General features: G+C 40.4%; 226 protein-coding genes and 4 tRNA genes (1 of these 230 cut by a window edge). 116 read left to right on the top strand and 114 right to left on the bottom strand.

The window, feature by feature from the left end; all coding sequences use genetic code 11:
* The 5 genes from SOI84_RS01150 to dapB all read right to left on the bottom strand — a co-directional run.
* Nucleotides 1-138, bottom strand: the 5' portion of a protein-coding gene (locus tag SOI84_RS01150; RefSeq protein WP_414153640.1) for a DUF3038 domain-containing protein. The gene continues 444 nt to the left of window position 1, outside the view; 138 of the gene's 582 nt are visible here — the first part of the coding sequence; its start codon is at nt 136-138; its stop codon lies off the left edge, out of view.
* Nucleotides 139-251: 113 nt separating this feature from the next.
* Nucleotides 252-464, bottom strand: a complete 213-nt coding sequence (locus SOI84_RS01145) for a DUF2949 domain-containing protein (RefSeq protein WP_320675488.1) — start codon at nt 462-464, stop codon at nt 252-254.
* A 27-nt stretch (nt 465-491) separates the two neighbouring features.
* Nucleotides 492-1,631: an FAD-dependent monooxygenase gene (locus SOI84_RS01140; protein WP_320674575.1), complete on the bottom strand. Its 1,140-nt coding sequence runs from the start codon at nt 1,629-1,631 to the stop codon at nt 492-494.
* Between the two features lie 106 nt (nt 1,632-1,737).
* On the bottom strand, nt 1,738-2,385 hold the full coding sequence (locus SOI84_RS01135) for a hypothetical protein (protein WP_320674574.1): 648 nt from the start codon (nt 2,383-2,385) through the stop codon (nt 1,738-1,740).
* Between the two features lie 15 nt (nt 2,386-2,400).
* The gene (dapB, locus tag SOI84_RS01130; protein ID WP_320674573.1) at nt 2,401-3,252 is read right to left on the bottom strand and encodes a 4-hydroxy-tetrahydrodipicolinate reductase; all 852 of its coding nucleotides are present in this window, start codon (nt 3,250-3,252) and stop codon (nt 2,401-2,403) included.
* Between the two features lie 113 nt (nt 3,253-3,365).
* Between dapB and SOI84_RS01125 the strand changes: the two genes are divergently transcribed.
* Nucleotides 3,366-7,382, top strand: coding sequence for a magnesium chelatase subunit H (locus tag SOI84_RS01125; protein WP_320674572.1), 4,017 nt, complete (start codon nt 3,366-3,368; stop codon nt 7,380-7,382).
* 21 nt (nt 7,383-7,403) lie between these two features.
* Here the strand turns inward: SOI84_RS01125 and folP are convergent, their stop codons facing one another.
* From folP to SOI84_RS01110, 3 genes are read right to left on the bottom strand one after another with little or no spacing between them, the layout of a single operon-like run.
* The gene (folP, locus tag SOI84_RS01120) at nt 7,404-8,237 is read right to left on the bottom strand and encodes a dihydropteroate synthase (protein WP_320674571.1); all 834 of its coding nucleotides are present in this window, start codon (nt 8,235-8,237) and stop codon (nt 7,404-7,406) included.
* Between the two features lies 1 nt (nt 8,238).
* Nucleotides 8,239-8,967 (bottom strand): triose-phosphate isomerase, encoded by a 729-nt coding sequence (gene tpiA / locus SOI84_RS01115; RefSeq protein WP_320674570.1) that lies wholly within the window; start codon nt 8,965-8,967, stop codon nt 8,239-8,241.
* A 36-nt stretch (nt 8,968-9,003) separates the two neighbouring features.
* Nucleotides 9,004-9,273, bottom strand: a complete 270-nt coding sequence (locus SOI84_RS01110) for an RNA-binding S4 domain-containing protein (protein WP_414153600.1) — start codon at nt 9,271-9,273, stop codon at nt 9,004-9,006.
* On the opposite strand from SOI84_RS01110, the gene SOI84_RS01105 reads away from it, so the two are divergent.
* Nucleotides 9,245-10,987 (top strand): ABC transporter ATP-binding protein, encoded by a 1,743-nt coding sequence (locus SOI84_RS01105; RefSeq protein WP_320674569.1) that lies wholly within the window; start codon nt 9,245-9,247, stop codon nt 10,985-10,987. The two genes, SOI84_RS01110 and SOI84_RS01105, sit on opposite strands and share 29 nt — an antisense overlap.
* Before the next feature lie 111 nt (nt 10,988-11,098).
* Nucleotides 11,099-11,326 (top strand): DUF6447 family protein, encoded by a 228-nt coding sequence (locus SOI84_RS01100; protein WP_320674568.1) that lies wholly within the window; start codon nt 11,099-11,101, stop codon nt 11,324-11,326.
* An 18-nt stretch (nt 11,327-11,344) separates the two neighbouring features.
* Here the strand turns inward: SOI84_RS01100 and SOI84_RS01095 are convergent, their stop codons facing one another.
* From SOI84_RS01095 to carB, 3 genes are read right to left on the bottom strand one after another with little or no spacing between them, the layout of a single operon-like run.
* Nucleotides 11,345-12,742 carry a sodium:alanine symporter family protein gene (locus tag SOI84_RS01095; protein ID WP_320674567.1) on the bottom strand — a complete coding sequence of 466 codons (1,398 nt, stop codon included), beginning with the start codon at nt 12,740-12,742 and terminating at the stop codon, nt 11,345-11,347.
* A 49-nt stretch (nt 12,743-12,791) separates the two neighbouring features.
* Nucleotides 12,792-13,469, bottom strand: a complete 678-nt coding sequence (locus SOI84_RS01090) for a DUF3386 domain-containing protein (protein WP_320674566.1) — start codon at nt 13,467-13,469, stop codon at nt 12,792-12,794.
* A 32-nt stretch (nt 13,470-13,501) separates the two neighbouring features.
* Nucleotides 13,502-16,816, bottom strand: coding sequence for a carbamoyl-phosphate synthase large subunit (gene carB / locus SOI84_RS01085; protein ID WP_320674565.1), 3,315 nt, complete (start codon nt 16,814-16,816; stop codon nt 13,502-13,504).
* Between the two features lie 111 nt (nt 16,817-16,927).
* Here carB and SOI84_RS01080 point away from each other — a divergent pair, with 111 nt between their 5' ends.
* The 5 genes from SOI84_RS01080 to SOI84_RS01060 all read left to right on the top strand — a co-directional run bounded on the left by SOI84_RS01080 (nt 16,928) and on the right by SOI84_RS01060 (nt 19,541).
* Nucleotides 16,928-17,563 (top strand): DUF3318 domain-containing protein, encoded by a 636-nt coding sequence (locus SOI84_RS01080; RefSeq protein WP_320674564.1) that lies wholly within the window; start codon nt 16,928-16,930, stop codon nt 17,561-17,563.
* Nucleotides 17,556-17,924 (top strand): ribosome silencing factor, encoded by a 369-nt coding sequence (gene rsfS / locus SOI84_RS01075; protein WP_320674563.1) that lies wholly within the window; start codon nt 17,556-17,558, stop codon nt 17,922-17,924. Before SOI84_RS01080 ends, rsfS begins: the two co-directional genes overlap by 8 nt.
* Nucleotides 17,925-17,931: 7 nt before the next feature.
* Nucleotides 17,932-18,432, top strand: a complete 501-nt coding sequence (locus tag SOI84_RS01070; protein ID WP_320674562.1) for a CGLD27 family protein — start codon at nt 17,932-17,934, stop codon at nt 18,430-18,432.
* Between the two features lie 26 nt (nt 18,433-18,458).
* A complete protein-coding gene (locus tag SOI84_RS01065) occupies nt 18,459-19,424 on the top strand; it encodes an asparaginase (RefSeq protein ID WP_320674561.1) in 966 nt (321 codons plus the stop codon).
* A 40-nt stretch (nt 19,425-19,464) separates the two neighbouring features.
* Nucleotides 19,465-19,541: transfer RNA gene (locus SOI84_RS01060), tRNA-Met, on the top strand.
* Nucleotides 19,542-20,324: 783 nt separating this feature from the next.
* Here SOI84_RS01060 and SOI84_RS01055 read toward each other — a convergent pair.
* On the bottom strand, nt 20,325-20,780 hold the full coding sequence (locus SOI84_RS01055) for a class I SAM-dependent methyltransferase (RefSeq protein WP_320674560.1): 456 nt from the start codon (nt 20,778-20,780) through the stop codon (nt 20,325-20,327).
* A 1,794-nt stretch (nt 20,781-22,574) separates the two neighbouring features.
* Between SOI84_RS01055 and SOI84_RS01050 the strand changes: the two genes are divergently transcribed.
* Nucleotides 22,575-23,330, top strand: a complete 756-nt coding sequence (locus SOI84_RS01050; RefSeq protein ID WP_320674559.1) for a hypothetical protein — start codon at nt 22,575-22,577, stop codon at nt 23,328-23,330.
* Nucleotides 23,331-23,546: 216 nt separating this feature from the next.
* A complete protein-coding gene (locus SOI84_RS01045) occupies nt 23,547-25,199 on the top strand; it encodes a GMC family oxidoreductase (protein ID WP_320674558.1) in 1,653 nt (550 codons plus the stop codon).
* On the opposite strand, the gene SOI84_RS01040 is transcribed toward SOI84_RS01045, so the two are convergent.
* Both SOI84_RS01040 and SOI84_RS01035 read right to left on the bottom strand, forming a co-directional pair.
* Nucleotides 25,180-25,446: a DUF2811 domain-containing protein gene (locus SOI84_RS01040; protein WP_320674557.1), complete on the bottom strand. Its 267-nt coding sequence runs from the start codon at nt 25,444-25,446 to the stop codon at nt 25,180-25,182. The two genes, SOI84_RS01045 and SOI84_RS01040, sit on opposite strands and share 20 nt — an antisense overlap.
* A gap of 373 nt (nt 25,447-25,819) precedes the next feature.
* Nucleotides 25,820-26,845, bottom strand: coding sequence for a sirohydrochlorin chelatase (locus SOI84_RS01035; protein ID WP_320675486.1), 1,026 nt, complete (start codon nt 26,843-26,845; stop codon nt 25,820-25,822).
* A gap of 152 nt (nt 26,846-26,997) precedes the next feature.
* Between SOI84_RS01035 and SOI84_RS01030 the strand changes: the two genes are divergently transcribed.
* The 7 genes from SOI84_RS01030 (at nt 26,998) to SOI84_RS01000 (ending at nt 34,291) form a co-directional block, all read left to right on the top strand.
* Nucleotides 26,998-28,266: an FAD-binding protein gene (locus SOI84_RS01030; RefSeq protein ID WP_320674556.1), complete on the top strand. Its 1,269-nt coding sequence runs from the start codon at nt 26,998-27,000 to the stop codon at nt 28,264-28,266.
* Nucleotides 28,267-28,297: 31 nt separating this feature from the next.
* Entirely contained in the window at nt 28,298-29,875 is a 1,578-nt protein-coding gene (locus SOI84_RS01025) for a SulP family inorganic anion transporter (protein ID WP_320674555.1), read from the top strand.
* A gap of 260 nt (nt 29,876-30,135) precedes the next feature.
* On the top strand, nt 30,136-31,140 hold the full coding sequence (locus SOI84_RS01020) for an amino acid ABC transporter substrate-binding protein (protein WP_320675485.1): 1,005 nt from the start codon (nt 30,136-30,138) through the stop codon (nt 31,138-31,140).
* A gap of 6 nt (nt 31,141-31,146) precedes the next feature.
* Nucleotides 31,147-32,052 carry an ABC transporter permease subunit gene (locus SOI84_RS01015; RefSeq protein WP_320674554.1) on the top strand — a complete coding sequence of 302 codons (906 nt, stop codon included), beginning with the start codon at nt 31,147-31,149 and terminating at the stop codon, nt 32,050-32,052.
* A 307-nt stretch (nt 32,053-32,359) separates the two neighbouring features.
* The gene (locus tag SOI84_RS01010; RefSeq protein ID WP_320674553.1) at nt 32,360-33,079 is read left to right on the top strand and encodes an amino acid ABC transporter permease; all 720 of its coding nucleotides are present in this window, start codon (nt 32,360-32,362) and stop codon (nt 33,077-33,079) included.
* Nucleotides 33,076-33,816, top strand: a complete 741-nt coding sequence (locus SOI84_RS01005) for an amino acid ABC transporter ATP-binding protein (protein WP_320674552.1) — start codon at nt 33,076-33,078, stop codon at nt 33,814-33,816. The genes SOI84_RS01010 and SOI84_RS01005 overlap by 4 nt, the downstream gene beginning before the upstream one ends.
* Before the next feature lie 172 nt (nt 33,817-33,988).
* Complete coding sequence (locus SOI84_RS01000; RefSeq protein ID WP_320674551.1) at nt 33,989-34,291, top strand: hypothetical protein; 303 nt, start codon at nt 33,989-33,991, stop codon at nt 34,289-34,291.
* 30 nt (nt 34,292-34,321) lie between these two features.
* Here SOI84_RS01000 and SOI84_RS00995 read toward each other — a convergent pair whose 3' ends face one another.
* The 6 genes from SOI84_RS00995 to SOI84_RS00970 form a co-directional block, all read right to left on the bottom strand.
* Nucleotides 34,322-34,906 (bottom strand): alpha-ketoglutarate-dependent dioxygenase AlkB family protein, encoded by a 585-nt coding sequence (locus SOI84_RS00995; RefSeq protein ID WP_414153599.1) that lies wholly within the window; start codon nt 34,904-34,906, stop codon nt 34,322-34,324.
* Between the two features lie 203 nt (nt 34,907-35,109).
* Nucleotides 35,110-36,006 (bottom strand): homoserine O-succinyltransferase, encoded by an 897-nt coding sequence (locus tag SOI84_RS00990; RefSeq protein WP_320674549.1) that lies wholly within the window; start codon nt 36,004-36,006, stop codon nt 35,110-35,112.
* Between the two features lie 14 nt (nt 36,007-36,020).
* The gene (locus tag SOI84_RS00985; protein ID WP_320674548.1) at nt 36,021-37,349 is read right to left on the bottom strand and encodes an O-acetylhomoserine aminocarboxypropyltransferase/cysteine synthase; all 1,329 of its coding nucleotides are present in this window, start codon (nt 37,347-37,349) and stop codon (nt 36,021-36,023) included.
* A 33-nt stretch (nt 37,350-37,382) separates the two neighbouring features.
* Entirely contained in the window at nt 37,383-38,087 is a 705-nt protein-coding gene (locus SOI84_RS00980) for a hypothetical protein (RefSeq protein WP_320674547.1), read from the bottom strand.
* Nucleotides 38,080-38,934 carry a transglycosylase SLT domain-containing protein gene (locus SOI84_RS00975; RefSeq protein ID WP_414153639.1) on the bottom strand — a complete coding sequence of 285 codons (855 nt, stop codon included), beginning with the start codon at nt 38,932-38,934 and terminating at the stop codon, nt 38,080-38,082. Before SOI84_RS00975 ends, SOI84_RS00980 begins: the two co-directional genes overlap by 8 nt.
* Before the next feature lie 372 nt (nt 38,935-39,306).
* A complete protein-coding gene (locus SOI84_RS00970; protein WP_320674545.1) occupies nt 39,307-39,510 on the bottom strand; it encodes a hypothetical protein in 204 nt (67 codons plus the stop codon).
* 349 nt (nt 39,511-39,859) lie between these two features.
* Here SOI84_RS00970 and SOI84_RS00965 point away from each other — a divergent pair.
* A tRNA-Ser gene (locus SOI84_RS00965) sits at nt 39,860-39,944 on the top strand.
* A gap of 40 nt (nt 39,945-39,984) precedes the next feature.
* Nucleotides 39,985-40,428 (top strand): hypothetical protein, encoded by a 444-nt coding sequence (locus SOI84_RS00960; RefSeq protein WP_320674544.1) that lies wholly within the window; start codon nt 39,985-39,987, stop codon nt 40,426-40,428.
* 56 nt (nt 40,429-40,484) lie between these two features.
* Here SOI84_RS00960 and SOI84_RS00955 read toward each other — a convergent pair whose 3' ends face one another.
* Together SOI84_RS00955 and SOI84_RS00950 are read right to left on the bottom strand one after the other, a co-directional pair.
* A complete protein-coding gene (locus tag SOI84_RS00955; protein ID WP_320674543.1) occupies nt 40,485-40,760 on the bottom strand; it encodes a SemiSWEET transporter in 276 nt (91 codons plus the stop codon).
* A gap of 58 nt (nt 40,761-40,818) precedes the next feature.
* On the bottom strand, nt 40,819-41,298 hold the full coding sequence (locus SOI84_RS00950; RefSeq protein WP_320675484.1) for a pentapeptide repeat-containing protein: 480 nt from the start codon (nt 41,296-41,298) through the stop codon (nt 40,819-40,821).
* A 128-nt stretch (nt 41,299-41,426) separates the two neighbouring features.
* Here SOI84_RS00950 and SOI84_RS00945 point away from each other — a divergent pair, with 128 nt between their 5' ends.
* Nucleotides 41,427-41,729, top strand: coding sequence for a hypothetical protein (locus tag SOI84_RS00945; protein WP_320674542.1), 303 nt, complete (start codon nt 41,427-41,429; stop codon nt 41,727-41,729).
* Nucleotides 41,730-41,740: 11 nt separating this feature from the next.
* Here SOI84_RS00945 and SOI84_RS00940 read toward each other — a convergent pair whose 3' ends face one another.
* From SOI84_RS00940 to SOI84_RS00925, 4 genes are all read right to left on the bottom strand, one after another.
* The gene (locus SOI84_RS00940) at nt 41,741-42,472 is read right to left on the bottom strand and encodes a type 1 glutamine amidotransferase (protein ID WP_320674541.1); all 732 of its coding nucleotides are present in this window, start codon (nt 42,470-42,472) and stop codon (nt 41,741-41,743) included.
* Nucleotides 42,473-42,547: 75 nt separating this feature from the next.
* Nucleotides 42,548-43,336: an ABC transporter permease gene (locus tag SOI84_RS00935; RefSeq protein WP_414153638.1), complete on the bottom strand. Its 789-nt coding sequence runs from the start codon at nt 43,334-43,336 to the stop codon at nt 42,548-42,550.
* 21 nt (nt 43,337-43,357) lie between these two features.
* Entirely contained in the window at nt 43,358-44,092 is a 735-nt protein-coding gene (locus tag SOI84_RS00930) for a multidrug ABC transporter permease (protein WP_320674539.1), read from the bottom strand.
* Nucleotides 44,093-44,175: 83 nt separating this feature from the next.
* Entirely contained in the window at nt 44,176-45,159 is a 984-nt protein-coding gene (locus SOI84_RS00925) for an ATP-binding cassette domain-containing protein (RefSeq protein ID WP_320674538.1), read from the bottom strand.
* Nucleotides 45,160-45,461: 302 nt separating this feature from the next.
* On the opposite strand from SOI84_RS00925, the gene SOI84_RS00920 reads away from it, so the two are divergent.
* Entirely contained in the window at nt 45,462-46,796 is a 1,335-nt protein-coding gene (locus SOI84_RS00920) for a Rieske 2Fe-2S domain-containing protein (protein ID WP_320674537.1), read from the top strand.
* A 749-nt stretch (nt 46,797-47,545) separates the two neighbouring features.
* On the opposite strand, the gene SOI84_RS00915 is transcribed toward SOI84_RS00920, so the two are convergent.
* Nucleotides 47,546-48,280, bottom strand: a complete 735-nt coding sequence (locus tag SOI84_RS00915) for an AhpC/TSA family protein (protein WP_320674536.1) — start codon at nt 48,278-48,280, stop codon at nt 47,546-47,548.
* A 460-nt stretch (nt 48,281-48,740) separates the two neighbouring features.
* Between SOI84_RS00915 and SOI84_RS00910 the strand changes: the two genes are divergently transcribed.
* Nucleotides 48,741-49,334: a helix-turn-helix domain-containing protein gene (locus SOI84_RS00910; RefSeq protein ID WP_320674535.1), complete on the top strand. Its 594-nt coding sequence runs from the start codon at nt 48,741-48,743 to the stop codon at nt 49,332-49,334.
* 10 nt (nt 49,335-49,344) lie between these two features.
* A complete protein-coding gene (locus SOI84_RS00905) occupies nt 49,345-49,614 on the top strand; it encodes a hypothetical protein (RefSeq protein WP_320674534.1) in 270 nt (89 codons plus the stop codon).
* Between the two features lie 49 nt (nt 49,615-49,663).
* On the opposite strand, the gene SOI84_RS00900 is transcribed toward SOI84_RS00905, so the two are convergent.
* Nucleotides 49,664-50,242, bottom strand: a complete 579-nt coding sequence (locus SOI84_RS00900) for a ferritin (RefSeq protein ID WP_320674533.1) — start codon at nt 50,240-50,242, stop codon at nt 49,664-49,666.
* A gap of 372 nt (nt 50,243-50,614) precedes the next feature.
* Nucleotides 50,615-51,673 (bottom strand): ABC transporter ATP-binding protein, encoded by a 1,059-nt coding sequence (locus SOI84_RS00895; protein ID WP_320674532.1) that lies wholly within the window; start codon nt 51,671-51,673, stop codon nt 50,615-50,617.
* 406 nt (nt 51,674-52,079) lie between these two features.
* On the opposite strand from SOI84_RS00895, the gene SOI84_RS00890 reads away from it, so the two are divergent.
* The 4 genes from SOI84_RS00890 (at nt 52,080) to SOI84_RS00875 (ending at nt 54,593) form a co-directional block, all read left to right on the top strand.
* The gene (locus tag SOI84_RS00890) at nt 52,080-52,739 is read left to right on the top strand and encodes a TVP38/TMEM64 family protein (protein WP_320674531.1); all 660 of its coding nucleotides are present in this window, start codon (nt 52,080-52,082) and stop codon (nt 52,737-52,739) included.
* 190 nt (nt 52,740-52,929) lie between these two features.
* Entirely contained in the window at nt 52,930-53,583 is a 654-nt protein-coding gene (nth, locus tag SOI84_RS00885; protein WP_320674530.1) for an endonuclease III, read from the top strand.
* 108 nt (nt 53,584-53,691) lie between these two features.
* Nucleotides 53,692-54,372 carry an SDR family oxidoreductase gene (locus SOI84_RS00880; protein WP_320674529.1) on the top strand — a complete coding sequence of 227 codons (681 nt, stop codon included), beginning with the start codon at nt 53,692-53,694 and terminating at the stop codon, nt 54,370-54,372.
* A gap of 26 nt (nt 54,373-54,398) precedes the next feature.
* A complete protein-coding gene (locus SOI84_RS00875) occupies nt 54,399-54,593 on the top strand; it encodes a hypothetical protein (protein ID WP_320674528.1) in 195 nt (64 codons plus the stop codon).
* A gap of 55 nt (nt 54,594-54,648) precedes the next feature.
* Here SOI84_RS00875 and SOI84_RS00870 read toward each other — a convergent pair whose 3' ends face one another.
* From SOI84_RS00870 to SOI84_RS00860, 3 genes are all read right to left on the bottom strand, one after another.
* Nucleotides 54,649-55,572 (bottom strand): GNAT family N-acetyltransferase, encoded by a 924-nt coding sequence (locus SOI84_RS00870; protein ID WP_320674527.1) that lies wholly within the window; start codon nt 55,570-55,572, stop codon nt 54,649-54,651.
* Nucleotides 55,573-55,692: 120 nt separating this feature from the next.
* Nucleotides 55,693-55,929, bottom strand: a complete 237-nt coding sequence (locus tag SOI84_RS00865; RefSeq protein WP_320674526.1) for a DUF6737 family protein — start codon at nt 55,927-55,929, stop codon at nt 55,693-55,695.
* Entirely contained in the window at nt 55,926-56,543 is a 618-nt protein-coding gene (locus tag SOI84_RS00860; RefSeq protein WP_320674525.1) for a PCC domain-containing protein, read from the bottom strand. Before SOI84_RS00860 ends, SOI84_RS00865 begins: the two co-directional genes overlap by 4 nt.
* Before the next feature lie 148 nt (nt 56,544-56,691).
* On the opposite strand from SOI84_RS00860, the gene SOI84_RS00855 reads away from it, so the two are divergent.
* The 3 genes from SOI84_RS00855 (at nt 56,692) to SOI84_RS00845 (ending at nt 59,008) form a co-directional block, all read left to right on the top strand.
* Nucleotides 56,692-56,928, top strand: a complete 237-nt coding sequence (locus SOI84_RS00855; RefSeq protein ID WP_320674524.1) for a ribbon-helix-helix domain-containing protein — start codon at nt 56,692-56,694, stop codon at nt 56,926-56,928.
* A 383-nt stretch (nt 56,929-57,311) separates the two neighbouring features.
* Nucleotides 57,312-58,370, top strand: a complete 1,059-nt coding sequence (locus SOI84_RS00850) for a hypothetical protein (RefSeq protein ID WP_320674523.1) — start codon at nt 57,312-57,314, stop codon at nt 58,368-58,370.
* An 86-nt stretch (nt 58,371-58,456) separates the two neighbouring features.
* Complete coding sequence (locus SOI84_RS00845) at nt 58,457-59,008, top strand: CDP-alcohol phosphatidyltransferase family protein (protein WP_320674522.1); 552 nt, start codon at nt 58,457-58,459, stop codon at nt 59,006-59,008.
* On the opposite strand, the gene SOI84_RS00840 is transcribed toward SOI84_RS00845, so the two are convergent.
* Nucleotides 58,995-59,900, bottom strand: coding sequence for an NAD-dependent epimerase/dehydratase family protein (locus tag SOI84_RS00840; protein WP_320674521.1), 906 nt, complete (start codon nt 59,898-59,900; stop codon nt 58,995-58,997). The genes SOI84_RS00845 and SOI84_RS00840 overlap by 14 nt on opposite strands.
* A 116-nt stretch (nt 59,901-60,016) precedes the next feature.
* On the opposite strand from SOI84_RS00840, the gene hisA reads away from it, so the two are divergent.
* The 17 genes from hisA to fba all read left to right on the top strand — a co-directional run bounded on the left by hisA (nt 60,017) and on the right by fba (nt 75,514).
* On the top strand, nt 60,017-60,784 hold the full coding sequence (gene hisA, locus SOI84_RS00835; protein ID WP_320674520.1) for a 1-(5-phosphoribosyl)-5-[(5-phosphoribosylamino)methylideneamino]imidazole-4-carboxamide isomerase: 768 nt from the start codon (nt 60,017-60,019) through the stop codon (nt 60,782-60,784).
* A 293-nt stretch (nt 60,785-61,077) separates the two neighbouring features.
* Nucleotides 61,078-62,724, top strand: a complete 1,647-nt coding sequence (locus SOI84_RS00830) for a DUF3685 domain-containing protein (RefSeq protein WP_320674519.1) — start codon at nt 61,078-61,080, stop codon at nt 62,722-62,724.
* A 38-nt stretch (nt 62,725-62,762) separates the two neighbouring features.
* A complete protein-coding gene (locus tag SOI84_RS00825; RefSeq protein WP_320674518.1) occupies nt 62,763-63,311 on the top strand; it encodes a thylakoid membrane photosystem I accumulation factor in 549 nt (182 codons plus the stop codon).
* Nucleotides 63,312-63,400: 89 nt separating this feature from the next.
* Nucleotides 63,401-64,579: a F420-0:Gamma-glutamyl ligase gene (locus SOI84_RS00820; protein WP_320674517.1), complete on the top strand. Its 1,179-nt coding sequence runs from the start codon at nt 63,401-63,403 to the stop codon at nt 64,577-64,579.
* Nucleotides 64,580-64,629: 50 nt separating this feature from the next.
* Nucleotides 64,630-65,676: a hypothetical protein gene (locus SOI84_RS00815; RefSeq protein WP_320674516.1), complete on the top strand. Its 1,047-nt coding sequence runs from the start codon at nt 64,630-64,632 to the stop codon at nt 65,674-65,676.
* Entirely contained in the window at nt 65,676-66,161 is a 486-nt protein-coding gene (gene ruvX, locus SOI84_RS00810) for a Holliday junction resolvase RuvX (protein WP_320674515.1), read from the top strand. Before SOI84_RS00815 ends, ruvX begins: the two co-directional genes overlap by 1 nt.
* Before the next feature lie 19 nt (nt 66,162-66,180).
* Entirely contained in the window at nt 66,181-66,723 is a 543-nt protein-coding gene (locus tag SOI84_RS00805; RefSeq protein WP_320674514.1) for a DUF3727 domain-containing protein, read from the top strand.
* Complete coding sequence (locus SOI84_RS00800) at nt 66,723-67,232, top strand: YqeG family HAD IIIA-type phosphatase (RefSeq protein ID WP_320674513.1); 510 nt, start codon at nt 66,723-66,725, stop codon at nt 67,230-67,232. Before SOI84_RS00805 ends, SOI84_RS00800 begins: the two co-directional genes overlap by 1 nt.
* Complete coding sequence (proB, locus tag SOI84_RS00795; RefSeq protein ID WP_320674512.1) at nt 67,229-68,371, top strand: glutamate 5-kinase; 1,143 nt, start codon at nt 67,229-67,231, stop codon at nt 68,369-68,371. The genes SOI84_RS00800 and proB overlap by 4 nt, the downstream gene beginning before the upstream one ends.
* 1 nt (nt 68,372) lies before the next feature.
* The gene (gene lpxD / locus SOI84_RS00790) at nt 68,373-69,416 is read left to right on the top strand and encodes a UDP-3-O-(3-hydroxymyristoyl)glucosamine N-acyltransferase (protein WP_320674511.1); all 1,044 of its coding nucleotides are present in this window, start codon (nt 68,373-68,375) and stop codon (nt 69,414-69,416) included.
* Between the two features lie 34 nt (nt 69,417-69,450).
* Nucleotides 69,451-70,524: a 3-isopropylmalate dehydrogenase gene (gene leuB, locus SOI84_RS00785; protein ID WP_320674510.1), complete on the top strand. Its 1,074-nt coding sequence runs from the start codon at nt 69,451-69,453 to the stop codon at nt 70,522-70,524.
* Nucleotides 70,525-70,619: 95 nt separating this feature from the next.
* Nucleotides 70,620-71,510: a phosphoribulokinase gene (locus tag SOI84_RS00780; protein WP_320674509.1), complete on the top strand. Its 891-nt coding sequence runs from the start codon at nt 70,620-70,622 to the stop codon at nt 71,508-71,510.
* A gap of 154 nt (nt 71,511-71,664) precedes the next feature.
* Nucleotides 71,665-71,883, top strand: a complete 219-nt coding sequence (locus SOI84_RS00775; protein WP_320674508.1) for a hypothetical protein — start codon at nt 71,665-71,667, stop codon at nt 71,881-71,883.
* A gap of 157 nt (nt 71,884-72,040) precedes the next feature.
* On the top strand, nt 72,041-72,922 hold the full coding sequence (accD, locus tag SOI84_RS00770; protein ID WP_320674507.1) for an acetyl-CoA carboxylase, carboxyltransferase subunit beta: 882 nt from the start codon (nt 72,041-72,043) through the stop codon (nt 72,920-72,922).
* Nucleotides 72,919-73,239: a hypothetical protein gene (locus tag SOI84_RS00765; protein ID WP_320674506.1), complete on the top strand. Its 321-nt coding sequence runs from the start codon at nt 72,919-72,921 to the stop codon at nt 73,237-73,239. Before accD ends, SOI84_RS00765 begins: the two co-directional genes overlap by 4 nt.
* Nucleotides 73,240-74,364, top strand: a complete 1,125-nt coding sequence (locus SOI84_RS00760; RefSeq protein ID WP_320674504.1) for a Gfo/Idh/MocA family oxidoreductase — start codon at nt 73,240-73,242, stop codon at nt 74,362-74,364.
* A gap of 76 nt (nt 74,365-74,440) precedes the next feature.
* Nucleotides 74,441-75,514 carry a class II fructose-bisphosphate aldolase gene (gene fba / locus SOI84_RS00755; RefSeq protein ID WP_320674503.1) on the top strand — a complete coding sequence of 358 codons (1,074 nt, stop codon included), beginning with the start codon at nt 74,441-74,443 and terminating at the stop codon, nt 75,512-75,514.
* A 113-nt stretch (nt 75,515-75,627) separates the two neighbouring features.
* Here the strand turns inward: fba and purQ are convergent, their stop codons facing one another.
* Nucleotides 75,628-76,281 carry a phosphoribosylformylglycinamidine synthase subunit PurQ gene (gene purQ, locus SOI84_RS00750; protein WP_320674502.1) on the bottom strand — a complete coding sequence of 218 codons (654 nt, stop codon included), beginning with the start codon at nt 76,279-76,281 and terminating at the stop codon, nt 75,628-75,630.
* A gap of 7 nt (nt 76,282-76,288) precedes the next feature.
* Complete coding sequence (gene purS / locus SOI84_RS00745; protein ID WP_320674501.1) at nt 76,289-76,561, bottom strand: phosphoribosylformylglycinamidine synthase subunit PurS; 273 nt, start codon at nt 76,559-76,561, stop codon at nt 76,289-76,291.
* Nucleotides 76,562-77,111: 550 nt separating this feature from the next.
* Between purS and SOI84_RS00740 the strand changes: the two genes are divergently transcribed.
* Complete coding sequence (locus SOI84_RS00740; protein WP_320674499.1) at nt 77,112-77,609, top strand: hypothetical protein; 498 nt, start codon at nt 77,112-77,114, stop codon at nt 77,607-77,609.
* A 10-nt stretch (nt 77,610-77,619) separates the two neighbouring features.
* Here the strand turns inward: SOI84_RS00740 and cobW are convergent, their stop codons facing one another.
* A complete protein-coding gene (gene cobW, locus SOI84_RS00735) occupies nt 77,620-78,687 on the bottom strand; it encodes a cobalamin biosynthesis protein CobW (protein WP_320674498.1) in 1,068 nt (355 codons plus the stop codon).
* A gap of 22 nt (nt 78,688-78,709) precedes the next feature.
* Nucleotides 78,710-79,210, bottom strand: a complete 501-nt coding sequence (locus SOI84_RS00730; RefSeq protein ID WP_320675483.1) for a pentapeptide repeat-containing protein — start codon at nt 79,208-79,210, stop codon at nt 78,710-78,712.
* Between the two features lie 84 nt (nt 79,211-79,294).
* Here SOI84_RS00730 and SOI84_RS00725 point away from each other — a divergent pair, with 84 nt between their 5' ends.
* Genes SOI84_RS00725 through ilvD form a run of 3 tightly spaced genes read left to right on the top strand, consistent with a single transcriptional unit; the run spans nt 79,295 to nt 81,955 of the window.
* A complete protein-coding gene (locus tag SOI84_RS00725; protein WP_320674497.1) occupies nt 79,295-79,912 on the top strand; it encodes a uracil phosphoribosyltransferase in 618 nt (205 codons plus the stop codon).
* Between the two features lie 24 nt (nt 79,913-79,936).
* Nucleotides 79,937-80,236: a hypothetical protein gene (locus SOI84_RS00720; RefSeq protein ID WP_320674496.1), complete on the top strand. Its 300-nt coding sequence runs from the start codon at nt 79,937-79,939 to the stop codon at nt 80,234-80,236.
* A 48-nt stretch (nt 80,237-80,284) separates the two neighbouring features.
* Entirely contained in the window at nt 80,285-81,955 is a 1,671-nt protein-coding gene (gene ilvD, locus SOI84_RS00715) for a dihydroxy-acid dehydratase (RefSeq protein ID WP_320674495.1), read from the top strand.
* 12 nt (nt 81,956-81,967) lie between these two features.
* Here the strand turns inward: ilvD and SOI84_RS00710 are convergent, their stop codons facing one another.
* From SOI84_RS00710 to glpX, 7 genes are all read right to left on the bottom strand, one after another.
* Complete coding sequence (locus SOI84_RS00710) at nt 81,968-82,396, bottom strand: hypothetical protein (RefSeq protein ID WP_320674494.1); 429 nt, start codon at nt 82,394-82,396, stop codon at nt 81,968-81,970.
* Nucleotides 82,383-82,964 carry a CIA30 family protein gene (locus tag SOI84_RS00705; RefSeq protein WP_320674493.1) on the bottom strand — a complete coding sequence of 194 codons (582 nt, stop codon included), beginning with the start codon at nt 82,962-82,964 and terminating at the stop codon, nt 82,383-82,385. The genes SOI84_RS00710 and SOI84_RS00705 overlap by 14 nt, the downstream gene beginning before the upstream one ends.
* A 52-nt stretch (nt 82,965-83,016) precedes the next feature.
* The gene (gene pgl, locus SOI84_RS00700; protein WP_320674492.1) at nt 83,017-83,733 is read right to left on the bottom strand and encodes a 6-phosphogluconolactonase; all 717 of its coding nucleotides are present in this window, start codon (nt 83,731-83,733) and stop codon (nt 83,017-83,019) included.
* Nucleotides 83,734-83,740: 7 nt separating this feature from the next.
* The gene (gndA, locus tag SOI84_RS00695; protein ID WP_320675482.1) at nt 83,741-85,159 is read right to left on the bottom strand and encodes an NADP-dependent phosphogluconate dehydrogenase; all 1,419 of its coding nucleotides are present in this window, start codon (nt 85,157-85,159) and stop codon (nt 83,741-83,743) included.
* 162 nt (nt 85,160-85,321) lie between these two features.
* On the bottom strand, nt 85,322-86,617 hold the full coding sequence (locus SOI84_RS00690; protein WP_320674491.1) for a glucose-1-phosphate adenylyltransferase: 1,296 nt from the start codon (nt 86,615-86,617) through the stop codon (nt 85,322-85,324).
* Between the two features lie 121 nt (nt 86,618-86,738).
* Nucleotides 86,739-88,052 carry a glutamyl-tRNA reductase gene (locus tag SOI84_RS00685; protein WP_320674490.1) on the bottom strand — a complete coding sequence of 438 codons (1,314 nt, stop codon included), beginning with the start codon at nt 88,050-88,052 and terminating at the stop codon, nt 86,739-86,741.
* Between the two features lie 34 nt (nt 88,053-88,086).
* The gene (gene glpX / locus SOI84_RS00680) at nt 88,087-89,091 is read right to left on the bottom strand and encodes a class II fructose-bisphosphatase (protein WP_320674489.1); all 1,005 of its coding nucleotides are present in this window, start codon (nt 89,089-89,091) and stop codon (nt 88,087-88,089) included.
* 214 nt (nt 89,092-89,305) lie between these two features.
* Between glpX and rpe the strand changes: the two genes are divergently transcribed.
* Entirely contained in the window at nt 89,306-89,974 is a 669-nt protein-coding gene (rpe, locus tag SOI84_RS00675; protein ID WP_320674488.1) for a ribulose-phosphate 3-epimerase, read from the top strand.
* Between the two features lie 43 nt (nt 89,975-90,017).
* On the opposite strand, the gene ccsB is transcribed toward rpe, so the two are convergent.
* From ccsB to SOI84_RS00645, 6 genes are all read right to left on the bottom strand, one after another.
* Entirely contained in the window at nt 90,018-90,950 is a 933-nt protein-coding gene (ccsB, locus tag SOI84_RS00670) for a c-type cytochrome biogenesis protein CcsB (protein ID WP_320674487.1), read from the bottom strand.
* A gap of 63 nt (nt 90,951-91,013) precedes the next feature.
* On the bottom strand, nt 91,014-92,177 hold the full coding sequence (locus tag SOI84_RS00665) for an LptF/LptG family permease (protein ID WP_320675481.1): 1,164 nt from the start codon (nt 92,175-92,177) through the stop codon (nt 91,014-91,016).
* Between the two features lie 44 nt (nt 92,178-92,221).
* Nucleotides 92,222-92,950: an LPS export ABC transporter ATP-binding protein gene (gene lptB / locus SOI84_RS00660; protein ID WP_320674486.1), complete on the bottom strand. Its 729-nt coding sequence runs from the start codon at nt 92,948-92,950 to the stop codon at nt 92,222-92,224.
* 109 nt (nt 92,951-93,059) lie between these two features.
* A complete protein-coding gene (locus SOI84_RS00655; protein ID WP_320674485.1) occupies nt 93,060-93,425 on the bottom strand; it encodes a DUF309 domain-containing protein in 366 nt (121 codons plus the stop codon).
* A 19-nt stretch (nt 93,426-93,444) separates the two neighbouring features.
* A complete protein-coding gene (gene typA / locus SOI84_RS00650) occupies nt 93,445-95,247 on the bottom strand; it encodes a translational GTPase TypA (protein ID WP_320674484.1) in 1,803 nt (600 codons plus the stop codon).
* 158 nt (nt 95,248-95,405) lie between these two features.
* Nucleotides 95,406-96,050, bottom strand: coding sequence for a M15 family metallopeptidase (locus SOI84_RS00645; protein WP_320674483.1), 645 nt, complete (start codon nt 96,048-96,050; stop codon nt 95,406-95,408).
* A 219-nt stretch (nt 96,051-96,269) separates the two neighbouring features.
* Between SOI84_RS00645 and chlP the strand changes: the two genes are divergently transcribed.
* Nucleotides 96,270-97,616: a geranylgeranyl reductase gene (chlP, locus tag SOI84_RS00640; protein ID WP_320674482.1), complete on the top strand. Its 1,347-nt coding sequence runs from the start codon at nt 96,270-96,272 to the stop codon at nt 97,614-97,616.
* A gap of 20 nt (nt 97,617-97,636) precedes the next feature.
* Here the strand turns inward: chlP and glyS are convergent, their stop codons facing one another.
* Nucleotides 97,637-99,802, bottom strand: coding sequence for a glycine--tRNA ligase subunit beta (glyS, locus tag SOI84_RS00635; RefSeq protein ID WP_320674481.1), 2,166 nt, complete (start codon nt 99,800-99,802; stop codon nt 97,637-97,639).
* 126 nt (nt 99,803-99,928) lie between these two features.
* Between glyS and SOI84_RS00630 the strand changes: the two genes are divergently transcribed.
* Nucleotides 99,929-101,689 carry an NADPH-dependent assimilatory sulfite reductase hemoprotein subunit gene (locus SOI84_RS00630; protein WP_320675480.1) on the top strand — a complete coding sequence of 587 codons (1,761 nt, stop codon included), beginning with the start codon at nt 99,929-99,931 and terminating at the stop codon, nt 101,687-101,689.
* On the opposite strand, the gene SOI84_RS00625 is transcribed toward SOI84_RS00630, so the two are convergent.
* From SOI84_RS00625 to SOI84_RS00570, 12 genes are all read right to left on the bottom strand, one after another.
* On the bottom strand, nt 101,644-102,378 hold the full coding sequence (locus SOI84_RS00625; RefSeq protein ID WP_320674480.1) for a M15 family metallopeptidase: 735 nt from the start codon (nt 102,376-102,378) through the stop codon (nt 101,644-101,646). The two genes, SOI84_RS00630 and SOI84_RS00625, sit on opposite strands and share 46 nt — an antisense overlap.
* A 344-nt stretch (nt 102,379-102,722) precedes the next feature.
* Nucleotides 102,723-105,266, bottom strand: a complete 2,544-nt coding sequence (recG, locus tag SOI84_RS00620) for an ATP-dependent DNA helicase RecG (protein WP_320674479.1) — start codon at nt 105,264-105,266, stop codon at nt 102,723-102,725.
* Nucleotides 105,236-106,426 (bottom strand): hypothetical protein, encoded by a 1,191-nt coding sequence (locus tag SOI84_RS00615; protein WP_320674478.1) that lies wholly within the window; start codon nt 106,424-106,426, stop codon nt 105,236-105,238. Before SOI84_RS00615 ends, recG begins: the two co-directional genes overlap by 31 nt.
* Nucleotides 106,427-106,450: 24 nt before the next feature.
* A complete protein-coding gene (tsf, locus tag SOI84_RS00610) occupies nt 106,451-107,107 on the bottom strand; it encodes a translation elongation factor Ts (protein ID WP_320674477.1) in 657 nt (218 codons plus the stop codon).
* A gap of 88 nt (nt 107,108-107,195) precedes the next feature.
* On the bottom strand, nt 107,196-107,912 hold the full coding sequence (gene rpsB / locus SOI84_RS00605; protein WP_320674476.1) for a 30S ribosomal protein S2: 717 nt from the start codon (nt 107,910-107,912) through the stop codon (nt 107,196-107,198).
* 132 nt (nt 107,913-108,044) lie between these two features.
* Entirely contained in the window at nt 108,045-108,980 is a 936-nt protein-coding gene (locus tag SOI84_RS00600; protein WP_320674475.1) for a glycosyltransferase family 2 protein, read from the bottom strand.
* A gap of 84 nt (nt 108,981-109,064) precedes the next feature.
* Nucleotides 109,065-109,220 (bottom strand): hypothetical protein, encoded by a 156-nt coding sequence (locus SOI84_RS00595; protein ID WP_011293689.1) that lies wholly within the window; start codon nt 109,218-109,220, stop codon nt 109,065-109,067.
* 37 nt (nt 109,221-109,257) lie between these two features.
* Entirely contained in the window at nt 109,258-109,953 is a 696-nt protein-coding gene (locus SOI84_RS00590) for a DevA family ABC transporter ATP-binding protein (RefSeq protein ID WP_320674473.1), read from the bottom strand.
* A 72-nt stretch (nt 109,954-110,025) separates the two neighbouring features.
* Nucleotides 110,026-111,795 carry an ABC transporter ATP-binding protein gene (locus SOI84_RS00585; RefSeq protein WP_320674472.1) on the bottom strand — a complete coding sequence of 590 codons (1,770 nt, stop codon included), beginning with the start codon at nt 111,793-111,795 and terminating at the stop codon, nt 110,026-110,028.
* A 126-nt stretch (nt 111,796-111,921) separates the two neighbouring features.
* Complete coding sequence (devC, locus tag SOI84_RS00580) at nt 111,922-113,094, bottom strand: ABC transporter permease DevC (protein ID WP_414153598.1); 1,173 nt, start codon at nt 113,092-113,094, stop codon at nt 111,922-111,924.
* Nucleotides 113,091-113,930, bottom strand: a complete 840-nt coding sequence (locus tag SOI84_RS00575) for an efflux RND transporter periplasmic adaptor subunit (protein WP_320675478.1) — start codon at nt 113,928-113,930, stop codon at nt 113,091-113,093. Before SOI84_RS00575 ends, devC begins: the two co-directional genes overlap by 4 nt.
* A gap of 65 nt (nt 113,931-113,995) precedes the next feature.
* Nucleotides 113,996-114,739 carry a phycocyanobilin:ferredoxin oxidoreductase gene (locus tag SOI84_RS00570; RefSeq protein WP_320675477.1) on the bottom strand — a complete coding sequence of 248 codons (744 nt, stop codon included), beginning with the start codon at nt 114,737-114,739 and terminating at the stop codon, nt 113,996-113,998.
* On the opposite strand from SOI84_RS00570, the gene SOI84_RS00565 reads away from it, so the two are divergent.
* Entirely contained in the window at nt 114,698-116,050 is a 1,353-nt protein-coding gene (locus SOI84_RS00565; RefSeq protein ID WP_320674471.1) for a pitrilysin family protein, read from the top strand. The two genes, SOI84_RS00570 and SOI84_RS00565, sit on opposite strands and share 42 nt — an antisense overlap.
* On the top strand, nt 116,047-117,312 hold the full coding sequence (locus SOI84_RS00560) for a pitrilysin family protein (RefSeq protein WP_320674470.1): 1,266 nt from the start codon (nt 116,047-116,049) through the stop codon (nt 117,310-117,312). Before SOI84_RS00565 ends, SOI84_RS00560 begins: the two co-directional genes overlap by 4 nt.
* 29 nt (nt 117,313-117,341) lie before the next feature.
* On the opposite strand, the gene SOI84_RS00555 is transcribed toward SOI84_RS00560, so the two are convergent.
* Entirely contained in the window at nt 117,342-117,554 is a 213-nt protein-coding gene (locus tag SOI84_RS00555; RefSeq protein WP_320674469.1) for an NAD(P)H dehydrogenase assembly family protein, read from the bottom strand.
* Between the two features lie 56 nt (nt 117,555-117,610).
* On the opposite strand from SOI84_RS00555, the gene SOI84_RS00550 reads away from it, so the two are divergent.
* The 3 genes from SOI84_RS00550 to SOI84_RS00540 are packed head-to-tail and all read left to right on the top strand — an operon-like array spanning nt 117,611 to nt 120,325.
* Nucleotides 117,611-118,183 (top strand): biotin transporter BioY, encoded by a 573-nt coding sequence (locus SOI84_RS00550; RefSeq protein WP_320675476.1) that lies wholly within the window; start codon nt 117,611-117,613, stop codon nt 118,181-118,183.
* Nucleotides 118,180-118,659: a signal peptidase II gene (gene lspA, locus SOI84_RS00545; RefSeq protein WP_320674468.1), complete on the top strand. Its 480-nt coding sequence runs from the start codon at nt 118,180-118,182 to the stop codon at nt 118,657-118,659. The genes SOI84_RS00550 and lspA overlap by 4 nt, the downstream gene beginning before the upstream one ends.
* A gap of 55 nt (nt 118,660-118,714) precedes the next feature.
* On the top strand, nt 118,715-120,325 hold the full coding sequence (locus SOI84_RS00540; RefSeq protein ID WP_320674467.1) for a YcjF family protein: 1,611 nt from the start codon (nt 118,715-118,717) through the stop codon (nt 120,323-120,325).
* 87 nt (nt 120,326-120,412) lie between these two features.
* Here SOI84_RS00540 and SOI84_RS00535 read toward each other — a convergent pair whose 3' ends face one another.
* Nucleotides 120,413-121,825, bottom strand: a complete 1,413-nt coding sequence (locus SOI84_RS00535; RefSeq protein WP_320674466.1) for a pyridoxal phosphate-dependent decarboxylase family protein — start codon at nt 121,823-121,825, stop codon at nt 120,413-120,415.
* A gap of 120 nt (nt 121,826-121,945) precedes the next feature.
* Here SOI84_RS00535 and SOI84_RS00530 point away from each other — a divergent pair, with 120 nt between their 5' ends.
* The gene (locus SOI84_RS00530) at nt 121,946-122,419 is read left to right on the top strand and encodes a nucleoside deaminase (protein ID WP_320675475.1); all 474 of its coding nucleotides are present in this window, start codon (nt 121,946-121,948) and stop codon (nt 122,417-122,419) included.
* Here the strand turns inward: SOI84_RS00530 and SOI84_RS00525 are convergent.
* Nucleotides 122,361-123,545 (bottom strand): alanine--glyoxylate aminotransferase family protein, encoded by a 1,185-nt coding sequence (locus SOI84_RS00525; RefSeq protein ID WP_320674465.1) that lies wholly within the window; start codon nt 123,543-123,545, stop codon nt 122,361-122,363. The two genes, SOI84_RS00530 and SOI84_RS00525, sit on opposite strands and share 59 nt — an antisense overlap.
* 262 nt (nt 123,546-123,807) lie before the next feature.
* Between SOI84_RS00525 and glnA the strand changes: the two genes are divergently transcribed.
* From glnA to SOI84_RS00510, 3 genes are all read left to right on the top strand, one after another.
* On the top strand, nt 123,808-125,229 hold the full coding sequence (gene glnA, locus SOI84_RS00520) for a type I glutamate--ammonia ligase (protein WP_320674464.1): 1,422 nt from the start codon (nt 123,808-123,810) through the stop codon (nt 125,227-125,229).
* A 603-nt stretch (nt 125,230-125,832) separates the two neighbouring features.
* The gene (locus SOI84_RS00515) at nt 125,833-126,906 is read left to right on the top strand and encodes a class I SAM-dependent methyltransferase (RefSeq protein WP_320674463.1); all 1,074 of its coding nucleotides are present in this window, start codon (nt 125,833-125,835) and stop codon (nt 126,904-126,906) included.
* A gap of 14 nt (nt 126,907-126,920) precedes the next feature.
* A complete protein-coding gene (locus SOI84_RS00510; RefSeq protein ID WP_320674462.1) occupies nt 126,921-127,169 on the top strand; it encodes a DUF6439 family protein in 249 nt (82 codons plus the stop codon).
* On the opposite strand, the gene SOI84_RS00505 is transcribed toward SOI84_RS00510, so the two are convergent.
* Nucleotides 127,129-127,590 (bottom strand): ATP-binding protein, encoded by a 462-nt coding sequence (locus SOI84_RS00505; protein WP_320675474.1) that lies wholly within the window; start codon nt 127,588-127,590, stop codon nt 127,129-127,131. The genes SOI84_RS00510 and SOI84_RS00505 overlap by 41 nt on opposite strands.
* A 113-nt stretch (nt 127,591-127,703) precedes the next feature.
* Entirely contained in the window at nt 127,704-128,420 is a 717-nt protein-coding gene (locus tag SOI84_RS00500; RefSeq protein WP_320674461.1) for a GUN4 domain-containing protein, read from the bottom strand.
* A 42-nt stretch (nt 128,421-128,462) separates the two neighbouring features.
* On the opposite strand from SOI84_RS00500, the gene mnmH reads away from it, so the two are divergent.
* Genes mnmH through SOI84_RS00480 form a run of 4 tightly spaced genes read left to right on the top strand, consistent with a single transcriptional unit; the run spans nt 128,463 to nt 132,049 of the window.
* Nucleotides 128,463-129,521 carry a tRNA 2-selenouridine(34) synthase MnmH gene (gene mnmH / locus SOI84_RS00495; protein ID WP_320674460.1) on the top strand — a complete coding sequence of 353 codons (1,059 nt, stop codon included), beginning with the start codon at nt 128,463-128,465 and terminating at the stop codon, nt 129,519-129,521.
* Nucleotides 129,522-129,577: 56 nt separating this feature from the next.
* Nucleotides 129,578-129,970: a photosystem II reaction center protein Psb28 gene (gene psb28, locus SOI84_RS00490; RefSeq protein ID WP_320674459.1), complete on the top strand. Its 393-nt coding sequence runs from the start codon at nt 129,578-129,580 to the stop codon at nt 129,968-129,970.
* Between the two features lie 10 nt (nt 129,971-129,980).
* On the top strand, nt 129,981-131,054 hold the full coding sequence (locus tag SOI84_RS00485; protein WP_320674458.1) for an AI-2E family transporter: 1,074 nt from the start codon (nt 129,981-129,983) through the stop codon (nt 131,052-131,054).
* A complete protein-coding gene (locus SOI84_RS00480; protein ID WP_320674457.1) occupies nt 131,051-132,049 on the top strand; it encodes an AI-2E family transporter in 999 nt (332 codons plus the stop codon). The genes SOI84_RS00485 and SOI84_RS00480 overlap by 4 nt, the downstream gene beginning before the upstream one ends.
* 243 nt (nt 132,050-132,292) lie before the next feature.
* On the opposite strand, the gene secF is transcribed toward SOI84_RS00480, so the two are convergent.
* The 6 genes from secF to rsmA form a co-directional block, all read right to left on the bottom strand.
* Nucleotides 132,293-133,303 (bottom strand): protein translocase subunit SecF, encoded by a 1,011-nt coding sequence (gene secF, locus SOI84_RS00475; protein ID WP_320674456.1) that lies wholly within the window; start codon nt 133,301-133,303, stop codon nt 132,293-132,295.
* 12 nt (nt 133,304-133,315) lie between these two features.
* A complete protein-coding gene (secD, locus tag SOI84_RS00470; RefSeq protein WP_320674455.1) occupies nt 133,316-134,794 on the bottom strand; it encodes a protein translocase subunit SecD in 1,479 nt (492 codons plus the stop codon).
* A 3-nt stretch (nt 134,795-134,797) separates the two neighbouring features.
* The gene (locus SOI84_RS00465) at nt 134,798-135,781 is read right to left on the bottom strand and encodes a pyruvate dehydrogenase complex E1 component subunit beta (RefSeq protein WP_320674454.1); all 984 of its coding nucleotides are present in this window, start codon (nt 135,779-135,781) and stop codon (nt 134,798-134,800) included.
* A 200-nt stretch (nt 135,782-135,981) separates the two neighbouring features.
* A complete protein-coding gene (locus SOI84_RS00460; protein WP_320674453.1) occupies nt 135,982-136,242 on the bottom strand; it encodes a DUF3082 domain-containing protein in 261 nt (86 codons plus the stop codon).
* 81 nt (nt 136,243-136,323) lie between these two features.
* Nucleotides 136,324-137,247, bottom strand: coding sequence for a 4-(cytidine 5'-diphospho)-2-C-methyl-D-erythritol kinase (gene ispE / locus SOI84_RS00455; protein WP_320674452.1), 924 nt, complete (start codon nt 137,245-137,247; stop codon nt 136,324-136,326).
* A 41-nt stretch (nt 137,248-137,288) separates the two neighbouring features.
* Nucleotides 137,289-138,128, bottom strand: a complete 840-nt coding sequence (rsmA, locus tag SOI84_RS00450; RefSeq protein ID WP_320674451.1) for a 16S rRNA (adenine(1518)-N(6)/adenine(1519)-N(6))-dimethyltransferase RsmA — start codon at nt 138,126-138,128, stop codon at nt 137,289-137,291.
* A 155-nt stretch (nt 138,129-138,283) separates the two neighbouring features.
* On the opposite strand from rsmA, the gene SOI84_RS00445 reads away from it, so the two are divergent.
* From SOI84_RS00445 to SOI84_RS00425, 5 genes are all read left to right on the top strand, one after another.
* Nucleotides 138,284-138,544, top strand: a complete 261-nt coding sequence (locus SOI84_RS00445) for a hypothetical protein (RefSeq protein WP_320674450.1) — start codon at nt 138,284-138,286, stop codon at nt 138,542-138,544.
* Complete coding sequence (locus tag SOI84_RS00440; protein WP_320674449.1) at nt 138,541-138,963, top strand: hypothetical protein; 423 nt, start codon at nt 138,541-138,543, stop codon at nt 138,961-138,963. The genes SOI84_RS00445 and SOI84_RS00440 overlap by 4 nt, the downstream gene beginning before the upstream one ends.
* A gap of 31 nt (nt 138,964-138,994) precedes the next feature.
* Complete coding sequence (locus tag SOI84_RS00435; protein ID WP_320675473.1) at nt 138,995-139,429, top strand: 23S rRNA (pseudouridine(1915)-N(3))-methyltransferase RlmH; 435 nt, start codon at nt 138,995-138,997, stop codon at nt 139,427-139,429.
* Nucleotides 139,430-139,466: 37 nt separating this feature from the next.
* Nucleotides 139,467-139,958: a translesion error-prone DNA polymerase V autoproteolytic subunit gene (locus SOI84_RS00430; protein WP_320674448.1), complete on the top strand. Its 492-nt coding sequence runs from the start codon at nt 139,467-139,469 to the stop codon at nt 139,956-139,958.
* 449 nt (nt 139,959-140,407) lie between these two features.
* Nucleotides 140,408-141,667: a Y-family DNA polymerase gene (locus tag SOI84_RS00425; RefSeq protein ID WP_320675472.1), complete on the top strand. Its 1,260-nt coding sequence runs from the start codon at nt 140,408-140,410 to the stop codon at nt 141,665-141,667.
* Between the two features lie 573 nt (nt 141,668-142,240).
* Here the strand turns inward: SOI84_RS00425 and dnaG are convergent.
* The gene (dnaG, locus tag SOI84_RS00420) at nt 142,241-144,295 is read right to left on the bottom strand and encodes a DNA primase (RefSeq protein WP_320674447.1); all 2,055 of its coding nucleotides are present in this window, start codon (nt 144,293-144,295) and stop codon (nt 142,241-142,243) included.
* Between the two features lie 117 nt (nt 144,296-144,412).
* Here dnaG and SOI84_RS00415 point away from each other — a divergent pair, with 117 nt between their 5' ends.
* The 5 genes from SOI84_RS00415 (at nt 144,413) to SOI84_RS00395 (ending at nt 147,450) form a co-directional block, all read left to right on the top strand.
* Entirely contained in the window at nt 144,413-145,303 is an 891-nt protein-coding gene (locus SOI84_RS00415; RefSeq protein WP_320674446.1) for a DMT family transporter, read from the top strand.
* A 188-nt stretch (nt 145,304-145,491) separates the two neighbouring features.
* A complete protein-coding gene (locus SOI84_RS00410; protein WP_320674445.1) occupies nt 145,492-145,890 on the top strand; it encodes a glycine zipper 2TM domain-containing protein in 399 nt (132 codons plus the stop codon).
* Nucleotides 145,891-146,017: 127 nt separating this feature from the next.
* On the top strand, nt 146,018-146,683 hold the full coding sequence (ruvA, locus tag SOI84_RS00405; protein WP_320674444.1) for a Holliday junction branch migration protein RuvA: 666 nt from the start codon (nt 146,018-146,020) through the stop codon (nt 146,681-146,683).
* Between the two features lie 60 nt (nt 146,684-146,743).
* A complete protein-coding gene (rpsO, locus tag SOI84_RS00400; protein WP_320674443.1) occupies nt 146,744-147,013 on the top strand; it encodes a 30S ribosomal protein S15 in 270 nt (89 codons plus the stop codon).
* A 35-nt stretch (nt 147,014-147,048) separates the two neighbouring features.
* A complete protein-coding gene (locus SOI84_RS00395) occupies nt 147,049-147,450 on the top strand; it encodes a PAM68 family protein (protein ID WP_320674441.1) in 402 nt (133 codons plus the stop codon).
* Nucleotides 147,451-147,475: 25 nt separating this feature from the next.
* Here SOI84_RS00395 and SOI84_RS00390 read toward each other — a convergent pair whose 3' ends face one another.
* From SOI84_RS00390 to SOI84_RS00350, 9 genes are all read right to left on the bottom strand, one after another.
* Nucleotides 147,476-150,991 carry a DNA polymerase III subunit alpha gene (locus SOI84_RS00390; RefSeq protein WP_320674440.1) on the bottom strand — a complete coding sequence of 1,172 codons (3,516 nt, stop codon included), beginning with the start codon at nt 150,989-150,991 and terminating at the stop codon, nt 147,476-147,478.
* A gap of 81 nt (nt 150,992-151,072) precedes the next feature.
* Nucleotides 151,073-152,533 (bottom strand): Asp-tRNA(Asn)/Glu-tRNA(Gln) amidotransferase subunit GatA, encoded by a 1,461-nt coding sequence (gene gatA, locus SOI84_RS00385; protein ID WP_320674439.1) that lies wholly within the window; start codon nt 152,531-152,533, stop codon nt 151,073-151,075.
* 56 nt (nt 152,534-152,589) lie between these two features.
* On the bottom strand, nt 152,590-152,823 hold the full coding sequence (locus SOI84_RS00380; RefSeq protein ID WP_320674438.1) for a DUF1816 domain-containing protein: 234 nt from the start codon (nt 152,821-152,823) through the stop codon (nt 152,590-152,592).
* Between the two features lie 286 nt (nt 152,824-153,109).
* Nucleotides 153,110-154,387, bottom strand: coding sequence for a 23S rRNA (guanosine(2251)-2'-O)-methyltransferase RlmB (rlmB, locus tag SOI84_RS00375; RefSeq protein WP_320674437.1), 1,278 nt, complete (start codon nt 154,385-154,387; stop codon nt 153,110-153,112).
* 27 nt (nt 154,388-154,414) lie between these two features.
* A complete protein-coding gene (locus tag SOI84_RS00370; RefSeq protein WP_320674436.1) occupies nt 154,415-154,807 on the bottom strand; it encodes a Mini-ribonuclease 3 in 393 nt (130 codons plus the stop codon).
* Nucleotides 154,804-155,139, bottom strand: a complete 336-nt coding sequence (locus SOI84_RS00365) for an STAS domain-containing protein (RefSeq protein WP_320674435.1) — start codon at nt 155,137-155,139, stop codon at nt 154,804-154,806. The genes SOI84_RS00370 and SOI84_RS00365 overlap by 4 nt, the downstream gene beginning before the upstream one ends.
* A gap of 94 nt (nt 155,140-155,233) precedes the next feature.
* Nucleotides 155,234-156,373, bottom strand: a complete 1,140-nt coding sequence (gene carA / locus SOI84_RS00360) for a glutamine-hydrolyzing carbamoyl-phosphate synthase small subunit (RefSeq protein ID WP_320674434.1) — start codon at nt 156,371-156,373, stop codon at nt 155,234-155,236.
* A gap of 51 nt (nt 156,374-156,424) precedes the next feature.
* Nucleotides 156,425-157,456: an anthranilate phosphoribosyltransferase gene (gene trpD, locus SOI84_RS00355; protein WP_320674433.1), complete on the bottom strand. Its 1,032-nt coding sequence runs from the start codon at nt 157,454-157,456 to the stop codon at nt 156,425-156,427.
* Between the two features lie 116 nt (nt 157,457-157,572).
* Nucleotides 157,573-157,896: a DUF3288 family protein gene (locus SOI84_RS00350; protein ID WP_320674432.1), complete on the bottom strand. Its 324-nt coding sequence runs from the start codon at nt 157,894-157,896 to the stop codon at nt 157,573-157,575.
* 71 nt (nt 157,897-157,967) lie between these two features.
* Between SOI84_RS00350 and SOI84_RS00345 the strand changes: the two genes are divergently transcribed.
* The 6 genes from SOI84_RS00345 to SOI84_RS00320 all read left to right on the top strand — a co-directional run bounded on the left by SOI84_RS00345 (nt 157,968) and on the right by SOI84_RS00320 (nt 161,531).
* A complete protein-coding gene (locus SOI84_RS00345) occupies nt 157,968-159,737 on the top strand; it encodes an ABC transporter ATP-binding protein (RefSeq protein WP_320674431.1) in 1,770 nt (589 codons plus the stop codon).
* 78 nt (nt 159,738-159,815) lie between these two features.
* On the top strand, nt 159,816-160,067 hold the full coding sequence (locus tag SOI84_RS00340) for a hypothetical protein (protein ID WP_320674430.1): 252 nt from the start codon (nt 159,816-159,818) through the stop codon (nt 160,065-160,067).
* A gap of 24 nt (nt 160,068-160,091) precedes the next feature.
* Entirely contained in the window at nt 160,092-160,814 is a 723-nt protein-coding gene (msrA, locus tag SOI84_RS00335; RefSeq protein WP_320674429.1) for a peptide-methionine (S)-S-oxide reductase MsrA, read from the top strand.
* Between the two features lie 34 nt (nt 160,815-160,848).
* Nucleotides 160,849-161,016, top strand: a complete 168-nt coding sequence (locus tag SOI84_RS00330) for a hypothetical protein (protein WP_320674428.1) — start codon at nt 160,849-160,851, stop codon at nt 161,014-161,016.
* Nucleotides 161,017-161,066: 50 nt separating this feature from the next.
* On the top strand, nt 161,067-161,402 hold the full coding sequence (locus SOI84_RS00325) for a hypothetical protein (protein ID WP_320674427.1): 336 nt from the start codon (nt 161,067-161,069) through the stop codon (nt 161,400-161,402).
* A 55-nt stretch (nt 161,403-161,457) separates the two neighbouring features.
* Nucleotides 161,458-161,531, top strand: a tRNA-Pro gene (locus SOI84_RS00320).
* A gap of 103 nt (nt 161,532-161,634) precedes the next feature.
* Here SOI84_RS00320 and SOI84_RS00315 read toward each other — a convergent pair.
* Entirely contained in the window at nt 161,635-161,928 is a 294-nt protein-coding gene (locus SOI84_RS00315) for a hypothetical protein (RefSeq protein WP_320674426.1), read from the bottom strand.
* A 125-nt stretch (nt 161,929-162,053) separates the two neighbouring features.
* A complete protein-coding gene (locus SOI84_RS00310; RefSeq protein ID WP_414153597.1) occupies nt 162,054-162,875 on the bottom strand; it encodes a 3'-5' exonuclease in 822 nt (273 codons plus the stop codon).
* Nucleotides 162,876-163,166: 291 nt separating this feature from the next.
* On the opposite strand from SOI84_RS00310, the gene SOI84_RS00305 reads away from it, so the two are divergent.
* Nucleotides 163,167-163,886: a DUF1350 family protein gene (locus SOI84_RS00305; RefSeq protein ID WP_320674425.1), complete on the top strand. Its 720-nt coding sequence runs from the start codon at nt 163,167-163,169 to the stop codon at nt 163,884-163,886.
* An 8-nt stretch (nt 163,887-163,894) separates the two neighbouring features.
* Here SOI84_RS00305 and acs read toward each other — a convergent pair whose 3' ends face one another.
* The gene (gene acs, locus SOI84_RS00300) at nt 163,895-165,871 is read right to left on the bottom strand and encodes an acetate--CoA ligase (RefSeq protein ID WP_320674424.1); all 1,977 of its coding nucleotides are present in this window, start codon (nt 165,869-165,871) and stop codon (nt 163,895-163,897) included.
* Between the two features lie 102 nt (nt 165,872-165,973).
* Here acs and SOI84_RS00295 point away from each other — a divergent pair, with 102 nt between their 5' ends.
* Entirely contained in the window at nt 165,974-166,648 is a 675-nt protein-coding gene (locus tag SOI84_RS00295) for an HAD family phosphatase (RefSeq protein WP_320674423.1), read from the top strand.
* A gap of 4 nt (nt 166,649-166,652) precedes the next feature.
* Here the strand turns inward: SOI84_RS00295 and sds are convergent, their stop codons facing one another.
* The 5 genes from sds to SOI84_RS00270 are packed head-to-tail and all read right to left on the bottom strand — an operon-like array spanning nt 166,653 to nt 171,142.
* Complete coding sequence (sds, locus tag SOI84_RS00290; protein ID WP_320674422.1) at nt 166,653-167,624, bottom strand: solanesyl diphosphate synthase; 972 nt, start codon at nt 167,622-167,624, stop codon at nt 166,653-166,655.
* A 22-nt stretch (nt 167,625-167,646) separates the two neighbouring features.
* Complete coding sequence (gene murI / locus SOI84_RS00285) at nt 167,647-168,450, bottom strand: glutamate racemase (protein ID WP_320675470.1); 804 nt, start codon at nt 168,448-168,450, stop codon at nt 167,647-167,649.
* The gene (locus tag SOI84_RS00280) at nt 168,446-169,540 is read right to left on the bottom strand and encodes an N-acetylmuramoyl-L-alanine amidase (protein WP_320674421.1); all 1,095 of its coding nucleotides are present in this window, start codon (nt 169,538-169,540) and stop codon (nt 168,446-168,448) included. The genes murI and SOI84_RS00280 overlap by 5 nt, the downstream gene beginning before the upstream one ends.
* Nucleotides 169,541-169,545: 5 nt before the next feature.
* The gene (locus SOI84_RS00275) at nt 169,546-170,367 is read right to left on the bottom strand and encodes a carbon-nitrogen hydrolase family protein (protein ID WP_320674420.1); all 822 of its coding nucleotides are present in this window, start codon (nt 170,365-170,367) and stop codon (nt 169,546-169,548) included.
* A 43-nt stretch (nt 170,368-170,410) separates the two neighbouring features.
* Nucleotides 170,411-171,142, bottom strand: coding sequence for a 2-phosphosulfolactate phosphatase family protein (locus SOI84_RS00270; protein ID WP_320674419.1), 732 nt, complete (start codon nt 171,140-171,142; stop codon nt 170,411-170,413).
* A 63-nt stretch (nt 171,143-171,205) separates the two neighbouring features.
* Between SOI84_RS00270 and SOI84_RS00265 the strand changes: the two genes are divergently transcribed.
* From SOI84_RS00265 to glmU, 4 genes are read left to right on the top strand one after another with little or no spacing between them, the layout of a single operon-like run.
* Entirely contained in the window at nt 171,206-172,795 is a 1,590-nt protein-coding gene (locus SOI84_RS00265; protein WP_320674418.1) for a UbiD family decarboxylase, read from the top strand.
* A gap of 45 nt (nt 172,796-172,840) precedes the next feature.
* Nucleotides 172,841-174,163 (top strand): 3-phosphoshikimate 1-carboxyvinyltransferase, encoded by a 1,323-nt coding sequence (aroA, locus tag SOI84_RS00260; RefSeq protein WP_320674417.1) that lies wholly within the window; start codon nt 172,841-172,843, stop codon nt 174,161-174,163.
* The gene (locus SOI84_RS00255; RefSeq protein ID WP_320674416.1) at nt 174,144-175,079 is read left to right on the top strand and encodes an MnmC family methyltransferase; all 936 of its coding nucleotides are present in this window, start codon (nt 174,144-174,146) and stop codon (nt 175,077-175,079) included. Before aroA ends, SOI84_RS00255 begins: the two co-directional genes overlap by 20 nt.
* 50 nt (nt 175,080-175,129) lie before the next feature.
* Nucleotides 175,130-176,485: a bifunctional UDP-N-acetylglucosamine diphosphorylase/glucosamine-1-phosphate N-acetyltransferase GlmU gene (gene glmU / locus SOI84_RS00250; protein ID WP_320674415.1), complete on the top strand. Its 1,356-nt coding sequence runs from the start codon at nt 175,130-175,132 to the stop codon at nt 176,483-176,485.
* Here the strand turns inward: glmU and SOI84_RS00245 are convergent.
* The 4 genes from SOI84_RS00245 to menD are packed head-to-tail and all read right to left on the bottom strand — an operon-like array spanning nt 176,482 to nt 182,036.
* A complete protein-coding gene (locus SOI84_RS00245; protein ID WP_320674414.1) occupies nt 176,482-177,879 on the bottom strand; it encodes a UDP-N-acetylmuramoyl-tripeptide--D-alanyl-D-alanine ligase in 1,398 nt (465 codons plus the stop codon). The two genes, glmU and SOI84_RS00245, sit on opposite strands and share 4 nt — an antisense overlap.
* Nucleotides 177,863-179,329, bottom strand: a complete 1,467-nt coding sequence (glgA, locus tag SOI84_RS00240; protein WP_320674413.1) for a glycogen synthase GlgA — start codon at nt 179,327-179,329, stop codon at nt 177,863-177,865. Before glgA ends, SOI84_RS00245 begins: the two co-directional genes overlap by 17 nt.
* 50 nt (nt 179,330-179,379) lie before the next feature.
* Nucleotides 179,380-180,243, bottom strand: a complete 864-nt coding sequence (menB, locus tag SOI84_RS00235; RefSeq protein ID WP_320674412.1) for a 1,4-dihydroxy-2-naphthoyl-CoA synthase — start codon at nt 180,241-180,243, stop codon at nt 179,380-179,382.
* A gap of 35 nt (nt 180,244-180,278) precedes the next feature.
* The gene (gene menD / locus SOI84_RS00230; protein WP_320674411.1) at nt 180,279-182,036 is read right to left on the bottom strand and encodes a 2-succinyl-5-enolpyruvyl-6-hydroxy-3-cyclohexene-1-carboxylic-acid synthase; all 1,758 of its coding nucleotides are present in this window, start codon (nt 182,034-182,036) and stop codon (nt 180,279-180,281) included.
* Between the two features lie 101 nt (nt 182,037-182,137).
* Between menD and lepB the strand changes: the two genes are divergently transcribed.
* Together lepB and SOI84_RS00220 are read left to right on the top strand one after the other, a co-directional pair.
* Entirely contained in the window at nt 182,138-182,722 is a 585-nt protein-coding gene (gene lepB, locus SOI84_RS00225) for a signal peptidase I (protein ID WP_320674410.1), read from the top strand.
* Between the two features lie 51 nt (nt 182,723-182,773).
* Nucleotides 182,774-183,124, top strand: a complete 351-nt coding sequence (locus SOI84_RS00220; RefSeq protein ID WP_320674409.1) for a DUF760 domain-containing protein — start codon at nt 182,774-182,776, stop codon at nt 183,122-183,124.
* On the opposite strand, the gene SOI84_RS00215 is transcribed toward SOI84_RS00220, so the two are convergent.
* From SOI84_RS00215 to SOI84_RS00195, 5 genes are all read right to left on the bottom strand, one after another.
* Nucleotides 183,099-184,319 (bottom strand): DUF4336 domain-containing protein, encoded by a 1,221-nt coding sequence (locus tag SOI84_RS00215; RefSeq protein WP_320674408.1) that lies wholly within the window; start codon nt 184,317-184,319, stop codon nt 183,099-183,101. The two genes, SOI84_RS00220 and SOI84_RS00215, sit on opposite strands and share 26 nt — an antisense overlap.
* 5 nt (nt 184,320-184,324) lie before the next feature.
* Complete coding sequence (locus SOI84_RS00210) at nt 184,325-185,191, bottom strand: metal ABC transporter permease (protein WP_320674407.1); 867 nt, start codon at nt 185,189-185,191, stop codon at nt 184,325-184,327.
* A gap of 5 nt (nt 185,192-185,196) precedes the next feature.
* Entirely contained in the window at nt 185,197-185,985 is a 789-nt protein-coding gene (locus SOI84_RS00205; RefSeq protein WP_320674406.1) for a metal ABC transporter ATP-binding protein, read from the bottom strand.
* A 2-nt stretch (nt 185,986-185,987) separates the two neighbouring features.
* Nucleotides 185,988-186,878: a metal ABC transporter substrate-binding protein gene (locus SOI84_RS00200; RefSeq protein WP_320675469.1), complete on the bottom strand. Its 891-nt coding sequence runs from the start codon at nt 186,876-186,878 to the stop codon at nt 185,988-185,990.
* A 192-nt stretch (nt 186,879-187,070) separates the two neighbouring features.
* The gene (locus SOI84_RS00195) at nt 187,071-188,426 is read right to left on the bottom strand and encodes a YcjF family protein (RefSeq protein WP_320674405.1); all 1,356 of its coding nucleotides are present in this window, start codon (nt 188,424-188,426) and stop codon (nt 187,071-187,073) included.
* Nucleotides 188,427-188,659: 233 nt separating this feature from the next.
* Between SOI84_RS00195 and SOI84_RS00190 the strand changes: the two genes are divergently transcribed.
* The 7 genes from SOI84_RS00190 to SOI84_RS00160 all read left to right on the top strand — a co-directional run bounded on the left by SOI84_RS00190 (nt 188,660) and on the right by SOI84_RS00160 (nt 198,111).
* Entirely contained in the window at nt 188,660-189,250 is a 591-nt protein-coding gene (locus SOI84_RS00190; RefSeq protein WP_320674404.1) for a hypothetical protein, read from the top strand.
* A gap of 3 nt (nt 189,251-189,253) precedes the next feature.
* Nucleotides 189,254-190,267 (top strand): tryptophan--tRNA ligase, encoded by a 1,014-nt coding sequence (gene trpS, locus SOI84_RS00185; RefSeq protein WP_320674403.1) that lies wholly within the window; start codon nt 189,254-189,256, stop codon nt 190,265-190,267.
* 35 nt (nt 190,268-190,302) lie between these two features.
* Complete coding sequence (thrS, locus tag SOI84_RS00180) at nt 190,303-192,225, top strand: threonine--tRNA ligase (protein ID WP_320674402.1); 1,923 nt, start codon at nt 190,303-190,305, stop codon at nt 192,223-192,225.
* A gap of 101 nt (nt 192,226-192,326) precedes the next feature.
* Nucleotides 192,327-193,385 (top strand): glucokinase, encoded by a 1,059-nt coding sequence (locus SOI84_RS00175; RefSeq protein WP_320674401.1) that lies wholly within the window; start codon nt 192,327-192,329, stop codon nt 193,383-193,385.
* 13 nt (nt 193,386-193,398) lie between these two features.
* Complete coding sequence (thrB, locus tag SOI84_RS00170) at nt 193,399-194,346, top strand: homoserine kinase (protein WP_320674400.1); 948 nt, start codon at nt 193,399-193,401, stop codon at nt 194,344-194,346.
* A 55-nt stretch (nt 194,347-194,401) separates the two neighbouring features.
* A complete protein-coding gene (locus SOI84_RS00165; RefSeq protein WP_320674398.1) occupies nt 194,402-195,973 on the top strand; it encodes an NAD(P)H-quinone oxidoreductase subunit 4 in 1,572 nt (523 codons plus the stop codon).
* A gap of 2 nt (nt 195,974-195,975) precedes the next feature.
* Entirely contained in the window at nt 195,976-198,111 is a 2,136-nt protein-coding gene (locus tag SOI84_RS00160) for a M3 family metallopeptidase (protein WP_320674397.1), read from the top strand.
* A 47-nt stretch (nt 198,112-198,158) separates the two neighbouring features.
* Here the strand turns inward: SOI84_RS00160 and SOI84_RS00155 are convergent, their stop codons facing one another.
* The 3 genes from SOI84_RS00155 to SOI84_RS00145 all read right to left on the bottom strand — a co-directional run bounded on the left by SOI84_RS00155 (nt 198,159) and on the right by SOI84_RS00145 (nt 203,912).
* On the bottom strand, nt 198,159-198,545 hold the full coding sequence (locus tag SOI84_RS00155) for a dihydroneopterin aldolase (protein ID WP_320674396.1): 387 nt from the start codon (nt 198,543-198,545) through the stop codon (nt 198,159-198,161).
* On the bottom strand, nt 198,542-199,858 hold the full coding sequence (locus tag SOI84_RS00150) for a glutamate-5-semialdehyde dehydrogenase (RefSeq protein ID WP_320674395.1): 1,317 nt from the start codon (nt 199,856-199,858) through the stop codon (nt 198,542-198,544). The genes SOI84_RS00155 and SOI84_RS00150 overlap by 4 nt, the downstream gene beginning before the upstream one ends.
* A gap of 64 nt (nt 199,859-199,922) precedes the next feature.
* Nucleotides 199,923-203,912, bottom strand: a complete 3,990-nt coding sequence (locus SOI84_RS00145) for a translocation/assembly module TamB domain-containing protein (protein ID WP_320674394.1) — start codon at nt 203,910-203,912, stop codon at nt 199,923-199,925.
* 66 nt (nt 203,913-203,978) lie between these two features.
* On the opposite strand from SOI84_RS00145, the gene SOI84_RS00140 reads away from it, so the two are divergent.
* From SOI84_RS00140 to clpB, 10 genes are all read left to right on the top strand, one after another.
* Nucleotides 203,979-204,602 carry a Ycf51 family protein gene (locus SOI84_RS00140; RefSeq protein ID WP_320674393.1) on the top strand — a complete coding sequence of 208 codons (624 nt, stop codon included), beginning with the start codon at nt 203,979-203,981 and terminating at the stop codon, nt 204,600-204,602.
* Complete coding sequence (locus SOI84_RS00135) at nt 204,592-204,996, top strand: DUF4332 domain-containing protein (RefSeq protein ID WP_320674392.1); 405 nt, start codon at nt 204,592-204,594, stop codon at nt 204,994-204,996. The genes SOI84_RS00140 and SOI84_RS00135 overlap by 11 nt, the downstream gene beginning before the upstream one ends.
* A 91-nt stretch (nt 204,997-205,087) precedes the next feature.
* Nucleotides 205,088-205,330 carry a hypothetical protein gene (locus SOI84_RS00130; protein WP_320675468.1) on the top strand — a complete coding sequence of 81 codons (243 nt, stop codon included), beginning with the start codon at nt 205,088-205,090 and terminating at the stop codon, nt 205,328-205,330.
* Nucleotides 205,320-206,930, top strand: a complete 1,611-nt coding sequence (locus SOI84_RS00125; protein ID WP_320674391.1) for a CocE/NonD family hydrolase — start codon at nt 205,320-205,322, stop codon at nt 206,928-206,930. The genes SOI84_RS00130 and SOI84_RS00125 overlap by 11 nt, the downstream gene beginning before the upstream one ends.
* Nucleotides 206,931-207,063: 133 nt before the next feature.
* Nucleotides 207,064-209,364, top strand: a complete 2,301-nt coding sequence (glgB, locus tag SOI84_RS00120; protein WP_320674390.1) for a 1,4-alpha-glucan branching protein GlgB — start codon at nt 207,064-207,066, stop codon at nt 209,362-209,364.
* A gap of 80 nt (nt 209,365-209,444) precedes the next feature.
* Entirely contained in the window at nt 209,445-210,503 is a 1,059-nt protein-coding gene (gene hemE, locus SOI84_RS00115) for a uroporphyrinogen decarboxylase (RefSeq protein ID WP_320674389.1), read from the top strand.
* Entirely contained in the window at nt 210,500-211,492 is a 993-nt protein-coding gene (locus SOI84_RS00110; protein WP_320674388.1) for an NAD(P)-dependent oxidoreductase, read from the top strand. The genes hemE and SOI84_RS00110 overlap by 4 nt, the downstream gene beginning before the upstream one ends.
* A 40-nt stretch (nt 211,493-211,532) precedes the next feature.
* Nucleotides 211,533-211,892, top strand: coding sequence for a plastocyanin (petE, locus tag SOI84_RS00105; RefSeq protein WP_320674387.1), 360 nt, complete (start codon nt 211,533-211,535; stop codon nt 211,890-211,892).
* Between the two features lie 207 nt (nt 211,893-212,099).
* A complete protein-coding gene (locus SOI84_RS00100) occupies nt 212,100-212,315 on the top strand; it encodes a Nif11-like leader peptide family natural product precursor (RefSeq protein WP_320674386.1) in 216 nt (71 codons plus the stop codon).
* 180 nt (nt 212,316-212,495) lie between these two features.
* Nucleotides 212,496-215,087, top strand: a complete 2,592-nt coding sequence (gene clpB / locus SOI84_RS00095; RefSeq protein ID WP_320674385.1) for an ATP-dependent chaperone ClpB — start codon at nt 212,496-212,498, stop codon at nt 215,085-215,087.
* A gap of 3 nt (nt 215,088-215,090) precedes the next feature.
* Here clpB and SOI84_RS00090 read toward each other — a convergent pair whose 3' ends face one another.
* Entirely contained in the window at nt 215,091-215,705 is a 615-nt protein-coding gene (locus tag SOI84_RS00090; protein ID WP_320674384.1) for a HupE/UreJ family protein, read from the bottom strand.
* 97 nt (nt 215,706-215,802) lie between these two features.
* Complete coding sequence (locus SOI84_RS00085; RefSeq protein WP_320674383.1) at nt 215,803-216,291, bottom strand: 6-carboxytetrahydropterin synthase; 489 nt, start codon at nt 216,289-216,291, stop codon at nt 215,803-215,805.
* Nucleotides 216,292-216,354: 63 nt separating this feature from the next.
* On the opposite strand from SOI84_RS00085, the gene hisIE reads away from it, so the two are divergent.
* The gene (gene hisIE, locus SOI84_RS00080; RefSeq protein ID WP_320674381.1) at nt 216,355-217,023 is read left to right on the top strand and encodes a bifunctional phosphoribosyl-AMP cyclohydrolase/phosphoribosyl-ATP diphosphatase HisIE; all 669 of its coding nucleotides are present in this window, start codon (nt 216,355-216,357) and stop codon (nt 217,021-217,023) included.
* Nucleotides 217,024-217,109: 86 nt separating this feature from the next.
* Here hisIE and SOI84_RS00075 read toward each other — a convergent pair whose 3' ends face one another.
* Nucleotides 217,110-217,595 carry a DUF2214 family protein gene (locus tag SOI84_RS00075; protein WP_320674380.1) on the bottom strand — a complete coding sequence of 162 codons (486 nt, stop codon included), beginning with the start codon at nt 217,593-217,595 and terminating at the stop codon, nt 217,110-217,112.
* Between the two features lie 206 nt (nt 217,596-217,801).
* Here SOI84_RS00075 and SOI84_RS00070 point away from each other — a divergent pair, with 206 nt between their 5' ends.
* The 3 genes from SOI84_RS00070 to SOI84_RS00060 all read left to right on the top strand — a co-directional run bounded on the left by SOI84_RS00070 (nt 217,802) and on the right by SOI84_RS00060 (nt 220,549).
* A complete protein-coding gene (locus tag SOI84_RS00070) occupies nt 217,802-218,728 on the top strand; it encodes a sigma-70 family RNA polymerase sigma factor (protein ID WP_320674379.1) in 927 nt (308 codons plus the stop codon).
* 371 nt (nt 218,729-219,099) lie between these two features.
* Nucleotides 219,100-219,420 (top strand): hypothetical protein, encoded by a 321-nt coding sequence (locus SOI84_RS00065; RefSeq protein WP_320674378.1) that lies wholly within the window; start codon nt 219,100-219,102, stop codon nt 219,418-219,420.
* A gap of 838 nt (nt 219,421-220,258) precedes the next feature.
* Nucleotides 220,259-220,549: a c-type cytochrome gene (locus tag SOI84_RS00060; protein WP_320674377.1), complete on the top strand. Its 291-nt coding sequence runs from the start codon at nt 220,259-220,261 to the stop codon at nt 220,547-220,549.
* Here the strand turns inward: SOI84_RS00060 and SOI84_RS00055 are convergent.
* Nucleotides 220,525-220,794: a YciI family protein gene (locus SOI84_RS00055; RefSeq protein WP_320675467.1), complete on the bottom strand. Its 270-nt coding sequence runs from the start codon at nt 220,792-220,794 to the stop codon at nt 220,525-220,527. The genes SOI84_RS00060 and SOI84_RS00055 overlap by 25 nt on opposite strands.
* Before the next feature lie 723 nt (nt 220,795-221,517).
* On the opposite strand from SOI84_RS00055, the gene SOI84_RS00050 reads away from it, so the two are divergent.
* Nucleotides 221,518-221,874, top strand: coding sequence for an AbrB family transcriptional regulator (locus SOI84_RS00050; protein WP_320674376.1), 357 nt, complete (start codon nt 221,518-221,520; stop codon nt 221,872-221,874).
* Nucleotides 221,875-222,012: 138 nt separating this feature from the next.
* Here SOI84_RS00050 and trpA read toward each other — a convergent pair whose 3' ends face one another.
* The 3 genes from trpA to SOI84_RS00035 form a co-directional block, all read right to left on the bottom strand.
* Complete coding sequence (gene trpA / locus SOI84_RS00045; protein WP_320674375.1) at nt 222,013-222,816, bottom strand: tryptophan synthase subunit alpha; 804 nt, start codon at nt 222,814-222,816, stop codon at nt 222,013-222,015.
* An 88-nt stretch (nt 222,817-222,904) separates the two neighbouring features.
* The gene (locus SOI84_RS00040; RefSeq protein ID WP_320674374.1) at nt 222,905-223,228 is read right to left on the bottom strand and encodes a DUF3007 family protein; all 324 of its coding nucleotides are present in this window, start codon (nt 223,226-223,228) and stop codon (nt 222,905-222,907) included.
* Between the two features lie 4 nt (nt 223,229-223,232).
* On the bottom strand, nt 223,233-223,454 hold the full coding sequence (locus SOI84_RS00035; RefSeq protein ID WP_320675466.1) for an NAD(P)H-quinone oxidoreductase subunit L: 222 nt from the start codon (nt 223,452-223,454) through the stop codon (nt 223,233-223,235).
* A 94-nt stretch (nt 223,455-223,548) separates the two neighbouring features.
* Between SOI84_RS00035 and SOI84_RS00030 the strand changes: the two genes are divergently transcribed.
* A tRNA-Leu gene (locus SOI84_RS00030) sits at nt 223,549-223,634 on the top strand.
* Between the two features lie 125 nt (nt 223,635-223,759).
* On the opposite strand, the gene pyrC is transcribed toward SOI84_RS00030, so the two are convergent.
* On the bottom strand, nt 223,760-224,851 hold the full coding sequence (gene pyrC, locus SOI84_RS00025; RefSeq protein ID WP_320674373.1) for a dihydroorotase: 1,092 nt from the start codon (nt 224,849-224,851) through the stop codon (nt 223,760-223,762).
* 287 nt (nt 224,852-225,138) lie between these two features.
* Here pyrC and SOI84_RS00020 point away from each other — a divergent pair, with 287 nt between their 5' ends.
* Entirely contained in the window at nt 225,139-226,236 is a 1,098-nt protein-coding gene (locus SOI84_RS00020; RefSeq protein ID WP_320674372.1) for a calcium/sodium antiporter, read from the top strand.
* A gap of 39 nt (nt 226,237-226,275) precedes the next feature.
* Here SOI84_RS00020 and gorA read toward each other — a convergent pair whose 3' ends face one another.
* Complete coding sequence (gene gorA / locus SOI84_RS00015; RefSeq protein WP_320674371.1) at nt 226,276-227,637, bottom strand: glutathione-disulfide reductase; 1,362 nt, start codon at nt 227,635-227,637, stop codon at nt 226,276-226,278.
* Between the two features lie 193 nt (nt 227,638-227,830).
* Between gorA and SOI84_RS00010 the strand changes: the two genes are divergently transcribed.
* Nucleotides 227,831-229,093: a glutathione S-transferase family protein gene (locus SOI84_RS00010; RefSeq protein ID WP_320674370.1), complete on the top strand. Its 1,263-nt coding sequence runs from the start codon at nt 227,831-227,833 to the stop codon at nt 229,091-229,093.
* Nucleotides 229,094-229,139: 46 nt separating this feature from the next.
* Here SOI84_RS00010 and dnaA read toward each other — a convergent pair whose 3' ends face one another.
* Complete coding sequence (dnaA, locus tag SOI84_RS00005; RefSeq protein ID WP_320675465.1) at nt 229,140-230,549, bottom strand: chromosomal replication initiator protein DnaA; 1,410 nt, start codon at nt 230,547-230,549, stop codon at nt 229,140-229,142.
* Nucleotides 230,550-230,686: the final 137 nt, after the last annotated feature.

Here is a 230,686-nt window from a genome sequence, read left to right as displayed (position 1 = left end):
ATCTAGTGATTCGATTGCAAGCAGAAGTAAGTCGAGCCTCTCTAATCCCCTTCTACCAATTACTTGGTTGGGAGAAGAACATTCCCTTTGTGGCCCAATAAAGACGTTGTTGTCTGATTTAACTGGAACATCATTCATATCTGAAATGATGCCAGGGGTAGGGGGCAAAAGTCATCAGCCTTGTATGAGTTTTATAAAGCGCACACATTTAATAAAAGTTCTGGGGAATTCAGGAGGTAATCAATATCAAGTTAGTCCTGCTCTGCTTCCCAATCTAAGACTTGCTGATATTGGGAAAGGCTAAGCAAGCCAAAAGTCCAAAGGACAACAGGCAATGGCGCCTGCTCCATCTCGGATTGACGTAAACCAAGATTAATTGCCTTCTCGCTTAAGCCAAGTTTCTGCTGAAGAAATTTAAGCAGCTTCGGTGAAGCGATGGGTTGGGCATGACTACTAATAACCATGCTTAAAAAGGAAGCTAAACACAAGTATTACAAGACTTTTACTCTTTTGGTAAGGCCATCAGTCATGAAGTGCAACAAGAGTCGTCTTATTAGAGCTACCCGATTAAGTGTAATAATAACAAAAAGTCTAAAAACTTTTGCAGCAAAATTTCGACTCGAATAAATCCTTACGAGGAGATCTGTTAATAGGCCTACAGATAAAACATCAAATAAACGGGCTCGAGAATATTTTCCTAAAATTGATGATCGTCTTATTTTCCCATTGTTATAGCTCTCTATAAGTTCCGTAAAAGTGTGAACGTCTCTCCAACAAAGATTTAAACCTTGTCCTCCGACAGGGTGGAAACGATGTGCAGATTCTCCTACTAAAAATCTATTGCGGGAACCAAGGCCTAAAGCCATGGAAAATTGTATTGGAAAAGCTGCAGGGCTATCTAACAGGATGTCAGGTTCAAATCCATAAGGCAAAACACAAGCCAACTTGTCTAGAAAAATTGCAGCGGGCAGTTCTGAACGGACCTTGCATAGGGCAAACGGAGCACTCCATACAACCTGGAAAATTTCTCCCCCCATTGGTAAAAGTGCCAATGGACCCTCAGGCCTAAGAATCTCATGAGCCTTATTTTGATCGCCACCTCTTATTACGACCTTTACAACTAAGCACCCCTGTATATAAGGAATTCTGAGAAGTGGAATTCCCCAACTTCTTCGACATGAGGAATTGGGGCCATCTGCAGCTATAACTAAATCATGATCCTCTAAAATTGGGCTAGAGGAACTTCCACATACAAGATTTATATTGGGATTATCAGCAATAATTGAAAAGAAGAGTTCCATTAATTGTTGATGATCAACAATCCATCCAATGGCCCCAAAATTCTTATTCGCTAGAGATAGATCATTTAGCTCAAAATCAGCATTGCGTAGCAGTCCATGATCTTCTAGTTGTAGAGAACTAAATGGGTGAAGATAAGGAGTAAGAGAGTCCCATATTCCTATTTGTTCAAGAATTCTTCTTGAAGAATGCGTAAGAGCATAAGCCCTATTCCTTTTAATCAATGCATCCCTCTTAGAAGAATCATATAGACTTACGGATGATCCAATCCTCGATAATGCAAGAGAAAGAAGTGAGCCAGTGGGGCCTGCTCCAATAACCTTGACATTCAAGTTTGAACTGTCTTTAGAAGGAAATCCTTTTGCCTTATTAAAAGAAATCAAGGGATAAATAAAGGAATGGTTGATTGGGAATTTGTCAAACTATTCAATCACTTAATTAATAGTTCAAACGCCTATTACACAACTCCTCAAAGGCTGGTCTAAGTAAATAGGGATATTCACCAACCCATAAACCTTGCCCAGGCAACCAAGCATCACTAAGCGCTGAAATATTACTAAAATCTCTGCTATTGCTAAATACCAAGCATCTTACTCTAAGACCTTCTCTAATCCTTTGATGATTCTTTTCCATTGGGAAACGCAACTGCCCAAGGAATCCATCCTCATCAACTAATTCAAGGACCATCCAAGTGCGACGGTTTTCAACAAGTTCTAATTCACCTCTTTTATTGGCTTGTTCATGACGCTTTTCCACTCTCTCTCTTGTGAAAACATCTGATATCTGACCATCAAACAAAGCAACCGAGGAAAAAGCTCTCAGAACAGAATTTCTCTTGCCTGCTTCAACAATTGGGCTCCAAAGAACATACAAAAGAATCGTTACACCCACTATTAGCCATAGTGAGTAAAAGCGACTTGCCACCTGGCTCTGACTAATCAATAAAGTAATAACTCCACCAATTGAGGCAATCATTACTCTCTGGAGAATTTTTTGGGGGTTTCCCAAAGCAGCTGCAAATTGATTCCCTGTAGCAACTGCTGGGATAAGTCTCTCAAGCTCTCCAGGCCTCAAAGGAATTAACATTCTTGATCACCACAATCAAAGAATTCGTTCAAGTCCATAAACAACACCTCCTAAAGACTCAACTTTTCGAATAACAAGCAATACACCTGGCATATAAGCAGATCTATCAATAGTGTCATGCCTGAGTGTGTAAGTTTCCCCTTCAGCTCCAAACAAAACCTCCTGATGAGCGACCAGGCCTGGTAATCGAACAGAGTGAATTCTTAATCCACTTTCCCTTAAACCTCCCCGACTACCTACCAAAGACTCGTTTTCTTCAATCTGAGGATGATTAAAATCTTTTCCTAATTCTTCTAAGAACTCAGCTGTTTTAATACATGTGCCACTTGGAGCATCTGCCTTCATATTGTGATGAAGTTCAGTTAATTCAACATGGTCATAAAACCGAGCAGCAGCAGCGGCAGCTTGCTGTAGCAAAACCATTCCTACTGAAAAATTAGGGATAATTGCACCACCAATAGAAGCTTTTTCTGAAAACTCTATTAGATCATTTATTTCTTCTGAGGAAAGGCCTGTAGTGCCTATAACTGGATGAATCCCATAAGCAATTGCAGCTCTTGTGTGTTCATAAACAACACTTGGATGGGTGAAATCAACAAGAACGGGACTAGATCCAGTTCCAGAAGAACTTGATGACTGACTTATTGCGCACAGACAACCTTCAAAATCTGTCGTCAAAGGTAATTCCAAAGCTTCAAGTCCCAATTCCAGACCTACATCGTTGCCTTCCTTTTCCTTTGCTGTTTCTATTGCACCAACTAAATGACAACTTTTCGAGGCATGGACAGCCTTAATAACCTCAGCTCCCATACGACCTAGCGCTCCAGCGACAATAACTGGAATGGATTTCATCAGATTTGTTGTCATTTCAGATTTTTGTTAACCGAAAGATTTGAGGGTGCCACTTGTAACACCCAACAGAAAGAGCAACATTTATGCCCCTCAGACTCTTAGGCTTCTGAAAACATTCAGGTAACACTATGTTCACGCAGGTTCGCTCCGCCAATCGCAGAGTATTGCCTGCAGAGAATCATTGCCACAAATCCGTAATGAAGGCTGTATATGTGGTACTTGAACCGCAATATCAAAATGCCCTCACGCAAGCAGCTAATTCTTTGAATTCTCAAAATGGTCCATTAGGGGTCGAGTTGAGCGGATACTTAATAGAAGAATTACGGGACGAACAAAATTTTAAGGATTTCCAAACAGACATCTCTAAAGCTGATGTTTTTATTGCGTCATTGATTTTCATAGAAGATCTCGCACAAAAACTAGTTGAAGCGGTTACACCCCATAGGGATCAATTAAAGGCAGCTGTCATTTTCCCCTCAATGCCTGAGGTGATGCGCCTGAACAAACTAGGAACCTTTTCAATGGCCCAGTTAGGGCAGAGCAAAAGTGTTTTTGCAAGCTTCATGAAAAAGAGAAAGGAAGCCGGAGGTGCAGGATTCCAAGACTCAATGCTTAAACTCTTGAACACTCTTCCGAGCATTCTCAAATATCTACCTGTTGATAAAGCTCAAGACGCTAGAAGCTTCATCCTTAGTTTCCAATATTGGCTTGGAGGTACTCCAGATAATCTAAAAAACCTACTTCTAATGTTAGCTGATAAATATGTTTTTCCTTCGTCTAAAGATGATGCCAGGCCTAAATTAGAGGTTAAAGAACCAGAAGTTTTCCCAGACCTAGGGATATGGCATCCACTAGCATCTTCAATGTTTGAAGACATCAAAGAATACTTAAACTGGACTAAAAGTAGAAAAGATCTACCCACAAGCGCATCTTCGGGACCAATTATTGGATTAGTTCTTCAAAGAAGCCACATAGTTACTGGGGATGATGCCCACTACGTTGCAATAATTCAGGAACTGGAATTCCGCGGAGCAAAAGTTATTCCTATTTTCTGTGGAGGCCTCGACTTCTCTAAGCCAGTAAATTCGTTTTTCTATGATCCAGCAGACCCTGAAAATCCATTAGTTGATGGAGTTGTATCACTCACAGGATTTGCATTGGTTGGTGGCCCAGCAAGACAAGATCATCCAAAAGCAATTGAATCATTAAAAAAGTTAAATCGACCTTATATGGTTGCCCTGCCTTTAGTTTTTCAAACCACCAAAGAATGGGAAGTAAGTGATCTTGGTCTACATCCAGTACAGGTAGCCCTACAAATTGCAATACCAGAACTAGATGGAGCAATTGAACCGATTGTTCTATCGGGTAGAGATGACGCTACAGGCAAAGCCCATACTCTTCAGGACAGAGTAAACGCAATTGCAGAAAGAGCCATCCGATGGTCTTCCCTTCGTATAAAACCACGTAAAGACAAAAAACTAGCAATAACAATTTTTAGTTTTCCACCAGACAAAGGAAATGTTGGTACAGCAGCCTACCTAGATGTATTTGGATCTATACACCGTGTGTTGGAAGAAATGAAATCTACAGGCTATTCAATAAATAATCTCCCTAAGGATGGAAAAGCTCTGATGGAAGCTGTAATAAATGATCCGGAAGCATTAGAAGGCGCACCTGAGCTTTCAATTGCTCATCGCATGAGCGTTCAAGAGTATGAACGCCTAACCCCATATTCTGAGCGCTTAGAAGAAAATTGGGGGAAACCACCTGGTGATTTAAATAGCGATGGTCAAAATCTTTTAATCTATGGGAAACATTTTGGGAATGTTTTTATAGGGGTTCAACCTACATTTGGATATGAAGGTGATCCAATGAGATTGCTTTACTCAAGAAGTGCTAGCCCTCACCATGGATTTGCTGCTTACTACACCTATGTAGAAAAAGTTTGGGGAGCTGATGCGGTCCTCCACTTCGGAACTCATGGTTCGCTGGAATTCATGCCTGGAAAACAAATGGGCATGAGCGAAACATGCTATCCAGATTCTTTAATCGGTGGTCTCCCAAACCTTTATTACTACGCTGCAAATAACCCTTCAGAAGCAACAATTGCAAAAAGAAGAGGATATGCATCAACAATTAGTTATCTCACACCGCCTGCTGAGAATGCAGGTCTATATAAAGGTCTAAAAGAACTAGGTGAACTTGTTGGCTCATATCAACAATTAAGAGAGAGCTCAAGAGGCATACAGATTGTTAATGCCATTGTAGAAACAGCTCGTAAATGTAATCTTGAAAACGATGTGAATCTTCCCGATGAAGATGCTTCCTCTCTTAATCAAGACCAAAGAGATGGTGTGGTTGGAGCTGTTTATAGCCAACTTATGGAAATAGAGAGTCGACTTCTTCCTTGTGGGCTACACACAATCGGGAAACCACCAACTGCTGAAGAAGCAGTTGCAACTCTTGTAAGCATTGCTTCTCTAGAAAGAGAAGAAGAGGGTCTGCGCTCTTTACCAGGATTATTAGCTGAGGCTATAGATAGAAATATCGAAGATATTTTTGATGGTAACAACAAAGGAATACTTGAAGATGTAGAGCAAAACAGAAAGATCACAGAAACATCCAGAAATGCAGTTAGCTCTATAGTTTCCTCATTAACAGGCCGTGATGGCCGAGTAAACATCAATCAAAGTTCATTTAACTTTGCAGACAACCTTCTAAAGAAATTTGGATTCAACCCTCCGTCACCATGGAAAGCAGCATGCAACAAACAGGGGTTTAGTAACATTGACTCACAGGAGTTAGAGAAGCTAATTGCCTATTTAAGATTCTGTCTAAATCAAATATGTGCTGATAAAGAAATGGAAAGTCTTCTTAAAGCATTAGATGGAGATTATGTAATACCTGGTCCAGGTGGTGATCCTATTAGGAATCCTGCAGTACTACCAAGTGGGAAAAATATTCATGCACTCGACCCTCAATCAATACCTACTACTGCGGCAGTAGCAGCAGCTAAAGGTGTAGTTGACAAACTAATAGCTCGGCAAAAAGAAGAGCAAGGTAGTTGGCCAGAAACAATAGCCTGCGTTTTATGGGGTACTGATAATATCAAGACATATGGTGAATCACTTGCACAAATCTTGTGGTTTATTGGTGTTAGGCCAAAGCCTGATTCAGTTGGAAGAGTTAACAAACTAGAACTGATATCTCTTGAAGAACTAGGCAGACCAAGAATTGACGTTGTAGTTAATTGCTCAGGTGTATTCCGCGACTTATTTATAAATCAAATGGCCCTAATTGATCAAGGGGTAAAAATGGCTGCTGAAGCAGATGAGCCAATAGAAAAAAACTTTGTTCGAAAACACTCTCTTGAACAAGCAAAAGCTCAAGGCACAACTTTAAGGGAAGCTTCATCGAGAGTGTTCTCGAACTCCAGTGGAAGCTACAGTTCAAACGTTAATCTGGCAGTTGAAAATTCTACTTGGGAACAAGAATCAGAGCTACAAGAAATGTACCTATCGCGTAAGACCTTCGCCTTTGATGCTGATAATCCAGGTGAAATGAGTCAGAACAGAGAGGTTTTCGAAAATGTTATGAAAACCGCTGATGTCACCTTCCAGAACCTTGACTCTGCCGAGATATCACTTACTGATGTAAGTCACTATTTTGACTCAGACCCAACAAACCTAATTAAGGGACTTAGAGATGATGGTAAAGCCCCAACTAGTTATATTGCAGACACAACAACGGCCAATGCACAAGTTCGCTCACTTAGTGAAACCATAAGACTAGATTCACGCACAAAACTCTTAAATCCTAAATGGTATGAAGGCATGCTTGACTCTGGATATGAAGGAGTTAGAGAAGTATCGAAACGTCTTAACTTCACACTGGGTTGGAGTGCTACGAGTGGTCAAGTAGATAATTTTGTGTATGAAGAATCGAATGAGACATTTATAAATGATCCTGAAATGCGCAAGAAATTAATGGAATTAAACCCCCATAGCTTTAGAAGCATAGTAGGTACTCTATTAGAAGTAAATGGAAGAGGGTATTGGGATACTTCAGAAGAAAATATTGACAGGCTGAAGGATCTCTATCAGGAGATTGAAGATCGAATTGAAGGCGTAACAAAACCTGAATAATGATCTACTAATAAACTAAATCTAATTAAACATTTTAGGCCAAATTTTTCCTGCCATTTCAATTGTGTCCCGGATGGAAGCAACATCATGAACTCTAACCATTGAGATTCCTGATTGAAAACACCTACAAACAACTGCGGCTGTACCAAAGTTTCTTTTCAAAGGATCAGATTGATTTAAAACTTCTCCAATAAAACGTTTTCTTGATGGTCCTATCAGTACAGGAAAACCTTCAGAAACAAACATCTCAAGGTGTTGAAGAATAATAAGATTATGTTCTGTATTTTTTGCAAAACCAAGACCTGGATCCCAAATAATCTGTTCAACTGTTATTCCAGATTTAAGTGCCTTTTCTGTAAGTTGAAAAAGTTCATTAAGGACATCAACAACGACATCATCATAAGAGGCAAAATCATTCATTGATTGACTATCCCCACGACTATGAGTCAAAACATATGGGCATCTAACTTGAGCAACTGAACGAAGCAGATTAGGGTCTCGTCGACCACCACTAACATCATTAATCCAATCAGCACCCTCCTCTAAAGCCTTTTCTGCAACAACTGAACAAAACGTATCAACTGAAATTATTGAATCTTTATGAATTGAGCGAATTACCTTTAAAGCTGGAATTAACCTTTTTAATTCTTCTTCCGGCGTTATTTCTTTTGCTCCTGGGCGAGTACTTTGAGCCCCAAGATCAAGAACACTTGCTCCATTTTCAAGATAAAATGTTGCCTTTTGAAGGGCTTTCTCAGGATTTAGGCAAACACCTCCATCACTAAAAGAATCAGGAGTAAGGTTTATCACTCCCATTATTGAAGTACTAGTACCCCAGCCCTTAGGCCATTTCATTTCAAGCTTGGAAATTGGCTATACGCGCAAAACTTTGTGGTTCTAATGAAGCCCCACCAACCAAAACACCGTCGATATCACTCATTCTCATAAGTTCATCAATATTTGCAGGCTTAACTGATCCTCCATATTGAATGATCAAATCATCGGATCCCACCCATTCTCGAATCAATGAACAAATTCTGTTCGCCTCCTCTGATTCGCATGTCTTTCCTGTTCCAATTGCCCAGATTGGCTCATAAGCCACAACAAGATGAGAAGTTGAAATTCCTTCAAGGCCTTGTTCAACTTGCCTCCTTATAACTCTTTCTGCTTCACCCTTTTCTCGTTGTTCGTCAGTTTCTCCAACACAAACTATTGGAATAAGACCATTCTTCTGAGCAGATACTGCTCTCCGATTTATCTGCTCATCACTTTCACTAAAGTATTTTCGGGGCTCACTATGTCCAACAATTGCAAACTTCACTTGATGTTCTAGGAGCATTTCGGGGGAGACCTCTGCCGTAAAGGCACCTTTTTCTTCCCAATGAACATTCTGACTAGAAAGCTCAACAGGGGAATCCTGTAAAAGACTAGATAATGTTGATATGGCAGTAAAAGGTGGCGCAATAACTATATGGCGATCATCCGTGTTCATGCTCAACAAAGGTAAGAAGGAATCCATGAATTCCTTGGCCTGTGAGCAGGTCATATGCATCTTCCAATTTCCCGCAATGACCGGTTTACGCACTCTTCTCACCTCTAAAGAAAAATAGGTTTAAACAACTTAGGTTGTTGAAGGACCATTATCGGTCATGACAGCCTGATCATTCCCGAACACAATCCTGTCACCGGTCTTCAGTTGTCTACCCCGCCTTATCTCTATAAGGTCATTCACCCTGACTTTGCCTGACTGAATGAGATACTTAGCCTCACCACCCGTAGAAACCCATCCAATCCATTTCAGAAATTGATCAAGCTTCATATATGGAGAAAGAAGACAGTAATCACGTTGATAGTGTGACTTGATGAATTCATTTTCTAACGAAAGCTTCACCAAAATCCTTAAATTCTTAAGGCCTCACTTCCGTCGCTTGACATGGGGGTTAGTTTGCATGCTGATCTATGTGTGTTGCTGGCCAATCCTTGCATGGCTTGCAGGAAAACTCATACCTGCAATTGGGGAGGGAAATCTTCTTCATGTTGTAAGAGTTATTAGCTTTGCATTAGTTATTTTCCTTCTACAAAAGCTAGCCCAATTTGGTCAAGACACACTACTAGCCGGACCTGCACTTTTCTTAAGTCAAGAACTTCGACGAGACTTATTTAGGAAGCTACAAAAAGTAGACCTAGGTTCTTTACAGAAACTTTCCTCCGGAGATCTTACCTACAGGCTTACTGAAGACGCTGATCGGGTAGGAGAAGTTGTCTACAAAACTATTCAAGACACCACTCCCAGTGTGCTTCAACTAATAGCAGTATTTAGTTATATGGTAGTGCTTGATTGGCAAACATCACTGGCCACATTGCTTTTGGCACCACTAGTTGCTCTGTTAGTTAGTCAGTTCGGAGCAAAAGTACTTAAAGCTGCAGAAAAGAGTCAAATACAAGTAAGTGATCTTGCAGGATTATTAGGAGAAGCCATACAAGGATTACCTTTAGTTAGAGCATTTGCAGCCGAGTCATGGCTCCAAGAAAGATTTGATCAAGAAGTTGAACAACATAGGAAAGCTCGCTACAAAACCTTGAGATTGCTTGCTCTTCAACACCCTGTTGTAGGTTTTATTGAAGCTGCAGGTATTCTGACTGTCTTAGCAATTGGGACCATCAGAATTCAGAGTGGTGATTTAAATGCTGAAGGTTTTAGTAGTTATGTAGCGGCACTTCTAATGTTAATAGACCCCATCAGTCACTTAACTACAAACTTTAATGAGTTCCAACAAGGGAAAGCATCATTAAAAAGACTCAAAGACCTAGAAAATCAACCTCAAGAACCTTCTGATGTCATAAACCCTGAAACTTTAAAAATAGTCAAAGGTGATTTAAAAATTAACCAGCTAAGTTTCTATTATGAAGCAGGCAATCCAATTTTAAAGGAAGTAAATCTTGAAATCAAGTCCGGTCAAATAACTGCCTTAGTAGGACCCTCAGGAGCTGGTAAAAGTACGCTTTTTTCATTATTGCTCCGATTTATTGTTGCCCAAAAAGGGGAAATTCTCTTAGACAATCAAAATATCACACAAATCAAAGTCAGTGACCTTAGAAGACATTTTGCATTAGTACCCCAAAAGCCAACGGTATTTTCAGGCACTATTGAAGATGCCATTAGATTCGGAAGGAAAGCATCAAAGGCAGAAATAATTAAAGCTGCAGAACAAGCTAATGCAAATGATTTTATAAAGAAATTGAGTAAGGGTTATTCATCAAGAATTGAGGAAGGAGGTGCAAATCTTTCAGGGGGTCAGCTGCAACGTATTGCCATTGCCAGAGCAATATTGGGAAATCCTTCTGTGCTGCTTTTAGATGAAGCCACAAGCGCTCTAGACGCAGAATCAGAAGAAGCTGTTCAACTAGCGTTAAGGCGAGCAATGAAAGGCAGAACAGTTCTAGTAATTGCCCATAGGCTAGCCACTGTTCAAGAGGCAGATCAAATCATTGTGATTGACAAAGGCGAGATTTGCGAAAAGGGGACTCATGATGAACTAATAAAAAAAGCAGGGCGTTATCGCGAGTTATGTGAAAAGCAGATAATTCGGGACCTAGACAAATAAATTCAGTAAGACTAGAGATATAATTTCGTTGCTAAGTTCTTTAAATCTTCAACTCATAATTAAGCCCTGTAAAAGACCTAGCGAAATTAATCTTCACTTCATACAACCAACATGACTGACCAATCAACTAGAAGCCAAGACCCTATTCTCAACTTCGAGGGAAAACGCTATGACCTAAACCAATTACCAGATGAAGCGAAGGAGTTGGTAAGGGGAATGCAAGTGGCGGATGCTCAATTAAGGATGCATGAAGACACCTTAAAAGTATTAGCTGTAGGTAGACAGACTATTGCTATGCAACTAAAGGAAAAATTGAAATCTGTATCCCCCATCCAATAGAGAGAAGTAACTAGATCTTTATGAACCAAATCGGTATTGGCGAGAAAGTTTAAAAACAGTTCCAGAAAGTAGAACTAAAGCAATTAAGTTAGGCAAAGCCATCAATCCATTAAGAGTATCAGCAACTGCCCAAACGACCCCTCTATCTCCAGCTACTGAGCCTATAACAACAACAGCTACCCAAACCAACCTAAAAGGAAGAATAGCTTTTACCCCAAAAAGGAACTCAGTGCAGCGTTCTCCATAAAAACTCCAACCAAGTACAGTAGTGAATGCAAATACAACTAATCCAAATGTGACTATCCATCCGCTTCCATTAATTCCTGTATTAAAAGCTGCAATTGACAAATCTGAACCAGATATACCACTCTGATAAGCACCAGTAATAATAATAACTAATGCAGTCAAGGTGCAAATCAGAATGGTATCTATAAAGGTCCCAAGCATGGCAACAGTGCCTTGCTTTACAGGCTCATTAGTAGAAGAAGATGCATGAGCAATTGGAGCACTTCCTAAACCTGCTTCATTCGAAAAAATACCTCTTTTAAAACCCATCAATATTACTTGAACAAAAGTGCCGCTTGCAGCAGCTTTTCCTGTAAAGGCATTTGAAAAAATCGTAGAAAATGCATTTGGTAATAATGAAAAGTTAATCGAAATAATTAACAAGCAAGCAAACATATAAAGCAATGCCATAACTGGAACGATTGCTGATGCAGCACTAGCTATACGTTTTATACCGCCAATAATTACAACGAAAACTAATGTTGCTAAAACTATACCGGTTAAAAGTTTTGGTATACCAATGAGTTCGAGGGCACTGGATACTTCAAAACATTGAACACCATTGCCTATCCCAAAACCAGCCAACATCCCAAACAATGCAAATAGCCCTCCAAGCCATTTCCATCGTTCTCCAAGACCATTTTTGATGTAATACATTGGACCTCCAACTGGATTGCCCAATGGATCAAGCTCTCTGAAATGAACCGCTAAAACAGTCTCCGCATATTTAGTAGCTATACCAAAGAATGCAATAATCCACATCCAAAAAACTGCTCCAGGTCCACCAACAGCAATAGCACCTGCAACTCCAGCTATATTTCCAGTTCCAATGGTCGCAGAAAGAGAAGTCATCAAGGCCTGAAAAGGGGAAATCTGACCATTTTTCAAATCTGAAGTAGAACCTTGAAATAACATTCGAAAACCATAGGGAATTTTCCTTATTGGCATAAACCGCAGGCCGAACATATACAAAATCCCTGTTAGGGCAATCAAAATCAATGTTGGCCAACCCCAAGCGAAATTACTAATTGGAGAATTTATTGACTCAACAACCTTTTCTAAGTCCGATGATATAACTGCAATTTGCAGGGGTATTCCAGAAAGACTTGCGTTAATAGACACTTCGTGCATTAAAGACTGAAACAAATAGTGTCACAAGTGAATGAATGTGGCAAGATTCTCACGAATATAACTTCATTTCCCAAAATCTAAAGGCTTTAGTACTGGGAGAAGAATTTTGGTGAGAATCAACATCTATAATCCTTTTTTCCAGAATCCAAAAACCGGTATTTTCTAAATTTACAAATGAATCTGAAAAATGACTAATCCCACTAATCGGGTTACCACTAGAAGGATCAAAATATTGGCTGTTATATGTTTTACTTAAATAACCTTTACCAGTATTGATTATACTTTTTGTATATATCTTAATTAATTTCCCGTGAATATTTCGATGAACCATAGTAACGATATCATCTTTAATTCTATAGCGATCCCCTTTATTCTTTCCAGTCACTATTACTTCTTCTCCAACATTATTTATATTCCCCAAAGTAAAATTATTCTGACCATGAGTATCATCAAAACTCCTTCTTACTCTATGAATGGTAACTTCCCACAATTGGGATGTAATTGCCTTTGAAAGATTATCGTCAGAAATACCATGAACATGAATCTTTAAATCCGCATCAACAACAAAATTACCTTCAACAGATATGTCCTCCTTGCAAAAGGAACATCTACCCTCATAACCAGAAAAACCATAGTCCCATGTATATCGATTGTCATAAGCAGCACGAAATCTATCTCTGCAATCAGAACCAGGGATTAAATCTGTTTTTGGTAATGTGGATGCCACGTGTAAAGATTAAAAATTTACTAGAGAATAAGCTAATAATCAGAATGAATATCCTGAAGAGCTGCAACGGAAAGTTTCTGTCCTTGCAAGGCAGAAATTGCCTCAACAGCAGCACGAGCTCCTGCAAGTGTAGTCACAGCTGGTACAGAGTAATCCAGGGCGGCTCGGCGTAAATACTTATCATCATGAGCAGCCTGACGTCCTATGGGGGTATTTATAACCAATTGAATTTTTCCAGATCGAATCAAATCCTCAATATTTGGTCGTCCCTCATGGACCTTGAGAACAGTTTGAACATGTAAACCTGCTTTGATCAAAATATTTGCTGTGCCTGTCGTGGCAGTTAACTCAAAGCCAAGATCAGAAAGTCTTTTAGCAACGGGAACTAATCCCTCCTTATCGCGATCATGTGTTGAGAGAAAAACCGTACCTTGTACGGGCAATCCATCTCCTGCTGCTAACTCGGATTTTGCATAAGCCATACCAAAGGTATTGGCCGAACCCATCACTTCGCCAGTGGACCTCATTTCTGGGCCTAAAACACTATCTGCCCCAGGAAAACGCCTAAAGGGTAAAACTGCTTCTTTTATTGCTTGCAGAGGTGGCTCAGGCTCGGCTATCAAACCTATTTCAACAAGAGTCTCTCCAGCCATAAGACGTGTGGCTATTCCCGCAAGGGATAGACCCGTTGCTTTTGCCACGAAAGGCACAGTTCTAGATGCTCTAGGATTTGCCTCAATGATATAAACAACTTCATCCCCTTTATCATTTTTTTGAACCGCAAATTGCAAGTTAATTAGTCCAACCACCTTTAATGATAATGCGAGTTCTTCTGTCCATTTTCGAATTTGCCTAAGAGAGGAATTTCCTAAAGTTACTGATGGAAGACAACATGCCGAATCGCCTGAATGTATCCCAGCAGGTTCAATATGTTCCATCAAGCCTGCTATAACGACTAGTCCATTCCGATCACACAGAGCATCTACATCAACTTCTTTTGCATTCTGCAGATATTGGTCTATTAAAACAGGATGTTCTGGTTCGACTTTAACAGCCTCAGACATATATTCTTCAAGTTCGAGTTCATCAAAAACAACCTCCATTCCCCTTCCCCCTAAAACATAGGAGGGTCTTACAACTACAGGGTAACCAATTATAGAGGCGACAGATTTGGCATCTTTTTCCGTTCTTGCAATTCCGTTCTTAGGTTGTTTAATGGACAATCTCCTTAAAATTGCCTCAAACAACTCACGATCTTCTGCCTTATCAATTGACTCTGGAGAGGTTCCCCAAATCTTTGTTCCAAGTTTTCTACCAGCAGAAGATTTTAGCCATTTAAGTAACGGAATAGCAAGTTTCAAGGGTGTTTGACCACCAAACTGAACAATAACACCGTCAGGTTTCTCTATTTCTATTATATTTAAAACATCTTCAAGAGTAAGTGGTTCAAAATATAATCTATCGCTAGTGTCATAGTCTGTTGAAACTGTTTCTGGATTACTGTTAACCATTATTGTGGAAAAACCTTCTTTTTGGGAAGCAAATGATGCATGACAACAACAATAATCAAACTCTATTCCTTGTCCGATTCTATTAGGCCCTCCTCCAAGTATCATAACTTTTTTATTTTCATCAGGGAAAGCTTCAGTTTCAGCTTCTCCACAAGAAACATTGCCCTCAGAGTCTATGGACAGAATTGGTCTCTCATAACTAGAATAAAAGTAAGGCGTGTTTGATGAAAATTCTGCTGCACATGTATCAACTGTTTTATACACTGGTCTAATATTTTTTGCTTCTCGGTAGGCTCTAACATCCAATTCTTTAGAATGAGTTGCCCAAGCTATTTGCTTGTCTGAGTAGCCTAATTGCTTTACCTTTAATAGTACTTCAGCATCAAGATCTTTTAACTTTTTACCCCAAAGATACCTTCGTTCAGCATTTAAAAGATGTTTCAATTTCCCTAAGAACCAATAATCAATCCGACTTAACCTGTAAATCTCTTCATTAGTTTTACCTTTCAACATTGCTGACCTAATAGCCATAATGCGATCTGGCGAGGGTATTCTTAGCATCCGATCTAGATCAATCGAATCAATCTCTGGTTCAGGCCTATCGCATCCCCAACCTGAACATCCAATTTCTAGTGATCTCAATGCCTTTTGAAAGGACTCTTCGAAACATCTACCTATTGCCATAGCTTCCCCAACTGATTTCATTGATGTTGTCAAAACAGCTGGGCTTCCTCGAAACTTTTCAAATGCGAATCGTGGAATCTTTGTTACTACATAATCAATAGTCGGCTCAAAACAAGCTGGTGTTTTTCTAGTTATGTCATTAAGTATTTCATCTAAATTATATCCTACAGCAAGCTTGGCTGCTATTTTCGCAATAGGAAAGCCAGTGGCTTTACTCGCAAGGGCTGAAGATCTACTTACACGTGGATTCATTTCTATAACAACAACCTCTCCATCCTCTGGATTTACTGCGAATTGAATATTGCTGCCTCCAGTAGCAACACCAATCTCTCTAATAATTGAAATGGACTGATCTCTCAGACGTTGATATTCACGATCAGTAAGTGTCTGAGCTGGCGCAACTGTTATTGAATCTCCTGTATGAATACCCATAGGGTCTACATTTTCAATGCTGCAGACAATTACAACGTTATCGGCCAAATCTCGCATCACCTCTAACTCATATTCTTTCCAACCCAATAAGGATTTCTCAATAAGAATTTGACTTACGGGACTAGCATCTAATCCACTCTTGCAAATTTCAGAATACTCTTCAGGGTTATAAGCAATTCCGCCACCGCCACCGCCCAAAGTAAAGGCTGGTCTAATAATTCGAGGAAAGCTATTGATCTCTAATCCAACACTTTCCGCCTCTTCTAAGTTTGAAGCAATACCCGATGGACAAACCCTTACACCTATTTTTTGCATTGATTCCTTAAACAGTTTTCGATCTTCTGCCTTACGTATCGCTGCAAAATCAGCCCCAATCAACTCAACCCCAAACTTCCTCAAAACTCCATTCTCTTCAAGCAAAACGGCAAGGTTTAAGGCTGTTTGCCCTCCCATTGTTGGCAATAATGCGTCTGGCCTTTCAATTTCAATAATCCTGGTAACCACCTCCGGAGTTAGTGGTTCCAAATATGTTCGATCCGCCATATCAGGATCCGTCATTATTGAGGCCGGATTTGAGTTCACCAAAACAACCTCAAATCCTTCAGCCCTTAACGCTTTACATGCTTGAGTACCTGAATAGTCAAATTCGCAGGCTTGACCAATAACTATTGGTCCTGAGCCAAGAAGAAGAATTCGACGAATATCTGTCCGTCTAGGCATTGTTTTTGACGGTCAACCCCGACTAGCTTCCCACGCGACTGAATAATTGCCTAAAAAAAATCGAAATATGGACCCTTAGTCGCTAACTTAACTACAGGAGATTTCTAGACCATGAGCGAACTTCAGCGACTGAAAGGGTTGCTGCCGCCAGAAAATCAAAGCTGGGTGTTTGTCGAGGCTGCTGCTGCAGTCGATCCTCCCTTAATAACCCTTGAGGAAATAGGGCGTGACGAAGTCGAGATTCAAATTGACCTCGATCAATGGGAAACCCTTGCTTTAGACCACCGAAATTTATTGTTTTGGCATGAAGTGGGTCGAATCCAGAATGACACCATCCCGCGAGATGGCTGGGAGATGGCTGCTCTTGCCATAGGAGTAGGGGGGGCAATTGGCGAGCTTTGGGTTCAAGACGGACTTCTGCTTTTAATGGCACTTGGACTATCAGGTTTCGCAGGTTATCGTCTTTATCTCAAAAATAATTCTGAAAAACGGTTACAAGATGCAATAGCTGCTGATGAGAGAGCAATAGATCTGGCTTGCAGATTTGGATACAGTGTTCCAAATTCATATAAAAGTCTAGGAGGTGCTCTTAAAGAGCTAGTTGAACAAACCAGAAAGAAAAAGAAACGTGGTTTCTACGAGGATCGTCTTGAAGCTCTAAGAAAGAGTGCTAGTAAAGCAAGAGCCGAAATGGCTGAACAGGAAGGTTCTACGGAATCCGTAAGCAGCGAGAACGTTTATGGATAGCGAGTCAATAGCCCTATTGGCTGCAGAAGCTTGTGATGACCGAAAAGCAAAAGACATCCAACTTATTCGTGTTGAAGATGTTTCGTCATTAGCAGATTGGATAGTTATTGCTGAAGGCTTTTCTGATGTCCAAGTGAGAGCAATTGCTAAGTCCGTTGAAGACGTGTTGGAAAATAAAGCGAATCGACAACCTCTTCGACGTGAAGGTATTAACGAAGCAAAATGGGCATTAATTGACTATGGGGAGGTAATAGTTCATTTATTTCAGCCTAGGGAGCGAGCTTATTACTCTCTTGAAGCATTTTGGAGTCATGGGGAACGTAGACAATTTACCCCTACTCAAAATACCCTTAAAACATAACAACAAGATGCCTTCTCCTTACTGTCCAGTTCCAATAAATCAACAACCTCTTGAGGAATATAAAGAGCTCTCGGAATCATGGTTTTTTTCATGGCCTATTAAAAAAAGGTCAGGATTATATTTTTCATTATTCACAAGCTGGCTTCTTATACTTCCAATCAATCTAATCATTTTCGGAAGTAGCTTTTCACAAAACCAAAATCTAATTAGATTATGCCTAACAAGTGGAGTAATTAGTATTGGCCTGCCTATTCTCTTATTAATTAGATTATTAATAGGTTGGGATTATGTTTGCAAACGCCTAACCTCTATCGAAGTTGAATATGAAGAGACTGGATGGCAGGATGGTAATTGTTGGAAAAAACCAGAATCTTGGCTTCAAAAAGACCTCCTCATAGCACAACATGTAGTAAAACCAATTATACGAATCCTAATAAAACCCCTTATAATAACCAGTGCATTTATGACAACTGGAATACTTCTCTGCCAAACACCAACAATCCACTAAAACTATTTATGCAACCATATTCAAGTATGAATAATTCATTAAAGTACCCACAGGAGCATCTGCTGGTATACCTAAAAAGAGGTTCCTGTATTGAATCAGTGCATAGAGTTCATGCTGTTGTTTGTGATAATAAAGGAAGAAATTTAATGGCAGCGGGTGAAGCTAATCTAGAAACATTTATCAGATCTTCATTAAAACCTTTTCAAGCAATTCCTTTTCTAAGCAGTGGGGCTGCAGAACAAATAAATGCAGGGGATAGTGGTATAGCAATAAGTACTAGTTCTCATGAAGGTTCAACGTTACATGCAAGAGAAGTCTTCAAACTTTTGTGGAAATCTAAGATAGATGTGACTGCCCTTCAATGCCCAATTCCAAACTCAGCAACTAGTGCCCTTCAACATAACTGTTCTGGTAAGCATGCTGCCTTCTTAGCAACCTGCAAAAAAATGGATTGGCCTATTGAAACATATCTACTGGGAAACCATCCTTTACAAATAGAAATCACAAGACTCGTTTCTGATCTACTTAGATTGCCGGCTGAGGAACTTGTCGCGGCAAGGGACGATTGCGGCGCTCCAACATTACTACTTCGTTTGTCCCAAATGGCATTTTTATTCGCCCACCTTGGTGGATCTAAGCATGCTGAATTAGAACAAATAAGTAGATCAATGCTTGCCTATCCAAATTTAGTGGCAGGAGAAAAAAGGTTCGATACTAAGCTTATGAAGAATTCACATGGACAATTGCTAAGCAAAGGGGGGGCAGAAGGAATTCAATGTCTTAGTAGAGTTGGTGAGGGTATTGGGTTGGCAATAAAAGTCGAAGATGGGTCAAAAAGAGCTAAACAGGCAGTAGCACTCCATCTACTACGGCAATTGGACTGGATCACTCCAGGAAGGCTCGAAGAACTAGAGGAGGAAACCCTTTTACTAGCTCCCGGATTACAACTAGAAGTACAAGGATCACTTCAATTCCAGGAAAACAAGATATAACAGGAAGCTAAATGCACAAAGATGTATTATTGGTTTGCACCGCGGGGTAGAGCAGTCTGGTAGCTCGTCGGGCTCATAACCCGAAGGTCGGGAGTTCAAATCTCCCCCCCGCCACCAATTAAAAGCCTGTCTCAGACAGGCTTTTTTAATGCATATATTTACATATAGAGGTCCGAAAGAAGGTAGATATTGTATAAAGGAGAAAGCTTATAGATCCTAGGTATAACTTGAAAGTATTTTTCCTAACGAAAAGTCTGTGTACAGTTTTGTGTACACTCGACCTTCGGGTTCTTAGCCCGAATTAGCCTTCGGGCTAAGAACCCGACGCCCAAGAATAATTACATGATTCCTATCAGACTACGCTACTAGCAAGTAAAGATAAAGTCTTCAAAACCTTCTCATAACAACTATTTATAGGTTTTTCAAATTGATCATATCTTGCTAACCTATACAAAACTTGACAACCAAAAACCCTACATCAAACAATCCAAGTGTCCAAAAGAGAGTAAAAATTGGCAAGGTGTGTAATTAAGCTAATAAAATATTATTTAAGGGAAATATATTTAAATCTTTAATAACTATTGAGCGGTGAGTTAAATCTAACTTTTGATAATGGAATTAGGCTATAGGGACAGAATAATAACCTAATTAGTGCTTGGTACTACTGAGTTGTATAGCCATCAATCATGATTCATGGGATATGTATAGAATGGTGTATAACGCAATCAGGAATCAAGCTATAGCAGGGCTTTTAAGGAAATAGTGTAACCCTAATAACCCGAAGGTCGGGAGTTCAAATCTCCCCCCGCCACCAATCCGGATCCGATGTCAAGAGGACTAGCCCTAAGAGATTTATAACTAACCCAACAACAAACCAAAGGGGATGAATTTGAATTAAGTTTATTTTATTTTTTGTATAATTAACTGAGAGTAAACTTGAACTATTTTATAGCAACCTTTTTTTATACTTAAGAAAGAGTTGATAGCTTCTATTGGTCTGTCTTTTGGCGGGCGACCGTCAATCCAAATATAGTATTCGAATATCATAAGACCACCTATGGCCAATGCCTGAAAAGACTTAAAGGCATCAATTATTAGATCGTCTGGAACATAAGAACCATCAATATAGATTAGGTCAAAGTAATTCCTTTGCTGATTGCTCTCAAAATAGGAGTAGGAGGTTCCCTTGAATTTAGTAATTCTTTCATGAAATGGATAAGTATTTTTATTGAAATTACTTTCAATTACCTGAAGATCAAATTTATTATCATCACTATTCCATTCCCATGTATCAACACATGTTATTGTAGCATGAGGAAAATGGCTAAGAAAAAAACTGTTGATAAGCCCTCCCATGAGCCTATTTCTAAGCATTTTATTGACCCTTGACGAGATAATCCTAATGCATCAAAAGTTGTAATCCAATAAGGAATATTTGGAGTAAACCAGTCAGTACTAATATTTAATTTAGAAATTTGGTGTCGAAATTTTGCTATTTCACCTGAATATACTTTTACATTCTTCTTTTGTGTATATTTTGATAAGTAAAATTTCAAAATTACATTTATCGAGGTGCTACTAGCAATGAATTCTTTTAAGACAATTATATTTGTATTAACCTTATTGATTATATTCTTTAAATCAATCATCTCGTTAAAAACCTCTATTTTTAACTAGAAATCCAACATTAGTGTATAAAAAAGTAGAATATCAAGAAATCGTTACACTTGGATATGGACCTAAAAGCAGAGACTGATAGAAGATCTGCAATTATATATGAACCCTTATTTATAACCGTAAATCAAGTCACTCCTTAATCTGTAAACGGTCTCTTCAATCCTTGCAACAACGAAGGGAAGCAAAGTATGAACGGAACTTATTCTGTAAACGGTGGCAGAGGCGTAACTTTGTCTTCTAATTTTTAGTGTTACTTCTGAGCGGCTGAAGCCTGTGTCGCATCTGGTCTCTTTCGAATTCATTTTGCTGGTATATTTTAGCGGGTGTTGGCACAAATAAGAATGCAAGATGGGTTGTTACGTATAAATAAGAAGGAAAATATTGGTATCAGGAAATTCCCTGTAATCGACTGGTATTACTACCTTCGATATACTTCTTGTCCTATCGACCTTAATGTGTACCATTCAAATAAAAACTAAGTCATACCAAGTAGGTTAGGTTAAATAGTGCAATACTCATAACCCGAAGATCGGGAGTTTAAATCTCCCCCCCGCCACCAACTAAAATGCCAGTCTATGACTGGCATTTTTTATGTCTTTGACTAGTATTACGAGGATATTGCAAGGGGAACAGGTTCTGATTCTTGCCCAGTGTTTACGGGGGTTGCAGTTGCACTTTGCACAGCAATGTGAACAGCGGGCATCGGGTTGGAACCCGAATACCCGTAAAGACCTCAACTAGCAACTTGGGAGTCCACTGTGGACGCCCTGCACAGGGTAAATATAGGTACAAAATAAGAAACCAACTTCGAAAGTCCATGTACATAAAAATATTTAAGAAGGGAATTAAGTAAAAATATCTTTGTAATAATTCAAGAATTATAAAAACGTAAAATATCGAAGTAATTAGCTGGTATGACTTGTTTATATCAAGTAACTAGAGTTCTGATCGAAAGTCCCAAGGGAATAATAAATGCATACAGAAACGTGTAGAGTGCTCTGAAATCTAAGCTATATCTCGCTTTTGAGAAATATAAGCGAGACTCATAACCCGAAGATCGGGGGTTCAAATCTCCCTTCTCCCCCCAACAAAATAAAAAGCCAGTCTATGTTTGGCTTTTTTGTGTCTATAAAAAGTTTCTAAGTTATAAGAAAATTTCCTAATTGAGGAATACAGAAATCTCACTCTACTAGAAACGTTATAAGAATCACAAATAAGCTCTATAGTTAACCGTTAATATCTGCTATATGATCTCATCATATATACAATCTAACGTATAATATAAATACCTAAGCAAGACATTGACGGTTTATGTTTTCCTTTTAATTAGAAGGTAGATACTCAATCAGATGATCACCAAAAGTCGTTTTGTAAAATTCTTGTGATCGAATAATAGAGTTTATAGATTGAATTTGTTGAAAAAGATATCCTAAGGGTTAGTATGGTTTTTTAACTGTCTGAGGCATTATTAAAATGAGAGGTCCAATTATTGATAAGGTTAAGAAAACATTTATAGCCAATTTATACATATCATACAAATCACTATGGGCAAAGCCCATAGCTCAAAATAACGAAGAAACAATAATAAAAAGACTTCTGTTTAGATACGACGTTCCGAAGGTATTTATAGAATTCGGATTCTCTGGGTGGGAGTTTAATTGTGCTTCTCTAACTAAAACATGGCAAGGGTTACTATTGGATGGAGATGAATACAATACAAAAATTGCAAATATCATCTTCAAGAAAAATATTACTTCTAAAAAAATTTGGTTAAACTTAGAAACTTTATCTACAATTAAAGAGTGGGCCTCTGGGAAAGAAATCGGCATACTCTCTGTAGATGTCGATGGAAATGACTACTGGTTTATCCAGAATTTAATTGATATAAGTCCTTCTATTCTCATAGCAGAATATAATTCCTCCTTTGGCCTAAGACCAATTACTGTACCATATGATCCTGATTTCAATAGAGAGGAAAAACATCCAACTTGGACATATTACGGTGCATCTCTTAAGGCAATTACAAAATTGATGAAAAAGAATGGTTATAGCCTTATAGAAATAGATACCTCTGGTGTAAATTGCTTCTTTGTTAGAGATGATTTAATAACATCAAATGACCTCATCCTAGAACCAGAGACTAGCTTTAGAGAAAAGTTATTTATGGATGGATCACGATCAGAACAGCAATGGGAACTAATTAAAGATATGGAATATATATGGGTGTAAGTTTAAAAGAGCCAATATTTCATGAAAACTTTTTATGGTACAAGAGCTAACTATTTTGTTTAGAGTTATTGATTTATTCTTCTGTACTCATAATTAAATTTATAAGAATTTGAGCATGATTTGTTTACATATTTTAGTTCCAAGCATAAGACTAACCTGACCAATAGATAGTTTTCATGTAAACTTTAAAAGGCTAGATTATAAAAAGACAGGAAATTGGTAACTAAAGACTTTGAAGCAATTGTAATTGGTTCTGGGGCTACAGGTGGAGTAGCTGCTCTAACCCTTGCTGAGGCTGGGATTAAAGTACTAGTTATAGAAGCAGGTCCTAATTACTCATCCCAAAAGGCAATAGGTTCAGAGCCCTGTAATTCATTTAGACGCATATCAAGTCTTTTAACAGGAGAGCATGGACAACAGTTGCAACACCCTGGTTTCTGGAAAGCAAATCCATTGCTTTTCGCTAAAAAGAAAGATAATCCTTATCTTTTTCCACCTAGTCATCCCTATATATGGACTCAAGGCAGACAAGTAGGTGGCAGGAGTCTTACTTGGGGAGGGATAACTCTTAGACTTTCAAACCAGAATTTCACCTCCGCAGAAGTTGATGGCTTTGGTCCCAACTGGCCTATAAAGCATGAGGATCTGGATAAACATTATTCCGCGTTAGAAAAACTCTTCAAAATACATGGAATGAGAGATGGCCTGCAAAACCTCCCTGACGGGGAATATATATCACCCTTACCATTGACTAGCAGTGAAAAATCATTTGCTTCTAAAATTCAAAATGATCTTGGATATAAACTAATTAATTCTAGAGGGTTTGGTCCACATCAACCATCTAAAAAAGAACCATGGCCAAAGTTTAGTAGTCCTGGCAGTACTCTAAGAAAAGCTATAGCGACAGGTAATGTAGAAGTTCTATGTAATCATATAGTTGAAAAACTAATAATGAATAACGAAAAAGATAAGGCAAAAGGAGTCTTACTAATAAACATATTAACCAATAGCAGAATAGAAATAAAGGGTAAATTAATTATAATGTGTGGCTCGACAATTCAAACATTGAAAATCCTACTTAATTCTGAGGAAACTAACCATTCAAATGGATTTGTTGACCCTTCAGGCATGTTAGGTGAGAACTTGATGGATCACATATCTACCTGCCGTTTCTTTGCAGTACCAAAAACTAATGCAGACCATACGAATAATGTTGATTCAAATTATACTCTTTCCGGGGCAGGAAGTTTTTTGATTCCATGTGGGGACAAAATTCAAAATAACAACTCAAAAAAATTTATTAGAGATTATGGGATATGGGGAGGAATTGATCGTTTCAATATCCCCTCTTTTTTAAGAAAAATTCCTGAAACTACAATAGGTTTTCTAATTGGGCATGGAGAAGTTCTTCCACAGAAAAAAAATAAGGTAACCCTTTCAAATGAACTGGACAAGTGGGAAACACCTATCCCTTTTATTGATTGTTGCTGGGGAGAGAATGAACTTTTAATGGTTTCAGATATTCAAAAGACTATCAATCTAATGATAACTAGTGCAGGAGGCAAAATCCTGCCCCTTCACGAGCTAATAAATCTCCCTTTTTTAGAACCAATTCTCTCTGGTGCAATGGCGCTTCAAGAAGGAGCCCCACCTCCTGGCTATTACATTCATGAAGTGGGTGGGGCTCCCATGGGAAGGGAAGAAAACTCAAGCGTTGTAGATCCTATTAATAGGCTTTGGAGATGTTCAAATGTGCTTGTAGTAGACGGCGCTTGTTGGCCTAGTTCCGGTTGGCAGAGTCCCACCCTAACCATGATGGCAATTACTCGAAGAGCTTGTTTAGAGGCAATCAAGCCTCGGAACGCGTAAACAGATCATTTAAATACGATTCTGTAACTGCTCTGTCGCCGCATCCATTCTGGAAAAGAAAATTTGCCAATGCCGAGCTCATAACACGGTATTGGTCCCAGGAAGGATTAGAGCTAATAAAATCTTTCATTCCTAAATAAAGAACTTCTGGTATCTCAGTTTCAAGGCTGACATACTCAAATGGCCCAGTCCCACAATCAATTCCGTTATTGATCTCAACACAACGCTCCAGATGACTGCGATCCATAAAATAATTCCAAATCTGAGTTCTTTCGTAGACAAGGATCCTCAAAACCTGGCTATACGTCAAAGCAAAATTGTTTTTGCAAAATATACGCGAGACACACCAAGACTCATTTATTAGCAGTGCTTGTACTTAGCAGAGTGAACAAACGAATCGTCCGAGCAAGAAAATGCCCTCAATGTCAAGTTCTTTTTGAACCTTTCAAGGAAAACCACAGCTTTCCCATGCTTACAGCTGAATTCAAAAAAAAAAGTGGAAAAACCCCTTAAAACCTGTGGAAATCCCTCTGCAAAAACACTAAACAAAATCTCATAAGCCTTCTTAATGGATCACGAGTCCCATGCGACTCAGAATAGATAGAGACGGTTGAGATCACCTAGACCTCTTTAGATTCTCCTGAATTGGGGGGGGTTTTAAAGCTGGAAGGTCCTAATGGATGTTCTTTATGAGGATATTTCGAATGAGAATGACGATGATGATGCGAGTTTTCCAAAACTGCATCCGAAATTTCTTCACAGGCTCCTGTGCATTCTTCCTCGCAAAGATTGCATGTTTCAGCAAGCCCCTCTACATGATGATGATGGCTTTCCTGCGGAAGGCCTACTTCAGATTCAAAACCCAATAATTTATCCCTGTACTTACATAAAGCACAATTCATAACTGCTTCACCGCTATAAGCTTCCTCTATGCGCTCTATAAAGGTATCTACGACCGAATGATGGCTACCTAAATAACCGGCCGAAAGAAATTCAACATTTGAATTTTCATTTGCAACGTTTGCTGTCTGCTGTCTTATACGACTTACTAAAACTCCAGAAAAAAGAAAATAAGGCAAGACTATGATTCTCTTAAAGCCAAGTTTTACTGCTTTCCTTAAGCCAGGTTCAACTAGGGGAAATGTAACTCCTGAATAAAAAGTTTCACCCCAACCAAAACCAAAGGCCTCTATTAACATTCTCGTGACTTTTGCTACGTTGGAATTAGCATCTGGATCTGATGATCCTCTGCCAACAACAACAAGCATTGTCTCAGCGAATGGAATCTCAGGAGCTAATGCAATTGCTTCTTTAATTCTTTCACCTGCGGCCTCAATCATTAATCTATCTACACCCAATTCACGTCCATAATCAATTCTTAGACCTGTATCTGATGAATAGGTGTTTAAAACAGAAGGTATGTCATTTTTTGCGTGTGTAGCAGCAAATAGCATCGCAGGGATTGCTAAAACTCTTTTTACAGATTTTTCACGCAACTTATCAAGACCTTCGCGAATAATTGGCCTAGCAAATTCAAGATAGCCGTATTGAACCGGAATCTTAGGGATCCTTAGCCTTATAGCGTCGACTAGTTGAGAAAACTCATCTACAGCAATACGATTTCGACTTCCATGACCGCAAATCATTATGCCAAGACGACCATCGGCTTGATCTCTAAGTAAATTACTCACAATTTCTTCTCAATTTAAAAGAAAGTATATCTTTATAGATAATAGAACTCTTTCATGAAGAAAGATACGATAAACAGACACTGAAAAAAGCCTTCAAGAAGAATCTTGTGAATTTCCCCAATTCTTTAGCAGAAGATTGTGAAATCGCTGGCAGTCTCACAACTGTCGACAAGACTCTACAAAAGCTTCTCAAAGAACAACAAATTAATCCAAGGCCATTAATGGTCTGCAGTGGTGGAACTTCAACACGCTGTGCAATGGAAGGGCATTGGACACTTGATCTAAGGAAATGTTGTCAGGAACTAGTTTTCAATCCCCAGGAAGCAGTAATTGAACTGGGGGCTGGACACACAATGAAAACTCTTCTAAAAGAGCTGCTTTTGTATCATCGATCATTCCCAATAGGGCTATCAGATCAGACTGGGATGGGTTATATCCTCACAGGGGGCATTAGTCCTTTAAGTCGTTCCCAGGGTATTGCTGTAGATCAAATCCTAGAAATAAACGGTATCTGGGGGAGTGGACAAAACTTTGTAATTTCTCGACCAAATGTAACTGCTTCATATTTAGAAAAAAGACAGTGGAAAGCTTTAAGTGGAGCAGCACCATATCTAGGAATTATCACAAAGATAAAACTAAAAACATTTCCAATTAAACCTCTCTGTGTATGGAAATCAGAGGTTAACAAAGAGGAGCTCTCTGAAATAATACAACATGCTGAACAATGGCCCTTTTCAATAAGCCTACAATGGACATGGGGAGAAATTATCACTACATATGTTGTATCAACTAACCCAAAAGATGAGTTAATAAATACCTTAAAAAAAGTATTTAAAGGGTTTAAAGAAATAAATCAAGAAGAAATATATGAAATTAGCGGGTTACATCAACTTCCAAGTTTTTCACAAACGAATTTTGAACCTAACAAGTACAAAAATCGAATTCATTCAGAAGTTCTTGGACTTCTAGGGCCAGAATGGCGAGGCTCGTGCAATGAAATCATTACATCTCTTTCCCAATTAATAAAAGAACGTCCACACCCAAACTGCCAAATATCATCCCAGCAGTTAGGAGGGTTTAATCATCACAGCAAAGAGAGTTCCTACTCATTCATTGACATAAATTCAATGTGGAAACCTTGGATAACAGCAAGTTGGACGAGAAGAGATTTTAGAACCAGAAAAGAAAGTTTCCTATGGCTAGAAAAAGTGTGGGATACACTCAAGCCACACTGCCCAGGTGTACACATGGCACAAATGCACCAACACCTTGACTGGCACGAAAGGGAACTCGAATTAGCCTTTGGGGATTGGCTTCCAAAACTACAAGAACTAAAGACCATTTACGATCCCAATGGGCTCCTTCCACCTTTGTGATGTACCTTCACTCAAGCAGAGCACTAATTAAGTGAGCAAAAATTCCAAAACTAGAGCTATTGACCAATGGATTCAAAACCCTAGGAAAGATCTCCTTTCAGGATTGGTAGTAGCATTTGCAATGATTCCAGAAGCAATTGCCTTTTCTGGAATAGCTGGAGTCGATCCACAAGTTGGGCTTTTCGGAGCATTTATTCTTTCGGTAACAATCGCTTTTGTCGGTGGCCGGCAAGCAATGATTACATCCGCTACGGGATCCACAGCTCTCTTGATGACGGACCTCGTAGCAAGAGGAAATGCTCAGGGTGAGGGCCTTGGGCTTTCCTACCTACTGGCCGCAGGAGTACTAACGGGTATCTTTCAAATCCTTTGGGGATACTGCCGCCTGGCATATCAAATGAGGTTTGTCCCTACTGGAGTGCTTAGCGGATTTGTAAATGCGCTTGCTTTATTAATCTTCCAAGCACAGTTACCCCAGCTAGGAATAAATCTTCATTATGGCGAAAAGGTCGTTAAGGATGGTGTCGGAGCTGTATTGCCACATGGTGGACAAATATTAACTATTTGGTTACTAGTCACAATAGGCTTGATTATTATTTATGGTCTACCAAAATTAACTAGACTCATTCCATCTCAGTTAGTTGCAATAGTCTCATTAACATTAATAAGTATTGGTTTTGGGTTGGATATTCCTACAGTAAAAGATCTTGGGCAACTACCTATAGGGCTACCATCATTTACTCTACCCTTTGGGAATTTTATTGATGGTAGGGTACCACTAAGTATTGAAACTGTAGGAATTGTTTTACCTACTGCCTTTGCTATTTCTTTAGTAGGTTTAATGGAAACATTCCTAACACAAAATATACTTGATGATATAACAGATACCAACTCTAATAAAGACGTAGAGGCAAGAGGGCAAGGTATTGCAAATATAGTTTCGTCATTCTTTGGTGGAATGGCTGGTTGTGCCCTTGTAGGTCAATCAGTCATGAATGTAGAGAATGGTGGTAGAACCAGACTATCAACTTTCTTTTCAGGGATAAGCCTATTAGCAATGATTCTCCTATGCAGGCCATGGCTAGAACAAATCCCTATGGCTGCACTTGTTTCAGTAATGATCACAATTGCTGTAAGCACAGCAGACATAAATGGATTAAAAAATATTAGAAGGATTCCAAGAAGTGATACAAGCGTAATGTTAATGACATTCTCTGTAACCATGCTGACGACTCCACATAATCTAGCTTTAGGTGTACTTTCTGGAGTTGCCTTAGCAGGTATTTTATTTAGCAGAAAGGTGGCAAAGGTGATAAAAGTAAGTTCAAATAAGGTAAACCTGAACGAGATACATTATGAGGTTAAAGGTCAATTATTCTTTGTTAGTAAAATATATTTTCTTCAAGGTTTTGATGTCCATGAACATCCTGCTAGAGTTGTTATAAACATGTCGGGGGCACATATATGGGACCAAAGTGGGGTAGCAGCACTCGACCAAGTGATAAAGAAACTTAGCCAAGGCGGTTCTGAAGTTGAGGTTATCGGCCTTAACGAAGAAAGCCTTGACCTATTTGAGAGATTGGGTGGGAAAGAAACATCTCATGCCTAAGTTCATCAAAGACTTATCATCGACTTCCAAAATGAGGAAACATTTAACCATAGTAAATAATATGTACTTCTATTTTGATTTTGAAATTAATCTATTAAATATTTAAATAGAGTGTATTCTGAAGAAACACATGAAAAATCAGGAGATTCTAATTGAGTCATCACACTAGTAAAGAAAAAACAAACCTAGATAATACAAGTAAGGACAATCTATTACCAAAAAGTTTCCAACTAGGTGCTTTAGCACTATTTGCATTTACACTGTCGAGCTGTGCAAGCCTAAAGAGCGTAGACACATCAAGATTAGATCTAATAGAAAAAAGAAATGAACTAATTTGTGGTGTGAGTGGAAAAATCCCAGGCTTTAGCTTTCTCAAAAAAGACGGTACATACCAAGGCCTAGACATCGATATCTGTAGAGCAATGGCAGCTGCAATTTTAGGGAGCAAAGAGAAAGTACGGTTCAGGCCACTAACTGCTACAGAAAGGTTTACAGCAATAAAAACTGGGGAGGTCGATCTTTTATCGAGAAATACAACTTTTAATCTTAGTAGAGATTCAATTGGTGGAAATGGGTTGACGTTTGGGCCTGTTGTTTTTCATGATGGGCAAGGTTTAATGGTGAAAAAGATTAGCAAGATAGAGAAAATAGATAATCTTAATGGTCGTAATATATGTGTCGGATCAGGAACCACAACCGAACAAAATCTGAATGATTCATTTCAAGAAAAAAATATTTCATACAAACCAATAAAGTATCAGGATTTAAATCAGGTTGTAGCAGGATATCTCCAAGGCAGATGTATAGCTATGACATCTGATCGCTCACAACTTGCAGCAGCTAGAAGCTCGTTTGCTAATCCTAATGATCATGAAATCCTAGACGAAGTACTCAGTAAGGAACCTCTTGCTCCAGCATCGATAGGAAATGATGAAAAATTTAGCGATGCAATTAGATGGGTGATTTATGCACTATTTGCCGCTGAGGAGAATGGAATTACTCAATCAAATATTGAACAAAAACTTCTTCAAGCAAAAAACAATTCGAAATTATCTTCACAAAGACGTTTTCTTGGTATAGATGGTGAACTCGGAAATAAACTAGGCCTTCGAAATGACTTCGTAGTTAAAGTAATCAAAGCAACTGGTAATTATGGGGAAATCTATAACCGACACCTTGGTAAGAATAAAACTGTATTTATACCAAGAGGATTGAATAATAGTTATATAAATGGAGGATTAATGATAGCTCCTCCACTAAAATAATAAAAGATGAAAGTGACTAAAAAACATATATTTAGTATAGGAGCCTATTTGATAGTACTTATATTAATTACTCTTCTGTTAAACAACCTAGTCGTAAATTTAATTCGAACAAACATGGGTATAAGCTTTAGTTGGCTGCTAAAGCCTGCTGGATTTGCGCTATCAGAATATTCTATCCCTTACAAGCCCTCCGATAACTATGCATGGGCCCTTCTAATTGGTTTCATAAATGCTTTAAAGGTTATTCTGGCAAGTTTATTTCTTTCTACTTTTATTGGTACAATTGTTGGTATATCGGGATTCAGTGGCAACCTACTTCTAAAGAATCTATCTAGATTATATATTGCACTTATAAGACAAATACCTTTGCTTCTGCAATTACTATTTTGGTATTTTGTAGTTATATTAAACCTACCCAATAACCCCATATCCATTATTCTTCCAGGAATTACTTTATCCAATAAAAGCATTAATCTCCTTGGCATATTCCTTACTCCTGAATTCACAGCTTTAATGATTGGCCTAAGTGTTTTCACAGCTGCGTCAATAGCTGAGGTTATAAGAGGAGCAATTAATGCAATAAATACTGGTCAGTGGGAAGCTTTTAAAAGTCTAGGTCTTTCCTTTAATCAAGGCCTAATATCGATAATATTACCACAATCGCTACCTGGGATCATTCCAGGTTTAACCAGCCAATATCTAAATCTTGCAAAAAATAGTACTCTTGCTATTGCTATAGGATATTCTGATATATATGCAATAGGTGATACAACAATCACACAAACAGGTAGAGCTATAGAAGGTTTTACAGTTCTTCTGATAAGTTTCCTTATGCTAAACCTAATAATCACTAGATCCATGGAGATGCTTAATAAAATTTCTATGCACTACCAAAATGACAGGAAATTATAGAAAGGTGAAACCTAAGAATCCCAAAAGTAGAATAAAAAGTATAATTGAAAAAAACTTTTTTTCATCTCCAATTGATACAATAATTTCTTGTTCACTATTTTACTGTTTATTTATTTTATTAGAAAAGGTTTCTAAGTGGTTCTTTTATCAGGCTAGTTGGGAAGTGATAACAACTAATCTACCTTTATATTTTTTCGGAAGCTATCCGACGTCCTATACCTGGAGACCAATCATATGGTTAGGTCTATTAATCATTTTGGTATTAATAACATTAACGAATGTTAAATATAATTTTCTAAGAAAATCGTTGCAAATAGCTTGGATATCTTTAATCCCATTTGGAATCATAATCCTTTCTGGTGGGATTTGGCTAAAACCTGTTCCAACAATCTACTGGGGTGGTATAACCCTTACCCTTTTCATTAGTTTCTGCAGCGGTGTAATAGCGCTTCCCTTAGGAATCATTCTTGCCCTTGGACGACAAAGTAATCTTTTAATTATTAGAAATGTTTGTAGTTTTTATATTGATTTTATGAGATCACTTCCTCTTATTGCCGTTCTTTTCTTTGGTCAACTTTTAGTGCCTCTTTTTTTACCTGTAGAGATTGAGTTAAACAGAGTAGTTAGGGCCATTATTGCATTTGCAATTTTTGCCGCCGCATATATAGCCGAGGATGTAAGAGGTGGGATTCAGTCAATACCAACAAATCAGTTAGAAGCAGGCGAGGTTCTTGGATTAAGTAGACCTCAAATATATTTACTAATTGTTTTACCCCAAGCCCTTAGAGTAGCATTGCCCGCGCTAACAAACCAAGCTGTTGGTTTACTCCAAAACACAAGTCTAATGGCTATCCTTGGACTAGTAGAACTACTGGGAATCAGCAGAAGCTTACTTGCTAATCCTGAATTCATAGGTAGATATATGGAAGTCTATGTGTGGTTGGGTATATGCTATTGGACTATGTGTACATTAATTTCGGTAATTTCAAAACAACTAGAATCGAATCTTAATCCAGACAAATTATGAAAAGAGTAATAAAAGCTAGAATGATTTCAAAATCATTTTTAAAAAATCAAAAGGCACTTGACAATGTTTCTATGCACGTAGAAGCTGGTGAAGTCCTGGTAATAATGGGCCCTTCAGGTTCCGGGAAAAGCACATTAATCAGAACATTTAATGGCCTTGAATCTATTGATGACGGAGAACTTGAAATACTAGGAATTAATATAAGCTCAGAAAATAATGCTAAAGAAATAAAAATACTACGTAAACGTATTGGTATGGTTTTCCAACAATTTAATCTATTTCCACACTTAACAGTCACCCAGAATATAACACTTGCACAAACAAAAGTTCACAATAAACCAATTAAAGAAGCCAATATTAGAGCCAGGGATTTACTTCTGCAAATGGGTATAGAAGATCAGTCTCTAAAATACCCAAGTCAATTAAGTGGTGGGCAGCAACAAAGAGTTGCCATCGCACGTGCTCTTGCCTTAGATCCGGAAATAATGTTATTCGACGAGCCTACAAGCGCTCTTGATCCCGAAAAAGTAAAGGAAGTCTTGGATGCAATAAAAGTTCTCGCAAGAAGAGGAATGACAATGGTAGTAGTAACTCATGAAATTACCTTTGCAAGGGAAGTAGCAGATAGGATCTTGTTTATGGATAAAGGGAGACTTATAGAAACATCAACACCTAAGGAATTTTTTACCAATGCTAAGGAGGAGCGTAGTAGAAAATTCCTAAATCAAGTGATGTGAAACCTCTAAAAAAACTAGTCCTACTAAGAGATCAGATCACGGCGAAAGCCCAGTAGTAGCCTATAAGCCCATAAATCCGGGATCTAGGTCTCTAAGAAATAAGAACGTGTGCTTGCTAAGGAGAATTCCATTCCTTATTTAGCGGTAAAATGTATTTAGCAATTACAGAAACATGGCCTACTCCCAAGTCGCAGTTGTTGTTGGCGGAATTGCACATGTGCCTGTTTTAATAGGCCTTGCAAAGTTTTTTGATGGTCAATCAGCCAAGAATTACAAAGCTGGGCAGGCGATTAGAGAACAGCAAGAAGCAAAAGTCAAGGCTGAAGAGGAGGCACGTGCAAGAGCACAGGCTGCAGAACAAGAAGCAAAACTAAAAGCAGCGGCACAGGCAAAAGCGGAGGCAGATGCCAAGGCCAAGGCTCAAGCAAAAAATAAAAAAGAAGCCGATGGCAAAACAGGTGGAAAATCCAAATAATTTAAACTCGACATAATTCAAAAGTTGGATCTATTTAGTAAGAAAACATCTAAAGGTAATATTTATCCTTAAGTCATTTAAATTTCTACGTTTAGGTAATGAATGCAACCAATGAACCTGGAAACTTGGTTGCATTATTAAAAGATCTCCATCAGTCAATAAAAAGGTGCTTTTAACATCCTTATAACGATGTTTCACAGAAAAATCTCTCGATCCACCCAAAGATAGAGATGCTATTGGCACATTTGGATCCAACTCCGATTCATTATCTGAATGCCAGCCCATAGAATCATTCCCATTTCTATAAAGGTTAAACAGACAACCATTAAATTTCACATTGCAAGTTTCATTAAGCCTTTCCAAAAGAGGTATCATCCAATCTTGCCAGCCAGAAGAATTATGTGTCACTCCACTATAGGAATAAGATATTCCTGGATGTCCCATAAAACATGTCATTCTTGGAACAAGATGTTTCTTACCAAATAATCGAATAGTTGGTTGAGTCCATTGAATCCCTTTTAGGATTGCTGATCGCATGTAAATAGACTCATCAGCGGAGAACCAGGATCGCCTTAGCTCAAATGGGTAGCATTTAAGATGATTTTGAACTGTCAAGAAAATTAAATCAATGAAGAAAGTGATTATTAATACGATAATTGAAAGTAAACAGAGCACATTCAATTATCTCTAGTCTATGTAAGACTGTTCTTAACATCTAATTCGATGATTAATCTTAATTGAAAGCTAAAGCATATGCTTTTACATAACAAAATAATATTAAAAGTATAGATTGAACCAAATATCTCTAGGTTCTTTTTTTACTTTCCCTTAAGACTAATTCTCTGATAGCAAAACCAGAGCCATTGTTGGAATAAAAGATTACGATGTGACCTCCAGGAAGTCTCAGGATTTTGCGGTTTGAAGTTCTCAGGAGGAGGGACATCTCCTCGAGCTCTATCCCTGTCCATTTCTGAATGTATTCTTCCAACGTTATATTCCGGGTGGCCTAAATGCATTAATTGGCGTTGATCAGTTGTCTCAAAAATGCTATACCCAACCTTGTTACCGTATGCCAGCAATCTAAGTTTACCTTTGTGTTGGGCATCTTCCATTGCTTGATCTTCAAAACCTGCATAGCGACTTTGTGGGCAAAGAAAATTGTCGTCTTGAGTACCCATAAGTGAATGTCCGGGAACTAAACTATTCATTGGGAAGACACCAAAAAGTTTCTTAGAAAAGTTAGTCTTTTCAACTCCAGCTAGATACGCAAGCGCAAAACCAGCCCAACAAAGTCCGAGGGTATTTGCACATTTCACTCTAGCCTCTTCAATTATCTCTACTAATTCGGGCCAATAATTAACTTCTTCAAAATCAAGGTGTTCAATAGGGGCTCCTGTAATTATCAATCCATCTAAGGAAGTAGGAGACATTGCTAATTCCCAATCAACATAAAGGCTGTCTAAATGTGCAATGTCCCAAGTTTTGTATTTGTGACTTTTTAGTCTTATCCATATTGGTTCTATTTGTAAAGGAGAAAGTCCCAAAGGGTGGAGAAGGTTGAACTCATATTGCTTACCTAGCGGCATTATATTAAGTATCCCAATTCTTAAAGGTCTTATATCCTGACGCTCTGCTAAATCAGGCTCTATCCATGAGATTCTATTTCTCTCCAACGCTTCAATCTTGTGATAATTACGTGGGAGAATGAGTGCCATAAACTATTCCTCTATCAGCTAATGCTCTGCAGGGCATTTTCGAAATCTGCCTTAATGTCATCAATATGTTCAAGGCCAACTGAAACTCTGACCATCGTAGGGGTAACGCCTGCCGATGCCTGCTCCTCTGGAGACAATTGTTGATGAGTTGTTGATGCAGGGTGAATAACTAAGGTCTTAGCATCACCTACATTTGCCAAATGGCTTGAAAGTGTTAGTCCATTTATAAAGTTAACTGCGTTATCAAAGCCACCTTTCAAAGAAAACATCAACATGCACCCCATACCTCGTTTAGTTAAATATTTTTTTGCGCGATCATTATAAGGATCAGAAGATAAACCTGGATAATTAACATTTTCTACATTAGGGTGAGCATCTAGCCATTTTGCAAGCTCCATCGCGTTGGATGCGTGCCTCTCAATTCTAAGACTTAAAGTTTCCAGCCCTTGCAACAAAAGGAAGGCATTAAAGGGACTTAAAGCTGGGCCCCAATCTCTAAGACTTTCAATCCTTGCCCTAAGTGCAAATGCGATATTTCGATCATCAGGGATCCCTAGACTTTTGCAAACATCACTACCAAAGCCAAAAGCCTCCCAATGAATCAATCCATGGTAAGCCTCACTTGGTTCACTAAGTAATGGGAACTTTCCATTGCCCCAATCAAATGTTCCTGCATCAACAATTACTCCACCAAGACTAGTCCCATGACCTCCAATCCACTTAGTAGCACTTTGAACAACAACATCAGCGCCAAAATCTATTGGACGAAATAAAGCTCCTGCTGCACCTAATGTATTGTCAACAATCAAAGGAATACCATTGTCCTTTGCTAATTTAGATAACCCTTCAAAATCTGGAATATTAAATCTTGGATTACCCATAGATTCAACATAAATTGCCTTTGTATTTGAATCTATTAATTTAGAAAAACTTTCTACTTCATCACCATCCGCAAACTTCACATTAATCCCTATCCTTGGAAACTGAACCTTAAATTGATTATATGTTCCTCCATAAAGGAATGATGTGGAAATAAAGTTATCTCCGGCTTGCATGCAGTTTGTTATCGCAAGAAATTGTGCTGATTGGCCTGAAGCAGTTGCCACAGCAGCAATTCCACCTTCAAGCGCTGAAACTCTTTTCTCAAAAACATCTGTTGTTGGATTCATAAGACGGGTATAAATATTCCCAAATTCTTTTAATCCAAACAAGTTAGCTCCATGCTCAGCGTCATTAAAGACATAAGAACTTGTTTGATAAATTGGTACAGCTCTAGCATTAGTTGCTGGGTCAGCAACCTGACCGGCGTGAAGCTGAAGTGTCTCAAAGCGATGGGTAGTCAATTAGGAACAACAGAAAGTCATCACCCTTTCTAGCTACTCAGGCTGATTCCGACTCCAATCATCAGGAGGTGAAGGTTTATCTGTTTCAGCTAATGAAGGGAATAAATCCCTTAGCAAAGTTGAAATCCTTGTTCTAACTTCCTTGCGAAAGGTTTTCACAGCCATTTTGTCGAGAATTAGGTAAGACTTATCATCAGAGCATTCACCATCCCTTAGGAAACGCCAGTTAGTTGATTCAGTCTTTTTTAAAGCTTCAAGAGGAGCCTTAAAGTCAAAAACTTCTTGTTTTGATTTGCCACTGTTTTCTTCTTGAGCAGTTTTTAAGATCTCCTCTCTGATCTGAACAAGTGCCCTAGCTTTTATTGTATCTGGCAAACCTAATACAGGTTCGTAGTATTCCAGGACTCTGAGCTCTTCCTCTAAAAGAATGGCCCAAGCTCCTCTATGGCCTTCTTGAAGACCATAGGAAGCTTCAGCACTATTCATCGCATCCAAATAAAACAAAAGCCATCTGTAGTAGGACTTCTCTTTGATCGGCTTCCTGATTGCAGTTTTTCCGCTAAGAATTTTTGGTAACGCTGCTTCCGCTTTACGCAAAAACAATCTATCTTCGCGCTCAAGATTTATGGCCCCCCAGCGTTGCCTATAGTCCCAGAGCTCTGCATATCGTGCAACGTCCTCATTAGACCAACCTTGATCTTTTAATTCTTCTGCCCTGTGAGTAGATTCTTTAGCCACGAGATGGATTTAGGTATCTAGATGGAAGCGTAGTAGGAGGAGGTGCACTGGCTGGAAAGAGTTTCAAGTAAGTAGATATAGGGATAGATTCATTTTGGCTGTAACCCACTGGAAGCCAAAGATCATAAGAGCCTACTCTGTAATGAATTTCCCAATGATATAGACCTATAAAAACGAGTGGATCATCCTTCATAAGCTTTGAATATGCCAAAACAGCTTTTCCATAGTATGAGCTGTTGTTATACCCCCAAAGGCCTTTACTTATATCCGATAAACCTCCCCGACGAACTAAATATCTTGCTGCTGCCTGAATTGCATCATGTGGATTTCGTATATCTCCATTGTTGCCAATGCCTTTTTCAGCCCAAGTAGAAGGGAGGAATTGCATTGGCCCCTGAGCATTTGCAATCGAGACACCATCTATACGGCCCATTCCTGTTTCGACTAAATTCACAGCAGCCAAAACTTCCCAATCAATTCCTGTTTCTCTTTCTGCTTTTTTATAATACGTAAGAAGCTTTTCTGGAGGTTCAGGTTTGATAATTCGCCACTTAGGCATAAAGGACGGGCCTACAGAAGTTGATCTCATACTCAAGAATTGCCTTCTCGCTAATAAGTGGAGCCCAGCGATTTCTTGCCATTGACTAGCTAATCGTAAAAGGACCTGATCGGAAAGCCTTAAATCTTTTGCTAAAAACCTATAGATAACTTGTTGTTGATGACCAAGCCTAGGGAGTAATTTTTTAGGGGTAGCAGGGTTTCTTAATGCACTTTCAAGGTCTGAAATCAACTCCGCAATTTCACTAGGGTCACTTGGTACTAAAGGATAATGTCTTCCATCGGGCATAGAGGGAAGGGATAAGTCAGTGGGTAATGAAACTTTCGCGCTTGATAAAAATTTCTCAAGTGAAGTATCGACTCCAAAAGCATTAACTATTCCTATGCCCAAAGAAGATAGGAGTAGAACAAAAGCTAAGTAGTTAGTTTTACCGATTGAGTTCTTACTCAAGCCTACTAATGGGTAAAAAGCAAGATTATCCTAATCAAGGGGTAGATGCAGAGAGATTAATTGATTCTCCATATAAGAAGTAATACTGCTGCATAAAATATATTTATAAGATAATATTTTTGACTTAGCCGAAAGGACTAATTCAAATATTATTATCCTATTAGGTAATTAATTCGTACCTTTTTTGAAAGACTCTCTAATTGTCGAGATTTAGGAGAATGGGAAAGGACCTGCCTGACCTGTAGAGCTAGTGAAGCCTGATAAAGCCCAAATACCAAAGGAAAACAAGCCACAGCCAATAAAGAACATCAAGTGTGAAATGTAACGAATACGTTCTTTTTCACCTATCCCGCCTGCTAGAGGCAGGTCACCAAGGAATCTTGAATTCGAGTCGTTTGAATTTGAAGGTGCCATGCCAGCAAATCTGAGCAATTATTTCCGAAATTATTGCATAGGAACCTCACTAGAAAGACAGAGCTTCCCATTCAGAAAGCTTCCGAAACAAGAATTTGTTTCTTGAAGATCTGGTTTCCATAATTCAAAAAACCCTAATCACTTGAAACAATAGTATTTGCAGGGCTTCTGAGAGATCCCCTTCTAATCAACCAAAGTCTCGCCTAAATAAAAGATCAAACTAAATCAACACAAAAATCGATTCCAAGAAATCCATCAAAAACAATGGGAGTTCAAAACTCAAAAAAGCATTAGGGAAGGAAGAGGGGGAATTGCTAGCATCGAAAAGTCGAATGACAATTCGATATGAGGAGGGGTGGTCGAGTGGTTGATGGCTCTGGTCTTGAAAACCAGCGAGGTGCGAGCCTCCGTGGGTTCGAATCCCACCCCCTCCGTTTCTAAATAGAATAATTATTGAGCACACCAAAGAACAAAATGTCTAATAAGCTTCTAAAGCAGTTAAAAAGCATAGGTCTGGGCTTATTTATCTCTTATTTAATAGCCTCCGCGATTTACACCCCTCCAGTACAAGCTGCTAAGAGTTTAGAATTAGAAGACAAAGCAAACCTTGAGGAAACAGTTAGCAAAGGTTATTCAAATAAATTCTGCAATGCTATTGGAATGGGTGTCTCAAAAGAAGGTGCTCTAAAGCTTGCAATTACTGAAAATTCAAAACCATCATTTAACCCTTCGCTATGGCTTGACCTTGCCTTCTCTGGAAATGAAAAGTTCAATTCGCTTGATCAAGATAGGATAATAGAACTGGCCTCAGATCAAGTGATCAATCGTTGTGGGATTGCGATTAATATCACCAACGAATCTGAAAGAATAGACTTTAAGGATGAATTCCGAAAACAAGCCAAAACAAATAAAATATAACAACAAGTTTACTTTCAAATCTACAAGTAAGCAAAGCTATAAAAGAACAAATCGAGCTAACCCTCTCTCTTTGCAAAAATTACCTTCATTAACAATACAGAAAGCGCGAGAACAAAAGTAATTAAATTAGAAATAATTACTGGGTTAGCATGTATCTCCCAACCGTAAACCCCCCATAGCGCGACTCCTAGGCTAAATAATATAAACATGGAATAGGAGACATCTTCAGCAGATCTAGATCGATATGTCTTAAGGATTTGTGGCAGAAAAGCTATTGTAGTAAGGCAGCCTGCTACTAATCCTAAGGAGTCTACAGGGCTGGGCAAATCCATCTAAGAATAAGAAGAATAGATTTATTCATGATTAAATATAGCAAGGCAATGGATATATCTATTTGCAGCCTAAAGTGTCTTTAGTTTTCCTTCCGGTAACAGGATTAATCCCATCAGCTTGCAAACACAAAGTCTTAAGAACATCCGTTCGAAACGGAACATTTGTGAAATCAGCGCCATTTATATTTACATCTTCAAACCTAGTATTGAAGGCAAAGGCATCCTCCAGAACAGCATCTTTCAAGTCAGTTCTTTCTAGAACAGCTGAATCTAATGTCACTTCGCGAAGGTTAGCGAGACTTAAATCTGCTTCCTGAAGTTTTGCACCGAAAAGACTAGCTCCTTGAAGATTGGATCCAGATAAGTTGGCTTGCTTAAGATTAGTTAGATTAAAAGTAACTCCTCTCAAATCTTGCCCTGAAAAATCTGCACCTATAAGAGACTCTTTTGAGTAATCCGTCGAAGCAAATGCCGACAACACCGAAACTGACAGAATTAGGCCCAGGAAGAGAATCTGAAACAAAATCAAGCGCAACATAATGAGTCGTTTTAAGCCACAACCAAAGAATACTGTCTCGAAATACATTCTGTTAATAAAAAGGTTTGTAGCCAACAAGAGCCTTTCTCAACAAAAATCGCTATTAAAGGCTTATTAGATATAAGAACATGCTTTCCCCCGAGAAAAGGGAGCTTCTAAAAGAGATCATGCAAAGAGTGGCCTCAGGAAGCTCAGTCACTCTAGAAGAAAGAAAATACTTACATAAATATGCTGACAAAGATCAAACCATAGCTTCATGGCTTCATAGTGCTAGACGTGAACAGCTAAAAGGCAAGAATGAAACTGATCAAATAGAAACTCTTCTCGATAGTCTCAATTTAGGGTCTATTGATCCAGATGCATCACACTTTCAGGGTGATGATCTTGCAGACTTTTTCATTGGAGCACCCTCCTGGCTTGCAAGAAGCTAACTTGAAGATATTCAAGGAAAGAGCTGCGCGAACAAACCTCTCAGAAAATCCATCCGGTTTCTATGACTAGAGAGGCAAAATTCCCTTTGCTGTTCGTACAGAACTGATCGGGCATCACGACCCATTGCTTGATATATAAATTCAGAATCTTCGCGAATCCATTCTTCAACCATATCTCCATAGATCTCTGCATGAAATTGGAGCCCGTAAGCATTAGGCCCAATGCGGAATAATTGTTCTCTACATCTAGAACTACTAGCAAGAAGAGATGCGGATTTGGGAAGTAAAATCCTGTCCTCATGCCAATGCAAGACTTGCATTGGTTCTTTTAAGTACTCTAACAAAGGCTCGTCAGGTTGTGGGTGAAGGGGGAAGACAGGAGACCATCCAACTTCAGGATTAACGCGTTTTTCCTCAGTAATCAAAGTTTCAACATTACCACCGGAAGCATAAGCAAGTAATTGAGCGCCGAAACAAACTCCAACAAATGGTATTTGTTTTAAAAGAACTTGCTTTATAAGATTAATTTCGTTGTCAATCCACAGATATTTTGATTTATCTCGGTCCATAACACTCATTGGTCCACCAAGAATTAAAAGTGAATCAATATCAGATATGATTGGTAATTGAGAGCTTTTATCTAAGCGGTAGACTGAAATATCAATGCCAAATTCACGAGCTATGATAGAAAATAGTCCGGGACCTTCTCGTTGAAGGTGCTGAAGAATAACTAATCTAGGCATTAATAATTAGAGTAGTATTGTGGAAAATTAGAAGACAATTCTAACTTTAAACCCTATTAAATTTAAATCAATCAGTCAGCTTGAAGCTGAGGTGTAAAACCTTAAGGCATACAACCAGAAAAAGCGAGCCGCGTAAAAAAACAAAAAGGCCAGAGGAAGAGAAAGAGTAACAAGTAAGCTTGACCAACGCCCCGAAAGAACCTCTGCTGGTACTGTTGTTAAAAACGCTATAGGCAATATAAAGGTAAAGATCGTACGCAAAACATATGGATAAGAAGAGACTGGATAACGGCCTGCCACTAAAATAGACCTAAGTACCTCGGTAGCGTTCCAAATCCTTACAAACCAAATACTAGTAGTGGCTAGCAAAAACCATAAGCTATACAGAATCAACAAACTAGAGATGATCGTCGACAAAAACAATAAACCAGAAAATATATTGATATGAAAGGAAGATCTGAAAAGTGAAAATAAAACCAGAGATACTCCACAAAGAACTGAAGGGAATCCCCAGGGAGAAAACATTCTTAAAGACAACCAGATTTGACTATCTATAGGCTTTAGAAGTACAAAATCAAGCGTACCATTTTGAACATGCTGGACAATCTTACTAAGGTTTGGCTGTAGAATCGAGGTTGTTATACCTTCTAAGAAGGTATAAATCCCTAACACTAGTAATGATTCATCCCAACTCCAACCTCCTAAATTAGAGTAAGGTGTATAGAATAACGATAATAAGAAAATACTTCCAAAAAGGTTGGCTATTACTGCTACTAGTTCAACAAAAAAATTAAAGCTATATTCCAACTCGGTTGCGATCGCAGTTAACCAAAAGTATCTTATAATGTTAAAATAAAAATTCAAGATCTTGACCATTTAATATATCTATGCCCCCATTGCAGAGTAATGTTTAATACCTCGTCTCCATGCAATAAGACTACATAGAAATAATATAAATCCCCATACAATAAGCGTTAGGAACACATTGAAAACATCAATGTTTGATCCAGAAAGAATGCGAGCAGGGAAATATAAAAAATAAGGAAAGGGTGTCAACATAACAATTGATTTAATCTGTTCTGGGAAGGTATCCAAAGGAGCAACCATACCAGAGAGAAAAATATATGGTATAAGCAAAACCCTCTCAAAAGCTGCTGATCGTTCATTCCAAAAACAAAGCATTGCAAAAGTCCAATGCAAGAGAAAACGTACCAGGAAAGCTATAAATATGATTAAAATTCCCAAAGCAAGATCACTTAAGTTAGGTATAAAAAAAGCCTTAGGAAGAAGTGAAAAGACAAAAATAAGCATAATTATGACTATAGGTATGCGTGTGATTTGTTCAGCAAGATGTGAGGAAAGGTATCTCCAAAATGGTGTTAAGGGCTGCAACAAATATGGAGACAATTTACCTTCAACATAATCTTCTTCGAAAGTCACCATTACCCAAACAGCAGTGAATTGACGCACTACAAAAGCACTTATAAAGTAACGGGTTATTTCCTCTGTAGTAATTCCTGCAATTACAAGAGCTTGGGAACCACTCCAAATCGATAACATTATTAGAGGTAAAATACCAGAAACTGCCCAAAGTACAATTTCGGCCCGATATTCCACCATAAGTGCATATTGTGTACTTAACAATGTATATGCAATCTGGAAAATATTTCTTAGAGGGAATTTTTTCCGAAAATATTTAATCATTATTGTACTTTGCCAGATTGGAAAAGTTTACCAATTAGTTCCTCAATAGGAGGGTCTCCTATTTCAAGGTCCTTAACAGGAAAATTATTAAGTATTGACGAAACTGAATTTGTTAGTTTTTCCCTGGGAATCAGGATCCGCGCAAGGTAACCATCACACTCTTCTAATTCTCCAAATTTTTTCAACAAATGATGCTCCTGAGGTTCTTTAAAGGCTATTTTTACTGATCTATAAGGTGTAAGTCTTTCAGTAAGAGACTCTAGGGATCCATCATGAAACAATGAACCCTTATGAATCAACATAACTCTAGAACATAGTGAGGTGATATCGGCCATATAGTGACTTGTAAGTAGAACCGTTGCTCCATATTTTTTATTGTAATCAGCTAAAAACTTGCGTACCCTAGCCTGAGCATTTACATCTAAGCCCAAGGTAGGTTCATCTAAAAAGAGGACAGAAGGGCGATGCAAAAGAGAGGCTAAAAGCTCGGCCTTCATCCTTTGCCCAAGTGAAAGCTTTCTAACAGGGCGTGTAAGTTCTTCGTCCAATTCCAACATTGAAGAAAGTTCTTTTATACGCTCTTTGGCCTCTGTTCTGTTTATTCCGTAGACGGCAGCATTTACATACAAGGAGTCTAATGGGGGCAAATCCCAAATCAGCTGTTGCTTCTGTCCCATCACCAATGTTATTTGACGAAGAAATTCTTTATCTCTAGCGAATGGTTTCTTACCCCCAACAATGACTTCACCACTTGTTGGACAAATTAGCCCGCACAACATTTTCAAGGTAGTGGTTTTACCTGCCCCATTTGGGCCAATAAACCCAACCATTTCACCACGATTTATCTGAAAGCTCACATTCCTAACCGCTTGGACAGTTTGAAACTTCCTATTGAAAAAATTTGATAATGCTCCTGATATACCAGGTGTTTTTACTGAAACCCGATAACTTTTACATAGATCTTTCGCTTTAACTAAAGCCATAAAAACTTTCCCTGCTCAAAACCGGCAATAAAAAGAGTCATTCCAAAGGATATAACCCCTAGTCTAATAAACAAACCTTGACAATAAAACAACCCTTACCACAAATAGCCTACCAGTTAGACAGCAATGCAAAAAAGCTGCATATTTCGTATCAAAGAAACCTTTTTTCATTTATAAATCCACTCAAAAAATCAAGTCAACTGAACCTAGAGATTTACAACCACCGGGGAACAAAAGACAACATGGCTTAGTATTGTCAGATCAAAAGACAGTTATTTACTGAAAAAAAGGCAAAATAAGCCATGAGTGAAACTGGGCTCACCACAACTTCATCACTTAGTTGGCCTAGTGGCTTGCCGAAGAATGACATAACCTCAAATGACTCTTCCGTCATCACTGAAAAGAACACCTCAAATAAACCCTCTGGACAACTATCCAACGGGTTATTAGGTTGGTACGCTATTTGCACCACTAAGGATTTAAAAGAAGATAAACTGCATTTTTTTAGTATGTACAACGAGCCTCTTGTCCTATATAGGGATAAAGACAAGAGGGTCAGGTGCATTAAGAACCTTTGCCCTCATCGAGGAGCTTCCTTTCAAGGCGGCGGCATTAAAGATGGTGAAATCGTATGCCCTTACCATGGCGGTCGATTTTCCGCAGAAGGCAATTGTACAAATTTAGATAGAATCACCTGTCAGCATATTATTGACTCTAATTACAATAACTATGCAAAAAGAATTCATTTATACCAATATCCCTGCATCGAAAAAGATGGTTATCTGTATATATATTATGGAGGAAAAGCTAAGACAGATCTATCTGAAATAGAAATCAAATCTTCTCTGGATAATACATTACCAGAGTCATATGGCTTCAAGCCAAGTGATTATGCCTATGAAGAGGTTTGCGTAGACTTCAAGTGTGATTGGGCAAGAATTATTGAGAATCACCTAGACATTTTACATATTTTCTGGATACATGGTGATACTATTCCAGATAAGGATGTCAATCGAGAAGTAATAACGAGTTTTCATCAAAATATAACTCGAGATGGTAGACATATTGAAAGCAAATATAACCATAAAGAAAAGGAAAAGGGTGAGTTTATTACAATTAAATTTATTCCACCAGGTAGAATATGTATCTACAAAGGAACCCCAGAAACTGCAAGATATATACAAGTTCTCGACCATATACCTTTAGCTAAAAACAGATCAAGAGTAATCGTCAGGCACTACAGAAAATTTATGAAAAACAAGTTAATTACAAAACTAATTTTATTTAGACAGCTTCAACAAAGAATCTTCTATAAAATATTTTGCGAAGACTATCTCGTGCTAAAAACACAAACATTTAACGAGCAAATGGGCTATATACAAAAAGACAATGTAAAGCTATTAGGAGAAGACAAGATGATTCAATACTATTGGGATTGGTTTAACAACTCTTTAAATAATGAACGTCCCTGGGACCTTCATCCTACAAATGCAGATACTAATAAAGTTCATCTAGATATGCCAATGGCTTACCCACCAGAAAACAAAACACTCATGCACAAAAACAATCGATCGATAACCCTAAACCTAATAGCCAGATTATTGGTACCCATTGGCCTGTTGGCACTTTTTCTATAATTAAAAAATTCTATTTTTTTATTTTTAACCCGAAACGCAGGTCTTCATACAAAAATATGTTGATATTACAAATTTCAGTTAATTTAGTTATTTTCAAAATTAACTAAATTAAGATATAATTATGCAAACTAATTCGTTTTAAGATTGACATCAAATAATCAGAGGCCAGCTTGGATGAACTGGGCCTTCCTTGGTATTTTCTTGTGGTCAAGCTGGCAGCTTTATGGTTTCTGGTCGCAAACACTGAATGGTTTTTGAGACATGCTTTATTTTGCCTTACCTACCAGACTAAGTTAATTTAATTCACTGCTCCAACAAAATCTTTCTCAAAGCTATAGAACTCACTCTTACAAATCAACTTGAAATAAAAGCTATAGTAATAACATAGTCACTCAAAGAGAAACAATTACGATAAACACAAGTATTATTAGAAATGCAAAAAATAATCTTTTATCTATTCCAGCAAATTTGGGCATTCTATTTATAGCTCTTGATCTACTAGAGGCATCAAAAGGTTTACTACAAACGCTACAGACCAATCTTCCTGCAAGTGCTCTATCAGCGCGAAAAAGTTTGCTTCCGCAGAATTTACAAGATCTTGTAATCATCGACTAATCTCCCCGGGCTTTTCAACGTTTATAAAATCAGGAGTAAATGAGGTAGGGTGCATATATAAATAGGAATTAAGATCAAGCTATTTCTTTTTTAGATTAGACTATACAAGGTTAATGCTCTAAAAATTATTAAGATCATGATATAAATCTATTTAGAAAAGACAACGGCTTCCCTTTTGACTCGGTAAAATCTAAAAGAGCTTTTGACTTATAACTATAAAGTACAGAATTGTCTGTTTCTAAAAAATAGGTGGCTCCTCTCTGGGTCAAATAATCTTTATTAAACATGTACAAGTTCCAATTGGACAACACCTCAATCATATTCATTAAGCGAACCGTAGCGAGTTCAAAAGGCCTTAAATATCCATCTCCAAAAACTAAACTAAAAAACTTAGGCTGAAGAAAAGGTAAAAAGGGATCTCCTCCTTTATTCCTATAAAAAATTCGTTGGTTTGAATATAAATCTCCCACATATCCCCTGATTACCTCATGAATAGTGCCAGGGGATCCAAAGCCCATACACATTAAAAGTAAATTAATATATGAATTATTTGTAAGCTGAAGTCCTGGACTTAGACCTAGAGATAAATGTAGAGAATTTGTTTTCTCTACAATAAGTGAATCCCTAGGAAAACCAGTGAATGATGAAAAACGGTTTGAGGATTCCTCACTACCTATTCCAATAAGCAGAGTTTTAATGTTCTTATTTTCAAGTTGAGAGAGGTTTAACGCCAAGAGTTGCCCATACTCAAGGCTATCAAAATCACCTAAAAGTCCCAGAAGAATAATGAGCTTTCTGGAGTCCTCTTGCATGCTTGAGACTTTTGAAAGCCGTTTGAAGAGAGATTCTGAAAAAAAACTAGCTTGCATAAACTGTTGGATTTAACTTCTGACTCTTTATAAGAAAGATCTAGTCTCTATACCTAGAAAGAAGTCTTCCTGGTCAGAGAGAACAAAGAAAAATTCCTTAACTGCTATATCGGGCAAAGATATTGGCGAATAAAATTTCCAATTTAACTTTACCCCCCTACTGAACCACAAACCACTCATTTCATGCTTTATGCCTAAATAAGAAAATCTTCGAACTCTGGCAAAGACTTGAGGTGGGGGCGGAATTTTCAGTACAAGAAAAAATCGTTTTTCCTCGTCCTCTAACATTAAGGATGAAAAGGTAAAATTCGAGACAACAAGAGCTAATACTTTATACACCCCTAGGCATCAAGATCTATAGGGGTCTCAATAATTGAGTTGCTATTGAGAATCGCTTGCAAAAAAGGATCTCGTTGTTATAGGTTGAGAGAAGTTCTCAACAAGCTCCCTCTTTTTTTCGATGAGCTTCCGTTATCTCCCAGACGATCCAATAAGCAGCATAAGAATGCCTACTGGACAAACAATTCTATTAGATCCAGCCTCCTCTAATAGAATTAGTTGCCTTGAAGTGCTTGAAGGAGTCGCTCGAGTCTATTGTCCTTGCCAAGAAACAGAAGGCATGACATTGGCCTTTCTACAGGCTGGTGACTTACTTAGAACGGACAGACTCTGCAGTGAAGGAGTATGCCTTGAAGCCTTGACGACTTTTTCTTTTAAACGAAACTCTGAGAATACTGACGAAATTGGTTTCGATGCAGTCAATGAATGGACTTTGCAATTGCTTCGTATCCGTCACCTTGGCAGTGCAGAACAACGTTTGCAAGCGCTTTTAGCTCTTCTGGTAAATCGTCTAGGCCGTAGATGTGGAAATTGGTGTGACCTCCCATTTCGATTAACCCATGAAAGGATTGGGGAACTTATTGGCTCCACTCGAGTAACTTCTACTCGCCTGATATCTCGATTGCGTTCTGCTGAGTTATTGAATATTCCTAGCGGAGAGCAAATTCTACGTTTAGCTCCAAAACTTGTTGAAAATTCGCCACTTGCAGCCTGATTTGAGACAAATGAAAACTTCTTTTAGTATTTCAGACACACTGATCGGTTCGCTTTGTAGAGAAGTTGATTCGATTAGATATCGAATCAAACAACTACTTGACTCTATCCAAGTATCTAGAGACGCCGAACTTACAAGCCGACTCATGAACGAGTTGCATGCTCTTATAAGGAGAAAGCGGGAAGTTAATAAAAGTGCTCAAACTTGGCTTAAATCTGAAAAGTATGATCAATATTCGATCGAGTTTCTACTAGAGGTAAGTTCTAGAAACTCAATCTAGACCAAACTATATGTTTAGCTTTTGGAAATTGCCATTAATCAACCTTTATCTAGGCTAATTGAGCTGGCTTGTGATTCCCGTTAGTTAACTCCCCATCAATAATTAATAGTGCAGAGGACTCATTACTGGCAAGTTTTACACGACCAAGAAGATGAGCAAACTCATTCTCAGAATCAACTTGGTTATCGATAGTGGGATCTAAAAATACAGTGGTTCTCATATCTGAGGATCTTTCGGCCATGGCATAAAGCTGGTGCAAGGAGGAAGTCACATCAGCTTCCATTTGGAAAGCAACAGCCATCACTTCTTCAACTGAATTCCAGGTTTGACGAGGAGCTGGTATATCTTGAAGCAATACCGTTTGTCCACGAGCAAGTAAATAGTCCGCGAAAGCCCCAGCATGGCTTTGTTCATTTAAAGATTCTTGTTTGAAATATTGAGAAAATCCACGTAATTCACGCTCAGCAAACCAGATGGAATTCGCAAAATAAGCTGCACTTGCACAGCGCTCCATCGTGAGGTGCTGTTGTAGTGCTTCTACCAAAGCTGCTTCCATAGGCTGAGCCATCGCCCTGCCCGCTGGACCTGTAGAGACCTTGTAGACGGAAGTATGAGTAGAAGAGGTCATAGTTTAAAAAAGCAATTCTGAAATTTGTGAGTACTGCACTTTTAACAATACCCACTTTAGTAGATGTACAAAATGATACATCCCGTTGATTTAATGCAAAGATCTAATTAATGACAATCCACATTGCATATAATGCGAATCAATCTCAAGTCTGGGTAAATATTTACCTCCATGTCTCACTCGATTGGCCTGCCTTTCACCAAAGACTCTCCCAGAAAAGCTACTAAGCAGGCAAGAAAAAAAGGTTGCAAGAAGAAAAAATGTTCAAAATGGAAAGGTGGGAAATGCCAATGCGGAAATTAATTAACTATATAAAATATCAAAAAAGTTTATAATCTAATTTTTATCTAATAGTTTTAATTGTGAGTTCAACTAAAGCGTACAAGGGATAGATCCTGGAAATAGAATCCCCGCACCACCAGACAAAAATTCCACACTACATGTATCACCAATATCAAAAACATTGTCCAATGGTTGACGAACCCTTAGAAGATGGTTTCCTACCTGTATTTTGAGAAGCCAATAATTGCCTAAAAATTCTCTTCCTTTAATGGTTCCTTCCCCAAGAGGGTCAGCTTGAATACATAGAGCTTGCTCGTCAATCATTAATTCATTGGCATAAAAAGATTTATCTTGATCAGGGAGTTCAATAGAGCCTATTGGAGTTGACCAAAATTCCCCACAATTTTGTAACGGCAAAACATTACGCTGAAGAACAAACCTTCCCACAAAAGGTGTTGCTGGTTCCTGCACAATTGCACTTGGTTCAGAACATTGATGCAGCTCACCTTCTCTCAACACCGCCACACGATCGCATATTGCCAAAGCCTCTTCTGGATCATGTGTAACCAAAACACCACTGGCCCCACAAGATTTAAGGACACCTGAAAGTTCGCTTCTGAGCCTTAACCTCACCTCAACATCAAGATTGGAGAAGGGTTCATCCAATAGAACAATTGATGAGCCAGGAGCAAGAGCCCTTGCCAAGGCAAGTCTTTGTCTTTGTCCACCAGACAATTCATGAGGGTATCTTGAACGTAGATCAGCAAGTCCAAGCAGTTCCAACAAATAATTAACTCTGGTTTTATCTTGTCCTCGACGCAACCCAAAACATACATTTTGCCAAGCATCGAGGTGGGGGAAAAGAGCATAATCTTGAAAAACCATACCTATGCCTCTTTGTTCCGCAGGAACCAATCTCTTCGTGCTTGCCACCTCACGCCCATTTATATATATCTGTCCTTTAGAAGGTTTCTCAAAACCAGCAATCAACCTTAAAAGAGTTGTCTTCCCGCAGCCGGAAGGGCCTAAGAGGCCAACCAGCTCTCCTCTCTCCAGAGTGAAATCTATATCCTTGAGAGACCAATCTGAAGTAGAACTTTTTCCATAAAGATGCCAAAGTCCTTTAATTTTTAAACAAGTGTCGAGCACAGAAAAATTTTAATAATCGTAATTTGAACTAAGGAAGCAGGATGGTAAGACTTTGGACTGCAATAAAGCCTGTAGATTCTCCTACAGAGATAGTCATAAATATAAAAGATTTTAATTATGTATTTCTGATCATTAGGGAAAATCCAAAGGAAATTAAAAAAGCTGGTCATCGGATACAATTTATCGTATCATTTAATACCAAGTGCTTCTGATGGCTCGAAAAAATATAAGGAGTCAAATTAAGGTGCGATAAAGCAAAGTGAATCAACACGACAAATCATAAATTTAAGAAGATGGATTTCTAAAAAATAAAGTTCTATGGCTAATTTTTATACTCAATTAAGGCCTATCTATAAGATTACGGTTTGTTATAGTTTTAGTTGGGAAAACTTTGATTATCAAAACCATGAAAATGGTCCATTCAGGAAATGTTCATAAGACAAGGGCTTTTAATATCTTTATAGGCCTAATATTTTTCATGCTAGTATCTTATTTAATATACTTTGGTGGGATTAATCAAATAAAGCAAGGAGTAAGCGATGGAAGCTCCTTAGCAGAGTTTTCTATTTTTATTCTAAGGTTCACAAGTATATTAGTTCCTGCCCTTCCAAGTACTGCATACTCATTACTTGCAGGGGGTATATTAGGATTTAAGAAAGGTTTATTGATTATTTATTTAGCAGATTTCATATCTTGTTCAACATGTTTTACTATATCAAGAGTTTACGGTAGAAGAGCAGTAAAACGATTTGTAGGCAATAGATTTATGAAACGGGTTGAAAACTTTAGTAATAAACATCTTGAAGGAAATTTCTTTCTTATGACAGGACTTTTAATGACCGGGCTTTTTGACTTTGTTTGCTATGGAATTGGACTAACTAAGACCTCTTGGAGAAAATTCATGCCAGCCTTAATTATAAGTATTTTACTTTCAGACCTTCCTGTGGTGGCTTTGGGTGCTGGCATCCTTGAAGGAGGAGGTAAAATTTTGATTTTATCTAGCTTTGGAATATTGCTGCTAGGCTTAGTTTCAGCATGGGTAAAGAAAAAAAATAATCAATTATAAGCTCTATCATATAGAAATTAAGGTCAAACTATCTTAGAGAGAATGAACCTTTCGGCTAATCTTGTGACATAAAAAACTATATATTTTGCCAAAGCTTATGACACATCTTGATAATTACTGTAAATTACACCAATAGTTACTCAAATATGTAATGCTTGCTTTCAAATTGCTTTCCAACTGAAATAATCCAATGAATAAGCTGGATCGAGTGAGCTTGATAAGAAAGCGTCTTAATGAATTATACCCCAATCCTCCCATACCACTAAATCATCATGATGAATTTACATTGTTAATTGCTGTACTACTAAGTGCCCAAAGTACAGATAAAAAGGTTAATGAGATAACACCTGCTCTTTTCAAAAAAGCAAATACCCCCTTAGACATGCAAAAGCTAGGTGAAAGGGAAATACAATCTTCAATAAGGCAAATAGGTCTTTCAAGACAAAAAGCTAAAAACATAGCCAATCTTTCCAAAATTCTTATTGAAAAATTCAAAGGTAAGGTCCCTTGCAACTTCAAAGACCTGGAATCACTGCCTGGGGTAGGTCATAAAACAGCAAGTGTTGTTCTTTCACAAGCCTTTGGTTTCCAAACTTTTCCAGTTGACACTCATATTCACAGACTTGCACAGAGGTGGGGCCTCTCAAAAGGAAAAAATGTTTTACAGACAGAAAAAGATCTTAAAGCTATATTTCCTGAAAGCGAATGGAATAAACTCCACCTGCAAATAATTTTCTATGGACGAGAACACTGTACTGCTAGGGGGTGTGATGGTAGAGTTTGTTCTATATGTAAGGAACTTTATCCAAATAGATGTAAACCAATCATTTGCAAAAAAGCCTAACAAAAGTATATTTAATAATTCTATTGCTACCTTTTACTAACTAAGCCACGTAAGAAAATTCGCAAAAATGCTCTGGAATAGCTATAAAGTCATGAAGAGAAAATAAATTTGCAAGTGAAACTAGCGATTAGCGGGGCTTCCGGAAAAACAGGTTTTCGAATAGCAGAGGAAGCACTTGCAAGTGGATTCAAAGTACGTTTATTAGTCAGAAAGAGTTCGTTGCTCCCAGAAACTCTAGAAACCTGTGAAAAATACGTACTTTCTCTAGGAGACGAGAACTCTCTTGACGAGGCGATAAAGGGCTGTGACGCCCTCTTGATTGCAACCGGAGCAAAACCATCCTTCGACCTAACTGGTCCTGCTCGAGTAGATGCTTGTGGAGTCCAAAAACAAGTAGAAAGCTGTAAGCGGGTAGGCGTTCGAAGACTGGTTCTTGTTAGTTCTTTGTGTGCAGGTCGTTTACTCCATCCACTTAATCTCTTTGGTTTAATTCTAATTTGGAAAAGGGTGGGCGAGGAAGCACTTGAGAAAAGTGGCCTAGACTGGACTGTAATTAGACCGGGTGGACTATCAGAGACTGAAGACAATCTTGAAGAACAAGGAATACTTTTTACAGGTCCAAACAAGCAACAAGATGCCTATATTCCTAGAAGGCTCGTAGCACGCTGCTGCATTGAAGCAATAAAGACGCCTGATTCAATTGGAGAAATTATAGAAGTGACGAGTGACAATTCAGTCCCTCAGATAAAGATGAAAGAAGCACTTAGGGAAATTAGGCTCTCGACGTAATAACCTGCCAAAAGCCTCTGTAGCAAATGATCACCAACGCGAAGATCGATGCTTTACAGCTAATGCTGACAGATCTAAGAACTCGACATGAACCAATAAGGCATAAAGCGGCCTTCAAAGGTTGCCAGCCTGAATTCCAATCTCTAGTCAGTAAGCTGATAGAGCAACTTGAGAATGAGCTTCTTCAAGAGAAGCAAAGCCTTAGAGAAAAAATCAAATGAAAATTATGTACTTGCTTGATAGAGACCTTATTTAAAAAATTTTTTTTTAAATACTCTAGCCAAGTTCAAGACAAGCTAACCCATAAACATCTTTCATAGAAATAGGAGGCTGCTGGCCGCGATACATACGTACCGTTGTTGACAAGGCTTTAAAACCTAATCTTTCAAAAAGTTGATCTGCCAAAGGATTAGACCCTGGAGCATCTAAAAGAACTGCTCCCGGATGGCGTCTAATCAAACTATTCAATAAAATTTCTGCCAAATCCTGAGAATTCGCCAGAAGAGGACCTATTCGCCAACCTTCTCCTTTAGTAAGTAAACATGGCCGAATCCTTCCAAAGCCATGACAACATCCATTGCTATCAACAAGTGCCATAACTGTTCCTGCTGGATGTTTAATCCAATCTGCTATGAAGTGAGGCCTGGGGCTTGGCTCACGCATAGCGTCATAAGCCTGGACAGAGCTTGGTGGAATAGATTGACCAGAAAGAAGTTTCAACTCCCCATGTTGTTCGTCATAGTTATAGGGAGTTTTCGAGGCACCTGCCCCATCACCGAACCATTGCCAACGTGTGGTTGATGAAGATACTGAGAAATCCCATTTTTTATAATCATCAATACGATTGAGTGCAGCCTCAAGACCTATACAAGGAAGGTCTGCTAAATGCTCTAGGGCATGTTGCCAAAGCTGTACGCCATATCCATGCCCTCTCTCCTCTGGGATAACAAGAAACAATCCAAGAAATCCATACTCTGAGTTATATCGAACACCAGCTATACAACCTATTGGCTTTTCCCCAAGCCACCCAACCCAAAGGCCCTGCCTATCAGTATGTTGATAAATACCCACGTCTCCATTTCCCGGGGCAAACCCCTCTTGCCTCGCCCATTCTGTAACCAAAGGGATATCCGCTGCCTCTAATGGTTTGATAGTTAGGAAAGATTTCCTTTTTAGAGGTTCAGGAAAAGATTCTGACAACAAGAAAGAAACTGCTGATCACATATTGACGACTAAATAGTAAATTTGTGAAAAAGAACAGATTTGAAACAATGTCTTCATTCACTTTTTCTGTAATCATTAACTAACTACAGTGAATTCTTATTTATCATCATTTAACTTATTTGAAAGAAGATATTGCTCTGGAACTATTTTAAGAAACAATAACCACCAAATAATTACAGTAATAATACATAAAACAGTTATGAAAGGATAAAAGTATGCCCAACTTATTGCAACTATGATCAAACCAGTAATTACAATGCTCCAAGGCCTGCACCACCAAGGTTTTTCATTCCAGAAACTTGTTGCTGCTTCCAGTTCCTTGTCGGATTTCATCTAAGGTCCTCTAATTTTCCAGAACCATGAATTTCGACTAAGGCTTCATAACCACCAATAAAATTATCATCGATGAATATTTGCGGAAATGTTTCTGATTTAGTGATTTGTCTTAATTTTTCAAAGTCAACTTGCTCCTCAATAGTCTCTATCGAGAAAGGGATGCCTAAAGGTCTCAAAAGCCGTAAGGCCCTAGCTGACCATGGGCAGCCAGCGATTACTGCAATCCTTAACCTTGGAGATTTTGTCTCATAGGGTGAATCTAGAGATGGCGCTATAGCAAAATTACTTGTATGAAAACCCACTAAAATATCTGCCCCTTTCAAGACCAAACTACCTGGTTCCAAATGCCCACCCCAAACCTGACAGGCTCCATCAGAAATACTTAAATGGAGATGTACACCACTAGGTGAAACCGTCCCATTAAGCGTAATTATCTCAAGGTTGCCTTCAAGGATTGTCGGTTCTGGATTGCCTGGGCATTGAAATGCAGCTCTAGATAGGTTCCCTACCACACCCAGTACAAAACCATTTTCTTTGTATTGACGACCAAGGTCCTCAAGGCTACCTCGGAGATCACAACCAGGACTCAGTTGTAGTGGCAAAGATTCCATAAAGTTTTTGTTATGGGCATATAGATTAGGGGATAGACCTTATAAGAAAGTCTGATATTTAATAGAAGGAATTCCTCTCTGAGGCCATGTTGTATTTAAATACGGGCTATGTCTAAAAGGCTATGTTGGTTAGTAGTGCATACCAAACGTGTCATTAATTCAAGAGTTAATTGAAGAGCTACAAAAACAACAAAAATCTCTTCATAAGACTTACAGCACTTCTGAAGTAGCAGAAGCGGCAGAGTCAGAAAGATTAAACCTTACCCTACCTGTAGGTATCATGAATAAATTAAAGTATCATGCAATCAAAGAAAAACGAAGTTGTAGCAGCCTTGCTTCATTTTTAATAGAGGATGGAATTAGAAGGCATAAATATCTAAACTAAGTCGAAATCTAAAAGAGTGATCATATAGGCTATTTCTTTTCAAGTCGTTGAACGATGAAAAGCATGGAGACAAGGGATCCGAGGAGCACAAGCAATAAAAAAACGGTCATAACTTGTCGAAATTTAGATTAGAATAGACATATGTTATTTCAGACCCGAAGCCTAAATCAATTAACTCAATATTTAGATAACAAAAAATTGTAAATATGAGTATCCAAAAGCATCGCCCTACAAATAGCTCCATTAGGGTTAAAAGTCATCTTTCAAACCCAACGGAGTATGTCTCCATTGAAAGATAGAAAAAAGCTGTGTTCTGCAATTCCATCGAACTCTTAAGTAAAAAAAGATGGCTTTTTATTCTCGGCCTTCCTATAGGCACCTTTGTGAGTCTCGTTGTTCTAGGAACATCGCCCACTCCAATCCAACCATCTATTTCTATACAAGGATCAAAAAATCCTGACAAAGAAGAAAGAACTACCTTGCGCTATAAGGATAACAAAGACTTTTATGTTATAGATCTAGATTCAAGAAAAGTACAATTTAGTCTTCTAGAAGGGTGGAGGATGGAACAACAGGCATATGAGGATATGTCTGCTTTAGCTTATGTTTCCGGACCAATGTACGAAACTGATATCAATAAATCAAATAATGTAGTAATATATCACTTGGGTGACTTAAAATTTAATGAAAAAATTCTGCTCAGTAGAAATCGAGCAGCATCATTGCAGCGTGCCTTTATAGGAGTAAAGTATAATGGAGTTGTGGACTTTGGTTATGGCGAACTTACTAAAAAGAGAATAAAAAAATATAAAATATTTATAGGTGGTTTACATAGCATCTATAACGACTTGCAAGAAGCACCAAGCAATTATAAAGGTGGGTACCATGTATCAATTAGCCAGAGAATTAGATATTACCTCCCAAGAATAAGAGTAATTTATGGGTTAAGAAGAGATGGCCGAATAGAAATCCTAATGAGTAAAACAGGATTGACTTATGAACAAACAAAAGAGCTTGGAAGACGTAGAAATCTTCTTACTGCCTATCTACCGGACCATGGTTCAAAAAGCCGACTAATTGTTCCATCAAGAAAAAAGTTCACAGCAGAAGACCTAAACTGGAACAGCTCATTAGCGATTTCCAATTTTCAAACTCCCTATATGATTCGCATACAAAGAAAAGAGTTTTCATTGCGTACTGATCTTTTTCGGTTAGACAGTATTTCAAGATTTTTATTTGGCAACAAAAAGTACGAACAATGGGTCAGCAATTTATCCGGCCAGCCTAGTACTTCTGATAAAGAAAAAAATTGCATTACAATCAAAGATTGTTCTAAACAATGGTTAGGAATTTTATTAGATCGTGCACTAGCAGGTTTCAATAGAATTGCGGAGTCATGGATTGATCCCATAATAAAGATTTTAAGGCAAGAGCTTAAATAGATTTCGAACAAGTTTTGCTACACTGAACAAATAGAATCAAACGCTTTAATGAGAATCGAATTAGATCAACTCTGCGAGAAGTTTCATTGAATCCAAAACCTACCCATAAACAAAAAACAAAGGCAAGAAAACTTGCAAATGCACTAACTATTACGAGGGCTCTCCTTGTAATCCCTATTCTTATTTCACTGTCAACTGGTAATCAGTTCATTGGATTCTTAATATTGGTCCTGGCCTCCCTAAGTGATCTTGCAGACGGCTGGCTGGCAAGATTTTCAGGGGGAGGCAGTTCTTGGGGAGCACAAATGGATCCACTTGCGGACAAAGTTCTTATAGCAGGTATTTTTCTTTGGTTTGCAAAAGAATCAGTATTACCAATTTGGGGAGTATATTTATTAATAATGAGAGAGGTATTTATCTCATGCTGGCGATCAGATCTTCCTAGCGGAGGTCCCGCATCAAATCTAGGAAAACTGAAGACAATTCTTCAGTTTTCAACTATATATCTCATATTATGGCCATCATTTTTGGGAAATGAGGAGCTGCATCAACTCTTCATACAAACAGCATTGATTTTCTTTTGGTTGTCCTTATTCTTTGCCTATTTTTCAGCTATTCATTATCTCAAAAGGGAGTAAGTTGCTCATCTTTAGCAAAGTCAGGATCTACAGTTGGGTTAATTAAGTAATCATTTATATAACTATCTCGTAATCCAGAAATTAAATCATATTTTGGTTTCCATTCTAAAAGTTTTTCAATTTTAGTGGTATCAACTAAGAAGTTTGTTAACCTTAAGGGGAAGGACTTACGCCCCTTTGGATCTATTTTATAAGGGTCAAACCTTCTAATTTGTATATCTTCTGGGTTCTTACCACAAGCCAGTGCTGCAGCTTTTACAACTCCCAAAAATGTAACTCCCTTAGGACCGGAACAATTAAATATTTGATTAACCGAGCTCTCATTAACAAGGCTTCGAGCCATTGCATCTGCCAAGTCATCAACGTGACCTAAATGCGTTAAGTTGGAACCTTCATAGGGCAAAGGAATTACTCTTCCAGAAATAATTCTATCGAAAAACCACCTTTCGATTGAGTTGTAATTCCCTGGTCCATATATATATGTTGGGCGAAAACTTGTAAAGGGTACTCCCTCTTTGATCAGCCATTCCTCTGTATGAGCCTTTCCTATGTGCCTACTTAATGAGTCTATTGGGCTATCTTCTCGCAAAGGTAAGTAATCTGAATCTTGATATACCCCAGCAGAACTTACATAAAGAAAACGATGCGTTGGTGAGCCAGTTCTTTCTAAAACATTTCTGGTATCAGGAAGAGTTCTGCCAGAACTATCAACAATGACGTCAAAATGCTTTCCTATAAGAGGATTTAAATCCTCTTCAATTTGTCTATCTCCAATGAGATGTTCAACCTTTCCAGGGACAGGATTGCGGCCTCTGGTAAACACAGTCAGATCATGTCCATCGGATTGAAGCTTCAGTAATAAGGCCTTACCCACAAAACGGGTGCCTCCCATAATCAAAATCTTCACAAGCTTGACTTTATTAAGTCTGACTATTGAAGCGCGTCACCGGCTACTCCTAAGCTAGTCATCTAGTCCAAGATGAAAAAAAGTAATTTAAAGCCACTCCTATGGAAATCATTCCAGCCATTGATTTGCTTAATGGAACCTGTGTTCGTCTAAATCAAGGAAACTATGAAAGGGTCACGCAATTCAATAAAGATCCAGTAGCACAAGCTTTGTCATGGCAAAAACAAGGTGCCTCAAGACTTCACCTGGTGGATCTCGATGGAGCAAGGAGTGGGAAGCCTGTAAATGACTCATCCATCAAGAAAATCGCATCAGCACTAGAGATACCAGTCCAAATAGGAGGTGGTATCCGCTCAGTCGAAAGAGCCGAAGCGCTAATAGACCTGGGTCTTGATAAAATAATTTTGGGGACCTTAGCTATTGATAAGCCCCAATCGATTAAATCATTAGCCAAAAAACATCCCGAACGGATAATAGTCGGTATAGATTCAAAAAAAGGAAAGGTAGCCACTCAAGGATGGCTAAACGAGAGTAATGTTTTAGCAACTGAACTAGCAAAATATTTTAATGATTCAGACATAGCTTCAATCATCACTACGGATATAGAAACGGATGGCACACTTAAGGGCCCAAACCTTAAAGCCATGAGATCAATTGCCAACGTCTCAAAAAAACCAGTTATTGCCTCTGGAGGAGTTGGGTCCATGAGCGATCTACTCTCATTACTTAGCCTTGAAGCACTTGGAGTTACAGGTGTAATTGTTGGAAGAGCACTTTATGATGGAAGGGTTGACTTGAAAGAAGCCAAAAAAGCTCTTGGGGAAAATAAACTTCAAGACTTCCCACAAGGCCTAAACTCATTCGCATGAAAAGCTGCTCTGAAAGCTTATATCAACAAAATGGCCAGAAATTTTCTCTTGTATTGGTTTAAGCTATGATTTAAAAATTTGAATAATATTGAAGTATTTCCCAGTTTCCAAAAGATTAATCAATAAAATTTTAATAAAAGGCTATTCGACGTAGATATTTAGCTGATCACAGCAAATTTCTTATCGGATGGTCCGGATATAGAGAATGATCTATCACCAAAAAAAACATATGGACTGGAGATTTAGTATTTTAGTAGTTAAGTTTGTATTAAAGAAGTTTTGCTCTCACAGACTTGGCTAACAGCAGCTCAAATCAAATTCTTTTACTAGCCTCTGATTTGCTTGGTGAATCTTTGGCATTGCAGCTAACCCAATCAGATCTTGATGTAGAGGTTTTTACGAAAAGTGGCCAACTTAACAAGTATCCTTCCTTAGTCATTTGGTCAATAGAAACCCTAGAGACTCTAACCACAATAGAAATTGAGCTAAAAAAACTTCAAGCACATTGGGAACCTTCGCCTGTACTTGTGCTTCTCCCAGAGAAAGTACGTATAAGTGCTATGGAATTGCTGAAATTAGATTCACCTGGACTACTACAAGCCCCTGACCTAAAAACACTTAAAGAAGCTATTAAAACTTTATTGCAAGGTGGAAGAGTTGTAAGACTTAAGGATAACGCAAACTCAATAGCTGTTCCACGCAGCATGCCTCTTGGGCTAAGTCATTGGCTACTTAGAACAGCATTAAAGCAAATCAACACTGATCTAAAGCATATAGAAGACATCCTCAACCACAAGACATCGAATAAATTAGCTATTCTCGTCATTGAAGGACGAAGAAGAGAGCTTCAAAGCGCAAAGTCACTTGTTTTATGGCTATGGGGACCAATTCACGAACCAAACAGTTCAAATATCAATGTGTCTGGAGCCAAGCAATTAACGAATGCAGACGAATCTAACAACAGATACGGCACTAACATCACCCTTAAAGAACGCAACTCAATTGCAGTTTGGAAAGCGATAAATGAAAGACTTCAAGCTGTTTTAGAAGAACAGATTACGAACTCAACAGGTACAATTCTGGCCATAGAATCCTTGAACCTCTCACGTCAAAAAGACCTTCTTGTTGCCTTATTAAATCAGCTTCATAAAGTCATGCAGAAGCTTATGGATGGCAATAAATCAGATCAATCTATCGAACAAATATGGAGCAATATACAAATTGAAATTCGTCAGCAATCGATCCGCAAAATGATTGGGAGCTACTTGCAAATCACCAAAGGTAATGAGCTGAAACCTCTTGGAGAGCAACTATTACGTATAACCGATCTGTCTGAAAGCGATGAAGAGTTACCTGAACCAAGTCGAATGCTTGCCCCTCTGCTTCTCAATAAACCTGTATTAGTAGATGGACAGCTTCTACCAGCTGACGACCCTCGTGCTGTAATGCAACTTGAAATACTCACAAGTAACTGGCTTATACGTACAGCAGAACTTATAAGTGCGGAAATATTAGATGCCTGTGGAGAATGGCCTGAACTAAGGAGACATATGCTTTGCCAACAACTTATTTCAACAAGAGAATTGGAAAGGTTTCGCAATCAACTAAACAGTCAAGCAAGGTGGCAAAACCTAATTCAAAGGCCCATAAGACTGTATGAAAGCAAGCGGCTTCTTTTTAGATTCTTAAACAAAAGCATTCAACCCCTTATGCTTACTGAACCACGTGATGAAGAACTACGCCAGCTAGGATGGTGGCAGCAACAAGTTGCCTTAATAGTTGAGACACGCGATGCACTTGCACCACAAATTCAGTCAGTTGTCAAACATTTTGGAGATTTAATGGTGATCATACTTACCCAAGTAGTGGGAAGAGCTATAGGACTGGTTGGGCGAGGAATAGCCCAAGGCATGGGTCGAAGCTTGACTAGAAGCTCATAAACATAAACTACGTTTCAACTTTCACTAAACCAAGACTAATGACCAAACTTCTTAAGACAATCCTCTCAATATTATTAGCACTAATTGTTAATGTCGTGCCAGCATACGCTGCTAGAGATACCAATAGTTATGATGGGAATATTTTCCCCATATATGCTGGGAACGGTTCTTTAGTCCCACCAACTAATACTTTATCGGAAGCCCTAGACAAAAAACGAACCAGTGTGATCGTTTACTACTTAGATGATAGTGCTGATAGCAAAGCATTTGCACCTTCCGTTTCAGCTTTAAAACTTATCTGGAGTGGAGCAATAGAACTAATACCTCTAACAACTGATGAACTGCAAAATCAACCCAATGACGACCCTAGAAAGCCTTCCTATTATTGGCATGGTCGAATCCCTCAAGTAGTTGTTATTGATGGTCAAGGAAATGTAAAGCTCGACCAAGAAGGCCAAATATCTCTAGAAACAATCAACGAAGCAATAAGCGAAGCGACAGGATTAGAAAAACCATCTTATTCTGTAAAAATAAAGAGTTTTAATGAATATAATAGTGAGCCATCTGTCGAAAAAGAACAGCAGTAACTCTCTTGTGACGTCCGCTCAATCACCTCCAAAGGCAATCATCGATTCCATTAAACTATTCTTAATTAACCCACCAAAACCATATACAAATGAGTTTAATTAGCGTCCTATTACTAATATTATGTTTGCTTATTGTGTGTATTGAAACTCATCATAGTCTCAGGCCTAAATCACCACTCTTACTAAAACCTTTTAGCTGGCGAATTACCACTGAGACTGATCATATTAATCTAAATGGAAGAATTAAGATTATAAATCCTGACCCCAAAATGGAAGTAATGGTTCCAGAGCTTAAAGCAAAAGTAACCTTGCTAGGAAATAAAGATTTAGATGGAATTAAATCAAAAATAAGCATTATACCCTGGCACCCTGACGAGAAATCAAGGGAAGATGGCTATTGGTTTGCATACATTGTAAAAAGCAAAAAAGAAACAGAAATCGAACTAGATATTGAACTAAATGTGCAGCATTCTAATAACAAAGGTAATTCACCTGATAACATCTGGGTGGAAATTAACTGGATAAATTATGGACCTTTTGGACGGATAAAATGCCATAATTGTTTTATTGTTTCTATAAAGAGGCCAAAACCCCTCACTTCATCAGAGGCAAATTTTATCGAAGGGAAAGGCTATTCATTATTGCCAGTAAAAACTCATTTACTAGGCATGCTTGATAATTGTTCAGAGGTTCTTGATCAATACACGAAAAACATTCGTAAACCTGATGACATTATTACCATTGGAGAAACACCCTTAGCTGTAATGCAGGGGAGATATTTACACCCAAGTACAATTAATCCAAGCGGGATTGCAAAAATATTATGCAAGGCATTTCATCCCACAAGCAGTCTTGCTACTGCTTGTGGGCTTCAAACCCTTATTGACCTCGTTGGTCCTACTCGAGTAATTATTGCCTGGAGCCTAGGAGCAGGAATGAAACTAATAGGAATAAAAGGTGGCTTCTATCGACTTGCAGGGGAACAAGCGAGACTTATTGATGATATTACTGGCACAACACCTCCTTATGACCAGACAATCGTGCTAGGTCCAAAACGATCCAAAGAAATATGCGACGAAGCCTCCAAAAGACTTGGAGCAAGAGTGGCAATTGTCGATGTAAATGACCTGGGGCGGGTGAAAGTTGTAGCCTCAAGCTCAAATTGTGACAAAAGCCTTTTGCTATCTTCACTCCAGAACAACCCTGCAGGAAATGCGAATCAGCAAACCCCTATTGTCTTAGTAAGACCAAATCAAAATAAGACCTAACCCAATCCACCAATAATGGATAGATTAAGAACAGGCATCTTGAGATTAGCTTGAGAGAAGAATGCGCCAGCAACCTTCGAGTTGAGTCCCTTAGGGCTACTCACTTGCCAATGATTAATGCCTGCAACCAAGCAAAAGACTCTGCTTGGTTGCAGGCATTGCTTTTAAGAAGTTTTTTTGCCATTGCAGAGAATAGCTTTGTAAAACTGCTTCCATCACGAAACCCTTTTTGCTTAATTGCTCTGGAAGAGAACAAAGTAATCGGATATATAGTTATTCAACCATATAATATTAAAGGAACTTGCTGGTCAATAACATTTCCTAAAATCCTCCAAAATCCAAAAAGAAATACTTCGAGAGATATATATCTTGCACTTTTTAAAAGTGCCTTAGAGTTCGACAGTAGTCGTTCAAAAAGTTGGGTTGTCAGATGTTCTGCAAATAATAATGAACAGTTAGCTATAGCAAGAGAGCTTGGCTTCCAACCATTAAAACTCTTTCAATACTGGAACCCCTCTAAAAACATTAAAAATAAAATTAATTACCCAATTTCTTCTCTTCCAGAACAATATGAATGGCAACAGCTGACTCGTCGGAATGCACCAATCCTTTGGTCTCTAGAACAAACAAATCTTTCTGCTCACCTACGACAAATTTCAGATAGACATTGGAGAGACTTGCTCAATCAAAAAAAAGAATGCAGTGGTGTGCTTCTTTCTCGTAAAGAGGGCACAACTAATGCCTTAGCAGGACTGATCAGTCAACCAGGGTTTAAGCCTCAAGAAGTCATTCAACTACTTAGAGATTTCGCCTGGGACAATCGCCTTTCAAATATCCTCCCATCAATCCTCAGCAAACTGCCTATAGAAACAAGTAATTTTCAACTCGAAACAACAGCAAATGACTTACCGATAAACGAAATATTAGAAAAATATGGATGGGAAAAATCTAACGAGGAAATACTTCTTGGTAGAAGTCTCTGGAGACGAAAAAGTACAAGCAAACTCACTTCTCAATCAAGAGCTCTTGAATCGATGCTAGGGAGATTGCAACCTCAGCAACCTCAACTTCCAACTCCCAGTCTAGAAAGAAGGTGATGAAAACAAAAAAGCCTTTTCCTCGGTCAGTTTTAAGTATTGATATTGGTCATAAAAGAATCGGATTGGCAGGCTGTGATCCTCTTGGCATAACTATCAAGCCCCTGCCAGCTCTCCACAGAGGAAACTTTGATCACGATATAGAAATACTCAAAAGACATTGTCAAATACGCCTTGTTGAAGGCCTTGTAATTGGCTTGCCTATGGACTCAAAAGGTTTATCAACAAAGCAAACCTATTTATGCCAAAGATTGGGCAAAAGAATTGCTCATTCTCTCCAACTTCCTGTTGCATGGGTGAACGAACACAGCAGTAGCTGGTCTGCCTCCATACAATTCAATTTAAAAAAAGATCGTAGTGGTGCGCTAGACAGTGCAGCAGCTGCTCTAATTCTTGAGCAATGGTTAAGGGAAGGGCCTGAACTAAAACCGGTCCACTTGACAGTAACTGTTGATAGCAAAGTGGTAGGTAATAGTGGATTATGAATTAAAAGTCCGAAAACTCATGTCAGTTCAAACACCTGATACCAACGGAGAGGTGCCAACAGTACTGGTAAAAGATAACAATGGTGCTGATCTTTTATGTTTCCTAGAAGAGTTAATACCTCTTGAAGAAAAAGAATATGCATTACTTACTCCTGTAGACACACCTGTATCTCTATTTCGTTTAACAGAAGGAGTAGATCCAGAGTTGATTGAAACAATCACTAGTAGCGAACCTATCCTCGCAGTAGCTGATGTGGTCCTGCAAGAGCATGATTTGACTCTTGTTCGCTCAGCAGTAACGCTAACAGTGACTGGAGAACTAGAAGAACCAGATCCAGAAGAACTTGAAGATGATTCAATTGATGACGAATCAGAAACATACGAACTATTAGTTAGCTTCAAAGTTGATGACAAAGAATATGGGCTTTATATACCTTTAGATCCATTTTTCATTGTGGCAAAACTAATAGACGGGAAAGCCATACTTGTAGAAGATCAAGAGTTCGACAGGATTCAACCCCTTATTGAGGCAGAGTTAGAAGAAAGGGAGTCATCCAACTGATGAGCCAAAACTGGCTTCAACCTGATTGGAATCCAGGCCTAACAGTTCCTAGTCTGCCTATTGAACATTTTCTACAAAAAGGAATAAAGGCTTTGGTTTTAGATGTAGACGGTACCCTGATTACAGGTAGGGGTATCGTGGTACATGATTCTGTTAGAAAATGGGTCTTTGAGACAAAGAAATATCTGCAGATACACCTTTTAAGCAATAACCCATCTGTAAAAAGAATCGGCTCTGTAGCAAGTCACTTAGAGCTTAAATTTACCTGCGGTGCTGCAAAGCCTCGTAAAAAAGCTTTATTGAAAGTGATGAGCCAACTGCAAGCAAGTCCATCAAATACAGCGATCGTAGGCGATCGTCTCTTTACAGATATTTTAGTGGGTAACCGAATTGGACTATATACAGTTCTAGTGAAACCACTGCAAACTAACGGTTATCCTAACGAAAATAACAAGATTCAATTTCTCGAACAAAGTATTGCGAATTTAATAGGGAGGATCAAACAATGAGCTTATGGGTGATAAAAATCGGCACGAGTCTGCTCAGAGGGACAAAAGAAAGGTCAACCATTGACATGATCAACAGCTATAGCAAATACATCGCTAGCAGCATACAAAAAGGTGAAAAAGTTGTTCTTGTCACAAGTGGAGCAGTTGGACTCGGCTCCCACAAACTTGGTCTAAGACAACGTCCAGGAGATGTGGTTTCACTACAAGCAACTGCGGCGATAGGGCAGGGCTACCTGATGTCTCTGTACGAAGCCGCCATGGGACGCCATAAAGCCATGGTTGCACAAATTTTGCTCACAAGATCAGACCTTGAATCTAAACAGGGTTATTGCAATGCATCAAACACGCTCCGTAAACTTCTTGAATGGGGAGTGATGCCAGTAGTCAATGAGAATGACACTGTTTCCCAGGAGGAATTACGTTTTGGTGACAATGACACACTGTCGGCTCTTGTTGCTAGCGCAATAAATGCCGACCAGTTAATTCTTCTTACAGATATCGATCGTCTTTACTCATCAGATCCCCGAAAAGATGCAAACGCATATCCTATTACTGAAGTTCATTACCCTGATGGATTGACAACTCTCGAAGCTCAAACAAAAGGTGCCAAAGGAGGTAGTTGGGGAACTGGGGGGATAACTACAAAACTAGCAGCTGCAAGGATTGCTACTGATAGCGGAATAACAGTTCATCTAACTGATGGACGAGATCCAAAAGCCTTAGACGAAATGCTTAACGGTTCTAGAGGAGGAACAGTTTTCTATCCAAGTCCGAAACCTTTTCCTAGTAGAAAAAGTTGGCTTGCTCATGCATTAAAGCCACAAGGTGATCTACATATAGACGAGGGTGCCTGTAAGGCTTTACAAAATAAAGGTGCATCCCTCCTTTTGGTAGGGGTAAAAAAGATTGTTGGAGAATTTACTGCTAACCAACCTGTAAGACTATTGAGCCCTGATGGTAGTGAACTTGCGCGGGGACTTTGTTCCCTAAGTAGTGCGAAGATACTTCAAGAAAAAATTACAACCACTTCTTCCGGTCGTTCTCCTATTGTGATTCATCGGGACTTCATGGTAATTACGAGAAGAGAAGTAGACAATTCCAATAGAGAGACTCAAGATCCATCCCTAAAGATTTCTTAAAATGTTTTTCAGCTCAATAATCAATATTCTGAAAGAAAGTGAAGCAGGCCTTCTTTCTTACGAAATTGGAGGTGACCCAGAAATTATCAGCGGAGCCTCTATAGATAAGGGGAAATCGCAACAAATAAGCTTTCTGGAGAAAAATAGCAAATTGTCTACTGCTTTAAATGTTAGTGAAGTTGATGCGATTTTACTCCCAAACAACGAAGATCTTTGCTTACTAGCTAAAGAAAAAGGAATTGCTTGGGCAACTGTAAAAGATCCCCGCCTAGCCTTCGCCGAAACACTTGATTTACTCCAAATCAAAACTTCTCCACCAACAGGTATGCATCCAACTGCAGTCGTCGGTGAAGAGGTAGTCATTGGGGAAAATGTATCAATTGGTGCAAATGTTTTTATCGGTGACCGGTCAAAGATAGGTGCAGGAAGTGTTCTTCATCCAGGAACAATTATCTATGAAGACGTTGTCATTGGCGAATTAAATGAATTACATGCCAACGTAGTTATTCACTCAGGTTGTCAATTAGGACAAAAATGTATTGTGAACTCAAATGCAGTTATTGGATCTGAGGGGTTCGGCTTTGTTCCAACATCAAAAGGATGGAGAAAAATGCCCCAAACTGGATCAGTCATTCTGGAGGACGAGGTAGAGGTTGGTTCTAATTCAACAATCGACCGTCCATGTGTAGGTGAAACTCTCATTGGAGCAGGTACGAAAATAGATAATTTGGTACAAATTGGCCATGGTGTGAAGACTGGTAAAGGTTGTGCAATTGCTTCCCAAGTTGGTATCGCAGGTGGAGCACAACTTGGGAATGGAGTAATCCTTGCAGGACAAGTTGGTGTCGCCAACCGAGCAATCATTGGTGATCACGTGATAGCCAGTTCGAAAAGTGGTATTCATGGTGTCGTTTCTGCTAACGAAGTCGTGAGCGGATTTCCAGCTATTCCAAATCGTCTTTGGCTTCGTTGCTCAGCTGCATTCAGCAAACTACCCGAAATAACCAAAACTCTTCGCGAGCTCAAAAACAAAGCCAATCAGTAATCTCTATTGATATTTCCATAGTCCCAACATCAATATGCGCCAACACCAAGTCGTTCTATTGCCAGGTGATGGTATTGGTCCAGAAATCACCTCTGTAACAAGACTCTTATTAGAGGCTGTAAGCAAAAAACATGGTTTTCAGCTCATTTTTGAGCAGCACCAAATCGGTGGATCAGCAATTGAAACAAATGGGACGCCCTTACCAGAGGCAACCCTATCTGCATGCAAAAAAAGTGATTCAGTTTTGCTAGCCGCAATAGGTGACCCAAAATATGACACACTCCCAAGAGAAAAAAGACCTGAAACTGGTCTGTTAGAACTAAGAGCAGGCCTCGAATTATTTGCCAACTTAAGGCCCGTAAAGATTCGCCCTGCTCTAACTAGCGCTAGCACCCTAAAAAAAGAAGTAATAGAAGGAGTCGATCTACTAGTAGTTCGTGAATTAACAGGCGGTATTTATTTTGCTAAACCAAAAGGACGAATAAAAACTAATACTGAAGAAAGAGCATTTAATACAATGTCTTATTGCACTAGTGAAATTGATCGAATAGCTAAAGTGGGCTTCGAATTAGCAAAACAACGCAAAGGAAAGCTTTGTTCTGTTGACAAGGCAAATGTTCTAGATGTCAGCCAACTTTGGAGAGAAAGGGTAGAAATCTTGAAGCAACAGAACCCCGACATTGAAGTTAATCATCTATATGTAGACAATGCAGCAATGCAATTAGTGAAAGATCCAAGACAATTTGATGTACTCCTAACAAGCAATCTTTTTGGCGACATTCTTAGTGATGAAGCTGCCATGCTTAGTGGCTCAATAGGCATGCTTCCTTCAGCTTCTTTAGGCAGCAAGGGACCTGGCCTATTTGAACCTGTCCATGGTTCTGCTCCAGATATCGCAGGAAGAAACCTTGCCAACCCCCTAGCAATGGTTCTCTCAGCCTCAATGATGCTGAGAATTGGACTTAAAGAAACAAAAGCAGCTGAGGCTCTAGAAACATCTGTGGACAAAGTTTTAAGTGCAGGCTTTCGAACTAAAGATCTTGCCAACGAAAGCTGTACAGAACTGGGTTGTGAAGAAATAGGGAATGAATTATTAAAAGCACTCTGATTTCAAAATCTTGTTACAAGTCACCCATCTTTCAAAAAATCGCTGTGTTTGGCAGTTGACCTGCCAAAATCGCATAGAAGTAAATCTCAGCGAAGATGTCGAAGCGCCACCCCGTTGTAGCCGTTACAGGTTCATCAGGAGCAGGAACTAGTACTGTAAAAAGAGCCTTCGAGCATATTTTCGCCCGTGAGAACATAGTACCTGCAGTTGTTGAGGGCGATAGCTATCACCGGTTTGAAAGAGCTCCCATGAAAGAAGCAATGGCAGATGCACTTTCAAAAGGAGAGAATTTTTCACACTTTGGTCCTGAAGCTAATCTATTTGAAAAACTAGAAGAACTTTTCAAAACATATGGCCAAACTGGGACCGGAGAAAAACGTTATTACCTCCATAGTCCCGAAGAAGCAGCAGAACACAATGCAAGACTTGGGACAAACCTAGACCCTGGCCAATTTACCCCTTGGGAACAAATCCCTAAAGGTACAGATGTTCTCTTCTACGAAGGGCTTCACGGTGGTGTTGTAGGAGAAAATTACGATGTCGCCTCTTTTGCTGACCTCCTCGTAGGAGTGGTTCCAATAACTAATCTTGAGTGGATACAAAAAATCCACCGTGACAATGCTGAAAGGGGATATTCAGCAGAAGCAATTGTAGACACTATCCTAAGGAGAATGCCTGATTATATAAACCATATAACCCCTCAATTTGGGAGAACAGATATCAACTTTCAAAGGATCCCAACTGTAGATACATCCAACCCCTTTATTTGCAGGAACATACCTACCCCAGATGAAAGCTTTGTAATCATTCATTTTCGAAAGGGTTCGCGTGAAAAATGGGGAATAGACTTCAACTATTTACTCTCAATGATTCACGATTCATTCATGTCTAGCCCCACAAGTATTGTTGTTAATGGAGGCAAGATGGGCTTTGCAATGGAACTAATCCTAACTCCTATCATTCACAGAATGATTCATGAGAAATAACTTTTTCAAAGTATGCTTACCAAATTGGATTAATACTATTAATATATATATATCCTAAAAAGACAATCTTATCTCAACTATTCAACCATCATTTTTAATACAAGGTTCAGGTGGTATCCATAAGCCACATCCAAGGTGGGACTGTCACAACAGCATGACTCTTATAAACCAAGCCAGGCGAATTTACTTCAAGCACATAACCAGTTTTTGCCAGGAGAATGAACCCTTTGGGGTAGTTCTCAAAGAAGGCAATGGAGAAGGACGTGTCGTATATCATCCCCCTGTCTTGCTACCGGAAGAACTATTCATTGAAATAGGCCTATTGAGGCAAAAGCAAAAGACACTTTCTAGAAGTAAAGCTAAAAAGCCTTAGGGAGTAGAAACTAAAAGTTGCTTTACGGAATCTATCTTCCTCTAGGGATTCAACTCAAAGTTTCCAGAAAATAGTCAAAATAAAATTCACTTTGATGCTTTTATGATGTTCAGAAGAACCTGGACGGTCTTTAATAGAATCAAATACTTTAAATTCCGTGTCACTATTTGACTGGTTTGCTGATCGTCGCAAAGGCCAATTTGTTGGCAAAGTGAACCAAGAAACTGAAGAAAGCGACGGTCTTTGGTGTAAATGTCCAGAGTGTGGACAAGTTGTGTACCGAAAAGACCTACTTGCAAACGCTAGTGTCTGCAGTAATTGTGGCTATCACAACCGTATTAACAGCGAGGAAAGAATTTCTCTTATAGCAGATGAAAATACCTTTAAAGTTTTTGATAAAGATTTAAGCCCAACAGATCCACTTGGCTTTAAAGATAGGCGCGCATATGCAGATCGATTACGTGAAAGTCAGGCAAGTACTGGCCTTAAGGATGGTGTGGTCACTGGTATTTGCCTAGTCGAAGAAATGCCTTTGGCACTTGGCGTAATGGACTTTCGTTTCATGGGTGGATCCATGGGATCCGTAGTTGGAGAAAAAATTACTCGACTGGTAGAAATGGCAACAAAGGAAAAGGTTCCACTACTTATAGTTTGTGCATCAGGTGGTGCTCGAATGCAGGAAGGAATGCTAAGTCTTATGCAAATGGCTAAGATTTCGGGAGCCCTGGAACGTCATAAGGAAGCTCAACTGTTGTATATGCCATTGCTAACTCATCCAACTACTGGAGGTGTAACTGCCAGCTTTGCAATGCTTGGCGATCTAATTCTTGCCGAGCCAAAAGCTCTTATAGGTTTTGCAGGCAGGAGAGTAATAGAGCAGACATTAAGAGAAAAACTTCCTGATAACTTTCAAACTGCTGAGTACCTTCAAGAGCATGGTTTTGTGGACACAATTGTTCCCCGTACAAAACTCAAAACAACACTCTCTAATCTCATGAAACTACATGGAAGTCTACCCTTAAAAATCTCAAGAAGATGAACATATTTGCACGAGTATTTAAAGTGAAGGAAGTAGTTATTGCAAAACAAGATAGGCACTGGTACGGTTTAAAAAGTCCAGGCAAATGGAAAAATGGAAAACTATCAATAAAAGCAATATTTCTAACGAAACCTCATCTTGAAGGGCAATCAAAAGCAAAAGCTCACTTTATGAGGCACAAAGTTTTTCAGAACGAACTCTATGAAGATAAATCAGTAAATGCCATTACTAAAAATATATCTCTTTTGGAGTCCTCAAAGAAATATATTCTCGCGGTGAACATCATCCACAAAGTTGTCTCAAACGAGGTAGTATAAATGACAAATATATTTAACAGGCAAGAAAAGATCAGTGTTGCGATTGCCGGCCTTGGCTTTGGAGAGTCAGTTCATTTGCCTGCTTTGCAAGCAAATGAAGACCTCTTTGCCCCGATAAGTCTTTGGCATCCAAGGTCAGATCGTCTTGAACAAGCTTGCAAGAAAAATGAACTTGAGGGTTATCAAAATTGGGATGAAGTCCTAAAAAATCCCTCAATCAAAGCAGTGATAATTGCCACGCCACCTGCTCCTCGCTTTCAAATGGCGAAAGAAGCACTTCAAGCCAATAAGCATTTACTTTTAGAAAAACCAGTTGCACTATTCGCCAACGAAATTGCAGACCTTCAACGATTGGCACTTGAAAAGAACTTAAGCGTGGCTGTTGATTTCGAGTACAGAGCAGTCCCTTTATTTATGCAAGCTAAACGCTTGCTGGAAAATGGTGCAATAGGAACTCCATTGCTTGTGAAATTTGATTGGCTAATGGGAAGCAGAGCGAATCCAGCAAGACCATGGAATTGGTATTCAAGTTCTACAGAAGGTGGAGGAGTAATAGGGGCTCTTGGGACACATGCATTTGACATTCTGCATTGGCTTTTTGGACCAACAACACAGATACATGGGCTTACCTCAACATCTATTAAAGAACGCTTAAATCCAAAAACAGGAAAGATAATGGAAGTCGATAGTGAGGATGTTTGTCTAGCTCAATTAAAGTTAAAAACCCCCTTTATATCAACAGAAATTCCAGCACAAGTCAGTATTTCATCTATTGCGCAGCAAGGGAGAGGCTGCTGGATAGAGGTTTACGGCACCGAGGGGACCCTTCTAATAGGCAGTGACAATCAAAAAGACTACGTACATGGATTCAGCCTGAGAGTGTCAAGAGCAGGGGAACCCTATAAAGACATCCAACCCGATAGTGACTTGGCATTCAAAACCACCTGGAGTGATGGCCGAATTGCTCCTGTCAAAAGAATTCAACGATGGTGGGCAAATAGCATTCAGAACGGTCTTCCAATGATCCCAGGGCTTAGCGAAGGTCTTCTTAGCCAATTAGTTTGCGATGCCTTAAAGGAATCCACTAAAAGCGGTCTTCAACTAGCAATCGATACTTTTACGTGACATATATGACCTCCATCTTTTAAAGTCCTGGCCCAAAGGCCCCTTAAAGGGTCTGCCAGATACTCCGGAGACATCGATGGCCCTTGTTCCGCTAAGGCTTTTGCTAGACCACGCCGCAGAAAACGGCTATGGAATCCCTGCATTCAATGTGAACAACCTTGAGCAGGTTCAAGCCATCATGGAAGCTGCTCAAGAAACTGATAGTCCTGTAATTCTGCAGGCATCACGAGGAGCTCGAAGCTATGCAGGCGAAATTTTTCTTCGTCATCTCATTATTGCTGCAACAGAAACCTATCCGAACATTCCTGTTGTAATGCACCAGGACCATGGTAATGACCCATCCACTTGCTATTCAGCAGCAATAAATGGTTTCACTTCAGTAATGATGGATGGCTCTTTAGAAGCTGATGCTAAGACGCCAGCAAGTTATGAATACAATGTAAAGGTTACAAAAACAGTTGTAGATTTTGCACACTCAGTAGGAGTAAGTGTTGAGGGAGAATTGGGTTGCTTAGGCTCACTTGAAACTGGCAAAGGAGAAGCAGAAGACGGTCATGGCTTTGAAGGTGAGCTATCCAAAGACATGCTTCTTACAGATCCCAATGAAGCTGCAGATTTCGTAGCAAAAACTAAAGTTGACGCATTGGCTATCGCAATTGGAACAAGCCATGGTGCCTACAAGTTCACTAGAAAACCTACTGGTGAAGTACTAGCCATAAGTAGAATTGCAGAAATACACAAAGCATTACCTAATACTCATCTTGTAATGCACGGCTCAAGCTCAGTACCTCAAGAATGGCTTGATATGATTAATAAGTTTGGTGGCTCAATCCCCGAAACTTATGGTGTACCTGTTGAGGAAATACAAGAAGGTATTAGAAATGGTGTTCGCAAAGTCAACATTGATACTGACAACAGACTTGCTTTCACTGCAGCTGTCCGTGAGGCAGCTGCAGCCGATCCAACCAACTTCGACCCTCGTCATTTCAACAAGCCTGCACGCAAATATATGAAGCAAGTTTGCTTAGACCGATACCAACAGTTCTGGTGTGCAGGACAAGCAAGCAAAATCAAGCAAGAAAGTATTAATTACTACGCTGGTCTTTATTCAAAAGGTCAACTTGACCCCAAAACAGCCGTAGCAGCTTGAAGCAAAATCTAGGGAAAGGTATTTAATCTCCTTTCCCTTCACTATTCTATAAATCGAGCAATAGGCTAAAAAATAAGCTTTTTAAAATACTTATTTACGAGAAAAAATGAATTTCATCCAAGTAAAGCCTCCATTATTACTTGACCATCAATACCTCCCAAAACTGAATCACAAGCTCTCTCAGGGTGAGGCATTAAGCCAAAAACATTCCCAGAGGAATTTGTAATTCCTGCTATATCATCTATTGAGCCATTGGGATTATCTTTATATTTTAATGCAATTAAATTATCATCCTGAAGCCTAAAAAGTGTTTCCTCAGTACAGTGATAACGCCCTTCACCATGAGCAATTGGCAAGGTTAAAAGATCTCCTTGATCTTTAGCTTTTAACCAGCAGGATCTATTACTCACAACATTTAATTCAACAGATCTACAAATAAAGTTAAGGCCTCTATTCCTTGTAAGGGCACCGGGTAAAAGTCCAAGTTCGGTTAATATTTGAAAGCCATTGCAAATACCCAAAACTCTTCCACCTCTATCAACAAATTCCAGGAGAGAGTTGAGAACTGGAGCAAAACGAGCTATTGCTCCGCAACGAAGATAATCCCCATAACTAAAACCACCAGGAAGTACAACTGCTTCTAGGCCTGACAAATCTGTTGTCTCATGCCATAAAAACTTTGTTGGGATCCCAAGAATACCTTCAGCAGCCCATCTAACGTCTCGATCACAATTTGATCCAGGGAAAATCACTACGCCAATGCTCATAATTTCCTCAATCTAAAAGCGAAGACTCTGAAGCATTAATCTCAAGACTCCAATCTTCAATAACAGGGTTTGACAAGAGTCTTTCTGCAAGCATTTCTACCCTTTGACGTGCTTCTTTCTCATTAGTGGCGTCTATAGAAAGATCAACTAATTTACCAATTCTGAGTTTCTGAATCCCATCCACGCCCAATCTTTTAGCGGCTGATCTAGCGGCTTCCCCTGCAGGGTCAAGGACAGAAGGCCTAAGATTGACAAAAACACGAGCTTGAAAGTTAGCCATTAAATTAAAAAAAAATCATGTAGGGCAATTGTGAAAACCCTTCTGAAAGAAAGCCTTATTAGAATCTGAAACGAGGAGAAATCCCAAATTCAATTCAGAGCAGAGCTTAAAGATATACCTCTACCTAGGCAATCAAAACATGTGCGGTAGCAATTTGGAGAGCTCTTTGTATAGCCATTCCCACCACAATGAGAACAGATTGAATCCGATTTGAAATTCACCTGATCAAAACAACAGAGCTTCTCTTTTGTTTTTGCAGTCAGCTGGGCCACTTAATCTCCTGATTTTGTTAAAATTTGGGAGGAAATCCACAATCGAATCCCCTTCTTTGCAGATCAACGATCGCTAATCCAAACAGAATGAACAACCCCATTGAGGCAATTGTTGATTTCTTTAGTCCTTTTGGCAAAGTGATTCGAAAAACAGACTTCCAAATAGGTTTCTTAAGAATTTACTTCAACTGATGTTCAAAAAAAACTCGATTGTTTGCATTACTGTGATTTCCTGCTGAAATAAGACCAATGGAGAGATTTCCAGGAAACTCAAACCATTGCGAAATTTTAATTCCAAATTTGGGTCTACAGCACTTGCACCTTTCAACTCGGCGCAAGTGAACCTCTATAACTACCAGAGTGGAATAAGCAATTTTAATTTTTTAAAAAAAGCAACATTAAGTTCAGTTGTTATCTATGGTCTCTACCAGAGCCTTCTCACAGGGTTTAAGACTGAAACGCTACGGAAAAAAGGACTAATCTCTAGATACGAACAGATTCAAATCCTTACTTCCTCAGTTGCTACCTCTATCTCCAATGGAGTAACTACAACCTTCCTATTGGGAGTCTTACTACTCTGTTTCCCATGGTTGAGTGTTCCTTTCTCAATAGTTGGTGTAGTAGGCATTGGGAAAGCCTCTATAGAGGTTTTCAATGCTTTCTGGGAAGGGCTCGAACTCAACCAAAAAGAAGAACTTCTAAAAGCATCATTAGAAGCAGGGGTAAACTTAAGAGTATTCATCAAGGGGAAAAGTTCTACAAGTGCTTTCTGCTGATCAAGAACTTCTAAAAATTTTCCTGTTTAGAGAAAGCCTTTACTAAAGCTTCTTCAATTTGGTGATCCGCATTCTCCTGAAAAGAGAGCACGACAAAATCCACACCATCAACAGAAGGTTTCCAAGCATTATCAGGAGCAGCCTCAAACCAGGTATCAATGCGAGGTCCAACCATTTGAATTTGCAACGGAAAAGTTTTTTCATGCAACCAGACTCGACCCTTTAGGCGAACGACCTGATGACGCAAAACTAATTCACGTAAATGACCTTTTAGCTTCTCAGTATCTATGTCTATTTCTAAACGAACTACACCGTCAAAAACCTCAACATGGTGGTGATCATCATCATGCTGATCGTCTAAATGTGAAGAGTCATTATTGGTGTCTTGAACTCCTTTCTCAAGCCCTAAAACCAAAGAAGGGTCAATTTGACCATTATTGGCGGGTATCAATGGGGTTCCAGGGCGGACAAAGTCCTTTAAATCAACTTTTAAGCCTTCTAAAACTGTGCTATCTAAAATGTCAGCTCTACTAATTAATACCAAATCCGCAGACTCTAATTGATCTGAAAACAACTCCTCAACTGGCGTCAGATGATCCAAATTGGGATCTGCCTCACGTTGAAGTCTTAAGCCTTCTGGATCGCCCACTGGACTTCCTGCCGAAAGAGCTTCTCCATCAACCATTGTGACTACTCCATTAACGTAAACAGCTGCTCGTACCTCAGGCCAATCAAGGGCCTGAAGAAGAGGCCTTGGCAAAGCTAAACCACTAGTTTCAACAACTATTCCATCTAACTGGTCAGAAATTTTCAACAACCTTTCCATGGTAGGGAGGAAGTCCTCCTGAACAGTGCAACAAAGACAACCATTATTTAATTCAACTAAACGTCCATTAATCTCATCATCAGGACAAAAACCACAACTCCGAATTAGATCACCATCTAAACCAATACTCCCAAACTCATTAACCATCACTGCCAACCGTTGCTTCCCCTCTAAAAGCAAATGTCGAAGAAGTGTTGTCTTGCCACTACCTAGAAATCCAGTGATAACTGTTACAGGAAGTCGTTTAGCCATAAAAATCCTCTAAAAGTCCTTCTTAACCTGAACAAGCAAGACTTTCATAAGTACTAATTCCCGTCTGGGAGTTAGTACCTTCAGCCCTCATGCAAAGGTTCTTCTGTTGAGACTTATCGATAACTGCATTAGTAAAATCTGCTCCAGCAATCTGGGCATCATTAAAGTTACTTTCCATTAATAAGCAATTTGTAAAATTAGCATCTGTAAGATTAGCTCCCTCAAAAATACTTGCGAAAGCAACAACATCCTCCAAATCTGCACCATGCAAGTTTGCCTGCTGAAGCTGACTATTATTGAAAACAGCTCCTCGCAAATCAGCATCACTAAAGTCAAAACCTCGTAAATCTGACTTTACAAACTCATAATTATTTAAATCTCGCCCATGCATGTCGGGTGAAATTGGCAGATCACCCTGGCCTCTAATCTCTGGTGGAGTAATCGCCAATGCAATGGAAGCAAAAAATCCTATTGTGCAAAGGGAAATAAGAGGCCCTACAAAAGCAATTAACTGATTCCACATGGAGGAATTAAAAAGTACTGCAAAAATAGATCTTAAACCAAAATTTTCCCAACTTCGATCTCTATCAACAGCTATTTCGACCTCATGACTATTGCACTGAGAGTTATCGTCCCTCCACATCCATTAATTTTTCACTGGCTTACTCTCCTAAGGACATCAACTACACCACCAGCGATATACGCAACAGGCTTAGAAGAACTTGGGAAATGGCTTACTTACGAAGCAATAAGAGATTGGATACCAACCCGTGTAGAAGAAATAACCACACCTCAGGGGAAGACACAGGGAACCATTGTCGAAGCATCTATCCCTCTAATCGCAATCCCAATACTTCCAACCGGAGTTCATCTCTGGAATGGAGCAAGAAGCGTTCTTCCCAACGCAGACTTATGCCTAGAAGGTGTGCCTTCTAATATAAAAAATAATGAAGGAATAATTTTATTTATCGACCAAATTGCCACTGGAGAACGAATTATTAAAGAGCTGAAAAGGCTTAGTATGCAGAACGTAGAAGCTAGGCGAATTCGTTTGATTACTCCCTTGGCTTCTAGTCCTGGCCTTAAACGAATTGGAGAAGTGATTCCAGATCTAACTATTCATTGTGCTTGCATAGACCCTGAGCTAGCACCAAATGGTGAAATTAAACCAGGAATTGGAAATCCAGTGTTGCGACTGAACACCAGAACAACAGACCCGACCTAGGATTAGAGGAATGCTTCTGCTCCCATGAGTCAATATCGCGAAGGTTCAACTAGCAGTCTTACCTCACTGGTAACTGGTGCCATCCTAGGAGCCGCAGGCTTGGCCTGGTGGCTTTTTTCTGAAGCCGAACGTCGACAAAAGACACGAAAGCAGAGAGCAATGCTATATGCCCCACGAATGCAAGATGGTTCCGAGGCTCTTGAGACTTCATCGCCAAAATTGAAAACTGAAACCAGTGAGCAGCTAGAAGAACGTGTTGAGCAACTCAATGCAGCAATAGCAGATGTAAGGAAACAACTTGAAGATCTTGGTGCACGAAATTAAAAATCAAGTTCTATCCTTTTCAAAAATCCAGACCTCAACAACTCAATCATGCTTCGATCAAGCGCCATAACCGGAGGGATTCAACGCTCACCAAACCGAGCCATGCTTCGTGCAGTTGGGTTTAATGATGATGATTTCAACAAGCCAATTATCGGTATTGCAAATGGTTATAGCACAATTACACCATGTAATCTTGGCCTAAATGATTTAGCTAAAGCATCCGAGGAAGCTTTAAGAAATAAAGGTGCCATGCCGCAAATGTTCGGCACCATCACGGTTAGCGATGGCATTTCAATGGGCACAGAAGGTATGAAATATTCCCTTGTTTCAAGAGAAGTAATAGCCGATGCAATAGAAACTGCGTGTAATGCTCAGAGCATGGATGGAGTATTAGCTATAGGGGGATGTGACAAAAACATGCCAGGAGCCATGCTCGCCATGGCAAGAATGAATATTCCAGCAATTTTTGTTTATGGAGGAACAATCAAACCAGGAAGGCTAAATAATTCTGATCTAACAGTTGTAAGTGCTTTTGAAGCAGTCGGCCAATTTGCAAACGGCAAGATTGATAAAGAGCAGCTTCTCGCAATTGAGAAGCATGCCTGCCCTGGGGCTGGAAGCTGTGGTGGAATGTTCACAGCTAATACGATGTCAGCTGCAATAGAAACCATGGGGCTAAGTCTCCCCTTCAGCTCAACCATGGCAGCCGAAGACGAAGAGAAGACCGAAAATGCGAAACAGAGTGCCCATGCTCTAGTAAAAGCAATTCAAGCAAACATTCGCCCCTTAGATATTCTTTCAAAAAAAGCATTTGAAAACGCTATTAGCGTGGTCATGGCTATTGGTGGGTCGACAAACGCAGTTCTTCATCTTCTTGCGATAGCAAAAACAGCCGGTATCGACCTATGTATTGACGACTTTGAGAGGATTCGCCAAAAGGTCCCTGTGATTTGTGATTTAAAGCCTAGTGGACGATTTGTCACTGTCGACTTACACAAAGCAGGTGGGATTCCTCAGGTTATGAAATTGTTATTGGATGGTGGTTTACTGCATGGTGAATGCATCACTATCGAGGGCAAAACAATCACAGAATCACTTCAAAACATTCCATCAACACCCCCAAATTCACAAGAAATCATCCGCCCCCTTTCAAAACCTCTTTACAAAAAGGGGCACTTAGCAATTCTCAAGGGGAATCTTGCTAGTGAAGGAAGTGTGGCCAAAATAAGTGGAGTAAAGACTCCAGAAATCACTGGTCCTGCAAGGGTATTTGAAAGCGAGGAATCCTGCCTGGAAGCAATTTTAAACAATCAAATTAAAGCCGGTGATGTCATTGTGATCCGTTACGAAGGTCCCGTTGGAGGGCCAGGAATGCGCGAGATGTTAGCTCCAACATCAGCAATTGTTGGGCAGGGCCTTGGAGACAAAGTTGCCCTTATTACGGACGGTAGATTTAGTGGTGGAACCTATGGGATGGTTGTTGGGCATGTAGCACCTGAAGCTGCCGTAGGTGGAACAATCGCTTTAGTTCAGGAAGGTGACAGCATTACCATAAATGCAGAACGTAGCCTTATTCAGCTAAATGTCGATGATAACGAGCTGGAGCTGAGACGTTCAATTTGGATCGCACCAAAATCTAGATATACAAAAGGAGTGTTGGGCAAATATGGACGGTTAGTAAGCAGTTCTAGCAAAGGGGCTATTACTGATCAAATTTAATATCTGGACCAGTCAAGAAGATGTTTCAAGTAAAGCTTTTAACCTACGAGCCAATGACTCAATCAACTCACCATCAATTGGAACCACACATTTTTTACCATTAATTCCATCCATCCAAACGGGATGCTTTCCTTGCCAAAGGATTGGTCTCTCTGGCTGACCAAACCAACTCAAAAGAAGGTTGACGTCATTACCACTGCGGTAGACCTCTAGTTCAAGATCACGGTCAGGGTGCCGTAATCCTTCAGAATCCCTTGATTCAATACGTACTACAAAATCAAGAGGCTCTTGTTGAACACCTATCTTTAAATCATTTAAATTGGAATCTGGACAAGGCATATTGTCAGTGCCCACAACGGCATGACGCCAGGGTTTAAGGCAGACATCGGCCGCTTTAGCAATTACTTCACACCAACTTTGAGATAAATTAAAGGATTCCACTAATAGAACGCAATAAAAGCCTTATAGGCCCAGGTCGGAATCGAGAATTTAATTGGCCAGGGTTACCAAACTTTGAATGCAGCAACTGAAATTGAATGATCTTAGAAGAATCAAAACGCAAGGGCACCCTTACCTTTTTCGCCCGGATTGTAGGCTTTAAACTATCAAAAAATATGTCTACAGTAGTCGAGTCTGACTCTCGAGTTGGAAATTCAGAGATCCATTTAACCCCCCCTGTAAAAAACTCTGGAAAAACAAAAGTATTAGCTCCGCAGGCAACTGCAAACTTCATATTACGTCCATCGCCGTCAAGTATTATTCTCAAACCACGAAAGCTAGAAAGATCCAAAGCAGGATCAATTTGAGGAGAACAACAACTTACGAAACCTCCTCCTTCTTCAACAAGGTTACCAACAAAAACTAAACCTTCTGAAGTGACTTCACACCCAGCTTGACTATTACCTCCCATAATTGTGTCATTAATACACGTCCATTCTGAAAACTGATCCTCAGATAATATCTGACAAAAAGATTCTTGTTCTTTTGAAGAGGATAAATCGTTTTTCACGTAAAGGTGGTTTCAGAAAAGCAACAGCGAAAGAACGCATAGTTAAAATAACTTATAAAGTTCCTTCGACTGCAAGTCTATCTGCAAGAATTAAGACTTCAGTATTTGGTTGAATCAAACGAGCTGGGGTTCTCTCTAAAGGCTCAGAGAAATCCTGCAACCGGTTAAGGGCCAAATTCTTAGATTTTCCACTTACTAAAAAAATAACTTTTCTAGCAGAGCTCAAAACAGAAGAAGTAATAGTCACCCTTTCTAATCCATTCCCCCTGCAAACAGTTGCGGCCTTATCAGTTACATTCAGTGCAGATGAATACGGAAACAAAGATGCCGTATGGCCATCATTTCCTAATCCAAGTAGTACTAAATCAAGAATCGGTGGGGCTCCGTCACAATGTTTCTGAAGAAGAGTGGAGTATGCACTAGCACTTTGTTCAGGACTAGGAAATTCAAGGGTAGGAATAGGGTGAAAGGTAGCCTTGGCCCCAGGTCCACTAGCCAATAGACTCCCTCTAATCATTCTGGCATTACTTCTTTCATCGTTAAGATCAACCCAACGCTCGTCTCCAAGGAACACATCAACGCGATCCCAAGGCAAATGTTCTCTTGCAAGGGATTCATAAGTAGCTTGTGGTGTCGATCCTCCTGAAAGAGTTAACGAACAGCGATCTCTCTGGTCAAGAACAAGATCAATACTTGAAGCAATTACATCGCATGCAAGACGTGCCAAATCATGCTTGTCTTTAGCCGTAATCAACTTATAAGTCGTCATCGTATATTTAATCTATCCAATTTGTATGAAAGATACCTTCTTTATCTACTCGTTGGTAGGTATGTGAACCAAAGCAATCTCTCATAGCCTGAACAAGGTTCTGTGGCAACCGTCCGGTACGATAGCTATTAATGTAATCAAGTGTACTGGTCAAACAGGGTAAAGGAATCCCGCTTGCTACACCACCTGCTACTACAGAGGCTAACCCCGGTAGTCGTCTATTCACCTCTAGCGAAAACCAAGGATCAACTAGAAGGTTTTGCAACTCCGGGCAAGCACTATAGGCATTTTGAATTCTACCTAAAAGCTGAGAACGAATAATGCAGCCTCCCTTCCAAATCTGAGCTATTGAAGGCATGTTCAATTTGTAGTTATATTCATTCGAACCAATTCGCAATAATTCCATCCCTTGTGCATAGCTTGCGAAGCAAGCAAGCACAACTGCATCCATCAAAAAAGACATATCATTATCTGTCTTCCCAAGATCAAAAGACTTTATAGAGGGACCTGAAATAATTTGTTGAGCCAATATTCTCTGCTCCTTCATTGAACTCATTACCCGAGCATTAAGAGCTGCATAAATTGTTGGTACAGGTGCACCAAGCTCCAAAGCACTAAGCACAGTCCATAATCCTGTACCTTTTTGTCCGGCCTTATCCATAATCTTTTCAACAAGATCCTCTTTCCCCCCACAATCTTTCGTACGAAGGCAAGATTCAGTTATTTCAACCAAATAAGAAGACAACTGTTCTGTAGCATTCCACCTTCTAAAAACATCAGCGATCTCATCACCTGACATTCCACATATACGCTTCATAAGGTCATAGGCCTCAGCAAGAATCTGCTCTATTGCATACTCAATACCGTTATGCACTGTCTTAACAAAATGGCCTGAGCCTCCTGGACCGATATAAGTCACACAAGGACCATCTTCTACCTGGGCAGACATTTTGCAAACTAGGCTCTCTATGGCCTCATAGGAAGTCTTTGTTCCGCCTGGCATCATGCTTGGCCCTTCAAGAGCTCCCTTAGATCCTCCTGAGATTCCCATCCCAATAAATCCAAAACTTTTTCTTTCCAATTCCAAAACTCTGCGTTCAGTATCACGAAATTCTGAATTCCCCCCATCTATCAATAAATCACCAACTTCTAAATAAGGAGAAATCGATTCAATTACCGAATCAATCGCAGATCCAGCCTTAATCATCATGAGGATCCTTCTAGGGCGATCTAACTTGTTTACAAAATCTTTAAGGTCTCTTGCACCGGAAATCTGTTTTCCAGCACCACGTCCGTTTAAGAACTCTTCTGTTTTGGAATATGTGCGGTTATAAACAACACTTGAAAAACCATTTCGCTCAGCATTTAAGACGAGGTTTTCGCCCATAACACCAAGACCAATTAATCCGAAATGAGCCTTGGACATTTCAAGAAGAATATCTACTGGGGTTAGTGTGACTAACCAACAGGAGACTTGCCGCAATCTCGAGCGGTTTGTCAGGAATAAACCATCCTTTCCTCAATAAAGCATCTAAAAAGGCTCTAGCAATAAAAATAAGACCCCTAAATAAAAGTATTATCTTGTTATTTAAATAACAGCTCCATCAGAAATTGTGGCATTCTTAACAACAACTACAATTCCATTGCGTATATAAAATCCCTCCTCAGGTCTATCCGTATCCTCAACATTATCTTTATTTACTATCGCTACATTATTCCCAATTCGTGTATTTTTATCAAGTATTGCTCTCTTAACTGTAGTTCCTTCTCCTACTCCTAGGGGGATTCCACCACCTTGCCTTAAAAGAAGGCGTTCTTCAGAAGACTCAACAAAATCAGAACCCATAACCAAAGAATCTTTAAGAACTACATTGCTTTCAACACGACTTCTAACTCCCAGAACACAATGATGAATGCTGCATGACTTAAGAATAGAGCCTTCCCCAATAATGGAATCAGTAATTTGTGCGTCAACAAGTTTTGTAGGAGGTAAATATCGTGGTCTTGTATAAATGGGGAATTTTTCGTCATAAAAGCTAAAAGGAGGTGTAGGTTGTTGTGTAAGGGCAAGGTTAGATTCATAAAAAGCACCAATCGTTCCAATATCTTCCCAGTAATCATCAAAAACATAACTCCTCAAATGATCCCCCCTAGAAAGTGATTCAGGTATTATTTCCTTCCCGAAATCTTTATGAAGTGGATTCTTATTTAACAAATCAAATAATGTATCTCTACTAAATACATAGATACCCATAGAAGCAAGGTAAGGCTTCTTAATTGATGATTCCTTGGAAAGACCAAAACGCGAGGTATCTACTGCCATTGCCTTCAAAGCATCTCCTTTTGGCTTTTCACTAAAACTTTTTATATTCCCCTCTTCATCAGTTTTCATAAGACCGAATCCTTCGGCTTGCTGGGCATCTACGGGCAAAGCAGCAACAGTTAAATCGGCTTTATTTGTTCGATGGTAATCTACAAAAAGGCTGTAATCCATTCGGTATAACTGGTCACCTGAAAGAATCAAATATTCATCTACGTCCCATTCTTGAAAAAGCCACTGGTACTTGCGAACCGCATCAGCTGTACCCTCGAACCAAGAAGGGCTCTCAGGTGTTTGCTGAGCCGCTAGGACCTCAACAAATCCTTGTCCAAAGGGAGCACTAAGGTTGTAACTCTGAGTAAGGTGCCTATTAAGGGAAGCACTATTGAACTGAGTTAAGACGTACATCTTATTGATGCCGGAATTAATGCAGTTACTTATTGGGATATCAATGAGGCGATATTTACCCGCCAAGGGAACAGCGGGCTTTGCCCGCATCTTGGTCAATGGATAGAGACGAGTTCCTGCCCCGCCTCCAAGAATGATTGCTAAAACCCTTTTCATGCCGTCATGACAGATTGTCATTACCGAGCAAACCTAACGGACAGCGTGCACCAATATTGAATTCGTAGAGCAGATCACATAAGACGAAGAAAAGTCGAAAGGGTACTAGTTGAGAAGAAACCTATTTATCACTAGCTTTTTCAGGATTCAGATCAAAAAGGCTTTCAACAACACTTAGAGAGTTTTGGCGATCATTTCTCCCTTGAGGGGCTCGCAATCTCGTGACGGGCGTATGAAGAATTTTGTTGATAATTCCTTTACTAAGAGCCTCAACAACTTTTCGCTCACGAGCTGAAAAATCTGGTCCCATTCTGCTTAGTGCTTTTTGTAATTCAACCGCTCGAATAGCCTCAAGCGATGATCTAAGACGATTAATTGTTGGGACAGCCTCAAGGCTATCCCACCATTCAAGGAATAAACGTCCTTCTTCTTCAAGAAGGACGTTTGCTTGAAGAGCAACCTGCTGACGTGCCTCCTGATTTCTGGCAACAACTTCTTGCAAGTCATCCACATCATGAGACTCAATTCCGCTAATACCCTCAACATCTGCAGAAATATTTCTTGGCACCCCAATATCTATAAGCCGCAACAATCCTTCTCTTTTTAGAGGAGCAAGACGGGATGCATCAATAATGGGCTCTTCAGTCGCAGTGCTTGTAAACAAAAGAGTGCAATTACATAAACAATTATCCAATTCCTCTAATAAAAGGCATTGAACTGAAAGATCTGGAAAATCCGAGGCCAGAGACTCAGCCCTTTCTTTAGTTCGATTAATAAGAACCAAACTTGAGCAGCCCTTCGCTTGTAAATGCTGCAAAAGCAACCTACTCATTCTTCCTGCTCCAACAACGACTACCTTCTCGGACTCAAGGCTCATCAAATCATCTTTTCCAAAAGATTGGCCCAGCTTTAACTGAGCCAGCTCAACTGCGGCTGAGCTAATAGAAACTGCTCCAGTGCCAAGACTAGTCTCACTTCTAACACGTTTACCCGTACTTACAGCCTGAGTAAGAAGACGATTAAGTATTGGCCCCATAGAGTTATTTTCTTGGCCTAAACGAACCATTTTCTTCACTTGAGAAAGAATTTGACCTTCGCCTAAAACCAAACTGTCTAAGCCTGCCGCAACCTTCATCAGATGTGCAATTGCTTCATCATGATGAAAAACGAAAAGATGAGGAGACAACTCCTTAAAGTCAATTCCTGAATAATTGCTTAGAAATTGATTAATCGCCGAAATTCCATTCTGAGGATTTCGTACAACTGTATAAATTTCTAAGCGGTTACAGGTACTAAGGATCGAAGCCTCAAGAATCTCACTATTTCCTTTTAAGGTCTCTAGTGAGGACTTAATAGTCTGCTCTTGAATGCTCAGTTTTTCCCGGATCTCAACCGGGGCCGTTCGATGACTAAGACCGACGACGGCAATGTGCATAAAGTCTTTCCTTAGGGTTTATGTAGTGAATTAATCAGCTTAAGGCAATGCTCTGAGCACCTTCCTTGATATGAACAGTATTGGTGAATCGAGCTGTTTTGTCCAAAGTACTAATTACAAGACTGCTTGTTCGAGTGCAATCGGTTTCAAACTTTACCCCGTTGAAAAGAAGGCCATCAGTTATGCCACTACCAGCAAAAACAACATTCTTACCCGAAGCAAGTTCCTCGGCTTCATAAACCTTATCGACATCCGTAATACCCATTTCATTCAGGCGTGAGATATTCCCTTCCTTGGTGTAATCGGCCCATTCTTTCGTTTGAGCAATCGCAGGGTCATAAACCAATTGTCCCTGGAAATGACCTCCAAGCGCCCTCATCGCAGCTGCTGAAATGACCCCTTCTGGAGCAGCCCCAATACCCATCAGACAATGCGTACCAGTTCCTGCAAACCCACAAGCAATTGCAGCTTGAACATCTCCATCAGATATCGGCTGAACTCTTGCACCAGTCGAACGAATCTCAGAAATAAGATCCTTGTGCCTGGCCCGATCCATAACAACAATGGTCAACTCTCCAATAGACAAATCTAGACATTGAGAGAGAGTCTTAATATTTTCAGTCGCTGACTTGCGAATATCGACCTTTCCTTTAGCGGCTGGTGGTGCAGCTAATTTTTTCATATAAAAATCTGGTGCATTAAACAAACCTCCTCGATCTGAAGCTGCAAGGACAGCCATAGAACCACGTTGGTTATTTGCACAAAGATTTGTTCCTTCGCAAGGGTCAACAGCAAAGTCCACTCCTGGCCCATTACCACTCCCAACACTCTCTCCGATATAAAGCATTGGAGCCTCATCTCGCTCACCCTCTCCGATGACGATTCGACCTTGCATCTCAATTAAGCCCATTCGCTTGCGCATGGCCTCTACAGCGGCTGCATCAGCCTCATCCTTCTTCCCTAAACCAGTCAAATGAGCAGAAGCTATGGCTGCTTGTTCAACAACCTCGAGAATTTCTTGAATAAGGGTGCGGTCCACTGGATAAGTAAGGGATGATGATTATGAAACTCAAGAGAGAGAAAGCTACTGTAATTCTAAGAAGCAAAGGGAAACCCTTATAGCCAAATTTCATTAGGCCTGAAAAACAGGAGTGAATTACCCTCTTAAGCGCCGCTAACTGTATCAGTGCAAGTAAAACTCAAATGTTCTATGCCCTTCAATCAATAGAATCGCTTTTCAATATGAAAGATCGATGAGCACCAAGCCACTAGTAATAGCCCCCTCGATACTCTCAGCTGACTTTGCGCGTCTAGGAGAAGAGGTTTCCGCTGTAGACAAAGCAGGCGCTGACTGGATTCATGTCGATGTAATGGATGGGAGATTTGTCCCAAACATTACAATTGGGCCCCTAATCGTTGAAGCTATTAGGCCTGTTACAACAAAGCCATTAGATGTCCATTTGATGATTATTGAGCCCGAGAAATATGTAGAAGATTTTGCAAAAGCAGGGGCGGACCACATTTATGTTCAAGTTGAGGCCTGCCCTCATTTGCATAGAAACCTTGCCCAAATCAAAGATCTAGGAAAAAAGGCTGGAGCAGTACTAAATCCCAGCACACCACTTGACACACTTGAATATTGCCTCGAGCTTTGTGATCTTGTTTTAATAATGAGTGTGAACCCTGGTTTCGGAGGACAAAGTTTTATTGATAGTCAGATCCAAAAAATTAAAGATTTGAGAACAATTTGCAAAGAAAAAAATCTTGATCCCTGGATAGAAGTTGATGGTGGTATTAAAGCTAATAATGCTTGGAAGGTAATAGAAGCTGGCGCAAATGCGATCGTAAGCGGATCTGGAATTTTTAATCAACCTAACTATTCAGAAGCCATAGAAGGGATTCGAAATAGCAAACGACAATAAAGCTAGTAACAATAAATGGAATATTAAAAAAAGAATTAACTGATTAGCTGAAAAACCAACCATAGCTATGAAGCCCTAACCCCATAAGATTTACACCTATATAACATAAAGTAATGACAATAAATCCACCAACTGCAAGAAATGCTGGCCTTCTACCACTCCACCCTCTTGAAAGGCGAGTATGAAGATATGCAGCATAAAAAAACCAACAAATCAAAGCCCAAGTCTCCTTTGGGTCCCAACTCCACCAACTACCCCAGGCCTCATTCGCCCATACAGCTCCACTTATCAAACCTATAGTTAAAAGTAAAAATCCAACTGTTATCATTCGATAACTCAAACTATCTAACTTCTCAACTCTGCTTATTTCAAGGGGGCTGAGCCTTAATCCAGTTTTTTCATTATCCTTTTGCCTTGTAAATACGTTTACCTTCCTAAAACCACCAATACCAATTGAACTACTTCTAAGTACTAACGAATCCTCCCTATCAACAAAAATAACAGCCATTGAAAGTGCTGAACCTATCAATAAAGAGGCATAGCTGCTCATAATTACACTCACATGCATAACAAGCCAACTTGAGCGAAGAGCTGGAACTAAAGGGGATGCTTCTTGCAAAGTCGCTGGCAGGGCAAAGTTCGCAAAGCCTACTGAAATAAGAGCTATTGGAGTAGAAGCTGCTGCAACCAACGGGGAGGGCCAAGAACGTTCGGCTAAAAGCTGAATAAGTGTGGAAGCCCAACCCAAAAAACAAAGTGATTCGTAAAGATTACTTATAGGAAAATGACCTGACTGCCACCAACGCAAAATCAGCAGAGCAGTTAAGAAAAAGTTTGCCAAAGCAATTAATAACCTTGCAAATTGCGAATTTTTATTCCCACTTACGGACCAAAAGGCGAGCGGAAGAGCAAAAAGGAGTAAAACAAAAGAAACAAAGGCCAACAAAAGTACCGGGTCGTCAATTATTACTGGCATATTGGCCAACCTCACAAAGTGCTCCAACAAAAGGTAAACAATAGACTAATATTACCCAAAAACTCATCTATTTGCCTGTTGAAGCAAAGCCCATCCCCCAAGCATAGATATAACTACAGGGGACCATGCAGCAACGAAAGGCAAAAGCGTTCCTTTTACTCCTAAGGAGCTAAAACTAAAGCTAAGAACGTAATAAACAAGTATAAGGACTACGCTTATCCCAAAACCCTGGCTTCGGCTTGTCCTAGAGTTTGGTTTAGCCCCTAGGCTACTGCCAATAAGGCCAAAGACCAAACATGCCATAGGTAAAGTAAATTTCTCTTGTATACGTACTTTCATTCGCCTAGCCTCCTTACGATTACCCGCTTCTGCATATAACTTCTGGGCTTGAATTGCTTCCTGAACAGTCATATTATTAGCATCTTTTGGTAGTTTTGATATTCTTATTGGGGCAGAACTTAACGGATATAAATATTTATCAAATTCAGCAGAGGTAGTGCTTCCGTTTGGAGTTGTAGTAAGTACCTGGCCATCAAGAAATTCCCACTTCGCCAGCTTTTCATTCCATATTGCTTTCTTTGAAGTTAACATTTGAGTATATCCATATCTGGAAAAATCAAGCACAGTAACACCATTCATTTCTCCTCTTCTAAACTCTCTCGCATAAAACAATTGAGACAATCCCTTCTTCTTATCCTTATCATCTTGGGTGGTTATTTTCCCGAAACGTGAGTAAATTATGTCATCGCCTTTTTCAGTAGAAATAGCTCTCCCTAAGGCGCGTTGCAATGTAAATTCAGCCGATCGATTAGCCCTAGGAACAATTACATCGTTAAAAATAAATGTCAATCCTGTCATGAAAAATGCAAGGATAATTGCGGGGACAATCATTCTTTTTGTACTAATTCCAACACTCCTTAAAGCCTTTAATTCACTATTTGCAGAAAGCCTGCTGTAAGCCAATAATGTTGCCATTAATGTGGCCATTGGGAAAGAAATAACTAAGAAACTAGGAAGCCTTAAGCCTAAGACTTTTACTGCGGTCAAAACTGGTAAGCCTGATTCAACAATTTTTCGAACCAAATCAAACATCACACCTACCGAAAGAGAAACCACAGTAAATGCAGAAATAGCAAAAATTAAGGGGGCTATTAATTCACCAAAGATCCATCTATCTAATAGAGGAAACCTTTTCCAGGTTGGTAAAAAATATCTTCTGAATAACAAATAAAAAGATTCAGGGGGATTCAATTCAACCCTGCGCAATAATTTCAAAGCTGAAAACCCTCCCCTAAATAATGTCGCCTGACTAAAGGATCATGCGCTACTTCTTCGGATTTTCCAGAAGAAAGTATTTTGCCGTCAGTCAGGATGTAAGAACGATCTGTTATAGCAAGAGTTTCTCTAACATTATGATCAGTGATAAGAATGCCCATCCCACTCTGCCTAAGATCTTGTATTAACCCCTGAAGATCGGCCACAGCCAAAGGGTCAACCCCTGCAAAGGGCTCATCCAACAATAAATACCTAGGTCCCTTAACTCCCACGGCTAGAGCCCTTGCGACTTCACAACGCCTTCTCTCACCACCGGAAAGCTGATATCCCTTTCTATGCAAAAAAGATCTGAGTCTAAAGGCTTCAATCAATTGATCAAGACGTTCTCTTAGCAAACCCGAAGATAATTTACTCTCAGATAAAGCCAGTTTTAAATTCTCAAGTACAGACAATGACCTGAAAATACTTGGTTCCTGAGGTAAATAACCAATCCCTAGTCGGGCTCTATAAGGCATGGGCAACATACTTACATGTTTTCCATCTAACAAAACTCTTCCAAGATCTGGTCGCAACAAGCCTATAACCAAATTAAATGTAGTGGTCTTACCGGCACCATTTGGCCCCAAAAGTCCAACCACCTCGCCAGGGTTTAACTCCAATGAAACATCTCTAACCAAAGGCCTACCAGCCAATGTAAGCGCTACATTTACCAAAGAGAGGCTCATTTGAATGGGGAATGCATAGAGTGTTTATTTCTAAGAGTGAATTGAGAAGTTCAAGAATAAAACATCATCAAAGATTAAAGCTTTGATCTACATTCCTAAAATCTACAGATCAATCATCCCGTAAATCCAATACAGGCAAACCATATTCATCTGGATTACCCTGTTCCTGTAGAAGTCTTAAACGTTCCTGAACACAAAGACAAAAGGTTTCAATATCAAAACCCAAGTCTGGTGTTCCTAAAGCGCGAAGACGGCCAAGTCCTTCTCCATAAAGAATAGTTGCCCCAGTTCTATTACCCCTTTCCAGATGTAATTGAGCAACAGCCACTTGCAAGAATCCCTGAATAGTTCTTCGTTCTACTCCATTAGTTTCATGCCAAATCTCCTCTAAAGCATCATGGGCTCTATACCATTCGGCATTATTAAAAAGACGAACTGCCTCCTTCAAACGAGAATCATCAAAATCTTCAGGCACTTATAAAGTCAGATTAATATCAACGTTTAGCAAACTTCCTAGAAGAAAGCTTCCTAAGGCGTATCGACTCTGGAGTAACTTCAAGCATTTCCTCTTCGCCTATATACTCTAAAGCTCTCTCAAGAGTCATCTGCAAAGGACTCTGTAGGGTATCCAATTCTTCTGCACCCGCTGAGCGCATATTTGTTAGCTGCTTAGTTTTACATACATTGATTTCTAAATCTTGTGGACGATTATTCTCCCCTACAATCATCCCCTTATATACCTTCGTGCCAGGAGTAATAAAGAACTGTCCCCGCCCCTCTGCATTCTTTAGTGCATAAAAGGTTGCAGTCCCCTCTTCAAAGGCAATAAGAACACCATTCCTCCGACCCTCAAATTGTTCAGTCATTGGACGATATTCAAAAAATGAGTGGCTCATTATCCCTTCGCCACGTGTTGCTCGTACAAACTCTCCTCTAAAGCCAATAAGACCTCTTGAAGGTACCAAAAACTCAAGTTGAGTTCTTCCATCAAGTCCTACTTCCATATTCTTCATCTCACCCTTACGACAGCCAATTTTTTCAATACAGGAACCTACAGCTTCTTCTTGAACATCCATCACAAGAGTCTCAACTGGCTCACAACAAATATCCTCAATAGTTCGGAAAATTACTTGCGGCTGTGAAACTTGAAATTCATAACCTTCTCTCCGCATAGTTTCTATGAGAATACCTAAATGAAGTTCTCCTCGACCACTAACTGAAAAACGATCTGGAGAATCAGTTTCCTCAACTCTAAGTGCAACATTAGTTAATAGCTCCTTATTCAGTCGATCTCGCAATTGCCTACTTGTAACAAACTTACCTTCTCTTCCAGCAAAAGGAGAGTCATTAACCACAAATGTCATCTGCAATGTTGGCTCATCAACCTTAATCAAAGGAAGAGCTTTTGGCTCATCAGGACATGCGATAGTTTCTCCAATGTTGACATCATCAAAACCAGCCAAAGCAACCATATCTCCTGCATTTGCCTGTTCAATCTCAATCCTTTGCAAACCTTGGAATCCAAGCAATTTACTAATCCGACCTCTCCTTACAGTTCCATTATCTTTAATTAAAGATGCATTTTGTCCCTTTCTAATAACACCATTATGAACTCTTCCTATTATAACTCTTCCTAAAAAATCTGAATAATCTAATGTGGTTATTTGAAGTTGTAGCGGTTTACTTATGTCGCCAATCGGAGGGGGTACATGTCGAATTATCGCTTCAAAAAGAGGCTTCATATTATCACTTTCGGTGGCCATATCTGGTTTTGCAAAACCTCCTAGTCCACTGCCAAATAAATAGGGGAAATCACACTGATCATCATCAGCACCTAATTCAATAAATAGATCAAGGACTTTATCTACTGCTGTTTCCGGATCAACTCTAGAGCGGTCAATTTTGTTAACAAAGACAATTGGTCTTAGGCCCTGCTCGAGCGCCTTCTTTAGAACAAACCTAGTTTGAGGCATAGGTCCTTCATTTGCGTCAACAATCAAAAGACACCCATCTACCATTCCTAAAACTCGCTCAACCTCACCTCCAAAATCAGCATGTCCTGGAGTATCGACAATATTTATTCGAGTTTCGTTGTAGTTAACTGCTGTATTTTTTGAAAGAATTGTTATTCCTCGCTCCCTCTCCAAGTCATTTGAATCCAATACACAGGTTGGTACAGACTCATTCTCTCGAAAAATCCCTGACTGAGTGAGGAGGGCATCAACCAGAGTTGTTTTGCCATGATCCACGTGGGCAATGATCGCAATATTTCGAATCGACTTAGTCTGGGCAACCATGGGTAAGAAAAATTTCTCTGAGAAAAGGAACCCCTTTTGGGGCAATCTCACTTTGAAGACGCATATAGACTAACCAATAGGTTATTTAATTAGAAAGTTGGCAGGGTTTCTATCAAGCGAAATAATCGCTTTGGAAGTGTCTTTGGACAATAAATAGCTTAGTTTTTGATACTAGAGGATCTTGTTCGTGCATTCTCAAATTCTCTTAAGGCGTCAGCAGATCCCTCATACCTCCAATGCCAAGGTTCATAGCTAACTCCTTGTGGGTTACCTTCCGGGAAGGAAAGAGTGAAGTGATATCTAGGGGCATTTTTCTCTAGCCATTTAAAAGCGGGTGTGTTCTCAAATTCCTTGCGGAAATGAGTCTCTGGACGAGTCGAGTCGCCTAAATCAATTGCATACCCTGTACTGTGCTCGGAATAACCAGGAGGAGCAGAAACTTTTGCCCTTTGTATTGCAGTTTGATTTCTCTCCGATTTCACCTCAAAGAAAATCTCCTTTTGCAAATTATGAGATCTATAACCACTAAGAAAACTTAAGGATATTCCATCTGAAACAGCTGCAGCAGTCATCTTCTTTAAAGCCCTAGCAGTATCTAGATGCACCCTGATTCCTGGATGGACAACAACCAACATGTTTTGATCAGCCTCAGGATAAGGGAAATGGCCAAGTAGACGGCGATCTTGGGAGATTTCACTTATAGAAGGAGGCAATTCAAGAGAGTCGTCCCCTAACCAGACCTTCCTAGAACCAAAGATCAATAAGGCAGAAAATGAAGATGCTCCAATCAGAAGAAACAACACTAGAAATCGACTATTTCTGATCAGATTCCTACTAGAGACTGATCTTTCTGCTACAGGGATGTCATCCTTAAAAGCTTCTATAGCCTTCTCACCTCCTCAATTCGGACCACAAAAAATCAATAGCTGATGTTTCGATCGTAACGACCTAACCCACTTAGCTCAACAAGATACCTTCCTTAGATGTTATTTTTCAAAAACAAATCAAGAAAAGGCATAGGAATGTTGCGAGTTGCAGTAATCGGTGGAGGACCAAGTGGTTCTTGTGCTGCTGAAATCCTTGCGAAAGCTGGTATAAAAACTTGGATTTTTGAACGCAAGCTAGACAACGCAAAACCCTGTGGAGGGGCAATTCCACTTTGCATGGTTTCAGAATTTGACTTGCCTGAATCAATTATTGATCGAAAAGTACGCAATATGAGGATGATTTCCCCCTCAAATCGTGAGGTAGATATAAGCCTTGACAAAGTCTATGGAGAAACAGAAAACGAATATATAGGAATGTGCCGAAGAGAAGTAATGGATGCGTTCATGCGAGATCGTGCTGCCGAACTAGGAGCAAACCTTGTGAATGGATTGGTCACCAAAATCGAAACCGGAACAAATCGCCAGGGACCCTACAAGCTGACCTATTCGGATTACACAAATGGGGAGTCAACAGGGGAAACGAAAACTCTTGAAGTCGATTTAATTGTTGGGGCTGACGGCGCTAACAGTCGTGTTGCTAAAGCAATGGATGCTGGTGATTACAACGTGGCCATAGCCTTTCAGGAGAGAATAAAACTCCCTGAGAAAGAGATGAAATACTATGAAGACCTTGCAGAGATGTATGTAGGAACAGATGTTTCACCAGATTTCTATGGTTGGGTTTTTCCAAAGTATGACCATGTGGCTGTAGGAACTGGCACAATGCAGAAGAACCAATCTCTTATCAAAAGCCTTCAAGTTGGTGTAAGAGAACGTGCTAAAAAACGCTTAGTTAATGGTGAAGTAATTAAAGTCGAAGCACACCCAATTCCAGAACACCCAAGACCCAGGAGGGTTGTTGGAAGGATGGCATTAGTAGGGGATGCTGCTGGCTATGTGACAAAGAGTTCAGGTGAAGGGATTTACTTTGCTGCCAAAAGTGGGCGAATGTGTGCAGAAGAAATAGTAGACGCATCAAAAGGCGGAGAAAAGATTCCTACGGAAGCAGACCTGAAAAAATATTTAAAGAAATGGGATAAAAAGTACGGGACTACATATAAAGTTCTTGAGATTCTTCAAAACATCTTCTACTCAAATGATGCAGCTAGAGAAGCATTTGTTGAGATGTGCGATGACATGGATGTGCAGCGTTTAACATTTGATAGCTACCTATATAAAACAGTTGTTGCAATGAAACCATGGCAACAACTAAAGCTTACTCTTCTGACAATAGGCTCTGTCTTAAGAGGACGTGCACTTGCTCCAGAGAATTATAAGCCCGTACCAAGCACTGTTAGAGATGATGATGAAGTGAATAAGATGCTTGCAGTAAGTACAATAAAGGGTGGAATTAAAGTAGAAAAAAATAAAATATCAGCCTAACAAAGAAGTAACTAAAAACCCTATATAGATAGCTTGCTGAAGTCTGCAAGTACAGATGCTTGATTTCTCAATACCCCTAATAAATTCAATCGATTTTTTCTCACAATTTCATTATCCGACATAACCATCACACTGTCTTTGCCATCAAAGAAAGAGGACAAAACATTTGCACCAGAGCTAAGTCCTTCAGCCAACTCCAAATAACAAGCACCCGTTTTATTAGTTGCGAGTGGCTCGAGATCTAATAATACATTTAGCATTCTTATCTCACTTTCTTTTTCGAACAACTTAGGATCTACAGCACTTAAGGGATTTAGAGTTGTGGAATCAAGGTCTCCTTTATCTGCAAGTCCTGAAGCCCTTGTAACAACAGCTTGTAAGGTTGAAAGCGTTCCATTTATTCGCATCTTTAACAACAGTTCAATACGATTCCTGGCATCATTAGGGTCCGAAAGTAATCGCAGAGAAGAAGTACTTTCTCCAGCAACTGCTTGAACTAAATCATAATCAAAATCAGAATCCTCTAGCAAGCTAACAATTCTTTGACAAAAGAACCCTGAGATCTCCTCATAAAGTTCTAAATGGTTTATTTCAAAAATTGGCAAAAGATCTTTCCAATGCTCAATAGACTGTCTCAACAAAGAATCTAAATTCAACTTCCACCCTCTTGACCACAGAATCTGTAGGATCCCATTACCTGCTCTTCTTAGTCCATAAGGATCTGAGGACCCAGTAGGGCGTCCTCCTTTTGCAAAAATACTAATTAAAAGCTCCAATCTATCAATAATGGCTAGAACAGCACCAATATGCGATTGCGGTAATAAGTCACCAGAGCCCCTAGGGAAATAGTGTTCTGAAACTGCTAATGCCACAGCTCTTTCTTCACCTTCTGAGAGAAGATATTTCCCCCCAATAATTCCTTGCAATTCAGGGAACTCTCCAACCATATGACTTACCAAGTCATGCTTACAAAGATATGTTGCCCTTCGAAGATTGCTTGAAGAACTTTGATCAAGTTCCAATTCTTTTATTAAAGGGTCCATTAACCATTGCATCCGACCTACACGATCCAGCAATGAACCCAATCCTTCAGCAAAAGTAACTGAAGATAATTTACCAACACGCTCCTCGCTACTTATAGACCTATCTGCACTAACGAAAAACTCTGCATCTTCAAGCCTTGCTTTTAAAACTCTTTCATTCCCTAACCTAACTTTATCCACCGAAGCAGCAAGGCCGTTACCAATGCATAAAAAACGTGAAAGCAGTACCCCTCTTGAATTTTCTACCAATGGATCTTTAGGACAATTCGATAAATAAAGAGGTATATAACGTTGATGAACCCTCATCACTGTACTCAAGACCTCGGGAGGAAGTCCAAGGTATTTTTCAGGGATAGATCCCTCTATTAAAACGGGGAACTCGACTAAATCTATAAGTTCATTCAAAAGGCTTTCCGGTAAATCTGGCTCTGCATTTAAACTCTTAGCGGCTGGATAGACCAACCCGGTAATAAAAGAGGTTCTTTCATCTCGATTAACAATTACACCTGATGACCAAAGGGCCTCTTTATAATCTTTAGTAGAAAAGATGCTAATAACATTATTATGTAGTCGGTGTCCTCGACTCTCCTTTCCTGACGAAATTTTCGGGTCGGTATCACAAAGAGAAACAGGTACCAACTCCTCATCAAGCAAAGCCAAAAGCCATCTAATTGGACGAGAAAAGCGTCTTTCCCCTTGCCCCCAGCGCATAAAACGACGTCCTTGCAAACTGTTTATCCAAGATGGAATCAGATTTTCCAGGATCTCGATCGTAGGAGCTCCAATACACGTAGTATTCGCAAAAACAAAAGGGCCTTTTTCTGTCTCTTTTACTTCCAAATCCTTTAAATCGACACCAATCCGCTTGGCAAAACCAATTGCAGCAGAGGTTGGAGCATCATTACAAAAAGCTTGCTCTGCTGGTGGACCTTTCCTCTCTTCAAAGATGTCTTCTGCAAACTTTGCCAAGTTTTCGACTAGTAGAGCTATTCTTCTAGGGGTGCTATTGCATGAAATCAAGCCATGAGAAAGTCGCACCTGTGCCAAGTCACTACGAACAGATTCCTCTAACTGCGGCAATGCAAGGCGAGCAAAATCTGCAGGGAGTTCCTCAGTCCCGATCTCAAGAAGAAAGTTTGGCAAATCTACAAAAAGTGGTTTTTCATACTTTATTGAAATCTGAGCAAAAAAAGTATTCTTCTTTTAGCTACCGTGGCCGAGGAGCGATTTAAAGCCGTGAAAGAAGGCGAAACATCCACAAAGGAAAACATGGATAGAGGATTTTCACCATGCATTGCACTTGGTGGAGAGCCAAACAAATTTGAAAATTTTAAAGAAAATAGCGACTATCTACGCGAGCCACTATTTACCGAGCTTAAAAACGATAGCAACCACTTTTCTAATGATGCTTTACAGCTATTAAAGTTTCACGGAAGCTATCAACAAGACAATCGTGACAAAAGAGAAAAAGGGAAAGAAAAAGACTGGCAAATGATGCTTCGTCTTCGAAGTCCTGGCGGTCGCGTTTCACCTGATCTTTTCAATGCGCTTGATTCACTATCTGAGAAGCTGGGCAACAGGACCCTGAGGGTTACAACACGCCAAGCTTTTCAAATGCATGGAATCCGTAAAGACGATCTGCATCAAGTTATAAACACAGTCATATGCTCAATGGGGTCAACATTGGCTGCTTGTGGTGATATCTCACGCAACGTTATGGCACCTGCGGCGCCTTTCGAGAAAGGAGCTTATCCAGCCGCGAGGAAATTAGCTCAAGATATCGCCGATCTTCTCAGCCCAAAAGCAGCGGAAGAAGCCTACTTAGAGCTTTGGGCTGACGGGGACCTTGCTTACAAAATCAAACCTAGTAAAAGGGTGAAAAACGCAGAAATAAAGCAAAAAGAATCTGCTGTTTTTAGCGGCGATCCAAAAGAGCCTCTTTATGGCAGCACCTATCTTCCAAGGAAATTCAAATGTGCCGTAACAGTTCAAGGAGATAACTCTGTTGACCTCTTAACTCAAGATATAGGAATTGTTGTTTTTACTAATCCAAACGGCCTTTTAAAAGGATGCAACGTATATGTAGGAGGTGGGATGGGAAGAACTCATAATAAGGAGGAAACCTTTGCTAGAATTGCAAATCCTCTAGGGTATGTAAAAGCAGAAAACATATTAGAACTTATTCAGTCAATCCTCGCCTTACAAAGAGACTACGGGGATAGAAAGGATAGACGACATGCACGTATGAAATATCTTATTAATGATAGAGGGATAGGATGGTTTAGGAATGAAATCAAAAAATACTATATGCATGGTCTTGAGGAAATAAGACCAGAGCCAGAATCTAAATTAGAGGATTATCTAGGATGGCATAAACAAGATCGGAAAAGATGGTTTGTAGGTATTCCACTTTTATCTGGAAGGCTGTCAGGGGAACTCAAAAAAGGATTAAATAAGATCATACAAACGTATCAACTTGATGTACGTCTAACCCCTAATCAAGACCTCCTACTTTGCAATGTAGGCGTACAACAACTTTCTAGCGTAAAGAAAAGTCTTGATGAGATTGGAATAAAAGATCCCAAACACCCTAAAAAACTTGAAAGACATGCAATAGCCTGTCCTGCATTACCATTATGCGGCCTTGCGATTACTGAGGCTGAGCGTTATCTACCCAACGTACTTAACAGGGTAGAGACTTTACTTGCGAAGCTAAAGATTGAAAAATCAATACTAATACGTATGACTGGATGCCCGAATGGTTGTGCTCGTCCATATATGGCCGAAATTGGATTAGTAGGAAGTGGGGTAAATCAATATCAACTTTGGCTAGGTGGAACGCCAGATTTAAAAACACTTGCAAAACCATATCTGCAAAAGATGCCACTAAACCATTTAGAGAAAACAATCGAGCCGTTACTTTTGGACTGGAAGAAGACAGGATTAAAGCATTCACTAGGAAAGCACATTAGTAATAGAGGAGATCAATTTGTACTTGATTTAATCTCTGGAGGGTTGGATTTACCATAAACAGCATTTTTGCGTCCTTCGGACCAAGCCCAGAGTTGATCTCCATAACTAAAGTGCCACCATTCATTTGGATGCTGAGCGAACCCTAAATCTCTCATTACATCAGCTAGAATCAATCTCCTATTATGCCAACGAAAAAAATCCGATTCTTTATACTTTTCTGCCTTGAGAGCATAATAATTGGGCTTTGAAATTACACTAATTTCATCAATTTCACCTCCCATTTCAACTTCTTTTCCCTGCAAATCAACCAAAGTTAGATCGACAGCCCCCCCAGTGGAATGAGGAGGAGGGGTTGAGGGATCCTCAGATGGAGAAGCCCAAAACTGCTTGACTTCCTCAAGAATTGCCCTCATTTTGGGCGAGTCTTTTGACTCAGTTTGGCTAACACCCTTTAGCCTGCACTCCTCATCAACTGCATGTTGAAACATAAACGCTTGAACAGCAATTGGTCTCCATGCATCAAATATTGCCAAACGATATCCCGAAACACTACGTAGAAGTTGATCTTCTGCAGCAACCAAACGACTTACAACCCCTTCTCTGAGCCAAAACGGATCGATTCCATCAACGTAAGGGGCACCCAAGGCCACATATGGATGCGGGGTTAGTCGATGGAGTGAATTTGGGATCAAACAAAGAGATTCCCCATTATCAAGGATAGGAACAGTCGCCCAAGGCCTTATCATGAAAATTATTTAAAAATTTCCACAGATATCTCGATTTTTTCCACAGGTCTGATCTCGCAGAGGAAAAATGATTTGGATCGATTTAAAACTATAGAGCCCTAAGCAGCAAGAAATTTTACAAAGCTTTAGAGAAGAAAACCAGCAATCCAATTTCTTGATTCTTTGATCAAGAACCATTGACAAAGCAAGATTTTATACAAATTTTTGTACATAGCGAGTTCATCTACCAGAGGAATAGCTGACTTGAAGAGAAAACGAACAACGCGAAGGAAGAGCGGAAACCAAGACGCCAAAATCTATTTTTAAGACTCATCTGAGACCAGCGTTTGTGGAAAAGTATTACTTTAATTTAAATGTGCTTTACCACTGAATTTCTTCCAGTTTTCGTCAAGCATTTCCCTCAACAAACCTTTGGAAATTAAATCTGGGCTCTCATTTAATAATCGAATAGCTTCTACTCTTGCCTGCTTTAAAACGTCTGCATCTTTTACAAGACTTGCCAATGCAAAATCTGGCAACCCAGACTGTCTAGTACCAAGAATTTGCCCGGGGCCTCTAAGACGAAGGTCGATTTCAGCTATTTCAAATCCATCGTTAGATTTAGTAAGAACTTCAAGTCGTTCCTTACCTAGAGGTGTTTTACTGTCATTAATCAACAAGCAATAGGACGAACAAGATCCGCGTCCGACTCGACCTCTAAGTTGATGCAGCTGTGCCAGGCCAAAGCGTTCAGCATGTTCAATAACCATGATTGACGCTTCTGGCACATCAACTCCAACTTCGACTACAGTTGTAGAAACAAGTACCTGACACTGTCCTGAAGAGAAATTTCGAATAATTTCTTGCTTGTCCACACTAGTCATACGTCCATGCAATAACCCAACTTCAAATTCGGGAAAAATTTGTTTAGATAGTTCCTGATGAGTCATCACTGCCGAACGAAGATCAAGTTTTTCCGAATCTTTTACTAGGGGCAAAACGACATATGCTCGCTGTCCTTTCTCAACCCCCTCTCTGATAAGTTCATACGCCCTATTTCTCTCAGAACCTTTGAGCAGAGAAGTTTTAATGGCTTTGCGCCCTGGGGGAAGTTCATCAATCTGACTTACATCAAGATCACCATGTAGCGAAAGGGCAAGTGTTCTAGGTATTGGTGTTGCCGTCATAGTAAGAAGATGTGGCTGTAGTCCCTTCCCAAGCAAGTTGTTTCTCTGATGAACACCGAAACGATGTTGTTCATCAACGACCACTAAACCTAATCTGTTGAAAACTACAGGGTCTTCAATAAGAGCATGAGTACCCACAAGTATCTTTATCGAGCCATTCGCTAAATCTTCCAAAATTCTTCGCCTACTTAAACGAGGCGTAGATCCCGTTAGCAACTCCACATTCACATGAATTTGCGGTAGCCACTTGCAAAGAGATCGATAATGTTGATCAGCTAAAACCTCTGTAGGTGCCATCAAAGCTCCTTGCCAGCCTGATTCAACTGCTTTTAAAAGAGAAGCAATAGCCACAACCGTCTTTCCACTTCCAACATCACCCTGGATTAATCTCGCCATTGGTTCTGACTTGGAGACATCTGAGCTAATTTCTGCAAGCACTCTTTCTTGTGCTCCCGTCAAAGAAAAAGGCAAAAGATCAAGAAATTTCTCTACTAAGCCTCCTTGTTGAAGTTCAGTTCTTAAAGAAGGAGCTTCCCGAGTTCGAATTTCAAAGCGTTTCCTGAGTAAACCCAGTTGAAGAAAGAAAAACTCATCAAAAACCAACCTTCGTCTAGCAGCCTGTAATAAATCAGTTGATCCTGGTTTATGGATTTGAACAATCGCATCGCTTTTTGGCATCAAATTAAGCCCTTTCAAAGTAAAGGGTGGTAGAGGGTCTAAAAACTTTTCTGCCAGAGGCAACACATTTGCAACTAACTCGCGAAATTTATCTGCCTTAAGTCCTTCCGTTAAAGGGTAAACGGACAAAATACGTCCAATACTTTGCGATCTAATAGGTGAAGAAGGATTTTCCATGACTTCAATCAAAGGATCTTGAAAACTAACCCCATAATCGCCACTCTTAACTAATCCGCTTACAGCAACAGTTGAACCTGGAGGATATAAATTAGCCTGACTCTTTATATAGGCATAACTACTAAACCTACGACCTGCAAAAAATCGAGTGACCTTTAACTTGCCAGTCAAATCCTCTAAATGAAGTTCAAGAATTGATAAGTTTGGATTACGAGGACTCTTAAAACCATTAGATCTTTTTACATTAGCCACTATCGTTGATGTTTCACCTACTCTTAAATCAGAGATTCGACGCAAGGAAGAATAGTCAACATAATCTCGTGGGTAATATTCCAGAAGATCTTTAATAAAAATAATGCCAAGAGCAGAAAGTTTCTCAGCAAACCTAGGTCCTACACCTTTTACATCTATCAACAAACTTTCAAGACTTAAAGAAGAGTTTAACTTCGTATGAGAAGAGAAATTTGAGATAGATTCTTTAGCATGCCTGATATGTGGTGGCCCTATTGGGGATTCGGGCTGAAGATGTTTGCTAAGGCGATGCAGTTCAAAGCGAGATTTAGTAATTAATCGCCTTCGTGAAGTTTTATTCTTCTCGGGGTAAAGATGGAATTGTGTTGACAATTCTTTTAACTGAACCCTTGTTTCTGCAGGTAAAGGAACTTCCTGGAACTCCAAAAGTTGTCGTTCTGCAAACTCGTGAAAGAACTCCCGTCGTCCTTGAAGATTGTTAAAACCCTGTTCGACTTCAAGTGTAAAAGCTTTTTGAAGAAGTCTGATCCAATCCAATACAGAGCACAGTTGTTGCGTATCTAGAGAATTCTTGGAATTACCAGTTAATTCTGTTCCGGAGGATTTCCCCACCATTGTTGATGTGCCTCCTTATTAGAAAATCGACTTTGCCAATGACGCTGTTGTCGTGCCATTGTCAGTAATAAGTTTTTATGATTCGTTATCTTTGATCTACATCGACGCAGTCGATGGGATTCATATTCCAAATCTGAAAAACGTAGCAAAACACAAATTAAATCCATTCCATCATCTAACTGCGAGAAAAGAACCGGGGAAGGGATTTTTAAAAGGTTAGACCCAACAGAAATAAATTCCAATTCTCCCTCGATTGCAGCGTCCAAAAGTGGAACTGGCAAAAGATTACTAATAACTCCTGTCCTCAAAAGTTCTACGTTTAAAGCATGGGAAAGGTTTCGCAGCCTTCTTGTAATGGCTTTCTCAAAGGAGTCAAGCCATCGGGAGAGTTCGATTGGATTTCTAGGCAGAAGTCCATCTTTCAAATAGTCTTCTTCATTAATCACAAATTCTTCGCCATCTTTAATGTCATCATCATTATTGTTACCAACCAACAAAGAATTAGAAGGCTCAAGGGTATCCTCAGCCATTCCAAAAAGCGATCGGAACATTTCAAAAGGTTGTTCAGTTTTTGCTTTTGCCTTGGAATTATTAACGAACTCATCTGACTCAACATCTTTTGAGTCTTGCCCCTCATCTAAGGGGAGGAGAGAAAGCTCTTCTTCTGAAGTAATACTACTTGTATCATTAAGGACATCGTTATAATCCAAGCTGGTAAAAAGCTTTTCAACAGGCTCAGTATTTTCCAGCGGGGGGACCATACTTATAGATAAAGAACCATAGGGCTCTTGCTTTGATTTATTCTGATTGTTAATTTCCATAAGCAACTTCTGCCTAGCCCTTTCTTGACGGATTCGCTTTTCCTCTCTCATTTGATTCATTAGAGCTATCAAATGTTCAACGGTTAATAACGAACAACATTGTGAGACTGACCTGTCAACAGATTGAATTAAGTTATCGCGTAGAGGGACAGAAATTTTGCTTAGTCTATTTTTATTTCCGTAGGTAATCAGCTGAAAGATTGCTTGCCTAACTGCACCAAGTAAGGAACTTCTCAACTCTTGAAGGTAAAGAGCCTCATCAAGATAAATGAGTGACGCTAACTTCTTACTCTTTGAGCGAAGAAGATCTAACTGATTAGATGGGTCTAGTCTCTTCAAAATAAGGTTATGTTCTAAGGAGAATCAACCAACTGACATTGAAGCAACTTCAGATGCAAAATCTGTCTTTTCAATATCAATTCCTTCTCCAAGAGTAAATCTTGTGAAGCGACGAATTTTGACATTCTCTCCAATCTGGCCTGCCACCTGTTTAACAAGTTCAGCAACAGTTAAGGAGCTATCTCTAATAAAAGGTTGTTCCATTAAAGCCAGTTCCTTAAGTCTTTTACCAATTCGCCCTTCTACTATCCTTTTTTTCATTTCTTCTGGCTTTCCAGAAAGGTCGTCACGTCCCATCTCAATTGATTTCTCATTCTCAATAACTTGATCAGGTATCTCATCAGTGTTTACATACTCAACATTAGGACAGGCCGCTATCTGCATAGCGACATCTCTAAGGAGCCCTTGAAAGAGTTCGCCACGTGCAACGAAATCAGTTTCACAATTTAACTCGAGAAGTACTCCCACTCTTGCACCGGTATGGATATAACTCCCAATAGCACCCTCAGCCGCGACTCGCCCTGATTTCTTCTCAGCACTTGCGATACCCTTTTTGCGCAACCACTCCGTCGCCTTGGTCAAATCCCCATCATTTTCTAAAAGGGCTTTTTTACAGTCCATCATTCCTGCAGCAGTTTTATCCCGCAGGTCTTTGACTAACTTGGCTGTTACTTCCGCCATTTTTTAAGCAAGTTTAATAAAGGAATGGAAAATTCTGATCAGCAGTTTCTTATGAGCTGACAGAAAAGGGGTTATCGCTGATAAAAAATCAGTGGGGAGTGTCACCTCCTCTCTGATCATTTGAACCATGTCGTCCCTCATTAATAGCATCAGCAAGTCTTCCAAGAACTAATTGCACTGATCGGACAGCATCGTCATTGCAAGGTATAGGAACTTCGCAAAGGTCTGGATCGCAGTTGGTGTCCAACATAGAAACCAAAGAAATATCTAGCTTTCGCGCCTCAAGAACAGCATTTGTTTCACGTCTTTGATCAACTAACACCACTACATCTGGCAATCTCCTCATCCCCTTTAACCCGCCGAGATACTTTTGAAGCCTTTCTAACTCGCGACGTAAAACTGCTGCCTCTTTTTTTGGACGCATTGCAATTGCACCACTGGAATCCATCCTCTCAAGATCCTTTAAACGATCGATGCGAGCTTTCATCGTTGTCCAATTAGTAAGCATGCCTCCTAGCCATCTCTGATTAACGTAAGCCGCTCCACATCTACTTGCCTCAATAGCAACAACTTCAGAGGCTTGCTTCTTAGTACCAACAAAGAGGAAGCGTTTTCCACTTTTTGCAGCGGTACGAGTCCACTTATATGCATGATTCATGCATACAGCAGTCTTTACAAGGTCAATAATGTGTACGCCATTTCTCGCACAGTAGATATAGCGAGACATTTTGGGATTCCATCTTCGAGTCTGATGCCCAAAATGTGCACCAGCTTCCATCATCTCTGAAAGAGTTACTACAGCCATGTTGTTTAAAGTTTCGGGTTCGCCTCCACCTGCCAGGGATGCTACTGAAAGCTAAGACAGCTTAAATAGAGCATCACCCGAAACAGACAAGTGTGCGGAATTTATGTACACCCCAATTTATCAAACAAAGGGTTAAAAATGGAATCCGGCCAATGAAGCCTCCCTGAAAAGTGCTCTTACTCCTATGCGATTCAAAGGGACTCTGAGCAATTCCATGGCTATTCCAGCTTTACCTCTACGGATCAACCATGCCAACAAAGGTCGAAGAGTCCTCTCATTGATTAATCCTCCAAGAGTAAGAAGTTCCCAAAGGATCAAATGAAAAACTGTAAATTGAATAATGAACCTAACCCTTCTTGAGGGATGTTTCCTATAAAAAACTAAACCCATCTTTGCACGCTCAATTTCTACTCTAATCAAACGAGGAATACTATTAATAGTAAGTGAAGGATGCCAGTGATAACCTTTAGCCTCAGGACACCTGACAAGCTTTACTCGCATTTTTCGAAGCCTTTCACCCAACTCCAAATCTTCCCATCCGTAAAGGCAAAAAGTAATATCAAATAATCCGGATTGCTCTAAGATTTCTCTATCTATAGCAACATTTCCAGTTGCAAAATAGGCCCAAGAAACATCGCTTATCTTATGAGGCTCGGAAGTTGGGTTATCAAAGTTAGAAGTATTGATTACTGATCCATACGTAAAACACAGCTTGTTTCCCTGTCTTTTCCAAGCTTGCTTAAGGGCGCTCAAATGAGAATCAAGAAAACCATCAGTAACAACTAGATCACTGTCGATAAAAATTATTACATCACCGCGAGATTTTGCTACTCCATGATTCCTCCCTTTTGCCGGACCTCCATGCTCTTGACTAAAAAGTTTCAAATGTGGAAATCTATCTTCTTCTCTCTGAAGCCATTGAAGAGTCCCATCAGTAGATCCATCATCAACCAAAATTATTTCGAAATCATCCGAATGAGATCTCAAAACCTGACTTTCTAATGCCAAAAGACATTTTTGAAGAATCGGCAGACGGTTATATGTAGGTATTACAACGCTGACAAACATCCTAGAAAAATTTAAAAGTTTTCAATAAAGGCAATAGATCCCACAGATCACTTTACCTACTTTCAAATAAAGCCACATGAAAGATCAATCCGCTGCGCCTCCATTATTGGCTGTGCCTGTTACGCCATTACCGGCTCCTTCACCACGACCATCATTACGAAGCTTACGCTTTTTAAACTTACGGGCATAAGCGCGGTTGCGCTCTTGCTTTTCCTTCTTAAGGTTCCTTCGCTTAGACATGTTTAGAAGAATACGAATTAAAGATCTTCACCTAACCTTACCCAAATGATGGAATTAAATGGCCATCCTCCATTTTTAACAAACGATCAGCAACGTCAAGAATCCTTGGATCATGAGTCACGATCAAGACAGAAGAGGATTGATCCCTAGCAAGACGCTTAAGCAACTCGACCACCTCCCTGCCTGAAACACTATCTAAAGCAGCTGTTGGCTCATCAGCAAGAAGAAGTTTTGGCCTAGCTGCCAGAGCTCTTGCAATAGCAACTCTTTGTTTCTGCCCCCCAGATAGATCCTGAGGCAACTTTTTGGATTGGTCACCAAGACCAACAGAACGAAGCCATTCTCTTGCAAGTTCTCGTCGATCAAGGTAAGTCAGATCACGTAACAAATCCGCACCCATTTGTACGTTTTGTTCAGCTGTAAGACAACGCAATAAATTATGCCCTTGAAAAATCATCCCAATATTTCGTCTTAAATGTTGACGGACCTTTCGAGAAGAGCCTCTAAGTTGATTACCTAGAACAGAAAGATTACCCTCCTGTACAGTTCTTAATGCACCGATAAGAGTGAGCAAAGTTGTCTTTCCACATCCCGATGGGCCAGTTAACAAAACAACTTCTCCAGGTTTAATCTCTAATGAAATAGAGTCAAGAACCTTTCTACGCATCTCTCCTTCGCCAAACCAATGGCTTAATCCTTGAATACATACAGTTTGCAAAAACTCAGTGGGCATCTATTAGAAAAAATCCTTTAACGAAAACAACCTAGCAGCTTGAGAAAAATAGCATTTACATCCTGAACCTAACTAAACAATCGCGCCATCACTTAGACGAAGAATTTTATCACACATCTCAATACTAGATTTTCGATGAGCGATAACTATTATTGTTAGATCTTTACTTAATCCACGAATGGTATTAATAATTGAAGATTCAATTTCATCATCTAATGCGCTTGTAGCCTCGTCAAAAAAAAGCACATCAGCTCCTTTATACAAGGCCCTAGCTATTCCCAATCTTTGACGTTGTCCACCACTTAGCATTGAACCCCGCTCCCCAACCAATGTTCCATACCCATAAGGAAGTCTGGATACAAACTGATCTAACATTGCCTGTTTTGATGCACTCCTTACGGATTCAATATTAATTAAATCCCTTGGCTGTCCAAAGGCAATATTCTCAGCAATTGTTGTATCAGCCAAATAGATGTTTTGAGGAACATGTGCAATGGAACTTTTCCAGGCCTCTAAAAGCTCTAAATTGGTGTCGCTATTAATATCCAACCCATTAACAAAAACATATCCCTTTGTTGGCCTTAGTAACCCCATTAACAAAGTCATTAAAGTACTCTTACCACTTCCTGTCTGACCGACGATTGCCACTCTTTCTCCTTTCTTTATCTCAAAATCAACGCCTTTAAGAACCTCCTCCCGGTCTTTTGAATAAGAAAAAGACAAATTTACAATTTCAATGCTTTTTTCAATTGTAAATTGATTACATTTGCCTCTATCAATATTAATCCCGAGCGGCTGATTTACTAAGGATATAACATCATTAATAGCAACCTGTGAGCTATTAAGATTAGCCCAAGCAATATAACATTGTTGCATGGCAGGCAGAAGCCTCTGAGCACAAAAAGCAACCGTGCCTAAAATAGGCAGCAATTGAACAGATGATCCTTTTTGCTGATAAGTAAAAAACGTAATTATTACTAATGCAAATAAACCTAGTGCTTCTAAAATTAATTTCGGCGAATATGCAAAGAAATTGGCTTGAGCAAAAGCAGCTCTCATAGATTCATCAGCTTGCCTATATATTTTCAGATAAAAGTTCTGTGTGCCATCTATCAGTATATCTCTTATAGCTCCTAGACCTTCGCGTAAAACTTTTACATGTTTTTCACCAGATATTGAAGCAACTTTACTGTTTCGATTAAGCCTTCGTTTTAATAATGATGCAATAAATGCATAGGCCAAAGAAAAGAGTAAAAAAGCAGCAATTACAAAACTAGAGTCTACTAATGTTAGTGCTATCAACAAGGCAATGATAGTTAGAAAGGAAGTAATGAATTGCATCAATGCTCTAATAGTGACCAGACAATCATCAATATTTCTAGTAATTACATTGACTAGAAATGAGCTATTGCGTGAGAGGTGTACATTGTATGGCTGATATAAAGTTCTACGAAAGGCTTCGCAACTAAAATCACACCCAATTGCTGCAACTAATTTCTCAATACTCCAGAGATTTAATATCTTTATCATTGCAGTAAAAATAGCTAAGAAGCCAAAAATCACTGACATCAGAAGCAAGGATTTACTGGAGTCCCAAGCACCAAGATGACTTTGCAATAACCTTACAAAGAATGCTTCCTTAAATGCTTCCGGCTCAGAAATAGAAAGCAAAAAAGGAGTAACTACAATAAGAGTAGAAAACTCTAACAAAGCACAAGTAATCATTACCAACAACACACCAGAAACATGAACTTTCCTCTGTTTACTTAAACTAGAAAAAATTATTAATAGAATCTTTTGAGTACTTAAATCCTGCTTATTATTTAATTCGGAATTGGACATCTATTCGTAAAATCTGGAAGAGTGATTCACATTCTATAATCCTATGAGGAATTTATCCTTAGGTTCAAAAAGGTAAGTCCTTCAGGAAAACGAATGGCTTAGAAGCGACTATTATAAATGTTTCATTTAAAAAATCTCTGCAGGGTCAGCATCAACCAATCTACGCATTGCCAATAAAGCGGATCCCATGCACATAAACAGAATCAAAGTGAAGACAAAAATAGTTCTCTCCAAATCCATAGCAACTGGAAGATTAGTTGAATTCCTCACAAGTGCATACAAGCCCTCTCCAGCCGCATAAGCAGGGACGAAACCCATGATTGCCAACAAGACACCCTCACGAGCTACCACGCCAAAAAGTGTTTTCAATTTGTAGCCCATCGCCATCAAAGTGGCATATTCAGCGAGATGGTCACTTACATCGCTATAAAGGATTTGATAAACAATCACAGAACCAACTACAAATCCCATCGCAGCTCCAAGGCTAAAAATGAACCCAATTGAAGTACTACTTCTCCAATAATTCTTCTCAAAGTCAATAAAACCTTTTCTGGTAAGAATTTTCACATCGGAAGGCAAGCTTTTCTTAATAGAAGCAGCCACTTTTTTGGGGTTTGCATCTTGACTGAGCCTTATCAATCCAATCTCTATGCTCCCTGGAGGAGTGCTAGGGAGCAATTCCAAAAATGTTTCTCTGCTTGTTAGAAGGTTACCATCAGCTCCAAAAGAGGGACCAAGACTAACTAAACCTTCAACTCTTACTCTCTTACCAGCTAATTCCGTCTCAATCACACGTCCTTGAAGAAACCAATCTTTAATAGGACCAAATTCACTCCGAGACCGTTCATCAAATAAAACCCGCCTATAACTTTTAAGTGCTTGAGATTTCTCCCTAAGTGTTGGATCTTTAAATAAGGAGTTACTTGGCTCAAAGCCCAAGACGAGAATTGACCTAGTAGAAAGTGTCTTAGGATTTCGCCAAAGTAAAAAGTTCCAATTAACCGGAGTAATTCCCTGAACATCCTTATGCGCCATTGCTTGGACAAGACGTCGCTGAGGGAATCCGCTCATACTTATTGAACTCATTGAGCGAGGACTCATCATTACCAAATCAGCATCAAATAAACGATGAACTGTCACGCTTGCATCAAAAAGCCCTTCCCGAAAACCAAGTTGCATGAACATTAGAATCCCAGCAAAACATATTCCTGCGAGTGCAACCAACAATCTGAAAGGCTGGCGAGTAAGCAATAACCACGCCAAAGGAATTCTTCTCTTTCTGAAAACAGAAGTTCTCACAATTCTTGAAAACGAGCAATAACTTTCATTCCTGTCAGTTGAGTAACCAAAGATGCAGATTTGGGATCTAAGGAAATCCTCACCTCAACGACCCTTGCATCAGCATCACCAGTTGGATCAGTAGAAAGAACCCTCCGCTGACGAACCTGTGGACTTATCCTTTGAACATTTCCAAACAAAGTTCCTCGAAACCCCCCATTCTCACTAATTAATTCAACTCTCTGTCCAATCTGAACCCTATTAACATCTGACTCGTAAACCTCTATTAAAGCTTCCATAATTTTATTAGCGCCAACCTCAAGAACTCCTTCATTGCCAGATCTTTCTCCCTCCTGGGTATGAATCCTGAGGACCACACCATCTATTGGAGTCTTCAATTCACTATCTTGAAGGTCAACTTCTAAACCACGAGATTCAGCTAAATATTCTTTTAAAAGTCCTTTTAAAGTTTGCAATTGATTATATTTCTCCTCTAATAAAACTAATGAAGTAGCCCCTTGAGAAGCTGCTTTTTCATATCTCGAGACCTCTTTCTCTTTCAAATCTATCTCAACCTCAACCCTATCAATACGAGCCTTTATACCATCTAAATCAGCAAGTATTCTGGGGCGACTATCAAATACAGCTAGCACCTGACCTTTCTTAACCTCATCTCCTTCACGAACATTCAACCGAAGAACTCTTGGAGTTCCCCCAAACCCACTTACTGGCGAAGCAAGGCGACGCACATCTCCAGCAGGCTCCAATTGACCAAGGGCAGCAACTGACCTTAAAGGCTGAACCACTTCCTCTTCAAAAGAAGTAGTTGATTGAGGCTCACTAATTGGAAGGCTCATACAACCTCCTAGTAAAGCAATGGCTCCTATACTCCTAATACCAAAGGAAATGAGCCTTGCTCTCATTAAGGCGCTAAAGGCATATCGAACAAAACCTCCTCGATATAACGCTCTGCCCATTGGGTACCAAAGGCTTTCTTGAGTATTCGCCTTGTCTTGTCGTTGCGTTTCTGTTGATTGCAATAGTTCAGCTGACCCTTATATCTGTTCATGGTAGAGGTTGTATCTAATCGATCAGCACTTGACCGATAAAGTTCAGCTAGAAGACAACTCAAATAGTCATCAACCAATTCCAAAAAACAAGACTCTTCAAATCTATTAGCCGGTCTAATAAATTTGACATAAGGGGAAAAAATAGAGCCCCAGGAGGGTAAATCTCTAACTTGCTTAAAGCTTGGAATCGAGAGTTTTTCCAATTGAAGGGTTAATTCATTTGGAAGGATCCCTGTAACAGGGGAAAGATCAACAATTGCAGCCGAAACACCTGCTGACCCAACTACAACATCTGTGCCAAAAATGGGCAAATCAAAATTAGGGTCAGGGAAAAACACGCAATGGAGAATCTGCAACCCCGAGCCAAGGATCGCAATTTCAAGATGTAATTTGCGCATCCCTTTGCAAAGGTGAATTTCATTCCAGAGAAAAATCTCTTCTCCATCTAAGGTTCCGGTAATGGCAGCTAGATCTGAATCAAGTGTTATCTGACGCAATTCAGGCAGTTCGCATCTACGCTGTTGAATGCGTTCAGCAAGAGACTCCACCAATGGATGAAGACCATCTCCATTAATCGAGAGTTGAAGCACCACGATTTCGAAAAGGATCAGAATGGGGTTTGCCGTGCATCACAGGCAAAATTGACCGAAGACAGTACAAGGCTGATTCATTGGTCTCTGAAAAACGGAGCCAAGATAGTCATGGCCTCGATTCCAGATACTCCTCTAACTTGTTTGGACCTCTGGTGTCGAGCAGGGAGTGCTTTTGAGAATCCTGGAGAGGAAGGACTTGCACACTTCCTTGAACACATGGTCTTCAAAGGAAGCTCTAGCCTAGAGGCAGGGGAGTTTGATCTACAAATTGAGGCCCTTGGTGGTAGCAGCAATGCAGCAACTGGGTTTGATGATGTTCATTTCTATGTCCTTGTACCATCAAAGTCAGCATTACAGGCTCTGGAGCTCTTACTAAACCTTGTCCTAACTCCTAAAATAGATCAAGAGGCCTTTTGCTTAGAACGAGAAGTAGTCCTTGAAGAAATAGCGCAGTACAAAGATCAGCCAGATGAACAGGCTTTTCAAAAACTTTTAGAAAGTTGTTGGCCACAACATCCTTACGGCCGATCAATCCTAGGCAAAGAAGCAAGCCTTCAGCGACTTAACCCCGCGCAAATGCGCGCATTTCACCGACAACACTACACAGGAGAAAATTGTTGCCTAGCTATTAGCGGATCAATCCCTAAAGGGATTGATCATGTTTTAAAGAAAAGTCTGCTTGCAAAGTTGCCTAAAAAAGCAACTGAAAGAAACAACGCGATTCAATCACCCTCTTTAGGGTTTTGCAAGGGACGTAAAGAGATCATTATCCCAAGATTGGAAACAGCTCGATTAATGATTGCTTGGCAACTTTCCCCTGCAAAAGATCAAAAAATGATTATGGGTGCTGACATCGCAACCTCACTATTAGCCGAGGGTAGGCGAAGTCGGTTGGTTAAACATCTAAGAGAAAACTTACAACTTGTTGAATGTGTAGATATGGACCTAACAGTTTTAGAACAGGGAAGTCTAGTAATGCTTGAAGCATTATGTAAAGAAGATCAACTTGAAAACGTAGAGCAAGAAATCTCTAAGGTACTTAAGGAAACAATTAGCTCACCTATTAGAGAAAAAGAAATCCAACGTTCTTACTGTCTTGTGAGGAATGGAATGTATTTCAATCTCGAAGCAGCTTGTCATGTTGCCAATCAAGCAGGTAGTCAAAGTCTATGGGATCGAGATCATTCACTTTTAGATCCCCTAAAACATATTCCCTATTGGAACTCAAAAACATTACAAGAAAATATCCTAGGAATACTTCAACCAAGCCAGGGATTCACACTTATAGCAAGGCCTTCAGGTAATCAGATATGAATCGTTTTGGTTTAATTTTTATTCCTTCAAAATCGCCAGGAGTAACATCTGCAAAGCTGTGGGTAAAAGGTGGTAGTCGGGCCGACCCAATAAATCAGAAAGGGGCACACCAACTTCTAGGAGCAGTACTAAGTAGGGGGTGTGGACCTTACAACGAAATTTCTCTAGCTGATTTAGTCGAGGGGTGTGGAGCAGGATTGAGGTGCGACGTCAGCGAAGATGGATTACTTATAAGTCTGAAATGTGCTGAAAGAGATGCATTAGAACTTATACCAATAATCGGATGGATGATTAGTGATCCGCACCTAGAAGGCAACCAAGTTCTTTTAGAAAAAGAACTAAGCCTGCAGGCATTACAAAGACAAAAAGAGAATTCTTTTCACCTTGCATTTGATGGTTGGCGTAACCTGGCATATGGAAAAGGTCCATATGGACATGACCCCTTAGGAATAAAAGATGATTTACTACAAATAGGAAGAAAAGAACTAATACCATTAGCAAATCAACTAAGACAAAGACCATCAACACTTGTAATAGCAGGAACAATTAACAAAGAACTTGAAGAAAAAATACATCAAACGGCCCCATTCAATTCATTACTTCTTGAACAAAATGATAACTCAAAAGAAATAAATAAAACCTGTTCAAACTTCACTAATGAAGAATCTATTAGCAACCTAAAAATACTCCCCGAAGCCACTAGTCAAATCGTAATAATGCTGGGACAAGCAACAATTGCTCATGGTCACAAAGATGATCTAGGACTACGTCTAATAAATTGTCACCTAAGTTCAGGAATGTCTAGCCTTCTTTTCAGAAGGCTAAGAGAAGAGCACGGAGTCGCATATGACGTGGGAGTTCATCACCCAACAAGAGAAAAAAATGCTCCATTTGTAATGCATGCTTCAACAAGCGAAGAAAAAGCTCTTCTCACACTGAAACTTCTGCTTGATTCTTGGCGGGGCCTAGTTGAGAGTCCACTCTCAGAAAATGATCTTTCCCTAGCAAAAGCAAAATATGAAGGGCAGATTGCTCATAGCATCCAGACCTCAAGTCAACGTGCAGAAAGACAAGCGATATTAACTGCCTTTGATTTACCTATTGACTATGACCTTAAATGTAATCAAGCAATCAAAAAACTTAACGGAAAAAACCTTCAAGATATAGCAAGTAGACATCTAAAAAAACCACTATTAAGCCTTTGTGGACCAAAAGGTAGCCTTGAAAGGCTTGCTAATTACTGGCTAGACAATATTGATTAGGGTTTGTTGAGCACCCTGACAAATAACAATTAGGAAACCAACTTCAATCGATCTTCAGAGATCAGAAAACATCCCCTACGGAAAAGGACCTCGACGACACCAAGAGCTCGCAATCCTTTCACTCTTCCAACCTCTTCTGGAGAGACAAGATCAGGTGGCCTGAGCATAGGCATGGAATCAGCGGTTTTTAAATAAGGCAAGGGGGCTTTTAAAGAAACCTGGTCACCAACTTTGAAACTCATAAGAACTAGGAAATATGAAGGGACTAATGCAGGATGGGAAGAGATGTAGTTATCTATTGAGAGCCCTAGTTACATGGATCGGTGCCATAGCCGGTTTAACAATGATTCTTGCAGGGGGGTTAATGCCTGTTGGCCTTTTCATCCCTAGTACAGCACAATCTCCAGTGGTATTAAATCTCCCAAGCACTTGGCAGGTTCCAGCAGTGCTTCTTTGTTCCCTTGTAACAGGGCCTAGATCAGGAGTAATAGCTGCAGTTGCATACATAACGATTGGGCTCGTACACCTTCCTGTGTTCAATGGGGGAGGCAACATCAACTATATAAACAATCCTGGATTTGGTTACCTAGTGGGGTTCATCCCAGCAGCATGGTTTGCTGGTCGACTGGCCCAACAGAAAGGAATGGATACAATTTTTTCTTTACCCCTATCAGCCCTTGCTGGATTATTTTGCATACAACTTGTTGGGATACTCAATCTTATCTCTGGTTATCTACTAGGTCGTTGGCCATACAGCCTTGCAGAATTAATTTTTAGCTATACGCTCGGACCACTACCCACACAAATTGCTCTGTGCACCAGTGTTGGAATCCTTGCACTAATTCTGAGGCGACTGCTATTCATCGAATGAGACGAAGTCTTTTAAAGACCAACTTAATATTTACAATAACTTTCTTGGTGGTGACCTTAGACCAAGCGAGCAAAGCATTCGCACGTAGAGAACTTTTAGGAGGAGTTACAACAAAATTAATTCCTGGCCTTATTCAACTTCGTCTTGTTAAAAATACTGGAGCTGCTTTTAGTTTATTTAAGAATTCGACTTCATTACTAGCGATACTTAGTTTGATAGTTAGCACTTTACTAATTTTCTGGTTAATTCGCATCAAATCACTTCACTTTTGGGAGGGTATAGCAGGAGCTTTTCTACTTGGTGGAACAATTGGCAATGGAATTGACCGTTGGCTTTATAAAGAAGTGACGGATTTTCTAGAGATAATCCCAATTAATTTCCCAATTTTCAATGTGGCTGATATTGCAATTAATATAGCAGTTATTTGTTTTGCTATAAATACTCTAAGGATGCGGCAAAAAAAGCAACAAATATAAAGGCATGTTAATTCAAAGGGCACAATTCATTTACCTAACCTTCTAAGTAAAACTTATGTCTAGGAAACGCCTAGTTCTACTAATCTGTATCGCACTATTAGCTCTTCTCATTATCGGGGGAGTTATTGGTTCACTACTGAGGGTTTTCTATGAGCTGAAATATTCCCTAGAACTTTTCCTCCCATATTGGTTAGTTGGTCCTGTATTATTTTTAGGGACAGTACTAATAGTTATCCTTATAATCCAAGTAGGTCACCCTTGGCTAAAGGAACTTCAAAATAAAAAACCATGGCTAAAAAGAAAAAGGAAAGATGTTATAGATTTACCTAAGAGTAGGCGTCATGCGGCCCAACAAAGTCTTCAAAGTATTGACCGGCTAATTGAATACCTACAAGACAATATCTCAAGAAAAGGTTTAGTCGAAGAACGAAGAAGGGTCGGACAAGAACTTGCCCGTGGTGACCTTGTAGTGGTAATTTTCGGTACAGGATCTAGTGGTAAAACATCATTAATAAGAGCATTACTAAATGAAATTGTTGGCAAAGTCGGAGCGGCGATGGGTTCAACAACTACAAGTAAATCTTATAGGCTTCGTTTAAAAGGGTTCGACCGAGGACTTAAATTAATTGATACTCCTGGCGTATTAGAAGCAGGGAAGGATGGCCTAGATCGAGAAAAACAAGCCAGAAAAATTGCCAGCCAGTCCGATTTAATGGTTGTGGTCGTGGATGGAGACTTACGGGCTTCAGAATTGAGAATCATTCAAAGTCTTAGCAACCTTGGAAAGAGGCTTCTGTTAGCACTCAACAAATGTGATTTACGTGGGGAAGAAGAAGAAAGAAAACTACTTTCAGTTCTTAGATCTAGATGCAGAGGATTAATAAAGCCTGAAGACATAATTCCTGTCAGCGCAGCTCCACAATCCGTCCCAAGACCAGGATTAAAACCATTACAACCACCAGCCGAGGTGAATTCCTTAGTCCAAAGACTCGCGAGTGTTCTTCATTCAGAAGGAGAAGAACTTCTCGCGGATAATATCCTCCTTCAGTGCAGGCATTTAGGAGATGCAGGTAGACGTTTACTAGATAGACAAAGAAAAATCGAGGCAATTAATTGTATAGAACGTTACAGCTGGATAACCGGTGGTGTAGTTATGGCTACTCCATTACCAGGAGTAGATCTTCTTGGAACAGCCGCTGTTAACGCACAAATGGTTATGGAGATAGCGAAAGTCTATGGAATCGAGATAACCCGGGCACGCGCACAAGAACTTGCTATTTCTGTTGGAAGAACCCTTGCAGGATTAGGTGTTATAAAAGGTGGAATAACTATTATTGAAGCCACGCTAAGTTTAAGTATACCTACGTTAATTCTTAGCAGATCAGTACAAGGTGTTGCAGCAGCATGGCTTACACGTGTAGCAGGAGAAAGCTTCATAACCTACTTCCAACAGGATCAAGACTGGGGTGATGGAGGTATTCAGGAAGTTGTACAGAAACACTACAACTTAAACAGCCGTAAAACATCTATGGAGAAGTTTTTAGAACTTGCCCTCAAAAGAGTCGTGGAACCAATGCACCAAGATAGAAAGCGGCGTCGGCTACCACCACGCCCAAAGCCTCGGGGGGAGGTGGAAGCATGGGACCTCGAGAATCCAGAAGAGTGATCATCAACAGATAGACAACTCCTATCAATACCGAGAAAGTTCCCGTTATTAATGCAACCCATCGGCTCCTAAATGAAGTTTTAGTCATCAGCTTTTCTTCTGCAAAGAATCATTCAAAATTTTCGCTAGGTTCTCAAGATGAATACTTTTTGTATTTGGATTACCTAGCACTGCCTTGAGATAATACTTTCCCTTATAAGAGTGCCTTGAAAGCATAAATTTTTGATTCAACAAAGCCTCTCTTGTAGTAGCCGACCAAAGTAAAGATTTCTTTTGATCAATATTTTTTGGAGTAAAAGTTATTAAGTGCAAAGGCCCGCCAAGAATATTGAAACTAGAAGCATCTAATTTTGCATTTAGAAAACAACGACGATTTATTGCACTAACAAGCAAATCATTTATCCCTTCCTCTCCTAACTGACGGAGACCTAACCAAAGCTTGAGGACTTCAGCAGGTTTAGACCCCTGAAGCCCTAATTCACCTCCATGTGATTCACTCCAGGCAGGCTCCATATAAGGCAGTCCAGTAGAAAAGGTGTTTGAGAGATGAGATAAATCTGCTACAAGCAACAATGAAGATGTTTTTGGTATCCCAAGAACTTTCTGAGGATTCAAGGTTATTGAATCAGCCTTCGCGATTCCATTTACCAGTTGTGAAGTTTGTTCGGATAAAGCAAAAACGCCACCAATAGCGGCATCTACATGTAACCAAATACCTTGTTTAGAGCAAATTTCTCTTAATTCCACTAAAGGGTCTACCGCTCCACGAGCAGTAGTGCCTGCAGTTCCAACTACGGCAAAACATTTGCGTCCATTCTCCTTAAGAAGGTCCAAACGATCTCTAAGAAGGTCAAGCAACATCATTCCTTGATCGTCTGTAGGTATCAGCTCCAAAGCGTCATCCATTAACCCCATTACACGAATAGCTTTCAAAAGAGACACATGGGAGTCTTCACTTGCAACTACTACTGCCATTGAGTCATCCCTCAATCCAGCAATATTACGAGCAGCCACAAGAGCCATTAGGTTGCTCAAACTACCCCCACTGGCCGCTACGCCCCCTGAACCAGAAGGTAATCCCAAGGTATCTGCGAACCATCTACAGATTTCTCTTTCCAATCGAGAAAGACTTGGCGATAATTCTTCAGCTAAAAGATTGTTATTAAGTCCCGAGCAAATCAAATCTGCTGCAATCGATGCTGTTAAAGGTGGAGGGTCTAAGTGTGCCAGAGCACCAGGATGAAGAGGCTGATACGCCCCCTCCATTACAACCTGAAGCTCATCAAGCAAAGCGGCAAAGGGAAGGCCTCTCTTATCAGGCCTAACTGAAGGGAGGGAAATATCCGCTGGCAATGGACCTCTTTCGGTTGCCTCACCAAACCATTGGCACAGTCGAGCACTAGCATCCTGCAAAAAAGACTGCAGAGTTGGGTCCACAACATCTGGCGAAGCAAATAACGCCAACGAAGTGACCGGCTTGATTTGTGTAGTGCCAGCCAAGAACTAACCTTGTTCAGATCTCATTCTGGCTCCTCATGGCAATCTGCGATATCAACAAGCGATAATTTTGAGCTCTTGTCAAAGCCCTCTGAACTATCTAAAGAAGCAATCGATTCATGGATGAAGCGCCTGCTTAATAGAGCCAAAATTCTTGGCATGGCTGGAGAGGTTCCTGTTTGTGCCGTAATACTTGACAATAATGGGAAATGCATTGGCCATGGCTGCAACACCAGAGAGAGGTCTCGCGATCCTCTAGGGCATGCAGAATTAATGGCTCTTAGACAGGCTGCACTTCTTAAAAGCGACTGGCGCTTCAACGACTGCACATTAATTGTGACGCTAGAACCATGCACGATGTGTGCAGGTGCATTAATACAAGCCCGAATGGGAAAAGTAATTTTTGCTGCTCAAGATTTAAAAAGAGGTGGCCTTGGGGGAACAATTAATTTAGCGAGTCACAAAAGCGCTCACCATCGCATGATTGTCGAGAGTGGAGTTATGGAAGAAGAAGCCCGAAATCACCTTCAGAAATGGTTTAAGCAGAGGAGGAAAGCGTCTCGCGAAAACTTGGAAGTTCAGAATCAAACAAGTTGAGCAAATACTCAACATTTTCTGGTGTGGCGTTGTAACCCATCAACCCAATTCTCCAAACCTTTCCAGCAAGAGAACCCAATCCACCACCAATTTCAACTCCATATTTTTTAAGCAAGTGACTACTAAAGGCTTTGCCATTTACACCATCAGGAATAACTACAGTTGTAAGAGTCGGCAATCTCAAGTCCTCAGGGACATGAAGAACAAGCCCTAGACGTTCCAAGCCATTCCAAAGCTTATAAGCATTTTTTCTATGCCTTTCCCAGGCATTTTCAATCCCCTCCTCAGCTAAAAGTCTTAATGCTTCCCTCATCCCAAAATTCATATTGACAGGGGCAGTGTGGTGGTAAACCCTGTCACTACCCCAATATTGATTTAACAGCGAAACATCCAGATACCAATTTGGGACCTTCCCAGCTCTATTAGAGAGCTTCGCTTCTGCACGAGGTCCCATAGTGAAAGGTCCAAGACCAGGAGGACAACTCAAACCCTTCTGACTACAGCTATAAGCTAAGTCAATTTTCCATTTGTCTAGGAAAAGGGGAACTCCACCAAGAGAAGTAACTGTATCGAGGAGCAAAAGACAATCATATTTTCTACATAGATCTCCTATCCCATCCATAGGCTGACAAACTCCTGTTGAGGTCTCTGCATGGACCATTGCAAGAATTACTGGGCGATGAGTCGCCAGAGCCTCCTCAACCTCCGCTAAAGAGAAAGCCTCTCCCCATTCTTTTTCAAAAGTTACAACTTCAGCTCTATACCTGCTTGCCATGTCTGCCATTCGGTTCCCGAAGTAACCGTTTATGGCAACTAATACTTTTTCGCCTGCCTCTATGCAATTCGCGAATGTTGCCTCCATAGCAGAACTACCAGTTCCACTCATTGGAAGGGTAAGGCGATTGTCTGTCTGCCAGACATACCTGAGCAAATCCTGCACCTCCCCCATTAAATCAATGTAATAAGGGTCAAGATGTCCAATTGGAGGTTGAGCTATTGCCCGTAGGACATCCGGGTGAGAATTAGAAGGACCTGGTCCAAGCAATAGACGCTCAGGGACAGAAATTGGCTTGAAGTCCTTTTTGTGACTTCGGTCAATTTTTGGGAAGTATTGCGTCTTCGACAAGACTCTTGATTAGTGGAGTGATTTCCTAAAGCCTACGCTGACGGATTTCCTCACGCGAATTTTTTTGAGGGATTGCAATGGCAACTTCTAAAAACAAAAACCATTCAAAAGCTCAAATCTCTTGCCCTGAAAGGGGTTTAGGTAATTGAGGACCAAAAACAAGCCTTTGGTGTTTTAAAAAAGTACTTGTTGATACAAAACAAAAGGGTCAGGTCTCTCTAGTTTCTATGTAATACCTAATTAATTCAGAAGTACTTTTGATATGAACAAATCCTCCCAAGACGTTCTCCGCCAAATAAAAGACCAAGGCATAGAACTAATTGACCTGAAATTCACTGATCTTCATGGGAAATGGCAGCACCTAACAGTCACAGCTGACATGGTTGAAGAGGAAAGTTTTAAAACTGGTCTCGCTTTTGATGGCTCTTCCATTCGTGGCTGGAAGGCTATCAATGAATCAGACATGGCAATGGTCCCTGATGCCAGCACCGCCTGGATAGACCCGTTTTACAAACACAAGACTCTCAGTCTGATTTGCTCCATACAAGAGCCTCGTAGTGGAGAACCATATTCAAGATGTCCTAGAGCCCTGGCTCAAAAAGCCCTCACATATCTTGGAAGTACAGGACTAGCAGATACTGCCTTTTTTGGAGCAGAGCCAGAGTTTTTCATATTCGATGATGTTCGTTACAACTCAAGTGAAGGGGGCTGCTTTTATAGCGTTGACACAATTGAAGCCCCCTGGAACACAGGAAGGATTGAAGAAGGTGGAAATCTCGCCTACAAAATCCAAATCAAGGAAGGGTATTTCCCCGTAGCGCCAAATGATACTGCCCAGGACATCAGGTCTGAGATGCTACTTCTAATGGGCGAATTGGGTATCCCTATAGAAAAACACCATCATGAAGTCGCTGGAGCTGGTCAACACGAACTTGGAATGAAGTTTGCAGAGTTGATCAATGCAGCTGACAATGTAATGACTTACAAATACGTAGTCAGAAACGTTGCACGTAAATATGGGAAAACTGCAACATTTATGCCAAAGCCTGTCTTTAATGATAATGGAACTGGCATGCATGTTCACCAAAGCCTTTGGAAAGGAGGCCAACCTCTCTTCTTTGGAGAAGGAACATACGCGAATTTGTCACAAACTGCGCGTTGGTATATAGGTGGAATTCTTAAGCATGCACCCTCCTTCCTAGCTTTTACCAATCCAACAACTAATAGCTACAAGCGACTTGTACCAGGTTTTGAAGCGCCCGTAAATCTCGTCTATTCACAAGGGAACAGGTCTGCAGCAGTTCGAATCCCTTTAACTGGACCAAGCCCTAAAGCTAAGCGATTTGAATTCCGCCCTGGAGATGCAATGGCCAATCCATATCTCGCTTTCAGTGCCATGATGATGGCTGGAATAGATGGGATTAAGAACCAGATTGACCCTGGTGATGGCGTAGATGTTGATTTATTTGAACTCCCTGCAGAAAAGCTGGCAAACATCGCAACAGTTCCATCTTCACTAAATGGAGCATTAACCGCCCTAAAGTCTGACAACAAATATCTCACAGAAGGTGGTGTATTTACCGAGGACTTCATAGAAAATTGGATAGACATTAAGTATGAAGAGGTCCAGCAACTTCGTCAGCGTCCACATCCACATGAATTTGTTATGTACTATGACGCATAGTCATCCAAATTATTAGTGATCTAATTTTTAAATCGAAAGGCTTGCCTAGTCTTACCTTATAAAGGCCAGGCATATCTTTTCTTATAATTCAATAGAAATAAAAAAGTCGAATAATTGCCTTAGTCTATTTTTTATGAGAAATTTTGCACCATTCTATCTACTGATCCTCTACCTCTTCTTCTCTCAAACCTTAGCCCTCCCTCGAAGAGATATCATAAACATAACAGCACAGGAAAAGCTAATTAAAACAAATACTAAAATCGAACTACTTGAACAAGCAATTCGAGAAAGAAACCATAAGGAAGTATGCATTCAATCATCGGCATTAGTAAATTTAATTAATAAGCATTTTTCAGAACTAAAAAAATTAGAGCCTCAGCATAATTGGAAAGAGATTAAAGAAGCGATCCATCAGATCTCTTTGAGAAGCTGTAAAAGATGAGCTTCTCACCTCTTGATTGATCACTCAGACCAATTGACAAGTTACATAATCTCTACTCCAAACAATTATTTGATAGTTTTGTTAGCGTATTTTGAATCTCTCTTACAGTTTTTTTGCTCAAGCAAAGCCCCTATAGCAGAAAAGTTAATCAAACCAATTTCATGGCAGAACCAGAACTAACCAAACTTGCTTATAAGACTCTCCAGTTCAGCAAGAGTCTTGCTGGATTAGCTCACAAAAGCCTTAGTACAAAAATAATGGAGATACTTGCACCAAGTGCCGTCCCAAACCTTCAGCCAATCTCAAGAGAACTACTTTTCGAGCTACGCAAATCCATTAATCACCTCGAGGATTCTGACTGGCAAGACGCCGAAGATGGTATTTACCCAAAAGCACAGCTTTTCGAGGCCCCATGGCTTGATTGGGCAGGAAATTACCCATTAGTCTGGCTTGACCTGCCTTCTACATGGGAAAGGCGGAAAGGAAATAAAATTCATGATCTCCCCAATGAGATAGACAAAGCTAAATTCCCCGATTACTACCTTCAAAATTTCCATCACCAAACAGATGGATATTTAAGCAACCACTCCGCTAATTTATATGACTTACAGGTTGAAATCTTATTTAATGGCACTGCAGATGCAATGCGAAGAAGAATATTAGCTCCTTTAAAGAAAGGTCTTAAGAGCTTTAATTCAAGGAAAAGATCAAGCATAAAACTACTCGATGTAGCCACAGGAACAGGGCGAACACTACAACAAATTGCAAGGGCAGAGCCTGGAATAGAGCTTATTGGGGTTGACTTATCACTGGCATATTTACGTAAAGCGAATAGGTCATTAAATACTCATAATAACCGTTTAGTACAGTTGATAAGGGGGAATGCTGAACAGCTTCCCTTTGAAACAGCAAGTATACAAGGAGTGACATGTGTATATTTACTTCATGAATTACCCTTAAATATTAGAGAAAAAGTCCTAAAAGAATGCTGGAGGGTACTTGAGCCAGGTGGTGTATTTGTTATTGCAGACTCAGTGCAATTAGATGACTCTCCCAAATTCAAACTGGTGCTTGATAATTTCTACAAAGTATTTCATGAGCCATTTTATCGTGATTATATTAACGATGACATTGACTCTAAGCTCTTGAAAAGTGGTTTTGAAAATATAGAAGCAGAATCATTCTTCATGACAAGAGTATGGTCTTGCAACAAGCCGTTCAACCAAGAAAGTTAAACTTTTCAGCTAAAATGACTAAACAAAAGTGGTCTACCAAAACAAAAGATCTTGCCAAAGAGCTTCATAGTGAGTTAACTCTTAACCATAAGAATTGGCACCAACTAAAATCTGATTCAGATTGTCGAGCTGCAGAACTCCTTTCTGGGGCACTTCTTCAATTACTTCAGCAAGGAAAGCGTTCTGACGTGGAAGCATTATCTATACAAGCCATTAAATGGCTCAAGGGAGAACTGAAGGATCCTGGCTGTCCTCATCGATAAAGGTTTTCTTTCTTCTGGAAGAAAGCTGGAGACGATTACCCCTGTTACTCCAACGAACATCATCGAAGCATTTGTGAATTAAAAAAAGTCCCCGCCCTCGATCAGAATCCAACTCAGAGGGTAAGCATCCGTATCTTTTTGAATGGGGCAAACCCTTCCCCTCGTCTTGTATCTGCCACACAAACCAGTTAGGGGTCAAAATTCTGCGAACTCGTAAAAACTTCCTTGGGTCTTGAGAATTCCCATGTTTGACCGCATTTACCATTGCCTCATGAAGGCCTAGTTCAAGACGCAAAAGAGTTTCTTCACATTTAACTGGCTCAAGCAATTTTTTCAAATAAGGAGATAACTGCAGAGTTGAGGGGAAACGAAAAACTGACCAACGAAATGTACGGCTGCGAAAGCAACCCAAACCCCTCATCAATGGACAAACAGCCTTATATGAGCCGGAAGCCATTAAAAACAGCAATTGGTATATTTTTGACCATAACTGTCAAAAACAATTCAGGTAGATGCTGAAACCCGATCCCATCCCTAGCATCTCTCTGATAATGAAGGATGGTTCAAGATTGCATCTATAAGCCTTACACCCCGGAGCTGATTCACTAAAGGCATATGGCCTTCAGGTGCATCCAAACTCCATGTAAATGAAGTTGGGTATCTTGTCCAGACCGCATCTTTTTTCCAACCTATGCGAGGCCAAAGGCGATCATAGCGACCATTTAACGCCTTCAAAATACGAGCTTGAACTGAAAATCCAAACCTACCTTGTGAATAAGCAATCCATAAGCGATCAATAGTCACAAGATCGAGCCCAGCCATAACAGCAACTTCAGTGAAATAAACGTAACCTCTATTTTCCGCATTGATACCTGCCAACTTCCTCAAGGTGGAACTAGTCAGTCGATCTGCATCTTCAAAACGCTCTTCAAGTAATGCTTCTTGCAAAGGTGCATAATCAATCCCAATTGAAGAAGGCGCATTAAACCAACCAGAAGATTTTCGACTCAAAATCTTCTTTAGCGCTTCGGGTTCATGACGATGCAAAATTTGCAAAATCCAGCCAGCTGCCCAATCATCACTTTCAGGATTAAAAGCTATGAGTCCTTCTTCTCCTAATCCAGCAATTTCGGCAGACCTCTTCTCAACTTCCTTGATCAAGGTTCTTTTCTGACGCACCGAGGAAGACTTGAACTTCTCTAATAGCTCATTAATACTGGGACTGTTAGCTGAAGAAGATGCAGAGACCATAGAAAGCAACCTACCTAACCATTGTTTCTACCTTTACCTACTATGTCAGGCATCGGAATTCATTCTGTTTATCCATTAAAGCAATTCCGCGTTACGAACGGACCTCTAGTAGATGTTCGAAGTCCTTCAGAATTCTCTCAAGGACATTACCCTGGATCAATAAACCTTCCTCTATTTAGCGATGAAGAGCGAAAGGAAGTTGGAAAAACATATAAAAAAGCAGGAAGAGAAAAAGCGATACTTCTTGGACTTAAGTACACAGGTCCGAAAATGGAAAGACTTGCAAGCTCTCTACTAAAAATCGCACGTACCGAAGGTATAACCACAAAAGGAAATCATCCAAACCAAATCCGTATTTATTGCTGGAGAGGTGGTATGAGATCTTCCAGCATGGCCTGGTTAGCCGAACTTATTGATCTAAATCCAATTCTTCTTAATGGAGGATATAAAAGCTATAGGAACTGGGCCCTTGAACAATTCGGAAAAAGCTTTTCGCTAAAGCTTATTGGTGGAAGGACTGGCACAGGAAAAACAGACCTGCTAATTGCCCTAGAAAAGCAAGGTGAAGCAGTTATAGATCTTGAAGGAGTAGCCAATCATCGTGGCAGTAGCTTTGGAGGATTTGGGCTACCTAAACAACCCACAAGTGAACAATTTGAGAACCTATTAGCTGAAGAACTACAAAAGTGTATAGACAAACAAGCTACAAAAATATGGCTAGAAGATGAGAGTGCGAATTTGGGTCTCTGCCGCATCCCTCATCTCCTTTTTCAACAAATGAAAAAAGCGCCTATTCTTGAAATAACTCGTACAGAAAAAGAACGTATAGAAAAACTTGTCGAGGTTTATAGCCATTTTGGCAAGCATTCATTGGAAGAAGCAACATTAAGAATTGCTCGAAGGCTAGGGCCTCAACGAACAAGTAGAGCGATCGCCTCAATTCATGAAGAGGATTGGGCAGAGGCTTGCAAAGAGATAATCAATTACTACGACAGGTGTTATGACCACCAACTAGACAACGCGCCATCAAGAATATCCATAAACGTGTCTGGACTGAATCCAACAAAAGCCGCAAAAAAACTTCTTCTTGAAACAATTTAACCAGCAATCAAACCCTCATTCCAAAAGATTCCCCTTTAAAATCCATTGATCAAATTATGTCGCGGGGATCTGTGACCAATTCAAGCTCTTCTGCGTCGATTCAATTCTTTCGTGGAACTGATGAAAAAGCTGTACCTGAAATAAGGCTTACCAGAAGCAGAGACGGTCGTACAGGTCAGGCGTTCTTCAGCTTCGACCAACCTGAGGCCTTGATCAACCCTGAACAAATAGGTGAAATCATTGGAATGATCCTCATAGATGAAGAAGGTGAGCTAATTACACGCGAAGTAAAGGCTCGTTTTGTCAATGGCAGTCCAAATGCAATTGAAGCCATATATACCTGGAAATCTGATGCTGATTTTCAGAGATTCATGCGCTTTGCTGAGAGATACGCACAAAGTCATGGATTGGGCTATACCCAAACAGGCGACAAACAATCTAACGAGTGAGCAGTAAAACGTGAAATTTCCACAATGGCTCTCTCTAGCAATCCTCTTGGCTTGTGGAGTTTTGTTGTGGAGATTAAGAGATTTACTTATTCATCTTTTCGCCGGAATTGTATTAGCCATGGCGATTTGCACCCTTGTCAACCAACTTCGATCACGATGGAGGATGCCAAGACTAATAGCTCTTACAATATGCTTAACTAGTTTACTATTAATAATATGCACTGCATTAGCTCTCATTGTTCCTCCTTTTACAGAAGAATTTCAACAGATTATTAGACAACTGCCCGAGGCTGGGCGAAAACTTTGGGTAATCGCCTTAAGTAGTATTAGTCAAATATCCTCTTTGGTTTACGGAAACAATGCTTTAGAACAAAGTTGGACAACTTCTGATAATTTATTTACATTTCCTGATAGCACATCCTTGGCTTCTGGAGTCAGCCAAGGAATTCAAAAAATATTGGGTATTGCAGGAAATCTTGGGAATGGATTAATACAGTTCATTTTTGTAATTTCAATCGCATTAATGATATCAATACAACCAAAATCATATCGCGAGGTAGCTATCCAACTAGTTCCATCATTCTACAGAAGAAGAGCTAGAAAGATACTTTTAGAATGTGGTAATTCACTCAGTGATTGGATGGTAGGAGTATTGATAAGTTCAATATGTGTTGCTTTACTTGCTGGGATTGGACTCTCAGTATTAGGAGTAAAGTTAGTAATGGCAAATGCTATTCTAGCTGGAATTCTAAACATAATACCCAATGTTGGCCCAACTATTAGTACCATTTTCCCAATCTCAGTAGCCCTATTGGATGCTCCATGGAAAGCAGTTGCAGTAGTGGGTTTGTATGTATTGATTCAAAATCTTGAAAGCTATTTAATCACCCCATCAGTGATGCAACATCAAGTAAAGCTTCTACCAGGACTAACTCTAACTGCACAATTTACCTTTGCCATTTTATTTGGTCCTTTAGGTCTCTTTCTTGCTCTACCACTTGCAGTCGTACTGCAAGTCATGATTCGGGAAATCCTTATACATGATTTACTTGATCCATGGAAAAAGAAACTTAGAGAACAGTGAATTCAAAGTCTTTAATAACAACATTAACTCTAATCACATCAGCATTCCTAGCATGGCAATTGCGTTGGGTTCTTCTCATTATCTTTGGAGCAGTAGTAATCTCTGTAGGTTTTGATGTCCTCATAAAAAAAATTCAGAGGTTCATCAAATTAAGTCGGAAACCTGCTCTAGGAATAGTCCTTATTCTGTTATTAATAGGAGGATCTGTAGTTTATACTTTTCTTGCTCCAGAATTAATCATTCAAACTAAAGACTTAGAGAATCTAGCCCCTAATCTAATTGACAAGCTTAAATCAATTCTCTCAGGAGAACTAAGACTCTTAAACCTTGAAAACTCATTTCCTGAAAAGATCAGCTGGGAAAATATACAACCTATAAGCAACAAATTACTTGGGTTCGCAGGAGGCGCAGCTAACAGCATTTTTCAATTACTTCTAACAGTTCTCCTAGCAATCTTACTTGCTTTAGATCCAAATGCTCATCGAAAAATATTGATTTCAGCAACCCCAAGAAGTAAACGGAAAACAGTTGAAGAATTACTTGATCAATGTAGAAATGCTCTTGGAGGTTGGCTTAGTGGAATGACAATTTCCGCCATAAGTGTTTTCTTGCTTACATGGGCGGGACTTTCCTTTCTAAAAGTACCTCTAGCTCTACTAAGTGCACTTATTTGCGGAATTCTAACCTTTGTCCCAATAATTGGACCAACCGCAGCAAGTCTACTTCCATTAGGGGTATCCCTTCTGATATCACCATCATTAATGATTCAGGTGTTAATTCTTAGGTTGGCACTTCAAAACTTCGAAGCCTTCCTGCTTACTCCTCTTTTACTTCGAAGGACTGTAAATTTACTTCCAACAGTAGCCTTGACCTCGCAACTAAGTCTAGGAGCACTGCTTGGACTACCTGGAGTACTATTAGCTCTTCCTCTAGCTGTTGTTCTACAAGTTGGGATGCAAAAAATACTTGTAAAACAAGTAATGGATAAGTTATAGAATACTTATAACTATTACCTACGGGTAATCCGACTTTCTAATAATCCATAATGCTTAAAAATAGATGGAGTGGAAATTAAAACTATTATAGCTAAGGCATGATGCCTAAAAGCATAAACAAGAGAAGTTATAGTGAAATTGTCTAAGAGCAATCTGACTTCTACTCTTAGATCCCAAAAGGCAAAAGCTAGTAACAAAAACGGGGTCAACCTATCTAATAAATAAGGTCCATTTCGAATCACTTTATTCATTAACTGAAAGGGAATCATCAAGTGTTTCAGGACCTTTGGCGGCTGTTTCTCTAAGGCTTAGCAATGAAGGTGCAAGAGCGATACTTGACCAGCTACCAACTAGCACACCCAAAGATAAAGCAACAGCAAACCAATAAAGAGTAGATCCACCAAAGAGAATCAACGCAATTAGCGGCAGAAGTGTTGTGCCACTTGTATATAGCGTTCTAGTTAATGTTGCAGAAACAGCTCTGTCAATTTGCTCTGCAAGAGAAAGAGAGGAGTCATAACGACTCCTCTCTCGAATACGGTCAAAAACAACTACAGTATCATTAACAGAATAACCAGCAATAGTAAGTAGAGCAACAGCAAAAAGACTTTCTACTTCTAAATTAATTGCAATCCCCAACCAGGCAAAGATTCCACATACAATTAAAACATCATGACCAAGGGCAATAAGAGCCAAAAATGCATAAAGCCTGTCATATCTAAAGGTTATATATAAGGCAATTCCAGAAAAGGCTACCAATAATGAGATCAAACTACTCCTAAGTAGCTGACCACCTAAACTTGGTCCAATAGTCTCAATAGATTCACTTCCCCCTTGAATTTGACCTATTAGAGGTTTAATTTTCTCGATGATTTGATTACTTTGTGTGGCGGAAATAAATGGTAATCTAAGAACTACTGACTTCCCACTGTCAAGAATCTGAACTCTAGCTGAAGACAAATCAGTTGTTACATTGTCTTCTTCAGAGAATAAGATTGTTGATTTTATAGAGTCCTCTAATAGTTTACTATTTATTAAACCACATTCATTATCACAATTGCGTTCAAGTTGAATCTGAGTACCACCTGTAAAATCAAGCCCCGGTCTTAGCGGGGCTTTGATCGATGGATTGAGAATACAAAGTATTAGTCCTAAAGCACTTAGAAAAATACATGTGCCAGATATAAGCCAGATTAAACGCCGATTACGACAGAGGCGTAATCGAATTCTTGTGTTAGAGGGTGATGATTTCATGCTAATTAATAATCAAATTGAGGAAGGAAGCTCACTAATTGGTAAGAAATTTGTTGGGCGCCTTAGGGCCTGATAACTCATCAAAAACCTAAGCAATGTTCGCGTACAACTCAAAGCCGTAAAGAGGCTAAATATCACACCAATGCCAAGTGTTGCAGCAAAGCCTTTAACAAGACCCGTACCCAAAAAGAACAATGCTCCACAACTAATTAAAGTTGTTATATGTCCGTCAACAATGGAAGAAAATGCCTGAGAGAAGCCAGTCTCTATAGAGCGTATGAGTGTATTTCCTCGCCGCAATTCATCCTTAACTCGTTCGAAAATAAGAACATTTGCATCTACTGCCATGCCAATACTAAGAATAAACCCTGCGATCCCTGGCAATGTAAGTGTCACTGGGATCAATGAATATGCTGCCAAGTTAAAGAGTGCGTAAAGACTTAATGCAAGGACGGCTACAAGGCCAGCAAGGCGGTAGGACAGCAACATAAATAAAGCTACCAAGACAAGTCCCGAAAGTGCCGCAATAAGACTTCTCCGAATATTTTCAGCTCCCAAAGTTGGGCCAATAGATCTAACCTCAAGCACCCTAACTGGCAGAGGCAAAGAACCACCTCTTAACTGAACCTCTAAATCTCTTGCCTCCTCAGCGGAAAACCGTCCACTAATTGTTGCTGCGCCGCCTGTTATTCCTGCTGTCTTAAATTGTTCGCCAACAGTTGCCTCACTTATTGAGTATCCATCCAGAACAATTCCTAGCAAGCGATCTGTACCGGCAATTGATTGAGTAAGTTGAGCGAATTTCTCAGCCCCTTCCCTGTTAAAAGTAAGAGTCACTTCCCATCCGGAAATATTCTGCTCTTGCTGTCGTCCAGCTGTTATTAGATCTTTTCCAGTTAAGAATGCAGGTTCAAATAAAGAAACAATTTTCTCATTTACCTTTTCTAGAAGTTCCTCAATCTGGTCAATTTCATTATCAGTGTTTATGTCTATGCCTAAAGATCGTTGTGCTGAAGACAACTGATCTCTATTAAGCTCATCATCAGAGATAGCTTTTCCATCATCTTTAGATTTTGCAAGTTCTAAAACACTATTTGCTTGGTTCCTAAGCCTTTGCAAGGTCCTTATCTCATCCTCAGTTCCTGCTCTTTGTGCACGAAATTCAAGCAAGGCTGTCTCACCTAAGACCTTCGCAGCCCGTGAAGGATCCTGCTCACCAGGAAGCTGCAAAACCAATTGGTCTTCTCCGATAGTCTGAAGGGTAGATTCAGCAACACCTAAACCATTTACCCGTCGGTCCAAAACCGATTTAACAGCCTCAAGCTGCTCAGACTTCACTTGTTGAATGTCACCAGCAGGTTGAACTTCCAACGTCAACTGACTTCCTCCACGGAAATCAAGGCCTAGCTGTAACGGAAAGTTCAAGCATACAGATGCTGCCGAAATCGCAAGAGCAAGTATTAATGCAAACCATCCCTGCTGACGGGCCATTAATTAAATCCTCTTGCTAACAATTTCCTTTGTGGCATCGACAATCTGGTGGGGTTGGATAATAGTGAGGTTCTCTAATTTCCCATTGTATGGGGTTGGAATATCCTGACTGGAAAGCCTTACTGGAGGAGCATCCAAATCATCAAAGCATTCCTCTGTAATCAAAGAAATCAACTCAGCTGCAATGCCTCCTGTTTTCATACATTCTTCAACAATTATCACCCTATTAGTTTTAGCAATTGAACGTTTAATTGTATCCATGTCAAAAGGCTTAAGACTAATTAAATCAATTAGCTCTACATCGATATTTTCACTCTCCAAGAGCTCAATGGCCTTCAGGCAATGATGACGCATACGCGAATAAGTAAGAATTGTCACATCTTTCCCCTCTTTTACTAAATCAGCCTGATCCAAAGCGCATACATATTCCCCTGAAGGGATTTCCTCAGTGAGGTTATAAAGCAAAACATGCTCAAAAAACAGAACAGGGTTGTTATCTCTAATCGCAGCCTTCATTAGGCCCTTGGCATTAGTAGGAGTACTGCAAGCAACAATTTTTATCCCCGGGACAGCATGAAAATAAGCCTCCAAACGTTGGCTATGCTCTGCTCCAAGTTGTCTGCCAACGCCCCCAGGACCTCTTACTACTGTCGGAATTGTGTAATTCCCCCCACTGGTATATCTCAACATTCCCATGTTGTTAGAAATCTGATTAAAAGCGAGCAAGAGGAATCCCATATTCATGCCTTCGACAATCGGACGTAAACCGGTCATCGCAGCTCCTACCGCCATCCCTGTAAAGCTGTTCTCAGCGATAGGGGTATCTAGGACCCTTAGTTCACCATATTTCTCACAAAGGTCCTTGGTGACCTTGTAAGAACCACCGTAGTGGCCAACATCTTCTCCCATCACGCAGACAAGAGAATCTCTAGCCATCTCTTCATCGATGGCTTCACGAAGTGCGTTAAAAAGAATTGTTCCTTTCACAGCTCAGCTGCAATCCCAATAAGAAGGGTAACGAAGCCAAACTATCTCAACGAGGGGCTAATTAGCCTCCTGCCGCAAAAGTGGTCAACAACAAAACTGAAATGAGCATGCCTGGGCTCAACAGTAAGACCAACATTCCTAGATCATGAAAGTTCATATTCAGAGCCTCTGATTGGCACTCAAGAGTCAGTGTTCAAACATTAGGAAGAATCGGCTTCCTTGCCAGGAATCAATTCGCGAAGAAAAACAAGAGTTAACCCCAAGCCAATAAAAGCGAATGTAAAGGTCGCTAAAAAACTCATACCTATAACCAATGTTTTAATCGCCGAAGCAATACTTTGAGCGATTGCTGATGTGTAGCTAGGTTGATGGATAGAAAAATAGGTAACTGCTCTTTTACTAAGACCAAGGCACAACCAAGCAAAAACACCACTAGTAATAGCCCCTGACAGATAACTCATTGGGCCTTTAGATGCTTGAGGATTTGGCTGGTTCCCCAGAGAGCTAGAAGAATCCTGAATATCTTTGTTCAAAACAAGTTTTTAATGTCTTTCAATTTTTACTCCTTGTTGGCTTAATGCACAACACCAACTCTGAAAACCTGCTTTTTCAAGACGGTCCCGATACTGAGAATAGCCGGCTTGAGCTTTAGTTAAATCTGAAAAAAGAGCAAAGCAACTTGGACCAGATCCGCTCATCGCAGCACCTAGATTTTGAGGTATTTCTCTAAGTAAACTAAGAGCCTCTTTAACAGAAGGCGTATTCTCTTCAACTACCTTATTGAGATCATTATGCAAAGGAGGAGCTATCTTCCCTCCCAAAGGGTTAAGCCAATCAGCTCTTCTTAAACTTTTTCTACGAGACTCAAAATCTAATTCATTAGTTAAATATCTCTTGAATTCAGTTTCCCTAAATTTGCCATATGCCCATGGCGTCGAAACACTCACAGAAGGATCTTTAACTAAAAGAATGGCCAAAGACATCTCTTCTACTAGCTGAGGCTCTAAAACCTCTCCACGCCCAAAACAAAGTTGAGTTCCACCAGCTAAACAAAATGGAACATCAGAACCAAGCTCTGATGCCAATACTTCTAATTGGTCAAGAGATAGACCTGTACCCCAAAATTGATTTAAGCCAATCAAAGCCGCTGCCGCATCGGTAGATCCTCCTGCAAGACCTGCGCCAATGGGTATAGCCTTCTTCAAATGAATCTCCGCACCAAGTTCAGTTAACCCAGTCTTATCGCGTAATAAATATCCTGACCGAATAATCAAGTTGTCATTTGATGTACTGAGCTCAGGTACATCACATTGAAGAGTTATTAATCCATTTCTATTTTCCTTAATCTCCAATTGATCTACGAGGTCTATCGACTGCATAACCATTGCTAATTCATGAAAACCATCAGTTCTAAAACCCAATACTTCTAAATGGAGATTGATTTTTGCTGGCGCTGAAACAAGCAATGGACTAAAAACAAATCACCAACCTTATTTTTGCATCAATATCACTCCATATGAAAGCTTTCTAGAGAATTCAACGCTTTTGCAAACTCCAACCACTTCAAAGGAGGAATTTCTTGAGGGCGTTGCTGAAGATCGACGCCCACATCTTGCGCAATCAACTCAAGTTCTTCCAATGGACAAATATCTTTAAGCGTATTCCTCAACATCTTCCTCCTAGACAAAAACGCCTTCCTTAGCAAAATCTCTATTCTGCGTGCCAACCCTGGTTCCAAATATTTTTCTGAATTAAATGGTTCAATTGCAATAACCTCTGAATGAACCTTTGGTGGTGGGACAAAACATCGAGGAGGAACACTACAAACCTTCCTGCAATAAGCCATCAACTGAAGCCTGACACTTAAGGAGCTAAAACTCTTGTCTCCTGGATTCGCAGTTATCCTGTTAGCCACCTCTTTCTGCAAGAGCAATATCAATAACTCATATGGTTTTGCCACTGGGCTACTCAAACTACCCAACAACTTCTCCAAAAGTGGACCAGTAATGTTGTAAGGAATATTTGCTACTACCTTTGTTGCTAGTGCCCCATCAGGGAAGGTTAATGGCACCTTTAGAACATCACCTTGAACCAAGGTAAACCTTGATTGATTCACAAAGCGTCGTCTCAAGAAATCAACTAAGTCTCTATCTATTTCAACAGCATGAACTGACGAGGCTGAAGAATCAAGCAATTTTTCCGTAAGGGCCCCTTTCCCAGGACCAATCTCTAGAACCCTGTCAACAGATCTTAAATCCGCAGCTAAAAGAATATTTCCTAAAACCTGAGGGTCTCGTAGCCAATGCTGCCCAAATCTTTTTCGAGCAGTATGCCTTTGAAAAGTCATTTCCTAGCCCTGCTCCAACTTAGCCAAAACAAACAGATGCGCTCAACTAAACCCATCTCACCTTAAGTATAAAAACCATCCACTATTCTTTATAAGCAAATAATCAATTCCCACATCAAAGAGTCCTAGGGTTAACCCAATCCCTAAACACCTTGATGATTAAGTACTTTATAGCCATCGTCTCTGCAAGTATTCTTCTCATCCTTCCATTACAGCCATGTTTTGCTGAAACGGTCTTCTCCCAAGAAGAAGTCAATAGCATTAATATCGAGTTGCCTAGTGTGCTCGATGATGATTTTTTTGAGGATCTTCCCTTTGAGCAGCGTCGCCAGGCCCTAAGGGATGAAGTAGAACTTGACCCCAAAAGAAGCCCTTCTCCTCAAATCCCTAAAAAATACAACTTGTTAATCAGATGAGCCTTGATTCCCATAGCCTTCAAAAACTTCGTGAACTAGGTCGGCAATTGCCCAAACCCCTCCCAAAGCCGGATGAAGTCAAGAAATCAACAAACAAAAAGAATCAATATAAACATCCTGTCGAAACCGAAAAGAACCCAGAGAAATTATTTAAAGAGTTAATAAAAATAAGTCCAGATGGATCAATTCCTTCTCACCTTATTAATCGATTAAAAGAAGTTGAATCTGATTATTCTAACCACAATCAAGACAATAAACACCTTCAGAAAATCACTTCTGATAACAGTCAAAAAGTTAGGCGTATAAACTTTATTAGCAATAAGAACTCCCTAAGCAAATCAAATATCAATAGCCAGCAAAAGAAAGACGAGGAAAAACTTTATGTAAATTTTAAACAGTTATTACTAGAAGAAGACTAAGCAAATTAAACGCCACCAAAGGAAAGCTTTGATTAATTTATCCCGCATTCGAATACTTACTGTTGGGAAAACACGGAAAAAATGGATTCGAGACGGTATAGACCTATATCTCAAACGTCTCCCAGGCATAACAATTACTCAACTTCGTGATGGCACCCCTAAACGAGAAGAACAAAACATTCTTTCAGCATTAAACACAAATGAAACACTAATAGCCCTTACAGAAGAGGCCATTCCCCTAACGTCCAAAGAATTTGCAGAAAAAATAAAGGACCTTGGTCCATCGCGACTTGCATTTGCCATTGGAGGAGCCGATGGCCTCACTGTCAAATTAAAAGAGTCGGCGAGCCTAAATCTCAGCCTTTCTCCTATGACTTTTCCCCATGAAATTGCTCAATTAATACTTCTTGAGCAAATTTATCGTGCTCAAACCATCCTAAGAGGAGGCCCCTACCATCGGGAGTAGTTACACCAAAAAGACAAGCCAAGATCTATGGGCTAGTATGTTTGTACTATGCCGCAGTACGATGGAAATCTCCGGGGTCGGGATCGCCCACAAAGGCCGTCAACCCATTCCGCACATAAATAAGGAGGACGGAAATACAACTACAGGATTCCCTTCACCAGCCGATGACTACGCTGAAACCGGAATAGATCTAAACAAAGAATTAATCCCTCGCCCTACAAGCACTTTCTTTCTCCGCGTCAGTGGAGAATCAATGAACAAAGCCGGAATATATAACGAAGACCTCCTAATAGTCGATCGCAGCATAAATGCCAAACCAGGCGATATTGTTATCACAATTATGAATGGAGTTTTTACTATTAAGCGGTTGACACGTTTCAAAAAGAATCTATTTCTAGAAATAAATGAAGACAAGCAAGAACTGCCTGGACTAAATAATGAGAAAGATATTTTTATCTGGGGAGTGGTGACTTACTCTATTCATCGCTTAACAACTCTATTCCATCAAGAACAAGTCGCTAGCGAATAACTAACACGGAGGGCCTTTAAATCAGCAATTTCTTTAAAGGCATAAGCAAGAAAGATAGTTGATCAAGAATCTAGTTAAATTAATAATATAATTTTCTTTCCTATAGAAGAATCGAAATCAGATTCCATTGTTTTTCATTCAGCCATTCCACCTCCATTTTGCAATGCTTAGATTGCCAGCTTACATATATTTCTTCAATAAAAAATAACAGAAGTAATTATCACTACAGGAACGAACCACGCAAAAGAACTTCAAAAAATATTTCCAATCTTCATCAAGCAAAAGACTTTCACAGCACCTATTAAATTCGAGAAATCATTTTCAGCACTGACGGAACTTACGAGCACAAAAATAAGAGCACCGCCCGCAAAGAGTCACAAAATAACGACGAAACTGAAATCGTAGATAGTACAGATATACTATAGCGGGAATTGGTCATCTCTCTTGTGATTCGCCAAGCTACTGCCTTAATAGATGGCAACAATTTCTATGCTTCATGCGAACAAAGCCTTGACCCGTCCTTAGCAGGTCATCCTTTAATAATCCTCTCAAATAATGATGGCTGCATCATTGCACGTAACGCAGAGGCGCGAAAACTGGAAATAGCAATGGGGGTTCCTTATTTTAAAGTCCGCAAAAAGTTAAAGACGCTGGGAGTCATAGTCCGCAGCTCTAACTACGCTCTATACGCAGACATGAGCCAAAGACTCATGAGCATACTGAAAACATGTACTGAAAAATTAGAGATCTACTCCATTGACGAAGCCTTTGCTCTTGTCAATCGCCCATACGACGGAAATTTACGTCCTTGGGCTCGCCAATTACGAGCCCAGGTTTACCAAAACCTGGGCCTTCCTATAGCAATCGGCATTGGAGAAACCAAAGGCCAAGCAAAACTTGCCAATAGAACCGCAAAAGTGATGCCATCACTTTGCGGAATATTTGACCTCGCTATAGAAGAAGATAAAGATAAATGGTTAGAAAGAATCGCCATTGAAGACGTATGGGGGATTGGGAACAAACTTTCTCAGTGGTGTCGTCTAAACAACATCAATACAGCAAGACAACTTCGTGATATGCCAACCGGAAAGCTACTTGCGAAATACGGCATAAAAGGCATCCGCATACAACGAGAACTACTGGGTTACAAATGTATCCCCTTAGCCGAAAAAACCAAACCGAAAAAGGAAACCTGCGTCAGCAGAAGCTTTGGAAGACCAATTTGCCAATCAAATGAATTACGACAGGCAATCGCGAATTACGTAGTTCGTGGAGCAGAAAAACTACGCCGCCAATCACAAGTAACTGCCTCACTGACAGTGTTTGCAATAACAAAGAGCCCTAGCCAGTCCCCTTGCCAAAAAACTGCAACAACACGACTAACCCCTCCAAGCAATGACACTTCGCGCCTCCTTCAAGCAGCCTTGCCATTGACAGAACAAATTTTCGATCCGTCCAAATCAACCATCAAAGCAGGTGTGCTATTGCAAAATCTCCAAACGACACGCTTTCTCCAGCAAGAATTATTTACGCCTCCCGAAACAAATGAAAAACTCATATCGACGATTGACCAACTCAATCGTCGATATGGCCAAAATACGGTCACATGGGGCGCCTGCGGCCTAGAACAAACCTGGGAGATGCGTCGAGCTCGACTTAGTCCAATATCAACCAGCCGCTTTAAAGAGATTCCATTAGCCCACGCATAAAAAAGCAAGGAGGTCGCAACATCAAAGACAAAAAAACCAAGAAAAATTCCAATAGTCTGAATCAATTTAAGACGTCATTTTTCCGACAAGTGGACACCATTAAAACAACGCAATATCCAGAAAATGAAGCAGAGAGAGCGCATAGCCTAATAAGTCATTCTGGAAGGCTGTAAATCTCAATAAAAAGGATATATCAGACTCTCTAAAGATGACTTAAAGAGCCACAAAGTCGGGTCAAAATAACTTGCAAAAAACAGTTTTGTAAGAGGGAATGGAAATTCCAGTCTAGCCAAGTAGAACCTCTAAATTTATAATGACCACACCACAGATTTCGCAAAGCAAAACAGATATAACTAACAATTCAAAATGGATAAGGTGAAGGTCTAGCAGTTAAATGCTCGCAGTCTTAGTCTTCTCAAATTAACTCCTCTGCCTAAATCGAGTCTAAAGATCATCAACTGATGTATATGCAAGCAGGTTAATTAATTTAGGACTCATAAAAAGATTGAGATAAGACAGTTAACAGTTTATTGTCAGAAATTCTGAATAAAAAATGACCTAAAAAAAGTAAAACTATGCAGAAACTATCTCGTCATTAGCCAACCCAGAACAACGTTGCTGATCTAAATGAATGATATGCTTTCGTTCACTGTAATAAAGGTTCTGAAAATGTATCGCGTCTGAATTCAACTCTTGAAACATATTCTCTATACAATTTTCCATATCAACAGATTCAGAAGGATGAAGACGCTCTTGTTCTATTAAATTTGCTATGCATCTTTCAAGTGTTGCTAATCGTTGTCCAGACCAAGCCTCAAGAAGATGCCGGCATCGCTTGAGACTCTTCTGACGCTCTAAGACTGCAGCAGAACCTCTTAATTGGTGCAAAGGTTTTGCAAAGAATGCCTTTTGAACTTCACTAGGCTTAAGCAAAGGTGTTAAACGAGTTAAAAGGGAGCTGTTCTCTAGCAATAATTGATCAGAAAGCAAGCTTGGCAAATCAAGCTTCCCAAGCTCTTCTCCCGATGCATTACCACGAATAATTTCTTCAAGGTGATCAAAGCCAAGATTTGTTTCCTCCAGCTCTGTAATAGCAGCCCATAACAAACGATGGTGCTGCAAAGCAAAATCTTCAAGCTCTCTTTTCCTCAACTCTCTTCTAATAGCAACGCGATGAGCTGGACAATGAAGATACAAACCAAGAATCTCAACTTCGCTGCGTTCACGTTGAGACGCCTCACCTGGTTGCTCAAAGCGACTCGACCTACCGTGCCAACGCTGACCTTTTACCTGTTGTCGAAGATCCTCCTCAAGCTGCAAGGCCATGCGTCCTTGCCCGCCACTTAAACGCTCAGCAACCTTTTGCAAATAATGAGTTCGAACAGCTGTCTGAGGAAGCTTTCCTAAGAGCTCAACAAGAGCACCAACAACTTTTTGAAACTCATCAGCGTTTGTTAAATCATTTCCTTGAAAAGCTTGTTCAATCTGCCAATCGAGCCAAAGGGGAGCTTGGTCAAGCAATGCCCTGTATTCACCAGGGGAATTAACCTGCAAAAACTCATCAGGGTCCTTACCTAAAGGTAAATGCAAAACTCTTAACTCCAATTGGCCTTGCAGGGCTAATTGTTCAACCTCCCCAATAGCCCTATTGGCTGCACGAATACCGGCTCCATCGGAATCGAAGTTTAGAACTATGCGTTTATTCTCTGTACAGCGACATAAATTTGTTATCTGCTGATTACTTAGAGCCGTCCCAAGCGAAGCTACTGAATTAGTTAGACCTGCAGAATATAAAGAGATAACGTCAAAATAGCCCTCCACAACAATGGCTCTATCCTCTTTTCTAATTGAATTAGCTGCTCTATTTAGACCAAATAAATGTTTACCCTTCTCGAAAAGTTCTGTTTCAGGAGAATTTAAATATTTAGGCTCTGACCCATCAAGACTGCGCCCACCAAATCCTATAACCCTACCCTGGCGATCATGAATAGGAACCATAATCCGACCACGAAAACGATCATAAAATCCATCTCCTCCTTTCCTTGAAACAACAAGACCTGCTGCCTCAAGCAATTCAGCAGGAAGTCTTTCAACATTCTCCAAATGCCTTAAAAGTCCATCCCAATCTTCAGGGGCGTAACCAAGACCAAAAACATCAAGACTCGACTCAGAAAGCCCGCGAGTATTAATGAGATACCGAAGGGCCTCTGCACCTTTAGAAGTTCTTAACTGACTTCTAAACCAAACCTCTGCAAGAGAAAGTGCTCGATGAAGTTTTTCTCGCCTAGAAAGTTGCTGTCGGAAACGCTCTTGGGATGGACCATCTGCTGTCTCTACTGGCAACTGATACTTCCGAGCAAGCTCAAGAACAACCTCGCTAAAACTAAGTTTCTGAAACTCCATTAAAAACTTAATGGAGTTTCCGCCTGCACCACATGAGAAGCAGTAATAAAACTGCTTAGCAGGGGAGACAGTCATTGAAGGCTTGCTGTCGTCATGAAATGGGCAAATTCCTATAAATTCCCGCCCTTTCTTCTTTAAAACAACATGCTCTCCAACGACATCGACTATGTCTGACCGTTCCTTAACGGCCTCAATAGTACGAGGATGAAGTCGAGGGGAGGGCATCGATACATTCTGCTTATTGTTAGCTGTTTGGTCTAGTTCTCTAAGTAGGAATTAATGCACTCATAGATTGATCACTCCATACTGATGCTCTAAGAGGCCAAATCAAACCTCCAAAACATGCCTCAATTCTGGCCTGCTCTTAAAGGACTTAACTCGACAAATTCAAATGGGAGCAGTGCCCTCATAAGTAGCGCTCTGGCCTTCAGCTTGATGACCGTATGCGTCAAGCATTTAGGCGGTCGAATACCAATAGCAGAGATCCTCTTTGCAAGATCCTTAATAAGTATTTCTATAACCCTATTTTTGCTGAAAAGACAAGGAGTTTCTCCATGGGGAAAACAAAAAAACTTACTCTTTTTAAGGGGTTTACTAGGGACTGCAGCCCTTTTCTGTGTTTTCTATGCTCTTGCAACACTTCCGCTTAGTGCAGCAACAGTTATTCAATACACCTATCCAACCTTCACAGCAATAGGGGCATGGTTTTTTCTAGGAGAAAAAATAAAGCGGCGAATTGGCATTGCAGTCCTTATCGGTTGGATGGGAATAACAATGGTTGCAAGACCAACATGGATAACAAAAAGCAGTGAGGGGCTTCCCTCTATACCAGTCTTCATAGCTATTGCAGGGGCAATCCTCACAGCATTTGCTTACATCTGTGTGCGAAAGCTTTCTCAGTCGGAACATGAATTAGTTATTATCTATTATTTTCCTTTTTTATCAATAGTCGTCTGCCTACCCCTAATGCTGAGAAACTTTATTGAGCCATCAGGAGTTGAATGGCTATGGTTATTAGGCACAGGAATATTCACACAGTTTGGGCAAATGGGTATAACAAGAGGACTCCATCTTCTAAGTGCTGCAAAGGCAAGTTCTATAAACTATGTGCAGGTAATTTTTGCAACTTTTTGGGGTTACCTACTATTTGAAGAATCAATAGATGTTTGGAGCTCTACAGGTGCAGTCTTTGTACTTCTTGGAACATTAATTAGTCTAAGTGGTAAGGATTAGCTCTTTTAGACGTTTTTAATCGCGGGAAGTTCCCAAAAAAACTATTAAAAAGTTTCATTAATCGTTTAAACAAGCTTGACTTGCCCAATGGTCCGTTTTTGAGCAGGATGAAGAAAGAGCAAAACCTCCCATTCCATAACGAACCACCTTCACAAAATCCAACTCAATTTTAGAAGGAGCTAAAAATCATGAAATTAATCCTCCTGGCACTTCTTGCCCTAAACATTTCCCCACCTTCATTGGCAGATGAGTATCAGCGTGGTTACTCCGCCTCTAGAACTTGCACACGCAATGAATACCGAGAGGAATATGTCCCAGGAACACAAGCTTCCCCTGGTTACGTTAAGTCATGGACAGAGACAATTGAAGTTCCTTGTAACTCCAAAAACTCTCATAGAAGCACTAATCACAGGCATGCCCATCCAGCTGATTTAGACACCAATGACTGCTCTGAAGGGACGATAATTGGCGGGCTACTTGGGGCAGGTCTGGCGGGGATGAGCTCAAGAGGGAAAGACCAATGGTTTGCTGTTCCTGCGGGTGGTGTTGCAGGCGCAATGATTGGCTGTCAGGTTGATGGAGGTTAAAAAACCCTTCATGACAAATTGAGCTGAAGCCAAAAAAAGACTTTTTCAATCTGAAGCATTTCAGAACTTCCAAAAACAAGAACAATTCAAAAAAATAAGGCAACATAAGCCAAATAAGAGATTAGTCATGATTGCCTGGCTACAAGGGCAGAAGCTTGAGAGTTGGCGGCTAGGGAACCGCCAAGGAGTCTTAATAGCTTGTGGAGGAGTTGGCTACGAAGTCCATACCTCCTTACGTCATCAGATCGAAATAGAGCCTCATCAAAACGTAGTTTTATGGATACACCACATCCAACGAGAAGAGACTGAATATCTCTACGGTTTCCCTAAGCGGATTGAAAGAGACTTATTTAGAATCCTTATCAGTGTTAATGGTGTGGGACCTCAACTCGCCTTAGTTCTTCTAGATAAATTTGAGGGTGAAGATCTTATAGAAGCATTAGTCGAGGCTGACATTCAAAAGCTCTGTCAAGTACAAGGCGTAGGAAAAAGAACAGCTGAAAGGCTTGCTATTGAATTAGAGACAAAGTTATCGCATTTGGAAAGCACAAAAGAAGAATTACTACGTAATAAGATCAACCCTGTAATTGCTAAAGCACAAGGGTTCGAGGAGCTTCATAGCTCTTTGAGTTCTCTAGGTTACGAAGACCTTGAAATACGAAGAGCCTTTCAGGCAATAGCTTCTGACAGCAAGCATGAAGCTAAAGAAGGAAAGGTTTCATCAAGCGACTTGGATGATCCTGATCAGCTGCTTCGAGCAAGCTTGCTATGGCTTACACGTGAAGCAGCTTAAGTAAAAGGGTCCCCAAGGAGTTAAATTATGTTTTTGAATTGAAAGGACTAAACAAAAAGCATGTCGCTCGATACAGCCGAAAAGCAAAAGCTAATCAACTCTCATCAGGTTCACCCAACCGACACAGGTTCCGTGGAAATTCAAGTTGCCATGCTGAGTGAACGAATTTCAAAGCTCAGCGAACATCTCCAAAAAAACCAACAAGACTATTCTTCTCGTCAAGGTTTACTAAAAATGATTGGGCGCAGAAAACGTCTTCTTAACTATATTCGCAGCAAAAGTGAGAACAAATTCAGTGACCTAATAGCAAAACTAGGAATAAGAGGCTGATCTTTTTAAGGATCCATTCCAAGTATTTTCTAACAATGGTTGACCCTTTTCAGAAAAACTCCTCAACAAAAAAAATCTCTGGAGTAAATAACTTAAAAAAGAAAAATACCAAACCTCAAGGTGGTATTCCTACTTCTGTTGCAAACAGAATGGCTAGACGAGTCGCTATTACAAGCGGAGTTCCTACCATTACAGGAATGGGCATTTTTATTGCTAGTTATCTACTCGTGAGCAGAGGCATAACTGATATACCACCAGTAATAACGCTACTCTCTTCTGCAGCGTTCTTTTTTCTTGGACTATTGGGTCTTAGTTTTGGCCTATTCTCTTCCAGCTGGGAAACCTCACCCGGAAGCTTTTTAGGGCTTGAGAATATCCGCCCAAACATTACGAAGGTGAGGGAATCCTTTCAAGCAAACAAAACAACTAAAGAATAATCTTCCTAGGTCTTTTTCTAAGACTTTAAACAAACAAAGATTCGCTGCAGGTAGCTCTAAAGTTTTTTTTCTGCAAAGAATTCAAAGCAGCATGAGCATCTCTCACACAAAACTGATCGCCTAAACGGACATATCTAACATCAGAACCTTCTTTTACAGACGCAACTACCGGCACTCTTACTCCAAATTCATCTTTTCCAGGTAAATGATCAGATAGGCACTCCCTTAATCGATGCTGAACCCCAAGGTCACTCGCTTCATCTGGGGGTAATTCAATTAAAAGAAGCCTAAGGTCATCAATTGCACGACAATCTTCAACTATCAACTGAACACGATCATCCCTATGATCCACTGAAGCCCAAACAAGAAGCCTTGCCTCAAGAAGTAAGTGATCAGAAAGGCGTTCATAAGTTCTTGGGAAGACAACTGCTTCGCAACTGCCGGTCAGATCCTCAAGCTGAAGAATTGCCATACGATCTCCCTTGCGGGTGGTCACCTGACGCATTTCCGAAATCATTGCTACGGCACTTACTTTGGCTTTATCACGCTGATCACCCAAAGCTCCGATGCCAATAGGAGCAAGAAGCCTTGCCGGTGGTTTTAACTGCTTTAAAGGGTGGTCAGATAAATAAAAGCCAACCAGCTCTTTCTCTCTACGAAGTTTTTCAGTGGGTGAATAATCTGGAACAGGTGGTGACTTTGGTGCAGTGAATCTTTCCGGTGATTTTTCAGCATCATTGCCTAAGTCAATGAGATCAAATAAATTGCCTTGGCCACTAATCCTGTCACGGGCTCTAGAAGAAGCCCAATCAATAATCAAATCCAAATCAGCCATGAGCTGAGCTCTATTTCCCTGTGGATCAATAGCATCAAGAGCTCCACAATGAATTAAAGATTCCAATCCTCTCCTGTTTAATATATTTGAAGGAATACGATCACAAATATCTGCAAGCGAACTAAAAGCACCCTCCTTTTCGCGATTTGATATTAAATGTCTAATTGCACTATCACCGAGATTGCGGACTGCGGATAATCCAAAAAGAATCTGCGTATCTTTAGGAGTAAAATCTATACCTGAAGAGTTCACATCTGGAGGAACAACTTCTATCCCCATTGAATTACAATTAGAGATGTATCTCTGAACCTTATCTGACGCCCCAGAATTTACAGTCAATAAAGCGGCCATATATGCCACAGGATAATGGGCCTTAAGATATGCTGTTTGATATGTAACTGCACCATATGCAGTTGAATGGCTCTTGTTAAAGCAATACTCAGCAAATAAAACCATCTGGTCAAAAAGTTGGTCAGCCAACTTTTTGACCACTCCCTTTTTAGCTGCTCCATTTACAAATAAGTCGCGATGTTTCTGCATTTCCTGGACCTTTTTCTTCCCCATCGCTCTCCTTAATAAATCCGCTTCACCCAAAGAATATCCTGCAAGATCTTGAGCGATCTTCATGATCTGTTCTTGATAAACCATAATTCCATATGTCTCTTTAAGTATTGGTTCAAGTAACGAATGCGCGAAGTCAATAGATTCCCTCCCATGCTTACGGTTAATAAACTTTGGTATCAGGCCAGCATCTAAAGGTCCTGGTCTATAGAGAGCCAAAATCGAGGAAATATCTTCTAAGGAAGAAGGTTTCAAGTCACGAACTATTTGTCTCATACCTGTTGATTCAAGTTGGAAGATACCTTCAAGATCTCCTCTCGCCAAGAGCGCAAAAGTATCTTTATCTTCAGGAGGTATCGATTCTGGAGAAATCTTTTCACCCGAGCTTGCTTCAACCAGTTCGAGTGCTTTGTCTATCATCGTTAAGTTCTTTAAGCCTAGAAAATCCATCTTTAATAGACCCATTGACTCGACATCTTCCATGAAATATTGAGTAATAACTTGTCCATCATTATTTCTCTGAAGAGGAACTAAGTTATCGAGGGGTTCCGAGCCAATGACAACCCCAGCAGCATGGACACCAAAAGTCTTATTTGTGCCTTCTATTCTGATAGCCATATCTACCCACTTCTTTACCAATGAATCCTTTTGGTACTTCTCCCTAAAAGCTGAATTAGGTGATTTAGCACCAATCATCTCTGATAGTTTTGCAGGTTTTCCTCTTACAACAGGAATCAATTTTGCAAGTCGATCAGCATCCCCATATGGAATATCAAGAACTCTCGCAACATCTTTCAAAACAGCCTTTGAAGTCATCCTGTTGAAAGTAATAATTTGGGCAACCTTATCCTCCCCATATTTTGAAGTTACATATTCAATCACTTCTCCTCTTCTTTCGATGCAAAAGTCTGTATCAATATCTGGCATTGATTTCCTTTCTGGGTTTAAGAATCTCTCAAATAGTAACCCTTGCATTACAGGGTCGATATTTGTAATTTTCAAGGCATATGCCACTAAAGAGCCCGCCGCTGAACCTCTCCCAGGGCCAACCGGAATATTCTTCTCTCTAGCAAACCTAATGTAATCCCAAACGACAAGAAAATAAGTTGAAAATCCCATCTGCTCCATTATTTCCAGCTCATATGAGAGTCGTTCAAGATATACTTCTTCATTAGAACCGTGAGATGAAGTGCTTAGCCTTTCTCTTAATCCCTGCTCAGCAACCTCTCGAAGATATGTTTCAGTTGTATAACCATTCGGGATAGGAAAATCAGGCATTTTATATCCACCAAGAATGTCATATTCTTCAACCTTTTCGGCAATCTTAGCTGTATTCAAGACAGCCTTTCTCACAATCTGAGGATCAATATGATCAGCAAAAAGATTCATCATCTCTTTTTCAGATTTAATGTACTCAGTGCCCGTATAACGAAGTCTTTTTTCATCCGTTATCAACTTTCCAGTCAAGACGCATAAAAGAGCATCATGAGCTTCAACATCATGTTTAGTTAAATAATGAGCATCATTTGTTGCAATCAATTCAATACCTAGCTCTTGAGCTATACGAACAATCTCAACATTTACAATTCTATCTTCTACCGAACCATGATCTTGAATCTCTAGATAAAAATCATCTGCAAAAATGTCCTTGTACCAAGATGCAATATCTCTAGCAACATCCGTCCTACCGCGAAGAATAGCCTGGGGTATCTCGCCTCCTAGGCAAGCAGTTGCAACAATCAATCCTTCTCTATAAGTCTTCAGTAACTCTTTATCTACACAAGCCCTTGAAAATATGCCTCTTCCTCTCATTCCTTTTAAATGACTAAGGGTTGTAAGCTTCACCAAATTCCTATAACCAATTTCATTCTTAGCTAAAACAACTAAATGATAACGTCGTTCTTTTTTGGGCTGCGGATCATCAATAGAGCCGTTTATAACGTACATTTCATTCCCAATTATCGGCTTAATTCCTGCAGCACTGCACAACTTCAACAGCTCGACAGCTCCATACATCACTCCATGATCAGTTAATGCCACAGCTGGCATATCCAACTCCTTGGCACGTTCCACCATCCTTGGGAGCTGACTTGCTCCGTCAAGAAGGCTGTAATCGCTGTGGTTATGTAAAGGAACAAAACTCATACGAGACAGAATATTGCCAATACTCAATATATGGTGTCATTGAAAGATATAGACACTATATCCCTGCCATTTCTGACCTGATCAAGGAATGAACTCACCTGAAGGACAATTTTTCATCACTTCCGCAGCTTGCTCATATTGGTAGGCAACCTGCAAAAGGCGAGATTCGTCTAATACATTTGATATGAGCTGAAGGCCTATTGGAAGTCCAGCTTTATCAAAGCCACAAGGCAAACTTATTGCAGGTAAACCTGCAAGATTGGCAGGAATAGTAAGCAAATCCGATAAATACATCGCCAAAGGATTATTTGAGTGAGCACCAGATTGAAAAGCTGTTGTGGGAGCCGTAGGCGTTAATAAAACATCTACCTTTTTAAAAGCATTATCAAAATCCCTTCTGATCAATGTCCTGACCTGTTGAGCTTTTTTGTAGTAAGCATCTACGTATCCAGCAGATAGTGCATAAGTTCCAATAAGAATTCTCCTCTGCACCTCGCTGCCAAAGCCCTCTGCACGACTCTTGGCCATCATCTCCGCAAGAGTTTCTCCTCCTTCAGAACGATGCCCGTATTTCACTCCGTCATATCTAGCGAGGTTGGAGGATGCCTCTGAAGGGGCAATCACGTAATAGGTTGCAATCCCATCATTAAATCTTGGGCAACTTATATCAATCAACTGAGCTCCAATACCTTCCAATTGATTTGCAGCTGCTAATACTGAGCTTTTAACGCTCGAGGCGAGCCCCTCCTGGTCAAAACACTCACTTATCAAACCTACGCGAAGACCTTTTAGAGGCTTAAGTAGATCAGCACAATAATCTGGAACAGGAACATTTAAACAAGTCGAATCCCTATGGTCAGCTCCTGCTATGACATTTAAAATTTCAGCGGCGTCAGCAACACAAGTTGTGAAAGGACCAACTTGATCTAGTGAACTAGCAAAAGCAATCAAACCCCAACGACTCACGCGACCATAAGTTGGCTTAAGACCTACAACACCACAAAAAGAAGCTGGCTGACGAATAGAGCCGCCTGTATCTGAGCCTAAAGCTGCAATGCATTCGCCAGAGGCAACAGCCGCAGCGCTTCCCCCTGAACTCCCGCCAGGAACTCTTGAGGAATCCCAAGGGTTTGAAGTGGCTCCAAAAGCTGAGGTTTCAGTAGAGCTACCCATTGCAAACTCATCCAAGTTTGTCTTACCAAGCAAAACAGCACCTGCCTCCCACAACCGTTCTGTAACTGTTGATTCGTAAGGGGGGACAAAATTATCGAGCATGCGACTTGAGCAAGTAGTCCTAACCCCTTTTGTGCATAGATTGTCTTTTATCGCAACTGGAAGTCCTGCCAAAGGAGGTAGGGGTTCGCCAGAGGCCAGCCTTTTATCAATTCGATCGGCTTCTAATAGAGCCCTTTCTGAAGTTACATCCAAAAAAGCATGAACTGAGGAATCAACCTGAGATATACGCTCAATATATTTCCCTACAAGCTCCCTTGCTGAAACCTCACCTCTCTTAAGCTCTGCTCTCCATTTAGATATTGTCATCAGGCAAAATTTTCAATGTTTAAGTTGACGCTATCAGTAGTTAACTCATCTATGGACTAAATGGTCAATGGTTCACTACGGCGACCTCTAACAAATCTGTGATTTAGTCCTTCTGGGGACTCTTGAGAAAGATCATTCAGAAATCTCTCTAAGTTTCCATGAAGGCTCCTCTTAGTAAGGAACGGCCCAAACCAATAAGTTGCGTTTGGCCTTTTTGTTTCCACTTCGGCCCACCAAGCCATTCCAAGACTATTACTTAGGCTTCGCAGCCCCCTCAAAATAGGGCTCATCAATAAGGCTTGCAAGTTATTTATTCATTCTGCCTTCACCAAAAAAATTCGTCATTAAAGAACTTCATTTCATAACCAAAATCAGCTATTTAGGTATAAAAAGTTTTCCTCGCTTTGTACTTAAGAAAACTCATACCAACCTTTCTTATAGTCATTCAAATTGACCATTCGTCTAAGTAAATCAGGAAAGATAGCTACTGTTTTTATTAAAATGCTGTCTTTGAAAGAATTTAAGGCAAATTAAATTGACTCAGCTCTAAAGATCTAGAAATTTCACATGCCCTTCTTATTCCTGTAGTTCCCTTCCATCAGCTTTCATGTCAGCGATTGGATCAACACACTTTGCTCGTTGAATTCTTGGAGAGGGAGATTGTCCTTGCAAATCCTTCATCCACCCCCTACGAGCGACCTCATACAAAAACATTGCTGTTGCTACTGAAGCATTCAAACTAGGGGTAACGCCTCGCAATGGGATTCGAACAAGCTGATCACAATGTCGTCGAGTCAAAAGTGACAGACCCTTCTCTTCTGAGCCAGTAACAACCACCAAAGGACCCTCCAAATCAACCTCAGAAAGAGTTTGACCTCCATCCTCTGCAAGCCCAACCACTCGATATCCAACTTCCTTCAAGACTTCCAATGATCGATTCAAATTAACCACCCTTGCTACAGGTAAATGCTCAAGGGCTCCAGCGGCAACCTTTGCAACTGAACCAGTCAATCCTGCACTACGTCTTTGAGGAATAATCAATCCATGAGCCCCAAGGGCTTCAGCTGAACGAACAATTGCACCTAAGTTTTGTGGATCAGTTAATCCATCCAAAGCCAAAAGCAAGGGAGACTCCCCTAATCCTTGACAGCCTTTAATCAAACTTGCCAAATCAAGAGTTTCAGTGGCTGCTGTTTGCAGAACAATGCCTTGATGGACAGCACCCCCAGTTAATTGAGCTAAACGAGACCAAGTAACTTCCTCTACCAAAACTCCTGAGGACTTAGCCTCTCTTAGTAGCTGAAGAAATTTTGGAGCACTTCTCAACTCCGAAGTACACCAAATTCGATGTATGGGCCTACCAGCTTCTAATGCAGTCTGAGTAACATGTCTTCCCCAAAGAAAATCATCTCTAGGGCTAGAAGCAAAAGTTTCAACTTCTGGAGGGAACTGAGTCTCCGAGACCTTCTTTAAAGAGTCTGAACCGTCAAAAGTTCTTCCTTTTCCAACGGTTCTTCTACTAAAGGCGGCTCGCGTTCCTCGGACCTCTTCTTTTCCTCGAAATGAACTTTCATTCCTATTTCTACCTTGAGATGTTGATCTACCTCTAACGCGTCCTTGCTGTTCAGGAAAAGACTGACTTCGTTTCTTGCCTGCATTCTCTTTTGAAGACTCTGAAGGAAACTCAGTATTCCCTTGATTATCTCTAGCGCGATAAGAATCACCTCCGCGATATGGCCTTCTATTGGAAGTTCCGTTCCTCCCATATGAAGATCCATTTTCATTATTCCGCCCTCTTCCAGAACGTGCAGAGCGACGGGTGGATCCAGAATATTTAGGGGATCTTTGACTCATTGATCTAAAAACTTATTGAACAAGAGGTTATGCCTCATCTAGTTGGTCTAAAAGCTGCGCAAGACGCGAAGGATCCTTCAAAAAGAGCCATCCAACCATAGTCTCAAATCCTGTGGCTTTGCCATAGTCGGCAGCATCCGCATTACGAGGACCTCTACCGGCTTTATTACGGCCTCGTCGAACAAGCTCCTTTTCAAATTCATTCAAATGTGGTTCTAACCTTTTAAGGGCTAAAACCTGAGCCCCTGCACGAACTTCTGAAACAACAGAAAGGTGTAAATCCATTGTCCTTCCGGGTTTTTGACAATGGCGCAATCTCTGATGCAATTCCCATACTGAGTCTCCCAACCAGGCCAATTGCAAAGGTCCCAAATCATCTGGACAACCAAAAGGCTGATTATTCCGAAGCCACTTACTCAAGCTGTTAATTGACGAAATGCGGTAGGCAGATCCTTTACCAGATGAAGGAACTCCTCAAGACGAACAAGTTTTACAGTTTGAACAACTCTTGCATTTCCAACAATCTGAAATGAACGTTTTTGTAAGTTGCATTGTTTTGCGGTCTGCACTAATGCACCCAAACCAGATGAGTCGAGGAAATCAACTTTGCTCAAATCGATTACCACTGGAGCCGAATTAGTGCTCAATACATCGTCCACATAAGTAATGAACTGCTTTTCAGAGTAAGCATCAAGCTGACCAGTAAAAGAGAACAGAAGACATCCCTGACGACGTTCAAAGCCACCACGCAATGAAACTGTTAACCGTTGTAATTCCGTTATGGGATTAATCCCCCTGGAGGCATTGGCAAGAAGTGTAGTAATTAAGAGCGCTACAAACCACTCTTCAGCGACGTTCTGCCATAAGAGCTACAAATCTAGAAAAGTGATGATCCGCATCATGCGGTCCAGGACTGGCTTCTGGGTGATACTGCACTCCAAAAATTGGACGGTCACGAAATGCAATTGCTGCAACAGTTCGATCATTCAAATTCAAATGCGTAATCGATACAAGGCTTTTTGGAAGGGAATCAGCATCTAAAGCAAATCCATGATTTTGACTAGTTATTTCGACTCTTCCGGATGTACCACAAGGATGATTTAAGCCCCTATGTCCGTATGGAAGTTTGAAAGTACTGCCTCCAATTGCAATACCAAGAATCTGATGACCAAGGCAAATCCCAAACACAGGAAGATTACTTTGTTGAATTAATTCTTTTGCAAGAGAAATCCCCTGTGTAACTGCTGCAGGATCGCCAGGGCCATTTGAGAGAAAAACCCCCTCGGGCTTTTCTCTCAAGACCTCTTTCAAAGCTGAATTTGCAGGGACAACAGTGACCGCACACCCATGAGCCACAAGTCTTTCCAAGATTGATCTTTTAATTCCAAAATCAACTGCTACAACCTGATAGGGCTCAGTTTTTTCCATTATTAGTCTTCTGTCAAATTCAATATTGCAAACTGAATTCCATTTATACGAAGATTTTGTTGTGACTTTCTGCGCAAGATTCAACCCCTCCATTGGAGGAGCTGCTCTCAATAGCTGAAGTATTTCCTTTGACGATGATCCATCATTACTTATTGCACCATTCATCGCCCCAGCCTCACGAAGGTGTTTTACAAGTGCTCGTGTGTCAAGGTCGCAAATCCCAACAACATCATGAAATCGAAGCCAATCCTGAAGTGAATCCTTACATCTCCAACTACTGGGTGTATCGGAAACACACCTTGCTATAACACCTTTGACCTGTGGACTGGCAGCTTCTTGATCCTCAGGGTTAACTCCTGTATTTCCCAATTCTGGATAAGTAAAAGAGACCAATTGCCCCGAATAACTTGGATCAGTTAGAACCTCTTGATAACCAGTCATTCCTGTATTGAAAACTACCTCACCAAGAGCAGTTCCAATATGGCCAAAAGCTATACCTTCAAACAAGGTGCCATCAGCAAGCATTAAAAAGGCATTTTGTTTTGATGAAGTTCTCATCAGTAGTGAAAAACTAAGTTTTCAGGACAAAATTCTTGCAAAGTAATTATCCTAAAGAAGTGCTTTCTGTAATTGCTCAAAGCGGCTCCAAGGGGTTCCTTTTGAAAGAGCATCCTTAGCGATCTCAAAACCTTCTTGAAAGTCATCCTGAAGCCTGGCTGCCCAAAGCACTAAAGAAGTATTTAAAGCAACAACATTTCGTTGTGCATCTGTACCAGCACCTTTAAGGATAGAAGAAAGGATGTACTTATTAGTCTCAACATCTCCTCCTTTCAGATCTTCCATGGAAAAGGTCTCAAGATTTAAATCGGAAGGGTCTAACATCAGTTTCTTGACAATGCCTCCGTCTAGCAAACGTAGATGATTTGGGCCAGCCAAAGAAGCTTCATCAATACCCCCAGCACCGTGAACAACAACCGCTCGCCTAAGACCTAATCTATTAAGTGCTTCTGCCATAGGATCCAACAATTCTTCTCGAGCGACCCCAAGCACTTGCGAAGCTGGTCTTAAGGGATTAACCAATGGCCCTAATAAATTAAAAACAGTTCTAATCCCAAGATTTTTTCTCAATGGGGCCAGATTAACCAAGGCAGGATGCCAAGCAGGGGCAAAAAGGAAAGTAACACCAGTTTGAGGAAGAGCTTCCACAACCTTTGAAAGAGGGGCCTTTAGATGAAGCCCTAGGCCTTCGAGCACATCAGCAGAGCCAACTTTTCCACTGGCACTGCGATTTCCATGTTTTGCAACGTTAACCCCACAAGCAGCCGCCGTAAAAGCTACGGCAGTGGAAATATTAAAAGTATTCGCTCCATCACCCCCTGTTCCACATGTGTCAACCATGTCGATTTTGGGGATTTCACAGGGCAAGGGACAAGCATTCTGTAAAACTCTAGCCATCGCTGCAAGCTCCTCTCCTGTTAATCCTTTCATTCTCAGAGCTACAAGCATTGCGCCAGTCTGAACAGGACTTAATTGCTCCTTGAGCCAGGCATTCATGACACTAGACGCCTCGAATTCAGAAAGATTCTGTCCTGAAATCAAGTGTTCAAGTGTGATGGGAAAAGAAACTGAGGAATAGGTCATCGGATCAGAAAAAAAACCCGGGTGCATCGCACTCCGGGCCTGGTGATGGGGACATTATCCACTATCCCTTAAAAACAAGCCTGTGGCGAGGTTAGTAAACACCTATCAATTCCGAATCAACTAACTCCATCATCAGCAGTATCAAAGCCTGAGCCAACTGAATCCCCAGATGACTTGCCAGGTCTATAACCCTTAGCCCAAACCTTTCGAACTCTTTCATTTAAAGAATCGCGATCAAGGCCCCAAAGATTTAATGTCTTATTCATATCTTCCTGAAGATCAATCGCTCCAGGAAACCCATCAAAACGGATCAAAAGTCTAGCCAAATCAACCAAATCCTCTTCACTAGGTGATTGCTTTGCTAAAAGTCTGTCAACAAGATCCCTGTCTACCTTATAAAGAGGATGACTCTGTTCATGCTGACCCTGCAAACCGCTCATTGAATCAGCCCCAAAAAGGCCATTGAAAACTCAAAACCATTTAAGAATTTCATTACCAACCAAACAAAAGCATGAAAGGATTTCGCTTTGATCTTATCTACCGTTATCTAAAACCTCATCGAAAAAAAATCCTATTAGGAGCCTTGGCTCTTGTCTTAGTGAACATTCTAAGCGTAACCATCCCAATGGAAATTAGGGGCTTAGTCGACAACTTGCAAGAAGGTTTTGAAATAAAATATCTTATAAATAAAGCTTGGTGGATTGTGCTGCTAGCCAGCAGCATGGCAGTAGTAAGGCTTATCTCTAGACAACTTGTTTTTGGTGTTGGTCGCCAAGTGGAAGTGGAAGTGCGCCAAAAATTATTTGATCACATGCTCACACAAGAACCTGGCTGGGTACAGAAAATCGGAAGTGGTGAAGTAATTAGCAGAGCAACAAGCGATGTGGAAAATATACGAAGGCTTCTGGGTTTCACCATTCTTAGTCTAACCAATACGATTCTCGCCTACTCATTTACTCTTCCAGCGATGCTAGCCATTGATCCTTGGCTAACTGCTGCAGCAATATCTCTTTACCCCCTCATGCTTGGGACAGTAAGTCTCTTCGGAGGAAGAATGGTAAAACAACGAAGACGTCAACAAGAAACGCTTGCAGACCTAAGCGAACTAATACAAGAGGATCTCTCGGGAATAAGCGCCATAAAAATTTATGGCCAAGAAAATTTTGAGCAGAATGCTTTCTCTAAAAAAAACAAAGCCTATAGAGACTCAGCGATCAATGTTGCGCGAACAGCAAGCACCCTTTTTCCTCTTTTGCAAGGAATCTCATCAATCTCTCTACTCCTAATCATTGCAATTGGGAGCTCAAAACTTCAACAAGGTAGTCTGACTATTGGAGGGCTTATTGCTCTCATCCTTTATGTAGAAAGGCTTGTTTTTCCAACAGCACTTTTGGGTTTTACACTAAACACCTTCCAAGTAGGACAAGTAAGTCTTCAAAGAGTTGAAGAACTTCTTCAAAGGGAACCCCTTATTCGAGATAGTCAAAAAGCAATTTCACTAAAAACGAAAATAAAAGGTCGCCTTGAAGCCCGTGGACTCACTGTGCAATATCCAGATAGCAAAAGGGAGATCCTATCCAATATAAGTTTCAGCATTGAGCCTGGAGAACTGATTGGATTAGTTGGACCAGTGGGATGTGGCAAGACAACACTTGCAAGAGTTCTAGGTCGCATGGTGAGCATCCCAAATAACCAACTATTCCTTGATGGGCATGATATAAATGAACTCTCTCTAAATGACCTAAGAAAAAATATTTCCCTTGTACCCCAAGAAGGCTATTTATTTACAAGTACCCTGGCTGACAATATTAAATATGGAAGCCCTCAAGCTTCTATAAAACAAGTTAAAAAGTCAGCCCAAGAAGCCTATTTAATTGATGATGTAAATGGGTTTCCCGATGGTTTCAACACACTTGTAGGAGAAAGAGGCATAACTCTTAGTGGAGGTCAGCGCCAAAGGACTGCCTTAGGAAGAGCTTTATTAATACCATCTCCAGTCATAGTCCTAGACGATGCACTAGCAAGTGTTGACAACAAAACAGCCTCAGGAATACTCGAATCAATTAGAAGTCAAAAAAATAGAACAGTAATTATGATTAGCCACCAGTTGTCGGCTGCTGCTGCTTGCGACCGCATTCTCGTACTCGACAATGGGAAGCTTGTTCAAGAAGGAGTGCACAGCAGCCTTATCTTAAAAGAGGGTCCATACAAAAATCTTTGGGAAAGAGAACAAGCCGTAAAGCAGCTTGATAAGGTTGTTTCAACCAATGAAAGTAAATAAAACTCAAAAGAGTTCAGAAAGGACTAGATACATTTCCCAACATCAGACTAAATGTATATGAAGAAACAATTGAACATCATGTCTCCAGGAACACCTTATTCAATTAAATGCAACCTCACCTTTGGCGACATATATGCACAGGTACTCGCCTGGATGGCCGTTATATTCGTGAGTCTTGCCGCTGGGCTGGGGCTTATGGGTTCCTCTAGACCAGTCTTTGCTCTTGTAGGAGTAGGCCTAATCTTGGTCCTAAGTCTGCCATTCCTGCTATTCGCTTTTGTGACAACACTTTTAAACCACATCCAACTAGAGCCAAACCAATCTGTGTAATCTTGTAAATGCTTCGGAATTTTAATGTTCTCATCCTGGTTCACCCCGAAAAACTTTCGGACGGATAAAGCTGATTCAGAAGCTATTCAAAGGCATGCTGTTCTTGATACAGCTATAAAAAAAACAGTTGAAGATAAGCAAGAAGAAGCGTTTTTTGCATGTGGTTGTTTCTGGGGAGCAGAAAAAGGCTTCTGGAAACTTCCAGGGATTATCACCACAGCTGTTGGATATGCAGGGGGAATAACAAAAGATCCCTCCTATCAAGAGGTTTGCAGTGGAAAAACAGGCCATACTGAAATAGTAAGAGTAGTTTGGGAACCTGAAAAAGTTGATTTCAGCGATCTTCTAAAACTCTTCTGGGAATGCCATGACCCAACACAAGGAGATCGTCAGGGGAATGATCGTGGAAGCCAATATCGCTCAGCCATCTATACAACTCAAGATCAACAGATGAGTCTCGCCTTAGCCAGTAAAGACTATTACCAGCAAGAACTAATTAGCCAAGGTCTTGGTCAAATAACAACTGAAATCAAAGCTAGCCAAATCTTTTATTACGCCGAAGATTACCATCAACAATATCTTGCCAGGCCTGGAAGCAGGCCATACTGTTCAGCAATGCCAACAGGTGTAAAACTAAGCAACTTTCCTAATTCCAGGTATAAACTAGAGGCACATGTATGGGATGAATACGACTGGTCAATTCCCCATTGTGTTCTTCGTAGCAACAACAAGCCAATAAAATTATGAAATTAACTTTTGGGAAAAACTACAATCAATTCTCATGAATCAACTACCTGACCGAACTGTAATCCTAGCCTTAATAGGAACTTTAATACTTGTTTTCAGTCTAATATTCTCTACACGTCCAAGTTCAAACCAAATTGAACCTACAATCCAATGGAGAGAGATGCCTGAATTAAGCTCAGAGATTGAACAAATACGTCTTTAGATTTAACAAGGGATAATGTATAATTAACTTTAAGGTTTTCTACTCGTACCTTGGCAAGATATAAGGAAAAAAGAACTTCTCGTAAGTTAATACCATTGCCGAAAATATTGATCAATATTTACGGGATAATGGCAGTACTTTTAGTTATAATACCAGAAGAAATTGCAAGAATCATCTTAGAAATAAACTCCAAGTCAAGAGGACATATTTTACTTAAAAAAAGCCCAGAATGGGAAGTGAATGCAGAACTAAAAATAGCAACTATGAAGATCAAAGAGCTAAGGCTTTTAGCGAAACATCTACAACTATTCGGATACTCGAGTGAAACTGCTGACAAACTCAGGACAAGAATCCTAAAAAAAATACCTAGCAAACTACCTATATAGGAGAATAAGCACCTAACTCCTTAAGTTAACAACGGCTTGTGATAGCTTGAGTTTACGGGGCGTAGCGCAGCTTGGTAGCGCACCACTTTGGGGTAGTGGGGGTCGTGGGTTCAAATCCCGCCGCTCCGATTTAATTGAAAAGGGTTCCTGTAAAGGAACCCTTTTCAATGTCTTGACCCATTCTTGGTAGAAGTTCAGGATGGATTTTGAAGAAACAATTTCCTGCAAGATATTAACCATCAACATAAAAATTCCTACCCCTAAAAGCTCCTAATTGCTTTGTTTTCCCAAATCTAGTAGCCGCCAAATAACCTTTTAACCACCTATTTACCCTTGAACGTTGACGTGGCGGGACTTCCTGCAAAAGCTGTGACAACTCAACTGCTCCAATTCTTCGTAATTCCCTAGCCTCTACATGCCACAAACATTCTGCTTCTCGAATCAAACGAGCCCAGGTTCTAGCTTGCTGCCAGTCACATAGTCTGGTTTGCAGCGGATCAGAAAGATCTTTTATTTTGTTGGGCAAGTCATCCAAGTGAAACCAACCAATTCAAAAGGAATCCATTACTAGGCTGGCAAAAATTCTGTATAACAACCAAAATCACATGGTCGCTTCACAGTGCTAAAGGAAATCTGTCATTGGAGAACCCATTAGCCGGCCTGAGGATAGTTCTGAGAATCCAAAGATTTGACTGGAAAATCAAGTTTTTCTGCCTCTCTAATTGTCAACCTCTTACTCCAAGCCCCTTTAACGGGATCATTCCACCGGAAACCAGCATTACGGGCGAGATGCCTTTGCTCATATGAGACTTCGGCACGCATTAAAGTTTTTGGCTCCATGCCCTGCCGCAAAAGGGTCTCTAAGTCTTCACATCTAGAAAAGACTTCAGAAAGGTAGATACAGTCGGTCAAGGCACGATGAGCAGACCAAACAGGAACCCCATAGGCCAGTGCTAAATCCCTTACGGAAGGTCTTGGGCGAAGATTTTTCCCCTCAGGCCAGACAATATCTTCCATGCTGCAAACCCATGGTTTTGTAACACGTGGCAAAGGGGGACGACCAAACCATTGACGGTCAAAAGAAGCATTATGTGCAACAACAATGTCAGCCGTTTCTATAAGGGCTTCTAAATACTTCAACCCAAGGGACCATGGTTGAGTAAGTTTTGTCACGGAAGCAGGGATGCGGTTTATATGTTCCGCAGCGTTCTCATCAACAGGAAACAATAAAGATTGCTGAGCCAACACTGCTCGAGAGGAAATATGAAAAAGAATCACTCCAACCTCCAAACATTGATCGGTTTTAGGGTCTAAGCCTGTGGTTTCCGTATCGAGAATCAGCAATGTCTCTGGAAAAAACTGCGTGAGTGCTTCTTTAGAAGGATCTATTGGAACCTTCCTTTGCGATTCAGCAGATTTACCAAGCAGCTCCAACTGATCAGAAGGTGAACTGCTTCCCTTTAATTCCTCCACGAGACAAATAAAGTTAATTGACTTTTATTTTCGCGTATCAATCAAGGGACACGGGCCCTAGAGCTGGTCAGAAAAGTAAAAATGCAAGAAGCCTTTAGCAATAAAAAATTCCTAAAATCTTTTTAAGAAATCGTCCCGACATCATTTTTAGTTCATGGGATAAAAAATTATGTATTAAATTTCTTCGCAGTTAAAGTCTCGGTGATGACAAGTATTTTCCAGAGAACTCACGATCACCTCCCAAGGTTAAAATAAAGAAAATTTATACATATCAACTCATATAATAAAGAGATGCCATCTTGGAAAAGCTTTGGTCAAACCTTGTCACTTTGGCCGAACAGGCCAGTAGGACTAATTGAAATAATTGGGGGGAGCTATCTCGCAAGCAACCCGCAAATCAGTTATAGAAAGCTTATAGAAACACTTGCAAAAAAGGAATTAGCTATTCATGCCTGGAGATACCTACCAGGGTTAGATCATCAGGCTCAGGCAAATCAAGCCTGGAAAGATCTAAGGTCTTGTAGAAAAAAGCTTGAATCAAGGATTGGAGTTCTTCCCCAATCAATCCGCATGGGGCATAGTCTTGGTTGTAAATTACATCTTTTAGCTCCAGACGGAGGTAGAAACAGCAAAGCTTTAATAGCTATAAGTTTTAACAATTTTGGAGCAAGTCGTTCTATTCCTATGCTTAACGAAGCATCAAAAAGGTTTGGACTGTCCGCAGAGTTTAGTCCCAGTCCTAAAGAAACTCTTAGATTAATAAAGGAATATTATGCTCAATCACAAAACATATTGATTAGTTTTACTGAAGACAAGCTGGACGAAACCAAAAGCCTTAAGGATTGTCTTAAAAGCCGTTCTTTTGACTCATCTAAGGAAGTGACCCTGGAAGGAGATCATCTAACACCAGCAAGTGCAGGCATCCGCAAAAGAGTTTTTGGCGAATGGGCAAATGATCCTATTAAACAAAAAACCATTGAGCAAATAGCCTGCATTACAAGAGATTTGTAGCCTTTTTGTTAGGCCCTCAATCGATCAAGAACAGAACGATCTTCCAAGGTACTGGTATCTCCGCTTACTTCCTCACCGGCAGCCAATGCCCTCAAAATACGCCTCATAATCTTGCCACTTCTAGTTTTAGGGAGTGCATCACTACATCTGATCTCATCAGGTTTAGCGATAGGTCCAATTTCATTGCTCACATGAGTTCGCAACTCTTGAACTAACTCGTCCGACACTTCGCTGCCACTCTTCAAAGAAACAAATGCCACTATCGCCTCCCCCTTCAAATCGTCCGGACGTCCAACCACGGCGGCCTCAGATACAGCTGGATGACTCACTAAAGCCGATTCAACTTCCATAGTCCCTAAACGATGTCCAGAAACATTAATTACATCATCTACTCTTCCCATAACCCAAAAATAACCATCACTATCTCGCCGAGCACCGTCTCCTGCGAAATATATAAAACTTCCATCTTTCGGATGGAGATACTCCCAGTAGCTTTCTCGGAAACGCTTTGGATTGCCATGGATAGTTCTCATCATTCCAGGCCATGGGCTCTTTACAACTAAATAGCCTCCCTCATCAGCAGGTACTGTCTCTCCTTGAGCATCCACAACATCAGCCCTAATACCAGGGAGCGGAAGAGTTGCTGATCCAGGCTTGGCTGGGGTCGCTCCAGGAAGAGGGCTAATCATCACTCCACCAGTCTCTGTCTGCCACCAAGTATCAACGACTGGACAGTTACCTCCTCCAATAACATCTCGATACCACATCCAAGCTTCAGGGTTTATAGGCTCACCAACAGTTCCCAACAGTCTCAAAGAACTCATATCGTAGCTATCTGGAACAGCTCGCCCAGACTTCATAAAAGCTCTAATAGCAGTAGGTGCCGTATAAAAGATACTTATTCGATGTTTCTGAATTAATTCCCAAAATGCCCCTGGATTTGAAGGGCGTGGTGCCCCTTCAAACATGACAGTAGTAGCACCATTAGAAAGGGGGCCATAAACGATATAACTATGGCCGGTAATCCAACCTACGTCGGCTGTGCACCAATAAACATCCTCTTCCTGAATATCAAATATCCACTTAAAAGTAGTGTGAGCCCACAGGTTATAACCCGCAGTTGTATGAACTACTCCTTTAGGCTTGCCAGTTGATCCAGATGTATAAAGTACAAAAAGCCTATCTTCGCTCTCCATAGGCTCTGGATCACATTTCTCCGACTGCTCAGCGAGCAAATCATCCCACCAATAATCTCTACCTGACTCAATATGTATTGAGTCTTTTGTACGGCGAACCACTAAAACAGACTCGACAGTGGGACAAGCGTTTTCAGAAAGAGCAGCATCAACAGCTGGCTTAAGAGGGACCTTTTTGTCCTTGCGGAAACCTCCATCAGCAGTAATTACTGCTTTTGCTTCTCCATCCCTTAATCGATCTCGTAAAGCTTCTGAAGAAAATCCTCCAAAAACAACAGAATGTGGTGCTCCAATGCGAGCACAGGCCAACATTGCAATAGCAGCTTCAGGGATCATTGGCATATAAAGAGCCACTAGATCGCCTTTACCTATGCCAATTGATTTAAGAGCATTCGCAGCTCTACAAACTTCAAGATGGAGTTCTCTATAAGAGAACTTCCTAACATCACCAGGCTCTCCTTCCCAAATTAAAGCTGTCTTATCACCTCTTTGAGAATCAAGATGTCGATCTAAGCAATTTAAAGAAAGATTTGTAGTTCCCCCTTCAAACCAACGGGCAAAAGGTGGATTAGACCAATCAAGAACTTTATTAAAAGGTTTAAACCAATCAAGTTCTTTGCGAGCTAAATCTCCCCAAAAGGCTTCTGGGTCTGAATTAGCCTTATTGACCATTTCAAGATAAAGCTCCAAACTACCAATCCTGGCTTTGCTCGAGACTTCTTGAGAAGGTGGAAATACTCTCTGCTCTTGGAGAACAGATTCAATTGAACTGGATGAATTTGATGACATTAGGGAATCAACAATCAATCAATTGCTGCATTCAAGCCATTATCAAAAGAACCCACAGCAGGGTGAAACTCTATTTATAAAAAACTTCGTCTCCTTCTCCCTATGCGCCCACCCAAGGCCTGCCTATTTGACCTTGATGGCTTGCTTCTTGACACTGAGTCGCTCCATGGCAAAGCCTGGTCTATCACTGCAAAAAAGTTCGGGAAAAAGCTAACGAAAGACCAATTATTGGTGTTAAGAGGGCGTAGGAGAGTTGACTGCGCTCTACAAATAACGAAATGGCTTGATAAAACTATCAATCACAAAGAAATCCTTTTCATTCACAAACCCATATCAAAATCGCTACTCAGCCAATCAAAAGCAATGCCAGGAGCTATATCACTTGTAGAAAAATGCTTCGCTCTGCAAGTCCCGATGGCCTTGGTAACTAGTAGCAATGAAGAATCTCTTCAAATAAAAACTACACCTCACCCGTGGCTAAAGCTTATTCAAACAAGGGTGCTAGGCGATGATCCATCCCTTAAAGATGGGAAGCCTTCACCAGAGCCTTATCTTTTGGCTGCCAATAAGCTAAAAGTCAATCCAAATGAATGCTGGGCAATGGAAGATTCTCAAGCAGGAACTGATTCTGCATTGAAGGCAGGTTGCAAAGTTTGGGTTCTTTGCTCTAAGCAAATTAAAAATTCAGATGGAGATAATTCCTCACTTTGCAACCCTACCTATGTCACTCATCTCAATGAAATCTTGGAGAAACTCGAAATAATTTGGAAAGATTAAAAAACTAACAAAGCCTCCCCAAGACAAAATCAGGCAGGTCGACCAAAGCCCTCTTGTAAGAAGAATCTGGCAACCACGTCAAGGCCTCTCGAGATTCTCGTGCAAATCTTTCAGCAAGCTCCCTACTCCTAGGAATCGCATCAGATCCTCTTACGAGCTGAAGAGCTTGTTCTAAATCATCCGCAGAAGTCAACTCTCTCTCAATCAATACTGCCAAGGATGGGTGTTCCTGGAGGGCGAAAAGTACTGGTGCAGTCAAATATCCACTGGCCAAGTCATTAGCTGCTGGTTTTCCAAGCTGCTTCTCGCTACCAGTGAAATCAAGTATGTCATCAACAACCTGAAAAGCCAGTCCAAGCTGTCGTCCAAAATGATGAAGCAATTGCAGTCGATCTTCGGATTGATTACTTAATACACCAGCAGCCTGAGCACTATTGGCTATCAAAGAGGCTGTTTTGCAATAGCTTTTTTCCAAATAATTCTCAAAAGACTGACCTGAGTCATATCTATAAAGACCTTGCTTAACCTCACCGTCAGCAAGATCCATGATGACCCTACTAAGAAGCTTGACGACATCAAGATTATCTAGATTCGCCAGATGCCAACTCGCTTGGGCAAAAAGAAAATCACCAGCAAGAACTGCAACACGATGATTAAAGCGACTATGAACTGTTTCGACCCCTCTTCTTGTTGCTGCCTCATCAACCACATCATCGTGAACCAATGATGCTGTATGAATCATCTCTGTGATCTCAGCCAGACGTCGGTGCCTAGGAGACAGATCACCCCCTTGGGACAAGGCCCTCGAAATCAAAAGAACGATTCCTGGGCGAAGACGTTTACCACCAGCACTAAAAAGATGTTCTGCAGCAGCCTGAAGTATTGGATGTCCTGCTCCAATAAGGCTACGAAGATCTGAGAGCAGGGTCTCAAGATCCAGCTCTACCGGCTCTAGCAGCTCAGTGACTGTAGCCATGCAAACCCTCTCTTCTCCAATCCTAAAAGAAACAGGACCTCTGCTGTAGCGAAACCAGCTCAACCTCTGGACACTCGCCCAACCAATCGTTAGCTCGAGCCGCAAAATTCAGGGGGTCCTTAGTAACGCAAAAACGAGTAGAAGCTAGTGAGTACCTCCGATTGAACCTCCAAACAGGAGGGCCCAGGAATTTATCAAGCTTGTCAGCTAAACCAACAGCAGGATCAATTATCCTAATTTCCTGAGGTAATAATTCACGGAGTAGTGGCTCTAAAAGAGGGTAGTGAGTGCATCCAAGAACAACTTCTTCAACACGAGCCTCTAAGAGGGGGCTCAAATACTTAATTGCAACACGACGTAACTCAACTGAATCGATTTTCCCGTCCTCAATCATTGGCACAAAGGCAGGGCAACTTTGCTCAAAGACAATCTTATCTGAACTAGATAATTCAATTTCAGATTTGTATGCACCCGACAAGGCCGTAGCAGGAGTTGCCAGTACACCCACCCTTCTCTTAGTAATCATCTCTGCGGCAGAACTTATCAAGCTAACCACAGGAACACCAGCTTCTCTTTGCACAATGTCTAATGCTAAAGAATTGGTTGTATTGCATCCCACTAACACAAAAGAAACATTTTGCCCTCGAAGCCAGTGAGTAACTTCTAGAGCTATTTCTCTTATTTCGTTTATTCCTTTGTCACCATAGGGAACACGAGCAGTGTCAGCTAAATACAAACAAGAACTTAAAGGATATCTTCTTAGGACTTGCATAAGCACAGTAAAACCACCAACACCGCTGTCAAAAAGGCCAAAAGTCAACCTAATAAACCTCCTTCAAGTAGTTAAGAATTCCTTTCGCAATAGCAAAAGAAAGTTTTTTCCTATGATCGACCCTTGCAAGCCTTGGAGCATCCAAATCACCAGTAACAAATCCTGCCTCAACTAAAGCAGCGGGCATTGTTGTTCTTCTAATAACAAAAAAACGTCCTTGCCTAACTCCTCTATCTGGACTACCAGGAGAAACATTCAAAACTTGTTCTTGAATGTTCTCAGCCAATTTCTTTCCTCTCCAACCAGAATAGAAAAAAGTTTCTATTCCATTAACTCCACGCTTATTCTTTCTAGAAGCATTTACATGAATACTTACAAAAGCCGAAGCTCTTAAGCGATTAGCTAAAGCAACTCTAGGTGGTAAATCTAAATCCACCTCTTTAGTTCTAGTCATGCTTACCTTTACCCCTTTCGACTCCAAAAGACTTCTAACCTGAAGCGCAATGTCAAGAACTACATCTGTTTCACGTAAACGTCCTATTCCTACAGCTCCTGGATCAGGTCCGCCATGTCCTGGGTCAATTACTACCCTATAAATACCTCTTTTAACTTCCGGCAGTATGGAATTTGTCGAGTAAGTTGCTCTTAAAGGACTGAAATTTCCCTTGGATTTTCTCAGCCAATTAGGTGATCTCAAGGTTCCCTCACCTATCTTTAAAAGTCCATTAGTTGGTATGCCCTTTAAAGGAAGCTCCCAACGGTCTTCAGAAACAGCTACCAATTGCAACTCTGACGAATCAATCACAATTCCAGGTGCAAATTCAATAACTAAGCGAGTAAATCCATAACTAGGTTTTCCTAATCGAATCTCCTTTATTGGTCCAGTACCCTCAATTGTTCTCGGTCTTACGAGCTCGCCTGGAAAATCTATCCAAACCCGATCTCCTCTTCGATGGTCAGATGTCTGAAAAAAAGCCTTTAATTGAGCGTTCCTAGATGTTCTGAGTTGTAAAACTCCGTTGACATCAATAGACCAAGCCGCCAAAGCACTTGCAGCCCTTAATGGAACACTTGAAAGATAAAAGAAGATCGGTAAGAATCCCGCTAAAAGACTGCCAAGTCGACGAGAAACAACCGATTTCATAAGCTTCAAAAAAGCTCTGGCTGCCTATGCTTTAAACATGGCATTTGCTCTCTAATCCTTCCAATATGAAATGTGTCAACGGGCGCAATAGCTGCGCCTTGAAGAACGCCTGCATCTGCCAAGACCGTACCCCAAGGATCAATAACCATTGCATGTCCATGACTCTGCCTTCTTCCTGAATGCAACCCTGTTTGAGCAGGGGCAACTACATAAGCCGTATTTTCAATTGCACGAGCCTGAAGCAATACCTGCCAATGATCTTTCCCTGTGAATGCTGTAAAAGCGGCAGGAATCATTAACAATTCAGCGCCAGAACTAATTAGATAACGATAAAGCTCAGGAAACCTCACGTCATAACAAATAGACATCCCTACTCGACACAGCCCAGGCACATCAACTACCGGAGGTAAAGAATCCCCTGGGGTAAAAGTTTCAGATTCCCTATATGTATTGCCATCAGGAAGGTCTACATCAAACAAATGAATCTTGTCGTATCTTGCTAACAACTGACCATCTCGTCCTACTAACTCAGACCTATTAAGAGTATGTAGTCCATCACCAATAGGGACAGGAAAGCCTCCTCCAAGAAGTACAACCTGATAACGCCTAGCCATCGTTACTAAAAAACGACTGCATTTTTCAGCTAGCTCCGGTGCGAGTTCTAGTCTTTTCTGGTCATCTCCCATAAAGGCAAAGTTTTCTGGCAGCCCAACCAGCTCAGCCCCTCTTCGGGCTGCAAGTTCAACCTGCTCTTCTGCCGCTAAAAAATTAGCTTCTAGCTCTGAAGAGCTAGTTAGCTGCAAAGCGGCCGCCAAGAAGTCGGTCACAAGTTCACAGAAAACATCAAAACTCTAAATCTCCATAGAGCTCTTAGGCAGCACTCAGAATTCCAGGGGAACTCTGTGTTGGAACCACCATTAGTTGATCCAATGTCGCACAACACTTCAAATCCTCATCATGATCTCCAATGCTCAGAAGGCGTTTTCCATGGGTTGACTCTCGTAAGCATCCCTCGACATCATCCTTCCATTTCTCCCATAAGGCAAAGGCTGACGAGAGTTCATCATTTATTACATCCACTTTTCTTGAAGAATTCTTCATAAGCATTGAGATCAAAGCCCCTGCCGCCAAAGAATCTTCCAAGGAATATGCTCCTTCCCAACCACTCCCAACAATCCATATTTCTGCAAACCATTCATTTAGCAATCGTTCAACAACTGCTTTGCGATTAGGAAGAGACATCGTATATAACTTTTGAACATCTCTAACTCGATGAAGAGATCTAGTACCATTTGTGGTGCTCATAAAAAGCCTTTTACCAGCCACCTGACCAGGTACTACTGCAAGGGGAGAATTCCCCAAGTCAAACCCTTCAACACGTTTACCCCCTCTCTCTCCCAGCATAAGACGAGAAGATTCGGGCCATTTCCCTGCCGTTTCTCTAAGCTCATCAAGATTTTCGAAGACCTGAACCGACTCAGCCCCGTTCTGCAATGCGAAAGCAATTGTAGTTGTTGCTCTAAGGACATCGATTACAACTGCTGCATCGGGCAAACTCCCTTTTGGGACATCAGCAGCAACATGAAAATAAGAAACTTTCATAAAATCAATTCATAGTGCTTTTGCGTCACAGTAACCAGATCATCTTCTAAGCGTGTTTCAAGAATGTCCTCCATAAATCCAAAAACAGCCACACGAGACCTACGTCAATTTCTTTCCTTACTTGAAGAGAGAGGGCAGTTAAGAAGGATTTCTGCGCCAGTAGATCCAGACTTGGAACTTTCTGCAATTAGTGATCGTGTCTTAAGCATGGGAGGACCAGCCTTGCTTTTTGAGAATGTAATAGGGTCTTCAATTCCAGTGGCAGTAAATGTTCTTGGGACATTAGAGAGGGTTGTTTGGAGTATGGGTTTAGAAGATCCACAAGAACTTGAAGAGCTTGGCTCCCGACTCTCCCTACTTCAACAACCAAAACCTCCAAAAGGACTAAGAGAAACAACGCAATTCGGAAGTTTGCTTTGGGATTTGTATAAAGCAAGACCAGATCGTGACTTTACTCCTAGTTGCCATCAAAAAGTTTTGACTGGAGAGGATGTTGACCTTGACAGGCTTCCATTAATTAGGCCCTGGCCAAATGATGCAGGTGGAGTAATCACCTTAGGGTTAGTAATTACTAAAGATCCTGAAACCAAGACTCCAAATATTGGTGTATATCGACTCCAGCGCCAATCTAAAAATTCAATGACGGTTCATTGGCTAAGCGTTAGAGGTGGCGCGAGACACTTAAGGAAAGCAGCCTCACTAGGAAAGAAACTTGAAATAGCCATTGCAATAGGAGTTCATCCTTTACTTGTAATGGCTGCAGCCACACCAATACCCGTTCAATTAAGTGAATGGCTTTTTGCAGGCCTTTACGCAGGAAGAGGTGTCCAGCTAACAGGCTGCAAAACTATTGACATACAAGTGCCTAGTCAGAGCGAAATAATCCTGGAAGGAACAATTACACCAGGGAAGGAATTACTCGATGGTCCTTTTGGAGACCATATGGGTTTTTATGGAGCAGAAGAGAGCTCCCCGCTAATAGATATTCATTGCGTCACTCATCGTAAAGAGCCTGTCTTCCTAACAACCTTTAGCGGGCGGCCTCCAAAAGAAGAAGCAATGATTGCAATAGCTCTAAACAGGATCTACACACCCATTCTTAGACAACAAGTACCTGAAATTATTGATTTTTTCTTGCCAATGGAAGCTCTTAGTTACAAGTTAGCCATCATCTCAATTCAAAAAGATTATCCAGGGCAGGCAAAGCGAGCCGCCATGGCCTTCTGGAGCGCACTCCCACAATTTACCTACACAAAGTTTGTTGTTGTTGTTGATAAGCAGATCAACATACGAGACCCTAGACAAGTTATTTGGGCTATAGCGGCACAAGTAGATCCTCAACGAGATCTTTGCGTTATAGAAAACACCCCTTTCGACAGTCTTGACTTTGCTAGTGACCATATTGGTATGGGAGGAAGACTTGCTATCGATGCAACAACAAAAATCGGTCCAGAAAAAAATCACGAGTGGGGCGAACCTCTTACTCGATCAAGGGAACTTGAAGAGAAAGTTGATGCTCGATGGAAAGAGCTTGGATTGGAAGACCTAATTAATAAAGAGCCTGATCCATCACTATTTGGTTATGTCATTGACCGAATCATCAAAAAAGAACAGCTTAAATACTTAGTAAAAAGTTATCCGTCGAATGACTGAGCTCAATGAACCATACAATCTTTATAAGAAAAACTTTTTCCCTTGATGGATTTCAATAAAGCACCATCTAAAAAAGAACTAAAGTCGGGTGGTGTATTGATAGGAAAAGTTCAGGTTCCCGGCGATAAATCGATCTCACACAGAGCTCTCATGTTTGGGGCAATTGCCGATGGAGTGACAACAGTTGAAGGTCTTCTCCCTGCAGAAGATCCACTATGCACTGCGAATTGTCTGAGAGCAATGGGAGCTAAGATAAGTTCAATTAGTCATGGCAAGTCTGTAGAGATAACAGGTGTCGGACTCGATGGCCTTAAAGAACCTGAGGAGATACTGGATTGCGGGAACTCAGGAACCACAATGCGCCTACTTATGGGGATGCTTGTTGGCCAAAAAGATCGTCATTTTGTTTTAACTGGCGATAATTCACTTAGACATCGTCCAATGGAAAGAGTCAGTCGCCCTTTGTCAATTATGGGAGGCAAAGTAACCGGTAGATCAAATGGCAATTTCGCCCCTATTGCCATTCATGGTTGCCAACTTCATGGAGCCGTAATAGGAACACCTGTTGCAAGTGCTCAAGTTAAATCAGCTTTGTTGCTAGCAGCATTGACAGCGGAGGGGCCCACAACTGTTATTGAGCCAGCACACTCAAGAGACCATAGCGAAAGAATGCTTCGCGCATTTGGAGCAAACCTTCAAGTTGGTGGAGAAATAGGACGCCACATAATTGTCAGGCCTGGAGCAAGGCTTAAAGGACAAAAAGTAGTTGTCCCTGGTGACATCAGCTCAGCAGCTTTCTGGCTGGTTGCAGGTTCTCTCTTACCAAACTCTGATTTGACCATTGAAAACGTTGGACTAAATCCAACAAGAACAGGAATCCTAGAAATAATGCAACAAATGGACGCACGAATAGAAGTGTTAGCTCAAAAAGAAATAGCGGGGGAACCTGTTGGAGATCTCCGAGTAAGAAGTGGTGCCCTGAAACCTTTTTCAATTAATGAAGAGATGATTCCCCGCTTAGTTGATGAAGTCCCAATCCTTACAGTTGCTGCATGCTTTTGTGATGGAGAGAGCAAGATTTCTGGTGCAAGCGAACTTCGAGTAAAAGAAACGGATCGTCTTGCCGTAATGACAAGGCAACTAAAAAAAATGGGGGCTGATATTGAAGAACATACTGATGGCCTCCTAATCCATGGTGGCCAACCACTAAAAGGGGCCTCCCTAGATAGTGAGACCGATCATCGAGTCGCAATGAGCCTTGCGATAGCCGCCCTCTTAGCTGAAACCGATTCGACTCTCTTAAAAAGTGAAGCTGCCGCAATTTCATATCCAAATTTCTGGAACGACCTTGCATACCTACACAACTAAAAATGTTTTATCCCCTCATCCTCTTGGTGAGCTTGCAGGCCATGTAACCCTTGACGGTAGCTTTTCACTACATAGTGGCCATTTCAAAGAAAATTTCCACGACCATGCAGGAGCCATGGTTGAAGCAAAAACAAAATTTATTAACCCAGCAAAATTAAAAACCTTTAAAACAAATGAACATCTTCGCATCCTCGATGTCTGCGTTGGACTGGGATATAACACAGCCTGTGCAATGGAAGAAGTCGAAAAGTTGTCATTAAAACTCAACTGGTGGGGATTAGAACTAGATCCCAGACCAATCAAACTTGCTCTAGATATCAATGCTTTTAGAAGCTCTTGGTCTCCTGAGGTCCTTAAAAGTCTTGAAAAAATCCGTGACCATGGATTCTGGGAAAACAGCATAAGTAAAGGGCAAATCCTTTGGGGAGATGCGAGGCAGTGCATTAGCCGTCTGCCTAAAGACATTAATTTTCACCTGATCATGCTTGATCCCTTCTCTCCAAAACATTGTCCGGAACTATGGACCAAAGAATTTCTTAGAAGTATTTCCAAGAAACTTGCTCCCGATGGTCGGCTCGTCACCTACTGCACAGCTGCAGCTGTAAGAAACACACTCCAAGAAGAAGGGCTTGAATTACTGTCTTTATCCTCGCCCTCTAACAACAAAAAAAGATGGAGTAATGGAACGATTGCCACTCGATACAAGAAAAACAATTTATTACTTCAAACAAACCAAAAATTACATCGACTAACCCATATGGAAAGGGAGCATCTACTTACTCGTGCCGCAATTCCTTATCGGGACCCAAGCGGTATAGATACTGCTACTAGGATCTTGCAACGTAGAAAACAGGAACAAGAAAGCTGCGAATTAGAAAGTACTAGCTCTTGGCAGAGGCGCTGGTTAAAGAAGTAACGCCTAAGGAGTCAAGATCCCTTAGATTCCTCGAATAAGCTTTTTTTTATATGCTCGCCATCGCCGTATTAGCTGCTGGCAAAGGCACACGTATGAAAAGTGCCCTTCCCAAAGTCCTTCAAACACTTGGAGGCACAACCCTACTTGAAAGGGTTTTAAAAAGTTGTCAGCAACTGAACCCTGACAGACAACTAGTAATCGTTGGCCATAAAGCTGAGCAGATTGAAAAGCAGATGAAAGATCATATAAATTTGGAGTTCGTCTTACAAGAACCTCAAAATGGAACGGGTCACGCTGTTAAACAATTAGACAAAGTACTTCAAAGCTTCAAAGGAGAACTATTAGTCCTTAACGGTGATGTTCCATTATTGAGTTCAGAAACACTAATCAAACTTGTTACCGAACATAGAAGAAAGAAAACATCGGTTACTTTACTCACAGCACTACTAGAAAACCCTACCGGCTATGGACGTGTATTTGCAAATGAGGAAGGCTTAGTTAAACGAATCGTTGAAGATCGTGACTGTAACAAAGAGGAGAAGAAAAACAATCTTATAAATTCAGGGATTTATTGTTTTGATTGGCAAAGCCTCAGGAAAGTTCTCCCAAAACTAAATAACAATAACTCCCAAGGAGAACTTTATATTACAGATACAATTGGTATGTTCGAATCATCAAGGCACATTGAAGTAGAAGATACAAATGAAGTGAATGGAATCAATAACCGCGAACAACTATCAATCTGCGAAGAATATCTACAATCCAAAATTCGAAACCATTGGATGAATGAAGGTGTAACCTTCATTCATCCATCAAGCTGCACCATAAGTGATAACTGCAAAATTGGCAGAGATGTTGTTATCGAACCTCAAACCCATATAAGAGGGAAGTGCATAATTGGGGATTCATGTCGAATTGGACCAGGGACATTTCTGAACAATTCAACCCTCGGGAAAAGAGTCAATGCTATTTATTCCGTCATATCCGAATCAACAGTTGAAAACGATGTTTCTATAGGACCTTTTTCACATCTTCGACCAGGTTCAAATGTGAGTGATAGGTCTAGGATAGGAAACTTCGTGGAGATAAAAAACAGTCAAATAGGTAGGTCTTCAAAAGTAAATCACCTCAGCTACATAGGTGACACAAAATTGGGGGCAGAAGTAAATATTGGAGCAGGAACAATAACAGCTAACTTTGATGGGAAGCAAAAGCACAAAACATCAATCGGAGACAGAAGCAAAACTGGAGCCAACTCAGTACTTGTTGCTCCAATCATTCTTGGTCAAGATGTAACGGTTGGTGCAGGGTCTACTCTTACCAAGAATGTCCCTTCAAACGCACTAGCTATAAGTAGGTCGAAACAACTTATTAAAGAGAGCTGGATAAAAATAAGCCCACCTTAACTATTAAACTTTTCTAATCGAATCAATAATTCTTCTAAACCAACCTTCCTGCTTCCCTTAACAAGCAAATTATCTCCTGACTTCAACCAAACACAAAGATAATGATATGCCTCTGAAATATCCTTGACTACTACAAAACGATTAAGGCAACTGGCAACTTCTGTCATCGCATCTGCTTCAACACCATCAGCGAGAACAATTAATCCATCCAAAGAAAGATCTACCGTCTTTTTAGCTACTTGAGCATGTAAAGCGTGACTTTGTTCGCCAAGTTCCAACATCGAACCAAGAACAGCAAAATGACGCCCGGAATATTCAGCCAATAAGTCCAAAGCGGCCAACACTGCTTCTGGTGAAGCGTTGTAAGTCTGATCTAAAACAGTTATTCCACCAATTTGAATCTCTCGACTCCTACCAACGGGTAGCTTTACGTAGAGCTTTTGCAAGAGAGTTCGATCAATACCACACTCTTTTGCTACCGCTAATGCAAGCATAAAATTCAGAGCATTATGTCTTCCTCTCAATGGCAAATCAAAGAGGTCCCCTTCTACCTCCATAATTTGCTTTATGAAATCAGGGTGTCCAACAAGATCAGGTTGGGGAAGTTCGAAATAATCTAAACCCTTTTTCTTTTCAGCAATCCCTTCGGCAAGAGCGACTCGAACAGTTCGTCCATGCCAACTCTTTGAAAGAGTTGACTCCAAAAGTTGATCCCCCGCAGGGATTATCAAAACTCCTTTTGGGTTTAAGGAAGAAGTGATCTCACATTTAGCAATAGCAATATTAGCTCTACTGCCAAGACGACCTATATGAGCATTACCTACATTTGTAATTACGGCGATGTCGGGTTGCGTGCATTTAGAGAGTCTCTTAATTTCTCCAAGCCCACGCATTCCCATTTCAATAACAGCAGCTTTGTGGCCTGAATGCACTTGCATTAAGGAATAAGCTACTCCTATATCATTGTTCTCATTTCCTCTACTCGACAATACTAGTCCTGATGTTCGAAGAGCCGAGACAATCATCTCTCTTGTTGTGGTTTTACCTGCGGAGCCAGTAACAGCCACAAAAGGTATCTTGAATTTTGAGCGGTGGAGACATGCCAACTGTTGATAGGCAATAAGAGTATCCTCAACAATCCAATGAAGAAATCCATCTGGGACTAAGGAGGCATGATCAAAAGACACCAATGCAGCCTGGGCCCGCTTATCAGATGCCTCAAGAAGAAACTCATGACCATTAAACTTCTCACCTATCAAAGGTATAAAAAAGTCGCCTTGTGATAAAAGTCTTGTATCTGTAGAAACAGTTCCAAGAGGCTGGTGCATTTTTCTACAACCACGGAAATGTGGTTCACCCCAAAGATCTATTAAGTCACTAAGTATCAGAACCATCTGATTTGTCAAAAGCAGGATCAGCCGCTTGTCCAACAGAAAGTTTTTCGACTACAGAAGCATCTGGAGAGGGTTCTTTTATCCCGCAAACATCCTTATACATCTGATCATATTCATCAGCAGACCTTTCCCAGCCAAAGTCCGTCTTCATGCCTCTAATTTGAAGTGCATGCCAACTTTCCTTATGGCGAAAGGCTTCCCAAGATCTAACCAAGGCAGTGTATAAATCAATTGGCTCGAATCGATCAAAGCAGAACCCAGTACCTGAATTGTTAACTGGATCATGAGGAGTCACAGTATCTACAAGACCCCCAACCTTTCTAACTACGGGAACTGAGCCATAACGCATTGCAAGCAATTGACTAATTCCACAAGGCTCAAACCTACTTGGCATTAAAAAGGCATCGCTTCCTCCATAAATCAGCCGAGACAACTCATCATCATAGGTAAGGAAAACTGCAAAACGACCTGGATGTTCTATAGCAAGCTGCCAAAGAGCTGACTCAAGAGATCTATCACCAGTTCCCAAAATTGCAATCTGAGAATCTGTATAAGCAAGCAATCGTTTGACAACCTGCAATAGAAGATCAACGCCTTTTTGATCGACAAGCCTACTAACCATCCCTAGCAAATATGTATCTGGATTTACATCAAGTCCCATTCGCTTCTGAAGTAGACGCTTATTCGCAATACGTCCAAAAACATCTTGGGAATCAAAATTAGCGGCAAGAGCAGTATCAGTAGCAGGATTCCATCTATCCTGATCAATCCCATTAAGAATTCCACGGAGCTTGCCGGAGATATAGCTCAATAAACCCTCAAGCATCTCTCCATACTCCGATGTGCAAATTTCCCTTGCATAGGTAGGTGAAACAGAATTAACACGATCTGCATATAAAAGTGCGGCTGCCATTGTGTGATCACCCTGCATGTACCAAGGGCACCAGGCAATCCTGTCCAACTTCCACCTCCAAGGCCCCTTGTACTTAAGGTTATGAATAGTGAAAACTGTACTGATCTCTGGATCTTGATGCATCCAAACAGGAATCATTCCCGTATGCCAATCGTGACAATGAAGGACTTCAGGCTTCCAACAGTTCCAGGCGAATTCAGCAGTGGCACTTGCAAAAAAAGTAAAGCGCCAATCTTCGTCCTCACCTCCATAAATCCTTTCCGGATCAAAAACCGGATGACCTACTAAATAAAGAGGCAACCCATTTTCCGGATGAAAAGTTTCATAAACAGCAAAATCTGTCCCCATTGTCTGAGCACGCCAAATGGGTTGCTTAGGAATATCAAGCTCACTCCACAACTTTCCATAGCCTGGAATAATCAAGCGGACGTCATGTCCAAGATTTGCAAGGAAAGGGGGCAATGCTCCAACAACATCACCCATTCCCCCAACCTTGACCATCGGTGCACATTCCGCAGCCGCAAAAAGCAAGCGCATTTCAAATCTTGGGAAAGAGCGAAAACTCTAAATGCATGAGCCAACCCACATTAAGGAAGCCAGCCGGAATCTGAAAAGTCAGGGTCCCTTTTTTCAAGAAATGCATTTCTACCCTCAAGCGCTTCATCTGTCCGATAAAAAAGATGGGTAGCTTGCCCAGCCAACTCCTGCAGGCCCGCCAAGCCATCAGTTTCAGCATTAAAGCTTGCCTTTAAACAACGAATAGCAGTAGGACTATTCCGCAAAATCTCCTTTGCCCAGTTAATACCCTCACTCTCAAGCTGATCAATAGGAACAACTTTATTTACTAGGCCCATCTGTAGAGCTTGCTTTGCATCGTATTTGCGGCACAAAAACCAAATCTCTCTGGCCTTACGTTGACCAACGACTCTCGCTAAATATCCAGCACCAAAACCTGCATCAAAGCTTCCAACCCTAGGGCCCGTCTGACCAAACACTGCATTATCAGCTGCCAAACTAAGGTCACAAAGCAAATGAAGGACCTGACCACCACCAATGGCATACCCAGCAACAAGTGCAATAACAACCTTAGGGAGACTACGAATAATTCTCTGAAGATCAAGAACATTAAGTCGAGCCAAACCTCCTTCATCTAGATAGCCCCCGTCCCCACGGACAGTTTGATCCCCTCCAGAACAGAAAGCGTATCCTCCATCATCAGCTGGCCCGACGCCAGTAAATAGAACAACCCCTATTTCCTTATCGTCTCTTATTCGGGTAAAAGCATCGCAAAGCTCAGAAACTGTGCGAGGACTAAAAGCATTTCTCTTTCCAGGTCTATTTATTGCAACGCGTGCGATCCCCTCAACACATCTGTCTAAAAAAACATCCTTATATTCATGCCATGGATCCCAATCGACAGAAATGTTTCCGGGCAATACTTTTCTAGTCAATTAACCTTTCCAAGCAAGCTGTTCATACCTTGAAACTATAAATCAGACAAACTATCTTTGGGAATCTTTTCTAAAAACTGAACTAATCCTTTGGCAAGATTTCTTCTTAGAACAGCATCCGTTTCGCGACAAGTTGATGCCCTTAATAAAACATTGCTCTTCTGAGCAAATGCCCAGTCAAGTGAAGAATTCAAATCCTCAAGGCAAGATACCTCTCTAGAGGGTATTGAGTGGGCTGATGCAATTAAAGCATGGTCTACTTCTTGAGGCATTGCAAAAAGAAGGTGAAAATCACTCCTTGGATCAGTTTCTAGTTGAAGTTGATCAAAGATCCCACCACCTCGGTTATCTATCAAGAAGATAATCAGAAAGTGGTCTTCAGCATTAGTCATCAACCATCCATTTGTGTCATGGAGAAGAGCGAGATCTCCTGTTACCAAGAAAATACGTTCTTCTGCACAAAGACCTAGAGCCAATGAAAGAGTTCCATCAATCCCAGAAGCCCCACGAAACCCAAAACATCGCCTATTTTGTGATCCTTTACCCGCAAACTTTATCCAGTCTCTAACGGGGCTACTCGCAGCAAGCATTACTGAAAAACCTTTTGGCAATAGACGAGGAAGCCATCGAGCCAAAGAAGGCTCATTAACAGGTCCTTTTAGAGGTAGTTGGTCATCCAACCAATCTTGAGCGACAAGATCAAGGGATCCAAAATCCTTCATAAAAAGATGATTTTGGTTCTGCACAAAATCAATCTGATTAGATTTCTCAATTAATTCAACCCACTGCAACAGCCCGCCATCCCACTGGGAAGAAAGCCCTAATGGATCTAAATTCCTAAAGTTTCCTTCTGTAATTAAAACCTGCTTAGAATCAACTTCACTCAACCATCGTTCAAGATTCCTACTCGCAGGCATTGGCCCAAGGCGCAAGATTTGAATTTGGAAATCATATAAATTAAAGACAAAAGGTATTAAAAGCTCCCATGAGTGAATTAATCCTTGTTGATCAAATGAGACTCCAGAAAGGGGATCCGCAAATATTGGCCAACCACTAATACTCTGCCACCTAGAAAGTGCATTCTTAAACCCAGACAAGTTTTGGTTTAATCCTTGCCATGGCCCAGCCACGATTAAGCCTGGGCGTGATGGGTCCAAAGCAGGAAAAGACCGAGAAGTTTTCTTTGAAAGTAAAACATTTCCCTCTCCAAACGAATTGAAATCACCCCGATCAGAAGTAGGCGTCCACCCGGAAAATATTTTTACCTGCTGAACCCTAGAAGCGTGCAAAGGCTCCTCGAAAGGGAAATTAATGTGGACGGGTCCTGGCAAGCAATGAGCATTCTCCCAAGCTTCATTAACTAATGAGTCCAAAGCTTCCTCTGAAAGAAAATGCGCTCCTTCAGGAGGCCCGCTAAAAAAACCCCTGCAAACAGAACGAAGAAAATCCTCCTGATTTACAGTTTGATTAGCTCCGCAATCCTTTAATCTATTAGGGCGATCTGCGGTTAAAAGCAATAAAGGTTGACAAGACCTATCAGCCTCCACAGCTGCAGGAAGAAGATTTGCGACGGCAGTTCCTGAGGTAGTAATCACCGCTGGGGCAACGCCTTGTGAGGAACTACGACCAAGTGCAAAAAAAGCTGCTGAACGCTCATCAATAGAGTTCTGGAGCTTTAAAAGTTCACCATTAGCAAGAGCACCTGCGGCAAGCGCTAAAGGGCCCGATCGACTTCCAGGACAAAGAACCACATCTCGCAACCCTTTTGCATGAAAAGCTTTTAGCAATTTCAAGGAAAAATAAAAATTGGCCTTTGCTATAGACAGGACTTAACCCCCAACTAATACGATTCTCTGATAAGAAGTCTCTTCAAGACTCGGTCAGAATATTTCCTATGTCCACCAACACAACACCAACAAAAAAAAAAGCTGGTATTTCTTGGCAAAACCTATTCCTTTGGCTAGTGATAGCTCTTATTGTCAGGTGGCAAATTCTTGAGCCTAGATGGATCCCCTCAGGCTCTATGCTCCCAACATTACAAATTCAAGATCGAATCCTGGTCGAAAAGATAACGCCTCGAATCTATAGAAGAAGGAATAAAAGCTTAAAGATAGGTAGTGTTGTAGTTTTTCACCCTCCCGCAAGACTTTTAGAAGCTGGGTACGACAAAAATTCCGCTCTTATAAAAAGGGTGGTAGGCCTTCCCGGTGACGAAATCGAAATTCAAAATGGGCAATTATTTCGGAATGGTGAATTAGTCAAAGAAATTTGGAGAGACAGCCCTATCAACTATGAAATGGAAGTAATCAGAATCCCAGAGCATCAGCTATGGGTTCTAGGTGACAATCGGAACAACAGTCTTGACTCACATCTTTGGGGGCCTTTACCCGAAGAAAATGTTATTGGCACAGCTGTTTGGAGATATTGGCCATTGCAAAAGTTTGGTCCAATTCGGTTCTCCGATCAAAACTTAGCTTGAGGTTCTCCCCTCAGTGGTCTAAGGTCTTATAAGTGAAAAGAACAAACTGGGATGATAAACCCGGAGTTCATAACCACAGATAGTAGTGATGGCCATGATTACAATGGCCTTGTGCAATACCTCCAGGAGCAATCTCCTGACGTACTGCAAAGAGTTGCCAAATCTGCAAGTGGGGATATTCAAGAAATTATTAGGCACAACGTACAAGGTCTTCTTGGAATGATTCCGAGTGATCAATTTGATGTAAAAGTCACAGCAAGCCGAGACAACCTGGCAAACATGCTCGCATCAGCAATGATGACTGGATATTTTCTACGTCAAATGGAACAGCGCATGGAGCTTGAGGAATCACTATTTGCTGACGAAGCGATGGAAGTTAACCCAGACGATCTCGATCTTTAAATTCTTTCAAAGGATCATTAGGGACAACTCCTATTTTTAAAAGAGCGGTATCAACACTACCTAGGAAGCTCCAATTACCTTCTGATGATGCCCAAGTCCTCATAGTAACTTCAGTCTTGAACTCATCCAAAACCCTTGAATTAAATTCAAGTGGGGCATTGTAATGTGAGGAAATCAGCCACTTAATTCCATCTATTTCCCTAAGTTCATCTAGCCAATTAAAGATAGTTTCTTTTGCTCTTGGAAAGACCAAACGTTCCAGAACAGGTGCGATTTGCAAACGAGGTTTATTCTCTCCAAGCAACTCATTAGCGGAATTTTCCCAGCCATCTCTCCATGAGAAGGGGAAAACACCAAAATGGGACTTAGGGCTAAGCAAAGCAGGCCTAAAAGCAAAGCGCATTACATCTAAAACAGGAGGGATATCAAGCAAAGCTGGTCGTAAAAAAGAAGCGAACAGAACCAAACGAGCCCAACCCTTTTTACGCGCCTCGGGAGAATCCAACAAAGGCTCATCTCCTCTGTCTCTTGAATGAAAAATCAATGGTGTTGGATCAATATCAAAAATTTCTGGAGGATCTTTAGAAATACCAACTAAAGCATCTGTTACCAATACGGACCCTGAAGGCTTATGAAAACAAGCCACCTCCTGAAACCTCCCTAATCCAATATCCAAAGGCCCCAATGAAATCCATGAACAAAGATCTTCATGTGGACACCCATCTTTAAGCAAAATCTTTGCCCTTTTCTCTGGAATACCTAACCAATCAAGAGGATAGTTAACAGGAAAACTCCACTGACCTGGACAAATCCAAATCTCAGCCTCAGGGAAAGCTCTAGAAAGGGCAGGTAAGGAAATCTTGTGCTCAAGGCCTGAAGCAGTTGGAAGAACAATTGTCAGGACAGGTCCATGTGAATCCTCCAATACAGAAATGTTTTTCCGGAGTTCTTCTGTTGGGGGCAGCGGATTAAAAAGCATTAAACCACCAGTTACTTTTACAACTGTTAATCGAACTGGAACTGCTACGTAATAAAGCCCTTGAAGTTGCTCAAAGCTCCATATACTTTCAGGGATCAATTCTTTAACCAGAGTTTTCCTACGGCCATATGGATATAAAGGAAGGAGAGGCCACCATGGCCAAGAAATATCCTTTGATAAAGAGTCTTTTTTACTGGTAATATTCGATACTTCCATAACTATTAAGCAGAAACATTTTTATTCATCAAAATTCCATACCTAGGCGCAAACAAAAATGCTATCAGGAAAAGAAAAGTTTGAACAAGAACGATAGCTCCACCAGTCTCAATATCAGACCAAAAACTAATGTAAACGCCTAAAACACTTGAGAAGGCACTGCTACTAATTGCCAGAAAGGTCATTCGATCAAAGCGATCAGTTAATAAATAAGCAGTTGCACCAGGCGTAATAAGCATTGCTACAACAAGGATAATCCCAACTGTCTGAAGGCCTACAACAGCAGTTAGGGACAAAGAAGATAATAACAAATAGTGCAGTAAACCTGTATTTATCCCTATTGATCGTGCGTGCGTTGGATCAAAGCAATAAAGCATCAAATCTCTTCGGAAAACAACAAGAACCAATAGAACAATCACAGCAATTATTAGCGTTTGCCGAAGGTCTTCATTAGATATCCCCAAAGGACTTCCAAAAAGAATATGCATCAAGTCAATATTGCTCTTGATCTTTGAGACAAGTACTAAGCCAAGAGCAAAAAAACCTGTAAAAACTAGTCCAATAACAGTGTCTTCTTTGACACGAGATTTCTGCTTTATAAATCCAATAAGAGCAACAGATCCAACTCCAAAGACAAATGCACCAATAGAGAATGGCAAGCCAAGCGCATAAGCAACAACCACACCTGGCATAACAGCATGAGAGACAGCATCTCCCATCAAGGCCCAACCCTTCAAAGTCATATAACAGGAAAGAAGACCACAAACCCCTCCAACAACGGCACTAATTAAAAGAGCCCTGCGCATAAATTCATGGCTTAATGGTTCAGTCAACCAGGAGAATATCGCTAACGAAGAAAAAATATCGCTCATCTAATTTATTGATCTAGTGATGATGTGCCCGAAAGCAAATCTGGAGGCATCCCTCCAAAAGTCATCGTGAGATTTTCCGGGGTAAATATCTCTGAAGTCTTTCCATAGGCTAAAACAGTTTTGTTTATCAAAACAACCAAATCACAAAAATCTCTAACATGACTCAGATCGTGGGTAGATATCAATATTGACCTCCCTTCTTGTTTAAATTGTCTAAATAATTCTGCCATCATCTTTTCTGTCCGAATATCAACTCCACTAAATGGTTCATCAAGTAAAAGAACAGACGCTCGCTGCGCAATAGCTCTCGCTAAAAAAGCCCTTTTCCTTTGTCCACCAGAAAGTGTTCCTATAGGCCTATTTCGCAATTGAGATAACTCAACTCTTTCAAGCGCATGGTGCACAGCCTTCCTATCTGACTCTCTTGGTACCCGCATAAGATTCATAGAGCCATAACGGCCCATCATGACAACATCCCAAACACTCACAGGAAACGAACAATCGATTCCTTCATTTTGAGGAACATAGGCAACAGATTGTTCTCGTTGTGCCCTATGCAAAGGGAGACCATTAATTTTAATGCTCCCTCTTGAGGGCCTTACAAAACCCATAAGTGCTTTAATAAAAGTAGATTTACCTGCTCCATTCATTCCAACAAGGCCACAAATACATCCCGCTCTTAAGTCGAGGCTTGCGTCATAAAGCGCGACCATTCCGTTGTAATCAACACATAGTTGATCTGCTTCTATTCTCAAAAATTCATCTGATGGAGAACCACGAAAAGTATTCTTCATTTTTATAAATCATCTATGGGTTTTGTAGCGTTCTCAAGTTCACCCCTAACTGTAAGCCCATCCACAATTAACGACACATTATGGCGCATTAATTCAAGCAAGGTAGGTGCTGGACCAGACTCTTCTGAAAGAGAATCAACGTAAAAAATACCTCCAAAACTTGAGCCACTGGCCTTGGCGACCTCACGTTGAGCTTTAGAGCTAACAGTACTCTCGCAAAAAATAGCTGGTACCTGCCTTGCTTTTACAGTCTTAATCAAATTAAGCATCCTCCTAGGAGTCACTTGACTTTCTGCATTTACAGGCCATAAATACGCCTCATCCATACCGTAATCCTTAGCTAAATAACTAAAAGCTCCTTCACAAGTGACCAATATCCTTCTTTCCTTTGGTATTGAGGAAAGAGAAGAACGCAGCTCTGCATCAAGAGCATGAAGCTTCTGCTTATATTTAGAGCCATTTTTCAAAAATGTATTCCTTCCTTCCGGATAAAGAATAATAAATGCCTCAACAAGCTTATCGACATAATCTATTGCTTTACTAGGCGACATCCAGACATGTGGATTAGGTTTTCCTGCATAAGCATCACCTTCAATCATTAAGGGGTTTATCCCATCACTAAGAATGACCTTAGGAATATTTCCAGCAGCAGCAACATACTTTTGAGCCCAAAGCTCTAGTCCAAGACCATTCTCAATAATCAAATCTGCTCCAGAGGCTTTAACTAAATCACTAGGAGTAGGTTGATATCCATGAATTTCAGCTCCGAGCTTTGTTATTGACCTGACTCTAATTAGATCACCTGAAACATTCCTCGCCATATCAGCAAGAATAGTAAATGTAGTCAAGACAAGTGGTTTATTGTCATCAACGCTTCTACTTACTCCTCTCATCGTTCTTCCACAAGCGACTAGAAGGGTAAACGACAACAAAAACAGCCCTGTGAAAATTTTTCTTTTAGAGAGAAGGGAGCCCAAAAGTACTATTAAAAATTCAATAAATGATTATGGACCAGCTTAGGTTGCCAAAAAGCTCTTATTGAGCATTTTGGGCAATAATCGATTTTTTGAAAGTATTAGATGTTTTCAGGAATTAAAGGCCAATGGTATTGCCCTTTCACTAAGCCAATCTCTTGATTGCTTTAGGAAAGCGGACCAATCGACTCGTTCCTTCTCAGCGGCATTTGCAACCAATTCAGATGACTTCAACTTCAAGGCCTCGAGATCAGGCTCTTCTACACCACTATTTAAGGCGAGCCAATCTGCCATTGATCTACCTACAACACGAGTTAAATAAGCTGCATTAAGAGCCTGAAGTGTGCCAGCAGCCACCCAGCTCCCCCCATCTAATTTGGATGCAGAGATCAAAGCTTGGCCACTCCATTCAACAACACCTTGTGCAATTGCTGCGCCAGCCAGTTGACGAGCAGCTATTTGCATGACTTCTGGTTTCCAAGGACATGACCATATTTTTGTCATCTCCTTAATCATTAATCCATTCACTACGGCAACAGCGAGTAAATCTGTAGAGGGGACTGGAGAAGCAAAAACAGCCCCTGCAACCATCCATTGTGTTCTCTTTTGGATGCTTCTGAAGCGTTCTCGACGAAGATTCTCTAGTTCTGCCTGCCAAGTGGAATGTAATTTTGAAAGCAATCTATGTTTAGTGTTCTCGAGATTCTTTTTGGAATTCTCCAAACAATCTCTAACCGGAAGCAATGCTCTTTGAACTGAATCCTGCACCTCGCTTTCTGACAACCTAATAACACGACCAGTCCATCTATGAGGTAATTGAGCTTGAAGTGTTTTTAGCTGATCAGACCATGCTTCAGAATCCTTCCAGGTAACAACAATCCACGAGGGCTGTGAGTTGGGAACATTTTCAAGCCAAAGAAGATCGGCAGCCCTTAATGGCAAAGGCAAGAAATACAGAACAACATCCTTCTGATGCAACTCATCTGGCCATAGCCATGCTTCATCTGCCAATGGCAAAGGACTTGACCAGGAAAAAGTGAGAGTAGAAAGAGGGGCAAACCCTTTCTGAAAAGAGTCTTTCTCCGGTAGAGATCCTCCAATAGAAGTAACCAAAGCAATATCTTGAGGACCCGACCTTTCTGTTATTTGCTTAAGAAGCAAAGCTCGCTGATTAATTTGCTGGGGAGAGGAATCCTCATCTAGTTCTTCGAAATCTTTCAAGACCTCCTCACATTTTCTAACCCATCCTTGAATAGTTATGGGTGCCTCAAATTTTGCAACCAAAGGCTTGGATAGCCACCAAAAACCTGCACCTGCAAAGAGAAGTCCTAACCCACCTCCAGGTATATGAACAACATCATTGAAAAACCATTGACCAAACAACAAAGTTCCAAGCAATAGTGCCCATTTGCCAAGATGATTTAAAGAAGGTGCAAAAGGAGCGGAAGGCAGAGATAGAAATTTCACTTCGCCTAAGGGTATTTCATTCTTCTTAGCTCAATTAACGCCAAAGGCAAATTATATTTGCCCCACTCTTTGAAGAAGGTCACAAACGAGCAAAAAAATCAACAAAAGATTTTCAAAGCTTTCAGAAAGAGGTTTTTAAGGTTTCCCAATACCAAATCCGTACCCGAGGGTGAAAATTATTCGACATTTGCCCCTAGTATGAGCAACAATTTGGCATAAGCAAAAGCAACACAATGACGGATTCATACAGCGATCCGCAGCAAAGAGAAAGGAACTCTTACGGCTCTCGAGAAAACCGACAAGCCGGATTCCGAGGAGGGCGGGGTCCTGGCAATAGAGATGGAGGTGGATTTAAAATTCGCCTTAGCGATAATGAAATGCGCTCTGCTCGTGCACTTCAAGAAGCCTTCAACCTTCGTTCTACAGTTGCAGTTCTGGGATTTTCCCTAAGGACTTTGGGACAAATGCTTGAAGAAGGAAAACTTGATGAAGTACTAGAGCTATCCAAATCTCAAGACCAACACAAAGTTGGGCGAAGAGACGAGAGCTCTAACTTTTCTAGAAAAGGTGGTTTTAATAATCCAAGGAAAGGTGAAAACAAACCTAATCCTTTTGCAAGACCTGACAAACCACAACCTAAAAATTCTCATCAAGAATCACAAGAATCTCCTCCTCCTGAAGAAGAAATTTTAAAAGAAGATGATATTCCTCAACAAGAATCAGGCATTGAAAGCCCTTCTTTGAAAATTGAAGAGCAGGAATCTGGCACTCCCAAAAACACCCAGATAGAAGATCAAGTAAAAAGCACTCCTAAAGAGGGCTAAAAGATGGAGCGCCCTCGCGTTCTATCCGGTGTACAACCCACTGGATCACTTCATCTTGGCAATTGGCTAGGCGCCATAAGAAATTGGACTGCACTGCAAGAAAACCATGAAACATTCTTCTGCGTAGTTGATCTTCATGCAATAACGACCCCACATGATCCCAAAAGACTTGCTGAAAACACCCTCTCAACAGCAGCTCTCTATGTAGCGTGCGGTATTGACCCTTCTAAATGCACGATCTTTGTCCAAAGCCATATCAGCGCTCATAGTGAGCTCTGCTGGCTACTGAATTGTGTTACTCCTTTGAACTGGTTAGAAAGAATGATCCAGTTCAAAGAAAAGTCTATTAAGCAAGGAGAAAATGTATCTGTAGGGCTTCTTGATTACCCAGTTCTAATGGCTTCTGACATTCTCCTTTATGACGCAGATTTTGTACCTGTTGGAGAAGATCAAAAACAACATCTTGAGCTAGCAAGAGACATCGCCCAACAACGCATCAATGCAAGATTTGGAAGCAATAAGGAAAACAACATCCTTAAGGTTCCTAAACCCTTGATCCTAAAAATGGGATCACGAATCATGAGTCTTAGTGATGGTCAAAGAAAAATGAGTAAAAGCGATGAAAATGAAAGCAGTAGAATTAATCTTCTAGATCCACCTGAGTTAGTCCGCAAAAAAATTAAACGTGCCAAAACAGATCCCCACATGGGTCTCGAATTTGGTAATCCGGAGCGCCCCGAAGCAGAGAATTTACTAGGTATCTATGCAATTCTTACAAATAAAACTCAAGATCTGGCACAAAAAGAATGTTCGGAAATGGGTTGGGGGAAATTCAAACCCCTTCTTACTGACGCGACTATCTCTGCACTAGAGCCAATCCAAGAAAAGTATAAAAAACTAAGAGAGAACCCAGAAGATTTATACCTTATCCTGAATAAAGGTAAAAACAAAGCTGAAGAAACCGCTCAAAATACACTTTATCGAGTTCGCAAAGCTCTAGGGTTCTTATCACCCTAAGCCAACCCACTAATCAATAACTTAAATAATCAGCCATGCCACTAATTACCCTGCCTGATGGAAGTCAGAAGAAGTTCAATGATCCAGTTACTACTATGGAAGTTGCTGAAAGCATTGGGGCAGGACTTGCTAAAGCTGCAGTTGCGGGAAAAGTTAATGGTAATTTAATCGATACCTGCATCCCAATTAAAGATGATGCTGTAGTCAATATAATTACATCTAGGGATCAGGAAGGAATAGAAACAATAAGACACTCTTGTGCTCATCTTGTTGGCCACGCAGTCAAACAATTATATCCAACAGCAAAAATGGCAATAGGCCCAGTAATAAAAGATGGATTTTATTATGATATCGCCTACAAAAAGGCATTTACTCCTGATGATTTAATCTCCATCCAAGAAAGGATGGAAGAGCTAATAAAACTAAATTATGAAATTATCGTAAAAGTAGTGACAAAAGAACAAGCGCTAAGAACCTTTAAAGAAAGGGACGAAAATTATAAAATAGATATAGTAAATGAAATCCCTAGAGATGAGGAAATAAAGCTCTATTATCATCAAGAGTATGTTGATATGTGCAGAGGACCACATGTCCCCAATACAAGACATCTTAAACACTTCAAATTAATGAAGGTCTCTGGAGCTTACTGGAGAGGGGATTCTAAAAATGAAATGCTACAGCGAATCTATGGAACAGCATGGTCATCAACTAAGGAACTAAGAAAACACTTGGAAATGATAGAAGAGGCCGAAAAGAGAGACCATCGAAAAATAGCCAAGCAGATGTCCCTATTTCATACTCAAGAGGAGTCTCCAGGAATGATATTTTGGCACCCTAAAGGCTGGAGTATATATCAAACTCTAGAAACATATATAAGAAATGAATTGCAAGCTAATGGCTACGAAGAGATAAAAACACCTCAAGCAGTTGATAGGACTCTATGGGAGAAATCTGGTCATTGGGACAAATTCAAAGATGAAATGTTTACAACAACATCAGAGAATAGAGAGTATGCAATAAAGCCAATGAACTGTCCTTGCCACATACAAGTCTTCAATAGAAATCTTAAGAGCTATAGAGATCTCCCACTAAGGTTGTCCGAGTTTGGTTCATGCCACAGAAACGAACCATCTGGAGCATTGCATGGGTTAATGAGAGTCAGAAATTTTGTACAAGACGATGCACATATCTTTTGCACAGAATTACAAATTCAAGAAGAAGTATCTAATTTTATTGATCTAGTATTTAAAGTCTACAAGGCCTTTGGCTTTGATTCAATACTCATAAAATTATCTACAAGACCTGATAAACGAGTTGGCAGTGAGCAGATTTGGGATAAATCTGAAAAAGCCCTCTCAGATGCTCTTGAAGCAAAAGGTCTTAACTGGGAGCTCCTCCCAGGCGAAGGAGCTTTTTATGGGCCTAAAATTGAATTTTCTCTAAGAGATTGCCTTGGAAGAGTATGGCAATGTGGGACTATCCAAGTAGATTTTTCCATGCCAGAAAGGCTAGGTGCAACTTATATTGCAGAAGACAATAGTAGGAAGAACCCTGTAATGTTACATAGAGCAATCCTGGGCTCATTTGAAAGATTTATAGGAATTTTAATTGAACATTATGCAGGCAGGTTCCCCGTCTGGCTAGCACCTATACAAATAATGATAATGTCAATTACAGATAGGAATTCTAAGTATTGCCAAAAACTGCTTAGCAAGCTGAAGAATTCTGGCTACAGAGTAAACATTGATTTACGCAATGAGAAAATAGGTTTTAAAATTAGAGAGCATACATTACAAAAAATACCATTCCTATTGATCATTGGAGACGAGGAAGAAAACAAAAATCTAATAGCAGTAAGGACTTTAGGAGGCGAAGATTTAGGTGGAATGAAACTAGAAAACTTCAGAAAGTTAATGGACAAAGAAATTTCAAGACTGGGAAATATCAAAACAAATTAACAGTAGATCTACTCCAAAGTGTCCGAAAAGAAATTCCAAAGAAAATACATAGAGACCAATTAGATATTGATTTTCTAAAACGTTTTAGCTAACTTGCAAGCATGAATAAAAAGTTAAACCTTCTGGCTGGTGACATTGGAGGGACAAAAATACTTCTTGCCATATATGAATGGGACATTGTCCCTATTCAAAAATATAGGAAGAAGTATTTTTCTTCTGACTGGTCTTCACTGGAGGAAGTTATTTCTCACTTTGTGCAGAATATACCTCCTGAGATTACGAAGCCCAGTCATGGTTGCCTTGCAGTGGCAGGGCGATTAGAAGGGGAATCAGTAAAAATAACAAACCTTCCATGGAAATTAGACTTAGAAGAAATATGCAAGACTTCTGAAGTTGATGATATTGAGATAATAAATGATTTTGAAGTTCTAGTTTATGGCCTAGATTTCCTAAACCAAGATCAAATAATTGAAATTCAGTCTAATAAAAAGCAAAGGCTTTCCAAAGGTGTTTTTACAATTGTTGGGGCAGGCACAGGACTAGGAATAGCGAGAGGTTTAAGAACAAATGAGGGAGTAATAGCTCTTCCTAGTGAAGGTGGGCATGTCGAGTTTGCCCCTCGTAATCAAGAGGAATGGGAATTATCTAAATGGATAAAAGAAGACCTTAACATAGATCGTCTGTCCGTTGAGCGAATAGTTAGTGGAACTGGTTTAGGAAATATTGCCAAGTGGATTCTCACTAAAAAAGCCAATGTTTCACACCCACTTCATGAGGTTGCAACAATCTGGAATTCCGAGAAATCTCATATTAATAGCCAATCAGATCTACCTTCTCTTGCCTCACATGCTGCCAAAAAAGGTGATCCCTTGATGAAAAAGGCCCTAAGGATATGGCTAAGTGCCTATGGATCAGCTGTAGGCGATATTGCCTTACACGAACTTTGCTACTCGGGCCTTTGGCTGAGTGGTGGCACTACTCCCAAGCAAATAGATGGGCTTAGATCTAAAACTTTTCTAGAAGCGCTTCGCAATAAAGGACGTTTCACTGAGTTTTTGAAGGGTATCCCTGTCACAGCCTTGATCGATCAAGAATTAGGACTCTTTAGTGCCGCATGTAAAGCCCACAAAATGGCTTATCAAAGTGGGAGGATGGGCTGAAAGATAAACGAGAATGGCGCAACCGCGCATTGGTCAAAAAGTTTTAGTGGACGTTCCGTCTACTACAGCCAACCTTGGGCCAGGTTTTGACTGCCTAGGCGCAGCTCTCGATCTCAACAATCGCTTTGAGATGCAAAGGGTCGAAGGGGATGGCGAAAGGTTTGAACTAATTATTGAAGGTAGCGAAGGAAGTCATCTCCGAGGAGGCCCTGAGAACCTTGTTTATAAATCCGCGCAAAGAGTCTGGAAAACAGCGAGGCAAGAGCCTTTTGGGTTACAAGCTCGTGTAAGGCTCGCTGTCCCGCCAGCAAGAGGATTAGGAAGCAGTGCAACAGCAATAGTTGCTGGTCTTGTTGGTGCTAATGCACTAATAGGGAACCCATTGAAGAAAGAAAAACTATTAGAACTGGCAATAGATATCGAGGGACATCCTGACAATGTCGTTCCATCCCTACTGGGCGGACTATGCATCACCGCAAAGGCGTTTTCTGATAGGTGGAGAGTTGTTCGATGCGAATGGTCGAATTCAGTAAAAGCCGTGGTTGCGATTCCTTCAATTCGTTTAAGCACTAGCGAAGCAAGACGAGCAATGCCAAAAACAATTCCAATTGAGGACTCAGTAGTAAATCTTGGTGCGTTAACTCTTCTTCTACAGGGACTGAGGACCGGCAATGGGGACTTAATTGCAGATGGAATGCATGACAGGCTTCATGAACCATACAGATGGAGGCTAATCAAAGGAGGATTAGCTGTTAGGGAAGCCGCAATAGAATCAGGGGCTTGGGGCTGTGTAATAAGTGGCGCAGGACCAAGTCTTCTTGCTCTATGCCCAGAAAGTGCCGGACGAACAGTAAGTCAGGCTATGGTTAAGGCATGGGAAGCTGCTGGTGTAGCCAGCAGGGCTCCTGTTCTTAGCCTCCAGACAACAGGAAGCCACTGGCAGCCATACACAACTGGGTAAAATTACCCAGCAAAGGACCAGGAGCTGATAAATTCATCTAGTCTCACTTGCCACCATGGACGCCAATCTGCCCATATCGGCTGCGTCCCAAGCAACCATTCCATGGCTTTCGCTCATCGTGCTGCTACCAGCAGCTGGGGCGCTTTTAATGCAAATTTTGCCGGGGGATGAAAAAAACTCTTCCGAATCACCAAGAAACCTTGCAATCTCGATACTTTTTGCAGATTTCTTATTGATACTTTTCGTCTTTACAAAATATTTTAATAGGCAAGATGGAGGTCTTCAATTAGTTGAACGTTTTAGTTGGATTCAGCCAATTGGTCTTGAATGGTCTCTTGGAGTTGATGGGATTTCAGCTCCTCTAGTAATACTTAGTGGAGTGATTACACTTCTCTCTGCTGCTGCGAGCTGGGAGATAAAAAGCAAATCTAAGCTCTATTTCTCGTTGTTGCTAATTCAGGCGTCTGCACAAGCTCTAGTATTCCTATCACAGGATTTTCTGCTGTTTTTTCTTTCATGGGAATTAGAGCTCGTCCCTGTTTACCTATTAATTGCTATCTGGGGAGGTTCTAGACGTCTATATGCAGCAACTAAGTTTATTCTTTATACAGCATTAGCCTCATTGCTAATACTTATTAGCGGCCTTGCACTAGCCTTTTCAGGCTCAACATTTACTCTTAACTTGAGTGAATTAACTGAACTTTCTCCAAATGGAAGTTTTGGCTTACTTTGCTACTTAGGATTCTTGATTGGCTTTGGAGTAAAACTTCCGATCTTCCCATTACACACCTGGTTACCAGACGCACATGGAGAAGCTAATGCTCCGGTCTCAATGCTCTTAGCAGGAGTCCTGCTGAAAATGGGTGGATATGCTCTTATAAGATTTAATGTTCAAATGCTTCCTCAAATACATATCCAATTAGCTCCTGCTCTAATTGTTATTGGGATAGTAAATATTATCTATGGCGCCCTAAATGCGTTTGCACAAGACAATGTAAAACGCCGTATTGCATGCAGCTCAGTAAGTCATATGGGTTTTGTACTCCTAGGAATTGGGGCAATTAATGCACTTGGAATAAGTGGAGCAATGCTTCAAATGATAAGCCATGGATTGATTGCTGCCGCTATGTTTTTTATAACAGGAACGTTCTACCAAAGGACAAAAACACTTTCAATACCAAATATGGGTGGAGTAGCGAAAGCCCTTCCGATCACATTTGCCTTTTTCTTAACTAGCTCACTAGCGTCGCTTGCCTTGCCAGGCATGAGCGGGTTCATAAGTGAAATCACTGTATTTCTAGGGATAACAAGTCAAGAGCTTTTTACTTCAACTTTTAGGTCTCTCGCAATATTCATTGCAGCTATAGGTCTTGTCTTAACACCAATTTATCTATTATCAATGTGTCGCAGAGTATTCTTTGGTCCAAGAATACCAGCATTAGCATTGATTGATGATATGAACATTAGAGAGTTATTAATTGGACTTAGCCTTGTAATTCCTACTCTTATGATTGGCTTCTGGCCCCGCATTGCAATTGACCTGTATAAAGCTTCTACAAATGTCTTGTCAGACAAATTACTTAGTAGCAGCCTCATAGCTCTTTCTCAAAGCCTACATATTGCCTAAAAATGTCTAAAAAAGATTCTCCTGAAAAGCTACAAAAAGTTCTAGTAGGCCATGGCATACCAAACTACCAATACATAACACCCGAAACTATTGAAAAAGAGCTACCTATACTACTTAAAGAATTTCATAAAGACCTAACGAAAATAGAAAATAATTTCCGCAAGCTCTTAGAAATTAATAACAAGTTAACTTGGGAAGAGATAATGAATCCAATCTATCAGCTTTCAGAAAGAATTAAATGGACATGGGGAGTTATCTCCCATCTTAATGGTGTCTCAAATACAAAAGAGCTAAGGAAAGTTTTTTCAGAACAACAGCCTGAGGTAGTTCGCCTCTTAAACCGTCTTGGTCAAAGCAAGGTAATATACAATGCCCTTACTAAACTAAATAATAAAAATAACAAATTTCTAGACAAGGTACAAAGAAGAATTCTTGAATCTGAGCTTTTATCAATGAAACATCGTGGAGTTGGACTAGAAGGCAAAACTCAGTCGGAATTCAACTCAGCTACAGAAAGGCTTGCTGAATTAAGTACCAACTTCAGCAACAATCTTCTCGATGCAACTCAACAATGGAGCCTAGTGCTTACAAAAAAGTCCGACGTTGATGGATTGCCAAAGCGTATCCTTGAGGCACTAGCTAAAGAGGCAAAAGATGCAGGTGATCTTTACGAGCAAAAACAATCTCCGACATATGAAACTGGTCCCTGGCGATTAAAACTTGACATCCCTAGCTATATACCATTCATTACTCATGCTAAAAAAAGGTCGCTAAGAGAAATTGTCTATAAGGCATATGTACAAAGAGCTAGCCAAGGAAAGAAGAACAACAACCCACTTATCGAAGAAATCCTTACCTTAAGAAAACAACAAGCCAAACTTTTAGGTTATAAAAGCTGGGCAGAACTAAGCCTTTCCAACAAAATGGCTAAGAATGTAGATGCTGTAGAAAAATTATTGGATGAATTGCGGTTGGCTGCTTTACCAGCTGCAAAGAAGGAACTTGATAATTTATCTAGCTATGCCCAAAAAAGTAGTGATACTAACATCTCCGAAATAGCACCTTGGGATGTGAGTTTTTGGTCAGAGCAACTGCGGCAAAAAAAATTCAACTTGAACCATGAAAAACTACGCCCATGGTTCCCTCTTCCAAAAGTCCTTGATGGATTATTTAATTTATGCAATCGACTGTTTGATATTTCAATAGTTCCAGACAATTCAAATGTTCCCAAGTGGCATTCTGATGTTTGTTTTTATAAGGTACTTGACCTTGAAGGTAAGGATTTAGCAGCTTTCTATTTAGATCCGTATAGCAGGCCAGCCAGCAAAAGAGGAGGCGCATGGATGGATGAGTGCTTATCTCGAGGCATGTCTAATCAAGGAAAGCCAACGCTTCCGATCGCCTACTTAATTTGCAATCAGACCCCACCAGTTGGGTCTTCTCCGAGCCTAATGAGTTTTGAAGAAGTCGAAACTTTATTTCACGAATTTGGTCATGGACTCCAACATATGCTCACTACGATCAACTATCCACAAGCGGCTGGCATAAATAATGTGGAGTGGGATGCAGTTGAACTTCCTAGCCAGTTCATGGAAAACTGGTGTCTTGATCGACAAACTCTTCTAGGGATGGCTCGACACTGGCAAACCGACGAGCCTCTTCCAGAAGAAGAGTTTAGGAAACTACGCCAAAGTCGCAATTTCAATTCAGGATTGTCAACATTGCGTCAAATTCATTTTGCACTTACTGACCTTAGACTCCACAATATTTGGGGGCCAGAATTAGGGGTCAAACCAGATCAATTACGTCGTGTAATAGCAAAGAATACAACTGTAATTCCACCAATTAAAGAAGATCAGTTCCTCTGTTCATTTGGACACATCTTTGCAGGAGGTTATGCAGCAGGCTATTACTCTTATAAATGGGCAGAGGTTCTAAGTGCAGATGCTTTTGCAGCCTTTGAAGAATCTGACTTAAATAATGAAGAAGAAATCAAATTAAAAGGAACCCTTTTTAAAGAAACAATCTTAAGCCTTGGAGGAAGCATGTCTCCTTCAGATATCTTTAGAAAGTTTCGAGGAAGGCCCCCTAGCACTGAAGCACTTATTAGACATTCTGGACTGAAAAAGCATGGATAAATCACTCTCAAGTACCTTTAATAAATTAATAATTTTTTGCAGTTAAATTAATCTTTATAGTAACAATTTCTAGTTCTCTCTATAGAGACATTTCCATGGAAACCATACAAAGGAGGAGAACATTTAGTAAGCCTTACTCTCATAGGCAAATAACCATATAAATCCTCTAACTTAGTGAGAATTAGATCACTAAAATGCTCAATTGTGAAACACGTCAAGTCAAAGGAAAGTTGCTGAAGAGCTTTAATTGCAAGGCTATAGTCGGCAGTAGCCTCAATATCATCATCTTTTGCAGCGAGATCAAGGTTCAACTTTAAGCTAAAGTCCAAAGAAAACCATTGCCCATCTCTTTGCTCCTCTTCCAATAGGCCAACATGTGCCCATAGGTTCACATCGCAAACATGGATGACTCCATTAAGAAGATGACTTTTCACAATGGCAAATCAATATGAGAAAAAGACTTTTCTCCAGAGTTAAATTCTTCAGCAATATGACCATCTCCTCGTAGCCTATAGCGATAAGTAACGAGTCCCTCAAGCCCAACAGGGCCTCTAGGTGGCAAGGTCTGAGTACTAATACCAACCTCAGCCCCAAATCCATAGCGAAATCCATCAGCAAATCTAGTGGAACAATTGTGATAGACCCCTGAACTATCAACTGCGCGCAGAAAGAATTCAGCATTTTGCTCATTACTAGTAACTATGGCCTCTGTATGCCTTGACCCGAAACGGTGAATGTGGTCTATCGCCTCATCAATATTAGACACTATCTTTATAGAGAGAATAAGGTCCAAATATTCCTTACTCCAATCGCTTTCATCAGCTAATTCCTGCACTCCTAATTTCTGACTAGAAAGATCCCCGAGCAAACGAACTCCTAACTTATTAAAAATAGGAATAGCAAGAGTAAGAAACTGTTCCGCAATATCATGATGAACAAGTAAAGTTTCTATTGCGTTACAAGCAGCAGGATATTGCGTCTTACTATCGATCGAAATTCTTAATGCCTTTTGAAGGTCAGCCTCTGAATCAATATATAAATGACAAATCCCATCAGCATGTCCCAAAACAGGAATTCTAGTATTGTCCTGAATAAATTGGACCAATTGATTACTGCCTCTAGGAATTATTAAATCAAGGAAGCCATCAAGCTTAAGCATTGAAAGACTTTCTTTTCTGGTGGTTAAAAGAGCTAAAGAATCTGATTCTACTTCTGAAGAATGCAAACCTTCTTTTAATGCTTTCATAATAGCTTCATTTGTAAGCAAGGCCTCACTTCCTCCCTTCAACAAAGCTCCGTTTCCTGAACGAATAGCAAGTGAGGCTATCTGTATAACTGCATCAGGACGAGCCTCAAAAATCACTCCAAGCACTCCCAAAGGGACCGTCACACGATCCAAAACAAGATTTTCATCAAGCTCTCGATGAACCTGACGTATCCCTAAGGGATCAGGCAAATCAGCCACCTGCAACATTCCTGCAATAGCCCCTTTAAGTTTTACCTCATCCAGTTTTAATCGAGCTATCAAAGCATCTGCCAATCCATCTTGCTTAGCAGTCTTTAAATCTTTTTCGTTAGCTACCACTATTTTAGATTTATTAACTTCTAAGGAAGCTGCCATCGCCTCAATAGCCGACTTCCTTTGATTATCATCTTTCTGGCCTAACGACATTGCGCTTCGACGAACACCAGCTGCTAGTTCAAGCAAGTCATTTGAGGGCTCAGGAACTTGAAGAGATTTCGTCATGGAATTAAAAATTAGACCTCATCTCGTCTTTGTAGCCAATTAACTAGAAGAATGGGAAATAGATTCAAAAACGAAAGAACAATTGCAACTGGCTTTGCCATGCTCCTTCCTTATCTAAAGAACCAGCTAACCCAAGATTTGGTGTCACCTGGTAAGAAAGTGTGCCCTGGGGAGGAATATCCTTTCGATTGGGTGTTGCAAGTACAGAAAAGTTGAATCTTTCAGTAATATCGATCCCTATTTCTGTTACCCAGGCTTGTTCTGGTGGGGCCTCAACTGGCGTATCCTCTTGAGAAGTAGCTTTGACATCACCAGCTTCTTCGTTGTCTTCAGCATTAACATAAGTTGGATACAGAGATAATTGCAATCGATCACTAAATGAATCAGAAATAGTTCCCAAGACAGGAGAGAGGAGTGACCTCCCAAGTACACTCGCAATCATTTCATTATCACCTCCTCCAGTTAGTCCTGCCAAAGTATTACCCCCAATCAACCCTAATAGTTGTGCCCTAGGCATAGGAGGAGAGCTCCTTAATTGAATGTTCTCAGCGATGCGATCAGCAGGGCCAGTAGCTTGAACCATAACTCTTACAAGACGAAAGCCCCCAACCCCAAAGGGACCTGTACCATTTTTCGCAAAAACATTAGAAGACTGAAAGTTATTACTTTCACTCACACTTTCCGCGACCCTACTAGTCAAAGAGACATCAACATAAGGAATTAGTCCTAAAGATGGAGTAAATACAGCAACATTTGCCGCTTTTCTATCAAGGTTAAAAGTCGTAGTAAATAGATTCACACGTCCGCTTAGCAATTTCACAACACCTCTAGGCTGCAAAGAAGGCCCTAAAGAACCATTCAAGGTCAAGAAGCCTTCTGTACCAAAATTAGCAAGTGGTTGAGATAATATTCGAAGGTCAGAGCCTAAACGTAAGCGTAGATTATCAAAACTTAAAGACTCTACATTTGGAATACTTGAACGCAACATTTTACTAGCATTAGGCTCAACATCGCGTCCAAGAAGAACCAAAGGCTTTTCAAAATCCCATTTCTGTTCTTCCAATAGCCTCGAAGAGTAAATATTTTGTTCAGAAGTTTTCTCGAGTTCTTGTTTATCATCTACATTGGCATTAACTGTCTTACCAACTAAGCCTGATTTCCCTGGTGATATAGATCCTTTTTGAATAGTTAATTGACCGCCAAATGTCGGTTTAAGGAGTGATCGTGTTAAAACTATATTTCCTGAGATCTCTACATCTGCAACAGGTAATCTAAGCCTAGTTTGATCAATATTAAGTTCTAAAGGCTGTCGCTCAATAGAAGGTTTAATTAATGCTATAGCACCCTTGCCTGAGACAATACCATTAGTCCCTATTTTTGCCTGAAGGTCCTGAAACTCTAATCGATTGAAATCAAATATCATAGAGGTATTTACATCAGTGATCAATTGATCGTTGTATACGAAATCGGCATTCTCTATAACTAAATATCCATTAGCATTTGGATTGTTAAAAGTTCCCGTAATCAAAAGTTTTAAATGAGAATCCCCTGAGTTCCAAAAAGCAGACCCATTACTTAAGCTAGCAAGAAAATTAAGACCATCACCATGGCTTTCTAATCTTAGATTCATCGGTAAAGATGCATTTATCGGCACCTTACCTATTAAATTAATCGGCTCAGAAGAAGAAGAACTTCGCAATGATATATCTAGGTCTAAAATCGATTTAGAGAAGCCTAGTTTGCCCCGTTCAATAACAAGGTAATTAGAGCCAAGTTTTGCTTGTTCAAGCATCAAATCAGCAGAAAGCTCTAAGTCCTCTTTTTTCCTGCGATATGTTCCGGATAGCCCTAACCCTCCATTTAAGCCACTTGGGATAGGAGCAACTAAAGACAATAGTGAAAAAGGAATATTTAGCAGAGAAAATGTTCCCTCTCCTCCTTCCAACGGTCCATTTAATTTAGCCACAAAAGGCTTTACATCATTCAAAGAACTTTCACCTTGACCATCAGCCCACACATTTCCTTCAATCTTGAGAGCAAGACTTAATTTTGATAAATTAGGTCCTTTCAAATCAAAATCTGCATCCAATTTACCCCTAAGATCTTGGGGGTTAAGAATCTTTTTCTTGCTTGATTCATCTGCTTTCCTCAAGAAATCTTTTGAAGCTAAAACTCCTTTTAATTGATCATTAACAGAACTTCCAAATGATTTTGTTATAAAAGTTCCTAGATCTTTTGCATCCCCATTGGAAGGGGTTGTCCTTAGGCTGATTTTCGGTAACTGGAGGGCGCTAACAGTAAGCCAACGCGCACTTACACCTCGAGCCTTTGCCTTGGCATGCAGCCTTCCACCTAAACGTCCTGATGCATTAATTACTACCTCGCCAATATCGGGGGGAAGCATACTTCCCTGGAGTGAGTAATAGTTATCAACAACACTTCCTTCCAAGGAAGCTTCGCGAAGATCCAAACCCATAGTTCTTGGGGAACTAAGTCGAACCTTCCCTTCTACTGATTTCTTTTGAAGATTAAAGATACCATCCCCAGTTAACTCTCCAAAAATCCTTTCATAACGTTTTTGAGGTGGTAAAGCGAACTCTACACCATCTAATTTCAACCGATCAGCTTTCCAGCTATAACTTCCATCTTCTGCATCACGTATTAAGGAAAAAGATCCATCAGAGCGTCTAGCAATGACGTTTCTTAACCTCAATTGGGGCGTAAAAGTAGCCGATAATTTCGCAGGGATTACATCTCCAACAGGAGTCATATGGAGCGAACTACCTTTACTGTTTTCAGAAAGAAATTTGCCCCTCCAATCCTCTTGAAGACGAATAGAACTAACTTCAGGATTCTCCAGTCGAAGAGAAATATCTGGTTCTAGAGACCTGAGTGGACCATTAATTCGACCCCGAGTAGTAAGCGTGCCACCAATTGGAACACCAATTACTTGGCCAACACGAGCCAAAGGCAAACTCTTCAAATCTAAAACAGCTTCTAGCTCACCAATTTCTAAACCTTCTCTCCTGACAGCTATAGGCAAAACAGCTTTAAGCTTCTGATCATCATTGCCAAAGTAGTTAACTCGTAACAAGCCAGATCCACCTCCAAATCTTTTTGGGGAAGATTCAAAAAGAAAATCCCCTCCAAAAGAACCTATCAATGGTCCATATTGCCAATTACTCTTTGGAAAATTAACGCGGTCTTTTGCACAATTAAGACTAGTTTTAGGAGAAGAAACTGGCTGCTTAAGATTAAAGGTTTTGATCTTAAATCCGTCAAGATTCAACTCGCCAAGGCAATTAAGTCTTCCATTCTTAATATGAAATCCGAAGTCCCCATCAAGTCTCCCCTTAGTAGTAAGAGGAATAGCACTAAATAACTCTTGCAAAGATTCAAGGTCAACATCCTTCAAGCGTGTATTTGCATGGAAGTCATATTTGTCCCAGCTTCCCTGACCTTGCAAAAACAAACTTCCACTATCCGGAAATTTCAACCTCACCATGCCACCGACTCTTCTTATCCCAAAATGAACCTGACCTTTCGCACTCGCTAGTAGTGTTAAAGCTGAAGGTTCCAAGTGTACTTTGACCGGATCAAGAAAACTGAAACGAAAATCAAATCTTGGAGAAGAATCCCCGTTTAAATTGCCAGGTACCCAATAAGAGCCATTTTTATTACGACGAAATCTAAAATCCGCTCCATTCAACTTAATCTCAACAACCGGTCGCCAATGAAGAAAACTAGCTAACGGCGCAAATCCAATTTTTCCTCCTAAAAACTTTGCCGATGATTCATCAAGGGGTCCTGAAAAAATCTCTGTTTGCCCAATTGCCAATCCCCAAAGCCTTAGTCCACGGTATGGACCAATTTTTATGGGGTGGCCTAAAGGTTTTGAAAGTTGCTTCTCAAGATCTGGGCGAAGACGATCAACAATTAAAGAAACTAACCTGTCTGTTACTACAAAAGAACCTCCTCCCACTGTAAGTAGGGAAGTCAAAGCTCCTAGGAGCTTCCACCGCTTCTTGGCAAAGGATCTAAACCTTACTCCCATGACTTCGCTTTAATCTTTCAGGGAGTTAGCTGAACTATAAAGACTCAATCCCATCTTCACCAGCCCATGTCTCTTCTCGAGCTTCTTCAAACATCCACCAAATGGCTTCTTTGGGCCTCACTTGCACTGAGCCTTTTGACATTGATCTCATTTTTGGTCAAATGGAAGCAAAGCTTTCGCTTAGTAGGAGTCTTAGCATTTACGCTGCTTTTAGCTGGCAGTTCATGGGCCTTTGGTATTAGCTATACGCCTCCAGTAGTAATAGAAGGCGCGTTACACCCCCCGATTGTCTTCGACAATGGAGACAATCTTGTTGTAGCACAAGCTAACAACGATTTTCCAGAAGAATCAATTGAACCAACATTGCTGCAATTAGCTGAAAACCTTCGAGGAGGAGGGCGAAATGGCGCCCCTGTTCATATACGTATTAGACAAGTGTTATCAAATGGTGAAGGGATCAGCCAACCTAAAATCCTCGGAGAAGTGATTCGGGATCTCAAGCAAAACACGACAATCAATGTTCCTTTAAAGGTAGATGAAGAGATTTCCTTAAACTCTGATGAAGAAACTTCCTTAAACTCTGATGAAGAAACTTCCTTAAACTCTGATGAAGAAACTTCCTTAAACTCTGATGAAGAAACTTCCTTAAACTCTGATGAAGAAACTTCCTTAAACTCTGATGAAAACTAAAGATAGCTTAACGTTCTTATCTAAAAACTTCAAAAAAGAAATCAATACTCTTCGAGCTGCGGGAACAAGAACCTGGCTAGAGCTAAAAGCTCTAAGGGATTCAGAAATAAGCCTATTAACAAGAAAGGGCAATTTATCTAGTAGAAACTTGAAAAAAATCCGTGGCATAGCAAAACTTGTCTGCGAACTAAGCATTGAGCCTCATGAAGCTGCCCTTCTAATGCACTCAGGGCTTTCATCGGCCGCAGCCCTGACCAACACAACCCCACAAGAAGTTGTTAAAAAAACTGGACGGCTTCAACGTCAACTTAAAAGTGACTTTCAAAACTCAATTGATCTTGTTAAAGCAAATGAATGGATTCAACGTGCAAAAGGCATAAAAATAGCCAACTGACCTAACATCAGATCATCATGCGTTGTTCTTACATTCAAATATGTTTATTTCGCAAAGTGGGATCTCAATTAAATACTTGGTCCCAATCATAATGATTGGATTAAGCAACATCTCAACGGCTAAGGCTCAGTCAAGTCTTCTAGAAAGTGTAAAGGGCAATCCTCAAGAAGCAATTGCACTTTGCAAGGAATTTAAAGCTCTAAACGAAAAAGGAATATCTGCTAGCTCTAACATTGCAATAAGTGAAGTGGCCCGCAAACGAAATCTAAATCCAATAGATGCAGAGATTCTTTCAACGTATGTTATTGGATTGAACTGCCCTGATGTTCGCTAAACGAAGTTTTCAACCTGGCTCAATAGTCTGGCGAGACATATCTTTAACCCTTAAAGATGGGGTAAGTTTAATTTCCAGATGTTGGCACCCTAAAGAAGGTGGTCCATGGCCGGCATTACTAATGCGTCAACCCTATGGGAAATCTATAGCATCAACTATTACTTATGCTCATCCAGAATGGTGGGCTAGCCATGGTTATTTAGTAATCGTCCAAGATGTTCGTGGGCAAGGTGATTCAGGTGGAGAATTTAATGGTTTTTGCCAAGAGGAATCAGACACAACCGAAACGCATTCTTGGGTAAGGTCTTTGTCAGAGTGCAACGGAAAAATAGGAACCTACGGTTTTTCATATCAAGGTTTTACCCAACTATTAGCAAATCCAGGAACTCCTCCTCCAGATTGTCTTGCTCCAGCAATGACAGGTTTAGACGAATGCTCTCACTGGAGCTGTGATGGGGGTGCTTATTGGTGGCATATTGGAATTGCCTGGGGAATTCAATTAGCCGCTTTAAAAGCAAAAAGAGACAAAAAAGAGTCGGATTGGCTCGACATGAGGGAAGCCCTTACAAGTGGAAGTTATTTACAGCATGGCGAACAAATACTTAAAACATACGACCCAAAAGGGATGGCTATTAAATGGCTTACGCAGAGCTCCGAAAAGATCAACATTTCACAAAAGCATAAACCATTAAAAACATGGTTAAAAAAGCCAATGTTTTTAATTGGGGGTTGGTGGGACCCTCATCTCAGAGGAATTTTTGATTTATACAATCTTTCAAAAAATTCTGGTGGAAATCCTGAAATTCATATAGGTCCTGCCACTCACCTCGAATGGTGGCAGGGGACAAATCAATTACAACTTGAATTCTTTAACAAACACCTAAAAAAAGATGGAGATACACCGAATCATAAGTCTCTAATAAAACTTTGGAACATAACTACCGAACGATGGGAAACGCCTAAAGATTTAAGCAAGCCCTCCAAGCCTTTAGGTTCTGTATGGAGCCTTTCTAGTGATGGGCTTGCTTGTGCAAGCGAAGAAGAGGGAGCCCTCCTAACAGCGGCAAAAGGAAGTGGAGGAGTGACCTTAGTCCACGATCCGTGGCGCCCAGTACCAGCCGTAGGAGGCCATCTATCTGAAGAGCCTGGTTTGGTTGACAGACGAAAGATTGACTTAAGGATGGATGTAGCCAAGTTCACAAGCAAGGTGCTAACCAAAACCCTTCACTTAGAAGGTGTACCGTCTCTGAGAATCAAAGCACATTCTGACCAGAAAGGTTTCGACCTATGTATAGCTCTTTCAGCAGTGGATAAAAAAAAGGAGAAAGTAATGCAGCTTTCAACTGGATTTTTAAGAGTCATTGGATCAAAAGCTTTAGAAGAATCATTTCATCAAATCCTTCTTCAACCATTGAGAGCAGACTTGTTAACTGGGCAAAATCTAAGGTTGTCTATTGCTCCTTCTTCCTGGCCAGCCATTGGAGTGAACAATGGAAGCACTAACGAGACTTTCGGTGCACCAAGGCCATCATCCAATACAATTACTCTTAGCCTTAACCTTGAAGGCTCAGAGCTACTATTTTTACCATTCATATTCTAAATGAATTTGGAGATGACAAAACCAATAAACAATCTCAGAGAGAATTCAAAAGAAAACCTCAGATAAATATCCAAATGCACATAAATCAACTAGCCCAACGCATTAAGCTCCAAGCCTCCACCGCCAAGGTCAAATGAGCACCAGTTTTGTATTTAACTGGATGGCAGAAGCAGGAATTCGCTTGGCTGATTGTCGGCATGACGATCCCTATGCAATCCTTGGTCCGCAACAACTTAAGGAAGATTGGATTATTCGAGCCTGGATACCAGAGGCATCTGAAGTAAATCTGCTTCTTAATGGCAAAAGCGTTGCCATGAAGAATCCAAACCACCCTTGGATTTTCGAAGTAGTTCTCAAAAAAAAACCTGGGATCAACTACCAACTAGAAGTAACTAGAGCAGGGGTTACACATAAACAAAATGATCCTTGGGCATTCCGCGAAGAATGGATGGGAGAAATTGATAGGCATCTTTTTGCTGAAGGCAATCATCACCACATTTGGAGAAAGATGGGTGCCCACCTCATCGAACGTGAAGGTGTGGCTGGAACACTTTTCTGTCTATGGGCTCCAAACGCTAGGAGCGTTGGTGTATTAAGTGATCTCAACTCTTGGGACGGCCGGCATCATCCAATGCAAAAAAGAGAAGGCGGAATTTGGGAACTATTCATACCTGGTATGAAAGAAAAAATGCTTTATAAATACGAAATACGAACCGAAGCAGGACATTGTTATCAAAAAACTGATCCCTATGGTTTTCAACATGAAGTTCGCCCTGCAACAAGCTCAATAATCACAAAACTCGATAACTATAAATGGCATGATAAAAAATGGATTTCTAAAAGAAATGGCGAAAATCCAATAGACCAGCCTATTTCTGTATATGAAATGCATTTAGGTAGTTGGATGCATGATGCAATTAATAACCCTTTTATAGAAAAGGATAATGAGCAAGCCAGACCTCCTGTACCTGCTGCAGAAATGAAGCCTCACGCGAGGTTCCTTACCTATACCGAATTAGCTGACAAGTTGATTCCTTATGTCAAAGAAAGAGGGTTCACTCACATCGAATTGATGCCAATTTCTGAGCATCCTTTTGATGGTTCTTGGGGATATCAAGTAACTGGATGGTATGCGCCAACAAGTCGATACGGAACCCCTGATGAATTCAGGAATTTTGTAGATCGATGCCACCAAGAAGGTATTGGAATAATTTTAGATTGGGTACCAGGACACTTTCCTAAAGACGGGCATGGACTTGCTTTCTTCGATGGCAGCCACCTTTATGAACATTCAGACTCAAGGATTGGCGAGCATAAAGAATGGGGAACACTTATTTTTAATTACAGTCGCAATGAGGTCAGGAACTTTCTTGTCGCTAATCTTATCTACTGGTTCGAACAATTTCATATTGATGGAATACGTGTAGATGCAGTCGCATCAATGCTCTACAGAGACTATCTTCGTCCCGAAGGAGAATGGTTACCTAACGAATCAGGCGGAAGAGAAAATACAGAAGCAGTTCGTTTTCTTCAACAAGCAAATCATGTTCTTTTTGAACATTTTCCGGGGGCATTATCTATTGCTGAGGAGTCAACAACTTGGCCAATGGTTACTCAACCTACAAGTGTAGGAGGACTGGGTTTTAACCTCAAATGGAATATGGGTTGGATGCACGATATGCTCGACTACTTTGAATATGATCCTTGGTTTAGGCAGTTCCATCAAAATAATATTACCTTCTCAATTATGTATAACTATACAGAAAAATTTATGCTCGCTTTAAGTCATGATGAAGTTGTGCATGGTAAAAGTCATCTTTTGCACAAGATGCCAGGTGATGATTGGCAAAAATATGCTAATACTAGGGCACTTCTAGCCTACATGTGGACGCATCCAGGTAAAAAAACAATTTTCATGGGCATGGAATTTGGCCAACGTTCGGAATGGAATGTTTGGGGTGACCTTGAATGGAATTTACTGAATTATGAACCTCATAAAGGGATTCAGGCCTTAGTCGATGATCTTAATAAGTTATACAAATCAGAGGGGGCTTTATGGAAAGATGATTTTGACCAATATGGCTTCCAATGGCTTGACTGCTCAGACAGCAAAAATTCTGTGATTAGCTTTATGCGCCGAGAAAGAGATTCTGGAAGCTGGTTAATAGTTATTGGGAACTTCACACCCCAAAGCCACTCTAATTACCGAATAGGTGTTCCCAAAGGTGGTTTCTATAGAGAGGTGCTTAACACTGATGCAGCCCTTTATGGAGGGAGCAACCTGGGAAATATGGGAGGCAAATTTGCTGATGAAGAAAACTGCCATGGATATGAGCATTCTCTAAATCTCTGCCTACCACCGCTTAGCGTTGTGGTCTTAAAACATCAGCCCAAAAATCACCTGAAAACATCTGACGCCAAGAGAAACATGTGAAGAACCTCTCGACTACGTATCAATAATCGCTGAAAGGGTAACTCCCTAAAGTAAGTTTTCGGCCTGATCACTTTTCATTAATGTCCGACTCCTTGCCACTTTTACTCCGTGCCGCGCGCGGTGAGTCGGTAGAGCGTCCCCCCGTTTGGATGATGAGACAAGCCGGTAGGTACATGAAGATCTACCGAGACCTCCGTGACAGACACCCAAGTTTTAGAGAAAGATCCGAGAACCCAGATCTTTCTTATGAAATATCAATGCAGCCTTTTAAAGCTTTCAAGCCTGATGGAGTAATTCTTTTCTCAGACATTCTCACTCCGCTACCTGGAATGGGAATTAATTTCGATATTGTTGAGAGCAAAGGGCCTCTCATCCAAGAGCCAATTAGAAGTATCAACCAAGTCGACTGCCTTAGACAATTAGAACCAGAGTATTCAATGCCTTTTGTAGGGGAAGTTCTTACTCGATTAAGAGAAAGCGTTAAGAATGAAGCTGCAGTACTTGGATTTGTAGGTGCACCATGGACCCTGGCGGCTTACGTCGTCGAAGGTAAAAGCAGTAAAAACTACTCAGTAATAAAAGCAATGGCCTTCCAAGAGCCAAAACTTCTCCATAAGCTCCTAAATCATTTTGCAGAATCAATTGCAAAATACTTGCGATATCAAATTAATTCTGGAGCACAAGTTGTACAAATGTTTGACTCCTGGGCGGGTCAATTAAGTCCTATTGATTACGAAATATTTGCAGCTCCCTATCAAAAACAAGTAATAGATCTGGTGAAAAAAACACATCCCAACACTCCAATAATTCTATACATCTCAGGAAGTGCAGGAGTACTGGAGAGGATGGGCCAAACTGGCGTGGACATCGTTTCACTTGACTGGACTGTAGATATGGCGGAGGGATGTGCCCGCCTACCAAAAACAGTCGGTGTTCAAGGCAATGTTGATCCCGGACTTCTTTTTGGAACCCCTAATGCTATTCGCCAAAGAATTATTGATACGGTTAAGAAAGCCAAAGATCGTATTCATATCCTTAACCTTGGACATGGAATTCTTCCAGGGACTCCTGAAGATAATGCAAGAGTTTTCTTTGAGGCAGGCAAAACAGTAAATGATTTAATTGGTTCAGATAATTGAATAGAGAGCTGATTCTTATTACTGGTGCAAGTGGCTGTGTTGGGCAATATGTTTGTGCCTGGCTGTTGGAAAACTCGGAAGCTGATTTACTCCTCTGGCTAAGGGACCCAACAAAACTCACTGCTATTTCCAAAAACAATTCACGAGTTCGTTTAATTGTTGGAGATTTAAGGGAAGCAGATTCATTTAATGAAGAACTTTCCAAGGTGACTAGGGTTATTCATACAGCAACAGCATGGGGAGACCCTGAAAGAGCCAGACAAGTCAATGTAGTTGCAGTAAAAGAAATCCTTAGACTGCTAAACCCCAATCTTTTAGAACAATTCATCTACTTCTCAACAGCAAGCATCCTTAACAGAGAACTCCAACCGTTGCCAGAAGCCTTGCTATATGGCACCGAATATATACAAACCAAAGCTCAATGCTTACGTGAACTAGAAGTTCACCCATTAGCAGAAAGGATTATTGCCGTATTCCCAACGCTTGTTTTCGGAGGTCGAATTGATGGTAAGAGCTCGTTTCCATCCAGCTACTTAACAGAAGGGCTCATTGAGGCAAGCAAATGGCTTTGGCTAGCACGCTTGCTTCGAACAGAATCAAGCTTTCACTTTATTCATGCTGCTGACATTGCCTTTGTATGCGGTCATCTTGCTACAACACCCCACCTGAAGAATCCAGAAGCAAACCAAGGAGCTCTAAGACGAATAGTCCTTGGCCAACCAGCGATCACAATCAACCAAGCAATTAAGGCCCTATGTATCTGGCGGGGTCTTTGGTGGACACCAGGGCTACCTTTATGGGGGTGGTTAATAGAAGTTCTAATCAAAGTTTTGCCTATAAAAATCAATGACTGGGACCGTTTCAGCATTAAACAAAAGCATTTCACTCATAATCCAATAAGCCCTCCGGAACGCTTTGGGGGGAAGAGTAAAGCCAAAGATCTAGAAGCCGTACTAAATCAATCTGGGCTACAGAAACGCCTAAAATAGGTATAAGGAGGATAGAATATAAATTAGTAATGCCATTCAAATGACTTCAATACTTCGCTCAATAGCAGCAGCATGCATTGGGATGCTGTTGGTATTAGGCCTAATAATTCCTTCAGCACAAGCGTCAACTGTCGAAGTAAAGCTTGGAACTGATGATGGAATGCTTGCCTTTAGCCCTAGCACTGTAACTATTAGCTCTGGAGACAGTGTCAAATTTGTGAATAACAAGCTTGCTCCTCATAACGCAGTTTTTGATGGCCATGAAGAGCTAAGTCATGCAGACCTTGCATTTGCCCCTGGCGAATCATGGACAAAAACCTTCTCAACCGCTGGAACCTATGAGTTCTATTGCGAGCCCCATAGAGGAGCAGGAATGGTTGGAAAAGTTGTAGTCAATTAAATTTCCAAGACAGATAGATCACCCAAGTCCTTATCAATTCTTTCATTAGAGCTAGGGTGTAACTAATAGGTCTAACTGCTCTTTTCTAAGAGCAGTTAGACCTATTCTAATATGAACCATCTATTTTTAATAAAATACTATTAGATAACAAAAGGATTGCGGGAAGTATATTTTTACCAGAACATAAGACTATCTATCTACCCAATAATGACAATAGAAGGCTTGAATGACTTTCTTCACTCCCTTGAGCACAGTGCATCTCTAAGAAGAGAGTTAAATGGTTGCAAAAATGATAGTGATCTAATTGATTTAGCTAAAAAAAATGGATTTCCCGTAACACAAGTAGATCTAGAGACCTCAGAGGAATCTAGAAAAGTTCAAGAATGGTTTAGGGGCTTCAATATTAATCCAATCAAAAGGTAATCAGCTAAGACAAACTTCTTCCTCTAAACAAAAGGCATCAAAAAACTGATAAATTCAAGGAAATATTGAACAGCTGATGGTTTACCGAACTCTAGGGTGAGTCCCGAACATTTTATTCTGGTTTACCACCTCATAACTCCATCAAATCCTGCATAATGACGAAGAGTTAATGGAGGCAAGGTGAAACCTAAAGCCGAGATGTTTACTGAAAAAGCTTGGGATGTAATCATTTGTTCTCAAAGCAAAGCAAAGTACTTTAAGCACCAACAACTTGAGTCTGAGCATATCCTTATAGCACTCTTAGAGCAAAAAATTTTTATAGAAAGAATCATAGAAAAAGCAGGTATTTCAATCAAAAAGCTCAAAGCACTTACTGAAGAGTTTATTCTCAAGCTACCAAAAATGAGTAGCAGCCAAGATGCGATCTATCTTGGAGACTCATTTAATAAGATAATCAATAGAGCCGTTCAGATCAAAGAAAACTTTGGTGACCTATTCATTTCTGTCGAACATCTCCTATTTGCGCTTTCGGAAGATACACGTTGCGGTAATCAACTAATTAAACAATCAGGGGGAGACTCCATCAAAATAGATTCTGCAATCCATGAAATCAAAGGGGACCGAAAGGTGGTCGACCAAAACCCAGAAGCAAAGTATGAATCACTAAAAAAATATGGAAGAGACCTTTCTGAAGCTGCGCGAAAGGGGAAGCTAGATCCAGTGATAGGAAGAGACGAGGAGATCCGTCGAACCATCCAAATCCTTAGTCGCAGGACAAAAAATAACCCAGTGCTTATTGGAGAAGCTGGAGTAGGCAAAACCGCAATTGTCGAAGGGCTCGCACAACGAATAGTCAATGGAGACGTTCCAGCAGCACTTCAAAACAGACAGTTAATTGCTCTTGATATGGGGTCTTTAGTTGCGGGGGCAAAGTACCGAGGAGAATTCGAAGAACGCCTGAAAGCTGTTCTAAAAGAGGTGACATCCTCTCAAGGTCAAGTTGTTCTTTTTATAGATGAAATTCACACCGTAGTAGGGGCAGGAGCCTCTGGAGGAGCCATGGATGCTAGTAACCTCCTAAAACCAATGCTTGCAAGAGGAGAGCTTCGCTGTATTGGCGCAACAACTATCAACGAGCATCGAGAATATATTGAAAAAGACCCTGCATTAGAGCGAAGATTTCAACAGGTATTGGTTGATCAGCCGAATACGAATGACACCATTTCAATTCTTCGAGGCTTAAAAGAGCGCTATGAAGTGCATCATGGTGTACGAATTGCTGACAATGCCTTGGTTGCAGCAGCTGTCTTAAGTCAGAGATATATCACTGATCGATTCCTTCCCGACAAAGCTATTGACTTAATTGACGAGTCCGCTGCAAAGCTAAAGATGGAGATAACTTCTAAACCAGAAGAAATAGATGAAATAGACAGAAAGATCTTACAAATTGAGATGGAAAAGTTATCTTTAAATCGCGAGTCTGATTCCACGAGTAGAGAAAAATTAGGAAAATTAGAATTAGAGCTATCCACCTTAACAAAACAACAAGAGAATTTAAATAAGCAATGGGAAAAAGAAAAAGCAATTATTGGCGAATTATCTTCTCTTAAAGAGGAGATAGAAAAGGTACAACTAGAGGTAGAGCAAGCAAAGAGGAATTATGATCTAAATAAAGCAGCAGAGTTAGAGTATGGAACACTAGGGACACTGCAGAAAGAACTACTTTCAAGAGAAAGCCTGATAGCCATTGAGAGTAACTCAGGAGAAAAAACACTTCTCAGAGAAGAAGTAACCGAGAGTGATGTTGCTGAAGTGATAGCGAAATGGACCGGAATACCTATCTCAAAGCTAATGCAGTCTGAACGCGAAAAGCTCTTATCTTTGGAGGAGAAGCTTCAGGAAAGAGTGATTGGGCAAAACAAAGCTGTTGGTGCAGTTGCAGATTCAATCCAACGGTCTCGAGCTGGAATGAATGACCCAAATAAACCTATCGCAAGTTTGTTATTTCTTGGCCCTACAGGTGTTGGGAAGACAGAACTTTGCAAGGCTCTGTCAGAGCAATTATTCAACAATGAAGATGCAATGGTTCGTATAGACATGTCTGAGTATATGGAAAGACATTCTGTTAGTCGCTTAATTGGAGCACCTCCAGGATATATTGGATTTGAAAAAGGTGGCCAACTCACGGAAGCAATAAGAAGAAGGCCATATGCGGTAATTCTTTTTGATGAGATTGAGAAAGCTCACCAAGATATTTTTAATATAATGCTACAGATTCTTGATGAGGGACGCCTAACAGATGGCAAAGGTCGCGTAGTGGATTTCACAAATACGATTCTAATTATTACAAGTAATCTTGGCAGTCAATCAATTATCGACCTATCTGGCAAGAAAGAATATCAAAATGAAATGGAAAATAAAGTTCAAGAAGCTATGAGGAATAGTTTCAAGCCTGAGTTTATCAATCGGCTGGATGAATCAATCATCTTTAATAGTCTTTCAAAAGAAGATCTTAGAAAGATAGTTTGCATTCAGATTAACAAACTTAGCAAAAGGCTAGACGAAAAAGGCCTTAACTTACATATCAGCGAATCAGCACTCGATTGGTTAGCGAACGAAGGACATGATCCTGTTTATGGAGCAAGACCACTAAAACGTGCAGTACAACGTAAGCTAGAGACACCAATTGCAAAGGCAATTCTTTCTGGCAGTTATGAGGAAGGTGGGAGAGTTGTTATAGATGTTGACGCAGGGAAACTATCCTTCAGGTAAAAATTAAACGACAATAAGTCCATAAGTCAAAGCAAAACCTACGCCGATAAGGATTCCAGCTATAAGATTCTTCCTATCTGCTAAATACCTAAGGAAAAACATTCCTACTGAAACAACAAGAAATTCACTCGAAAATAAGCCAATAAAATAAGCCAATAAAGGCGTTGGCTCTACACCCACCATCACACCAGAAAGGACATATCCATGTGCAAATAAAAGAGGAAACATGACGCCAAGAGAAAGTCGTCCCATAGCAACAAATGCAGACACAACAAGGCTTAAGGCCATTAATATTTCCGTACCCGGAATTTGAGGCAAACCGAGGCCTAATAATGATCCAAATAAAGCAGTTCCTAAAAGCAAAATTATTGTTTTTCTTGTCGAAGAAAAGCCCGCAAAACCTATTGAAAGCAAGAAGAGGCAATGATCAACCCCCAGGACAGGGTGAGCTAAACCACTAATCAATCCTTGCAAGAAGTTAAAAGACGCTGTCTGCCCCTCAAAAGGGTGGTGCGCATAAACAGGCGACATCAAAAAGACAGAAAGAAAAACCAATGCCAGTGCACCTAACAAAGGTTGGGCAATCGTGGGGGTTGTCTTGTCTAAAGATCCTTGCATGTAATACATCTTCGCAAATGGACAATTGAATTAGCAACAAAACACCACCAAATAACTGATAGTGCTAGAGAATCACAATAGCTATTTAATCACTAACCTATTTCTCTGAAATCTTAGGTGTCTTAAACCAAAGAGGTATTTCATTAAAAAAGGCTGCATTAGAGTCATTCTCACTAGCCTCAACTTTCCAACAGCAAGTTCTACCTAAATCTTTACTTAACAAAAATTCGTTTGCCCATTGCCAAACCAGCTTGGCAGTAGCCTCCATCCCTACATTATTCATTACACGGAGATCCAAAGCCCCCTTTTCAGCCAATCTTCGCCAATCTTCTAGCAAAGGATCATCAGAATTCACCAAGAAAGTATGGTCAAATTGTTGTCGCAACTTTTGCTCTAAAGGCTTCAGGCTAGAAAAATCAACCACGAAACCAAATTCATCAAGAGCTTGAGCCGCAAACCACAAAGTAAAAGCCCTACTGTATCCATGGACAAAACGACAATGCCCAGGATGACGCCATTGTCGATGCGTACATGGATATTCGGCAAAGTGTTTGCTGCAGGTATAACCAATAGGAGAGTTAGGCATCAAAAGGAGATTAGAAATAGTTAAAAAGGTCCAAAAACAAAGTCTTCCCTAGTATGAAAAGCAATGACTGCCATGAAAACTAATTTCATCAACCAACTTCGTTTTAACGAAAACGGATTAATACCCGCCATCGCTCAGGATTGGCTTGATGGTGCCGTTTTGATGGTTGCATGGATGAACAAGGCTTCTATAGAGCTAACTATTCAGACTGGTGAGGTTCATTACTGGAGTCGTTCTAGACAAGAACTTTGGCACAAAGGAAAAACAAGCGGGAACAGGCAAATCCTCAAAGGCATGCGGCATGATTGTGATGCTGATGTATTGCTTCTAAGCATTAAACAAATTGGCTCAGGAGCTTGCCACACTGGAGCCCGAAGCTGCTTCTTTTTAGACTCTTTAAATGATGGAAACAAAGTATCAACCTCTCTTTTACCCCCAACAGATACCTGTACTGAACTTTTTCAAGTAATTCAGAACAGAGTTAGCAACCCTGAAGAAGGTAGCTATACCAACAAGTTATTGAAAGGTGGAGACAACATGACGCTAAAAAAGATTGGCGAGGAATCGGCGGAGTTTGTAATGGCATGTAAGGACAATGATGTGAATGAAATATCCAAAGAAGCTGCTGATTTGATTTTCCATATCCAAGTCGCACTAGCCCTTCATGGAGTTAACTGGAGAGACGTTTTAAATGTTCTTGCGACAAGAAGAAATGCACCTAGACGGCAATAAATTCTGTTATCACACATCCACAAGCTATGAAGAATTACTAGCCAAGAAAATCATGATCTTAAAAACTACTATAAAAATCCAGTAATTTATTGAAGTCCAACACCACGAGCCATTAAGGTCGCCATTAAGGGGATTAACGCAAAACCAAAAAGTTCAATGTTTATTGCCCAGCCAAGACGTTTTACAAGGTTTACTGAGACTCGAGGCAACTCCCCTCTGCTAAGTGGAATCGCCCATAAAATATATGTAATTGTTGGATAAAGAGATAATGCTCCAACAAAAAGGAAAACTCCTACCTTCCACCAAAAAAGAGGATTCGTCGTATAGAAAAGGCTTCCCTGACCAAAATATAAAACTCGAAGGACTCCGCTTCCTAAAAGTAATAAAGCAGCCAACCCATAAATGACATCAATAACAACCATAGAAATTGCTTCAAAACGGCTTGGATCAACCTTGAGCAACTTCCGCTCAAGAACCAAAGCACCAAAGCAGATCATGAAGCTTAAGTAATGAACATATGCCACGCCAGCACTTTTAAAGATCTCAGGGTATAAAGTCGTTCCTAAAAACACTTGAACAGAAAAAGCTATAAAAAGACTAGCTAAGATAAAGATAATTATGCGCTCAACCCTAGAAATATATGACTAAGCAAACTAACTAAACAGTCCAAACCTTAAGGAAACTTAAATAAGGTACAAAATATGAATTCCGAACTCTTTATTACGTGTCAAATAAGTAAACCTTTTAGGTCTAAGTTCAATAAAGAGAGGAGTTACTAATGCTTAGTTCCTTAAGTGCATATCTCAGCGAAATTGGTCGCCACCAACTTCTAACCCCAGAGCAAGAGCTGACTATGGGAAGGAAAGTCCAAGCGATGGTTGAAATAACTGATCGCTGTCATTTGGCCGGTGGGCAAGGACCTGCATGTCAATTCAATGACGCAGAAAAAAGAACTATTCGGCTAGGGGAACGAGCTAAAAAGCATATGATTACTGCGAACTTACGACTCGTGGTCAATCTCGCCAAACGCTACCAAGGGAAAGGCCTTGAGCTTCTGGATCTCATTCAAGAAGGAACAATTGGACTCACTAGAGCAGTTGAGAAATATGATCCAACTCGAGGTCACCGCTTTTCAACCTATGCATATTGGTGGATTAGACAAGGATTAAACCGAGCTCTCTCAACACAAAGTAGAGCAATCCGAATTCCTGTAAATGTAAATGAAAAGCTTACAAAACTTAGAGCTGCTAAATCGCGTCTAATGCAACGTAATGGCCAAGCCCCTACCTCAGCTCAACTCGCAGAATTCATGCGAATACCCCTTTCAGAAGTAGAAGAACTGCTCGGTTGTGAATTAAGAAGCGTCACAGTAAGTCTTCAAGGAGTAGTCAAGTCAAAAGCAGACCCCTCAGAACTAGTAGATATTCTTCCAAGTGAACAAACTCCTCCAATGGAGATTGCTGAGCTAGCAGAAAGAAGTGATTCGGTTTGGACCTTACTAGATAACTCAAACTTAACTCCAAAAGAAAGAACTATTTTGACACTGAGGTTTGGATTAGATGGTAGCAACGAATGGCGAACACTAGCCGAGGTTGCTAGGCATATGAACTGCAGCCGTGAATACTGTCGTCAGGTTGTTCAACGTGCTCTTCGAAAACTTAGAAAAACTGGTATGCAAAGCGGGCTCATCGAAACAACCGTATAGAACCGATCTAGGGCTTCCTCTTTAAACCGTATTATAAAAAGTCAACACAACAAGAATTCCCTCACGATATGCAAGCATGAAATTCTTATGCATCAAAAGTGTCTAGAAATCTTAAAATCTCCAACCTAGAGCCTCCTTTAAAAATTATCTTTAAGCTAAGCCTTCCTTCAATAAAGTTCCAAAGGCTTCCGCAATGCTCCATGATCTGAAGTGTTAATTTATTAGATCTAATCTCAGATTAGATTCCTGACGTTGTTCTTAGTTATAATCTAAAGGTGCTAACAGCTTTAAAAGCAGCTTGCTGCAACCATCTAACACCCAATAATCACCACTGAAGCAGAACTAAACACCTGGCTGCCTTAAAACTGCTAATGACTAATTGGTCTAACGAAATCAACGAAGAGTTGGCATCCCTAATTAAGGATTGGTTAAAGCTACATGGAAAAACTCAAGCCGATCTAAGTAAGAAACTGCAAGCCATTTCCACAAGAATGCCAGCTTTATTAGAGGTGCTTGAGCGGGAATACCTTCTAGGTGGCCTACCCAAAGTTGCCGCCAGGCTTTGTGAAATTGAATCCATATGGGAAAACGAAAAAGAAGCAATCCCTGTTCTAGAAAGCCAACAAGATGATGACCCTTTTGGCCAGCTAGATCTAATCCTCCAAGAGATCAAAGATGATTATGAGGGCTAAGAGCTATCAAGGATCCGATATTAGTGCTGAGAGTCTATTTGATTAGTTAGCATCATTTTTCAAAAAGTCAAAAAAGAAACGGGTCAATCCTTAAATCGAACAAGGGAAGAAGCATAGGCAAAATAAAAGTAGATTTCCTTAAAGAAGCCAAGTTAACTTAGACGTTATTGTCGCCTAAAAAAGAACATAAAATTTCCTATCACAGAAATCTTTTCGCCCTTTTTCAAGCATTAATTAGATCAAAAAAGAAGCCTGTTCATCTCAGAAGGTTTGTTTAGATGAGCCAGATAGGCTTAAAGAAAGTCCCCTGACAGGATCAGAATTCACTTCTAATCCAAAAACGAAAGCTAACAAGACATTTTTAGCAATGGAGCATCTAATTGTTTAAATCAGCACATCTATCACGTCATAGGGCCTCTTATTACCTACAAAGTGATAGTGGATTAATATATCGGCTTGCTTTGAATTCTTGGCAGATGAAAAATCTTTCAAAAAAGACAACAAAAAACATCACGCAACAAATCTTTAGCTTAGAAAAACTTTGCTGTGAATACCCCTCAGAAGTCTGAAGGCTAACAAAAGACATCCTGCAAAACCTTTGCTAAAACCAACAAATCATCTGGCTTCCAAATTTGAGCCAGGGCTAAGGTAAAGGGATATATACGTTTAAAGGATCCTCCGATCATGCTTTGGGCTACAAACACAATCATCCAAAATTATTGTCAAAATGAAGATTGTTAACAGCATTTTCCATAGAAGCTTCAATTTCATCCATCACTTTTTTCAAAAAAAACTACTTTTTCTCACTAGTTTACTGGTTCTAATCACAATCATTTTTTTGGTCCCTAATAAGACTTCTGCAGTCACAGAGAAATCCGGAAAGCTACTTTTCCAAAACTATTGCGCAGGCTGCCACATAAATGGAGGTAATATCATTAGGAGGAGTCGAACATTAAAAATATCTGCTTTAAAACGTAGAGGTATAGATAGCCCTGAAGCTATAGCCAAGATCACAAGGGAAGGTATTGGAATAATGTCAGGCTACGAAGAAGACTTGGGTGAGGATGGGGTACAGCTAGTAGCAAAATGGATATGGGACGAAGCTCAGAATGCCTGGACCCAGGGATAAACCTCTAATGAAGTCCAAATTCCTTCTTTCCAGTAAATATCCTCTTCAAGAATCTCTCTAACTCTATCTATTGTAGAAGCTTCAAATATTCCAAAAACATAACTACTACATTTAGTTGGCCCTAATGTGACAAGAGTGCCTTCATGCTTAAGCTTGCCAAGCCGATCAAGGTGTTCCTCTCGAAAAGGAGTTCGCTTTTCAAGAGCATTTTCGCAGTAAGTACCCCAAAGAACAAATTTATCCATAACAGCTAAAGATGAAATCTTCAAGAGATTAATGCACAAATGATGGCACATATCCAGTATGAATTGCTATGGCCTCTGGAGCCCTGACTGACACCGCTTACTAAATTGCAGAACTTACTAAGCCAGGAATTGAAATTGAAAAATTAAGCAGGTCTAAGATAGAAACGGCCATGTAAATTTCTGCATAACGAAGAATAGTGAGAACCATATTAACTAACGCCTTCCATAAATTCCTTCTGAGGTCGAGGGGTTAGAACCTTGTAGCAACTGGCCTTATTGCTTTTGAAAAGCTAGAAAAAAGCTAATTCTTCCGGCAATAATTCAAGGGGTAGCAATCTATTAATTGAGATGGGATAGGGAGCTTTACTTCTCCTCAACGCAGAAGATAACTTTGAGGAGAAGCTTGGTTAAAAGCACGCCAGAGTTCTTCCTAAAGGTATCGATGACAATCATCATCAAAGAGTTCCTCTTAAAGCTTGAAAAAATAATCCACAAAGAACTTAATTACCTAAGCAAACCCCTGGACTAAATCCTAGGTTTTTTAGTGACAAGGAAAACAACTCTATTAAAGCAATGCATATTCCTTATTCACCCTCTCAGCTCATGGGTAAAGAACGAGGTGAATCAGATTTTTAAAACTACTATTCCTTTCATTTTTCAGAGAAAAATAGTTGCCACTAATAAACTTAGTGCTATGTTAATAAGGTTGATCCTCTAATAGTCATGCTCACTGGGAAAGAACTTCTCGCCAAAGTCAAAGATCTTGGTGATGTAAGTAAGTCCGATTTAGTAAAAGCTTGTGGTTATGTATCCACAAAGAAAAGTGGTGGTGAACGTCTAAACTTCACTGCTTTCTATGAAGCTCTGCTTGAAGCAAAAGGTGTAAGTCTTGCGTCTGAAGCTTCAAGCGGTGTTGGTAAAGGTGGAAGGAAATTGAGCTACACAGCAACTGTTCAAGGGAATGGTAACCTCCTTATAGGTAAAGCCTATACGGCTTTACTTGACCTGAAGCCCGGAGACAATTTTGAGATCAAAATGGGTCGCAAAGGCTTTAGGCTAATTCCTGAAGGGGAAAGCTGAAGACGAGAAATAAATCTCGCCACACCATCAAAGATCCTTAAACAGATGTCTGTCCTGCCTACATAGTGGGTAGGACATTTTTATTGGTTTTATTAATAGCCTAAACACCAAAAAATTAATCCAGAAAGCAATACAGATTCATCCAGCAGCATCTCTTAACTGCCGACAAAAATCTCTTGCTTCTTGAGATTTGTTGCCAAGCGATGCGTTTGCAATCCTTTTGACAAGTGCACTCCCAACTATTGCTCCATCTGCTCCCCAAGCTCTTACCTTACTCACTTGTTCAGGCCCTGAAATACCAAAGCCTACCGCTACCGGTAAAGATGAAGATTCCTTCAGTTGTTTAACTAATCCCTCTACACGGTCTTCTATCGCCACTCGTTCACCTGTCACTCCAGTAACACTTACCAAATACGTAAAACCTTTACTATTTTCTGCGATCCTTTTCATTCTCTCAATCGGTGTGGTGGGAGCAACAAGCAATATCAAATCCAAACCATTTGATGAAGCGATAGGAGAAAGGCGCAAAGCTTCTTCAAGAGGCAAGTCAGGAACAACAAGTCCTGCCGCACCAGATTTAGATGCCTGAGCACAAAATTCCTCCATCCCAATAGTCAACAATGGATTGGTATAAGTAAAAAGGATAATTGGTATCGATAACTTAACTTTCAGCGTGCTCAACATTCCCAAGACTTTTTTAGGAGTTGTACCAGACAAAAGTGCACGTGAAGCAGCCTCTTGAATAACAGGTCCATCTGCTAGTGGATCGCTATAAGGAATACCAAGCTCAACCATATCGGCACCTGCTTTCTCAAGCTCCAATAACACATCTGCTGTCGTGTCCAGATCAGGGTCACCGGCCATTAGGAATGGCATCAACGCGATTCGCTTTTGGTTGGCTAGGGACTCGAATGTGCGAAGAATTTTGGATTGTTTTTCCAATGTGGTCTCCTGATAACTCTCAGAATTCAAAGAATGAAATTAATTAGAATAACGATATTAGAAGCAAATTCATAGGAGCTTCTACGTGTCATTCTTTATCACTTTCAAGTTCCTTCATGAGCCTAATCTGCTCATCCTTAGGTAAGGAAGCAAATCGCTCTTGAAGTTCAGAAGTCTTTAGATCTTCATATGCTTTGCGATAACGCTTACGCTGTTCCATAAAAGTCATTTTCCCGCTAACAACACGAAATAAATAGGAACCTGTCCAGCCAAGCACAATCAAAACGAGGAGTGCTTCTGATGCAATCCCAGCAGAGCCACCATTAACACCAATCAATCTAAAAACCAAATACCCAAGTCCACCCAGCGCAAAAACACCTAACCCAAGCTGAATCACTCCTAATCTTGTCACTATCTCAATCCTCCCTTTGACCTTGTAAACGCAAATTTAAGAAGGGAGCAAACAAAATCAACCCTGGGAAAAATAAAAAGACCAGGCCATAAACACTCAATCTTTCAATTTTACCCATTTCATGCCAACGGATGTTCATCCAGAAATACAAAAGAAGTGGAACAGCAACTAAATACACAACCCCGATAAATGCATACGCGCCAAGTACAACAAAAGAATTTGTCATGGCAAGAGTCTCAAAAGTCTGAACAGACACAATACGCATCAACTTACTAATCTCAATCTAAGATGTATTGAAGGTCTTTGACCGGCCCAATTTTGGGGGCATGGCGGAATTGGTAGACGCAAGCGACTTAAAATCGCTAGTCCCGAAACGGATGTGGGGGTTCAAGTCCCCCTGCCCCCATTAATAAAATTTGGTTTTCCCTCAATCCATGCATGAAAACTTATAAGAGTTCCTACTCAGTTTCTACTTTGGAAGTTGAAAAAATAATTGGGTAAAAATTAGGTTCCAACCAAAAAAGTGTTTTGCTATGCAGATCTATCTTCATGATTAGCTCCTTCAAACACAACAGACCATCTCAGAGTGTGTCCAGCATGAAATGGAACTAGATATTCTTCCCTCTCGCAAAAACCTGGCAATTGAAAGGTTTTTGGTACAACCTGAGGGCTTCGAGCCAAAGTAATTAAATTTGTATTCAGAGGTAATCCATAAAAAGTTGCTCCATTAACACTTGCAAAAGATTCAAAGTTATGAAGGGCGCACTCCTGTTCAAAGACCTCTGCATAACTCTCCAACGCATAATGGGCATTAAAGATACCTGCGCACCCACAAGAACTCTCTTTATCTTGACGTCTATGAGGTGCTGAATCTGTCCCAAGAAAAAAGCAACTTTTCCCACTTGTCGCAGCCTTTCTTAAGGCCAGTCTATGACGCTCTCTCTTTGCAACTGGTAAACAATAAAAGTCACTACGAAATCCACCTTCAAACATTGCATTACGATTTATATGCAAATGATGAGGAGTAATTGTTGCGGCCAACATATCAGAACTTGACTCTACAAATTGAACAGCCGGTTCAGTAGTAATGTGCTCGAGAACAACTCGAAGGCCTTGATGTTTTCTTATCAATGAAGACAAATGCCTATCAATAAATACTTCCTCCCTATCAAAAATATCAATTTTAGGGTCGGTCACCTCACCATGAATTAAAAGTGGTAACCCGAGATTTTCCATCGTCTCCAATAAAGAGTCAATTGCACTTAAATCCCTAACACCATCAGAAGAATTAGTCGTAGAATTAGCTGGATAAAGCTTTGCGGCAAAAAAAACCCCCTCACGATGTCCTTTTTTTAATACTTCAGAAGACAGATTCTCGGTTAAATAAACAGTCATCAGAGGAGTAAATTCAACTCCTTTTGGAAGAGCAGAAACAATTCGTTTTTTGTATTGAATCGCTGACTCCACTGTAGTTATAGGTGGTTTCAGGTTAGGCATTACAATTGCACGTCTGAAAGTCCTAGCTGTACTAGGGAGTACACCATTAAGAATTGATCCATCCCTTAAATGAACATGCCAATCATCTGGCTGAATCAGAGTTATTTTTTCAGGAGAAACGTCCACAAAGATCCGGTATTTGGTAGCTTTCTAAATGGTCCAATAAAAAATAAAGAACCAACTTCATTTTTGAGGAAACCATAATGACCACTATAGTAATTAATTCTATTAGAGCCTCAGATATTGCAGAAAAAGCGAAGACTTACTATGCGGGATTGAGTCAAGAAAACATTTCCTTTAATTTCTGGGCCCTTCAAAAGCTCTTAAACCATCATTTAAAACGCTTTTAATTCATTGCAAAACAAGAAATATCTAGACAAACTAGTCAGAATTCAAAAAAGTATTTTAATGCTATGCCAGCCTCTCTCCTTTCAGCCTTAGAAGTGCTGATAGGAATATGCTTATTATTTGGAGGTGGGGAATTCTTTGTCCAAGGATCAGTAGCACTCGCCTTGATTCTTGGAATTCCTCAACTCGTAATAGGCCTAACTGTAGTTTCACTTGGGACTAGTGCTCCTGAACTATTCGTAAGTGTGGGCTCAGTAATAAAGGGCTCTGATGCACTTGCTGTAAGCAATGTAGTTGGTAGCAATATCTTTAATGTAATGGTCGTTTTAGGTTGTAGTGCTCTTATTGTGCCTTTAAAGGTCGAAAGTCGACTAGTTAGAAGGGACGTCCCGTTATTAATAGCCATATCCACCGCAGTCTGGGGAATGTCATCAACAGGCCATATCACCTGGCAATCCGGGACAGCTTTGTTAGTCGCCCTAATAATTAATTCAGCTTGGGAAATACGTACAGCAAGAGAAGAGCCTGAAGAAATAGAGGAAGCTGAACCAGAAATAAATATTCAAACCAGCGATACCAATTTGGCAAAAGCCTTGACCTTATTATTAAGCGGAATAGTTCTCTTAAGTTTTGGCTCAAACCTTCTTGTGAAAGGTGCTAGCGATTTAGCCATTTGGTTAGGGGTAAGTGAAACAGTTATAGGGCTGACGATTGTTTCAGCGGGAACCTCTATGCCAGAGTTAATTACATCTTTAGTTGCAGCCCTTAAAGGGAGAACAGACCTTGCGATTGGCAATGTAATTGGCAGTAGTCTCTTGAACCAACTACTTGTACTAAGTAGTAGCGCAATTGTCTCAACAGGACAGGGGCTATACGTAGACCAATTAATTATAAATAGAGATTTACCAGTAATGGTTTTAACAACCCTTGCTTGCATGCCAATTTTCTGGACAAAGGGATTAATTAGCCGTCTAGAAGGGGGTATATTGCTGGGTTTATATATCTTCTATATAGTTGAAAAAGTCCTCCCTCATACAATACCTGAATGGCAAGATAATTTCCGTATAACAATTGCTTGCGTGGTTATTCCAGCTGTTATTTTAATCATCATATTTCAAACACTTTCCTATTGGAGATATCTCAAGTCAAACAGTCTTAGGTAAGTTCATAATGTTAAAGCTTAATAAATAGATTCGTAGAGGTTAAACCATAGTAACAAATTCCTCAGCCACTGTAGGATGAAGTGCCATTGTCTTATCGAAATCACTCTTTTTAGCACCCATTCCTATGGAGATTGATGCCATTTGAATAATTTCAGACGCATGTTCCCCAGCCATATGACAGCCAAGGATTTTGCCTGAATGGGTTTCAGTAACAAGTTTCAAAAAGCAGCCCGAACCCCGCTTAACTAAAGCTTTTGACATCGGCCTAAACCTAGACTTATAAATTCTAATTTTAGATTTTCCATAAGTCTCTATAGCCTCTACTTCTGTTAAACCAACACTAGCTATTTCCGGATCACAAAAGACCGCCTTCGCAACTAATTCGTGATCTACAACTCTGTTGGAATCTCCATAAATACTATCAGCAAAAGCTCGTCCTTCATCTACTGCAACTGGAGTCAAATTAATTTTGTCGGTGACATCTCCAACCGCAAATATACTTGGAATATTTGTAGCTTGATTCTTGTCTACAACAATGCGGCCATCTTCTATATTGACTCCTGCATTATGAAGTCTTAGATTCTCTATGTATGGTTTTCGTCCAGTTGCAAAAAGAATCCCTCCACAATCAATAGATGAGTCATCATGAGTAAATACTTTTAACTTTCCACGCTTACCAGAAATTGCTGTTGGAGAGTTTTCATAGATGATTGAAATTCCTTTTTCTCTCATATTATCCTGCAGGTAATTAACAAGTTCCTCATCAAACCCACGCAACATCCTCTTCCCTCGAACCAACTGAGTAACTCGAACACCTAATCCATGAAGAATGCATGAGAACTCACAAGCAATGAAGCCAGCACCAACAACTACAACATGCTCAGGAAATTTTTCTAGCATAAACATATCGTCACTTATCCAACCCAACTCAGCACCAGGTATTGATGGGCGAGAAGGCCTCCCTCCTGAAGCTATTAAAATGCGTTTCCCAGAAATAACTTTCTCAGTATCTTTGCCAATATCTCTTGAAATATAAATATTATTTGGATCATAAAAACTTCCCCAACCAGAAAACAATTCAACTCCTGCTTTCTTTAACATTGTTTTATGCAAAACATTAAGACGAGAAACTTCTTCTCTTACATTTGCCAACAATAAAGCCACATCAAAATCAACTTCTTTAAAAATCACCCCAAAGGAAGACGCGGCTTCAGTCAATTCTCGATAATTTGACCCATAAACCAAAAGCTTCTTAGGAACACACCCACGAATAACACAAGTGCCTCCCACACGGTCACCCTCAACAATCGCCACATTAGCCCCGTAACTCGCAGCCCTTTTAGCCGCAGCCAAGCCTCCGGAGCCTGCTCCAAGGACGATTAAATCATAAAGATGGTCCAAAATAAAAAATTATTTTGTTGAATGCTCAAATTTTAATTGTTAAACAATACCTATCCCTTTTATACTATTTTCTATTAAGCCCTAGCAACATAAAAGATAGGAGCCCACTAATAGTTGTCTAATATTCAAGGAAGGAACATTTGGCAATCATACAAAACCTCTGAATCAAGTTCCAACAAACCAAAAGCTCCTAATGAAATCATCCAATCCTTCGCTAAAAGCTCTTCCTTGGGAAGAATTGGAAAGATATGCCTCTAAAGAAGAGGACCGAGTTCATGGCCCGACAAATGCACAATCAAACCTAAGGTTATTTGGTAAGAAGGAAGAGAATGTACGAGTAACCCTATATCGAGATCATCACGCATGGTGCCCCTACTGCCAAAAAATATGGCTTTGGCTGGAATGGAAGCAAATTCCATACAGAATCAAAAAGGTAACTATGCGATGCTATGGAAAAAAAGAAGGTTGGTATCTAAAAAAAGTTCCTACTGGAATGCTTCCAGCAATAGAGATAGACCAAAGACTTATCACTGAAAGTGATCTGATTCTAATGGCTCTTGAAAAAGCTTTTGGGCCACTAGGGAGTCCCTTTATGAATCGAAAGATACTAGATTTACGTCACTTAGAAAGACTACTTTTTCAAGCTTGGTGTCAATGGCTATGTACTCCATCCCCTGGCTTGGAGAAAGAAAAAAGGTATCAGGAGACATTCCGCACACTTGCCAACAAAATGGAAAGTCATCTGGCTCAGCATGGTGGGAAATGGATAGACCCTAAGCAAAATGAGCAAAACCTTAATATTCCAGGAACTGCTGATATTATTTTTATTCCATACTTAGAGAGGATGAATGCCTCACTTGCCTACTACAAGGGCCTCAATCTCAGAGAACAACACCCTTTAATAGACAAATGGTTACGAAATCTCGAAGCACATACTGTTTATCGCGGTACACAGGGAGACATGCATACACATGCTCACGACTTACCTCCTCAAATGGGAGGCTGCTGGATTGAGTCTAACCCTAACCAACAATACTTCTCCAAAACGATTGACTCTGGAAGTGGCTTAGGAGAAATGGAAACTTCCTGGGTAGAAGAAACAAGCAACTCACAAAACATAGCTTTAATAAGAGTTTTGAAACACAGAAAAAATCTAATTACGACAAATCCTCTTGGTCCGACATATTTTGATCAACCATTAAGAGCTGCATTAACTTCAATGATCCTAGAGACTAATGTTTCTCCCAACAAAGGATCAGCCTCTGCGTTGAGATACCTAAGAGACAGAGTATCTGTCCCAAGAGACATGCCACTCCTAGCAGCACGGAGATTTCGACAGTCACTAGAAAGAACAGCTTCATTAGATGGCCCAGACGGAGGGCCATCTATCTCTAAAAAAGACAGATTAGATCAGAACCCTATCCCATTTCTGAGGGGAAATAATCTGATCAAGTAGATATACCTCGCTAGAACAACTCCTTAAAAAACTAATCAACGAAATATCATGTTTTACTTCTTGAGTCAATCTGCAACAAATCCTTTATTTTCTGAACCTGGCTTGCCATCTTTGGATCCGAAGACAATTTCTTATCGACCTGCTCAATTGCATACATAACCGTAGTGTGATCTTTACCCCCAAAAGCTTCTCCTATACGGGGCAAGCTTAAATTAGTCCCCTTTCGCATCAAATACATTCCGATTTGACGCGCCTGACTAACGGGTCTTCTCCTACTAGTGCTTTGCATCTCCTCTTGGGTTACCTCAAAAACCTCGGCCACTTTTTCCATCACTTGCTGAGGGGTAACATCAACTCCCTGGCTATTCGGATCCAGCATGGGAGCAACTGATTCAACCGTCATAGGCAATCCCGTTATGGAAGCAAAAGCGACTGCCCTTGTAAGGGCACCCTCAAGCTCACGAATATTTGAAGTAAACCTTCCAGCGATGAAATGAATCAATTCGCGCGGGAGCCTCATCCGCTCTTGCTCCGCTTTTTTTTGCAAAATAGCCATTCTTGTCTCCAAGTCAGGAGGCTGAATATCAGCAATCAAACCCATTGAAAATCTTGAGATTAAGCGCTCTTGAAGTCTGGGAATCTGGCTAGGAGGACGATCACTAGCAATCACAATTTGTTTGCCAGCTTCATGTAAAGCGTTAAAGGTATGAAAAAACTCTTCCTGTGTATATTCCTTCCCTTCAATAAATTGAATATCGTCTACAAGTACTAGGTCAGCTTCCCTATATCTATTCCTAAACGCCTGCATACCATCTTTTCTAATAGCTACTATTAAATCATTTGTAAACTTCTCTGTTGAAACATAAGAGACTTTTGCTTTTGGATCAATTTCCAGTCGGTAATGACCAATAGCCTGCATTAAGTGAGTTTTCCCCAGCCCTACTCCACCACAAATAAACAATGGATTAAATTCTCGACCTGGTGCCTCAGATACAGCCAATGCCGCTGCATGAGCCATCCGACTATTGGGGCCAACAACAAAACGATTAAATACGTACCGAAGATTTAAAGCTGGGATAACTCTTTTAGGGCTATTTATTATTGATTGAGAAGAATTTCTTTCTTCGGTTACACCATTTCTGCCAACAGTTGAGTCAATAGGAGCGCTTTTAAAACCGCTCGTTGAAGATTGAGCAAATTGTCCTTCTTCGCTTGCTTGAACGGTAACTCTTATATCCTTTCCACAAATTTCCCTAACAACTTGTTCAATAGTATGTACATAATTTTTCCTCAACCAATCACTTGAAAAACTGTTAGGCGCTAAAAGCTTCAACTCCCCATCAACAAAGCCACCGCATCGGGCAGGGCGAATCCAAGTCTCAAAAGTGGGTTTACTGAGATTGCTTTGAAGGCTCTTTTGAACCTTGAACCAAATCTCATCACCCGTTGACACCACGTATTTTGCAGATAAGTATTGGAATCTAGGCAATTCTCGTAGATAGTCCATTACTTGGTTTGAACTTCGAATTCTTCTAGAGAAGCTTCTAGGACTTAGCCCAAGCCAATAGGACCTTCCCCCAACTGCCTTTTCTC

Source organism: Prochlorococcus sp. MIT 1341, assembly GCF_034092415.1.
GTDB lineage: Bacteria > Cyanobacteriota > Cyanobacteriia > PCC-6307 > Cyanobiaceae > AG-363-P08.
The sequence above is the reverse complement of the archived record's forward strand: the minus strand, read 5'-3'. Positions and strand labels throughout refer to the sequence as shown.

Coding starts and splice junctions, on each gene's coding strand:
- gndA (WP_320675482.1), bottom strand. CDS start 85,159: ATGTCCAAGGCTCATTTCGGATTAATTGGTCTTGGTGTTATGGGCGAA.
- SOI84_RS00940 (WP_320674541.1), bottom strand. CDS start 42,472: ATGCCTAGATTAGTTATTCTTCAGCACCTTCAACGAGAAGGTCCCGGA.
- carA (WP_320674434.1), bottom strand. CDS start 156,373: ATGAGAACTTCATCAAAACAAAATGCCTTTTTAATGCTTGCTGATGGC.
- SOI84_RS00540 (WP_320674467.1), top strand. CDS start 118,715: ATGTCTAGGAAACGCCTAGTTCTACTAATCTGTATCGCACTATTAGCT.
- rpsO (WP_320674443.1), top strand. CDS start 146,744: ATGTCGCTCGATACAGCCGAAAAGCAAAAGCTAATCAACTCTCATCAG.
- SOI84_RS00505 (WP_320675474.1), bottom strand. CDS start 127,590: ATGAGGGGTTTGGGTTGCTTTCGCAGCCGTACATTTCGTTGGTCAGTT.
- leuB (WP_320674510.1), top strand. CDS start 69,451: ATGCGCCAACACCAAGTCGTTCTATTGCCAGGTGATGGTATTGGTCCA.
- SOI84_RS01000 (WP_320674551.1), top strand. CDS start 33,989: ATGGCCTACTCCCAAGTCGCAGTTGTTGTTGGCGGAATTGCACATGTG.
- SOI84_RS01125 (WP_320674572.1), top strand. CDS start 3,366: ATGTTCACGCAGGTTCGCTCCGCCAATCGCAGAGTATTGCCTGCAGAG.
- SOI84_RS00035 (WP_320675466.1), bottom strand. CDS start 223,454: ATGACAAATTCTTTTGTTGTACTTGGCGCGTATGCATTTATCGGGGTT.
- psb28 (WP_320674459.1), top strand. CDS start 129,578: ATGTCGCGGGGATCTGTGACCAATTCAAGCTCTTCTGCGTCGATTCAA.
- SOI84_RS01065 (WP_320674561.1), top strand. CDS start 18,459: ATGAATAATTCATTAAAGTACCCACAGGAGCATCTGCTGGTATACCTA.
- SOI84_RS00860 (WP_320674525.1), bottom strand. CDS start 56,543: ATGGAATCTTTGCCACTACAACTGAGTCCTGGTTGTGATCTCCGAGGT.
- SOI84_RS00055 (WP_320675467.1), bottom strand. CDS start 220,794: ATGGATAAATTTGTTCTTTGGGGTACTTACTGCGAAAATGCTCTTGAA.
- SOI84_RS00445 (WP_320674450.1), top strand. CDS start 138,284: ATGATTAAGTACTTTATAGCCATCGTCTCTGCAAGTATTCTTCTCATC.
- dapB (WP_320674573.1), bottom strand. CDS start 3,252: ATGACAACAAATCTGATGAAATCCATTCCAGTTATTGTCGCTGGAGCG.
- SOI84_RS00625 (WP_320674480.1), bottom strand. CDS start 102,378: ATGATAAGGCCTTGGGCGACTGTTCCTATCCTTGATAATGGGGAATCT.
- SOI84_RS00930 (WP_320674539.1), bottom strand. CDS start 44,092: ATGGTGGAATATCGGGCCGAAATTGTACTTTGGGCAGTTTCTGGTATT.
- SOI84_RS00595 (WP_011293689.1), bottom strand. CDS start 109,220: ATGTCTAAGCGAAGGAACCTTAAGAAGGAAAAGCAAGAGCGCAACCGC.
- SOI84_RS00990 (WP_320674549.1), bottom strand. CDS start 36,006: ATGGCACTCATTCTCCCACGTAATTATCACAAGATTGAAGCGTTGGAG.
- SOI84_RS00410 (WP_320674445.1), top strand. CDS start 145,492: ATGAAATTAATCCTCCTGGCACTTCTTGCCCTAAACATTTCCCCACCT.
- ccsB (WP_320674487.1), bottom strand. CDS start 90,950: ATGCCAGTAATAATTGACGACCCGGTACTTTTGTTGGCCTTTGTTTCT.
- SOI84_RS00765 (WP_320674506.1), top strand. CDS start 72,919: ATGAACATATTTGCACGAGTATTTAAAGTGAAGGAAGTAGTTATTGCA.
- typA (WP_320674484.1), bottom strand. CDS start 95,247: ATGGTTGCCCAGACTAAGTCGATTCGAAATATTGCGATCATTGCCCAC.
- tsf (WP_320674477.1), bottom strand. CDS start 107,107: ATGGCGGAAGTAACAGCCAAGTTAGTCAAAGACCTGCGGGATAAAACT.
- SOI84_RS00960 (WP_320674544.1), top strand. CDS start 39,985: ATGTCTAATAAGCTTCTAAAGCAGTTAAAAAGCATAGGTCTGGGCTTA.
- SOI84_RS00890 (WP_320674531.1), top strand. CDS start 52,080: ATGAAAATGGTCCATTCAGGAAATGTTCATAAGACAAGGGCTTTTAAT.
- SOI84_RS00800 (WP_320674513.1), top strand. CDS start 66,723: ATGAGCCAAAACTGGCTTCAACCTGATTGGAATCCAGGCCTAACAGTT.
- SOI84_RS00415 (WP_320674446.1), top strand. CDS start 144,413: ATGCCTCAATTCTGGCCTGCTCTTAAAGGACTTAACTCGACAAATTCA.
- purQ (WP_320674502.1), bottom strand. CDS start 76,281: ATGAGCATTGGCGTAGTGATTTTCCCTGGATCAAATTGTGATCGAGAC.
- glgA (WP_320674413.1), bottom strand. CDS start 179,329: ATGCGCTTGCTTTTTGCGGCTGCGGAATGTGCACCGATGGTCAAGGTT.
- SOI84_RS00100 (WP_320674386.1), top strand. CDS start 212,100: ATGACAATAGAAGGCTTGAATGACTTTCTTCACTCCCTTGAGCACAGT.
- dnaG (WP_320674447.1), bottom strand. CDS start 144,295: ATGCCCTCCCCTCGACTTCATCCTCGTACTATTGAGGCCGTTAAGGAA.
- SOI84_RS00600 (WP_320674475.1), bottom strand. CDS start 108,980: ATGTTTGTCAGCGTTGTAATACCTACATATAACCGTCTGCCGATTCTT.
- SOI84_RS00200 (WP_320675469.1), bottom strand. CDS start 186,878: ATGAGAGGAGTAAGTAGAAGCGTTGATGACAATAAACCACTTGTCTTG.
- trpD (WP_320674433.1), bottom strand. CDS start 157,456: ATGACCTATTCCTCAGTTTCTTTTCCCATCACACTTGAACACTTGATT.
- SOI84_RS01005 (WP_320674552.1), top strand. CDS start 33,076: ATGAAAAGAGTAATAAAAGCTAGAATGATTTCAAAATCATTTTTAAAA.
- ruvA (WP_320674444.1), top strand. CDS start 146,018: ATGATTGCCTGGCTACAAGGGCAGAAGCTTGAGAGTTGGCGGCTAGGG.
- SOI84_RS00555 (WP_320674469.1), bottom strand. CDS start 117,554: ATGAGTTTCAAAGTTGGTGACCAGGTTTCTTTAAAAGCCCCCTTGCCT.
- SOI84_RS00900 (WP_320674533.1), bottom strand. CDS start 50,242: ATGACCTCTTCTACTCATACTTCCGTCTACAAGGTCTCTACAGGTCCA.
- SOI84_RS00010 (WP_320674370.1), top strand. CDS start 227,831: ATGAAATCATCCAATCCTTCGCTAAAAGCTCTTCCTTGGGAAGAATTG.
- SOI84_RS00920 (WP_320674537.1), top strand. CDS start 45,462: ATGAGTGAAACTGGGCTCACCACAACTTCATCACTTAGTTGGCCTAGT.
- SOI84_RS00070 (WP_320674379.1), top strand. CDS start 217,802: ATGCTTAGTTCCTTAAGTGCATATCTCAGCGAAATTGGTCGCCACCAA.
- lpxD (WP_320674511.1), top strand. CDS start 68,373: ATGTTTTTCAGCTCAATAATCAATATTCTGAAAGAAAGTGAAGCAGGC.
- hisIE (WP_320674381.1), top strand. CDS start 216,355: ATGACTGCCATGAAAACTAATTTCATCAACCAACTTCGTTTTAACGAA.
- SOI84_RS00280 (WP_320674421.1), bottom strand. CDS start 169,540: ATGAAATCGGTTGTTTCTCGTCGACTTGGCAGTCTTTTAGCGGGATTC.
- SOI84_RS01040 (WP_320674557.1), bottom strand. CDS start 25,446: ATGGATCGCAGTCATCTGGAGCGTTGTGTTGAGATCAATAACGGAATT.
- rpsB (WP_320674476.1), bottom strand. CDS start 107,912: ATGGCTGTAGTAACTCTTTCAGAGATGATGGAAGCTGGTGCACATTTT.
- carB (WP_320674565.1), bottom strand. CDS start 16,816: ATGCCTAGACGGACAGATATTCGTCGAATTCTTCTTCTTGGCTCAGGA.
- SOI84_RS01055 (WP_320674560.1), bottom strand. CDS start 20,780: ATGGGAGGGCTTATCAACAGTTTTTTTCTTAGCCATTTTCCTCATGCT.
- SOI84_RS00295 (WP_320674423.1), top strand. CDS start 165,974: ATGCGCCCACCCAAGGCCTGCCTATTTGACCTTGATGGCTTGCTTCTT.
- SOI84_RS00690 (WP_320674491.1), bottom strand. CDS start 86,617: ATGAAAAGGGTTTTAGCAATCATTCTTGGAGGCGGGGCAGGAACTCGT.
- aroA (WP_320674417.1), top strand. CDS start 172,841: ATGGATTTCAATAAAGCACCATCTAAAAAAGAACTAAAGTCGGGTGGT.
- nth (WP_320674530.1), top strand. CDS start 52,930: ATGAATAAGCTGGATCGAGTGAGCTTGATAAGAAAGCGTCTTAATGAA.
- SOI84_RS01015 (WP_320674554.1), top strand. CDS start 31,147: ATGAAAGTGACTAAAAAACATATATTTAGTATAGGAGCCTATTTGATA.
- thrB (WP_320674400.1), top strand. CDS start 193,399: ATGGCGCAACCGCGCATTGGTCAAAAAGTTTTAGTGGACGTTCCGTCT.
- SOI84_RS00590 (WP_320674473.1), bottom strand. CDS start 109,953: ATGCCCACTGAGTTTTTGCAAACTGTATGTATTCAAGGATTAAGCCAT.
- SOI84_RS00955 (WP_320674543.1), bottom strand. CDS start 40,760: ATGGATTTGCCCAGCCCTGTAGACTCCTTAGGATTAGTAGCAGGCTGC.
- glgB (WP_320674390.1), top strand. CDS start 207,064: ATGAGCACCAGTTTTGTATTTAACTGGATGGCAGAAGCAGGAATTCGC.
- ruvX (WP_320674515.1), top strand. CDS start 65,676: ATGAAAACAAAAAAGCCTTTTCCTCGGTCAGTTTTAAGTATTGATATT.
- SOI84_RS00215 (WP_320674408.1), bottom strand. CDS start 184,319: ATGGAAGTATCGAATATTACCAGTAAAAAAGACTCTTTATCAAAGGAT.
- SOI84_RS00340 (WP_320674430.1), top strand. CDS start 159,816: ATGTCTCCAGGAACACCTTATTCAATTAAATGCAACCTCACCTTTGGC.
- ilvD (WP_320674495.1), top strand. CDS start 80,285: ATGCTTCGATCAAGCGCCATAACCGGAGGGATTCAACGCTCACCAAAC.
- SOI84_RS00145 (WP_320674394.1), bottom strand. CDS start 203,912: ATGGGAGTAAGGTTTAGATCCTTTGCCAAGAAGCGGTGGAAGCTCCTA.
- SOI84_RS00725 (WP_320674497.1), top strand. CDS start 79,295: ATGACTATTGCACTGAGAGTTATCGTCCCTCCACATCCATTAATTTTT.
- SOI84_RS00585 (WP_320674472.1), bottom strand. CDS start 111,795: ATGTCCAATTCCGAATTAAATAATAAGCAGGATTTAAGTACTCAAAAG.
- SOI84_RS01050 (WP_320674559.1), top strand. CDS start 22,575: ATGAGAGGTCCAATTATTGATAAGGTTAAGAAAACATTTATAGCCAAT.
- SOI84_RS00970 (WP_320674545.1), bottom strand. CDS start 39,510: ATGGCACCTTCAAATTCAAACGACTCGAATTCAAGATTCCTTGGTGAC.
- SOI84_RS00175 (WP_320674401.1), top strand. CDS start 192,327: ATGAATAAAAAGTTAAACCTTCTGGCTGGTGACATTGGAGGGACAAAA.
- SOI84_RS00975 (WP_414153639.1), bottom strand. CDS start 38,934: ATGCCCGATGGAAGACATTATCCTTTAGTACCAAGTGACCCTAGTGAA.
- sds (WP_320674422.1), bottom strand. CDS start 167,624: ATGGCTACAGTCACTGAGCTGCTAGAGCCGGTAGAGCTGGATCTTGAG.
- SOI84_RS00265 (WP_320674418.1), top strand. CDS start 171,206: ATGTCCTCCATAAATCCAAAAACAGCCACACGAGACCTACGTCAATTT.
- SOI84_RS00945 (WP_320674542.1), top strand. CDS start 41,427: ATGCTTTCCCCCGAGAAAAGGGAGCTTCTAAAAGAGATCATGCAAAGA.
- rsfS (WP_320674563.1), top strand. CDS start 17,556: ATGGATAGCGAGTCAATAGCCCTATTGGCTGCAGAAGCTTGTGATGAC.
- SOI84_RS00440 (WP_320674449.1), top strand. CDS start 138,541: ATGAGCCTTGATTCCCATAGCCTTCAAAAACTTCGTGAACTAGGTCGG.
- SOI84_RS00905 (WP_320674534.1), top strand. CDS start 49,345: ATGAAAACTTCTTTTAGTATTTCAGACACACTGATCGGTTCGCTTTGT.
- trpS (WP_320674403.1), top strand. CDS start 189,254: ATGGAGCGCCCTCGCGTTCTATCCGGTGTACAACCCACTGGATCACTT.
- SOI84_RS00780 (WP_320674509.1), top strand. CDS start 70,620: ATGTCGAAGCGCCACCCCGTTGTAGCCGTTACAGGTTCATCAGGAGCA.
- folP (WP_320674571.1), bottom strand. CDS start 8,237: ATGAAATGGCCTAAGGGCTGGGGTACTAGTACTTCAATAATGGGAGTG.
- SOI84_RS00210 (WP_320674407.1), bottom strand. CDS start 185,191: ATGAGCGATATTTTTTCTTCGTTAGCGATATTCTCCTGGTTGACTGAA.
- gatA (WP_320674439.1), bottom strand. CDS start 152,533: ATGACAATATCTAAATGGAGAGCAGAGCTTAAGAGAGGTGAGGTTTCA.
- SOI84_RS00685 (WP_320674490.1), bottom strand. CDS start 88,052: ATGCACATTGCCGTCGTCGGTCTTAGTCATCGAACGGCCCCGGTTGAG.
- SOI84_RS00430 (WP_320674448.1), top strand. CDS start 139,467: ATGTTTGTACTATGCCGCAGTACGATGGAAATCTCCGGGGTCGGGATC.
- SOI84_RS01095 (WP_320674567.1), bottom strand. CDS start 12,742: ATGCACGAAGTGTCTATTAACGCAAGTCTTTCTGGAATACCCCTGCAA.
- SOI84_RS00575 (WP_320675478.1), bottom strand. CDS start 113,930: ATGAGCCTTCCAATTAGTGAGCCTCAATCAACTACTTCTTTTGAAGAG.
- SOI84_RS00270 (WP_320674419.1), bottom strand. CDS start 171,142: ATGAAAGTTTCTTATTTTCATGTTGCTGCTGATGTCCCAAAAGGGAGT.
- SOI84_RS01070 (WP_320674562.1), top strand. CDS start 17,932: ATGCCTTCTCCTTACTGTCCAGTTCCAATAAATCAACAACCTCTTGAG.
- SOI84_RS00020 (WP_320674372.1), top strand. CDS start 225,139: ATGCCAGCCTCTCTCCTTTCAGCCTTAGAAGTGCTGATAGGAATATGC.
- SOI84_RS00130 (WP_320675468.1), top strand. CDS start 205,088: ATGATTGGATTAAGCAACATCTCAACGGCTAAGGCTCAGTCAAGTCTT.
- SOI84_RS00350 (WP_320674432.1), bottom strand. CDS start 157,896: ATGAGCGGTTTGCAGGGTCAGCATGAACAGAGTCATCCTCTTTATAAG.
- cobW (WP_320674498.1), bottom strand. CDS start 78,687: ATGGCTAAACGACTTCCTGTAACAGTTATCACTGGATTTCTAGGTAGT.
- SOI84_RS00220 (WP_320674409.1), top strand. CDS start 182,774: ATGATAAACCCGGAGTTCATAACCACAGATAGTAGTGATGGCCATGAT.
- SOI84_RS00805 (WP_320674514.1), top strand. CDS start 66,181: ATGTCAGTTCAAACACCTGATACCAACGGAGAGGTGCCAACAGTACTG.
- SOI84_RS00125 (WP_320674391.1), top strand. CDS start 205,320: ATGTTCGCTAAACGAAGTTTTCAACCTGGCTCAATAGTCTGGCGAGAC.
- SOI84_RS00330 (WP_320674428.1), top strand. CDS start 160,849: ATGAATCAACTACCTGACCGAACTGTAATCCTAGCCTTAATAGGAACT.
- rpe (WP_320674488.1), top strand. CDS start 89,306: ATGAGCACCAAGCCACTAGTAATAGCCCCCTCGATACTCTCAGCTGAC.
- chlP (WP_320674482.1), top strand. CDS start 96,270: ATGTTGCGAGTTGCAGTAATCGGTGGAGGACCAAGTGGTTCTTGTGCT.
- SOI84_RS00245 (WP_320674414.1), bottom strand. CDS start 177,879: ATGGTTCTGATACTTAGTGACTTAATAGATCTTTGGGGTGAACCACAT.
- SOI84_RS01035 (WP_320675486.1), bottom strand. CDS start 26,845: ATGATTTGCGGTCATGGAAGTCGAAATCGTATTGCTGTAGATGAGTTT.
- secF (WP_320674456.1), bottom strand. CDS start 133,303: ATGAAATCATCACCCTCTAACACAAGAATTCGATTACGCCTCTGTCGT.
- SOI84_RS00910 (WP_320674535.1), top strand. CDS start 48,741: ATGAGCTTCCGTTATCTCCCAGACGATCCAATAAGCAGCATAAGAATG.
- rsmA (WP_320674451.1), bottom strand. CDS start 138,128: ATGACTTTTCAAAGGCATACTGCTCGAAAAAGATTTGGGCAGCATTGG.
- SOI84_RS01135 (WP_320674574.1), bottom strand. CDS start 2,385: ATGTTAATTCCTTTGAGGCCTGGAGAGCTTGAGAGACTTATCCCAGCA.
- SOI84_RS00950 (WP_320675484.1), bottom strand. CDS start 41,298: ATGTTGCGCTTGATTTTGTTTCAGATTCTCTTCCTGGGCCTAATTCTG.
- SOI84_RS00380 (WP_320674438.1), bottom strand. CDS start 152,823: ATGAGCCCTATTTTGAGGGGGCTGCGAAGCCTAAGTAATAGTCTTGGA.
- SOI84_RS00730 (WP_320675483.1), bottom strand. CDS start 79,210: ATGTGGAATCAGTTAATTGCTTTTGTAGGGCCTCTTATTTCCCTTTGC.
- recG (WP_320674479.1), bottom strand. CDS start 105,266: ATGGTGGGGAAATCCTCCGGAACAGAATTAACTGGTAATTCCAAGAAT.
- SOI84_RS00530 (WP_320675475.1), top strand. CDS start 121,946: ATGAAGCGCCTGCTTAATAGAGCCAAAATTCTTGGCATGGCTGGAGAG.
- SOI84_RS00305 (WP_320674425.1), top strand. CDS start 163,167: ATGCCATCTTGGAAAAGCTTTGGTCAAACCTTGTCACTTTGGCCGAAC.
- SOI84_RS00090 (WP_320674384.1), bottom strand. CDS start 215,705: ATGCAAGGATCTTTAGACAAGACAACCCCCACGATTGCCCAACCTTTG.
- SOI84_RS00760 (WP_320674504.1), top strand. CDS start 73,240: ATGACAAATATATTTAACAGGCAAGAAAAGATCAGTGTTGCGATTGCC.
- SOI84_RS00840 (WP_320674521.1), bottom strand. CDS start 59,900: ATGGGAGGCACCCGTTTTGTGGGTAAGGCCTTATTACTGAAGCTTCAA.
- pgl (WP_320674492.1), bottom strand. CDS start 83,733: ATGACGACTTATAAGTTGATTACGGCTAAAGACAAGCATGATTTGGCA.
- SOI84_RS00865 (WP_320674526.1), bottom strand. CDS start 55,929: ATGAAATCCGACAAGGAACTGGAAGCAGCAACAAGTTTCTGGAATGAA.
- proB (WP_320674512.1), top strand. CDS start 67,229: ATGAGCTTATGGGTGATAAAAATCGGCACGAGTCTGCTCAGAGGGACA.
- SOI84_RS00460 (WP_320674453.1), bottom strand. CDS start 136,242: ATGAGTTATCTGTCAGGGGCTATTACTAGTGGTGTTTTTGCTTGGTTG.
- SOI84_RS00500 (WP_320674461.1), bottom strand. CDS start 128,420: ATGGTCTCTGCATCTTCTTCAGCTAACAGTCCCAGTATTAATGAGCTA.
- SOI84_RS00190 (WP_320674404.1), top strand. CDS start 188,660: ATGACGGATTCATACAGCGATCCGCAGCAAAGAGAAAGGAACTCTTAC.
- hisA (WP_320674520.1), top strand. CDS start 60,017: ATGGAAATCATTCCAGCCATTGATTTGCTTAATGGAACCTGTGTTCGT.
- secD (WP_320674455.1), bottom strand. CDS start 134,794: ATGGCCCGTCAGCAGGGATGGTTTGCATTAATACTTGCTCTTGCGATT.
- purS (WP_320674501.1), bottom strand. CDS start 76,561: ATGGCTAACTTTCAAGCTCGTGTTTTTGTCAATCTTAGGCCTTCTGTC.
- SOI84_RS00165 (WP_320674398.1), top strand. CDS start 194,402: ATGGACGCCAATCTGCCCATATCGGCTGCGTCCCAAGCAACCATTCCA.
- SOI84_RS00050 (WP_320674376.1), top strand. CDS start 221,518: ATGCTCACTGGGAAAGAACTTCTCGCCAAAGTCAAAGATCTTGGTGAT.
- SOI84_RS00720 (WP_320674496.1), top strand. CDS start 79,937: ATGAGTCAATATCGCGAAGGTTCAACTAGCAGTCTTACCTCACTGGTA.
- thrS (WP_320674402.1), top strand. CDS start 190,303: ATGCCACTAATTACCCTGCCTGATGGAAGTCAGAAGAAGTTCAATGAT.
- rlmB (WP_320674437.1), bottom strand. CDS start 154,387: ATGAGTCAAAGATCCCCTAAATATTCTGGATCCACCCGTCGCTCTGCA.
- SOI84_RS00160 (WP_320674397.1), top strand. CDS start 195,976: ATGTCTAAAAAAGATTCTCCTGAAAAGCTACAAAAAGTTCTAGTAGGC.
- SOI84_RS00560 (WP_320674470.1), top strand. CDS start 116,047: ATGAATCGTTTTGGTTTAATTTTTATTCCTTCAAAATCGCCAGGAGTA.
- SOI84_RS00390 (WP_320674440.1), bottom strand. CDS start 150,991: ATGAGTTTTGTTCCTTTACATAACCACAGCGATTACAGCCTTCTTGAC.
- lptB (WP_320674486.1), bottom strand. CDS start 92,950: ATGAGCCTCTCTTTGGTAAATGTAGCGCTTACATTGGCTGGTAGGCCT.
- SOI84_RS00345 (WP_320674431.1), top strand. CDS start 157,968: ATGAAAGGATTTCGCTTTGATCTTATCTACCGTTATCTAAAACCTCAT.
- msrA (WP_320674429.1), top strand. CDS start 160,092: ATGTTCTCATCCTGGTTCACCCCGAAAAACTTTCGGACGGATAAAGCT.
- glmU (WP_320674415.1), top strand. CDS start 175,130: ATGCTCGCCATCGCCGTATTAGCTGCTGGCAAAGGCACACGTATGAAA.
- SOI84_RS00510 (WP_320674462.1), top strand. CDS start 126,921: ATGACTAAACAAAAGTGGTCTACCAAAACAAAAGATCTTGCCAAAGAG.
- SOI84_RS00065 (WP_320674378.1), top strand. CDS start 219,100: ATGACTAATTGGTCTAACGAAATCAACGAAGAGTTGGCATCCCTAATT.
- hemE (WP_320674389.1), top strand. CDS start 209,445: ATGTCCGACTCCTTGCCACTTTTACTCCGTGCCGCGCGCGGTGAGTCG.
- SOI84_RS01080 (WP_320674564.1), top strand. CDS start 16,928: ATGAGCGAACTTCAGCGACTGAAAGGGTTGCTGCCGCCAGAAAATCAA.
- SOI84_RS00085 (WP_320674383.1), bottom strand. CDS start 216,291: ATGCCTAACTCTCCTATTGGTTATACCTGCAGCAAACACTTTGCCGAA.
- SOI84_RS01145 (WP_320675488.1), bottom strand. CDS start 464: ATGGTTATTAGTAGTCATGCCCAACCCATCGCTTCACCGAAGCTGCTT.
- SOI84_RS00825 (WP_320674518.1), top strand. CDS start 62,763: ATGACCAAACTTCTTAAGACAATCCTCTCAATATTATTAGCACTAATT.
- SOI84_RS00140 (WP_320674393.1), top strand. CDS start 203,979: ATGTCTCTTCTCGAGCTTCTTCAAACATCCACCAAATGGCTTCTTTGG.
- lepB (WP_320674410.1), top strand. CDS start 182,138: ATGTCCACCAACACAACACCAACAAAAAAAAAAGCTGGTATTTCTTGG.
- SOI84_RS00925 (WP_320674538.1), bottom strand. CDS start 45,159: ATGGCTTTAGTTAAAGCGAAAGATCTATGTAAAAGTTATCGGGTTTCA.
- lspA (WP_320674468.1), top strand. CDS start 118,180: ATGAGACGAAGTCTTTTAAAGACCAACTTAATATTTACAATAACTTTC.
- mnmH (WP_320674460.1), top strand. CDS start 128,463: ATGTCAGGCATCGGAATTCATTCTGTTTATCCATTAAAGCAATTCCGC.
- SOI84_RS00205 (WP_320674406.1), bottom strand. CDS start 185,985: ATGAAGAATACTTTTCGTGGTTCTCCATCAGATGAATTTTTGAGAATA.
- acs (WP_320674424.1), bottom strand. CDS start 165,871: ATGTCATCAAATTCATCCAGTTCAATTGAATCTGTTCTCCAAGAGCAG.
- SOI84_RS00775 (WP_320674508.1), top strand. CDS start 71,665: ATGACTCTTATAAACCAAGCCAGGCGAATTTACTTCAAGCACATAACC.
- SOI84_RS00915 (WP_320674536.1), bottom strand. CDS start 48,280: ATGCAAGCTAGTTTTTTTTCAGAATCTCTCTTCAAACGGCTTTCAAAA.
- SOI84_RS00135 (WP_320674392.1), top strand. CDS start 204,592: ATGAAAACTAAAGATAGCTTAACGTTCTTATCTAAAAACTTCAAAAAA.
- SOI84_RS00630 (WP_320675480.1), top strand. CDS start 99,929: ATGGATAGAGGATTTTCACCATGCATTGCACTTGGTGGAGAGCCAAAC.
- SOI84_RS00515 (WP_320674463.1), top strand. CDS start 125,833: ATGGCAGAACCAGAACTAACCAAACTTGCTTATAAGACTCTCCAGTTC.
- SOI84_RS00820 (WP_320674517.1), top strand. CDS start 63,401: ATGAGTTTAATTAGCGTCCTATTACTAATATTATGTTTGCTTATTGTG.
- fba (WP_320674503.1), top strand. CDS start 74,441: ATGGCCCTTGTTCCGCTAAGGCTTTTGCTAGACCACGCCGCAGAAAAC.
- SOI84_RS00395 (WP_320674441.1), top strand. CDS start 147,049: ATGGTTGACCCTTTTCAGAAAAACTCCTCAACAAAAAAAATCTCTGGA.
- SOI84_RS00150 (WP_320674395.1), bottom strand. CDS start 199,858: ATGACGAAATCTCTTCAAGTTCCTGAGCCCTCAAATGACTTGCTTGAA.
- SOI84_RS00875 (WP_320674528.1), top strand. CDS start 54,399: ATGATCACCAACGCGAAGATCGATGCTTTACAGCTAATGCTGACAGAT.
- SOI84_RS01105 (WP_320674569.1), top strand. CDS start 9,245: ATGAATTCATTTTCTAACGAAAGCTTCACCAAAATCCTTAAATTCTTA.
- petE (WP_320674387.1), top strand. CDS start 211,533: ATGACTTCAATACTTCGCTCAATAGCAGCAGCATGCATTGGGATGCTG.
- glnA (WP_320674464.1), top strand. CDS start 123,808: ATGAACAAATCCTCCCAAGACGTTCTCCGCCAAATAAAAGACCAAGGC.
- SOI84_RS01100 (WP_320674568.1), top strand. CDS start 11,099: ATGACTGACCAATCAACTAGAAGCCAAGACCCTATTCTCAACTTCGAG.
- SOI84_RS00565 (WP_320674471.1), top strand. CDS start 114,698: ATGAAGACCATCTCCATTAATCGAGAGTTGAAGCACCACGATTTCGAA.